Annotated in this window: 191 protein-coding genes, 1 tRNA gene and 2 riboswitches (1 of these 194 cut by a window edge); of the genes, 75 read left to right on the forward strand and 117 right to left on the reverse strand. The window is 69.9% G+C overall.

Going from position 1 to position 230,686, the window contains the following annotated elements; genetic code table 11:
* The coding region (locus tag ACFYP5_RS00005; RefSeq protein WP_389028414.1) for a helix-turn-helix domain-containing protein at window positions 1-356 on the reverse strand (356 nt) is incomplete at its 3' end.
* A gap of 61 nt (window positions 357-417) precedes the next feature.
* Here ACFYP5_RS00005 and tnpA point away from each other — a divergent pair.
* Complete coding sequence (tnpA, locus tag ACFYP5_RS00010; protein WP_389028416.1) at window positions 418-846, forward strand: IS200/IS605 family transposase; 429 nt, start codon at window positions 418-420, stop codon at window positions 844-846.
* Window positions 847-1,037: 191 nt separating this feature from the next.
* On the opposite strand, the gene pruA is transcribed toward tnpA, so the two are convergent.
* Together pruA and ACFYP5_RS00020 are read right to left on the reverse strand one after the other, a co-directional pair.
* Window positions 1,038-2,669 (reverse strand): L-glutamate gamma-semialdehyde dehydrogenase, encoded by a 1,632-nt coding sequence (pruA, locus tag ACFYP5_RS00015; protein ID WP_376252080.1) that lies wholly within the window; start codon window positions 2,667-2,669, stop codon window positions 1,038-1,040.
* A gap of 51 nt (window positions 2,670-2,720) precedes the next feature.
* Entirely contained in the window at window positions 2,721-3,647 is a 927-nt protein-coding gene (locus tag ACFYP5_RS00020) for a proline dehydrogenase family protein (RefSeq protein ID WP_389028418.1), read from the reverse strand.
* A 181-nt stretch (window positions 3,648-3,828) separates the two neighbouring features.
* Here ACFYP5_RS00020 and ACFYP5_RS00025 point away from each other — a divergent pair, with 181 nt between their 5' ends.
* Window positions 3,829-4,977: a PucR family transcriptional regulator gene (locus tag ACFYP5_RS00025; protein WP_389028421.1), complete on the forward strand. Its 1,149-nt coding sequence runs from the start codon at window positions 3,829-3,831 to the stop codon at window positions 4,975-4,977.
* A 55-nt stretch (window positions 4,978-5,032) separates the two neighbouring features.
* On the opposite strand, the gene ACFYP5_RS00030 is transcribed toward ACFYP5_RS00025, so the two are convergent.
* Window positions 5,033-5,515: a carboxymuconolactone decarboxylase family protein gene (locus ACFYP5_RS00030; RefSeq protein WP_389028424.1), complete on the reverse strand. Its 483-nt coding sequence runs from the start codon at window positions 5,513-5,515 to the stop codon at window positions 5,033-5,035.
* A gap of 47 nt (window positions 5,516-5,562) precedes the next feature.
* Between ACFYP5_RS00030 and ACFYP5_RS00035 the strand changes: the two genes are divergently transcribed.
* The gene (locus ACFYP5_RS00035) at window positions 5,563-6,987 is read left to right on the forward strand and encodes a PLP-dependent aminotransferase family protein (RefSeq protein ID WP_389028427.1); all 1,425 of its coding nucleotides are present in this window, start codon (window positions 5,563-5,565) and stop codon (window positions 6,985-6,987) included.
* 56 nt (window positions 6,988-7,043) lie between these two features.
* Here ACFYP5_RS00035 and ACFYP5_RS00040 read toward each other — a convergent pair whose 3' ends face one another.
* The 7 genes from ACFYP5_RS00040 to ACFYP5_RS00070 form a co-directional block, all read right to left on the reverse strand.
* Window positions 7,044-7,628: a TetR/AcrR family transcriptional regulator gene (locus ACFYP5_RS00040; RefSeq protein ID WP_389028430.1), complete on the reverse strand. Its 585-nt coding sequence runs from the start codon at window positions 7,626-7,628 to the stop codon at window positions 7,044-7,046.
* Window positions 7,629-7,712: 84 nt separating this feature from the next.
* Window positions 7,713-9,305 carry a phosphoglycerate dehydrogenase gene (gene serA / locus ACFYP5_RS00045; RefSeq protein WP_030971280.1) on the reverse strand — a complete coding sequence of 531 codons (1,593 nt, stop codon included), beginning with the start codon at window positions 9,303-9,305 and terminating at the stop codon, window positions 7,713-7,715.
* 273 nt (window positions 9,306-9,578) lie between these two features.
* Entirely contained in the window at window positions 9,579-10,580 is a 1,002-nt protein-coding gene (gene ilvC / locus ACFYP5_RS00050) for a ketol-acid reductoisomerase (RefSeq protein WP_093772369.1), read from the reverse strand.
* A gap of 102 nt (window positions 10,581-10,682) precedes the next feature.
* Window positions 10,683-11,210 (reverse strand): acetolactate synthase small subunit, encoded by a 528-nt coding sequence (gene ilvN, locus ACFYP5_RS00055; protein WP_389028434.1) that lies wholly within the window; start codon window positions 11,208-11,210, stop codon window positions 10,683-10,685.
* Between the two features lie 22 nt (window positions 11,211-11,232).
* Entirely contained in the window at window positions 11,233-13,089 is a 1,857-nt protein-coding gene (locus ACFYP5_RS00060; RefSeq protein WP_389028436.1) for an acetolactate synthase large subunit, read from the reverse strand.
* Between the two features lie 206 nt (window positions 13,090-13,295).
* A complete protein-coding gene (locus ACFYP5_RS00065; protein WP_389030638.1) occupies window positions 13,296-16,133 on the reverse strand; it encodes a putative bifunctional diguanylate cyclase/phosphodiesterase in 2,838 nt (945 codons plus the stop codon).
* 283 nt (window positions 16,134-16,416) lie between these two features.
* Window positions 16,417-17,367 (reverse strand): 2-hydroxyacid dehydrogenase, encoded by a 951-nt coding sequence (locus ACFYP5_RS00070; protein WP_389028439.1) that lies wholly within the window; start codon window positions 17,365-17,367, stop codon window positions 16,417-16,419.
* A 133-nt stretch (window positions 17,368-17,500) separates the two neighbouring features.
* Here ACFYP5_RS00070 and ACFYP5_RS00075 point away from each other — a divergent pair, with 133 nt between their 5' ends.
* The 3 genes from ACFYP5_RS00075 (at window position 17,501) to ACFYP5_RS00085 (ending at window position 20,075) form a co-directional block, all read left to right on the forward strand.
* Window positions 17,501-18,457 (forward strand): aldo/keto reductase, encoded by a 957-nt coding sequence (locus ACFYP5_RS00075; RefSeq protein ID WP_389030640.1) that lies wholly within the window; start codon window positions 17,501-17,503, stop codon window positions 18,455-18,457.
* A gap of 165 nt (window positions 18,458-18,622) precedes the next feature.
* Entirely contained in the window at window positions 18,623-19,795 is a 1,173-nt protein-coding gene (locus ACFYP5_RS00080; RefSeq protein WP_389030642.1) for a PQQ-dependent sugar dehydrogenase, read from the forward strand.
* A gap of 31 nt (window positions 19,796-19,826) precedes the next feature.
* Complete coding sequence (locus tag ACFYP5_RS00085) at window positions 19,827-20,075, forward strand: DUF6191 domain-containing protein (protein ID WP_389028442.1); 249 nt, start codon at window positions 19,827-19,829, stop codon at window positions 20,073-20,075.
* Between the two features lie 46 nt (window positions 20,076-20,121).
* On the opposite strand, the gene ACFYP5_RS00090 is transcribed toward ACFYP5_RS00085, so the two are convergent.
* From ACFYP5_RS00090 to ACFYP5_RS00165, 16 genes are all read right to left on the reverse strand, one after another.
* Window positions 20,122-23,256 carry an AAA family ATPase gene (locus tag ACFYP5_RS00090; RefSeq protein ID WP_389030643.1) on the reverse strand — a complete coding sequence of 1,045 codons (3,135 nt, stop codon included), beginning with the start codon at window positions 23,254-23,256 and terminating at the stop codon, window positions 20,122-20,124.
* 58 nt (window positions 23,257-23,314) lie between these two features.
* Window positions 23,315-23,488, reverse strand: coding sequence for a hypothetical protein (locus tag ACFYP5_RS00095; protein ID WP_389028444.1), 174 nt, complete (start codon window positions 23,486-23,488; stop codon window positions 23,315-23,317).
* Between the two features lie 256 nt (window positions 23,489-23,744).
* On the reverse strand, window positions 23,745-24,368 hold the full coding sequence (locus ACFYP5_RS00100; RefSeq protein WP_389028447.1) for a hypothetical protein: 624 nt from the start codon (window positions 24,366-24,368) through the stop codon (window positions 23,745-23,747).
* Window positions 24,369-24,440: 72 nt separating this feature from the next.
* Window positions 24,441-24,995 carry a GNAT family N-acetyltransferase gene (locus ACFYP5_RS00105; RefSeq protein WP_389030646.1) on the reverse strand — a complete coding sequence of 185 codons (555 nt, stop codon included), beginning with the start codon at window positions 24,993-24,995 and terminating at the stop codon, window positions 24,441-24,443.
* Window positions 24,996-25,074: 79 nt separating this feature from the next.
* Window positions 25,075-27,294 carry an MMPL family transporter gene (locus tag ACFYP5_RS00110; RefSeq protein ID WP_389028450.1) on the reverse strand — a complete coding sequence of 740 codons (2,220 nt, stop codon included), beginning with the start codon at window positions 27,292-27,294 and terminating at the stop codon, window positions 25,075-25,077.
* Window positions 27,295-27,525: 231 nt separating this feature from the next.
* Window positions 27,526-29,634 (reverse strand): phosphocholine-specific phospholipase C, encoded by a 2,109-nt coding sequence (locus ACFYP5_RS00115; protein ID WP_389028453.1) that lies wholly within the window; start codon window positions 29,632-29,634, stop codon window positions 27,526-27,528.
* 141 nt (window positions 29,635-29,775) lie between these two features.
* Entirely contained in the window at window positions 29,776-31,035 is a 1,260-nt protein-coding gene (locus ACFYP5_RS00120) for an SLC13 family permease (protein ID WP_389030649.1), read from the reverse strand.
* A gap of 97 nt (window positions 31,036-31,132) precedes the next feature.
* Complete coding sequence (gene gatB, locus ACFYP5_RS00125) at window positions 31,133-32,641, reverse strand: Asp-tRNA(Asn)/Glu-tRNA(Gln) amidotransferase subunit GatB (RefSeq protein ID WP_389028456.1); 1,509 nt, start codon at window positions 32,639-32,641, stop codon at window positions 31,133-31,135.
* 16 nt (window positions 32,642-32,657) lie between these two features.
* A complete protein-coding gene (locus ACFYP5_RS00130) occupies window positions 32,658-32,897 on the reverse strand; it encodes a hypothetical protein (protein ID WP_030930926.1) in 240 nt (79 codons plus the stop codon).
* Window positions 32,894-34,396, reverse strand: a complete 1,503-nt coding sequence (gene gatA / locus ACFYP5_RS00135) for an Asp-tRNA(Asn)/Glu-tRNA(Gln) amidotransferase subunit GatA (protein ID WP_389028459.1) — start codon at window positions 34,394-34,396, stop codon at window positions 32,894-32,896. Before gatA ends, ACFYP5_RS00130 begins: the two co-directional genes overlap by 4 nt.
* Before the next feature lie 5 nt (window positions 34,397-34,401).
* Window positions 34,402-34,698 (reverse strand): Asp-tRNA(Asn)/Glu-tRNA(Gln) amidotransferase subunit GatC, encoded by a 297-nt coding sequence (gene gatC / locus ACFYP5_RS00140; RefSeq protein ID WP_015036350.1) that lies wholly within the window; start codon window positions 34,696-34,698, stop codon window positions 34,402-34,404.
* Between the two features lie 169 nt (window positions 34,699-34,867).
* Window positions 34,868-37,048 carry a putative bifunctional diguanylate cyclase/phosphodiesterase gene (locus ACFYP5_RS00145; protein WP_389028462.1) on the reverse strand — a complete coding sequence of 727 codons (2,181 nt, stop codon included), beginning with the start codon at window positions 37,046-37,048 and terminating at the stop codon, window positions 34,868-34,870.
* Window positions 37,049-37,325: 277 nt separating this feature from the next.
* A complete protein-coding gene (ligA, locus tag ACFYP5_RS00150; protein WP_389028465.1) occupies window positions 37,326-39,521 on the reverse strand; it encodes an NAD-dependent DNA ligase LigA in 2,196 nt (731 codons plus the stop codon).
* Window positions 39,522-39,551: 30 nt separating this feature from the next.
* A complete protein-coding gene (locus ACFYP5_RS00155; RefSeq protein WP_389028468.1) occupies window positions 39,552-40,577 on the reverse strand; it encodes a methionine synthase in 1,026 nt (341 codons plus the stop codon).
* A 121-nt stretch (window positions 40,578-40,698) separates the two neighbouring features.
* Window positions 40,699-41,388 (reverse strand): SDR family oxidoreductase, encoded by a 690-nt coding sequence (locus ACFYP5_RS00160; protein ID WP_389028470.1) that lies wholly within the window; start codon window positions 41,386-41,388, stop codon window positions 40,699-40,701.
* Window positions 41,389-41,416: 28 nt separating this feature from the next.
* Entirely contained in the window at window positions 41,417-41,956 is a 540-nt protein-coding gene (locus ACFYP5_RS00165; RefSeq protein WP_356642115.1) for a TIGR00730 family Rossman fold protein, read from the reverse strand.
* Between the two features lie 89 nt (window positions 41,957-42,045).
* On the opposite strand from ACFYP5_RS00165, the gene ACFYP5_RS00170 reads away from it, so the two are divergent.
* Together ACFYP5_RS00170 and ACFYP5_RS00175 are read left to right on the forward strand one after the other, a co-directional pair.
* Window positions 42,046-42,381: a DUF427 domain-containing protein gene (locus ACFYP5_RS00170; protein WP_389028474.1), complete on the forward strand. Its 336-nt coding sequence runs from the start codon at window positions 42,046-42,048 to the stop codon at window positions 42,379-42,381.
* A 96-nt stretch (window positions 42,382-42,477) separates the two neighbouring features.
* A complete protein-coding gene (locus ACFYP5_RS00175) occupies window positions 42,478-43,278 on the forward strand; it encodes an alpha/beta fold hydrolase (protein WP_389028477.1) in 801 nt (266 codons plus the stop codon).
* 60 nt (window positions 43,279-43,338) lie between these two features.
* Here the strand turns inward: ACFYP5_RS00175 and mnmA are convergent, their stop codons facing one another.
* Window positions 43,339-44,475 carry a tRNA 2-thiouridine(34) synthase MnmA gene (mnmA, locus tag ACFYP5_RS00180; protein WP_389028480.1) on the reverse strand — a complete coding sequence of 379 codons (1,137 nt, stop codon included), beginning with the start codon at window positions 44,473-44,475 and terminating at the stop codon, window positions 43,339-43,341.
* 61 nt (window positions 44,476-44,536) lie between these two features.
* On the opposite strand from mnmA, the gene ACFYP5_RS00185 reads away from it, so the two are divergent.
* Window positions 44,537-45,217, forward strand: coding sequence for an N-acetylmuramoyl-L-alanine amidase (locus tag ACFYP5_RS00185; RefSeq protein ID WP_389028483.1), 681 nt, complete (start codon window positions 44,537-44,539; stop codon window positions 45,215-45,217).
* A gap of 21 nt (window positions 45,218-45,238) precedes the next feature.
* Here ACFYP5_RS00185 and ACFYP5_RS00190 read toward each other — a convergent pair whose 3' ends face one another.
* The 3 genes from ACFYP5_RS00190 to ACFYP5_RS00200 form a co-directional block, all read right to left on the reverse strand.
* Complete coding sequence (locus tag ACFYP5_RS00190) at window positions 45,239-46,408, reverse strand: cysteine desulfurase family protein (protein WP_389028486.1); 1,170 nt, start codon at window positions 46,406-46,408, stop codon at window positions 45,239-45,241.
* Window positions 46,409-46,550: 142 nt separating this feature from the next.
* Entirely contained in the window at window positions 46,551-46,883 is a 333-nt protein-coding gene (locus tag ACFYP5_RS00195; RefSeq protein ID WP_389028489.1) for a DUF4190 domain-containing protein, read from the reverse strand.
* A 56-nt stretch (window positions 46,884-46,939) separates the two neighbouring features.
* Window positions 46,940-47,101: a hypothetical protein gene (locus ACFYP5_RS00200; RefSeq protein WP_030971341.1), complete on the reverse strand. Its 162-nt coding sequence runs from the start codon at window positions 47,099-47,101 to the stop codon at window positions 46,940-46,942.
* A 142-nt stretch (window positions 47,102-47,243) separates the two neighbouring features.
* Here ACFYP5_RS00200 and ACFYP5_RS00205 point away from each other — a divergent pair, with 142 nt between their 5' ends.
* On the forward strand, window positions 47,244-47,873 hold the full coding sequence (locus ACFYP5_RS00205) for a TetR family transcriptional regulator (RefSeq protein WP_389028492.1): 630 nt from the start codon (window positions 47,244-47,246) through the stop codon (window positions 47,871-47,873).
* Window positions 47,874-48,143: 270 nt separating this feature from the next.
* Here the strand turns inward: ACFYP5_RS00205 and ACFYP5_RS00210 are convergent, their stop codons facing one another.
* The 10 genes from ACFYP5_RS00210 to ACFYP5_RS00255 all read right to left on the reverse strand — a co-directional run bounded on the left by ACFYP5_RS00210 (window position 48,144) and on the right by ACFYP5_RS00255 (window position 59,245).
* Complete coding sequence (locus ACFYP5_RS00210) at window positions 48,144-48,989, reverse strand: thioesterase family protein (protein ID WP_389028494.1); 846 nt, start codon at window positions 48,987-48,989, stop codon at window positions 48,144-48,146.
* 89 nt (window positions 48,990-49,078) lie between these two features.
* Window positions 49,079-49,750 (reverse strand): trimeric intracellular cation channel family protein, encoded by a 672-nt coding sequence (locus ACFYP5_RS00215; protein WP_389028497.1) that lies wholly within the window; start codon window positions 49,748-49,750, stop codon window positions 49,079-49,081.
* Window positions 49,751-49,768: 18 nt separating this feature from the next.
* Window positions 49,769-51,139 (reverse strand): ABC transporter ATP-binding protein, encoded by a 1,371-nt coding sequence (locus ACFYP5_RS00220; RefSeq protein WP_389030652.1) that lies wholly within the window; start codon window positions 51,137-51,139, stop codon window positions 49,769-49,771.
* Window positions 51,140-51,183: 44 nt separating this feature from the next.
* Entirely contained in the window at window positions 51,184-52,272 is a 1,089-nt protein-coding gene (locus ACFYP5_RS00225) for an ABC transporter ATP-binding protein (RefSeq protein WP_389028500.1), read from the reverse strand.
* On the reverse strand, window positions 52,269-53,279 hold the full coding sequence (locus tag ACFYP5_RS00230) for an ABC transporter permease (RefSeq protein ID WP_389028503.1): 1,011 nt from the start codon (window positions 53,277-53,279) through the stop codon (window positions 52,269-52,271). The genes ACFYP5_RS00225 and ACFYP5_RS00230 overlap by 4 nt, the downstream gene beginning before the upstream one ends.
* Window positions 53,280-53,424: 145 nt before the next feature.
* Complete coding sequence (locus ACFYP5_RS00235) at window positions 53,425-55,182, reverse strand: ABC transporter substrate-binding protein (protein ID WP_389028506.1); 1,758 nt, start codon at window positions 55,180-55,182, stop codon at window positions 53,425-53,427.
* Window positions 55,183-55,239: 57 nt separating this feature from the next.
* Window positions 55,240-56,238 carry an ABC transporter permease gene (locus tag ACFYP5_RS00240; RefSeq protein ID WP_030971359.1) on the reverse strand — a complete coding sequence of 333 codons (999 nt, stop codon included), beginning with the start codon at window positions 56,236-56,238 and terminating at the stop codon, window positions 55,240-55,242.
* Window positions 56,239-56,741: 503 nt separating this feature from the next.
* Window positions 56,742-57,524 (reverse strand): enhanced serine sensitivity protein SseB C-terminal domain-containing protein, encoded by a 783-nt coding sequence (locus ACFYP5_RS00245; RefSeq protein ID WP_389028508.1) that lies wholly within the window; start codon window positions 57,522-57,524, stop codon window positions 56,742-56,744.
* Between the two features lie 189 nt (window positions 57,525-57,713).
* Window positions 57,714-58,484, reverse strand: coding sequence for an enhanced serine sensitivity protein SseB (locus ACFYP5_RS00250; RefSeq protein WP_389028511.1), 771 nt, complete (start codon window positions 58,482-58,484; stop codon window positions 57,714-57,716).
* Window positions 58,485-58,564: 80 nt separating this feature from the next.
* Window positions 58,565-59,245 carry an AAA family ATPase gene (locus ACFYP5_RS00255; RefSeq protein ID WP_389028513.1) on the reverse strand — a complete coding sequence of 227 codons (681 nt, stop codon included), beginning with the start codon at window positions 59,243-59,245 and terminating at the stop codon, window positions 58,565-58,567.
* Window positions 59,246-59,403: 158 nt separating this feature from the next.
* Window positions 59,404-59,501, forward strand: a riboswitch (glycine riboswitch).
* Window positions 59,502-59,642: 141 nt separating this feature from the next.
* On the opposite strand from ACFYP5_RS00255, the gene gcvT reads away from it, so the two are divergent.
* The 7 genes from gcvT to ACFYP5_RS00290 all read left to right on the forward strand — a co-directional run bounded on the left by gcvT (window position 59,643) and on the right by ACFYP5_RS00290 (window position 69,399).
* Window positions 59,643-60,758, forward strand: a complete 1,116-nt coding sequence (gene gcvT, locus ACFYP5_RS00260) for a glycine cleavage system aminomethyltransferase GcvT (RefSeq protein ID WP_389028516.1) — start codon at window positions 59,643-59,645, stop codon at window positions 60,756-60,758.
* A 69-nt stretch (window positions 60,759-60,827) separates the two neighbouring features.
* Complete coding sequence (gcvH, locus tag ACFYP5_RS00265) at window positions 60,828-61,205, forward strand: glycine cleavage system protein GcvH (protein ID WP_030931004.1); 378 nt, start codon at window positions 60,828-60,830, stop codon at window positions 61,203-61,205.
* 20 nt (window positions 61,206-61,225) lie between these two features.
* Window positions 61,226-62,485 carry a serine hydroxymethyltransferase gene (gene glyA, locus ACFYP5_RS00270; protein ID WP_030931007.1) on the forward strand — a complete coding sequence of 420 codons (1,260 nt, stop codon included), beginning with the start codon at window positions 61,226-61,228 and terminating at the stop codon, window positions 62,483-62,485.
* 157 nt (window positions 62,486-62,642) lie between these two features.
* On the forward strand, window positions 62,643-64,025 hold the full coding sequence (locus ACFYP5_RS00275) for an L-serine ammonia-lyase (protein ID WP_389028519.1): 1,383 nt from the start codon (window positions 62,643-62,645) through the stop codon (window positions 64,023-64,025).
* Between the two features lie 303 nt (window positions 64,026-64,328).
* On the forward strand, window positions 64,329-66,728 hold the full coding sequence (locus ACFYP5_RS00280) for a SpoIIE family protein phosphatase (RefSeq protein WP_389028521.1): 2,400 nt from the start codon (window positions 64,329-64,331) through the stop codon (window positions 66,726-66,728).
* A gap of 354 nt (window positions 66,729-67,082) precedes the next feature.
* Complete coding sequence (locus ACFYP5_RS00285; RefSeq protein WP_389028524.1) at window positions 67,083-67,964, forward strand: peptidase S1; 882 nt, start codon at window positions 67,083-67,085, stop codon at window positions 67,962-67,964.
* A 424-nt stretch (window positions 67,965-68,388) separates the two neighbouring features.
* Window positions 68,389-69,399, forward strand: a complete 1,011-nt coding sequence (locus ACFYP5_RS00290; protein WP_389028527.1) for a terpene synthase family protein — start codon at window positions 68,389-68,391, stop codon at window positions 69,397-69,399.
* Window positions 69,400-69,719: 320 nt separating this feature from the next.
* Here the strand turns inward: ACFYP5_RS00290 and ACFYP5_RS00295 are convergent, their stop codons facing one another.
* The gene (locus ACFYP5_RS00295; RefSeq protein WP_018102550.1) at window positions 69,720-69,935 is read right to left on the reverse strand and encodes an EF-hand domain-containing protein; all 216 of its coding nucleotides are present in this window, start codon (window positions 69,933-69,935) and stop codon (window positions 69,720-69,722) included.
* A 140-nt stretch (window positions 69,936-70,075) separates the two neighbouring features.
* Between ACFYP5_RS00295 and ACFYP5_RS00300 the strand changes: the two genes are divergently transcribed.
* Window positions 70,076-70,717 carry a GNAT family N-acetyltransferase gene (locus tag ACFYP5_RS00300; protein WP_389028531.1) on the forward strand — a complete coding sequence of 214 codons (642 nt, stop codon included), beginning with the start codon at window positions 70,076-70,078 and terminating at the stop codon, window positions 70,715-70,717.
* A 50-nt stretch (window positions 70,718-70,767) separates the two neighbouring features.
* Here ACFYP5_RS00300 and ACFYP5_RS00305 read toward each other — a convergent pair whose 3' ends face one another.
* The 6 genes from ACFYP5_RS00305 to ACFYP5_RS00330 form a co-directional block, all read right to left on the reverse strand.
* Window positions 70,768-71,967 carry a beta-propeller fold lactonase family protein gene (locus ACFYP5_RS00305; protein WP_389028534.1) on the reverse strand — a complete coding sequence of 400 codons (1,200 nt, stop codon included), beginning with the start codon at window positions 71,965-71,967 and terminating at the stop codon, window positions 70,768-70,770.
* Window positions 71,967-72,803 (reverse strand): polysaccharide deacetylase family protein, encoded by an 837-nt coding sequence (locus ACFYP5_RS00310; protein WP_389028536.1) that lies wholly within the window; start codon window positions 72,801-72,803, stop codon window positions 71,967-71,969. Before ACFYP5_RS00310 ends, ACFYP5_RS00305 begins: the two co-directional genes overlap by 1 nt.
* A gap of 422 nt (window positions 72,804-73,225) precedes the next feature.
* The gene (locus ACFYP5_RS00315; RefSeq protein ID WP_389028539.1) at window positions 73,226-73,741 is read right to left on the reverse strand and encodes an ATP-binding protein; all 516 of its coding nucleotides are present in this window, start codon (window positions 73,739-73,741) and stop codon (window positions 73,226-73,228) included.
* A gap of 251 nt (window positions 73,742-73,992) precedes the next feature.
* Window positions 73,993-74,760 carry an enoyl-CoA hydratase/isomerase family protein gene (locus tag ACFYP5_RS00320; RefSeq protein WP_388734398.1) on the reverse strand — a complete coding sequence of 256 codons (768 nt, stop codon included), beginning with the start codon at window positions 74,758-74,760 and terminating at the stop codon, window positions 73,993-73,995.
* A gap of 87 nt (window positions 74,761-74,847) precedes the next feature.
* Window positions 74,848-76,101 carry an Ig-like domain-containing protein gene (locus tag ACFYP5_RS00325; protein WP_389028542.1) on the reverse strand — a complete coding sequence of 418 codons (1,254 nt, stop codon included), beginning with the start codon at window positions 76,099-76,101 and terminating at the stop codon, window positions 74,848-74,850.
* Between the two features lie 231 nt (window positions 76,102-76,332).
* Window positions 76,333-77,592 (reverse strand): Ig-like domain-containing protein, encoded by a 1,260-nt coding sequence (locus ACFYP5_RS00330; protein ID WP_389028545.1) that lies wholly within the window; start codon window positions 77,590-77,592, stop codon window positions 76,333-76,335.
* 152 nt (window positions 77,593-77,744) lie between these two features.
* Between ACFYP5_RS00330 and glgX the strand changes: the two genes are divergently transcribed.
* The gene (gene glgX, locus ACFYP5_RS00335) at window positions 77,745-80,009 is read left to right on the forward strand and encodes a glycogen debranching protein GlgX (protein WP_389028548.1); all 2,265 of its coding nucleotides are present in this window, start codon (window positions 77,745-77,747) and stop codon (window positions 80,007-80,009) included.
* 40 nt (window positions 80,010-80,049) lie between these two features.
* On the opposite strand, the gene ACFYP5_RS00340 is transcribed toward glgX, so the two are convergent.
* From ACFYP5_RS00340 to ACFYP5_RS00355, 4 genes are read right to left on the reverse strand one after another with little or no spacing between them, the layout of a single operon-like run.
* Window positions 80,050-80,700 (reverse strand): response regulator, encoded by a 651-nt coding sequence (locus tag ACFYP5_RS00340; RefSeq protein WP_389028551.1) that lies wholly within the window; start codon window positions 80,698-80,700, stop codon window positions 80,050-80,052.
* Between the two features lie 53 nt (window positions 80,701-80,753).
* On the reverse strand, window positions 80,754-82,037 hold the full coding sequence (locus ACFYP5_RS00345) for a sensor histidine kinase (protein ID WP_389028553.1): 1,284 nt from the start codon (window positions 82,035-82,037) through the stop codon (window positions 80,754-80,756).
* Between the two features lie 30 nt (window positions 82,038-82,067).
* Window positions 82,068-82,847, reverse strand: coding sequence for an ABC transporter permease (locus ACFYP5_RS00350; protein ID WP_389028556.1), 780 nt, complete (start codon window positions 82,845-82,847; stop codon window positions 82,068-82,070).
* Between the two features lies 1 nt (window position 82,848).
* Window positions 82,849-83,781 carry an ABC transporter ATP-binding protein gene (locus ACFYP5_RS00355; protein WP_389028559.1) on the reverse strand — a complete coding sequence of 311 codons (933 nt, stop codon included), beginning with the start codon at window positions 83,779-83,781 and terminating at the stop codon, window positions 82,849-82,851.
* Window positions 83,782-83,924: 143 nt separating this feature from the next.
* Here ACFYP5_RS00355 and ACFYP5_RS00360 point away from each other — a divergent pair, with 143 nt between their 5' ends.
* From ACFYP5_RS00360 to ACFYP5_RS00380, 5 genes are all read left to right on the forward strand, one after another.
* A complete protein-coding gene (locus ACFYP5_RS00360; protein ID WP_389028561.1) occupies window positions 83,925-85,841 on the forward strand; it encodes an ABC transporter ATP-binding protein in 1,917 nt (638 codons plus the stop codon).
* Entirely contained in the window at window positions 85,838-87,907 is a 2,070-nt protein-coding gene (locus ACFYP5_RS00365) for an ABC transporter ATP-binding protein (protein ID WP_389028564.1), read from the forward strand. The genes ACFYP5_RS00360 and ACFYP5_RS00365 overlap by 4 nt, the downstream gene beginning before the upstream one ends.
* 60 nt (window positions 87,908-87,967) lie before the next feature.
* Window positions 87,968-89,758, forward strand: coding sequence for an ABC transporter transmembrane domain-containing protein (locus ACFYP5_RS00370; RefSeq protein WP_389028567.1), 1,791 nt, complete (start codon window positions 87,968-87,970; stop codon window positions 89,756-89,758).
* Window positions 89,755-91,560, forward strand: coding sequence for an ABC transporter ATP-binding protein (locus tag ACFYP5_RS00375; protein ID WP_389028570.1), 1,806 nt, complete (start codon window positions 89,755-89,757; stop codon window positions 91,558-91,560). The genes ACFYP5_RS00370 and ACFYP5_RS00375 overlap by 4 nt, the downstream gene beginning before the upstream one ends.
* 503 nt (window positions 91,561-92,063) lie before the next feature.
* The gene (locus ACFYP5_RS00380; RefSeq protein ID WP_389028573.1) at window positions 92,064-94,088 is read left to right on the forward strand and encodes a M4 family metallopeptidase; all 2,025 of its coding nucleotides are present in this window, start codon (window positions 92,064-92,066) and stop codon (window positions 94,086-94,088) included.
* Window positions 94,089-94,197: 109 nt separating this feature from the next.
* Here the strand turns inward: ACFYP5_RS00380 and ACFYP5_RS00385 are convergent, their stop codons facing one another.
* Complete coding sequence (locus tag ACFYP5_RS00385) at window positions 94,198-95,430, reverse strand: alginate lyase family protein (RefSeq protein WP_389028576.1); 1,233 nt, start codon at window positions 95,428-95,430, stop codon at window positions 94,198-94,200.
* 201 nt (window positions 95,431-95,631) lie between these two features.
* The gene (gene glgP, locus ACFYP5_RS00390; RefSeq protein WP_389028579.1) at window positions 95,632-98,235 is read right to left on the reverse strand and encodes an alpha-glucan family phosphorylase; all 2,604 of its coding nucleotides are present in this window, start codon (window positions 98,233-98,235) and stop codon (window positions 95,632-95,634) included.
* Between the two features lie 865 nt (window positions 98,236-99,100).
* Between glgP and ACFYP5_RS00395 the strand changes: the two genes are divergently transcribed.
* The 4 genes from ACFYP5_RS00395 (at window position 99,101) to glgB (ending at window position 107,156) form a co-directional block, all read left to right on the forward strand.
* On the forward strand, window positions 99,101-101,167 hold the full coding sequence (locus ACFYP5_RS00395; RefSeq protein ID WP_389028582.1) for an alpha-1,4-glucan--maltose-1-phosphate maltosyltransferase: 2,067 nt from the start codon (window positions 99,101-99,103) through the stop codon (window positions 101,165-101,167).
* Window positions 101,164-102,870, forward strand: coding sequence for a maltose alpha-D-glucosyltransferase (gene treS, locus ACFYP5_RS00400; RefSeq protein ID WP_389028585.1), 1,707 nt, complete (start codon window positions 101,164-101,166; stop codon window positions 102,868-102,870). Before ACFYP5_RS00395 ends, treS begins: the two co-directional genes overlap by 4 nt.
* Before the next feature lie 321 nt (window positions 102,871-103,191).
* Window positions 103,192-104,610, forward strand: a complete 1,419-nt coding sequence (locus tag ACFYP5_RS00405) for a phosphotransferase (protein WP_389028588.1) — start codon at window positions 103,192-103,194, stop codon at window positions 104,608-104,610.
* A 98-nt stretch (window positions 104,611-104,708) separates the two neighbouring features.
* A complete protein-coding gene (glgB, locus tag ACFYP5_RS00410; RefSeq protein ID WP_389028591.1) occupies window positions 104,709-107,156 on the forward strand; it encodes a 1,4-alpha-glucan branching enzyme in 2,448 nt (815 codons plus the stop codon).
* On the opposite strand, the gene ACFYP5_RS00415 is transcribed toward glgB, so the two are convergent.
* A complete protein-coding gene (locus ACFYP5_RS00415) occupies window positions 107,113-109,323 on the reverse strand; it encodes a HelD family protein (protein ID WP_389030655.1) in 2,211 nt (736 codons plus the stop codon). The genes glgB and ACFYP5_RS00415 overlap by 44 nt on opposite strands.
* A 360-nt stretch (window positions 109,324-109,683) precedes the next feature.
* Here ACFYP5_RS00415 and ACFYP5_RS00420 point away from each other — a divergent pair, with 360 nt between their 5' ends.
* Complete coding sequence (locus tag ACFYP5_RS00420) at window positions 109,684-110,634, forward strand: TIGR04222 domain-containing membrane protein (RefSeq protein ID WP_389028593.1); 951 nt, start codon at window positions 109,684-109,686, stop codon at window positions 110,632-110,634.
* 10 nt (window positions 110,635-110,644) lie between these two features.
* Here ACFYP5_RS00420 and trxA read toward each other — a convergent pair whose 3' ends face one another.
* Both trxA and ACFYP5_RS00430 read right to left on the reverse strand, forming a co-directional pair.
* Window positions 110,645-110,986: a thioredoxin gene (gene trxA, locus ACFYP5_RS00425; protein WP_389028596.1), complete on the reverse strand. Its 342-nt coding sequence runs from the start codon at window positions 110,984-110,986 to the stop codon at window positions 110,645-110,647.
* A gap of 3 nt (window positions 110,987-110,989) precedes the next feature.
* Window positions 110,990-111,394 carry a MerR family transcriptional regulator gene (locus ACFYP5_RS00430; RefSeq protein ID WP_093772475.1) on the reverse strand — a complete coding sequence of 135 codons (405 nt, stop codon included), beginning with the start codon at window positions 111,392-111,394 and terminating at the stop codon, window positions 110,990-110,992.
* A 227-nt stretch (window positions 111,395-111,621) separates the two neighbouring features.
* On the opposite strand from ACFYP5_RS00430, the gene ACFYP5_RS00435 reads away from it, so the two are divergent.
* Complete coding sequence (locus ACFYP5_RS00435; RefSeq protein ID WP_389030657.1) at window positions 111,622-113,103, forward strand: family 16 glycosylhydrolase; 1,482 nt, start codon at window positions 111,622-111,624, stop codon at window positions 113,101-113,103.
* Window positions 113,104-113,167: 64 nt separating this feature from the next.
* On the opposite strand, the gene ACFYP5_RS00440 is transcribed toward ACFYP5_RS00435, so the two are convergent.
* Entirely contained in the window at window positions 113,168-114,532 is a 1,365-nt protein-coding gene (locus ACFYP5_RS00440; RefSeq protein ID WP_389028599.1) for a cation:dicarboxylate symporter family transporter, read from the reverse strand.
* A 131-nt stretch (window positions 114,533-114,663) separates the two neighbouring features.
* Here ACFYP5_RS00440 and ACFYP5_RS00445 point away from each other — a divergent pair, with 131 nt between their 5' ends.
* From ACFYP5_RS00445 to ACFYP5_RS00470, 6 genes are all read left to right on the forward strand, one after another.
* Complete coding sequence (locus ACFYP5_RS00445) at window positions 114,664-116,412, forward strand: ATP-binding protein (RefSeq protein WP_389028602.1); 1,749 nt, start codon at window positions 114,664-114,666, stop codon at window positions 116,410-116,412.
* Window positions 116,409-117,083: a response regulator gene (locus tag ACFYP5_RS00450; protein ID WP_030916115.1), complete on the forward strand. Its 675-nt coding sequence runs from the start codon at window positions 116,409-116,411 to the stop codon at window positions 117,081-117,083. The genes ACFYP5_RS00445 and ACFYP5_RS00450 overlap by 4 nt, the downstream gene beginning before the upstream one ends.
* Before the next feature lie 172 nt (window positions 117,084-117,255).
* A complete protein-coding gene (locus ACFYP5_RS00455) occupies window positions 117,256-118,617 on the forward strand; it encodes an ABC transporter substrate-binding protein (RefSeq protein ID WP_389028605.1) in 1,362 nt (453 codons plus the stop codon).
* A 107-nt stretch (window positions 118,618-118,724) separates the two neighbouring features.
* On the forward strand, window positions 118,725-119,558 hold the full coding sequence (locus tag ACFYP5_RS00460; protein ID WP_389030660.1) for a carbohydrate ABC transporter permease: 834 nt from the start codon (window positions 118,725-118,727) through the stop codon (window positions 119,556-119,558).
* Window positions 119,555-120,403 (forward strand): carbohydrate ABC transporter permease, encoded by an 849-nt coding sequence (locus ACFYP5_RS00465; protein ID WP_037821749.1) that lies wholly within the window; start codon window positions 119,555-119,557, stop codon window positions 120,401-120,403. Before ACFYP5_RS00460 ends, ACFYP5_RS00465 begins: the two co-directional genes overlap by 4 nt.
* A gap of 151 nt (window positions 120,404-120,554) precedes the next feature.
* The gene (locus ACFYP5_RS00470) at window positions 120,555-121,178 is read left to right on the forward strand and encodes a helix-turn-helix domain-containing protein (protein WP_389030663.1); all 624 of its coding nucleotides are present in this window, start codon (window positions 120,555-120,557) and stop codon (window positions 121,176-121,178) included.
* 78 nt (window positions 121,179-121,256) lie between these two features.
* On the opposite strand, the gene ACFYP5_RS00475 is transcribed toward ACFYP5_RS00470, so the two are convergent.
* Window positions 121,257-122,282: an ATP-dependent 6-phosphofructokinase gene (locus ACFYP5_RS00475; RefSeq protein ID WP_389028608.1), complete on the reverse strand. Its 1,026-nt coding sequence runs from the start codon at window positions 122,280-122,282 to the stop codon at window positions 121,257-121,259.
* Window positions 122,283-122,546: 264 nt separating this feature from the next.
* On the opposite strand from ACFYP5_RS00475, the gene pta reads away from it, so the two are divergent.
* From pta to pyk, 3 genes are all read left to right on the forward strand, one after another.
* Window positions 122,547-124,628 carry a phosphate acetyltransferase gene (gene pta, locus ACFYP5_RS00480; protein ID WP_389028611.1) on the forward strand — a complete coding sequence of 694 codons (2,082 nt, stop codon included), beginning with the start codon at window positions 122,547-122,549 and terminating at the stop codon, window positions 124,626-124,628.
* Window positions 124,625-125,914: an acetate kinase gene (locus tag ACFYP5_RS00485; protein ID WP_389028614.1), complete on the forward strand. Its 1,290-nt coding sequence runs from the start codon at window positions 124,625-124,627 to the stop codon at window positions 125,912-125,914. Before pta ends, ACFYP5_RS00485 begins: the two co-directional genes overlap by 4 nt.
* 74 nt (window positions 125,915-125,988) lie before the next feature.
* A complete protein-coding gene (gene pyk, locus ACFYP5_RS00490; RefSeq protein WP_389028617.1) occupies window positions 125,989-127,419 on the forward strand; it encodes a pyruvate kinase in 1,431 nt (476 codons plus the stop codon).
* A gap of 104 nt (window positions 127,420-127,523) precedes the next feature.
* Here the strand turns inward: pyk and ACFYP5_RS00495 are convergent, their stop codons facing one another.
* The 4 genes from ACFYP5_RS00495 to ACFYP5_RS00510 all read right to left on the reverse strand — a co-directional run bounded on the left by ACFYP5_RS00495 (window position 127,524) and on the right by ACFYP5_RS00510 (window position 131,652).
* Window positions 127,524-128,774 (reverse strand): hypothetical protein, encoded by a 1,251-nt coding sequence (locus ACFYP5_RS00495; RefSeq protein ID WP_389028620.1) that lies wholly within the window; start codon window positions 128,772-128,774, stop codon window positions 127,524-127,526.
* Complete coding sequence (locus ACFYP5_RS00500; protein ID WP_389028623.1) at window positions 128,764-129,351, reverse strand: DUF6114 domain-containing protein; 588 nt, start codon at window positions 129,349-129,351, stop codon at window positions 128,764-128,766. The genes ACFYP5_RS00495 and ACFYP5_RS00500 overlap by 11 nt, the downstream gene beginning before the upstream one ends.
* A gap of 98 nt (window positions 129,352-129,449) precedes the next feature.
* Window positions 129,450-130,088, reverse strand: coding sequence for a DUF6230 family protein (locus ACFYP5_RS00505; protein ID WP_030916080.1), 639 nt, complete (start codon window positions 130,086-130,088; stop codon window positions 129,450-129,452).
* Window positions 130,089-130,686: 598 nt separating this feature from the next.
* Window positions 130,687-131,652 carry a tetratricopeptide repeat protein gene (locus tag ACFYP5_RS00510; RefSeq protein WP_389030666.1) on the reverse strand — a complete coding sequence of 322 codons (966 nt, stop codon included), beginning with the start codon at window positions 131,650-131,652 and terminating at the stop codon, window positions 130,687-130,689.
* A gap of 330 nt (window positions 131,653-131,982) precedes the next feature.
* On the opposite strand from ACFYP5_RS00510, the gene ACFYP5_RS00515 reads away from it, so the two are divergent.
* Complete coding sequence (locus ACFYP5_RS00515) at window positions 131,983-132,612, forward strand: TetR/AcrR family transcriptional regulator (RefSeq protein WP_376252279.1); 630 nt, start codon at window positions 131,983-131,985, stop codon at window positions 132,610-132,612.
* Window positions 132,613-132,637: 25 nt separating this feature from the next.
* Here ACFYP5_RS00515 and ACFYP5_RS00520 read toward each other — a convergent pair whose 3' ends face one another.
* From ACFYP5_RS00520 to ACFYP5_RS00535, 4 genes are all read right to left on the reverse strand, one after another.
* Window positions 132,638-134,338: a methylmalonyl-CoA mutase gene (locus ACFYP5_RS00520; protein WP_389028626.1), complete on the reverse strand. Its 1,701-nt coding sequence runs from the start codon at window positions 134,336-134,338 to the stop codon at window positions 132,638-132,640.
* A gap of 85 nt (window positions 134,339-134,423) precedes the next feature.
* Complete coding sequence (locus tag ACFYP5_RS00525) at window positions 134,424-134,756, reverse strand: DUF3817 domain-containing protein (RefSeq protein WP_389028629.1); 333 nt, start codon at window positions 134,754-134,756, stop codon at window positions 134,424-134,426.
* A gap of 98 nt (window positions 134,757-134,854) precedes the next feature.
* On the reverse strand, window positions 134,855-135,364 hold the full coding sequence (locus tag ACFYP5_RS00530) for a MarR family winged helix-turn-helix transcriptional regulator (protein ID WP_389028632.1): 510 nt from the start codon (window positions 135,362-135,364) through the stop codon (window positions 134,855-134,857).
* A 10-nt stretch (window positions 135,365-135,374) separates the two neighbouring features.
* Window positions 135,375-136,865, reverse strand: coding sequence for an MFS transporter (locus ACFYP5_RS00535; RefSeq protein WP_389028634.1), 1,491 nt, complete (start codon window positions 136,863-136,865; stop codon window positions 135,375-135,377).
* 73 nt (window positions 136,866-136,938) lie between these two features.
* Here ACFYP5_RS00535 and ACFYP5_RS00540 point away from each other — a divergent pair, with 73 nt between their 5' ends.
* Entirely contained in the window at window positions 136,939-137,937 is a 999-nt protein-coding gene (locus ACFYP5_RS00540) for a DUF5937 family protein (protein WP_389028637.1), read from the forward strand.
* A gap of 58 nt (window positions 137,938-137,995) precedes the next feature.
* On the opposite strand, the gene ACFYP5_RS00545 is transcribed toward ACFYP5_RS00540, so the two are convergent.
* Both ACFYP5_RS00545 and ACFYP5_RS00550 read right to left on the reverse strand, forming a co-directional pair.
* Window positions 137,996-138,289 carry an MTH1187 family thiamine-binding protein gene (locus tag ACFYP5_RS00545; protein ID WP_389028640.1) on the reverse strand — a complete coding sequence of 98 codons (294 nt, stop codon included), beginning with the start codon at window positions 138,287-138,289 and terminating at the stop codon, window positions 137,996-137,998.
* The gene (locus ACFYP5_RS00550; protein WP_389028643.1) at window positions 138,286-138,636 is read right to left on the reverse strand and encodes a DUF3817 domain-containing protein; all 351 of its coding nucleotides are present in this window, start codon (window positions 138,634-138,636) and stop codon (window positions 138,286-138,288) included. The genes ACFYP5_RS00545 and ACFYP5_RS00550 overlap by 4 nt, the downstream gene beginning before the upstream one ends.
* Window positions 138,637-138,847: 211 nt before the next feature.
* On the opposite strand from ACFYP5_RS00550, the gene ACFYP5_RS00555 reads away from it, so the two are divergent.
* The 4 genes from ACFYP5_RS00555 (at window position 138,848) to ACFYP5_RS00570 (ending at window position 141,523) form a co-directional block, all read left to right on the forward strand.
* Window positions 138,848-139,480 (forward strand): AIM24 family protein, encoded by a 633-nt coding sequence (locus tag ACFYP5_RS00555; protein ID WP_037689357.1) that lies wholly within the window; start codon window positions 138,848-138,850, stop codon window positions 139,478-139,480.
* Window positions 139,480-140,130 (forward strand): AIM24 family protein, encoded by a 651-nt coding sequence (locus ACFYP5_RS00560; RefSeq protein WP_389028646.1) that lies wholly within the window; start codon window positions 139,480-139,482, stop codon window positions 140,128-140,130. The genes ACFYP5_RS00555 and ACFYP5_RS00560 overlap by 1 nt, the downstream gene beginning before the upstream one ends.
* Window positions 140,127-140,909: an AIM24 family protein gene (locus tag ACFYP5_RS00565; RefSeq protein ID WP_389028649.1), complete on the forward strand. Its 783-nt coding sequence runs from the start codon at window positions 140,127-140,129 to the stop codon at window positions 140,907-140,909. The genes ACFYP5_RS00560 and ACFYP5_RS00565 overlap by 4 nt, the downstream gene beginning before the upstream one ends.
* Window positions 140,910-141,046: 137 nt before the next feature.
* Entirely contained in the window at window positions 141,047-141,523 is a 477-nt protein-coding gene (locus tag ACFYP5_RS00570) for a MarR family winged helix-turn-helix transcriptional regulator (protein ID WP_389028652.1), read from the forward strand.
* A gap of 116 nt (window positions 141,524-141,639) precedes the next feature.
* Here the strand turns inward: ACFYP5_RS00570 and ACFYP5_RS00575 are convergent, their stop codons facing one another.
* Together ACFYP5_RS00575 and ACFYP5_RS00580 are read right to left on the reverse strand one after the other, a co-directional pair.
* Window positions 141,640-143,118, reverse strand: a complete 1,479-nt coding sequence (locus ACFYP5_RS00575) for an ATP-binding protein (protein ID WP_389028655.1) — start codon at window positions 143,116-143,118, stop codon at window positions 141,640-141,642.
* Complete coding sequence (locus ACFYP5_RS00580; RefSeq protein ID WP_389028658.1) at window positions 143,115-143,777, reverse strand: response regulator transcription factor; 663 nt, start codon at window positions 143,775-143,777, stop codon at window positions 143,115-143,117. The genes ACFYP5_RS00575 and ACFYP5_RS00580 overlap by 4 nt, the downstream gene beginning before the upstream one ends.
* A 120-nt stretch (window positions 143,778-143,897) precedes the next feature.
* Between ACFYP5_RS00580 and ACFYP5_RS00585 the strand changes: the two genes are divergently transcribed.
* Window positions 143,898-144,395 (forward strand): PepSY domain-containing protein, encoded by a 498-nt coding sequence (locus tag ACFYP5_RS00585; protein WP_389028661.1) that lies wholly within the window; start codon window positions 143,898-143,900, stop codon window positions 144,393-144,395.
* 249 nt (window positions 144,396-144,644) lie between these two features.
* Here ACFYP5_RS00585 and meaB read toward each other — a convergent pair whose 3' ends face one another.
* Both meaB and ACFYP5_RS00595 read right to left on the reverse strand, forming a co-directional pair.
* Entirely contained in the window at window positions 144,645-145,601 is a 957-nt protein-coding gene (meaB, locus tag ACFYP5_RS00590; RefSeq protein ID WP_356497952.1) for a methylmalonyl Co-A mutase-associated GTPase MeaB, read from the reverse strand.
* Window positions 145,602-145,645: 44 nt separating this feature from the next.
* A complete protein-coding gene (locus ACFYP5_RS00595) occupies window positions 145,646-146,848 on the reverse strand; it encodes an acetyl-CoA C-acetyltransferase (RefSeq protein ID WP_030971497.1) in 1,203 nt (400 codons plus the stop codon).
* Window positions 146,849-146,983: 135 nt separating this feature from the next.
* Here ACFYP5_RS00595 and mce point away from each other — a divergent pair, with 135 nt between their 5' ends.
* The 7 genes from mce (at window position 146,984) to ACFYP5_RS00630 (ending at window position 156,571) form a co-directional block, all read left to right on the forward strand.
* Entirely contained in the window at window positions 146,984-147,412 is a 429-nt protein-coding gene (gene mce / locus ACFYP5_RS00600) for a methylmalonyl-CoA epimerase (protein ID WP_389028665.1), read from the forward strand.
* Between the two features lie 167 nt (window positions 147,413-147,579).
* Complete coding sequence (gene scy / locus ACFYP5_RS00605; protein WP_389028668.1) at window positions 147,580-151,374, forward strand: polarized growth protein Scy; 3,795 nt, start codon at window positions 147,580-147,582, stop codon at window positions 151,372-151,374.
* Between the two features lie 185 nt (window positions 151,375-151,559).
* Window positions 151,560-152,498, forward strand: a complete 939-nt coding sequence (locus ACFYP5_RS00610) for a cellulose-binding protein (RefSeq protein WP_093772510.1) — start codon at window positions 151,560-151,562, stop codon at window positions 152,496-152,498.
* An 86-nt stretch (window positions 152,499-152,584) separates the two neighbouring features.
* The gene (locus tag ACFYP5_RS00615) at window positions 152,585-153,583 is read left to right on the forward strand and encodes an ABC transporter ATP-binding protein (protein ID WP_389028671.1); all 999 of its coding nucleotides are present in this window, start codon (window positions 152,585-152,587) and stop codon (window positions 153,581-153,583) included.
* 5 nt (window positions 153,584-153,588) lie between these two features.
* Entirely contained in the window at window positions 153,589-154,368 is a 780-nt protein-coding gene (locus tag ACFYP5_RS00620) for an ABC transporter permease subunit (protein ID WP_389028674.1), read from the forward strand.
* Window positions 154,369-154,559: 191 nt separating this feature from the next.
* Window positions 154,560-155,693 (forward strand): ABC transporter ATP-binding protein, encoded by a 1,134-nt coding sequence (locus ACFYP5_RS00625; protein WP_389028677.1) that lies wholly within the window; start codon window positions 154,560-154,562, stop codon window positions 155,691-155,693.
* A complete protein-coding gene (locus ACFYP5_RS00630; RefSeq protein ID WP_389028680.1) occupies window positions 155,690-156,571 on the forward strand; it encodes an ABC transporter permease subunit in 882 nt (293 codons plus the stop codon). Before ACFYP5_RS00625 ends, ACFYP5_RS00630 begins: the two co-directional genes overlap by 4 nt.
* A 21-nt stretch (window positions 156,572-156,592) precedes the next feature.
* On the opposite strand, the gene ACFYP5_RS00635 is transcribed toward ACFYP5_RS00630, so the two are convergent.
* A complete protein-coding gene (locus tag ACFYP5_RS00635) occupies window positions 156,593-156,922 on the reverse strand; it encodes an ATP/GTP-binding protein (RefSeq protein WP_267001756.1) in 330 nt (109 codons plus the stop codon).
* 210 nt (window positions 156,923-157,132) lie between these two features.
* Here ACFYP5_RS00635 and ACFYP5_RS00640 point away from each other — a divergent pair, with 210 nt between their 5' ends.
* Window positions 157,133-158,185, forward strand: a complete 1,053-nt coding sequence (locus ACFYP5_RS00640) for an LLM class flavin-dependent oxidoreductase (protein ID WP_389028683.1) — start codon at window positions 157,133-157,135, stop codon at window positions 158,183-158,185.
* A gap of 77 nt (window positions 158,186-158,262) precedes the next feature.
* Here the strand turns inward: ACFYP5_RS00640 and ACFYP5_RS00645 are convergent, their stop codons facing one another.
* Window positions 158,263-158,655: an SCO5389 family protein gene (locus tag ACFYP5_RS00645; protein ID WP_030916014.1), complete on the reverse strand. Its 393-nt coding sequence runs from the start codon at window positions 158,653-158,655 to the stop codon at window positions 158,263-158,265.
* Window positions 158,656-158,926: 271 nt separating this feature from the next.
* Here ACFYP5_RS00645 and nucS point away from each other — a divergent pair, with 271 nt between their 5' ends.
* The gene (gene nucS / locus ACFYP5_RS00650; RefSeq protein ID WP_389028685.1) at window positions 158,927-159,598 is read left to right on the forward strand and encodes an endonuclease NucS; all 672 of its coding nucleotides are present in this window, start codon (window positions 158,927-158,929) and stop codon (window positions 159,596-159,598) included.
* 89 nt (window positions 159,599-159,687) lie between these two features.
* Here nucS and ACFYP5_RS00655 read toward each other — a convergent pair whose 3' ends face one another.
* The 3 genes from ACFYP5_RS00655 to ACFYP5_RS00665 all read right to left on the reverse strand — a co-directional run bounded on the left by ACFYP5_RS00655 (window position 159,688) and on the right by ACFYP5_RS00665 (window position 163,799).
* Entirely contained in the window at window positions 159,688-162,168 is a 2,481-nt protein-coding gene (locus ACFYP5_RS00655; RefSeq protein WP_389028687.1) for an ATP-binding protein, read from the reverse strand.
* A 231-nt stretch (window positions 162,169-162,399) separates the two neighbouring features.
* Window positions 162,400-162,723, reverse strand: coding sequence for an STAS domain-containing protein (locus ACFYP5_RS00660; protein WP_030916001.1), 324 nt, complete (start codon window positions 162,721-162,723; stop codon window positions 162,400-162,402).
* Between the two features lie 227 nt (window positions 162,724-162,950).
* On the reverse strand, window positions 162,951-163,799 hold the full coding sequence (locus ACFYP5_RS00665) for a 3-hydroxyacyl-CoA dehydrogenase family protein (protein WP_389028690.1): 849 nt from the start codon (window positions 163,797-163,799) through the stop codon (window positions 162,951-162,953).
* A 302-nt stretch (window positions 163,800-164,101) separates the two neighbouring features.
* Between ACFYP5_RS00665 and ACFYP5_RS00670 the strand changes: the two genes are divergently transcribed.
* Together ACFYP5_RS00670 and ACFYP5_RS00675 are read left to right on the forward strand one after the other, a co-directional pair.
* Complete coding sequence (locus tag ACFYP5_RS00670; RefSeq protein ID WP_030971525.1) at window positions 164,102-164,674, forward strand: cob(I)yrinic acid a,c-diamide adenosyltransferase; 573 nt, start codon at window positions 164,102-164,104, stop codon at window positions 164,672-164,674.
* 322 nt (window positions 164,675-164,996) lie between these two features.
* Window positions 164,997-166,868, forward strand: coding sequence for a glycosyl hydrolase family 18 protein (locus ACFYP5_RS00675; RefSeq protein WP_389028693.1), 1,872 nt, complete (start codon window positions 164,997-164,999; stop codon window positions 166,866-166,868).
* A gap of 181 nt (window positions 166,869-167,049) precedes the next feature.
* Here ACFYP5_RS00675 and ACFYP5_RS00680 read toward each other — a convergent pair whose 3' ends face one another.
* The 25 genes from ACFYP5_RS00680 to ACFYP5_RS00800 all read right to left on the reverse strand — a co-directional run bounded on the left by ACFYP5_RS00680 (window position 167,050) and on the right by ACFYP5_RS00800 (window position 192,961).
* Complete coding sequence (locus tag ACFYP5_RS00680) at window positions 167,050-167,496, reverse strand: DUF2550 domain-containing protein (protein WP_389028696.1); 447 nt, start codon at window positions 167,494-167,496, stop codon at window positions 167,050-167,052.
* 137 nt (window positions 167,497-167,633) lie between these two features.
* Complete coding sequence (locus tag ACFYP5_RS00685) at window positions 167,634-168,008, reverse strand: F0F1 ATP synthase subunit epsilon (RefSeq protein ID WP_030915989.1); 375 nt, start codon at window positions 168,006-168,008, stop codon at window positions 167,634-167,636.
* 110 nt (window positions 168,009-168,118) lie between these two features.
* Entirely contained in the window at window positions 168,119-169,561 is a 1,443-nt protein-coding gene (gene atpD, locus ACFYP5_RS00690) for a F0F1 ATP synthase subunit beta (RefSeq protein ID WP_389028700.1), read from the reverse strand.
* Complete coding sequence (locus ACFYP5_RS00695) at window positions 169,561-170,475, reverse strand: F0F1 ATP synthase subunit gamma (protein WP_389028703.1); 915 nt, start codon at window positions 170,473-170,475, stop codon at window positions 169,561-169,563. The genes atpD and ACFYP5_RS00695 overlap by 1 nt, the downstream gene beginning before the upstream one ends.
* Before the next feature lie 3 nt (window positions 170,476-170,478).
* Window positions 170,479-172,050, reverse strand: a complete 1,572-nt coding sequence (atpA, locus tag ACFYP5_RS00700) for a F0F1 ATP synthase subunit alpha (protein ID WP_389028705.1) — start codon at window positions 172,048-172,050, stop codon at window positions 170,479-170,481.
* 133 nt (window positions 172,051-172,183) lie between these two features.
* Complete coding sequence (locus tag ACFYP5_RS00705) at window positions 172,184-172,999, reverse strand: F0F1 ATP synthase subunit delta (RefSeq protein WP_389028708.1); 816 nt, start codon at window positions 172,997-172,999, stop codon at window positions 172,184-172,186.
* Window positions 172,996-173,541 carry a F0F1 ATP synthase subunit B gene (locus ACFYP5_RS00710; protein ID WP_389028711.1) on the reverse strand — a complete coding sequence of 182 codons (546 nt, stop codon included), beginning with the start codon at window positions 173,539-173,541 and terminating at the stop codon, window positions 172,996-172,998. The genes ACFYP5_RS00705 and ACFYP5_RS00710 overlap by 4 nt, the downstream gene beginning before the upstream one ends.
* A gap of 43 nt (window positions 173,542-173,584) precedes the next feature.
* A complete protein-coding gene (locus ACFYP5_RS00715) occupies window positions 173,585-173,824 on the reverse strand; it encodes an ATP synthase subunit C (RefSeq protein WP_005311859.1) in 240 nt (79 codons plus the stop codon).
* Between the two features lie 74 nt (window positions 173,825-173,898).
* A complete protein-coding gene (gene atpB, locus ACFYP5_RS00720) occupies window positions 173,899-174,720 on the reverse strand; it encodes a F0F1 ATP synthase subunit A (protein WP_389028714.1) in 822 nt (273 codons plus the stop codon).
* 225 nt (window positions 174,721-174,945) lie between these two features.
* Window positions 174,946-175,383 (reverse strand): hypothetical protein, encoded by a 438-nt coding sequence (locus ACFYP5_RS00725; RefSeq protein WP_327422042.1) that lies wholly within the window; start codon window positions 175,381-175,383, stop codon window positions 174,946-174,948.
* Between the two features lie 262 nt (window positions 175,384-175,645).
* Entirely contained in the window at window positions 175,646-177,031 is a 1,386-nt protein-coding gene (locus ACFYP5_RS00730; RefSeq protein ID WP_389028717.1) for an MraY family glycosyltransferase, read from the reverse strand.
* A gap of 92 nt (window positions 177,032-177,123) precedes the next feature.
* Window positions 177,124-178,389, reverse strand: coding sequence for a serine hydroxymethyltransferase (gene glyA, locus ACFYP5_RS00735; protein ID WP_389028720.1), 1,266 nt, complete (start codon window positions 178,387-178,389; stop codon window positions 177,124-177,126).
* 97 nt (window positions 178,390-178,486) lie between these two features.
* Window positions 178,487-179,128 carry a low molecular weight phosphatase family protein gene (locus ACFYP5_RS00740; protein WP_030915954.1) on the reverse strand — a complete coding sequence of 214 codons (642 nt, stop codon included), beginning with the start codon at window positions 179,126-179,128 and terminating at the stop codon, window positions 178,487-178,489.
* On the reverse strand, window positions 179,125-179,772 hold the full coding sequence (locus ACFYP5_RS00745) for an L-threonylcarbamoyladenylate synthase (RefSeq protein WP_093772532.1): 648 nt from the start codon (window positions 179,770-179,772) through the stop codon (window positions 179,125-179,127). Before ACFYP5_RS00745 ends, ACFYP5_RS00740 begins: the two co-directional genes overlap by 4 nt.
* A gap of 67 nt (window positions 179,773-179,839) precedes the next feature.
* Window positions 179,840-180,685: a peptide chain release factor N(5)-glutamine methyltransferase gene (gene prmC / locus ACFYP5_RS00750; protein WP_030971548.1), complete on the reverse strand. Its 846-nt coding sequence runs from the start codon at window positions 180,683-180,685 to the stop codon at window positions 179,840-179,842.
* Window positions 180,686-180,727: 42 nt separating this feature from the next.
* Window positions 180,728-181,804 carry a peptide chain release factor 1 gene (gene prfA, locus ACFYP5_RS00755; protein WP_030915945.1) on the reverse strand — a complete coding sequence of 359 codons (1,077 nt, stop codon included), beginning with the start codon at window positions 181,802-181,804 and terminating at the stop codon, window positions 180,728-180,730.
* A gap of 188 nt (window positions 181,805-181,992) precedes the next feature.
* On the reverse strand, window positions 181,993-182,217 hold the full coding sequence (gene rpmE / locus ACFYP5_RS00760; RefSeq protein ID WP_030915942.1) for a 50S ribosomal protein L31: 225 nt from the start codon (window positions 182,215-182,217) through the stop codon (window positions 181,993-181,995).
* A gap of 179 nt (window positions 182,218-182,396) precedes the next feature.
* Window positions 182,397-183,500: an LCP family protein gene (locus ACFYP5_RS00765; protein WP_389028726.1), complete on the reverse strand. Its 1,104-nt coding sequence runs from the start codon at window positions 183,498-183,500 to the stop codon at window positions 182,397-182,399.
* 366 nt (window positions 183,501-183,866) lie between these two features.
* Window positions 183,867-185,906 (reverse strand): transcription termination factor Rho, encoded by a 2,040-nt coding sequence (gene rho / locus ACFYP5_RS00770; RefSeq protein WP_389028729.1) that lies wholly within the window; start codon window positions 185,904-185,906, stop codon window positions 183,867-183,869.
* A 384-nt stretch (window positions 185,907-186,290) separates the two neighbouring features.
* A complete protein-coding gene (thrB, locus tag ACFYP5_RS00775; protein ID WP_389028732.1) occupies window positions 186,291-187,208 on the reverse strand; it encodes a homoserine kinase in 918 nt (305 codons plus the stop codon).
* A gap of 254 nt (window positions 187,209-187,462) precedes the next feature.
* Window positions 187,463-188,536 (reverse strand): threonine synthase, encoded by a 1,074-nt coding sequence (gene thrC / locus ACFYP5_RS00780; RefSeq protein WP_327126806.1) that lies wholly within the window; start codon window positions 188,534-188,536, stop codon window positions 187,463-187,465.
* 6 nt (window positions 188,537-188,542) lie between these two features.
* Window positions 188,543-189,841 carry a homoserine dehydrogenase gene (locus ACFYP5_RS00785; protein WP_389030669.1) on the reverse strand — a complete coding sequence of 433 codons (1,299 nt, stop codon included), beginning with the start codon at window positions 189,839-189,841 and terminating at the stop codon, window positions 188,543-188,545.
* A 99-nt stretch (window positions 189,842-189,940) separates the two neighbouring features.
* Complete coding sequence (gene lysA / locus ACFYP5_RS00790) at window positions 189,941-191,332, reverse strand: diaminopimelate decarboxylase (RefSeq protein ID WP_389028735.1); 1,392 nt, start codon at window positions 191,330-191,332, stop codon at window positions 189,941-189,943.
* 26 nt (window positions 191,333-191,358) lie between these two features.
* Window positions 191,359-192,423: an ArgS-related anticodon-binding protein NrtL gene (gene nrtL, locus ACFYP5_RS00795; RefSeq protein WP_389028738.1), complete on the reverse strand. Its 1,065-nt coding sequence runs from the start codon at window positions 192,421-192,423 to the stop codon at window positions 191,359-191,361.
* Between the two features lie 55 nt (window positions 192,424-192,478).
* Window positions 192,479-192,961, reverse strand: coding sequence for a response regulator (locus ACFYP5_RS00800; RefSeq protein WP_389028740.1), 483 nt, complete (start codon window positions 192,959-192,961; stop codon window positions 192,479-192,481).
* 173 nt (window positions 192,962-193,134) lie between these two features.
* Between ACFYP5_RS00800 and ACFYP5_RS00805 the strand changes: the two genes are divergently transcribed.
* Window positions 193,135-193,206 (forward strand) — tRNA-Arg (locus ACFYP5_RS00805).
* Between the two features lie 149 nt (window positions 193,207-193,355).
* Here ACFYP5_RS00805 and ACFYP5_RS00810 read toward each other — a convergent pair.
* Both ACFYP5_RS00810 and ACFYP5_RS00815 read right to left on the reverse strand, forming a co-directional pair.
* Complete coding sequence (locus ACFYP5_RS00810; protein ID WP_389028743.1) at window positions 193,356-193,649, reverse strand: hypothetical protein; 294 nt, start codon at window positions 193,647-193,649, stop codon at window positions 193,356-193,358.
* A gap of 28 nt (window positions 193,650-193,677) precedes the next feature.
* Window positions 193,678-193,968 (reverse strand): hypothetical protein, encoded by a 291-nt coding sequence (locus tag ACFYP5_RS00815; RefSeq protein ID WP_389030799.1) that lies wholly within the window; start codon window positions 193,966-193,968, stop codon window positions 193,678-193,680.
* 319 nt (window positions 193,969-194,287) lie between these two features.
* Here ACFYP5_RS00815 and ACFYP5_RS00820 point away from each other — a divergent pair, with 319 nt between their 5' ends.
* Together ACFYP5_RS00820 and ACFYP5_RS00825 are read left to right on the forward strand one after the other, a co-directional pair.
* A complete protein-coding gene (locus ACFYP5_RS00820; protein WP_389028746.1) occupies window positions 194,288-194,686 on the forward strand; it encodes a hypothetical protein in 399 nt (132 codons plus the stop codon).
* A 695-nt stretch (window positions 194,687-195,381) separates the two neighbouring features.
* Window positions 195,382-197,535: a SpoIIE family protein phosphatase gene (locus ACFYP5_RS00825; RefSeq protein ID WP_389028749.1), complete on the forward strand. Its 2,154-nt coding sequence runs from the start codon at window positions 195,382-195,384 to the stop codon at window positions 197,533-197,535.
* Here ACFYP5_RS00825 and glyA (ACFYP5_RS00830) read toward each other — a convergent pair.
* A complete protein-coding gene (glyA, locus tag ACFYP5_RS00830; RefSeq protein WP_389028752.1) occupies window positions 197,505-198,803 on the reverse strand; it encodes a serine hydroxymethyltransferase in 1,299 nt (432 codons plus the stop codon). The two genes, ACFYP5_RS00825 and glyA (ACFYP5_RS00830), sit on opposite strands and share 31 nt — an antisense overlap.
* 14 nt (window positions 198,804-198,817) lie before the next feature.
* Window positions 198,818-198,943: riboswitch (ZMP/ZTP riboswitch) on the reverse strand.
* Window positions 198,944-199,407: 464 nt separating this feature from the next.
* Between glyA (ACFYP5_RS00830) and ACFYP5_RS00835 the strand changes: the two genes are divergently transcribed.
* On the forward strand, window positions 199,408-200,694 hold the full coding sequence (locus tag ACFYP5_RS00835; RefSeq protein WP_389028754.1) for a hypothetical protein: 1,287 nt from the start codon (window positions 199,408-199,410) through the stop codon (window positions 200,692-200,694).
* A 207-nt stretch (window positions 200,695-200,901) separates the two neighbouring features.
* Window positions 200,902-202,845 carry a protease pro-enzyme activation domain-containing protein gene (locus ACFYP5_RS00840; RefSeq protein WP_389028757.1) on the forward strand — a complete coding sequence of 648 codons (1,944 nt, stop codon included), beginning with the start codon at window positions 200,902-200,904 and terminating at the stop codon, window positions 202,843-202,845.
* Window positions 202,846-202,968: 123 nt separating this feature from the next.
* On the opposite strand, the gene ACFYP5_RS00845 is transcribed toward ACFYP5_RS00840, so the two are convergent.
* Both ACFYP5_RS00845 and ACFYP5_RS00850 read right to left on the reverse strand, forming a co-directional pair.
* Window positions 202,969-205,656 (reverse strand): SpoIIE family protein phosphatase, encoded by a 2,688-nt coding sequence (locus tag ACFYP5_RS00845; protein WP_389028760.1) that lies wholly within the window; start codon window positions 205,654-205,656, stop codon window positions 202,969-202,971.
* Between the two features lie 72 nt (window positions 205,657-205,728).
* Window positions 205,729-206,814, reverse strand: a complete 1,086-nt coding sequence (locus ACFYP5_RS00850) for a Ku protein (RefSeq protein ID WP_389028763.1) — start codon at window positions 206,812-206,814, stop codon at window positions 205,729-205,731.
* 91 nt (window positions 206,815-206,905) lie between these two features.
* Between ACFYP5_RS00850 and ligD the strand changes: the two genes are divergently transcribed.
* From ligD to ACFYP5_RS00890, 8 genes are all read left to right on the forward strand, one after another.
* Window positions 206,906-207,802, forward strand: coding sequence for a non-homologous end-joining DNA ligase (gene ligD / locus ACFYP5_RS00855; RefSeq protein ID WP_389028766.1), 897 nt, complete (start codon window positions 206,906-206,908; stop codon window positions 207,800-207,802).
* 150 nt (window positions 207,803-207,952) lie between these two features.
* Window positions 207,953-210,118: a HEAT repeat domain-containing protein gene (locus tag ACFYP5_RS00860; RefSeq protein WP_389028769.1), complete on the forward strand. Its 2,166-nt coding sequence runs from the start codon at window positions 207,953-207,955 to the stop codon at window positions 210,116-210,118.
* Window positions 210,115-210,435: a zinc-ribbon domain-containing protein gene (locus ACFYP5_RS00865; protein ID WP_389028771.1), complete on the forward strand. Its 321-nt coding sequence runs from the start codon at window positions 210,115-210,117 to the stop codon at window positions 210,433-210,435. The genes ACFYP5_RS00860 and ACFYP5_RS00865 overlap by 4 nt, the downstream gene beginning before the upstream one ends.
* Window positions 210,436-210,548: 113 nt before the next feature.
* Entirely contained in the window at window positions 210,549-211,313 is a 765-nt protein-coding gene (locus tag ACFYP5_RS00870; RefSeq protein ID WP_389028774.1) for a hypothetical protein, read from the forward strand.
* Entirely contained in the window at window positions 211,310-212,683 is a 1,374-nt protein-coding gene (locus ACFYP5_RS00875) for an ATP-binding protein (RefSeq protein ID WP_389028777.1), read from the forward strand. The genes ACFYP5_RS00870 and ACFYP5_RS00875 overlap by 4 nt, the downstream gene beginning before the upstream one ends.
* Before the next feature lie 36 nt (window positions 212,684-212,719).
* The gene (locus ACFYP5_RS00880; protein ID WP_329160833.1) at window positions 212,720-214,096 is read left to right on the forward strand and encodes an FtsW/RodA/SpoVE family cell cycle protein; all 1,377 of its coding nucleotides are present in this window, start codon (window positions 212,720-212,722) and stop codon (window positions 214,094-214,096) included.
* The gene (locus ACFYP5_RS00885; protein ID WP_389028780.1) at window positions 214,093-215,550 is read left to right on the forward strand and encodes a peptidoglycan D,D-transpeptidase FtsI family protein; all 1,458 of its coding nucleotides are present in this window, start codon (window positions 214,093-214,095) and stop codon (window positions 215,548-215,550) included. Before ACFYP5_RS00880 ends, ACFYP5_RS00885 begins: the two co-directional genes overlap by 4 nt.
* Window positions 215,551-215,642: 92 nt before the next feature.
* Window positions 215,643-216,119 (forward strand): DUF3291 domain-containing protein, encoded by a 477-nt coding sequence (locus tag ACFYP5_RS00890; protein ID WP_389028783.1) that lies wholly within the window; start codon window positions 215,643-215,645, stop codon window positions 216,117-216,119.
* Here ACFYP5_RS00890 and ACFYP5_RS00895 read toward each other — a convergent pair whose 3' ends face one another.
* From ACFYP5_RS00895 to ACFYP5_RS00905, 3 genes are all read right to left on the reverse strand, one after another.
* Window positions 216,120-216,431, reverse strand: a complete 312-nt coding sequence (locus ACFYP5_RS00895; RefSeq protein WP_389028785.1) for a hypothetical protein — start codon at window positions 216,429-216,431, stop codon at window positions 216,120-216,122. It lies immediately after the preceding gene.
* Between the two features lie 37 nt (window positions 216,432-216,468).
* A complete protein-coding gene (locus ACFYP5_RS00900; RefSeq protein WP_389028788.1) occupies window positions 216,469-217,353 on the reverse strand; it encodes an ADP-ribosylglycohydrolase family protein in 885 nt (294 codons plus the stop codon).
* A gap of 236 nt (window positions 217,354-217,589) precedes the next feature.
* Window positions 217,590-218,693, reverse strand: coding sequence for a ferritin-like domain-containing protein (locus ACFYP5_RS00905; RefSeq protein ID WP_389028791.1), 1,104 nt, complete (start codon window positions 218,691-218,693; stop codon window positions 217,590-217,592).
* A gap of 178 nt (window positions 218,694-218,871) precedes the next feature.
* Here ACFYP5_RS00905 and ACFYP5_RS00910 point away from each other — a divergent pair, with 178 nt between their 5' ends.
* The 5 genes from ACFYP5_RS00910 to ACFYP5_RS00930 all read left to right on the forward strand — a co-directional run bounded on the left by ACFYP5_RS00910 (window position 218,872) and on the right by ACFYP5_RS00930 (window position 224,995).
* A complete protein-coding gene (locus ACFYP5_RS00910; RefSeq protein WP_389028793.1) occupies window positions 218,872-219,807 on the forward strand; it encodes a diiron oxygenase in 936 nt (311 codons plus the stop codon).
* Window positions 219,808-219,848: 41 nt separating this feature from the next.
* A complete protein-coding gene (locus ACFYP5_RS00915; protein WP_389028796.1) occupies window positions 219,849-220,601 on the forward strand; it encodes a TetR/AcrR family transcriptional regulator in 753 nt (250 codons plus the stop codon).
* A gap of 34 nt (window positions 220,602-220,635) precedes the next feature.
* Window positions 220,636-220,902 carry a hypothetical protein gene (locus ACFYP5_RS00920; protein WP_389028798.1) on the forward strand — a complete coding sequence of 89 codons (267 nt, stop codon included), beginning with the start codon at window positions 220,636-220,638 and terminating at the stop codon, window positions 220,900-220,902.
* 84 nt (window positions 220,903-220,986) lie between these two features.
* Window positions 220,987-223,677 carry a PQQ-binding-like beta-propeller repeat protein gene (locus ACFYP5_RS00925; protein ID WP_389028801.1) on the forward strand — a complete coding sequence of 897 codons (2,691 nt, stop codon included), beginning with the start codon at window positions 220,987-220,989 and terminating at the stop codon, window positions 223,675-223,677.
* 145 nt (window positions 223,678-223,822) lie between these two features.
* Window positions 223,823-224,995, forward strand: a complete 1,173-nt coding sequence (locus ACFYP5_RS00930; protein ID WP_389028803.1) for an NlpC/P60 family protein — start codon at window positions 223,823-223,825, stop codon at window positions 224,993-224,995.
* A 366-nt stretch (window positions 224,996-225,361) separates the two neighbouring features.
* Here ACFYP5_RS00930 and ACFYP5_RS00935 read toward each other — a convergent pair whose 3' ends face one another.
* The 6 genes from ACFYP5_RS00935 to ACFYP5_RS00960 all read right to left on the reverse strand — a co-directional run.
* Complete coding sequence (locus ACFYP5_RS00935; RefSeq protein WP_389028806.1) at window positions 225,362-225,988, reverse strand: hypothetical protein; 627 nt, start codon at window positions 225,986-225,988, stop codon at window positions 225,362-225,364.
* Between the two features lie 384 nt (window positions 225,989-226,372).
* Window positions 226,373-227,620 carry a styrene monooxygenase/indole monooxygenase family protein gene (locus tag ACFYP5_RS00940; protein ID WP_030915821.1) on the reverse strand — a complete coding sequence of 416 codons (1,248 nt, stop codon included), beginning with the start codon at window positions 227,618-227,620 and terminating at the stop codon, window positions 226,373-226,375.
* 43 nt (window positions 227,621-227,663) lie between these two features.
* A complete protein-coding gene (locus tag ACFYP5_RS00945) occupies window positions 227,664-228,314 on the reverse strand; it encodes an ATP/GTP-binding protein (protein ID WP_389028809.1) in 651 nt (216 codons plus the stop codon).
* The gene (locus tag ACFYP5_RS00950) at window positions 228,295-228,705 is read right to left on the reverse strand and encodes a DUF742 domain-containing protein (protein WP_389028811.1); all 411 of its coding nucleotides are present in this window, start codon (window positions 228,703-228,705) and stop codon (window positions 228,295-228,297) included. The genes ACFYP5_RS00945 and ACFYP5_RS00950 overlap by 20 nt, the downstream gene beginning before the upstream one ends.
* Window positions 228,705-229,184 carry a roadblock/LC7 domain-containing protein gene (locus ACFYP5_RS00955; protein WP_389028814.1) on the reverse strand — a complete coding sequence of 160 codons (480 nt, stop codon included), beginning with the start codon at window positions 229,182-229,184 and terminating at the stop codon, window positions 228,705-228,707. Before ACFYP5_RS00955 ends, ACFYP5_RS00950 begins: the two co-directional genes overlap by 1 nt.
* Window positions 229,181-230,686 carry the 3' portion of a nitrate- and nitrite sensing domain-containing protein gene (locus ACFYP5_RS00960; protein WP_389030672.1) on the reverse strand. 1,431 nt of this gene lie beyond the right edge of the window, so 1,506 of the gene's 2,937 nt are visible here — the last part of the coding sequence; its start codon lies off the right edge, out of view; it ends in the stop codon at window positions 229,181-229,183. Before ACFYP5_RS00960 ends, ACFYP5_RS00955 begins: the two co-directional genes overlap by 4 nt.

Raw genomic sequence — 230,686 nt, forward strand, 5'->3', positions numbered from 1 at the left:
TTCGGAAACTCAACCGTGTCGAACCAGTTGACGCCCCGGAACCTCGGGTGGCCGGGGGCGTCACCGGACTTGATCCGCCGGAAGAACGCCTGGAAGGCCTTGTCGAGACGCCGCAGGGTGGCCTGCTGACTGGAGAACGACCAGCGGCCCTGACGATCCGGATCGAAGGCACGGATGTCCTTCAGCTGAGCGGACTGCATCCCGTACTTGACCGAGGTCTTCGAGAGGTGCCGGTAGGCGTCACGGCGCTCCTGCAAGGCTCCGTTGTAGAGCGAGCAGTGATCCCGCAACATCTCGGCGAGGTCTTGGGCCTGGCCCACGGTGGGCCTCATGAGGAACTTGTACGCGCGGATCATCAGCCCACCCCCCTTTTCGGCCGGGCTCGGAGATCAACTTACCATGTGTCAGATTTGGTGGATGTCACCGCGCTGGGAACCGGATCCCGATATCCTTCGAGGAAACCATGTCATCTACAACCTGCACGTCCACTTGGTGTTTGTCACCAAGTACCGCCGTGGCGTCTTCGATGACGAGATACTGACGCGCTGCGAAGCGATCATGCGGGACGTGTGCCGATCCTTCGAGGCCGAGCTTCGCGAGTTCAACGGGGAGGGCGACCACGTCCACCTGCTCGTGCACTACCCGCCGAAGGTTGCCCTTTCCAAGCTGGTGAACAGTCTCAAGGGCGTCAGCTCCCGGTATCTGCGGGCCGAGTACACCGGCCGGATCAACCGGATCGGCACGGGGTCCGTCCTCTGGTCGCCCTCGTACTTCGCGGGCTCCTGCGGGGGCGCACCGTCGAGCATCGTCAAGGAGTACATCGAGAACCAGAAACGCCCGGTCTAGCGCTTCGCGCCAGTCCTCGCAGGGAACTCCGCCGCTTCGCGGCTTCGGGCCCAAGATCGCATTCCCGCCCGGCCTGAAGGCCGGGATTCCCTGCGAAGATCAGGGGATGGAATCCGCCCCCGTCCGGCTGGGGGAGCCGGACGGGGGCGGGATCTGTGGCGGGGTGCGGGTGTGCCGCACCCCGGAGGGCGTCAGCCCTGATGGGGGTAGGTGTAGTCGGTCGGCGGGACCAGCGTCTCCTTGATGGCGCGGGTCAGCGTCCAGCGCTGCAGGTTCTGCGGGGCGCCCGCCTTGTCGTTCGTACCCGAGGCACGGCCGCCGCCGAAGGGCTGCTGGCCGACGACGGCACCGGTCGACTTGTCGTTGATGTAGAAGTTGCCCGCGGCGTAGCGGAGCTTCTCCATCGTGTACGCGGCCGCGGCACGGTCGCCCGAGATGACCGAGCCGGTCAGCGCGTAGTCGGAGACCGACTCCATCTGCTCCAGCATCTCGTCGTACTTGTCGTCCTCGTACACGTGGACCGCGAGGATCGGGCCGAAGTACTCGGTCGTGAAGACCTCGTTGGCCGGGTCGGCGCACTCGATGACCGTCGGACGGACGAAGTAGCCGACCGAGTCGTCGTACGTGCCACCCGCGACGACGGTGCAGGACGCGTCGGCCTCGGCCCGGTCGATCGCTGCCTTGTTCTTGGCGAACGCGCGCTCGTCGATGACGGCGCCGATGAAGTTCGACAGATCCGTGACGTCACCCATGGTGATGGAGTCGACCTCGGCCGCGAACTCCTCCTTGAAGCCGGAGTTCCAGATGGAGGCCGGGACGTACGCCCGGGAGGAGGCCGAGCACTTCTGGCCCTGGAACTCGAAGGAGCCACGGGTCAGCGCGGTCTTCAGGACGGCGCGGTCGGCGCTGGGGTGCGCGACGACGAAGTCCTTGCCGCCGGTCTCGCCGACCAGACGCGGGTACGTGCGGTAGTTGGCGATGTTGTTGCCGACCGTCTTCCACAGGTGCTGGAAGGTCGGGGTCGAGCCGGTGAAGTGGATACCGGCCAGGTCGCGGTGGTTCAGGGCGACCTCGGAGACGGCGATGCCGTCGCCGGTCACCAGGTTGATGACGCCCTTGGGCAGGCCGGCCTCCTCCAGGAGCTGCATCAGCAGCACGGCGGAGTGGGTCTGCGTCGGGGAGGGCTTCCACACCACGACGTTGCCCATGAGAGCGGGGGCGGTGGGCAGGTTGCCCGCGATGGCCGTGAAGTTGAACGGCGTGATCGCGTAGACGAAGCCCTCCAGCGGGCGGTGGTCCATGCGGTTCCACACACCCGGGGAGTTGGCCGGGGGCTGCTCGGCCAGGATCTGGCGCGCGTAGTGCACGTTGAAGCGCCAGAAGTCGACGAGCTCGCACGGGGTGTCGATCTCGGCCTGCTGGGCGGTCTTCGACTGGCCGAGCATGGTCGAGGCGGCCAGCGTCTCGCGCCAGGGGCCCGACAGCAGCTCGGCGGCGCGCAGGATGATCGCGGCGCGGTCGTCGAACGACATCGCACGCCACGCCGGGGCGGCGTCGAGGGCGGCGTCGATCGCGTCCCGGGCGTCCTGCTCGGTGGCGCCGGCGAACGTACCGATGACGGCCTTGTGGTTGTGCGGCTGTACGACGTCGAAACGCTCGCCGCCACCCATCCGCTTCTCGCCGCCGATGGTCATCGGCAGGTCGATCGGGTTCTCGGCGAGCTCCTTGAGCTTCGCCTCCAGACGGGCGCGCTCCGGGGAACCCGGGGCGTAGGAGTGGACCGGCTCGTTGACCGGCGCGGGGACCTGGGTCACAGCGTCCATGAGTGCCTTGTCTCCTTGCTTCAGCGGGGTGGGGGCAGCGGGGCGGGCGGGTCAGCCCTTGGTGAGGATGGAGCGGGCGAAGAACAGCAGGTTGGCCGGCTTCTCCGCGAGGCGGCGCATGAAGTAGCCGTACCAGTCGGTGCCGTACGCGGTGTAGACACGCATCCGGTGGCCCTCGGCCGCGAGCCGGATGTGCTCGTCGCTGCGGATCCCGTAGAGCATCTGGAACTCGTACTCGTCCAGTTTGCGCCCGGCCTTGCGGGCGAGCTCCTGCGCGATGGCGATGAGCCTCGGGTCGTGGGACCCGATCATCGGGTAGCCCTCGCCCTCCATGAGGGTCTTCAGGATGCGGACGTACGCCTTGTCGATCTCGGCCTTGTCCTGGTACGCCACGGAGGCGGGCTCCTTGTAGGCGCCCTTCACGATGCGGACGCGGCTGCCCGCGGCGGCGAGGCGGCGGGCGTCGTCCTCGGTGCGGAACAGGTAGGCCTGGATGACACAGCCGGTCTGCGGGAAGTCCTTCCGCAGCTCCTCGTGGATGGCGAACATCGAGTCGAGGGTGGTGTGGTCCTCGGCGTCCAGGGTGACCGTGGTGCCGATCACGGCGGCGGCCTCGACGACCGGGCGGACGTTGGCGAGCGCCATCTCGTGGCCGCCCTCCAGCGCCTGGCCGAACATCGAAAGCTTGATGGACATCTCGGCCCTGGTGCCCAGGCCGAGGTCCTTCAGGCGGTCCATCAGCTCCAGGTACGCGTCGCGCGCGGCGGTGGCCTGCTCGGGCGTCGTGATGTCCTCGCCGACGACGTCGAGGGTGACCTCGAGGCCCTTCCCGGTGGCGTCCTTGATGATCGGGACGACCTGCTCGACCGTCTCGCCGGCGATGAACCGGTCGACGACCTGCTTGGTCCCCGGAGCGGCCGAAATGAAACGGCGCATCTTGTCACTGCGCGACGCAGCGAGGATCACGGGAGCCAGCACGGGGCACCTCCAACGGAAAGTTATGAACGAGGCCGTACCGGCAGGAACTGAATCAGACCGGTACAGCACGGAGAACCACCGTGAAATCTAAGGATCCCTCCGATCCTGTGCCATCGACAGCTGTCACGCATCCATGTCCTGGATCTCAGACATATGTCTGAAGGGGTGGGAGAATGGTCGGGTGAAGGGCGATTACCAGGAGCTGGTCGACGAGATCTCCGCGCTGCTCGGCGCCCCCGCGACACTGGAGAACCGGGACTTCGGCCTGGTCGCCTTCGGGGCGCACGACAGCGACGACGACACGGCGATGGACCCGGTCCGCACCCGGTCGATCCTCACCCGTCGCTCCACGCCCGCGGTCCGCGCCTGGTTCGAGGGCTTCGGCATCGCCCGCGCAACCGGCCCGGTCCGTATCCCCGCCGCTCCGGAGGCCGGGGTGTTCCGCGGCCGGATCTGCCTGCCGGTACGCCATCGGGGCGTCGTGCTCGGCTACGTGTGGCTGCTCGACGCGGATCCCGGGCCGACCGACGGACAGCTGACCGCGGCGATGGAGGTGGCGGCCAGGATCGGGGCGCTGCTCTCCGACGAGGCGCGGGCCGGCGCGGATCTGTCCCGGGAGTTCGGAGCGGTGCTGACGGCCGGCCGGGGCTGGCAGCGCGACATGGCGGTCGCCGCGCTGCGGGAGGCGCTGGGCCCGGACGCGGACGGGCTGCACACGGTGGTCTGTGTGACCCCGTGGCCGGACGAGACCCCGTCGGCCCGTACGGTGCCGTCCGCGGCGGCGCTGTCCACGATCCCGTCGCCGGCGGGGGCGGGCACCCTGTCGCTGGCCGCGCTGATCCGGCTGCGCTCCCCCGACGTACTGGACCCGGCGACAGCGGCGGCGGACCGGCTGCGCACCACCGCGGGACGGACCGCCACGGCCGGGGTCGCGGTCCCGCGCCGGGGCCTGCCGGAGCTGGCCGCGGCGTGGCACGAGGCCTCGGCGGCGGCCCGCGCGGCGGCCGCGGAATCGCGCTTCGGCCCGGTCGCCGACTGGTCGGCCATCGGCCCCTACCGCCTGCTGACCGCACTCCCCCCGACGGCGGACACCACTCCGGACCCCGCGGTGCGCCCCCTGCTCACCCCACCGCACACGGACCTGGCCCGCACCGCCGAGGTGTTCCTCGACTGCGCGGGCCAGGCGAGCCGCACGGCGGCCCAACTCGGCATCCACCGCCAGACGCTGTACTACCGGCTGTCCCGGGTCGAGCAGCTCACCGGTCTGGATCTCAACGACGGCGAGGACCGGCTGCTGCTGCACCTGGCCCTGAAGAGGGCGCGGCTCTGAGGGCTGGACATCCTCGGCGGACACCCCCTGGGGCGAGACCGGAGAGCGCCGCCGTTCAGCGGGCCACCCGCTCGTCCGTGCCGGCCACCTTCGCGGTGCTCAGAGCGATGCGGTTCCAGGTGTTGATGGTGAAGATCAGGGCCAGCAGCCCGGCCAGCTCGGGCTCGTCGAAGTGGGCCGCCGCGCGGGCGTAGACGTCGTCCGGGACGCCGCCGCGGGAGACCAGGGTGACGGCCTCGGTGAGCGCGAGTGCCGCCCGTTCCTTCTCCGTGAAGAAGTGAGCGGCCTCCGGCCAGACGGCGACCATGTGCAGCCGCTCCTCGCTCTCACCCGCTTTGCGGGCGTCCTTGGTGTGCATGTGCAGGCAGTACGCGCACCCGTTGAGCTGGGAGGACCGGATCTGGACCAGTTCGACGAGCGAAGGGTCCAGGACCTGCCGCGCGGCGGCGTCGAAGCCGATGAGGGCCTTGAACGCCTTCGGGGCGGCCTTGGCGAAGTCGACTCGGGCGGTTCGGGTGACTGCTTCGGTGTTCGTCATGACCACTACGCTACGGAGCAGGGCGACCTCACGTAGGGTGCATTCCGATGTCGGAATCATGGGTCAATTCGGCGGAGCGGATCGGCAGTGACCTGCTGCTGGAGCTGGCGGGTCCGGGCAGTCGCCGGGCCGTTCTCATCCGCGCGCTGCGAGACGCGGTCCGGGCGGGACGACTGCCGCCCGGCACCCGGCTGCCGCCCTACCGTTCGCTCGCCGCCGACCTCGGCCTGGCCCGTAACACCGTCGCCGACGCCTACGCCGAACTGGTCGCCGAAGGCTGGCTGACCGCCCGTCAGGGGTCCGGCACCCAGGTCGCGCACCGCGCCGCTGCCGCCGCCCCCGCCCGGATCCCGAAGAAGGCGCCGTCCCGCCCGGCCCCGCCCGTGCACAACCTTCGTCAAGGGCAGCCGGACGCCGCGTCCTTCCCCCGTACCGCATGGCTCGCGGCCTCCCGCCGCGCAGTGAACGCCGCGCCGAACGACGCCTTCGGCCCCGGTGACCCACAGGGCCGCATCGAGCTGCGCCGCGCGTTGTCCGGCTATCTGGCACGCGTCCGCGGGGTGCACTGCTCCCCCGAACGGATCGTGATCTGCTCCGGCTTCGCGCACGCCCTCCGGCTGCTGTTCGGCGGCGGCGTGCTGCGCGGCCCGCTGGCGGTGGAGTCGTACGGGCTCGGTTTCCACCGTTCGCTGCTGGCCGCCGCCGGGGTCCGTACGGTCCCGCTGGCGCTCGACGAACACGGGGCCCGCATCGGCGAGTTGACCGGACTGCCGGGCGTACGGAGTGTGCTGCTCACCCCGGCCCACCAGTTCCCGACGGGCGGTCCGCTGCACCCGGAGCGGCGTGCGGCCGTGGTCGACTGGGCCCGTACCCGTGGCGGTCTGGTCCTGGAGGACGACTACGACGGGGAGTTCCGTTACGACCGCGAACCGGTGGGTGCCGTCCAGGGCCTCGGACCCGACCGGGTCGTCCACCTCGGCTCGGTCAGCAAGAGCCTGTCCCCCGCCATTCGCCTGGGCTGGATGGTGCTGCCCGAGCACCTCGTCGGTGCCGTGCTGGCAGCCAAGGGGGAACGCGAGGGCTGGGCGAGCGTCCTGGACCAGCTCGCGCTCGCCGACTTCGTCGAATCCGGCCATTACGACCGGCACATCCGCCGGATGCGGCAGCGCTACCGGCACCGCCGTGACCAGCTGGTCGCCGCCCTGGCCGCGCACGCCCCGCACATCACGCCCACCGGCATCGCCGCCGGACTGCACGCCGTACTGCGGCTGCCGCCCGGCACCGAACGCTCCACCGTCAAGGCCGCCGCCTGGCAGGGCCTCGGCCTGGACCCGCTCGCCGACTTCCGTCATCCGGCCGCCACCATGCCCGCCGAGGACGGCCTGGTCGTGGGCTATGCGACGCCACCGGACCATGCCTACGGCGCGGCCCTGGAGGCGTTGTGCCGGGCCCTGCCACCGCCCGGCGACTGACCGGAGCACCTCTCAGCCCGTCCGGCGATGGAGGACTCCCGCGGCCCCGTGATTGCCTACGACACCCGTCCCTCGAGCACCGCCTTCAGCCCATCCGTCAGGTCCTGCGCCGACGGCGCCGAGTCGCGGTCGATCATCCACTGCACCATCACGCCTGCCAGCAGCGCCTGGCAGAACAGCCCGGCGACCCGCGCCCGTTCAGGGTCGCTCTCCGGGTCGATGCCCAGCATGTTCTCGGCGAGTCCGTTCCGGCCTTCGCGCTGCGGGCCCGCCAGGGCCTTCTGCAGCTCGGGGTCGGAGTCGACCCGGGACACGACCTCCATCTGGAGCTGCCAGACGGCACGTGTCCGTTCGTAGCTGCCGATCACCCGTTCCCAGACGTCGCGGAACTGGTCGAGAGGCGCCTCGGGGGGACCGTCGCCGCGCCCGGCCTCCGGCTGCTTGGTGAGCAGCTCACCCCACTCCTCCGTCACCTTGAGGAAGGCGAGATTGAGCAGGGCCTCCTTCGAGCCGTAGTGGTAACCGATGGAGGCGAGGTTGGTACCGGAGGCCGCGACGATGTCGCGAGCCGTCGTCCGGGCGTACCCCTTCTCCAGCAGGCAGCGCTTGGCGCCTTCGAGCAGATCCTCACGGTGTCCCATGAAAAGCAGCGTACCCGGCATGCAGACGTTTGTGTAAGACGCACGTCTACATGCCGGGTACGCCGGCCTGCACGGAATCCGCGATCAGTCGGTGAGGTTCACCGAGCGGGCCGAGGCAGCGCCGATCTCCTCGGCGATCTCGCTCAGGACCGCTGCCGGGACGTCGTCGTCGACGGTGAGGACGACCAGCGCCTCGCCGCCCGCGGCCGCCCGCGAGACCTGCATGCCGGCGATGTTGAGACCGGCCTCGCCGAGAATCTTGCCGACCGCGCCGACGACACCGGGACGGTCCTCGTACCGCAGGACGACCATGTGGTCGGCGAGCGCCAGGTCCACATCGTGCTCACCGATCGCGACGATCTTCTGAAGGTGCTTGGGCCCGGCCAGCGTGCCGGAGACCGCGACCTCCTCGCCGCTCGCCAGCGTGCCGCGGACCGTCACCACGTTGCGGTGGTCCGGCGACTCGGAGCTCGTGGTGAGGCGAACCTCGACACCGCGCTCCTGCGCGAAGAGCGGGGCGTTGACGTAGGACACCGTCTCGTCGACGACGTCCTCGAAGACGCCCTTCAGCGCGGAGAGTTCGAGCACCTTGACGTCGTGCTGGGTGATCTCGCCGTACACCTCGACGTCGAGGCGGGCCGCGACCTCGCCCGCGAGTGCGGTGAAGATCCGGCCGAGCTTCTCGGCGAGCGGCAGGCCGGGACGTACGTCCTCGGCGATGACGCCGCCTTGTACGTTGACCGCATCCGGCACGAGTTCACCGGCGAGCGCGAGGCGGACGGACTTGGCGACCGCGATGCCCGCCTTCTCCTGCGCCTCGTCGGTGGAGGCGCCGAGGTGCGGGGTGCAGACGACCTGGTCGAACTGGAACAGCGGGGAGTCCGTGCAGGGCTCCTTCGCGTACACGTCGAGACCGGCGCCGGCGACACGGCCCTCCTTGAGGGCGGAGGCGAGCGCCTCCTCGTCGACGATGCCACCGCGCGCGGCATTGACGATCCGCACCGAGGGCTTCACCTTGTGCAGCGCCTCGTCGCCGATCAGGCCGAGCGTCTCGGGGGTCTTCGGCAGGTGCACGGTGATGAAGTCGGAGACTTCCAGGAGCTCGTCCAGCGTGAGGAGCTTGACGCCCATCTGCGCGGCGCGGGCCGGCTGCACATAGGGGTCGTACGCGACGATCTTCATGCCGAAAGCCGACATGCGCTGCGCGACCAGCACGCCGATACGGCCGAGGCCGACGACACCGAGCGTCTTCTCGCTCAGCTCGACGCCGGTGTACTTGGACCGCTTCCACTCGCCGTTCTTGAGGGCGGTGTTGGCCTGCGGGATGTTGCGTGCGGTGGCGACGAGCAGACCGCAGGCCAGCTCGGCGGCGGTGACGATGTTGGACGTCGGGGCGTTGACGACCATCACGCCGGCCTTGGTGGCCGCGGACACGTCGACGTTGTCCAGACCGACGCCCGCGCGGGCGACGACCTTCAGCTTCTTCGCGGCGGCGACGGCCTCGGCATCGACCTTGGTGGCGGAGCGCACCAGGATGGCGTCGACATCGGCGATCGCGGGGAGGAGTTCGGCGCGGTCCGCGCCGTTGCAGTGCCGGATGTCGAAATCCGGTCCCAGGGCGTCAACCGTGGCAGGCGACAGCTCTTCAGCGATGAGTACGACAGGTTTCGAGCTCACGTGAGTCCTCACAAGTCCAGTGCGGACGGCCGTCCCGACGGCCGCAGGCGGTGGAGGGGCTTGCCGCGTGGAAGACGCACGACACTGTGGGCCTGACGCGTGTATGTGTGGAGAAGTGTAGTCATGCGCGAGGGCGCATTCTGCGCCCCGATGGAAGGATCACCCACATGGGGCTGGACGACTTGTACACACGTACGGCGCCGCCTTCTTCCAGCGGTGATGCGGGGGATGCGCCGCGGGGCGGGTCCGAAGACCCGCCCCGCGGCTGAGAACTTACGCGTCCTCGTCGTTCACCCAGCTCATGAGCTTGCGCAGCTCACGGCCGGTGGTCTCCAGCAGGTGGTCGCTGTCGGCCTTCTTGTACTCGTTGTACTTGGGCAGACCGTTGTGGTACTCAGCCATCCAGTTCTTGGCGAAGGTGCCGTCCTGGATCTCGGCGAGGACCTTCTTCATCTCGGCCTTGGTGGCGTCCGTGATGATCCGCGGGCCGGTCACGTAGTCGCCCCACTCGGCGGTCTCCGAGATCGACCAGCGCATCTTCTCCAGGCCGCCCTCGTACATCAGGTCGACGATGAGCTTCAGCTCGTGGAGGCACTCGAAGTAGGCGATCTCCGGCTGGTAACCGGCCTCGGTCAGGGTCTCGAAACCGGCCTTGACCAGAGCGGCGGTGCCACCGCAGAGGACGGCCTGCTCACCGAACAGGTCGGTCTCGGTCTCCTCGGTGAAGGTCGTCTTGATGACGCCGGCGCGGGTGCCACCGATGCCCTTCGCGTACGACAGGGCGAGCGCCAGGCCGTTGCCCGAGGCGTCCTGCTCGACGGCCACGATGCACGGAACGCCGCGACCCTCCTCGTACTGACGGCGGACCAGGTGACCCGGGCCCTTCGGGGCGACCATGCAGACGTCGACGTTGGCCGGCGGCTTGATGAAGTCGAACCGGATGTTCAGGCCGTGACCGAAGAACAGCGCGTCGCCGTCCTTGAGGTTGTCCTTGATGGACTCCTCGTAGACCTGGGCCTGGATCGGGTCCGGGACGAGGATCATGATGACGTCGGCCTCGGCGGCGGCCTCCGCCGGGGTCACCACGCGCAGGCCCTGCTCCTCGGCCTTGGCCTTGGACTTGGAGCCCTCGTGCAGACCGACACGGACGTCGACACCCGAGTCACGCAGCGACAGCGCGTGGGCGTGGCCCTGGCTGCCGTAGCCGATGACCGCGACCTTGCGGCCCTGGATGATGGACAGGTCGGCATCGTCGTCGTAGAACAGCTCGGCCACTGGGTCTTCTCCTTGGTGTGCAGGTGTTGCGTCCCACCGTACGGCGGGGTGCGTCAATTACGTTTTCGGGTCTCGCCATACGAGCGGCGAGAGGGGTGGCGACTAGGCCGTACGGTCGAGGGCGCGCAGCGAACGGTCGGTGATCGAGCGCGCGCCGCGCCCTATGGCGATGGTGCCGGACTGGACGAGCTCCTTGATGCCGTACTGCTCCAGCATCTTGAGCATGGCTTCCAGCTTGTCGGCGCCGCCGGTCGCCTCGATCGTGACGGCGTCCGGGGAGACGTCCACGGTCTTGGCACGGAACAGCTTGACGATCTCGACGATCTGGGAGCGGGTCTCGTTGTCTGCGCGGACCTTCACCAGGACGAGCTCACGCTGGATCGCAGCGGACGGCTCGAGTTCGACGATCTTCAGTACGTTGACCAGCTTGTTGAGCTGCTTGGTCACCTGCTCGAGGGGCAGTTCCTCGACACCCACGACGATGGTGATGCGCGAGATGTCGGGGTGCTCGGTGGTACCGACCGCGAGCGAGTCGATGTTGAAGCCGCGTCGGGAGAACAGGGCCGTGATCCGGGCGAGGACACCGGGCTTGTTCTCGACCAGGACGGAGAGCGTGTGCTTGGTGGACATGGAGTCGGTCTCTCTCTGTCTCTCAGTCGTCTTCGTTGTCGCCGAAGTCGGGGCGGACGCCACGGGCGGCCATGACCTCGTCGTTGGAGGTACCGGCGGCGACCATCGGCCACACCATGGCGTCCTCGTGGACGATGAAGTCGATCACGACCGGGCGGTCGTTGATCGCGTTGGCCTCCGCGATGACCTTGTCCAGATCGGCCGGGTCCTCACAGCGGATCGCGTAGCAGCCCATCGCCTCGGACAGCTTGACGAAGTCCGGGACGCGGGTGCCCTTCGCCGGGGCGCCCTCGGTGTCGGCGCCGGAGTGCAGCACCGTGTGGGAGTAGCGCTGGTTGTAGAACAGCGTCTGCCACTGACGGACCATCCCGAGCGCGCCGTTGTTGATGATCGCGACCTTGATCGGGATGTTGTTGAGCGCGCAGGTGGTGAGTTCCTGATTGGTCATCTGGAAGCAGCCGTCGCCGTCGATCGCCCAGACCGTACGGTCCGGCATGCCGGCCTTGGCGCCCATGGCGGCCGGGACCGCGTAACCCATCGTTCCGGCGCCGCCGGAGTTCAGCCAGGTGGCGGGCTGCTCGTACTGGATGAAGTGCGAGGCCCACATCTGGTGCTGGCCGACGCCCGCCGCGAAGATCGTGTTCTCGGGGGCGAGCTCGCCGATGCGCTGGATGACCTGCTGCGGGGAGAGGCTGCCGTCCTCGGGGAGGTCGTAGCCGACCGGGTAGGTGTCTCGCCAGCGGTTGAGGTCCTTCCACCAGGCGGAGTAGTCGCCGGTGTGTCCCTCGGTGTGCTCGGCCTGGACGGCCTGGACGAGGTCGGCGATGACCTCGCGGGCGTCACCGACGATCGGCACGTCGGCAGTGCGGTTCTTGCCGATCTCCGCCGGGTCGATGTCGGCGTGGACGATCTTGGCGTACGGGGCGAAGCTGTCCAGCTTGCCGGTGACGCGGTCGTCGAAGCGGGCTCCGAGGGCGACGATCAGGTCGGCCTTCTGCAGCGCGGTGACGGCGGTGACCGAACCGTGCATGCCCGGCATTCCCACGTGCAGCGGGTGGCTGTCGGGGAACGAACCGAGCGCCATCAGGGTGGTGGTGACGGGCGCTCCGGTGAGCTCGGCGAGGACCTTCAGCTCGGCGGTCGCCCCGGCCTTCATGACGCCGCCGCCGACGTACAGCACCGGCCGCTTGGCCTGGGTGATGAGCTTGGCGGCCTCACGGATCTGCCTGGCGTGCGGCTTGGTGACCGGACGGTAGCCGGGCAGGTCCTGGGTCGGCGGCCAGCTGAACGTGGTCTGCGCCTGCAGGGCGTCCTTGGCGATGTCGACGAGGACGGGGCCCGGACGGCCGGTGGAGGCGATGTGGAAGGCCTCGGCGATCGTGTGCGGGATGTCCTCGGCCCGGGTGACCAGGAAGTTGTGCTTGGTGACCGGCATCGTGATGCCGCAGATGTCGGCTTCCTGGAACGCGTCCGTGCCGATCGCCTTGGAGGCGACCTGGCCGGTGATCGCGACCAGCGGGACGGAGTCCATGTGCGCGTCGGCGATCGGCGTGACCAGGTTGGTGGCGCCCGGACCGGAGGTGGCCATGCAGACACCGACCTTGCCGGTGGCCTGCGCGTAGCCGGTGGCGGCGTGTCCGGCACCCTGCTCGTGACGGACCAGCACATGACGGACCCGGGTGGAGTCCATCATCGGGTCGTACGCCGGAAGGATGGCGCCGCCGGGAATGCCGAATACCGTGTCGGCCCCCACCTCCTCAAGAGACCGGATGAGGGACTGCGCACCCGTGACGTGCTCAACGGTGGCGGAGGACGATCCGCCGTTACGGGCCCGCGGCTGGGGATGATGGGCCCCGGTGGCCTGCTCGGTCATCGGCATTCTCTTCTCGAAGCTGAGGGTTTTTGCGGGGTTTTGAGGTGTGCCAGTGCAACAAAAAACCCCTCGTGCCGTGAGGCAAGCGAGGGGAGCGCGCCGGTGCGGTCTGCGGAGTGCCAACAAGGGACTCTGCTTCAGCCGACGCGCTTTCCAAGTACGAGAATTCGGGTGCGCATGGCATTGACCCTCTCTCCGACGCGCACAGCGTGTCAAGTAGGTGGGATAGGCATCTCAGAATGTGGTCCGCTGAGCAGCGGAATCGAGCCGCCTGTCAGGACGGGCTGAGCGGTGGGGCCGCCGGGCACCGGGAACTCGCCGCGCACCAGCGTGCGGCGCAGACGGTACTCGTCCAGCGGCCCGGAGAAGGCCATCCCCTGGCCGTGCGTACAGCCCATGGCGCGCAGCGCGAGGACCTGTTCCGGCACGTCGACCCCGTCGGCCACCGACTGCAGGCCGAGGTCGCAGGCGATCCTCAGCAGCCCACTGGTGATCTTGTGCAGACGGGCCGACTCCACGACTCCCTCGACGAGACCACGGTCCAGTTTCAGTACGTCGATGGGGAGTCGGCGCAGCGCGTTGATCGCGGCGTAGCCGCTGCCGAAGCCGTCGAGCGCGATCCGCACGCCGAGCCGGCGCAGCCCGACGAGACGCTGTTCGAGCTCGTCGACGGAGACCCGGGGGTCGTTGTCGGAAACCTCGATCATCAGCGCCCCCGAGGGCAGGCCGTGCCGGGTGAGAAGCGCCTCCACGGAGCCGAACGGCATCGCCCCGTCCAGCAGCCTGCGGGCGGACAGCCGGACGGCCACGGCGACCTGGTGTCCGGCCCTGGCCCGGTCGGCGGCCTGCTCGACGGCCTCTTCGAGGAGCCAGCGGCCGAGCTCCGCGGTGCGGTCGCCGTCCTCGGCGACGCGGAGGAACTCGGCGGGGGTGAACAGGATTCCCTGCGCGGAGCGCCAGCGGGCCTGGGCCGCGACAGCGGCGACGGTGCCGGTGGCTAGATGGACCACGGGCTGGTGGAGCAGGGCGAACTCGCCGTCCCGCAGGGCGGTGCGCAGCCGGGCCGCCAGCTCGGACCGGCGTACCACTTCGGCCTGCATCTGCGGAGCGTACAGCTCGACGCGGTCCTTGCCTGCCGCCTTGGCGCGGTACATGGCGAGGTCGGCGTTGCGCATGAGGTCGGTGGGGGTGATGGCGGGCTCGGCGAAGGCGACCCCGATGGAGGCGGCGACGCGGACCTCGCCGCCGCCGATCCGGTACGGCTGGGAGAGCGCGAGGCGCAGCCGGTCGGCGATCTCGTGGATCTGGTACTCCCGGGCGCTCTGGTCGTGCGTCCCGTCTCCGAGGATGAGCGCCGCGAACTCGTCGCCGCCGAGGCGGGCCGCCGTGTCCCCGGCCCGCACGGACTCCTGGAGGCGGCGGGCGGCCTGGACGAGCAGCTCGTCGCCCGCCTGGTGGCCGAGACGGTCGTTGACCGCCTTGAAGCCGTCGAGGTCGATGAAGAGCACCGCGGTACCGGGGTCACCGGAGCGGCGGCCGCCGAGAGCCTGACGGACCCGGTCGGTGAACAGGGAGCGGTTGGGCAGGTCGGTGAGCGGGTCGTGCTCCGCGTTGTGCTGCAACTGGGCCTGCAGCCTGACCCGTTCGGTCACGTCCCGGCTGTTGAGGATCAGCCCGCCCTGGTGGCGGTTGACGGTGGACTCGACGTTCAGCCAGTCACCGGTGCCGGATCTGAACCGGCACTCGATCCGGGTGGTGGGTTCCTCGCTGGGCGGCGCGGCCAGAAACCGCCGCACTTCGTGGACCACGCGCCCCAGATCCTCGGGATGGATGATCGAGGCGAGCTCGGCACCGATGAGATCGTCGGCCTCCCGCCCGTAGACACCGGCGGCGGCGGGGCTGACGTACCGGAGTATGCCGGTGGGGGCGGCGATCATGATGACGTCGCTGGACCCCTGGACCAGGGAGCGGAAGTGGTTCTCCTTCTGCGCCAGCTCCTGGGTGAGCGCGATGTTGTCGACGAGCATGATGCCCTGCCGTACGACCAGGGCGAGCACCACCATGCAGCCGGTGAAGACCACGACGCGGTCCAGCCGGCGGCCCTCGATGACGTTGTAGAGAATGCCGAGGGTGCAGACGGCCGCGGCGAGATACGGCGTGAGCGCGGCCAGTGAACCGGCGATCGGACGGCTGGTGGTGCGCGGGGCCGGGCGCTGCTCGACAGCGTTGTCGCCTGGCCGGTTCGCGCCCCAGGGGGCGTAGGCGAGGAGCAGCGAACCGGCGAACCAGCCGGCGTCCAGCAACTGGCCGGAGTGGTAGGTCTGGCGGAGCAGCGGCGAGGTGAACAGCGCGTCGCAGAGGACCGTCAGAGCGAGGGCGGCGATGGCCGTGTTCACCGCGGCGCGATTCACGTTGGCCCGCCGGAAGTGCAGGGCTAGCACCATGGAGACCAGCACGATGTCGAGCAGCGGATAGGCCAGCGAGAGCGCCGCGCGGGCCACGCTCGCCCCCTCGGTGTCGGCGAGATGCGCCGTGTGGGCGAGCGCCAGGCTCCAGGAGAGCGTGAGGAGCGATCCGCCGATCAGCCAGGAGTCCAGCACCAGACAGAACCAACCGGCCCTGGTGACAGGCCGCTTGGCGAGAACGAGCAGCCCGACGATGGCGGGGGGCGCGAAGCAGAGGAAGAAGACGTCGGCCGACGACGGGCTGGGCACGTCGACACCGAGCACGACCTCGTACCAGCCCCAGACGGCGTTCCCTCCGGCGGCCATCAGCGAGGAGAGCGAGAACAGCAGCCAGGCGGGCCGGAACCGGTCGCACGCGAAGCGCGCGTAGAGGAAGCAGGAGACGGCCGCGATCAGGGCAGCGACACTGAGGCCGAAGTCGCCCATGACGAGGGCCAGCTCGGACGAACCCCAGCCGAAGGCCGCCCCCACGGCGTAGCCGCCGCAGACCAGGCCGAGAAGGATCTGCGAGACCACCCCGGACGCCTGTCCGGCGGTCGACCGCCGGGAGAAGAACGCCCCGAGAGCGCTCGCCGGGGCGCTCACCGAGGTGTCCCCGATGCTGTCGGGCTGGTGAGGGCGCGGCGCGATGGGCGCCCAGGTGGTCTCCGTCGACCGCCCTGCCGCGTCGGATCGTTCGCCCATCGGCCCTGCATCGCCCGTCGCCCCCCTCGCATTCCGCTGCCACCCCGCGCCGTCCCTTCCACGGCGCAGCCCCCATTCGGGACGATACACCAGACTCGTCACACAGGGACATAGCTCTTCTACTCTCCGTGACGACTTGGGCAGTTGTCGACACTCTGCGCAGTAGAACGGATTCGCAGCGTGGTCAGCCGGTGGTGAGTACGACGTTCTGCACCGGCTCCCCCGCGGCGAACCGGGTGAGCTGTCCGGCCAGCAGCCGCTTGGCGCGCGGCAGGAACGCCGAGGTGCTGCCGCCCACATGCGGTGTGATCAGGACGTTCGGAGCATGCCAGAGGGGGTGGCCGGCGGGCAGCGGTTCCGGGTCGGTGACATCGAGTGCCGCGCGCAGCCGCCCGGACTCGAGTTCGGACAGCAGGGCCTTGGTGTCCACGACGCCGCCGCGGGCGACGTTCACGAGCAGCGCGCCGTCCGGCATCGCGGCGAGGAAGTCGGCGCTCACCAGCCCTTGCGTGGAAGGGTTCAGCGGGGTGGACAGAATGACGATGTCGGCTTCGCGCAGCAGTGCGGGCAGGTCGTCGAGTGTGTGTACGGGACCGCGTGCTGTTGTCCGCGCGGAGCGCGCGACGCGCGCCACCCGCGCACACTCGAAGGGCGCGAGCCGGTCATCGATGGCGGCGCCGATCGATCCGTACCCCACGATCAGGACGGATTTGTCGGCGAGCGCCGGGTAGAAGCCGGCCCGCCACTCCTCCTTGTCCTGACCGTGGACGAACCCGGGGAAGCCGCGCAGCGAGGCGAGGATCAGAGCGAGGGCGAGCTCCGCCGTCGAGGCCTCGTGAACCCCCTTGGCGTTGCACAGCCGCACCCCGGCGGACAACCGCCCGAGCCCCGGCTGGACATGGTCGATGCCCGCAGAGAGCGTCTGGACGACCTGGACCGCCCCCATCCCGGCGAGCGGGCGGACCGCGATCTCCGGCCCCTTCATGTAGGGGACGACATAGAAGGCGCAGTCCGCGGGGTCGGCGGGGAAGTCCTGCTCGCCGTCCCAGAAGCGGTAGTTGAGACCCTCGGGGAGCCCGTCGATCTCCTCGGCCGGAATCGGCAGCCATACATCGGAAGTCGTCGTAGAAGTCATGGTCAGGAGGCTATGCGAAGTTCCCGAGACGGCAGAGGTTACTTTTGGGTGCGGTGCGGGGTCCCGTGACGGCGGGGCCGAGGGAGGGTTCGGGGAGTTGGAGCGCAGGAGTCTCGGTGCGGCGGCGCTCGCCGTGGGTGCGGTCGGGCTCGGCTGCATGCCGATGAGCTGGGCGTACAGCGCGTCCCAGCAGCACGGTGACCGTGCGTTGCGCACGGTGCACGCCGCGCTCGACGCGGGCGTCCAGCTGCTCGACACGGCGGACATGTACGGCCCCTTCACCAACGAGCTGCTGATCGGACGGGCCCTCAAGGGGCGCCGCGCCGATGCCTTCGTCTCCACCAAGTGCGGGCTGCTGGTGGGCGATCAGCACATCGTGGCCAACGGCCGTCCCGGCTACGTGCGCCGGGCCTGTGACGCGTCGCTGCGGCGGCTGCAGACCGATGTGATCGATCTGTACCAGCTGCACCGGGCCGATCCCGAGGTGCCGGTGGAGGAGACCTGGGGCACGATGGCGGAGCTGGTCACCGCCGGGAAGGTGCGTGCGCTGGGGCTGAGCGCGGTCGGGGCGCGGGCTTCGCGCCGGCCGGGAGCGCGGATACATGACGGAACGATTCGCCAGCTGGAGCGGGTGCAGCAGGTCTTTCCGGTGAGCGCGGTCCAGACGGAGCTTTCGGTGTGGTCGCCGGAGGCCCTCGACACGCTGCTGCCGTGGTGCGCGGCGCGGGGTGTGGGGCTGCTGGCGGCGATGCCACTGGGAAACGGCTATCTGACGGGCACGCTGACGCCGGGCCAGGGCTTCGAGCCGGACGACCTGCGGGCCAGGCATCCGCGGTTCACGGCCGAGATGATGGCGGCGAACCAGCCCGTAGTTGTGGGGCTGCGGCGGATCGCCGAACGGCACGGGGCGACTCCGGCACAGGTGGCGCTGGCGTGGGTGCTGCGCCAGGGCCCGCATGTGGTACCGGTGCCGGGCACGAAGCGGGAGCGGTGGGCGGTGGAGAACGCGGGGGCGGCCGGGCTGGAGCTGACGGCGCAGGACCTGGCGGAGATCGCGCGGCTGCCGCGGGCGCTGGGGTCGTGGGACTGAGCGAAGAAACTCGGCGGTCATGCGGAACCCGGGGCCGGGCTGCGGTGTAAGAACAGTAGTCAGGCAGCCGTCGAAGGGATCGGTGTTGTGCGCGCTTCTGTATTCGGATCCGTGAGAGCCCAGGGGGAACGCCCGCGAGGGTTTCCCGTTGCGCGCCGCGCGATGGTGACCGCGGTCGCGGTGGGCTCGCTGATGGTGTCGGCGGGATGCTCGTCGAGCGACGGTTCGGGGAGCACGGGAGGCGACGCGGCGAGCACCGCACACCCACCGCCGTCCTCCTCCGCTGCGTCCTCGTCGTCCTCCGCCCTGCCGCCGCCGTCCTCGTTGCCGCCCGCGAAGGGCTCGGTGAAGGTGGTGTCGACACTGACCGAGGGTCTCGCCTCACCCTGGGGTCTGGCGGAGCTGCCCGGCGGCGATCTTCTGGTGTCCTCGCGCGACGAGAGAACGATCACGCGGGTCGACGGGAGAACGGGGAGCAAGACGCTGCTGGGCACGGTGCCCGGAGTGTCGCCCGCCGGGGAGGGCGGGCTGCTGGGCATCGCGATCCCGCCGACGTACGCCTCGGACCATCTGGTGTACGCGTACTTCACGACCGGGTCCGACAACCGCATCGCCCGCATGCGGTACGACGAGCACGGTGACGCCGGCCGGCAGCTGGGCGCGCCGCACACGATCCTGCGGGGCATCCCGAAGGGCAACATCCACAACGGCGGCCGGATCGCCTTCGGCCCGGACCACATGCTGTATGCGGGGACGGGTGAGACGGGGAACACCGGCCTGGCGCAGGACAAGGCGTCCCTGGCGGGCAAGATCCTGCGGATGACACCGGACGGCAGGCCGGCGCCGGGCAACCCCGAACCCGGCTTGTTGATGTATTCGTACGGGCACCGCAATGTGCAGGGGCTGGCCTGGGACAGCCGGAAACAGCTGTGGGCGTCCGAATTCGGGCAGGACACGTGGGACGAGCTGAATCAGATCGTGCCCGGTGGGAACTATGGCTGGCCGAAGTACGAGGGGAAGGCCGGAAAGAAGGGTTTCGTCGACCCCGTGGCACAGTGGAAGACGTCCGAGGCGTCCCCGAGCGGGATCGCCTTCGCCCAGGGCTCGATCTGGATGGCGGGCCTGCGCGGTGAGCGACTCTGGAGGATCCCGCTGTCCGAGAGCCCGGACAAGGAACCTCTGGCGGCCCCGCAATCGTTCCTGAAGGGTCAGTACGGCCGGCTGCGCACCGTGCTCGCGGCGGGCGGCAACAGACTCTGGCTGGTCACGAGCAACACGGACACCCGCGGCACACCGGAACCGGGAGACGACAGAGCCCTGGTGCTGGAGGTGCGGTAGCGGCTGCAGCAGGTGAAAGGGGCGCGAGCCGGTGTTCAACTTCTTCGAGGAACTCTTCGCCCCGGGCCGCAAGCACGCCGCGGAGGAGCAGAAACGCCTGGAGCTGTCTCGGGTGGACCTGGGCGTGGGCGATCCCGGCCGCGGCCCGATAGACCTCGCGTCGGGAAAGGTGACGGTCCGCCTTCCGGAACCGGAGGACGGGGGCGAGGACGAGAACGGGGACGAGAACGGGGACGGGACCGGGGACGAGGAGACCGCATCGCCCCCGTCCGACGATTGACGACAGCCGGGCGGGCGGCCGGGACCTCCACCGCACCCGCACCCTGCTAGGACACCTCGTGGGCGCGGTACAGACGGAGGCGGTGGGCGAGCGCCGCGGCCTCGCCGCGACTGGAGACGCCGAGCTTGGCGAGAATGTTGGAGACGTGCACGCTCGCGGTTTTGGGTGAGATGTAGAGCTCCTCGGCGATCTTCCGGTTCGTGTGCCCGGCGGCGACGAGCCGGTGCACGTCCTGCTCGCGCCGCGTCAGTCCGAATGACTCCACCGCCGCTGCCGCCGCGGCCTGGCGCTGCTCCTCGGCGTGCTCGCGCTCCGCTGCCCTGTCCACAGTGGCGTCGTCGGCCGGGACGATGACGGCGGTCGGGATCTCGTCGCCGGGAGTGGCGAGCGTGATGCGGGCGCGGCCGGCCAGCAGCTCGATGGTCTCGGTCAGCGGACGCGCGCCGAGCCGTTCGGCGGTGCTGTGCGCGTCGCGCAGGAGACTGGTGGCCCTGGGCCGGTCGCCGGAGGCGATGAGGAGGGCTTCGGCCCAGCGGTGGTGGACCTGCGCCAGTTCGTAGGGGCGGTGCAGGGGGGCGAAGGCGGCGGCCGCACGGGACCAGTGGTCGGGGGTGTCGGTGCCCTCGGCGCGGGCCAGCTCGGCATTGATCAGCAGACCGTAGGCGGCCCAGACCGGGACGAGCATCGGCAACTGCTTCAGGTGCTTACGGATCAGGGCGAGGATCGCGGGACGCCCCGGCTCCGTGGCGGGCAGGCCACGGGCGTCCGCCTCGGCCGTGGCGGCGATCTGGAGCAGGGGCAGCGCGTACCGCTGGGTACCGGTCGGGAATCCCAGTTCCGCCTGGGCCTCGAATGCGGCCCGCGCCTCGGGAAGGCGGCCCTGCTGCGCGGCAAGGGTCACGGCGTGACGGACCGGGGCGATGAGGTGCTGGGGCTGCGGGTCACGGGAGCCGAAGTAGCGTTGGCTCAGCGCCAGTTGCACCTCGGCCTCGGCCAGGTCACCGCGAGCGAGGGCCAGCTCGGTGCGGCGCGAGGCGACGAGGCCGTGCGCCTTGCGGGACTGGGCGGCCCGGGCGGCCACATCGGCGGTGGCCTGGCTCTCCTCCCAGCGGCCGAGGGAGAAGTACGACATCGCCTGGTTGGAGCGGACCCAGGCCTCCGTGTCGGGGATGCCGTGGCGGTGGCAGACCTCGATCCCGTGGTCCGCGGCGGCCACGGCCTCCACGGAGCGGCCCATCGATTCGAGTGTGGAGGGGAGGTTGATGCTGGCGCGGCCCATGATGCCGACGAGGTGGAGTTCATCGGCACGGTCGCGGACGGCGTACATCTCGGCGATGCCCTCGTCGACGGCGCCGGCGTCGGCGGTGAGCCAGCCTCGGGTGAGCCGGGCGTGCAGTTCGATGTACTCGTCGCCGACGAGTTGGGCGTACTCCACGGCCCGGTCGGCGGCGGCGAGTGTCTCGGCGCCGGGGCGGTGCAGGGCGCCCCAGCCGGCCACGCTCATGAGGACGTCGGCGTGCACGGCGGACGGCGGCAGACCGCGGACCAGGTCCTGGGCGGTGGCGAGTTCCTGCCAGCCGTCACCGCGGGTGAGTGCCTGCACCAAATGGGAGCGCTGGACCCAGAACCAGGCCGCGCGCAGCGGGTCCGCCTCACCGTCCAGGACTCGCATGGCCTTCTTGGAGATGGCGAGGGCTCGTTCGCGGTCGCCGCCGAAGCGGGCGGCAACGGTGGCTTCGGCCATCAGGTCGAGGTAGCGCAGCGGGGTGGTGTCCCGTTCGCCGCCGCACGCCGGGTAGACCTCGGCGTAGTCGATGGGGCGCAAGGTGCGGCGTACCTCGTCGGGGACGTCGTCCCACAGCTCCATGGCCCTTTCCAGCAGCCGCAGTTGCTCGGCGAAGGCGTAGCGGCGGCGGGCCTCGACGGAGGCCTTCAGCACGGCGGGGAGGGCCTTGGCCGGATCGTGTGCGCCGTACCAGTAGCTGGCGAGGCGGGTGGCGCGCTCACCCGCGCGGACGAGGGTGGGGTCGGCTTCCAGCGCCTCGGCGTAGCGGCGGTTGAGCCGGGAGCGTTCGCCGGGCAGCAGATCGTCGCTGACGGCCTCACGGACCAGCGAGTGCCGGAAGCGGTAGCCGTTGCCCTCCGGTGTGGTGAGCAGGAGGTTGGCGCCGACGGCTCCCCGCAGCGCCTCGATGAGATCGTCCTCGGCAAGGCCGGAGACCGCGGCCAGCAGTCCGTACTCGACGGTGGAACCGCCTTCGGCGATGATCCGGGCGATCCTCTGGGCGTCTTCGGAGAGCGCTTCGACGCGGACGAGGAGGAGGTCGCGCAGCGAGTCGGAGAGTCCGGCGCTGTCGCCGCACTCCAGGCTGCAGGCGAGCTCTTCGACGAAGAAGGCGTTGCCGTCGGACCGTTCGAATATCTCGTCGGCGAGGGAGGGTTCGGGGGTGGCCGCGAGGATGCCGGTGAGCTGGCGACCGACCTCGGCGCGGTTGAAGCGGGCGAGTTCGATCCGGCGGACGGTGCGGAGCCGGTCCAGTTCGGCGAGGAGGGGGCGCAGGGGGTGGCGACGGTGGATGTCGTCGGCCCGGTAGGTGCCGACCACGACGAGGCGGCCGCTGCGCAGCGTGCGGAAGAGATAGGCGAGGAGGTGCCGGGTGGAGGCGTCGGCCCAGTGCAGGTCCTCCAGGACGAGGACGACGGGCCGGTCGGCGGAGATGCGTTCCAGCAGCCGCGCGGTGAGCTCGAAGAGGCGTGCGGTTCCGTGCTCGTCGGTGGTGTCCCGGTCGGCTTCGCCGAGTTCGGGGAGGAGCCTGGCCAGTTCGCCCTCCTGCCCGGCGCAGGCTGCGGCCATTTCGTCGGGCAGGGTGCGGCGCAGGGCGCGCAGCGCCGTCGAGAACGGGGCGTACGGCAGCCCGTCGGCGCCGATCTCGACGCAGCCGCCGACGGCGACGACGGCCTCGCGTCGGCCCGCCGCCGTCAGGAATTCCTCGACCAGCCGTGTCTTGCCGACACCCGCCTCGCCACCGATGAGCAGCGCCTGCGGTTCTCCGCCCGGGGCTCCCGGACGGCCGGGGGACCCGGCGGTGGCGCGGGCGAGCGCATCGGTGAGCGAGGTGAGTTCGCCTGCGCGGCCGACGAACACGGGACTGACGGACCTGGTCTCCACGCCGCCGAGCATCGCACATGGGTCCGACACGGTGGCGGTGGGAAGGGAATCGGCACTCATCGCACGCTCGTCACGCGGCGCGGACGAACCGATTCCGGAACGTACTCACCACCCCTTCGTCCTCCTGGCGTCCGGACCGACGCTCGGCGCGGCGGGCCCGGCGGGCCTGCCGGACGACGCGCTCCAGCTCGGCCCTGCGGAGGAGTTCAGCTTCGTTGATCTTGTGGAGCTCGAACGCGTACATGTGCTTCTCCCGGATGACGACGGCCTGTTGGGGCCTGGTGCAGGGGCAGTCGGTGTGCCGGCCCGGATCTGCCGTGCCGGCTTCTGCCGTGCCTCTACTGTCGTCTCCCAGGGGGTGCCGCCACATCGGGCGAGTTCCGCATCTCCACGCGGCGGGGGCCTTAGGCGCACGCGACGGTTGTCGCATGCGGACCTAGGCCCCCCGAGTGGATGCCTTAGGGCACCGCTGGTTGTCGCCTACTGCGCGGTCGTGGCTCTCAGCCGGCGGCTGCGCTCGCAGCCGGCAGGGCGACGATGAGGTCGAAGTACATGCCGACGGAGATCAGTACGCCGAGGACGCCGAGCGTGATGCCGGCGGTCGCGACGGCGCGGACCCAGCCGGGTTGCGGGTCGGCGGCGGGTGCGCCGAAGGCCGGGCGGACCAGGGCGAAGACACCGACGAGCAGGGCCAGCAGGGCGAAGAGGCCGTTGACGAGGGCGGTGGAGTGCCAGGCGTCACCGTAGATCTCGGAGATCTGCCGGGCCACGGAGCCGCCGGAGGCGGTCTTCATCTGTCCCAGCAGGGTCTCGCGCTCGGCGACGACCCGGCCGGTCCAGGCCCCGGTGAGACCGACGACGCCGAGTCCGGCGGCGACGACGGCCGCGGCGGCCGCGGCGAGCCCGGACGGTCCCCGGTCGGAGTCGTCTTCCTCGAGGTCGTCCTCGAGGTCGTGGTCCAGATCGGAGTCCTTGTCCGCCTCGGCGTCGAGGCCGCTGCCGTCGCTCACCGCGTGCTCGCCCTCGGCTTCGACCGCCCCTTCGTGGAGGCGGTCCGCCGCCTTCTCCTCGTGGTCGCCTTCGGCGGTGGGAGCCATGGGGGTCTTGGAAGTCGTGGGGTTCATGGTCCGCACGCTAGGCGGCCCGGATGAGAACGCCCTTAACGGCCACGGCCCGCCCGGCTCCCCGGCCCCGCCTCAGCCCCGCTGAGCGCGCCACTCGGGCGCCAGGACGGACCATATCTCCGAGTCGTGCCTCACTCCGCGGTACGGATAGTTCTGGCGCAGCACCCCGTCGCGTGTCATCCCGAGCCGCTTCGCGACCGCGACACTGCGGGTGTTGGCGGAGGACGCCACCCACTCCACACGGTGCATGCCACGCTCCTCGACCGCCCAGTCGATCAGCTTCCGCACCGCCCGGGTCACCAGGCCGCGCCCCTCCCCCGCCGACTCCAGCCAGCAGCCGACCTCGCAGTTCCCGGACTCGGTGTCGAAGATCCGGAAGAGGACGCCGCCGACGAGGGTGCCGTCCAGCCAGATGCCGTACAGCCGGCCCGTGTCGGCCGCCTGCTTGTCGGCGTACCGCTGCAGCAGGCCGCGCGCCGATTCGAGGTCGGTGGCGAAGGTGGCGAAGGGGATCCACGGGTCGACGAGTTCGCGTGCCCGGTCGATGTGGGCGAGGAACTCCTCCGCCTGCCAGATCTCCAGCGGGCGCAGTTCCGCACCGTCGTCACCCAGGGATACCGCGAACATCATGCTCCTTCGAAGTCGGTCGATGCCGGTCGCAAGAGGTCCGTCCCAGGAGGTCCGTCCCAAGGGACCGCGTGCGATCTCAGTGGACGCGCTGTGCGACCGATTCGTCGTCCTCGCTGCTGCGCGCCCCGGAAATCCTCGCATGCGTGTCCCGGCATTCGGGCGGCTCGATGCTGATGTGCGGCAGCCGCCGTTCCAGCCAGCGCGGCAGCCACCAGTTCGCACCACCCATCATGTGCATCAGCGCGGGCACCAGCAGCGTCCGCAGGACAAAGGCGTCGAGCGCCACCGCCGCAGCGAGCGCGATGCCGAACATCGCGATGACCCGGTCCCCGCTGAGCACGAAGGCCAGGAAGACCGAGATCATGATCACCGCGGCGGAGTTGATCACCCGGCTGGTCTCGGCGAGGCCGACCCGGACCGCCCGCCGGTTGTCACCGGTCTCCAGCCACTCCTCGTACATCCGGCCGACCAGGAACACCTGATAGTCCATGGAGAGCCCGAAGAGCACGGACACCATGATCACCGGCAGGAAGGGTTCGATGGGGCCGGCGCTGCCCAGCCCGAGCAGTTCGCTCCCCCAACCCCACTGGAAGATCGCGACGACGACCCCGAACGAGGAGGCGACGGCGGCCACGTTCATCACGGCCGCCTTCAGCGGAATGCCGATCGACCGGAAGGCCAGCAGGAGAAGCAGACAGCCGAGCCCTATGACGACTCCGACGAAGAGCGGAAGCTTGCCGATGATGACCTGCGCGAAGTCGTCGTAGCCGGCTGTCACCCCGCCGACATGGGCCCGGAGCGAGGTGTTCTCCTCGGCGTGCGGCAGGACGTCCGTGCGCAGCCGGTCGACGAGGGCGCTCGTCTGCTGGGACTGCGGCGACGACCTCGGGACGACGGTGACGAACGCCGCGTCGCCGCTGCTGTTGTACGTGACGGGGCTGACCGATGCCACCCCGTCGGTGGCCCTCAGCGTGGCGGGCAGTGCGTCCATCGCGAGTCGGTCGTCGGCGCCGTCGAGCTGCGCGGCGATCGTCAGCGGACCGTTGACGCCGGGCCCGAAGCCTTCGGCCAGCAGGTCGTACGCCTGCCGGGTGGTCGACGACGAGGCGTCGTTGCCCTGGTCGGAGGTGCCCAGATGCAGTGAGAACGTCGGCAGTGCGAGGACCAGCATCACCGCGGCGGCGGCCACGCCGAGCAGCTTGGGGTGCCGTTCGACGAACGCGGACCAGCGCGCAGCGAAGCCGGTGGGCAGTTCGGGCTGCGGTCCCTGCTCGGCGAGTTGTCTGCGTTCGCGCCGGCTCAGTGCCCGCATCCCGGCGAACGACAGCAGTGCGGGCAGCAGCGTCACCGAGGCGGCGACGGTCAGCACCACGGTGAGCGACGCGGCGATGGCCACGCCGTTGAGGAACCCGAGCTGCAGGATCAGCATGCCGAGCAGTGCGATACAGACGGTGGCCCCGGCGAAGACGACGGCACGCCCCGTCGTCGTGACGGCGTTCTGCGCCGCCTCGGCGACCGGCAGGCCGCGCCGTAGCCCTCTGCGGTGCCGGGTGACGATGAACAGGGCGTAGTCGATGCCGACGCCGAGCCCGATCAGCATGCCCAGCATGGGGGCGAAGTCGGCGACGGTCATCAGGTGCCCGAGCAGCACGATGCCCGCGTATGCCGTCCCGACCGAGACCAGGGCAGTGGCGACGGGCAGCAGGCTGGCGGCGAGCGAACCGAAGGCGAGGAAGAGGACCACCGCGGCGACGACCACCCCGATGGCCTCGCTGAGGTGGGCGGACGACGCTTCGGTGAGGGCGGCCACGGAGCCACCCACCTCCACCTGGAGCCCGTCACCGGCGGCTGCCTTCGCGGTGTCGACGACGGTCCGCGCCTGCTGCACCGGGATGTCGTCGGTCTGCTGGTCGAAGGTGATCGTGGCGTAGGCGGTGTGTCCGTCCGCGCTGATCTGCCCGACGCCGGAGGCCCCGTAGGGCCCGGTGACGTCTCCGACACCCGGCAGCTCCTCGAGCGCGTGCAGGGTCCGCGTCATCGTCTGCACGACGTCGGCGGCCCGCACGGTGGACCCGGTGGTGCGCCAGACGACGGTGTCGGTGTCGCCGCCGAGGTCCGTGAAGCCGTCCTGGAGCAGCTGGGTCGCCCTGCCCGACTCCGTGCCGGGCACCTCGTAGTCGTTGGAGTACGCGGAACCGGCCATGCTCGCCGCGGTGGCAGCGCCGCCGAGCGTGAGCAGCCAGATGAGGACGGCGAGGAGACGGTGCGTGATGCACCAGCGGGCGATGGCAGCCAACGGACGTGCTCCCTGGTGGTTCGTGGATCTTTTTCGGGAGATCTGATGAACAGCCCGCAAAGAACACATGACCTGAGAACCGTCACTCTGGCAGCCACTGTTGATCATTTGCCCGTTTCGTGGCGATGCTCACAGTGTCTGATTATTCCCTTACATGCCCGGCGTCCCGGCCACCTCCCACCCTCCCGCGCGTCCCCGTCCGGGTGGGCACACCCGAACGGTCTGTTCCGGTCAGCCGGAGACGCTCGCCCGGCCGTTCTCGATGTGTCCCATCAGCCGACGGCGGAAGACATCGTCCCCGTCGATCGTGACGGCCAGGTCGTACCAGCCGTGCGCGTCGGCCGCCGAGTGGACGACCGTACGGCTCCGCCCCGGCTTGACCTTGATCGTCCTCGTCCAGTCCCGCAGGTCCGCCTCGTCGACGTAGCCCAGCGGTCGGACGGTGTAGATGAGTGTGCGCCGCCCCGTGTTGCGCAGGGTGAGGTGCAGATCGCGCTCGTGGGCGTCGACCCAGGTGGCGACCTCGGGTCCTCCTTCGGCGGATCCGGCGAACTCGCGGCGGAAGCCGTTCGGCCCGGTCACCGTGAACCGGTACGCCTCACCGGTAACGGGCACCGTCCAGATCGCAGTGCCCCTCACGTCCTGGTGCTGCGGGACGGGGAATTCGCCCGCGTAGGGGTAGAGCGCGAAGTGCGCCGACGAACGGCCCGTGTTGCTGAGGGCGACCCGCACCGCCCCGTCCACGATCTTCGCCTGCGCGTCCGGCTGGTATGGCAGCGGACGGGCGGGCCGGACCCCGGGCTCCTGTACGGGCATCTGCTGGACGGCGGGCGGCTTCGGTGCCCAGCGTCCGCTGAACGGCGGGATGACACCCGGCTGCTCCACCTCGGGCCGGCGCCGTCCGCGCGTGAAGTCGAAGGCCGACGTCAGATCACCGGTGACGGTGCGCCGCCAGTCGCTGATGTTCGGTTCCTGCACGCCCGTCCACCGCTCCAGGAAGCGGATCACGGAGGTGTGGTCGAAGACCTCGGAGCAGACGAAGCCGCCCACGGTCCACGGCGACACGACGAGCAACGGCACGCGCACACCGAGGCCGGTGGGCTTGAACTCCCACCGCTCATCGGTCACCTCGGGCGGCGCGACCGGCGGCGGGACATGGTCGAAGAAGCCGTCGTTCTCGTCGTAGTTGATGATGACGGCGGTGTGCCGCCACACATCGGGGTGCCTGCCGAGCGCGTCCAGAACCTTGTAGACGATCGTCGCGCTGTGGATCGGGGAGGAGACGCTCGGGTGCTCGGAGTCGACCGCCGACGGCACCAGATAGGAGACCGCGGGTAGTGTGCCCGCCGCGACGTCCGCGGCGAACGCGTCGGCCAGCGTGCCGGTCTCGACCCGGCGCAGCGCTCGCTCGAAGAGGCTGCGTTCGGCCTCGGTGAGCGTGGCGACCCCGTCCTCCAGCAGTCCGAGCAGCCGCTCTCGCTCCGACGCGTCGTCCGTGTCACGGACTGCCGCGTAGAAGGACTCCATGTAGGTGTGGCCGCCGGTCTTCGCCAGCGCCTTGCGGGCGATCGCCTTGAACGTGGCGAAGAACTCGATCTGGTTGTCGGTGAAGTTCTCCCACTCGGTGTACGTCTTCCAGCTGTGCCCGGCCTTCTCCAGCCGTTCCGCGTACGTGCTCCAGCCGTATCCCGGGTGGGTGCCCTCGCTGTACGCGTCGTTGCCGACCGCCCGCTTGCCGTTCGCCTCGAAGCCCGTCTTCCCGCTCCACAGGTGGTTCCGGTTGGGGCTGGTGGAGGTGTGGATGGACGAGTGGTAGGCGTCGCAGACCGTGAAGGTGTCGGCCAGTTCGTAGTGCAGCGGGATGTCGCGGCGGTCGTAGTACGCCATGGTGGCGGCCGTCTTCGCGGTCACCCAGCCGTTCATCCAGCCGCCGGCCCACGCCTTGCCGCCGCCGCTCCAGGAGTGGTCCAGGGCGCCGATGTACTGGAGGTCCTTCTTCTGCATCGCGGCGGCGTCCCGGACCGGGAACGGCAGCACGGAGGTGCCCGATGCTCCCGGCTGTTCGAAGACGGGCTTGCCGGAGGGCAGCTCGATCGCGTTGCGGTCACCGAAGCCGCGTACGCCGCGCAGAGTCCCGAAGTAGTGATCGAAGGAACGGTTCTCCTGCATGAGGATCACCACGTGCCTGATGTCCCCGAGCCCGCCGGACCCCGCCGGGCGCGCCGGCTGCGCGGCGAGCGCGGCCTGCAGCGACGGCGGCAGCAGCGACCCGGCCGCCGCGGCACCGAGGGCGCCGCCGCCGAGCGCGATGAGTCGTCGCCGTGAGATGTCCGTGGTCAATTTGAGCCTCCCTGGTCCGGTCCTACAGCCGGGAAGCTAATCAAGGCAGGTGGCGGCAGAAAGACCACCGCGCGGCCCGGCGGTGAACGTCCAGCAGGCCGCCTCGGAGGGTCCGGACCGCCTGTCCCGCCGCGGTACCGGTCAAACCCCGATCGTGTGCAGCGCTCCCCACAGCGCGAGCGTGGACGCGATCAGCGTCGCGGGCACGGCGATCAGCCCGAGCCGGGTGAAGTGGCCCAGGTCGGGAGCGGCGTCGTGGGCGTGCAGGATGCGGCGCCAGAGCAGCGTGGCGAGGGAGCCGACATAGGTGAGGTTGGGCCCGAGGTTCACCCCGATCAGCGCGGCGAGCAACGGTCCCGGGCCGGCCGCCGCGACGACCGGGAGCAGGGCGAGGATCGCGGGCAGGTTGTTGATCAGGTTGGCCAGCAGCGCCGCGACCGCGGCCACCGCCAGCAGCGCGGGCAGTGACGAATCGTCTGGCAGGAGTGCGCCGATCCCGGCGCCGAGGCCGTGCTCGACGACGGCCGCGACGACGACGCCGAGGGCCAGCACGAAGAGGCAGAACATCGGGTTGGCCGCGTGCACCAGCCCCTTGACCGTGGTTCGCCGCTGTCCCAGTGCCCGGATCCCGAGGACGGTCGCCCCGGCCAGCGCGGCCCACAGCGGTTCCGCGCCCGCGAACGACGTGACGACGAAGCCCGCCAGTGTCAGGGCGAGGACGACGAGCGTGAAGACGGGGACGCCGGTCGGTTCCTCGTCCGGATCCGGCGGGTGCGCGCCCGCTGCCAGGTCGTCGGCGAAGACACGGCGGAAGATGACGTACTCGACGCCGATGGCAGCCAGCCACGGCAGGGTCATCAGCGCGGCGAAGCGGGTGAAGGAGAGGCCGCTCGCCGTGAACGCCAGCAGGTTGGTGAGGTTGGAGACGGGAAGCAGCAGGGACGCCGAGTTGGCGAGATGCGCGCAGGCGTAGACGTACGGGCGGGGACGGGCGCCGACGCGGGCGGCGGTGGCGATGACGACGGGCGTCAGCAGGACCACGGTCGCGTCCAGGCTGAGGACGGCTGTGATCAGCGCCGCCACGACGAAGACCCCGCCGAGCAGCGGTCCGGTTCGCCCCCGGCAGAGGCGGGCGACCATATGGCCGGCGGCCGTGAACAGTCCCTCGTCGGCGCAGAGCTGCGCGAGTACGAGGATGGCGGCGAGGAAGCCGACGACCGGCAGCAGGCTGCCGATCTGCTCGCGGGCGTCCGCGAACGGCACGGCGCCCGTCACGACCACCAGTACGGCCGCGGGTACGGCGACGGTCGCCTCCGGCAGTCCCCGGGGACGTACGACGGCGAACGCCAGCACCGCGAGGAGCAGTACGACGGAGACGATTTCGGCGGTGACGGTGTTCAGCGGACTCTCTCTCCGGGCGCGCGAAGAACCATGAGGGGGCGGCGCACCCGGTCAACGGGTGCACCGCCCCCTCACTGCGTACAGCTGCGCGAACGACTCAGCCTTCGACGCCGAGCTTCTCCAGGATCAGCTCGCGCACCCGGGCCGCGTCCGCCTGGCCGCGGGTGGCCTTCATGACCGCGCCGACGAGCGCACCCGCCGCCGCGACCTTGCCACCGCGGATCTTGTCCGCGACGTCCGCGTTGGCGGCGATGGCCTCATCCACGGCCGCGCCCAGCGCGCCCTCGTCCGAGACGACCTTCAGGCCGCGCTTCTCGACCACCACGTCCGGGTCGCCCTCGCCCGCGAGGACACCCTCGATGACCTGGCGCGCCAGCTTGTCGTTGAGGTCGCCGGAAGCGACGAGCTCGGTCACCCGGGCGACCTGCGCCGGGGTGATCGCCAGCTCGTCCAGGGCGACACCGGTCTCGTTGGAGTGCCGGGCCAGCTCGCCCATCCACCACTTGCGGGCCTGGTCGGACAGGGCACCCGCCTCGGTCGTGGCGACGATCAGGTCGACCGCGCCCGCGTTGAGGATCGACTGCATGTCGAACTCCGAGACACCCCACTCCTCGCGCAGCCGGTTGCGGCGTACCAGCGGCAGCTCGGGAAGCCCCTTGCGCAGCTCCTCGACCCAGTCACGGGCCGGGGCGACGGGAACCAGGTCCGGCTCCGGGAAGTAGCGGTAGTCCTCGGCGTTGTCCTTGATGCGGCCGGCCGTGGTGGAGCCGTCCTCCTCGTGGAAGTGCCGGGTCTCCTGCACGACCTTGGCGCCGGAGTTCAGCACCGCGGCGTGGCGCTGGATCTCGTAACGGGCGGCGCGCTCGACGGAACGCAGCGAGTTCACGTTCTTCGTCTCGGAGCGGGTACCGAACGTCTCGGTGCCGTTGGGGCGCAGCGACAGGTTCACGTCGCAGCGCATCTGGCCCTGCTCCATGCGGGCCTCGGAGACGCCCAGGGCCTTGATGAGCTCGCGCAGCTCGGCGACGTACGCCTTCGCGACCTCGGGGGCGCGCGCTCCCGCTCCCTCGATCGGCTTGGTGACGATCTCGATGAGCGGGATGCCCGCACGGTTGTAGTCCAGCAGGGAGTGGGACGCGCCGTGGATACGGCCGGTGGCGCCGCCGACGTGCAGCGACTTACCGGTGTCCTCCTCCATGTGGGCGCGCTCGATCTGCACCCGGAAGGTCTCCCCGTCCTCCAGCTGGACGTCCAGATAGCCGTCGAAGGCGATCGGCTCGTCGTACTGCGAGGTCTGGAAGTTCTTCGGCATGTCCGGATAGAAGTAGTTCTTCCGGGCGAAGCGGCACCACTCGGCGATCTCGCAGTTCAGCGCGAGACCGATCTTGATGGCGGACTCGACGCCGATGGCGTTGACGACCGGCAGCGAGCCGGGCATGCCGAGGCAGGTCGGGCACGTCTGCGAGTTCGGCTCCGCGCCCAGTTCGGTGGAGCAGCCGCAGAACATCTTGGTCTTGGTGCCGAGCTCGACATGGACCTCCAGGCCCATGACGGGGTCGTACGTCGCGAGGGCGTCCTCGTACGGCACCAGGTCAGTGACAGTCACGGTGAAACTTTCCCTCTCAGCCCAGCAGTACGTCGTCGTCGCCCAGGCGCTTCAGCTCTCGGTAGAGCAGAGCGATGCCGGTGGCGATGGCGGCAGCGGAGACGACGGCGTCGACCAGCCGGAGCGTGTCGTGCTCGGAGCGTGCCTTCTTGGCCTGCTTGAGCACGCTGACCGCACCGAACGCGGTGGTGCCGATGGACAGGTACGTACCGGTCTTGGACTTCTTGAAGCCCTTGGCCTTGGTCAGTGCGCTCACAGTGACGGAGCCTCCTCCAGCAGCGGGTGCCCCCACTTTTCCACGAAGGCGGCCTCGACGGCTGCCCCGACCTTGTACAGCCGGTCGTCCTTCATGGCGGGGGCGATGATCTGCAGACCGACCGGCAGACCGTCCTCCGGTGCGAGACCGCAGGGCAGCGACATCGCGGAGTTGCCGGCCAGGTTGGTCGGAATGGTGCACAGGTCGGCCAGGTACATCGCCATCGGGTCGTCGGCGCGCTCGCCGATCGGGAAGGCGGTGGTCGGCGTCGTCGGGGAGACGATCACGTCGACCTGCTCGAAGGCCTTCTCGAAGTCCCGGGTGATGAGCGTGCGGACCTTTTGCGCCGAGCCGTAGTACGCGTCGTAGTAGCCGGAGCTGAGTGCGTACGTACCGAGGATGACGCGGCGCTTGACCTCGTCGCCGAAACCGGCCTCGCGGGTGAGCGCGGTGACCTCCTCGGCGGACTTCGTGCCGTCGTCGCCGACCCGGAGGCCGTAGCGCATGGCGTCGAAGCGGGCCAGGTTCGAGGAGCACTCGGACGGCGCGATCAGGTAGTACGCCGACAGACCCAGGTCGAAGGACGGGCAGTCCAGCTCGACGACGGTGGCACCGAGCGACTTCAGAAGCTCGACCGACTCGTTGAAACGCTGCACGACACCGGCCTGGTAGCCCTCGCCGGAGAACTGCTTGACGACGCCGATGCGCATGCCGTCGACGCTGCCGTTGCGGGCGGCCTCGACGACCGGCGGGACCGGGGCGTCGATGGACGTCGAGTCCAGCGGGTCGTGTCCGGCGATCGCCTCGTGGAGCAGCGCCGCGTCCAGGACCGTGCGGGCGCAGGGGCCACCCTGGTCGAGGGAGGACGAGAAGGCGACCATGCCGTAGCGGGAGACCGCACCGTAGGTGGGCTTGACGCCGACGGTGCCGGTGACGGCGGCGGGCTGGCGGATGGAACCGCCGGTGTCCGTGCCGATGGCGAGCGGGGCCTCGAACGACGCGAGGGCGGCCGAGGAGCCACCTCCGGAGCCACCCGGGATCCGGGTGAGGTCCCACGGGTTACCGGTCGGGCCGTAGGCGCTGTTCTCGGTGGAGGACCCCATGGCGAACTCGTCCATGTTGGTCTTGCCGAGGATGACGACGTCGGCGGCCTTCAGCCTCTTGGTCAGGGTCGCGTCGTACGGCGGGACCCAGCCCTCGAGGATCTTCGAGCCGACGGTGGTCGGCATGGTCTTCGTGGTGAAGATGTCCTTCAGCGCGAGCGGGACACCGGCCAGCGGGCCGAGCTTCTCGCCCGCGGCCTTCTTCGCGTCGACGGCACGGGCCTGCTCGAGCGCGCCCTCACGGTCGACGTGCAGGAAGGCGTGGACCTTCTCGTCGACCGCGTCGATCCGGGCCAGGTGCGCCTCGGTGACCTCGACGGCCGTGAGCTCGCCGGAAGCGATCTTCGCGGCGATCTCGGCGGCGGTGAGCTTGATGATGGAGCTGTTGTCCGTCATGACTTCTAGTCCTCCCCCAGGATCTGCGGCACCTTGAAACGCTGCTGCTCCTGGGCCGGGGCGCCGGAGAGCGCCTGCTCGGGGGTGAGCGACGGACGGACCTCGTCCGCGCGCATGACGTTGGTCAGCGGCAGCGGGTGGGAGGTCGGCGGTACGTCTTGGTCGGCGACCTCGGAGACGCGGGCGACCGCGCCGATGATGTCGTCGAGCTGACCGGCGAAGTGATCGAGCTCTTCGCCCTTCAGCTCCAGACGCGCCAGCCGGGCGAGGTGGGCGACCTCCTCGCGCGTGATGCCAGGCATGCAGCGATCCTCAGGGGTGAGTGTTGTGGTTTTGGCCCCAATCCTATGGGGTCCGGCGCTGACGGGGCCGCCACCCACGGAACACTCGCCTCCGGTCAGCCCCCGGCCGTGCCCGTTTCGGGGGCGAACGGCTCGATTCCGCCGCCGGGATCCGGGCCGCCGGGCCCGCTCATGTCGTCGCCGGACGCGACTGCGTGGACCGCCCCGGCTGCCGCTGTTCCAACTCGGCCACCGCTGCCGTCACGCCCGTCACCCCCGATGCGGCGGCAGCGGCCGCGGCAGCCGCGGCGGCCAGCTCCGCCGGACGCCGCCAGCCGTGCTCGCCACGCGCCCGCAGCCACGCCGTCGTCTCCTGCGGCGGCATCGCGGCCGCGACCAGCCACCCCTGCACCGCATCGCAGCGCAGGTCGCGCAGCCGCTCCCAGGTCTCGTCGTCCTCGACGCCCTCGGCGACGACCAGCAGGCCGAGCGAGTGGGCCAGGTCGATGGTGCAGCGGACGATCTCCGCGTCCTCGTTGTCGACGGCCAGCCGGGCGACGAAGGACCGGTCGATCTTCAGCTCGCTGACCGGCAGCCGGCGCAGGTGCACCAGCGAGGAGTACCCCGTACCGAAGTCGTCGAGGGACATCTTCACGCCGTGCCCGGTCAGGCCGGCCAGCGTGTCGGCGGCGCGCTGCGGGTCCTCCAGCAGTACGTGTTCCGTTATCTCCAGCTGCAGGGAGCCGGGCGGGACGCCGTGCCGGGCGAGCCGGGCCGCGACGCCGCCCGCGAAGCCCGGGGTGTGGACGTCGCGCGGGGAGACGTTGACCGCGACCGGGACGAACAGCCCCTGCGCCCGCCACCGGGCGACCTGGGCCAGCGCCGTCTCCAGCACGTACTCGGTGAGGTGCGGCATCAGACCCGAGGACTCGGCGATGGCGATGAACTCGTCCGGAGGGACCCGGCCGCGCTCCGGGTGCACCCAGCGCACCAGCGCCTCGAGCCCGGCCACCTGGCCGTCGAACCGGACCTTCGGCTGGTAGTGGAGCTCCACCTCGCCGGCGTCCAGAGCGCGCCGCAGATCCCCGAGGAGTCCGAGCCGGTCCGGGGTGTTGCTGTCCCGCTTCGACTCGTACACCTCGACACCCGTACGGTCCCGCTTGGCCTGGTACATCGCCACGTCCGCCCGTCTGAGCAGCCCTTCGGCGTCCAAGGCGTGGTCGGGGTAGACGGCGACCCCGGCGCTGGCCTCCAGCACCAGGGTGAGGCCGTCGAGGTCCAGCGGCGAGGAGAGCTCGGCGACCAGATGGCGGGCGACGCGCTGGGCACTGGTGGTGGAGTCCGCGGTCGGCAGCAGCACGGCGAACTCGTCGCCGCCGAGCCGCGCGGCCTCCGCTCCGCGCGGCAGGGCCAGCCGGAGCCGCTCCGCGATCTGCAGCAGCAGCCGGTCACCCGCGAGATGACCGAGGGTGTCGTTGACCGCACGGAACCGGTCGAGGTCGATCAGGACGAGCGCGGATCTGGCGCCGACGTTCTCGGCGTCCTCCAGCGCTGTCCAGGTGCGCTCCAACAGCCACTGCCGGTTGGGCAGTCCGGTCAGCGGGTCCCGCAGCTGCTCCTCGGCCCGGGCACGGGCGATCCAGAGCGTGGAGTCCAGGGCGATCAGCGGAACCGCGAACAGCGGCAGCAGTACGGGTGTGGCGATCGCGACGACGCAGATCAGCGGGGCGAGCCCGAGGAGCGCGACCGCGACCAGCCCCTGGCGCAGCAGGGCGGTGCGGGCGATGGTCGGCAGCCCGCCGCCCTGTGGTGCCCGTGCGTACCAGAGGAGGACCCTGGTGACGACGAGATATGTGGAGGCGGCCAGTATGACTTCCGGGACGGCGTCTATGCCCCAGTCGAGTGGCTTCCAGGGCGACTCGACGCTCTGCACGTCACCGAACGCGGCGAGGACCAGAGCCGCCGCACCTATCCCCAGGATGTCCACCGCCCCATGCAGCAGCCCCTGCCACCAGCGGTGTCTGCGGGCCACCCCGACGAGCACGACGACGACCAGACTGACCAGGCCGGCGGGCACCCAGCCGTAGAGCAGCAGCACGGCGAGGGTGAGGGCGGCTCCCGATCCGGTGCCACCCCACCAGCGGTCGCGCCCGAGCGCGACGAGATGGCCGACGATGATCCCGGTGAGGACGGCGAGCGACCAGCCGGCCGCGCCGTCCGGGAAGAGTGCGTGCCCGGCGCTCACGGTCCGGTAGAAGCCGGTCGCCAGCTGGACAGTGGCGATCAGCACAACGGCGGCACCCACTTTGGGCATGAGGCCGAGGAAACCTTGCAGCCGCGACACCGGTGCGGCGCTCTCGGTCGGTTTCATTGCGTCCCTCTCACAGCCGGCAGTGCCGATGTCACCTGCTCGTCCTGCTCCCATGCCACCACGAACCCATGACCGTCACGCAGCCGGAATCACCGTCACGTACCCGGCACGGCAGGCGCACATCTCAACAGTAGGCCGCGGAGCGCCCGTACGGGCAGCGCTCTACAGCTCTTGCCCGAATGCGAACTGACCATCCTTCAGGATCTGGTATGCGCCGAACGGGTGAACCTGGCTTCCCGGTCACGCCGTTCGCCCGTCCGGGCCCGTCGCGGCTCGGCTATTCCTCGACCGGTCCGGCGACCGGTACAGCCGCCTCGCGTGCCGCGTCAGGCCCCTGTTCGAGCAGTACGGCGAAGCCCGCCCCGTCCAGAACCGGAACCTTCAGTTGCATCGCCTTGTCGTACTTCGAGCCCGGATTGTCGCCGACCACCACGAAGGAGGTCTTCTTCGAGACGGACCCGGTCACCTTTGCCCCACGGCTCTGCAGGGCCTCTTTCGCGCCATCCCTGGTGTGATCGGCCAGCGTGCCCGTGACGACGACGACGAGCCCTTCGAGCGGACGCGGTGCCTCGTCCTCACCCGCGCTCTCGTCGGCCATCCGGACCCCGGCCTCCCGCCACTTGCGCAGGATCTCCCGGTGCCAGTCCTCCGCGAACCACTGGGTGACCGAGGCGGCGATGATGGGTCCGACGCCGTCCGCTGCGGCCAGCTCCTCCTCGGTCGCCGCCTCGATGCGGTCCATCGAACGGAACTGACGGGCCAGCTCCTCGGCCGCGACCGGGCCGACATGACGGATCGAGAGCCCGGTGAGGATCCGGGCCAGCGGCGCCTGTTTGGCGGCGGTGATCGATTCCAGCATCGCCACCGCGTTCTTCTTCGGCTCGCCGTGCTGGTTGGCGAAGACCAGGGCGGTCTTCTCCTCACCGGTCTTCGGGTCGTGCTTGGGCAGTCCGCTGTCCATGTCCAGGACGTAGGCCCGGATCGGCAGCAACTGCTCGATCGTCAGCCCGAAGAGGTCGCTCTCGTCGCGCAGGGGCGGCTCGGTGGGCTCCAGCGGCTTGGTCAGGGCGGCCGCCGCGACATAACCGAAGTGGTCGATGTCCAGGCACTTGCGGCCCGCGAGATAGGCGATGCGCTCGCGCAACTGCGCTGGGCAGAAGCGCGCGTTGGGACAGCGGACGTCGATGTCGGCCTCCTTCATGGGCCGCAGCTCCGTCCCGCACTCGGGGCAGTGGGTCGGCATCACGAACGCCCGCTCGGTTCCGTCCCGCAGATCGACGACCGGGCCGAGGATCTCCGGGATCACGTCGCCCGCCTTGCGGATCACCACCGTGTCCCCGATGAGGACGCCCTTCTCCTTCACCACGTTCTGGTTGTGCAGGGTGGCGAACTCGACCTCGGAGCCCGCCACCTCGACGGGTTCGACCTGTGCGTACGGAGTGACCCGGCCGGTGCGTCCGACACCGACCCGGATGTTCACCAGCTTGGTGTTCACCTCCTCCGGCGGGTACTTCCAGGCGATCGCCCAGCGCGGCGCGCGCGAAGTGGAGCCCAGCCGGCCCTGGAGCGCGATCTCGTCGAGCTTGACGACGACGCCGTCGATCTCGTGCTCCACGGAGTGCCGGTTCTCGCCGAAGTACGCGATGAACTCCCTTACCTCGTCGAGGGAGTCGACGACCTTGTTGTACTTCGCGGTGGGCAGTCCCCATTCGTGCAGCAGCTCGTAGGCATGCGAGAGCCGGTCGATCTCGAGGCCCTCACGGGCGCCGATGCCGTGCACCACCATGTGCAGCGGGCGCCCGGCGGTGACCTTCGGGTCCTTCTGGCGCAGTGAGCCCGCCGCCGCGTTGCGCGGGTTGGCGAACGGCTTGTCGTCGGCCGCCACCAGCCGGGCGTTGAGCTCCTCGAACGCCTCCATCGGGAAGAAGACCTCGCCACGGATCTCGACCAGCGCCGGGATCCGGTCGCCCTTCAGCCGGTGCGGGATCTCGGCGATCGTGCGGACATTGGGGGTGATGTCCTCGCCGGTGCGGCCGTCGCCGCGGGTCGCGGCGCGGGTCAGCAGCCCCTGCTCGTACGTGAGGTTGACCGCGAGACCGTCCACCTTGAGCTCGCACAGGAAGTGGTAGGCGCCGGCGCCGACGTCCTTCGCGACGCGCTCGGCCCAGACCGCCAGCCCCTCGTCGTCGAAGGCGTTGTCCAGGGAGAGCATCCGCTCACGGTGCTCGATCGAGGTGAACTCCGTCCGGTACGGCCCCGCGACCTTCTGGGTCGGCGACTCGGGCGTACGCAGCTGCGGGTACTCGTCCTCCAGGTCCTGCAGCGAGCGCATCAGCCGGTCGAACTCGGCGTCGCTGACGACCGGCTGGTCGTTCACGTAGTACCGGAAGCGGTGCTCCTCGATCTGTTCCGCAAGGAGCGCATGCCGCTGCTGCGCCTCCGTGGGCACTTCCGATGTCTGTCCGCCGGTCATCGTCTCGTCCTCCCGTTACCCGATACCCGCTTACTCAGGGTTGTCTGCGAGCGATCTCGCGGCCCGGGCGCAGTGGGCGAGCACGGCGCGCGCGTACGCGGGCGACGCACCCGCGAGCCCGCACGACGGGGTGATCACCAGCGACTCGGCGAGAGTCCCCGGATTCAGCCCCAGCCTGCGCCACAGCGTCCTGACACCCATGACGCTACCGCCCGGGTCCGACAATGCGCCCGAAGCCGGGTCGGTGCCGGGCACCACCCCGAGGAAGAGCTGCGTACCGCCTTCGACCGCTTCCCCGATCGCTTCCTCCTCACGCTCGGTGAGCAGTGAGAAGTCGAACGAGATGCCGTCGGCACCGGCCCGGCGCAGCAGCGCGAACGGCACATCGGGCGCGCAGGTGTGCACGAGCGTCGCCTCTTCCCCGTTCGCCGCCAGGACGTCGCGGAGCGTGCCCTCCACCACCTGCCGGTCCACGGCCCGGTATGTGCGGTAGCCGCTCGCCGTCCTGATGTGCCCGCGCAGTACGCCGGTCAGGGACGGTTCGTCGAGCTGGAGGATCACCCGGGCGCCGGGCATCCTGCGCCGTACCTCGGCGAGATGGCCCAGCAGCCCCTCGGCCAGCGAGGCCGCCAGGTCGCGGCAGGCACCCGGGTCGCCGAGCACGGCCTCGCCGCCCCGCAGTTCCAGTGCGGCGGCGAGCGTCCAGGGGCCGACAGCCTGGACCTTGAGCGGCCCCTCGTACCCCTGGGTGAACTCCTCCAGGGCGTCGAGGTCCTCGCCCAGCCAGGACCGGGCCCGCCGGGTGTCGCGGCCCGGCCGGTCACTGATGCGCCAGCCGCTGGGCTCGACATGGCCGTACATGTCGACGAGCAGTCCGATGGTCCGCCCGATCATGTCGGCGCCGGGCCCGCGTGCGGGCAGTTCCGGCAGATACGGCAGGCCCTCACCGTCCGCGAAGGACCCGGTGACGGTCTTCGCCGCCTCCCGCGCGTCTCCCCCGGGCATGGATCCGATCCCGGTCGCACGGCACCCGCTGAACTTGTTTTTCTCGGTCACGCAGGAAGCCTACGGTCCGGCCCGCCGGGCCCGGTGCGGGCCCGGCGGCCGACGCTCGCGGACCGGGCCGGGTCCACTCGGCGTCGGGGACCCGGCCTCCGCGGACCGGGTGGCCGGGGTTTCAGTGCCCGGGGCGGACCGTCAGGTCGTTGACCTCGGCGTCGCGCGGCAGGTCGATCGCCATCACGATCATGGTCGCCACGGACTCCGGGTCGATGAACCGGGAGGCGTCGTACTCCTTGCCCTCCTGCTGGTGCACCTTGGCCTGCATGGGGCTGGCAGTACGTCCGGGGTAGACGGAGCTCACCCGGACACCGTTTCCGTGCTCCTCCTCGCGCAGCGAGTCGGCGAGCGCCTTCAGGCCGTGCTTGCTCGCTGCGTACGCGCTCCACTCGGCGTGCGCGCTGAGTCCGGCGCCCGAATTCACGAAGACGACGTGGCCCTGGGCCACGCGCAGTTGCGGCAGGAAGAGCCGGGTCAGCTCGGCAGGGGCGACCAGGTTGGCGTTGAGCTGGAAGTGCCATGCCTTGGGCGTGAGCTCCCCGACCTGGCCCAGCTCCACGACGCCCGCGATGTGCAGCAGCGAGTCGATCCGCTCCGGGAGCGACTGCTGCGCGAGCGCCCAGGACAGCCGGTCCGGGTTGCCGAGGTCGCCGACGAGCGTGCGGGCTCCGGGGTGGAGCGCGGCCAGCTCCTTGGCGCGGCCCGCGTCACGGGCCAGCAGCACGAGTTCGTCACCGCGCTCCAGGAGACGGCGGGCGACAGCTGCGCCGATGCCGGAGCCGGCGCCGGTGATGAGGTGAGTGGACATGCGCCCATGATCGCATCCGGCCGCGTGGCTACTGGATGCCGGACCACTCCTCCAGGTAGGCGAGCGCGCCGACCCCGTCCTTCGCGAAGAACACCAGGTCCGTGAGGGGAAGGGGCAGGAAGCCCTCGTCCTCCATGCGCTGGAACTGCAGGCGCAGCCCGTCGTAGAAACCCGCCGTGTTCAGCAGGACGACCGGCTTGTCGTGCTTGCCGTGCTTCTTGAGCTCCAGGATCTCGGTGGCTTCGTCGAGCGTCCCCATACCGCCCACCATGATCACGACGGCGTCGGCCTTCTCCAGGAGCAGCGCCTTGCGCTCGGCGAGATCGCGTGCGATCACCATCTCGTCGGCGTCGGTCCGGGCCTGGGCGGCCATGAAGTCCACCGAGACCCCGACGAGCCGCCCGCCCGACTCCTGCACCCCGTCGGCGACGACCTTCATCAGCCCGCTCTCCGACCCGCCCCAGACCAGTGTGTGTCCGCCGCGGCCCATCAGCTCGGCGAACTCGCGGGCGGGCCGGGTGTAGCGGTCGTCGAGGTCGGCGGCGGAGAGAAAGACGCAGATGTTCATGCATCAACCGTAAGTGCCCCCACGGACACGCCACGGGACGGGGGGTTGTTCCGGGGAAGAATCCGGTGCACGGCAGGGCTGAACAAGACATGACTTCCACCACAGGACATGTGATCACCGTCGAGCCCGGCACCGAGCATGTGCGCGTGGTGCGTGACGGTCAGCTGCTCGCCGAGAGCCGCCGTCCGCTCGTACTGCGCGAGACGGGCTGTCCGGTCCGTTACTACCTGCCGCCCGAGGACGTCCGCACTGAGCTCCTCACGGCGTCGGACAACCGCACCCACTGCCCGTTCAAGGGGGATGCCTCCTACTGGTCGCTGCCGGACGCGGCCGATCTCGTCTGGGCCTATCCGGACCCCAAGCCCGAAGTCGCGGCGATCAAGGACCACTTCTGCTTCTACGACACCGAGACGGTCTCCGACTGATCGCCGGACACCTTGCTGAACTGCGGAGTTGAAGAATCTCGAAAAACTTCCTCGCCGCAGCGATGAGTTCTGCCGTGCGCCACAGTCCCTCTGCACATGGACAGGACTCCTTCCCGTGACGGCACTTTGATCGCCCATCGGCGCAGAGGTGACGGGCCGCCCGTGATTCTGGTGGGCGGAGCGCTGAGCACTGCGGCGACCGAGGCACCGCTGGCGGAACTTCTGGCGTCGCGGTTCGGCGTCGTGACCTATGACCGGCGCGGCCGCGGCTCCAGCGGCGACGGCGCGCCGTACGCGGTCGAACGCGAGGTCGAGGATCTGGCGGCGATGATCGATCGGGTCGGTGGCCGGGCCTCGGTGTTCGGGATGTCGTCCGGCGGCGCCCTGGCGCTGGAGGCGCAGGCTGCGGGGCTGCCCGTCGACCTGCTCGCGGTGTACGAACCGCCGTTCGCCCCGGACGCACCGGGCCGCCGGGCCAAGGCGCGCTACGCGACCCGGCTGCACCGCCTGCTGTCGGCCGGGGACCGGGCGGGGGCTCTCGAGCTGTTCCTGTCGCTCGCGGGAATCCCGGCCGACATGATCACCCGGATGCGGCACGCCCCTCTGTGGCGCGGCCTCGAATCACTGGCGCACACCCTGGCGTACGACGACGCGATCCTCGGCAACGGCACGGTCCCCACCGAGCGCCTCGGGTCCGTCACCGCGCGCACCATGGTGATCACGGGCGGATTCAGTCCCACCCCGATGCGCACCCTGACCCGCATCCTCGCGGACGCGATCCCGCGCGCCCGGCACCGCACGCTGACGGGTCAGACGCATGACCTGGCGCCACAGGTGGTCGCGCCGGTGCTGGCGGAGTTCTTCTCGAAGGACGTGCACGTCAGCCGGGCGTCGTAGGTCCCACGGCCCACGACGCCCCGTCGCGGCCCGGGCCCGGCCCGCTTCGGAGGAACTGCTTCAGCTCCGGCCGACCGCGGCTTCGGTGCGCCGCACCGTCGTCGCGATCGTCGCCGAGCCGACCACTCGCGTCCCGTCGTACAGCACGACCGCCTGGCCGGGGGCCACACCCCGTACCGGCTCGGTGAAGGCGACGTTCAGCGTGCCGTCCACCAGCTCGGCGGTCACCTCGGTCTCGCCGCCGTGGGCGCGGAGCTGAGCGGTGTACGTGCCGGGGCCGGCCGGAGCCGTGCCGCACCAGCGGGGCTTGATCGCCGTCAGCGCCGTGACGTCGAGGGCCTCGACCGGGCCGACCGTCACCGTGTTGTTCACCGGCGAGATGTCGAGGACGTAGCGCGGCTTGCCGTCGGCGGCGGGGTGGCCGATGCGCAGGCCCTTGCGCTGGCCGATGGTGAAACCGAAGGCGCCGTCGTGGGTGCCGAGCCTGTTGCCGGACTCGTCGAGGATGTCACCCTCGGCCTTGCCGCCGAGGCGGTCGGCCAGGAAGCCCTGGGTGTCGCCGTCGGCGATGAAGCAGATGTCGTGGCTGTCGGGCTTCTTCGCCACGGCCAGGCCACGGGTCTCCGCCTCGGCGCGGATCTCGTCCTTGGTGGTGAGGGTGTCGCCGAGCGGGAACATCGCGTGGGCGAGCTGCCTCTCGTCCAGGACACCGAGGACGTACGACTGGTCCTTGGCCATGTCCGAGGCGCGGTGCAGCTCGCGGCTGCCGTCCTCGTTCAGCACGACGGTGGCGTAGTGGCCGGTGCAGACGGCGTCGAAGCCGAGCGCGAGCGCCTTGTCGAGCAGCGCCGCGAACTTGATCTTCTCGTTGCAGCGCAGACACGGGTTGGGCGTGCGGCCCGCCTCGTACTCGGCGACGAAGTCCTCCACGACGTCCTCGCGGAAGCGTTCCGCCAGGTCCCAGACGTAGAACGGGATGCCGATGACGTCCGCGGCGCGGCGGGCGTCGCGGGAGTCCTCGATGGTGCAACAGCCCCGCGCCCCGGTACGGAACGACTGCGGGTTCGCGGAGAGGGCGAGGTGCACACCGGTCACGTCGTGGCCCGCCTCGGCGGCTCGGGCCGCGGCGACGGCGGAGTCGACACCGCCCGACATGGCGGCGAGCACACGGAGGGGGCGCTGGGAAGTCTGAGTCATAGCTCCACCAGGGTACGGGTCGCCGGGAACCGAAAGCTCTCGGATATGCGTTGTCGATCTCATGGGGACCAAGGAGACGGCAGGCGCCAGGCGGTCGGCGGGGGCCGAGGCGGAGCACGGCATCAGCCGGCGCGGGTTGCTGATCGGCGCTGCTGTCACGGCGGTGGGCACGGCGGCGCTGGCCCGGGAGAAACTGGAGCACGCCTGGTGGCGGCTGCCCGGGGTGGAGAAGCCCCGCAAGCCCGGCGAGCTGGATTACGCACGGGCGCAGTGGACGGCGGCGTCCCCGGCGAACTGGCGACGGGCGGACCGCCCCGCCGACTACGCCATAGACCGGGTCGTCATCCATGTGACCCAGGGCAGCTTCCGCGGCGCGGTCCGGGTCTTCCAGGACCCCGGCCACGGCGCGGCGGCGCACTACGTGGTGCGCAAGGACGGTCATGTGACGCAGATGATCCGTGAGCTGGACGTGGCGTTCCACGCAGGGAACAAGTCGTACAACGAGCGCAGCGTCGGCATCGAGCACGAGGGGTTCGTGGACCGGCCGCAGGACTTCACGGCCGCGATGTACGCGTCGTCGGCACGACTGTCGGCCGCGATATGCGGGCGGTACCGGATACCGGTGGACCGGACGCACATCATCGGGCATGTCGAGGTGCCCGGCACCGACCACACCGATCCGGGGCCGCACTGGGACTGGGACCGGTACATCGGACTGGTGAGGGCAGCGGGCGCCCGGTGACAGCGGCGCCCGTCGCCCGGTTCAGCTGAGCCCCGCCGTCCGCGCGCGCTCGACCGCAGGCCCGATCGCCCGGGCGACGTCCTCCACGTCCTGCTTGGTCGATGTGTGTCCGAGCGAGAACCGCAGCGTGCCGCGGGCCAGGTCCGGGTCGGTGCCGGTGGCCAGCAGTACGTGGCTGGGCTGGGCGATTCCCGCCGTGCAGGCGGAGCCGGTGGAGCATTCGATCCCCTGGGCGTCCAGCAGCAGGAGCAGGGAGTCTCCCTCGCAGCCGGGGAACGTGAAGTGGGCGTTGGCCGGGAGCCGGCCGCCGGGGGCCGGATCGCCGCCGAGGATGGCGTCGGGAACGGCCGCGAGCACGGCCGCGACCAGCTGGTCGCGGAGTCCGCCGATCTCCCGGGAGAACTCCTCGCGGTTGCCGGCGGCGAGCCGGCCGGCCACCGCGAAGGCGGCGATGGCGGGCACGTCGAGGGTCCCGGAGCGCACATGCCGCTCCTGGCCTCCGCCGTGCAGCACGGGTACGGGGGTGTGGGCGCGGCCGAGCAGCAGCGCGCCGATGCCGAACGGGCCGCCGATCTTGTGTGCGCTGACGGTCATGGCGGCCAGTCCCGACGCGGCGAAGTCGACCTCCACCTGACCGAAGGCCTGCACCGCGTCCGAGTGCATCGGCACGTCGAACTCGCCGGCGACGGCGGCCAGTTCACGTACCGGCATGATGGTGCCGATCTCGTTGTTGGCCCACATCACGGTGACCATCGCGACATCGTCGGGGTTGCGCTCGATCGCCTCGCGCAGCGTGTCCGGGTGGACGCGGCCGTAGGCGTCGACGGGGAGGTATTCGACGGTCGCCCCCTCATGCTCGGCGAGCCAGTCGACGGCGTCCAGCACGGCATGGTGCTCGACGGGACCGGCGAGCACACGGGTGCGCCGGGGGTCGGCGTCGCGGCGGGCCCAGTAGAGGCCCTTCACGGCGAGGTTGTCGGCCTCGGTACCGCCGGAGGTGAAGACCACCTCGCTGGGGCGTGCGCCGAGGGCGTCGGCGAGGGTCTCTCTCGACTCCTCGACGGTACGGCGGGCCCGGCGCCCGGCGGCGTGCAGTGAGGACGCGTTACCGGTGACGGCGAGCTGGGCGGTCATCGCCGCGATCGCCTCCGGAAGCATCGGCGTGGTCGCGGCGTGGTCGAGGTAAGCCATGGTGGGCTCGATTCTACGAGCCCGGGGTGGGGCGTATGCCGGGCGCATCGCGGTCCGTACCCGCGCACGGCGGTCAGATGCTGTGTCACCTGCCCGAACCGGAGCCCGATCCGGCCGGGGCGGCGCCGCAGGACGCCGTCGGTCAGCTGCCGAAGCTCCAGGAGACGGTGCCGTTTCCGGTGACCAGGAAGGCCAGGACGACGAGGTCCGCGATGCCGAGGGCGAGTCCGAGGAGGGCGCGGCCGCGGCGGGCGGTGGAGCGGGCAAGGGCGATGACCGCCATCACGATGGCGATCGGGCCGAGCACGATGTTCATCACAAGGAGGCCGATCAGCCCGAGCACGAAGGAGGCGACGGCCAGGCCGTCTGCGTCCCGGGTGCTCCTCCCGCGGCCGACGGCCCGCGGGGCGTCTCCCCCGGCGGTGGTGGCTTCCGTGCCGGTGCCGGCTCGGCGGGCGAATGCGGTGAGTGTCATGGTGCAGGCTCCTTCGTCTCTTTCATTGGCTCGAACGTCGGATCGGACAGGCCGGATCAGTGGGACCGGCGGTGCGCGCTCAGCCGCTCGCGGACCGCGAAGATCAGCAGCCAGCAGCCGATCGCGGCGGCGAGGGCGAGGGTCAGCGGGAGCGGAATCTGGACCACCGCCCCGAGGACGACCCCCAGCAGGAGCAGGGCGGCGACGAGGATGACCATGTTCGGCCTTTCTGCGAGTTCTCGGGGCACTCGGACCCTCTGCGCCCTGTGCGCCATTTGAGAGTACGAGTGTTCACTGACTTGTCAGTCTAGACCCGTTCATCCCTTCCATGGTCCAGAGAACAGTTGTTTACTGAATGGCATGAGTCACACCGTCGGCATCCGCCAGACCCAGAAGCTGAAAACCCGCCAGGCACTGCTGGACGCCGCGCTCCAGCTGTTGGAGCACCAGAGCCTGAGCAGCCTGGGACTGCGCGAGGTGACGCGGGCGGTGGGTGTCACGCCGACCGCCTTCTACCGGCACTTCGACGACATCGCCGCGCTCGGTGTGGCACTTGTCGAGGAAGCACTGGGCAGCCTGCACGGGGTGATCGGCGCGATCCTCGCCGAGACGGGCGACAGCGAGGCCCGGCTGGACCGCAGCGTCCAGCTGATCACCCGTCATGTACGTGAGCAGCCTGCCCACTTCCGCTTCATCGCCCGTGAGCAGCACGGTGGCGTCAGCCAGGTCCGCGAGGCCATAGCGGCCCAACTGCGGCGGTTCGCCGAGGAGGTGGCCGAAGCACTCGGCGCGGAGCCGGAGTCGCGGGGCTGGAGCGACGAGGACCTGCTGATGCTCGGCGGTCTCTACGTCGACCACATGGTGATCACGGCCTCCGCGATGCTGGACGCCGACCCGGCCGGCGAGGCCCAGGTGGCCGAGGTCACCCGCCGGCGGCTGCGCCTCGTCACCCTCGGCAGGCGCCACTGGCTGGACGGCACCGGCGCCTGAGGCATGGGGGATGCCGGGCATCTCGCACCCCGGCCGGGCCGATCTCCAGGCCCACCCGCCGTCCACAGGCGGAACGGACGGGTGCGCGCACGGCCGGGCGCCGGGACCGGGTGCGGAGGCTCCGAAACGCTCGGCACGCCCGATGGGGGGCCGGCCCGTGGGTCCGGAGCAGCGGGATCGAGAACAGCCGGTCCGATTTCACGCCGTCCCGACTCCCGGACGCCTGGCTCCCCCTCACGTCAGGCGTTCCGGGAGCCCGGGCGGCATGGTTCAGCCGCGCGGGGCGCGGGCCAACTGGCGGGACTGGGCGACCAGCCGGTCGGCGCTGTCCCAGACGTCCGCGTCCTCCTCCAGGAAGCCGCCTGCGAGGTTGCGGGTGGTGATGGAGACACGCAGCGGGCCGGGGGCCGGACGGCAACGGATGTGGGTGGTGAGCTCGATGGTCGGCGTCCAGCCCTTGAGCCCCAGCTCGAACGAGGTCGGCGGCAGCGCGTCGACGGTGAGCAGCAGGGAGTACGGGTCGGCGTCGCGCCCGTCCGCCAGGCCGAACCAGCCGCGCATCTCGCCCTTGCCGGACGGGGCGCCGATGGCCCAGCCGACGGTCGACGGGTCGAGCTTGATGTTGAGCCGCTCGGTGATCGCGGAGCTTCCGGGGATGGGCGCCGGGCCGTCGCCCGGACCGAAGCACTGCTCGATCGGCGCCATGGCCGGCGGCTTCGCCGACGTGCGGATGTCGTCGGAGAGGGAGTCCAGGTCGCCGTACGTGCCGAGGATCCGGATGCGCTCGGCCTCGGTGCCGTCCTCCGCGTACTGGAAGAGCGACGCCTGACCGGTGGAGAGGGTACGGCCGGTGCGGACGACCTGCGTCCGGATCACCGCGGGGCCGGGGACCGACGCGGTGAGGTAGTGCGCGGAGACCGAGAAGGGGTCGGGGTGCGGCAGGGCCTCGCCGAGCGCGCGGCCGAGCATGGCCAGTAGATACCCGCCGTTGACGGCGTGGATGATCGTCCAGCCCGCGGAGAGTTCGGCGTCGTAGACGCCTTCTTCGCGAAGGGTGACGGCGGTGTCCCTGTCGAACTCGCTGTCGCCGATGAGTGCCTGAGCTGCCTGTGCCATGAAATGCACCGTACACCGATTGTATTACTGAGCGGTAGCTTTTTTGAGTCGGCGATGTGTCGGCGTACCGTGGCGCGAGCCGAGGCCTGTCAGGTGGCGGCGGAGCCCTCCTCGGCCGCGGCCGAGGATCGCTTGTACGCACGGGGCGCCCGCCAGTGGAACCGCATCGCCAGCAGCCGCAGGACAAAGGCGGTGATCACGGCGGTGCCGCTGGTGAAGGCATTGATCGTGCCGAAGCGGATGCACAGCACGATCATGATTGCGCCGACCATCGCGGGCACCGCGTACAGATCGCGGTCCCAGCGCAGCAGCGACGGCGTCTCATTGGCGAGTACGTCACGCAGCACACCACCGCCGACCGCGGTGGCCAGGCCCAGGGCCGCCGAAGCGGTGAGGCCCAGACCGTAGTCGTACGCCTTGACGGTGCCGGTGACGCAGAACAGCCCCAGGCCCGCCGCGTCGAAGACGTTGACCGCCACCTGGATCCGCTCGACGTGCGGATGCAGGAAGAAGACCAGGCCGGCGGCGAGCAGCGGGGTGAGGAAGTAACCGAGATCGGTGAAGGCGGCGGGCGGCACCGCCCCGATGATCAGATCACGGAACAGCCCCCCGCCCAGCGCTGTCACCTCGGCGAGTACCGCGATGCCGAAGACATCGAAGTTCTTGCGTACGGCGAGCAGTGCGCCGGAGATCGCGAAGACAAAAATTCCGACGATGTCGAGCGCATGCTGGACGGAGGGCGTGAACAGTTCGTTGAGCACCGGGCAATTGTGCCGGTACTACTGCCTGGGGCTGTCCTCCGAGGTCCCGGACGGGGTCGCGACGTCGTCCGAGGACGGCGCGGCGGTGTCGTCGCCATCGGTCGTGTCGTCGGCCGCCGAGGCCTCAGCAGCCTCCGAGACCTCAGCCGACTCGGCAGCCTCGGTGGCCTCCGAGACCTCGGCCGGCTCAGCCGCCTCGCCGGCCTCCGAGGACTCGGTGACCTGAGCAGGCTCCGCAACCTCGGTCGGCGCAGTGCCCTCCGAGGACTCCGCGTCCTCGGCCGCCACCGCCTTCGTCACCGAAACCACCTCGACCGCCTCCCGCGCCGCGGCCAGCACCTTCTCGCCCGGCACCTGGTCCGGCGCGTTCTCCGGGTGGTGACAGGCCACCTGGTGACCGGTCTTCAGCGCGATCAGCGGGGGTTCCTGCGTCTTGCAGATCTGCGTCGCCTTCCAGCACCTCGTGTGGAAGCGGCAGCCGCTCGGCGGCGAGATCGGCGACGGCACATCACCCTTGAGCAGGATCCGCTCGCTCTTCACGCCGCGCCGCCGCGGGTCCGGCACCGGCACCGCGGACATCAGGGCCTTGGTGTACGGGTGCATGGGCGCCTCGTACAGCGACTTGCGGTCCGCGAGCTCGACGATCTTGCCGAGGTACATCACGGCGATGCGGTCCGAGACGTGGCGGATGACCGAGAGGTCGTGCGCGATGATCACGTAGGTGAGCCCGAGCTCGTCCTGGAGGTCGTCGAGCAGGTTCACCACCTGAGCCTGGATCGACACGTCCAGCGCCGAGACCGGCTCGTCGGCGACGACCAGCTTCGGCCGCAGGGCGAGCGCGCGGGCGATGCCGATGCGCTGGCGCTGGCCGCCGGAGAACTCGTGCGGGTAGCGGTTGTAGTGCTCGGGGCTGAGCCCGACCAGCTTCAGCAGCTCCTGGACGTGGTTCTTCAGACCACCCTCGGGCTCGACGCCCTGGAGCCTGAACGGCGCGCTGACGATCGTGCCGATCGTGTGGCGCGGGTTCAGCGAGGAGTACGGGTCCTGGAAGATCATCTGGACGTCGCGGCGCATCGGCCTCATCTGCCCCATGGACAGATGGGTGATGTCCCGGCCCTCGAACTCGACCTTGCCGCCGGTCGGTTCCAGCAGCCGGGTGATCAGCCGGCCCATGGTCGACTTGCCGCAGCCGGATTCACCGACGACGCCCAGGGTCTCCCCCGGGTACACCTCGAAGTCGATGCCGTCGACGGCCTTGACCGCGCCGCTCTGCCGGCCGAACAGACCCTTGCGGATCGGGAAGTGCTTGACCAGGCCCTCGACCTTGAGCAGCGGCTCGCGCGGGGCGGTGGCCTGCTCCGGGATCGTCACGTCCTTGTCGAGCACGATGGGATCCTTCTTCTGGCTCACGTCGCTCACCTCATTCGCCTCGCTCACAGCTTCGGCGCAATCTCTTCGGTCCAGATCCGGGTGCGCTCCTCGGGTGCCATGTGGCAGGCCGAGTAGTGCCCGTCGCCGACCAGCTTCAGCTCGGGACGTGTGGTGCGGGTGATGTCGCCCTTGGGGACGTCCGCGTACGGGCAGCGCGGGTTGAAGGCGCAGCCGGTCGGGATGTTGATCAGCGACGGCGGCTGGCCCTTGACCGGGACCAGCCGTTCGGTCTGCTCGCGGTCGATGCGCGGCATCGAGGTGAGCAGACCCCAGGTGTACGGGTGCTGGGCCTGGTAGAAGACCTGCTCCGCGGGACCGCGCTCGATGCACCGGCCGCCGTACATCACCAGCAGCTCGTCGGCCATCTCGGCGACGACACCCAGGTCGTGGGTGATCATGATGACGGCGGAGCCGAACTCCTTCTGCAGGTCCCGGATCAGGTCCAGGATCTGCGCCTGGACGGTGACGTCCAGGGCGGTGGTCGGCTCGTCGGCGATCAGCAGCTCGGGGTTGTTGACCAGTGCCATCGCGATCATGGCGCGCTGGCGCATACCGCCGGAGAACTCGTGCGGGTAGGCGTCGACCCGCTTGTGCGGTTCGGGGATGCCGACCCGGTCGAGCATCTCGATCGCACGCGTACGGGCGATCTTCTTGCTGACCTTGTGGTGAACCCGGTATGCCTCCACGATCTGCGCGCCGACCGTGTAGTACGGGTGCATCGCGGAGAGCGGGTCCTGGAAGATCATCGCCATCTTGCGGCCGCGCAGTTCGCGCACCCGGTCGGCGGTGGCCCCGATCAGTTCCTCGCCGTCCAGCCAGACCTCGCCGGAGATCCGGGCGTTGGGGGCCGTGCGGTGCAGGCCCATCACGCCGAGCGAGGTGACGGACTTGCCGGAGCCGGACTCGCCGACGATGCCGAGGGTCTGCCCCGGCTTCACATCGAAGCTGACGCCGTCGACCGACTTGACCAGGCCGTCGTCCGTCTGGAAGTGGATGCGGAGATCCCGTACGGAGAGGAAGGCCTCGTCGTCGCCGGAACGCTGGCCGGCCACCGGCTCGCCCGGCGCCTCGGTCTTGGAAACCTCACTCACGAGAGCCTCACCCTGGGGTCGATGGCGGCGTACACCAGATCCACCAGCAGATTGCAGATGACGATGAAGAAAGCGGCGACCAGCGTCACGCCCATGACGATCGGAAGGTCGTTGTCCTGCACGCTCTTGACGGCGTACTGGCCGAGTCCGGGGAAGGAGAACACGGTCTCGGTGATCACGGCGCCGCCGAGCAGCAGACCGAAGTCCATGCCGAAGATGGTGACGATGGGGGTCAGCGCGGCCCGCAGCCCGTGCTTGCCGATGACCCGGCTCTCCTTGAGGCCCTTGGCGCGGGCCGTACGGATGTAGTCCTCGCCCATGGTCTCCAGCATTCCGGCCCGGGTGAGCCGGGCGTAGAGCGCGGAGTAGAGGAAGGCGAGCGAACACCACGGGATCAGCAGATTCCACGCCCAGTCGGCGGGATTGTCCGTGAACGCCACGTAGTTGACGCCTTCCCAGATCGGCCACTGCACGGTGAGGACGCCGAGCGCCAGCATGCCGGTGAAGAAGATCGGGAGGGAGACGCCGGCCAGGGCGACGCCCATGAAGAAACGGTCCAGCAGCGACCCCCGCTTGAGGGCGGAGACGACACCGATGGCGATGCCGCTGATCAGCCAGATCACGGCGGCACCGATGGCCAGCGAGAGCGTCACCGGGATGCGCTGGGTGAGCTGCGGCCAGACCTCGACGTGACGCTTGAAGGAGTAGCCGAAGCACGGGGCGTGGCACTGCGAGGCGTCGGGTCCGAAGTTGTAGGTGGCACCGACGAAGATCTGCTTGATGAAGTGCCAGTACTGCGTGTACAGCGGCTGGTCGAGACCCAGGTTGTGCTTGACCGCGGCAATGGACTGAGGATTGGCATCCTTGCCCACATACTGCGCGGCAAGCTGGTCCATCGTCTGCCCGGCCAGCCGGGGGACGAGGAAGAAAATCGCGAAGGTGACTGCGCTGACGATCAGCAGCAACAGCACCGCGCCGAAGACGCGTCGAATGATGTACGCAGCCACAGCTGTCCGGCGGCGGTGTCCGCCGGCCGGGCGCTCCGAGGAGCACCCGGTCCGGCGGACACCGAAACCTTCACCTGCCTTTCGAACTTTCGGGGGTACGGGGGTCGCCCCCCGAATGAATCAGCCCGGCGGACAGGCCCGGCAGTTACTTGGAGGAGCCCATCAGCAGGTAGTCGTACATGCCGAGGTATGCCTGCGTGACCGTGACGTTGGTCGCGGAGACCGGACGCAGCAGCAGGTTCTTGCGGTAGACGAGCGGCACGGCGGACGCGTTCTCGGCGACCAGCTTGTCGATGTCGCCCCAGGCCTTGGCGCGGGCGGTGTCATCGGTGTTGGCGATGGCCGAGTTGAGCGCCTTGTTGATCGCCGGGTCGTCGAGTTCCTGGACGTTGTTGCCACCGGTCGGCTTGATGGCCGAGCCGTTGATGATCTGGTCCAGGAAGCCGAAGCCGGTCGGCCAGTCGGCGCCCCACGCGGTCATGATCATGCCGAGCTTGTGCTCGTGGACGTAGCTCGGGTTACCGGCGAAGTTCTGGAAGTACTTGCCGCCCGGGAACGTCTTGATGTTGGCGGTGACGCCGATCTTCTTCAGGGACGCCTGGACCGCGGTGACCATCGACATCTCGGCCGGACGGTCGGAGCGGGCGGAGATGTTGGTCTCGAAGCCGTTGGGCTGACCGCACTCCTTCAGCTCGGCCTTGGCCTTCTCGATGTCGCCCTTGTGACCCTCGGTCTCGTACAGGTCGAACTTGCTGTACCCGCTGACGGTCGGCGGCAGCAGCGTCGTCGCGACGTCACCCTTCGGGTCGCCACCCTGGGCGGCCTGGACCGACGCCTTGTCGATACCCCACTGCACGGCCTTGCGGCAGTGGATGTTGTCGAACGGCTTCACGTGCACGTTCAGACCGATGTACGAGGTGGCGCCCGCGTACGCGTTGTCCGTCTGCTTCTTGAGCTTCTGGTCGGTCAGGACCTTGGGCTGCGTGGCGGGGGCCACACCGGTGCCGGCCGCGTCCACCGTGAGGTTGTCCGCGAGAAGGTCGTTGTCGACCGTCTCCTGCTTGACCTTGAAGCGGATGTTGATCTTGTCCGGCAGGGCCGGGCGGATCGGGTCCGTCTTCGGGTCCCAGTTCTCGTTACGGACGAGGCTGGCGCTCTTGCCCTCCTCGTACGAAGCGAACTTGTACGGACCCGAGGACACGATGTGCTGGACGTACTCGGCGCCCTTGTCCTTCGCGGCCGGCACGGGGGCCGTCTGCGAGAAGGTCGCGAGGTAGTCGAAGTCCGCGAAGGCGTCCTTCAGCTTGAAGACGATGGTGCTGTCGTCCGGGGTCTCGATGGACGCGATGCCGTCCGGGTTCTTGTCCTTGTACGGACCCTTGTACTTGTCGCCGCCGATGAGGTGCGCCTTGAAGTACGTCGGGCCGTTGGACAGCGCCTCGGGCGAGAAGTTGCTTCGCTCGATGGCGTACTTGATGTCCTTCGAGGTGATCGGCGAACCGTCCTCGTACTTCAGGCCCTTCTTCAGGGTGTACGTCCACGTCTTCGCGTCGGCGCTGGGCTTGCCCAGCGACTCCGCGAGGTCCGGGACGACCTCCAGACCGGCGCCACCGGCGGCCGGCTTGAAGCTGGTCAGCGTACGGCCGTAGAGGCGCGCGAAGTTCTGCACCCAGCCGTAGTACGTGTTGCCGGGGTCGAGGGAGTCCGGCTCGTCCGACAGTGCGAGGGCGAGCGTGCCACCCTTCTTGTCCGACTTGTTGACTACGGAGGTCAGCGCGGCGTCGGTGGCGCCACTGCTACCACCCTTGCTCTTGCTGTCGCTGTCCGAACCGCCACAGGCGGTTGCCCCCAGCGCGATTGCCACAGCTGTGGCGATCGCAGCTGTCGCTCTTTTGGTCTTCACCTGAGGAATGCCCCCTCGATCGATGGTTGCGGCAGAAGTGTTGGCAGGTGCCGCGGATTACTTGCTGCGCGGGTCGAGGGCATCACGGAGCCCGTCACCCAGCAGATTGAACGCCAGAACGGTGATGAAGATCGCCAGACCCGGCACGATCATGTACTGCGGATCGGCCTGGTAGATCTCGGCGGCCGTGGAGAGCATGCCTCCCCAGGAGGCCTGCGGCGGAGCGATTCCGACACCCAGGTAGCTGAGCCCCGCCTCGAAGAGGATGTTCGTCGGGATCAGCAGCGTGGAGTAGACCAGGATCGGCGCGACCAGGTTGGGCAGCAGCTCCCGCATCAGGATGAACGGGCCGCGGGCGCCCAGGCTTCGGGCCGCCTCCACGAACTCCCGCTCGCGCAGGCTGAGCGTCTGGGCGCGGACGATCCGGCCCATGTACGGCCAGCTGAAGAAGCCGATGACGAAGATCAGCACCGCGATCCTGAGCGGCAGCCCCGACAGTCCGAACGCTCCGTCCTGGAGCGAGGCCGAGATGGAGATCGCGAAGAGGAGCAGCGGGAAGGCGAGGAAGACGTCCATCGTGCGGCTGATGAGGCTGTCGGCCCAGCCTCCGTAGAAGCCTGCGGTGACGCCCATGATCACACCGATGATCACGGAGACCAGAGTCGCGCCGCCCGCGACGAGGAGGGACACCCAGGAACCCTCGATGATCCGGGACAGGATGTCGCGTCCGTACTGCGGATCGACACCGAGGGGATGATCCCAGCTCATGCCGCCCCAGGCGCCCTTGGGCGACAGCAGCGCCGGGTCGATCAGGTCCTGGTGGAACTCGTTGGGGTCGAGACCGAACATCGCCTGGATCGGCTTGGAGAGCACGGCCAGCAGCACCAGCAGGATGACAACGATGCCGCCGGCGACTGCCACCTTGTCGCGTTTGAAGCGGTTCCAGGCGATCCGTCCTAGCGAACGACCCTCGATCTGTGAGGCCTTGACGCCCTTCAGCACAGACTCGGGCTGAGAACCGGCCTGCGATTCAGTGGTCTCTATGGGTGCGGTCATCGTCCCTCGTGCTTGCCCGTGCCGACGGTTGCCGACGATGCTTGGCGGCCGCCCGGGTCGACGGTGCGGTCCGTTGCTGCCGTGTTGCCGGGTGGTTCAGGTGGTGCCGAGGAACGGCGTCCCGTTCCGGAGCGCTCTGCACCGGAACCGACATCCCTCTGTCCGGGGAGTCTTCAACGCGCCTGCGATCACCCGCCAGACCTGACGGGGAATGTTTGCTCAAACGTGATGAGGTCAGAAGGATTCCGTAATCCGGACAGCGTTGCCCGGGGAGCGGATTCAGGCTTTCGAACCACCGCTGTTTTCCGGCCAGTTGCTCCAGGATCCATGGGAAGCGCCGGATGCTCCGGTAGGCAGGAATTGTCCGGACTTGGGCTTCCGTGACGTCATTTGCCGGTAGCTCAAGCGATTTCGGCAGGATCGGCGCACAGCCCGGGTCAACTCACCGGGCGCGCCTGCCCGTCGGGGGCGCGGCGGGACAATCCCGGACGCCTCCGGCTCATCTACCCGAAGGGGTACCCGTAGGCGGAACCGGCGGCGGGCGGCGGACCGGCCTGGGCGTGTGCCTCGCGGTCGTAGAACGGGCGGGCGTTGGCACGCAGCCACATCGCGACCGGGTCGTACTCGTCGGACATGGCGACGGTCGAGACGGGGAGCCCGTCCGGGACCGCGCCGATCGACTGCTGCATCATCGCGCGCACCGTGTCGACGGAGGACTGACTCGTGTCGTAGAGATCGAGACCGATGGCGAGATAGGGGACACCCAGTGCGGGCTGCACCCAGGCGCGGCGCAGCGAGCGGATCGCAGGGGTGCGATGGGCGTTCTGCGACAGCAGTGCGTAGAACTGCGGGATCTCGATGGCCGGCTCGGTGAGCCGGAGGGGGCCCGCGGGCATCCGGTCGAGTCCGGTGGCGATCCGTCTCAGATCCAGCCAGGGAATGCCGACGCCGCCACCGGGGGCGTGCGGGTTGAGCCAGATGCCCCAGCGGTCGGGAAAGAGGGCGCGGGCGATGTCGACGCCCGTGACCACCTCATGGGCCCGGTTCCATCCGCTGGCCGCGAGTTCCTGGGCCGAGGTCACGCAGGGGGCGTAGCCGAGCCCGTCGATCTCCATGTTCCCGTACTGGGCGTCCGGCGATCCGGCCTGGCCGTGCCAGAGCAGCATCCAGATCCGGTCCTGGGCGAGGGCCCGCAGCAACGCCTCGTACGCGTCGTAGCGCCCGGGCGTCACCTGACGCAGCATGTGCTCGACCTGCCCGGCCGCCGCGGTGCCTGACGCACTCACCCTGGGTCCCGCCCCTCTTCGATCCACTGTGTCGGCCTGCCGCTCCCGGGGCACACGGGTGCGGCACGGTGGCCGAGGCACTAGCCATCATCAAACCAGCTTAAGCGGCGTCCCTGACACCGACTTGACGTCACAGGCCGACGGGTCGCGCACCGGCCGCCGGGCTCCGGCAAGGGGGCGGCAGGCCGCTCAGTGGCCCTCGCGCTGGTAGAACGGCCGGATCCTGGCCCGCATCCAGTCGGCTACCGGGTCCTGCGCCACGTCCAGCAGGACCAGGTTGACCGGCCAGGGCACCTCGACCCGGCCGAGCGCGCGGCCCAGGGCATCCATCGGGGCATTGCGTCCGGCACCGTCCCACGTCGAGAACTCGACGCCTATGAAGAGGACGGGGTCGCCGCCCTCGATGCTGGCCAGCGTGCGACGGGCGGTGCGCACGACACCGCTCTCCTCGAATTCGCCGGCCGCGGCGGCGAGGAAGTCGACGGGCTCCTCCTGCCAGTCCGGCTCGTACAGGCGGACACGGCCGCCGCTGGCCGGCCCGTCCAGAGAGGTGCGTCCGGCGCGGCAGAGCTCGGCGACGGCGGGCGGCGGCAGCGGCATGCCGACGGCGCCACCCGGATTCACCGCGATGCCGAGCTGCGGGGGCAGTCCGCGGGCGAATTCGCGGGCAGGCGCCACGGTGAAGGACATATGGGTGCCGACGCAGCTCAGGAACTGCTGTTCGGAGCTGAAGACGGGAACGTACGCCGCACCCTCGATCTCCACCGTGGGCAGATCGAGCGACGGGGCGTCGGGACCGCCGCCGTTGGGAAGGGGCACCCAGAGATGACTGCGGCCGAGCACTTCGACGAGCCGGCCGCCCGCTTCCGGGCTGCCGAGCGAGGCCCCGAGCACCTCTTCGAGCTCATTGGCCGGCCATCCGCCCTGCAAATGGGTCTGGACCGGTGCCGGAATGTCCACTGCTTCCCCTTCTCGCCCCACGGCTTGCCGCAGAACAGTAACTCTGGCGCGCCCTTCCGCGCTGACGGGCGGCAGTGGTGCTACAGGCTGTGGTCGGTGAATGTGATCCGGGCGAGCATCCCGGCCGCCTCCCGGTCCAGCAGCACCGCCGAGCAGCAGCCGGGCGGCAGGATGCCGGCCTCGGTGTCCCGCAGCAGCCTGCCGACGGCCCTGCGGTGCCGGGCGAAGGCGTAACCCGAGACTCCGCGCCCTCGCTCGCGCTGGCCCTCCCTCGCCACCTGAGGGGTGACGTCCAGCAGGACGAGGTGAAGGACACGGCCGCGGCGTCGCGCGTCCCGGGCCAGCCAGCCCCGCACCCACGCCTGGGTACCGCAGTCGTGGACCACGACCGGGTCACCGGAGCGCAGCGCCCGCCAGAGCCCCCAGTAGTGGGCGACACGGACCAGCGGGCGGTAGAGGGCGTACGGGAGTAAGCGGGGCACTCGCCGCGCCCAGCGGTCCCGGGTGTCCTGGGAGTCGATGGCCCGTACGGCCACCGCTCGCCGGATGAGCGTCGATTTGCCGCTGCCCGGCAGCCCGGAGACCACCACCACATCGCCCGCGGCGAAGTGCAGGCCGCGCGGGCTGCGCCCGGCGCGCTCGCGCAGATCGCGCACGACGGGTGCGTGCGTGCCGAGCCTTTCCCGGACAGGTGTGCCCGGCTGCGCGGTCATCGCGCCGTGCGCGACCCCCGCGGTCGTCGCGTACCGCTGCAACGTCATTGCCCTCCCCCTGTCGGTCACCCACGCCTGCCCTCGAAGTGTAAAGAAAAGGCAATGCGAGACAACCGTCCCACCGTTCGTTTCCCTCACGCGGTACCGACGCCCCACTCTTCCGCAATGCGTGCGATGATGACCCGGCCAACTGCATAAAGGCCGCTTGAATCCACGCGGGAGAGTTCCGGCCGTTGACCGTGCCGGGCGCCGAAGGAGCAAGATCCTCCCTTGAATCTCTCAGGCCCCGTACCGCGTGGATGAGGCAGATCTGAAAAGCGAGCCGCCGCGGCGGCTCCACCCAAGGTGCAAGCCGAACCCGTCAGGGTCTCTCGGCGAACCTCTCAGGTTCCGATGACAGATGGGGAGGGATCGTCCTCGTCGTCATGCCCTGGGAGCCAGACCTATGAGCAACGCCCCCCGTCTCACCGCCCTCGACGCCCTGCACCGCTCGCTGGGCGCGACCATGACCGACTTCGCGGGCTGGGACATGCCGCTGCGGTACGCGAGTGAGCGCGACGAGCACAACGCGGTGCGTACGAAGGCCGGCCTCTTCGACCTGTCGCACATGGGCGAGATCACCGTCACCGGCCCGCAGGCAGCGGCGTTCCTGAACTTCGCGCTGGTCGGCAACATCGGCACCGTCGCCGTCGGCCGCGCCCGCTACACGATGATCTGCGCCGAGGACGGCGGGATCCTGGACGACCTGATCGTCTACCGCCTCGGCGAGACCGAGTACATGGTCGTCGCCAACGCCGGGAACGCCCAGATCGTGCTGGACGCCCTGACCGCCCGCGCCGACGGGTTCGACGCTGTGGTGCGCGACGACCGCGACGCGTACGCGCTGATCGCCGTCCAGGGCCCCGAGTCCCCCGCCATCCTGGCCTCGGTCACCGACGCCGACCTGGACGGTCTGAAGTACTACGCGGGCCTGCCCGGCACCGTCGCCGGCGTGCCCGCGCTGATCGCCCGCACCGGCTACACCGGCGAGGACGGCTTCGAGCTGTTCGTGGCCCCCGAGCACGCCGAGCAGCTCTGGCAGGCCCTCACCGCGGCGGGCGCCCCGCACGGCCTCATCCCGTGCGGCCTGTCCTGCCGTGACACGCTGCGCCTGGAGGCGGGCATGCCGCTGTACGGGCACGAGCTGACCACCGAGCTGACGCCGTTCGATGCCGGTCTGGGCCGGGTCGTGAAGTTCGAGAAGGAGGGCGACTTCGTCGGCCGCAAGGCACTGGAGGCCGCCGCCGAGCGTGCCGAGAGCGCCCCGCCGCGCAAGCTGGTCGGCCTGATCGCCGAGGGCCGCCGGGTGCCGCGCGCCGGTTTCCCCGTCGTCGCCGAGGGGCAGATCATCGGCCAGGTCACCTCCGGTGCCCCGTCCCCGACCCTCGGCAAGCCGATCGCCATCGCGTACCTGGACGCCGCGCACGCCGCGCCCGGGACCGCGGGCGTCGGAGTGGACATCCGCGGCAGCCACGAGCCGTACGAGGTCGTGACCCTGCCGTTCTACAAGCGGCAGAAGTGACGCAGTCGCGTCTCAGCCCGTAAGACCACCGTTCATCAGCACTCCCCCGCGTACAGGAGAATTCAGGTCATGAGCAACCCCCAGCAGCTGCGTTACAGCAAGGAGCACGAGTGGCTGTCGGCCGTCGAGGACGGTGTGGCCACGATCGGTATCACCGAGTTCGCGGCCAACGCGCTCGGCGACGTCGTCTACGCCCAGCTCCCCGAGGTCGGTGACACGGTGACCGAGGGCGAGACCTGCGGTGAGCTGGAGTCGACCAAGTCCGTCAGCGACCTGTACTCGCCGGTGACCGGTGAGGTCACCGCCGCGAACCAGGACGTCGTGGACGACCCGGCGCTGGTGAACTCCGCTCCCTTCGAGGGCGGCTGGCTGTTCAAGGTACGCATCACGGAAGAGCCGAAGGACCTGCTCTCCGCAGACGAGTACTCCGAGTTCTCCGGCAACTAAAGACCCCAAGGGACCACCTGATGTCGCTTCTCAACTCCTCCCTCCACGAGCTGGACCCGGACGTCGCCGCCGCCGTCGACGCCGAGCTCCACCGTCAGCAGTCCACTCTCGAAATGATCGCCTCGGAGAACTTCGCTCCGGTCGCGGTCATGGAGGCCCAGGGCTCCGTCCTCACCAACAAGTACGCCGAGGGCTACCCGGGCCGCCGCTACTACGGCGGCTGCGAGCACGTCGACGTGGTCGAGCAGATCGCCATCGACCGGATCAAGGCGCTGTTCGGCGCCGAGGCCGCGAACGTCCAGCCGCACTCGGGTGCGCAGGCCAACGCCGCCGCGATGTTCGCGCTGCTGAAGCCGGGCGACACGATCATGGGTCTGAACCTGGCCCACGGCGGTCACCTGACCCACGGCATGAAGATCAACTTCTCCGGCAAGCTCTACAACGTGGTCCCGTACCACGTGGACGACACCGGTGTCGTGGACATGGCCGAGGTCGAGCGTCTGGCCAAGGAGTCCAAGCCGAAGCTGATCGTCGCCGGCTGGTCCGCGTACCCCCGCCAGCTGGACTTCGCCGCCTTCCGCCGCATCGCGGACGAGGTCGGCGCGTACCTGATGGTCGATATGGCGCACTTCGCGGGCCTGGTGGCCGCGGGCCTGCACCCCAACCCGGTGCCGCACGCCCATGTCGTCACGACCACCACGCACAAGACCCTCGGCGGTCCGCGCGGTGGCGTCATCCTGTCGACGCAGGAGCTCGCCAAGAAGATCAACTCTGCCGTCTTCCCCGGTCAGCAGGGTGGTCCGCTGGAGCACGTGATCGCGGCCAAGGCGGTCTCGTTCAAGGTCGCGGCGACCGAGGAGTTCAAGGAGCGCCAGCAGCGCACCCTGGACGGCGCCCGCATCCTCGCCGACCGTCTGGTGCAGCCGGACGTCACCGAGGTGGGCGTCTCCGTCCTCTCCGGCGGTACCGACGTCCACCTGGTCCTCGTGGACCTGCGCAACTCCGAACTGGACGGCCAGCAGGCCGAGGACCGGCTCCACGAGCTCGGCATCACGGTCAACCGCAACGCCATCCCGAACGACCCGCGGCCGCCGATGGTCACCTCCGGTCTGCGGATCGGTACGCCGGCTCTGGCCACCCGCGGCTTCCGGACCGAGGACTTCACCGAGGTCGCCGAGATCATCGCGTCGGCCCTGAAGCCCTCGTACGACGCGGACGACCTCAAGGCCCGCGTCACCGCGCTGGCCGAGAAGTTCCCGCTGTACCCCGGCCTGAAGTAGTCCGGGAAAGCGGTTCTGTACGTTTGAGGCGGGGCACCGCGCACACTGGACAGTGAGCGCGGTGCCCCATCCCTTGTCCCGCTGCTCTTCGGACCGACCGGTCCGTACCGCACCACCCGGCAGACAACGACGTCTACCAACCCCTTAGGAGTCACTCGTGGCCATCTCGGTCTTCGACCTGTTCTCGATCGGCATCGGCCCGTCCAGCTCCCATACGGTCGGCCCGATGCGCGCGGCCCGTATGTTCGCGCGCCGGCTGAAGAACGAGGGCCTGCTCGCCCACACCGCCTCGATACGCGCCGAGCTGTTCGGCTCGCTCGGCGCCACCGGACACGGCCACGGCACGCCCAAGGCCGTCCTGCTCGGCCTGGAGGGCGGCTCCCCCCGTACCGTCGACGTCGAGTCCGCCGACGACCGGGTGGCCGAGATCCGTGCCTCCGGGCGGCTCAACCTCCTCGGCATGCACGAGATCGACTTCGACGCCGACGAGCAGCTGGTCCTGCACCGCCGCAAGGCACTGCCGTACCACGCCAACGGCATGACGATCTTCGCGTACGACCACGAGGGCGCCCCGCTGCTCGAGAAGACGTACTACTCCGTCGGCGGCGGCTTCGTCGTGGACGAGGACGCGGTGGGCGAGGACCGGATCGTTCTCGACGACACCGTCCTCAAGCACCCCTTCCGCACCGGCGACGAACTGCTGCGGCTCGCGAGGGACACCGGGCTGTCGATCTCCTCGCTGATGCTGGAGAACGAGCGCGCCTGGCGCACCGAGGACGAGATCCGCTCCGGTCTGCTCGACATCTGGCGCGTCATGCAGGCGTGCGTGTCGCGCGGCATGTCCCGCGAGGGGATCCTGCCCGGCGGCCTCAAGGTCCGCCGCCGCGCCGCGAACACCGCGCGCCAGCTGCGCGCCGAGGGCGACCCGCAGGCCCACGCGATGGAGTGGATCACCCTCTACGCGATGGCGGTCAACGAGGAGAACGCCGCGGGCGGCCGCGTCGTCACGGCCCCGACCAACGGCGCAGCGGGCATCATCCCGGCCGTGCTGCACTACTACATGAACTTCGCGGCAGGCGGCGCCACCCAGGCCGAGAAGGAGGACAGCGTCGTCCGCTTCCTCCTCGCGGCGGGCGCCATCGGCATGCTGTTCAAGGAGAACGCCTCGATCTCCGGCGCCGAGGTCGGCTGCCAGGGCGAGGTCGGCTCCGCCTGCTCGATGGCCGCGGGCGCCCTCGCCGAGGTCCTCGGCGGCTCAGCCGAGCAGGTCGAGAACGCCGCCGAGATCGGCATGGAACACAACCTCGGCCTGACCTGCGACCCGGTCGGCGGCCTCGTCCAGATCCCGTGCATCGAGCGCAACGGCATGGCGGCGGTCAAGGCCGTCACCGCGGCAAAGATGGCGCTGCGCGGCGACGGCACCCACAAGGTCTCGCTCGACAAGGTCATCAAGACCATGAAGGAGACCGGTGCGGACATGAGCGTGAAGTACAAGGAGACCGCGCGCGGTGGGCTCGCAGTGAACATCATCGAGTGCTGAGAAAGGGCCTCTGATCAGGGGCTTCTCATCCACCAGCATGTCACGGGCTGCCCCGCCCGCACGGCGGATCACCCTGGGGAGCCCTCCGGACAGAGCTTTGGTGACCCCTGAAGGGTCCCCGGGCCGCCGCCGGGGGCCGCTTGCGCTGCGCCGTGCCGAGCGCCACGGCATATTGGGTAGGTGGCCCCAGGAACCCCACGTCGCTGCGGTGGCGGATGACACCGGTGGGGTGCGATGGGCACGGTGGACCCGGCGTGGCCGGGGGTGCGCCGAGGTGTTGTCCGTAAGGAGGCACTGGCACGGATGAGCACACGTCATGACTCCGCCGGTTGCCAGGACGGGTCCTTTGCCGCTCAGGGCGCGGGGCTGGTGGTGGACGACCACGGGATCGTGGTCGAGTGGAGTTCGCAGGCACAGGCACTGCTCGGCTATGCGGCCGAGGAAGTGCTGGGGCGCCGGGTGCCGATCCTGCTGACCGCGCCCGGCGAGCACAGGGAGCCGGGGGCCTCCGAGGCGAGGAGGTGCGCCGGTGAGCCAGCCGTCCGCCATCGGTCCGGGCAGGGACTCTCGGTCGGCATCCAGGTGTGGCCCGTGGTGGGTGAGGGCGGTGCCGTGTGGTGGTCCGTGCTTCTGACCCCGGCCGGGAGTTCCGTCCGGCCGGGTATCGACAGCGCGATATTGCGCGCGGTGCTGACCCAGTCCCCGCTCGGCCTGCAGGTCCTTGATCCCGAACTGCGGCTCATGCGGTTCAACTCAGCCGCGCCGGGTGTGCGCGGTCTGCTGGGCGACGAGGTCATCGGCCGGCCGATTCGCGAGGTGGCACCGGGTCTGGTCGACGATGCGCTGGAGCGGATGCTGCGGGACGTCCTGGACACGGGTCGACCCGTGATCGACGTCGAGCACGTCGGGCGGCCACCCACCGACCCCGATCACGAGCACATCTACTCCGTCTCGCTCTACCGCCTCCAGGACCGCGCCGGGGACGTCCTCGGCCTGCTGGCGGCATCGACCGACATCTCCGAGCGGCATCGGGCTCGCGCGGGCCTGGACCTGCTGCTCGACGCGAGCACACGCATCGGTACCACCTTGGACGTGGGGACGACGTGCGAGGAGCTGGTCGAGGTCGCGGTGCCGAGCCTGGCCGACATCGCCGCCGTGGACATCGTCGACGAAGTACTGCAGGGGAAGGCCCCACGACCCGGTCCGGTGAGCTCCCACGCCATGCTGCGACGGGCGGCATTCAAGTCGACCGAAGGGGAACAGGCATCGGTCGCCTACCGTGTCGGAGAGGTGAACCATTCGTATCCCCGGTCCTTCCGGGACTGCCTGACCGATCTGCGACCCCGCCTCGTTCAGCACCTGAAGATCGACAGCGAGTGGGCCATGCACGACACCGTGCGCGCCGAGCTGATCCACCGGACCGGGGCCCATTCGCTCATGGTCGTACCGCTCACCGCCCGCGGGGTCGTCCTCGGTCTGGCCAGCTTCTACCGGACCGCGACACCGGACCCGTTCGAGGAGGACATCCTCGCCCTCACGGCGGATCTCGGCGCCAGGGCCGCCCTGTGCATCGACAACGCGCGCCGGTACACCCGTGAACGCACCTCCGCCCTCATCCTGCGCTCCAGCCTGCTGCCGGAGGCCCTCCCTGCCCAGAACGCCGTCGAAGTCGCCCTGCACCACGTGTCCGCCGCCGCAGGAGACTGGTACGACGTGATCCCACTCTCCGGGGCTCGCGTGGCACTCGTCGTCGGACACGTGCCAGGACACGGCATGCATGCCGCCGCCGCCATGGGCCAACTGCGCACCGCCATCAACACCCTGGCCGCCCAGGACCTGGCCCCCGACGAACTGCTCGCGGACCTCGACGACCTGGTGACGGGCACTGCCGGCCGCGGCGCACCCTCGACCCGCACGCACCCGACGCGCGAACAGGCGATCGGCGCCACCTGTGTGTACGCGGTCTACGACCCGATCTCCCGGCGCTGCACGCTGGCACGCGCCGGCCACCCCGCCCCCGTCATCGCTTCGCCCCACGGCTTGGTGGGCATACCTGACATTCCCGCCGGACCGGCACTGGGAAGCGGCCGCCCGCCCTTCCAGACGAGCGAGCTGGAAATCGCCGAGGGCAGCACCCTCGCCCTGTTCACCAACAGCCTCATCACAACCCACGACAGCGATCCGGAACAGGGCCTGACCCGACTGCGCCGCGTCCTGGGCAACCCGCTCCCCGCACTCCAGGAAACCTGCGACGCCATCATCCGTGCCCAGCGCCCCACCACGCACGACAACGACGTCGTCCTGCTCCTGGCCCGTACCCGCGCCCTCGCCGCCGACCAGGTCGCGTCCTGGACGCTCCCCAACGACCCGTCCGTCGTCACCAACGCCCGCAGCCTCACCAGCCGGCGGTTGGCGACCTGGGGACTGCACGAACTCGACTTCACCACCCAGCTGTTGGTGAGCGAGCTGGTCACCAACGCCATCCGCTACGCCACCGGCCCCGTCCGGCAACGCCTGATACGGGACCGGACCCTCATCTGCGAAGTCACCGACGACAGCAGCACAGCCCCCCACCTGCGCCAGGCGGATCTCGCCGACGAAGGTGGCCGCGGCCTCTACCTCGTCGCGCAACTGGCCGGCCGCTGGGGTACCCGCTTCACCGCCCGAGGAAAAACCATCTGGGCGGAACAGGCCTTGCCCTGAACCGTCGGCCCCGACGCCGGCAGGGCACCGGCACGACCAGTACACCGTGGCTCCCGACCGGGTGGGCCAGGTGCGCACCGGGCGGCGACGTTCCCGCGCTTCGGTGCGGAGACTCGTTCTGCCCGGTCGGCGTCTCGGTCAGCATCCGCCGCCCCGCCCGCATCCGCCGGATGCCCGGCATACGGATGAACGCGGCACTGCGGATCCCGCTGCCCGTGGCATGTGCGCCCGGCGCACGCCCTCTGACCGGGTGACGGTGCACATCATCTTTCCGCGCCGGTCGTTGATCTTGCGAGGAATTCCACTTCGGGGACCGTCCCGTGGTTCCCCGGCCGACTCGATGGAGAACCATCAATGAAATCCAGAATGCTCACCGTCGCCGCTGCGCTCACCGTCGCCGGTCTCATCGGGGCCGGATCCGCCGCAGCGGCGCCCGGAACGGTCTCGGGCAACGGCGGCAACCGCATCGGAACGGTGCAGTCCGACGGCGACGCGCACGTCAAGGAGGGCGGCCTCAGTGCCATCTGGACCCTGGAGAGCGCCAGCATCAAGCAGATCGCGCTCTCCGGCGACCGCATCGGTGTCCTCAAGGGCAACGGCGACGCGTACGTGAAGGACGGCGGCCTCAACGCCGGCTGGGTCAAGGAAGCCTCGAACGTCAAGCAGATCGCGCTCTCCGGCAACCGCATCGGCGTCCTGAAGGACAACGGCGACGCCTACGTGAAGGACGGCAGTCTGACCGCCGCCTGGGTCCACGAAGCCGCCAAGGTGAAGGAGCTGGAGCTGTCCGGCGACCGCATCGGCATCGTCCAGGGCAACGGCGACGCGTTCGTGAAGGACGGCGGCCTCCACGCCGCCTGGGCCTACGAGGGCGGCGACATCGTCGACATCGACCTGGCGGGCGACCGGATCGGGGTGTTCACGGGCGACGGCAGGGCGTATGTGAAGGCCGGCAGCCTCAAGGCCACGTATGCGAGGGAGGGCAGCGACGTCATCCAGCTCGAGCTCTCCGGCGACCGCATCGGCATCCTCAAGGACAACGGCAAGGCGTACGTGAAGGACGGCCGTCTCAGCGCCGCCTGGGCCCACGAGGCGGACAACGTCATTCAGATCGCGCTCTCCGGGAACCGCATCGGCGTCCTCAAGGGCAACGGCAGGGCATACGTGAAGGACGGCAGCCTGACCGCCGCCTGGGTCCACGAGGATGACAACGTCACCGAGCTCGCCCTGTCCTGATCCCTGGCCCTCGTCCGGGCTCGGGGTTGTCCGGACGAGGGCACTCCACCTGCCTGTCGTGGCGGGGACGGCTCCCGGGCGATCCGGCCGGAGCCGACACCTTGGCCGGTGAGTCGCTCGACTCACCAGTTCACCAACTGCTCATAAGTGAGCAGGCGTTCGTGGCGATCAAGCAGTTTCGGTCACAAAATGCTTCCATCCACCGCTCTCCCAGGGTTCACTGGATGTGACGAGTGGTGACGCGATCGCTGTCCGTATGCGGTCCGCCGCCGTGGCCAACCGGCCCGGCTCCGAAGCCCCGGCCCCGGCGGAGGAAAGAGGACAGCGATGAGCTCTCCCGGAATCGATCGCCCGCGCGCCTGCACTGATTCGTGAAAGCGACTCATTCCCATTCCCTGTTCGCAACGTTCAGACGAGGGGCACCATGAGCAAAATCACGCTTCCAGAATTCCACATGCCGTTCGAGAGCACGGGCTGCAATCCAGGTATTCAGGCAACCAAACAAGCCACCTGGGAGTGGGCGGCCGAAAACGATCTCGTCCTGTCTCCGGTGGCTCAGAAGAAGATGATCCGGACACGCCCGGAGCTCTGGATATCCCTGATATTCCCGGCCGCCTCGCAGGAGCACCTCGACCTCTTCTGCCAGTGGCTCTTCTGGGCCTTCCTGGTGGACGACGAGTTCGACGACGGCCCGGCCGGCCGCGACCCGCACCTGTGCGAGGAGGCCATCGCCCGACTGGTGGACGTACTGGACGGAACCAGTGCGCCGAACGGCCCCATGGAGCACGCTCTCGACGGTCTGATGATGCGGACCTGCGAGGGGAGGTCGCCGCGCTGGGTCCGGCAGTTCCGCCGGGACACCGTCGGATGGCTGTGGACGTACTACGCGGAGGCCGTCGACCGGGCCGCGGGCCATGTGCCGAGCACCGCCGACTTCGTGAAGCACCGCCGTGACTCGGTGGCCATGCAGCCGTTCCTCGACCTGCACGAAATCACTGCCGGAATAGATCTCCCGGAATCCGCCCGATCCCTTCCCGCGTACATCGCACTGCGCAATGCGGTGGCCGATCACTCGGGCCTCTGCAACGACATCTGTTCATTTGAGAAAGAGGCCGTGCTCGGTTACGAGCACAATACCGTCCGGCTCATTCAGCGGGATCGCAGCGGCACGCTGCAGGAGGCCGTCGACGAGGCCGGGACATGGCTGGCGAGGATCGCCGACCGGGTGCAGCGAGCGGAAAAGGAAATCGTCGAGGAGATAGAGGCCGCACGCATCGACGGCCCGGCACGCGCCGCCCTCGAGCGCTGCGTCCAGGACTACCGGGGGCTCGTCCGCGGGGACTTCGACTACCACGCACGGGCGGAGCGGTACACCCGCCCCGACCTGATGGAGGTCGACGAACAGCACTCCCTGTCCCGGAACTTCGCCGCCTGACCCGCCGGGAACGGGGCACCGGGCCAGGCCGGATCCGGACCGGTCCGATCCGGCCTCATCCGAAGGAAGGCCCTCGCCCAGGCGGTCGTCCAGGGGCGCCGGTTCCGTCACCGGCGCCCTCCGGCGGCAGCGCACGCGGGACAGGCGCCGGCCGATCCGGCCGCCCGAGGTAGGTGCGGCCGCCGCGGACGGACAGGTCCCTGAGCCGTCCCGCAGGTGGGCCACCTGGCGGACGTGTTCGGTCCGGCGAGCTGAGCGGTGCTGAGGAGCTACGCGTCCGGCGGCCCCCGGCCGACCACGGCCGGGGGTCCTCCCGGCGATCAGCCCTTGTTCTGGGCAGCCCAGAACTCGTCGAAGGTGAGCAGACCGTCACCGTTCGCGTCGTGGGAGTTGATGACGGCCTGGGCCACCGGCTCGGTGACGTACGGGTCACCCAGCTGAGCCATCACGCTCTTGTACTCGGCGGCCGATATCAGCCCGTCGCCGTTCAGGTCGTACCGCTCGAAAGCCTTGCGTGCCGACTCGATGTCCGCCACTGTTCCGCCCCTTCATCATGCCTAACTGACGGGGGCCAGATTAACGGGCGCGACCGGCGCCGATCGCGGCGGCCGGTCGTCCATCATGGGTGGGGTGTCCGCGGACGGCGGGCGAGGTCCGGGACCGGGGAGTGGGACGCTTGACGAAGGACGCACTGGCTCAGACCCTGACAGCTGCCGCCGACGGACGGTTCCCCCCACCGGACGGGGGCACGACGGTGGTGGCGCAGCCGAACGCACGGGACGCCGGGGTGCTGGCCTTCACCGCGCACTCGGTGGTGTTCACCGACGAGGATCCGGCATGGGTGCGGGCCACGCTGGCCGCCACCCCCGGTGATCCGCTCGCCGCGACGATGAACCCGTACTTCCTGGGCGCACTGCTCGCCCGTACCGGACGGCACATGAACACCATCGATCTGCTGACGGTCGCGGGCGCGCTGCCGGGGGCCCCGGACATCGGGCTCCGCGAGATCGAGGACCCGGAACATCCGCGGGTTGCACGGGCCATGAAGTACCGCGACGAGGTGCGGGTCTGGGCCGCCGACGGCGGTGTGCTGATTCTGGGCCGTGGGGTCGCCGGACGCTGGGAGACGGCGATCGAGGTGGCCGAGGAGGCGCGCGGCCGACGGCTCGGGGAGCGACTGGCGCGAGCGGCCCGGCAGTTGGTGCCGGACACGGTGGTGTGGGCGCAGCAGTCGCCGGGAAACGCCCGCAGTGTGCGGACGTTCCAGGCGGCGGGCTATCGGCCGGTGGGCTCGGAGGCCCTGCTGATCGCGGGCTGACCCGCGGGCCCTCGGCGGATGGCCGGAGGACGCCGGGGTGGCCGGGGCGATCAGCGGAAGACTCCGGTGTGGCCCAGCGAGTAGCGGCCCGGCTGCGGATAGACGGCGAGTCCGTGAGGTCCGCTGCCCACCGGAATACGGGCGAGCTGCTTGCCGGTGGCCGTGTCGATCGCGTACACCTCTGCGTTGTAACGCCCGGAAAGCCAGAGGACCTTGCCGTCCGCCGAGACGCCGCCCATGTCGGGGCTGCCGCCGTTCGGCAGGTGCCACTTCTTCGTCAGTTTCCTCTTCGCGAAGTCGAAGACGGAGATGGAGCCTTCACCCCGGTTGGTGACGTACATCTCCTTGGAGTCGCGACCGACGTACAGACCATGGGCGCCCTTGCCGGTGCGCAGCAGCTTCGGTCCGGTGAACTTCTTCCCGTCCAGCACCCAGATGCCGTTCGCGATCATGTCCGCGATGTAGAACGTCCCGCCGTCCGGCGACAGCTTCACGTCCTGCGGCATCGCGCCCTTGAGCGGCAGCTTCTGCCGGCCGACGACCTTCATCCTCGCCGTGTCGACCTTGAGGAGTTCGCCGGAGAATTCGCAGGAGACGATGAAGTACCGGCCGTCCGTGGAGAAGTCGGCGTGATTGACGCCCGCGCAGTCGACCGGGACCGTCCTGGCCTTCTTCATGGTGTGCGCGTCGCGGAAGACCAGCTGCCGGTCCATCGAGGCCATCACGACGGCGTACTTGCCGTTCGGCGTGAAGTACAGGTTGTACGGGTCGGAGACCGCGACCGTCCGGCCGGCCTTCCCGGTGGCCGGGTCGATGGCCGTGAGGCTGTCGCCGAGGTCGTTGTTGACCCAGAGCGTCTTCAGGTCCCAGGACGGGACCACGTGCTGCGGCTGGTGGCCGACCCGGATGGTCTCGATGACCTTGTACGTCTTCGGGTCGATGACCGACACGGTGTCGGACTTGGTGTTGGGTACGTACACGCGCGCCGGGAAGGTCTTGACGACCGGTGACAGCATTCCGGCCCGGTCGGCCGCGTACACGTCCTTGGGATCGAGCACCGGCGGCATCCCCGCGAGCCCGGCCGGGGTGACGCGCTCCGGGGTGGCGTTGTTCGGGACTACGGGCCGGGCGGCGGCCTCGGTGTCGTCGGCCTGTGGCTTCCCCTTCTCGGCGGGGATGCCACAGGCCGCGAGGAGGACGATGAGGACGCCCCCGAGCAGGGCGCCCGTGCGCTTGGTGGAGGGAATCATCAGGTCAGCAGCTCCGTAGTCGTCACCGCACGCAGTTGACGGCGGTCGATCTCGGCGAGGAGGACAGGCAGCGCGGAAACCGTGTCCGCGTAGCCGAAGTGCAGGCTCACCACCGATCCGTTGCGGATCTCCCCGGCGACCTTGCGGGTGACGGCCGCGGCGCCTGGAGAGGTGAAGTCGAGGGAGTCCACGTCGTACGAGAGGACGTGCGGGTAGCCCGCCCTGCGCGCGAGTCGCTGGACCAGCGGGGTGGCGTACCGGCTGCGCGAGGGGCGGAACCAGGTTCCGATGGAGCCGGTGAGCCGGCGCAGCCGCTGGGCGCAGCCGGTGATCTCCGCGTACGCCGCCGCCTCACCCATCGCCGAGATGTCGACATGGCTCTGGGTGTGGTTGCCGAGGTCATGCCCTCCGTCGAGGATCCGGCGGGCCATGTCGGGGTGCTCGTCGAGCCAGCTGCCGACGGCGAGGACGGTGATCCGGGCGTGAGCACGTTCCGCCTCTGCGAGCACGGCCCGGGCGACAGCCGGGTCGCCCTGGCCGTGGAAGGTCAGTGCGACCCGGGCGCGGTTGCGGGGGCCGTGGTCGATCTGGACCGGTTGTCCGGGGAAGCGGTGCGGGGCCGGCGCGGGTCGCGGGGCCGGGGGCCGCGCACCCGCGTCGCTCTTGCCGGTGGCCTGTGCGGGGGCGTCCGCGGGTGTCTCGGCAGAGGCCTTCGTGGAAGTGGCGGCGGGGTCGTGTCCCTCCGTACATCCGGCCGCGAGGGCGCCGGCCAGGGCCGCCCCTGCGCCCGCACGCAGAGCGCCGCGGCGGTGCACCGATGTCTCGGAGGCGTTCATGGGCAGAACAGTAGGGGCGCAATGCCAGGAAGATAGAAATTGACCCCATTCATAACGATTCAGAGGAGCTCGGAGCATGCCACAAGGCACCCGGCTCCTCGATGAATCACCCGCGGAACCACATAGTCATTCATGCATTGCCAGGCCAGTGACTCATCACACCTACGATTCACCGTTAAAATGTCCCGGTTTAGTCGATTCCGGCGGATTAGCGCTTTTGGCTCCGTGGTCGCCCATCTGCCATAGTCGGTTCCACGACCCCCATTGACCCGGGCCAGGTCGTCTTACGCGGCCGTGAACACACCCCCCATTTCACGGTCCCCACACAGAAGCCCCCGAGGCGCCGCACCACGGCAGACCGGGGGCTTCTGTGCGTGGTCCGGGCGGTCGGGCGGAAGGCGGGGGCCCGGCAGGCCTGCCCCTCAGCGGTCGGAGATCCGCATCTCGAACCAGGTGGTCTTGCCGCGCGGCAGCAGATCCACGCCCCACCGGTCGGAGAGCTTGTCGACGAGGAAGAGGCCGCGGCCGCTGATGTCCATCTCCTGGACCGGCATGAGACACGGCAGTCCGCGCGAGGGGTCGCGCACCTCGATCCTGATCCAGCCGCGGCGGCGCAGCATCCGGAGCCCGAAGATACGGGCACCGGTGTGGCGCACCGCGTTGCCGACGAGTTCCGAAACGAGCAGAACGGCATGCTCGGCAGTCAGCGGGGAAAGCGCCCACTGCCGAAGCACCACGCACGAGGTGAGCCGGCGAGCGGTCGCCGCGGACTCCGGACGGGACGGCAGCCGGACCTCACCCTCCGTCGGATTTCCGAACAACTCCAGCGCCTTGAACGCCTGTTCGTCCTCGACCGCCGACATCCAGCGTGCCGCAGTCGCACCGCCGCGCTGTCGCGGCTGTTCCACACCCTCCAGGCCCGCCATGCACACCATCATGGCCGCACGGCGGGCACTCCGGGGCCGTTCCCCGGGAATCCCACCCCCGGAATAAGGCATTCCGTGCAGGTCGGTAGGCATATGCCAGCGGCAGAATGCACCTCTCGACACCCTTTCCGACCTGCACGTATGTGCCGCCCGAGCGGGATTGCCACGATCACCGGAGTGCTGAGCCTTAAGGTTGCCTTAAGGCTCAGCTAATCCGCCCGCACGGATGAACCCACGGCCGTCTGTGCCCAACTGACCTTCGGTCAGAGGAACTTGGCCTTGCCCGGACCCTCTTCGACAAAGCTGCGCATACCGCGCTCACGGTCCTCCGTGGCGAACAGACCGGCGAACCAGTTCCGCTCGATCGTGAGCCCGGTGTCGATGTCGGTCTCCAGCCCCGCGTCGATGGACTCCTTCGCGGCGCGCAGCGCCAGGGCGGGCCCCTTGGCCAGCCGCGCGGCCCAGGCGTGCGCCTGCTCGTACACCTCGGCCGCCGGCACCACCCGGTCCACCAGACCGATCGTCAGGGCCTCCTCGGCCTTCACGTGGCGGCCGGTGAAGATCAGGTCCTTGGCCTTGGACGGGCCGACCAGCCGGGCCAGTCGCTGGGTGCCACCCGCGCCGGGGATCAGACCGAGCAGGATCTCGGGCTGGCCCAGCTTGGCGTTGTCGGCGGCGATCCGGAAGTCGGCGCAGAGCGCCAGTTCGCAGCCACCACCGAGCGCATAGCCGGTGACCGCGGCGACGACCGGCTTGGGGATCCGGGCCACCGCGGTGAAGGAGTCCTGCAGCGCCTTGGACCGTACGACCATCGCCGTGTGGTCCATCGCCTGCATCTCCTTGATGTCCGCGCCCGCCGCGAACACCTTCTCGCCGCCGTAGAGGACGACGGCGCGCACATCGTCGCGCCGGGTCGCCTCCTCGGCGAGTTCACGCAGCCGGTCCTGGGTGGCGACGTCCAGGGCGTTCATGGGCGGGCGGTCCAGCCGGATCGTGCCGACGCCGTCGCTTGCTTCGAGGGTTACGGTCATGGGAGGCAGGTTAACCGGCGCTAACGACGGCGGGCCCGGTGCCGTTGGTCACAGCACCGGGCCCGCCGTCGTGTCGTACGCCAGGAACTACTTGGTCCACTCGGCCCAGCTCATGTTCCAGCCGTTGAGACCGTTGTCCGGCTGGATCGTCTTGTCCTGGGACTTCTTCACGACCACGACGTCGCCGATGATCGAGTGGTTGAAGAACCAGGCCGCCGGGGTCGTCTTGCTCCAGCCACCGCGTACGTCCTGCAGACCGACGCAGCCGTGGCTGGTGTTGGTCGAGCCGAACACGCCGGGCCCGCCCCAGTAGTTGCCGTGGATGAACGTGCCCGACGTGGACAGCCGCATCGCGTTCGGCACGTCCTTGATGTCGTACTCGCCGCCGAAGCCGACGGTGTCACCGTTCATCCGGGTCACCTTGAGCTTCTCGCTGATGACCATCTGTCCGTTGTACGTGGTGGTCGCCGGGGCGCCCGCGGAGATCGGGATGTTCCTGATCTCCTTGCCGTCGCGGACGACCTTCATCCGGTGCGTGCTCGCGTCGACCGTGCTGACCTGCCGGCGGCCGATGGTGAACGAGATCGACTTGGCCTGCTTGCCGTAGACCCCCGGGCGTCCCTCGACCCCGTCGAGGTTGAGCTTCACCGTCACCTTGGTGCCCGCCGCCCAGTAGTTCTCGGGGCGGAAGTCGAGACGGTCGTTACCGAACCAGTGACCCTCGACGGGGACGGACGGCTCCGCCGTCACCTCGATGGCCTTCTCGACGGCGTCCGGGTCGGTGATGCCGCGAGTGAAGTGGATCGAGACCGGCATGCCGACGCCCACCGTCGAGCCGTCCTCCGGCGTGTACTGCCCGATGAAGGTGTTCTTCGGGACCAGGGTGGTGAAAGTGGTGTCCTTCGCCGACTGACGGCCCTTGGAGTCCTTGGCGACCGCGTGGACGCTGTACTTCGTCGCCGCGGCCAGGTGCTGCTCGGGCTCCCAGCTCGTACCGTCCGCCGCGATCTTGCCCTCGACCTCGGTGCCCTTGGGGTCGGCCACCTTGACCGTGGTCAGCTTGCCCTGATCGGCGGAGATCTTCAGCGCCCCGCTGGTGGCGACGGAGTCGGCGCCGTCCTTCGGCGCGACGGTCACGACCGCCTGCGAGGCGGTCGTGTCCTCGCTCCTGCCCCCGCCGGTGTTCTTGCCCTTGCTCCCGGCGTCGGTGTCTCCCCCGCCGCATGCCGTCACCAGCAGCAGCAACGCTCCCAGCACCAGAGCCAGCAGTCCGGTGGCCCCCCGACCACGCCGCCCGCCGTTCGTCCCGACCGATGTCCCCGATATCGGCTGCCCGTTCAATGTGGTCGTCTCCCCTCACACGGCCCGGCCCCGCCAAGGCCCAGGGAGCCCGCAGGCTCCCACCCCCGCGCGCTACTCATGCGCGCTCAGCGAAAGATAACCACACCGACCATGGCGAGATCCCCTCTCGGATGTCACCGTTCAGTCCCAAGTTGAGGTGGAACTTTCCCAGGTGACACATGGTTCGAAGCGCTGCGCGGGGGTGTCCGGTGCGAGTCCTGCCGATCCGGGTCAGTGGAGCGCGGAGCCCGCCTTCCACTGGATCCAGTTCAGATTCCAGCCGCCCAGACCGTTGTCCGGCGCGACCTCCTCGTCCTCGGAGTGGACGACTTCGACCACGTCCCCGACGATCGTCCGGTCGAAGAACCAGCCGGCCGGGGTGTCCCCGCCGCCGCCCTTCACATCCCGCAGCCCGACACAGCCGTGGCTGACGTTCGCCGAGCCGAAGACGCCGCCGCCCGCCCAGTAGTTGCCGTGCACGAAGGTGCCGGAGTCGGTGATCCGCACGGCGTGCGGAACGTCCTTGATGTCGTACTCACCGCCGAAGCCGACGGTCCGGCCGTCCATCCGGGTCACCTCCTGCATCTCCGTGACCACCATCTTCCCGTTGTAGGTGCTCGTGGCCGGGGCGCCCGCCGTGATCGGGACCTTGGACAGCAGCCGGCCGTCGCGGCGTACCTCCATGGTGTGGTCGGCCACGTCCACCCTGGACACCTGCGAGCGGCCCACCGTGAAGGTGACCGTCCTCCGCTGGGTGCCGAACACACCTGGCGCTTCCTCCACATCGTGCAGCGCCACCGCGACAGTGACCTCGGTGCCCGGCTTCCAGTAGGCAGCCGGGCGGAAGTCCAGCCGGTTGCCGCCGAACCAGTGCCCCACCACCTCGACCGCAGGCTCGGCGGTGATCCGGATGGCCCGTTGCACCGCCGCACGGTTCTTGATGACGCGGTCGAAGCGGAAGGAAACGATCATGCCGGTGCCGACCGTCGCCGGCTCGTCCGGCTCGAAGCTACTGGTGAAGCGATGCTGCGGGACCACGGTGGTGAAGGTGGAGTGGCGGGCCGAGCGGCGTCCCGCCCCGTCCAGGGCCACCACGTCGACGCTGTACCTGGCGGCCAGGCTGAGCCGGCCCGAGGCGCCGCGCGGGGTCCAGGAGAGGCCGTCCTGCGAGATCAGGCCCCGCATCTCGCGCTGCCCCGCGTCCTTGCTCCGATCTGCGTTCGCGGGCTGCTCCGCGACCTCGATCTGCGTCACCTTGACGTGCTCCAGCCGCCCGTCGGGAACCTTCACCTCGACCCGGGCGTCGGGCCTGATGTCCCGGGCCCCGTCCTGCGGGGTGATCCTGATCGCGTACGGCGACGACCCCGGCTTCCCGTTGATGAATGGTTCCGAGTCGGTGCAGCCTGTCAGTACGGCCAGTACGGCGAGCAGTCCTGCCCATGTCAGCACGGTGGCCGGGCTGGCTCCCGCCTTCTTCGCGTTGTGGTTCACGCTCCCCCAACGACCGGAGCCGCCGAGGGGAAACGTGAGTGCGGGCCCTGCCCTGGGCAGAACAGAGGGAGGACCACACTCGAGGAGCCACGGCCGGGACGCCGTGCGCTCCTCTTCGGTGCCGGGTCCGGACGAGCCGCGGGAGGCTGAGAGTGTCGAGCGCAGCCGAGCAGGAGACAGTGCCAGGGCCGGTCGGGGAGGCGGTGGAGCGGACGGCGGAAGAGGCGGGGACCGGCCCGGCGAGCGGGCTGCTCCCCTCCGGTGGGCAGCAGCAGGCCGTGTGGCCCGGTGCTCCGATGCCGCTCGGGGCCCGCTTCCGGGTGGGCCCCGACGGGGTGGCGGGCACCAACTTCGCACTCTGGGCGCGCGGCGCCGAGGCCGTCGAGCTCTGCCTCTTCGACGAGGAAGGGAACGAGACGCGCCTTCCGCTGACCGAGCTGACCCATGAGGTGTGGCACGGCTTCGTGCCGGGCGTGCGGCCGGGTCAGCGGTACGGCTACCGGGTGCAAGGCCGCTGGGACCCATGGACGGGTGCCCGGTGGAATGCGGCGAAGCTGCTCCTCGATCCGTACGCACGGGCCGTGGACGGCTCGTTCACCCTGCCGGCCGAGGTGTACGGCCATGTGAGGGACTGGCCGCAGCAGCACGTCGCCGACACTGTGCGCGATGAACGGGACTCCGCTCCGTTCGTGCCCAAGGGTGTCGTCGTCCACGACGACGACGACTGGGCGGAGGACCGGCGGCCCAAGACCCCGTGGGCGGACTCCGTCATCTACGAGCTGCATGTGCGCGGCTTCACCAAACTGCACCCGGGGATCCCCGAGGAGCTGCGCGGCACGTACGCCGGTCTCGCTCATCCGGCGGCCATCGGCCATCTGCAGCGGCTCGGGGTGACGGCGGTGGAACTGCTGCCGGTCCATCAGTTCGCCCATGAGGACCATCTGCTCCGGCGCGGGCTGCACAACTACTGGGGCTACAACTCGATCGGCTACTTCGCCCCGCACGCGGACTACTCGGCCAGCGGTACGGGAGGCCAGCAGGTCGGCGAGTTCAAACGGATGGTGCGGGCGCTGCACGACGCCGGGATCGAGGTGATCCTCGACGTGGTCTACAACCACACGGCGGAGGCGAGCGAGCTGGGGCCGATGCTGTCACTGCGCGGCATCGACAACCGCGGCTACTACCGGCTCCAGTCCGACGCCCGTAGATACGCCGACTACACCGGGTGCGGCAACACCCTGCACGTGGTGCAGCCGCACGTGCTGCGGCTGATCACGGACTCGCTGCGGTACTGGGTCACGGAGATGGGCGTCGACGGCTTCCGGTTCGATCTGGCGGCGGCGCTGGCCCGCTCGATGCACGACGTCGACATGCTGTCCCCGTTCCTCGCGGTGATCGCCCAGGACCCGGTGCTGCGCCGGGTGAAACTGATCGCCGAGCCGTGGGACGTCGGCAACGGCGGCTACCAGGTGGGCGCGTTCCCGCCGCTGTGGACCGAGTGGAACGACCGCTACCGGGACGCCGTGCGGGACTTCTGGCGCGGCGCCCTGCCCGATGTGCGGGATCTGGGCTACCGGCTGACCGGATCCAGCGATCTCTACGCATGGGGCGGCCGCCGGCCGTACGCCTCGGTCAACTTCATCACCGCGCACGACGGCTTCACCCTGCGCGACCTGGTCAGCTACGAGCAGAAGCACAACGAGGCCAACGGAGAGGGCAACCGGGACGGCACGTCGGACAACCGGGCCTGGAACTGCGGCGCCGAGGGCGGGACCGACGACCCCGGCGTCAACGCACTGCGCCGCCGCCAGCTGCGCAATCTGCTCACCACACTGCTGCTGTCGACCGGGGTGCCGATGCTGGTCGCGGGCGACGAGATGGGCCGGACGCAGGGCGGCAACAACAACGCGTACTGCCAGGACAACGAGGTGAGCTGGCTGGACTGGTCCCTGCTCGACCAGCCCCAGTGGCGGGAGCTGACCGAGCTGACGGCCCGGCTGCTCACGCTGCGCCACACCCATCCGGTGCTGCGCCGCCGGGCGTTCTTCTCCGGCCGGGCGCAGGCCGCGGACGGGCTGCGGGATCTGGCGTGGTTCACCCGGCAGGGCAAGGAGATGACGGAGACGGACTGGTACGCACCGGCCGCGACGGTCGGTCTCTATCTCTCCGGGCGTGACATCCCGGGCCGGGACGCGCGCGGCGAGCAGGTCACCGACGACAGCTTCCTGGCGATCCTGCACGCGGCCGACCGCCCGATCGGCTTCCGGCTGCCGGGGCCGCCGTGGGCGCAGGCGTACGAACTGGTGCTGGACACCTCTCAGGAGGACCAGTCGGCCGCACCGGCGACGGTGCACCGGGGCAACGAGGTGCTGACGGTACCGGCGAGGGCGGTGCTGCTGCTGCGCGTCAGGGAGTGAAGGAGGGCGAAGAGGCGAAGGTACGGATGGCGGGGGCAGCTCAGCCGAGGATGCCGCGGTCGTACGCGACCGCGACGGCCGCGGCGCGGTCCTTGACGCCCAGCTTGCCGAAGATGTGCGTGAGATGCGTCTTCACCGTTGCCTCGCTGATGAACAGTTCGGCGGCGATTCCCCGGTTGGAGGTGCCCTTGGCGACGAGTTCGAGCACTTGGCGCTCGCGTGCGGACAGCGACTGGTCGACGGCGCCGACGGGCATGCGCACCCGGCTGATCAGCCGGGAGGCGACCGCGGGAGACAGCACGGTGCGGCCGTCGGCGGCGGCGCGGACGGCGGTGAACAGCTCCTCGCGGGGTGCGTCCTTGAGCAGGTAGCCGGTGGCTCCCGCCTCGATCGCCGGGAGGGTGTCGGAGTCGGTGTCGTACGTGGTGAGGACGAGCACCTTGGAGCGGGCACCGCGCCGGGTGAGTTCGGCGATTGCCGCGACTCCCCCGCCGCCCGGCATCCGCAGGTCCATCAGGACGACGTCGGGATCCAGGCGGGCGGCGAGATCGACTCCCGCGACGCCGTCGGCCGCCTCGCCGAGGACCTCGAAGCCGGGGGCCGACTCGAACATGCCACGCAGACCGTCCCGTACGACGGGGTGGTCGTCGACGACGATGAGGGTGATGGTGCGTGCGGTTCCGTCAGCCATGGCGGTTCCACCGTACGCGCTGCTCCGGTACGCGGTGCCCGCATACGCGGTGTTCATCGCTGAGGAACCAGCGGGACGCGGGCGCAGACTGCCGCTCCGTCGCCCGGTTCCGACTCCACCACGACGGTTCCCGCCATGCGTTCGGCGCGCGCACGCATACCGCCGAGGCCGAAGCCGTCCGAGCCCCGGTACGGCGGCAGGGCGACCGGGTCGAAGCCGCAACCGTCGTCCCTTACGTCCAGGGTGACTTCGTCGCCCATGAAGGAGAGCGTGACGCCGACCCGGGTGGCCCCGGAGTGACGGCCGACGTTGGCGAGGGCTTCCTCCGCGATCCGGAGCAGGGTGGCGCCGACCTCGTCGTGCAGCGGCTCGGCGGTGCCGGTGACCGTGCACTCGGCTCGTACACCCGTACGTTCCGCCCAGCTCGCGACGGTCTTCCCGAGCGCCTCGGGGAGGTCGTCGTGGGCCAGTGCGGCGGGAACCAGATTGCTCACGGACCGGCGTGCCTCGCCGAGGCTGTGGCGGGCGAGCGCGGCGGCGCGGTCGAGGTGCACACGGGCCAGCGCAGGATCGGACCCGGCGGTGGAGGTGACCACCTGGAGCTGGGCGATGATGCCGGTCAGCCCCTGGGCGATCGTGTCGTGAATCTCCGCGGCGAGCCGGCTCCGCTCGTCGGCGACCCCTGCCTCGCGGGCCTGGACGAGGAGTTGGGCATGCAGGCCGGCGTTCTCCGCCAGAGCCTGTTCGAGACGGGCGTTGGCGGTCTCCAGTTCGTCGATGGTGTCGAGCTGGGTACGGGCCTGCTCGGCCTGCCGGGTGTCGAGCTGCGCGAAGACGAGGACGAGGGTGCTGTGCAGGGCGAGCAGGATGCCGAAGGCCGTCCAGTTCGTCAGTGTGTCCGGCGGGAAACCGCTGCCGCACTGGGAACCCGCCATGGTGACGGCGGTGGCCAGCATCCCGACGCGAGCGGCCCGCTTGGAGAGGAGGCGCGCCGCGTCGAAGTAGCCGAGGAGCGCGAACATGGAGAAGAACGGGTTGCTCCAGGTCAGAACGAAGGCGAGGACGGTGCGTACCACGAAGTAGACCGACCGGGCCCACGAGCGCCCGGCAGGCCGGCGCCGGATCCGGCTCCACCAGAGCTGGAGCATCAGCGCCACCGGGACCAGCACCCCGGCCACGTACATCCCGGTACGGCTCATGATGAGGTCGGCGGACATCGCCGAGACGACGGTGGCCAGCCCGAGCAGACCGTACGGCCCGTACCGGAAGAACTGTTCCCACCCCTGCTCGGCCGTCGTGACCGCTGCGGCACTCCGGCCGGTGCGCCCCGTTCCCATGAGATCAGTCTGCCCCGGCCCCCGGCCGTGTCACTCCCACCGGAACCAACGGGTCGCCGCTGCAGCCAGCAGGGCGGTCCACAGGGCCATCACCCCCAGATGCGCCCAGCTCGGCCAGCCCCCGGAAGCCGCCCTGTCCAGTGCTTGGGAGGCCGCGCCGAACGGGGTGCACTGGACGATCCGGCGGAGGGTGCCCGGCATCGCCTGGACCGGTACCCAGACGCCGGCCGTGAACATCATCGCGAGGTAGACGACCGAGCCGACCGCGGCGGAGACCTTGGTGGTGGCGGAGAGCGCACTGACCATCGCCCCGAGGGCGAGAACGCTCGCGGTCGCCAGGAGCAGGGCCAGCAGATAGCCGGCGGGCTGACCGGGCAGCCGCACGTCGAAGGCGATGCGGCCGACGGCCATGACCAGCACGGCCGAGCCCAGGGCCGCAGCGCCGTGGAGCGCGATCTGCGCGGTGAGCAGGGCGGACGGCCGCACCGGGGTGGTCGACATGCGGCGCAGGATGCCGCGTTCGCGATAGCCCGTGAGGACGGGCGGCATGGCCTGCAGCCCGGCCATGATCATGGCGAGGAGTACGGCCACCGGCACGTACAGGTCGATGACGCGGCGGCCGCCGAGGGCGTCGTCGGGATGCCGGAAGGACGGGACCAGCCCGAGGATCGTCATCAGGACGGTGGGAAACACGAGGATCCAGAAGAGACTGCCGGGCTCGCGGAGGAAGAGCCGCGTCTCGCACCTGAGGACGGCGAGTGAGGGGCTGCCAGGGGCCGGAGAGGTTGATGCGAGGGAGGTGGTGGGCATCTCAGGCCGCCGTTTCCTTGTCTGCTTCGGGTTCTGGCTCTGTCTCGGTGAGGTCGAGGAACGCATCGTCCAAGGTCGCTTCGCTGACGCGTAGTTGGTGTGCGGTGATGCGGTGCCGGGCGAGCAGCGAGATCACCGCGTTGACCGTCTCGTCGGTGCCGTTGATGACGATCCGGCCCCCCTTCTGCTCGGCCGACGCCGCTCCGGGGAGCTCCGCCAGATCGGCGGTGGCGAGGGGTTGCGAGGGGGTGAAGGAGATGGCGGTGGTGCTGCCGGCTCTGCTGATCAGGCCGGACGGGGTGTCGAGGGCGACGACCTTCCCCTTGTCGATCACGGCGATCCGGTCGCAGAGCCGCTGTGCCTCCTCCATGAAGTGGGTCACGAGAAGGACGGTCACGCCACTGTCCCGTACCTCTTCGATCAGTCGCCAGGTGTCACGGCGGGCCCGGGGGTCAAGTCCGGTGGTCAGCTCGTCGAGCACCACGACCCGCGGGTTGCCGACCAGGGCGAGGGCGATGGACAGTCGCTGCTTCTGACCGCCCGACAGCTTGGCGAACCGGGTGGTGAGCTCGGTGTGCAGACCGAGCCGTTCGGCCAGGGCCCGCCAGTCGGCAGGGTGCGGATGGAAGGCGCTGTGCAGCTCCAGCGCCTCGCGCACCGTGAGCTTGGCCTGCAGCTCGCTCTCCTGGAGCTGGGCTCCCAGCAGTTGCGTCACCGGCCCGTGGTCGGCGACAGGGTCGAGTCCGGCGACCCGCACTGTGCCGGCGTCGGGGACGCGTAGTCCCTCCACGCATTCGACGGTCGTGGTCTTGCCCGCGCCGTTGGGGCCGAGGATCCCGAAGATCTCCCCCTCGTCGACGGCGAAGGTCACTCCGTCCACCGCGGGGCGCCCGGCGTAGGCCTTGCGCACCCCGTTCACTTCGATGATGGCCATGGGTACGAGGGTCCCTGCCGGGCGGGCCCGCGCGGCATCGTCCATCGCGCTGGAAACGGCATCAGCCGATCGGTTGACGGCGGGTACGACGGCGAGGAAAACCAGATGAGGGATGTCAGTGGTGAACCGTAGGCTCGCCCCTGATGCCCGAAAACCATGTAGAGCCCAAGCACCGGTCCGCCGCGCACTCCCTGCTGCGGCTGTGGCCTTACGTGAAGCCTGTACGGATCCGCCTGTTCGGCGCGGCTGCCGTGGCGGTCGTCGCCTCCTGCCTCGGCCTGGTGATACCCCTCGTACTGAAGTGGATCGTGGACGGCCCGGTCGCGCACCACGATCCGGGCGGAGTCTGGCTCGGCGCGCTCTACCTGCTGTTGCTGGGCATCGCCGAGGCGCTGCTCTTCGGGCTGCGGCGATGGCTGGTGGCGCGGCCGCTGGCGGGCGTCGAGGCGTCGATGCGGGCCGACCTGTACCGGCATCTGCAGCGGCTGCCGGTGGCCTTCCACGACCGGTGGCCGTCGGGGCAGCTGCTGTCGCGCGGCACCACGGATCTAATGCTGCTGCGTATGTTCCTCGCCTTTCCGCTGACGTTCCTGCTGGTCAACGCCACCACGATCCTGGCCGGATTCATCATTCTGCTGGTGCAGCAGTGGACGCTGGGATTGGTGCTGCTGGCACCGGTGGTGCCGCTGGTGATCCTCTGCTCGGTCTTCGAGACGAAGTACGCGGTGGTGGCGCGCAAGGCCCAGGACCAGGTCGGCGATCTGACGACGGTGGTCGAGGAGAGCGTGCTCGGCATCCGCATCATCAAGGGTTTCGGCCGGCATCGCAGCCAGGCCCTGGCCTTCCGTGGTCTCTCGCAGCGGCTGCGCGGTACGGAACTCGACAAGGCACGGCTGCTGGCCGGCATCTGGGCGTTCATCACCAGCATCCCCGAGCTGGCGATCGGGGCAGCGCTGGTGCTCGGCACGATCCAGGTCGCGGACGGCGGGCTGTCGGCGGGCACGCTCGTCGCTTTCCTGTCGACGGCGCTGGCGCTGCGGTGGCCGGTCGAGTCGATCGGCTTCCTGCTGGCGATGAGCCAGGAGTCCGCCACGGCCACCGAGCGCTTCTTCGAGGTGATGGACGTGGCGGAGGAGCGCGAGACGGCCGGGGAGTCGAACGAGGAGCCGTCCGCGGTGACGTCCACGAAGTCGTTCCCGGAGTCTTCCGCGGACGGCGGGATGGTCTTCGAAGGCGTCGAATTCCGCTACCCGGACGCGGAGGCCGGGTCCGTACCCGTGCTGACCCGGATCGATCTACGGATCCGCCCCGGCGAGACGATGGCCCTGGTCGGGGCCACCGGATCCGGGAAGACGACGCTCACCGCGCTCGTACCGCGACTTCACGACGTCACCGCCGGGCGGATCACGCTGGACGGTGCCGACATCACCACCCTGCCGCGCGAACGGCTGCGTGAGCTGGTGTCCGTGGCGTTCGAGGAGCCGACACTCTTTTCGGCGAGCGTCGGGGACAACGTTCTCATGGGCGCCGAGGGGGCCGGCGAGGACGAGCTGCGGCGGGCACTGTCGATCGCGCAGGCCGACTTCGTGTACGACCTGCCGCACGGTGTCGACACCCAGGTCGGCGAGCAGGGGCTCAGCCTCTCCGGCGGTCAGCGGCAGCGCCTCGCGCTGGCCCGGGCCGTCGTCGGAAAGCCGCGCTTCCTGGTGCTCGACGACCCGCTCTCGGCTCTGGATGTGCATACGGAGACGCTGGTGGAGGCCGCCCTGCGGCGCGTACTGGAATCGACCACGGCCGTGGTGGTCGCCCACCGGCCGTCCACGGTGATGCTCGCCGACCGGGTGGCGCTGCTCTCGGAGGGCCGGATCAGCGCGGTCGGCACCCATCAGGAACTGCTGCGCAGCAACGCCGAGTACGCCTGGCTGATGTCCGGCGCCGGAAGCTCGGAATCCGCTGAACTCACCGACGACATGACCACCGGGGAAGCGAGTGCCCCATACATGTCCGATGCCGGCGTGCATGCCGTGGACGTCCCTGCCGAGGAGGGCAGTACCCGATGACCGATGCGACGACAGGGTGTCCCACAGGGACGGACGGCGACGACGACAACCGCTCCGGACCCGGCCCGGAGCCGACGGCCGCCACCACGACGGGCGCAGTGACACACCCGGTCAGGAGCTCCGGCCCGGGCACGAGCACGGTTGCGGCCACGGAGATCAAGGTCCGTGACGTGAAGGGCAGGGGTGCGGGGACAGGTACCGCACAGGGCGGCGGCCCGCGGACCAAGGTCCAGGCCACCGGCCCGGAAGCGGGCTCCGCCGTCGACGCCGGGGCCGGGGACCCCTTCGACCGGGACGACCTGCCCACGCCCCGCGGCGCCACCCGCACCCTGCTGGTCTCCCTGCTCGGCCCGCTCAGGGGCCGGGTGGTGGTGGCCGCGCTGTTCCTGCTGGTCCAGCAGGTAGCCGTCCAGGCCGGCCCACTGCTCGTCGCGTACGCGATCGACAGCGGCGTTCCGGCGTTCCGGGACAAGGACTACGGGCCGCTGATCGCCGTGGCCGTCGGATACGCACTGTGTTCGACGGCCGCGGGAAGCATGCAGTACGCGTTCATCCAGGCCTCCGCCCGGATCAACCAGGACGTGCTGCTCGATCTCCGCGGGCGGATCTTCCGCCATGCGCAGGCGCTCAGTGTGGACTTCCATGAGCGCTACACCTCGGGCCGGCTGATCTCCCGCTCCACCACGGATGTGGAGTCGCTGCGGGAGCTGCTGAGCGAGGGACTGCAGGAACTCATCGGCGTGGTGCTCTCCTTCGTATCCATCTCACTGATGCTCCTGTGGCTGGACTTCGATCTCGGTGCGGTCGCCGTCCTCTCCTTCGTACCGCTGTACGCGCTGGTGCGGCTCTACCAGCGGCGGGCCGGTGTGATCTTCGCTGCGCGGTCCACGGCGATCGCGGCGGTCATCGTGAAGTTCGCGGAGACGATGAACGGAATCCGTCCCGTCCAGGCCTTCCGCCGCGAGCGCACCAACGACGCCGAGTTCGAGGGGCTCAACCAGCGGCACTGCCGGACCAACGGCAACGCGCTGCTGGAGATGGCGCGCTACGTCGTCGGGTCCCGGCTGGTCGCCAACGCGGCGGTTGCCGGGATCGTGCTGTGGGGGGCGTACCGAGTCGCCTCCGGCGCTCTCGCACTCGGCGTACTTGCGGCGGCCGTGCTCTATCTGCGGCGGCTGTACGACCCCATCGACCGGCTCGGCATGTTCCTCAACTCCTATCAGTCTGCCGCGGCTTCGCTGCAGAAGATCGCAGGCCTGCTGGCCCAGAGCCCCACCGTGCCGGAGACCGCGAACCCGCGGGAGCTGCCCGCCCGCACGGGTGAGCAGCCGGGCCGGGACGTCGTCTTCGACTCGGTGAACTTCGCCTACCGAACGGGCGGCGAGGTACTGCCCCGCTTCGACCTGACGATTCCGGCAGGGCAGACCGTGGCCGTGGTCGGCTCGACGGGCGCAGGGAAGTCGACGCTCGCGAAACTGCTGGCCCGGTTCTACGACCCGACCGACGGCCGGGTGCTGCTGGACGGCACCGACCTCCGGGACCTCGCGACGCCCGAACTGCGGCGCGGTGTGGTGATGGTGACCCAGGAAGCGTTCCTGTTCTCCGGGACGGTCGCCGAGAACATCGCCGTCGGCCGCCCGGACGCCACCCCCGAGGAGATCGAACAGGCCGCGAAGGCGATCGGGGCGCACGACTTCATCAGCAGTCTGCCCGACGGATACGACACGGACGTACGGAAGAGAGGCGGGCGGATCTCGGCCGGCCAGCGCCAGTTGGTCGCCTTCGCCCGCGCCCTGCTCGCCGACCCGGCGGTGCTGATTCTCGACGAGGCGACGAGCTCCCTCGACATCCCCGGCGAACGGGCGGTGCAGCGCGCCATGGACACGGTGCTGCACGGCCGCACCGCGGTGGTGATCGCCCACCGGCTGTCGACCGTGGAGATCGCGGACCGGGTGCTGGTGATGGAGCACGGCCGAATCGTGGAGGACGGCTTCCCGTCCGAACTCATCGGCGGGACCGGACGGTTCGCGGGACTCCACCGCGCCTGGCGGGAGAGCCTGGTCTGAGACCGACCGCGGTGACGGTCTCCCCGTCGGCCTCTCGCGGCGGCGGTCTAGGGTTCGTACATGACTGAGCCCGTGGATCGTCCGGTCGGCCCGTATGCGGACCAGGGGACCCCGGACCTCCGCGGCCCCGGGCGGTATCTGTGGTGGCTGGTCACCCGCCAACGGCGCCGGGTCGCCGCCGGGGCGCTGCTCGGCAGTTCCTGGATGATCTGCCTGACCCTGCCGCCGTACCTGCTGTCGCGCGCCATCGACGACGGGCTGCGGACCGGCGGCCGCTCCGCGCTGGCCGGCTGGGTCGCGGCACTGGTGGGTGTCGGGGTGCTCAACGCCTGGCTGGCCATCATGCGGCACCGCACGATGACCAGGGTGCGGCTCGACGGCGCCTTCCGTACGGTGCGGGTGGTGGTCGCCCAGGCGACCAGGCTTGGTGCGGCGCTGCCGCGCCGGGCCACGGCCGGGGAGATCGTCACCATCGGGTTCGGCGACGTCGCGATGATCGCCAATACGCTGACCGTCACCGGGCCCGGCGTAGGCGCCGTCCTCGCCTATGTCGTCGTGGCCGCACTGCTGTTGACCGTCTCGCCACTGCTCGCCGTGGTCGTGCTGCTGGGCGTGCCGCTGCTCGCGGTGCTGATCGGCCCGCTGCTGGGGCGGCTCCAGGGAGCCGAGTCGGCGTACCGCGACCGGCGGAGCAGCCTCGCCGCCCGTTTCGCCGACATCGCCGGCGGTCTGCGTGTCCTCAACGGCATCGGCGGCAAGGACGTCTACGCCGAACGCTACCGGCGCGGTTCGCAGGAACTGCAGGCGGAGGGGTACCGGGTCGGGGCGGTGACCAGCTGGATCCAGGCACTCGGCGTCGGCCTGCCCACCCTGTTCCTGGGAGCCGTGACCTGGCTGGCGGCCCGGATGGCCGCGCAGGGCGAGATCACCGTCGGCGAACTGGTCGCGGTGTACGGCTATACGGCGGTTCTCGCCGTGCCCGTCTCCTTCTTCATCGAGGGCGGCTACGACGTCAGCCGCGGTCTGGTCGCCGCGCGCAGAGTCATCCACTTCCTGTCCCTGGAGCCCGACTCGACGGGCCGGGAGGCATCTTCGCCACTTCTGGGCGGGCCCGAGTCGCCCTCCGTCCTCCACGATCCCGAGTCCGGGGTCGAGGTGGTCCCCGGAACGCTGACCGCTCTGGTCTGCGCCCGGCCGTCGGACTCCGCGACGGTGATCGACCGTCTCGGCGGCTTTGCCGCGTCGGCAGCGACCTGGGGCACCGTACGCCTCGACGAGATCGAGCCGGCCCAGGTCCGCACGCGGATTCTCGTCGCGGACAACGAGGCAGACCTGTTCGCCGGCACGCTCCGCGATGTCGTCTCCGGCGGCCGGGGCCCGGACGACGAGGCGCTCCGCCGTGCCGTGCGGGCCGCCTCGGCCCAGGACATCGTCCGCGGCCTGCCTGACGGCCTCGGCTCCGTCGTCGAAGCCCAGGGCCGCAATCTCTCCGGTGGTCAGCGGCAGCGTGTCCGCCTCGCCCGGGCCCTGCTGGCCGATCCCGAGATTCTCCTGGCGGTCGAGCCGACCTCGGCCGTCGACGCGCACACCGAGGCAGCCATGACGTCCCGGCTGCGCACGGAACGGTCCGGTCGCACCACGGTCGTCACCAGCACCTCCCCTCTCGTGCTGGACCGGGCCGACACCGTCTACTACCTGGTCGACGGCTGCGTCGCGGCCGTCGGCTCCCATCGCGATCTGCTGGACGGACAACCCGGTTACCGCCTGCTGGTGTCCCGTGGTTCGGACGATGACGCCCCCGTCCCCGCCGGTGACGGGGGCGGCCCCGCGCCCCAGGAGGCCACCTCATGACTGCCTCTTCGTCCGCTGCCCCGGCAGAGCCCCGGCCGCCGTCCGGGGCTCTGCCGGTCGCCGAACCGTTCCGGATCCGTCGCGCGGCCGTCCGGCTCGTCCGGCAGGACGGCCGCGCCTTCGCCGCGCTGCTCGCCCTCAACGCGCTGGCCGCCGGCGCCGGACTCGTCGCCCCGTGGCTGCTCGGCCGTGTCGTCGACGAGGTCAGGGCAGGCGGCGGAGTCGGCACCGTGGACCGGCTGGCTCTCACCATTCTGGTTTTCGCCCTGGCACAGCTCCTGCTGGCCCGCTACGCCAGTCTGGTCGCACACCGTTTCGGCGAACGGACCCTGGCGCGCGTCCGCGAGCAGTTCGCCGATCGCGCACTGACGCTGCCCGCCTCGGTGGTCGAGCGAGCCGGCACGGGCGACCTGACGACCCGCGGCACCACGGATGTCGCGGCGGTCGGCACCACCCTCCGTGACGTCGGCCCCGATGTGCTGATCGCCGCGGTCCAGGCGCTGTTCATCCTCGGTGCGGTCTTCGTGCTCAACCCCTTGCTCGGTGCCTGCGGCGTGCTCGGGCTGCTGGGCATCTGGTTCGCCGTCCGCTGGTATCTGCGCCGGGCGCTCACCGCCTACCTCGCCGAGGGTGCGGCCAATTCGGCGTTGGCGGAGCAGTTGGCGGCCACCGCCGCAGGCGCCCGCACCGTCGAGGCGCTCGGGCTGCAGCAGAGCCGTATCGACGCGTGTCACCGGGCCATCGAGGAGTGCCGGCGCACCCGGACGCGCACGCTGTTCCTGCGCAGCGTGCTCTTCCCCGCCGTGGACATCTCGTACGTCGTTCCCGTGGCCGGTGTCCTGCTGATCGGTGGTGTGCTGCACGGCCACGGCGCCATGAGCCTGGGTGCGGTGGTCGCCTCGGCCCTGTATCTGCGGCAGCTCTCCCAACCGCTGGACACCATCCTGCAGCGGGTCGAACAACTGCAGAGCAGCAGCGCGTCCTTTGCCAGGGTCGAGGGGATCGGGGTGGTGGCGCACGTGCCCCCGGCCCGCTCCCGTACACCGGCGGACGACCGGATCGCGGTGACCGGTGTGCACTACGCCTACGGCGGCGGGGCCGGCGACGACGTCCTGCAGGGAGTCGATCTGACGGTCCGGCCCGGCGAGCATCTGGCGATCGTCGGCCCGTCCGGCGCCGGCAAGACCACGCTGGGCAGGCTGCTGGCCGGCGTGGACGTGCCGCGCTCCGGCTCGGTGACGGTGGGTGGGGTGCCCGTGGCCGACCTGACGCCCGACCGGTTGCGCCGCCAGGTCGTCCTCGTCACCCAGGAGCACCACGTGTTCCTCGGCACGGTCCGGGACAACCTGCGGATAGCGGCGCCGTCGGCCACCGACGCCGAACTGCGTGCGGCGCTCGCCACTGTCGGCGCCGAGTGGGCCGGCGAGCTCCCGGACGGCCTGGACACCGATCTGGGCCATGCGGGACACCGCCCGGACGGCGCACAGTCCCAGCAACTCGCCCTGGCACGCGTCGTACTGGCCGACCCCCACACGCTGATACTCGACGAGGCCACAGCGCTCCTCGACCCGCGGACCGCACGGCACACCGAGCGAGCGCTGGCCGCCGTCCTCGAAGGCAGGACCGTCATCGCCATCGCGCACCGCCTGCAGGCGGCCCATGACGCGGACCGGGTCGCCGTCATGGAGGACGGCCGTATCACCGAACTCGGCGCCCATGACGATCTGGTGGCCGCCGACGGCGCCTACGCCGCGCTCTGGCGTTCCTGGCATGCCGACCGGCCGCATTCGCCGTCGCCCTGAACATGCCGTGGAGCCGGTTCTCCGCGACGGGACTGCGGGGGGAGCAGCGGCGGCCGCCGCCATGACCGCGCCGCCGGGCGTCCCGCGCTCGGCGGCGGGTGCGGCGGGTGCGGCGGGTGCGGCGGGTGCGGCGGGCAGCAGCGTTCCGGCGGACGTCCCGGTCGCGGACGGTGCGGAACGAACCACAGTTCAAGGCCATTTCGGCTGACGGGCGCCGCCCCGTACCCAGCTCGCTGTTCGAACACGGTGCACGCGTGCTCGACTTCCCTCGCTCTTCGAATTCGGCCCTGCACCGGACCCTGGATGGCGTCGCGGTGATGATCGGTGAAACGTCCGCTTAACGAACATGACGTTTCTGGCAACGGACGAATTCCGGCCAACTTGTTGACGCGGTCCTGACAGAGACGTCCATCTGCTGACACTCTTCCCCCGTTCTGCGCACTGCTTGCTCTGCCCGGACGGCTCACCCAGCCGCCGGTACCCCCCTCGCAGAAGGAGTCCGCGTGAGATCCACGCCCAGCCGTCGTGCCACCGCGACCGGCGCTCTGATAGCCGCAGCAGCCCTCCTCGCCGCAGGAATCCAGACGGGCACGGCAGCCGCCGCGCCCGACAGTGCCGCTGCCGCCCCGGCCGCCACCCGTGTCAATCACGGGGCACTGGCCAAGCAGCTCTCCCCGTCCCAGCGCGCCGAGCTGATCCGCGAGGCCAACGCGAGCAAGGCGTCCACGGCCAAGGAGCTCGGTCTCGGCTCTCAGGAGAAGCTCGTCGTCCGCGATGTCGTCCAGGACAACGACGGCACCACGCACACGCGTTACGAGCGCACCTTCGGCGGACTTCCGGTCCTCGGTGGGGACCTGGTCGTCCAGGAGTCCAAGGCCGGTGAGACCGAAAGCGTCACCAAGGCGTCCAAGGCCACCTCTGCCCAGCTGAAGGCCGTCGACACCGCCGCCGATGTCGCCCCGGCCAAGGCCGAGTCGCAGGCTCTCGGTGCGGCCAAGGCAGCCGGCTCCAAGAAGACCGTCGCCGACCGGTCACCGCGCAAGGTGGTCTGGATGGCCCAGGGCAAGCCGCAGCTCGCCTACGAGACCGTCGTCGGCGGGCTCCAGGACGACGGCACCCCCAACGAGCTGCACGTCATCACCGACGCGTCCACCGGTGCGAAGCTCTACGAGTGGCAGGCCATCGAGACCGGCACCGGCAACACCCAGTACAGCGGCCAGGTCACGCTCGGCACCGCCCCGTCGTACACGCTGACCGACACGACACGCGGCAACCACAAGACGTACAACCTGAACCACGGCACGTCCGGCACCGGGACGCTGTTCTCCGGCTCCGACGACGTCTGGGGCAACGGAAATCCGACGAACGTCGAGACGGCCGCGGCGGACGCGCACTACGGCGCGGCCGAGACCTGGGACTACTACAAGAACGTGCAGGGCCGCACCGGTATCCGTGGCGACGGCGTCGGCGCGTACTCCCGCGTCCACTACGGCAACAACTACGTCAACGCCTTCTGGGACGACAGCTGCTTCTGCATGACCTACGGGGACGGCAGCGGCAACGCCGCACCGCTGACCTCCCTGGACGTGGCCGCGCACGAGATGACGCACGGTGTCACCTCCGCCACCGCCGGCCTGGTCTACAGCGGCGAGTCCGGTGGTCTCAACGAGGCGACCAGCGACATCATGGCCGCCGCGGTCGAGTTCTACTCCAACAACGCCACCGACCAGGGCGACTACCTGGTGGGCGAGAAGATCGACATCAACGGCGACGGCACCCCGCTGCGCTACATGGACAAGCCGAGCAAGGACGGCGCGTCCAAGGACGCCTGGTACTCCGGCATCGGCGGAGTGGACGTCCACTACTCCTCAGGTCCCGCGAACCACTTCTTCTACCTCCTCTCCGAGGGCAGCGGCGCCAAGACCATCAACGGCGTCTCGTACAACTCCCCGACTTCCGACGGCCTGCCGGTGACCGGCATCGGCCGCGACAAGGCCGCGCTGATCTGGTTCAAGGCGCTCACCACCAAGTTCAGCTCCACGACGAACTATGCGGCGGCCCGCACCGGCACCCTCGCTGCGGCCGGTGAGCTGTACGGCACGACCAGCGCCGAGTACAAGGCGGTGGCCGACGCCTGGGCCGGTGTCAACGTCGGCTCGCGCTCCGGTGGCGGAGGCGGCGGCACCGTCTTCCAGAACACCACCCACGTCGCCATCCCGGACAACGGCGCGGCCGTCACCAGCTCGGTCAACGTCACCGGCGTCACGGGCAACGCACCCAGCAACCTCCAGGTCGGGGTGGACATCACCCACACCTGGCGCGGTGACCTCGTCATCGACCTCGTGGCCCCGGACGGCACGGCCTACCGGCTGAAGAACTCCTCGGGCAGCGACTCGGCGGACAACGTCCAGACGACCTACACAGTCAACGCGTCGTCCGAGGTCGCCAACGGCACCTGGAAGCTGAAGGTCCAGGACGTCGCCTCGCAGGACACGGGCACCATCAACAGCTTCAAGCTGACCTTCTGAACCCAGCAGCACGTTCAGGGCAGTCCATGAGCGGAACCGCCCGGGAGGGACTCTCCTTCCTCCCGGGCGGTTTCGCCGTTCCGCGAAGCGGCTTGCCTCCGGATGCGGGTCAGTTGGGGTTGTTCGCGTGCGTCAGGGTCTCCCAGGCGACGAACAGGTTGTTGGACCCGGCCGGCCTCTGCTGCTCGGTGAGGGTCTGGGTGTTGGTCATGGCGATACCCATCCGGTTGTGCAGGGCGTTGAATCCCACTTCGGTGATCGGGCCGAGGTTGTCCTTGAGCGTGCCGCCGCACAGCGTCGACGGGACTGCCGCGCCCAGCTGGTACTTGGCGTGCAGGCCGAGTGCGTGACGCAGGCGCTCGGCGATCTCGGGGTAGAGGTCCTGGCCCTGGATACGGCTCGTCTCGGCGATGTGGGAGATGGCGGAGATGCCGTAGCCGGTGTGGGTGAGATCGCGGCAGGTCTCCTGGGAGAGACCGTCCATGAAGGTGGACTGCCCCTGCCAGTAGCCGATGATCTCGTCACGCGTGTCGAGTCCGCTGCCCGGTGCGGTCTTCGGCAGGGCACCGTCGGCGGCGATGTAGATGTAGGCGGGGACACGTCCGCGGAACTTCGTGACGGCCTTGTCGTAGGCGGTGCGGTCCTCGAGGAAGACCGCGATGCCGATCGCGGCCTCGGTCATGCTCAGTTCCCAGTTCCCGTTGCTGTTCGAACCGTTGATGACCTCGGGGAGGTAGACGTTGCGCAGCATGGTGCCGAAACGGCCGGAGTTCGGCCAGCTGCTGTACGTGTACTTGATGATCTCGGCGGCCCGGGGCCAGGAGGAGCCGGCCCAGCCGGTCTGAAGCGGGGCGTTGCTGTTGGTGTGGTCCTGGATCACGGCCGACCAGGCGTCCATGATCTCGATCGACTTCTGGGCGTAGCGGCTGTCCTGAGTGATGTACCAGGCCAGCGCGAGGGTGTAGGCGGCTATCGCGTCCTCGCGCTCGTCGGTGCAGCCGTAGTTGGGGTTGGAGTACGAGCCGCACTCCACGACGGCGCGTGGCTTTGCGGTGCGGGTGAGCGAGGCGTACTTGCTGGCCAGCATCTGGTCGTACGCGCTCTTCCAGGGCTGGGCTCCGGCCTGCACCTTGGCGCGGACGAAGTCGAGCTGGGGGCGGCTGACGAGGACGCCGGGGTGGGTGAAGGTGGCCGGGGCCGCGGCCGTGGCGGCCTTCACCGCTTGCGGGCCGTCGGCGGGTACGGCTCTGTCCGCCGAGGCCGGGGCCATGAAGACCGTGGTGAGCAGGGCGGCCAGTGCTGTGGCGAGGCCGAGGCCGCGCCCGATGGATCCGGTACGCATGTGGGGTGCCTTCCGGTGCGGAGGAGGTTCAGCAACTCTTCTCAGAGCCAGTTCGGTTCACGGACATGAACATCGAGTCGAGTTGTGAACTCTGCAATGAGTGAGGAACTTAAATGCATCGCATGGACACGTCAAGGCATTGCGTTCAGAGAACGAAGGAGCCCGGCACCTCGCAGGTGCCGGGCCCCAGGGCTCGGGTCATCAGCGCATCAGCACGCCCGCGCCGTCCCCCGTCGCTTCCGTCGGCAGGGCGACCAGGCCCAGCTCCGCGCTGGTCGCGAGCAGCGGGTGGGCGGGGAGTACCCGCACGGTGTAGCCGTAGGGCCCCGTGCGGTCGAGGGCGAGCGGCCCCTCGTACAACCAGCGGCCCTCCAGGTCCTGACCGCCGGTCGGCTTCAGCGGGAAGACCTGGGAGTCCGAGATGGCGTCGGCGGAGTCGACCCGTCCGGCCACCGCCTGCACCTCCACATCGTCCGGCTCCAGTGCTCCGAGGGCGATCCGGACCCGCAGCGCCAGCGTCGACCCCAGCTCGGCCGAACTGCCCGTGGTACTCGCCGCCAGGGCCTCCACGTGGTCGACGGCGACCCGCGGCCAGGCCGCACGGACCCGGGCCTTCCAGTCCGCGAGTTCCCGCGCCGTGGCGGCGTCGAGGGAGCGGTGGGCCAGTGCGGCCGGTGCGTACAACCGCTCCACGTACTCACGCACCATGCGTCCCGCCAGAACCTTGGGCCCGAGCGAGCCCACCGTGCGGCGGACCATCTCGACCCAGCGCTCGGGCAGCCCTTCGGCGCCCCGGTCGTAGAAGCGTGGTGCGACCCGCTCCTCGATCAGTTCGTAGAGGGCGTTCGCCTCCAGCTCGTCGCGCCGGTCCTCGTCCATGGCGGACCCGTCCGCGGTCGGGATCGCCCAGCCGAAGTCCGGTTCGAACCACTCGTCCCACCAGCCGTCGAGCACCGACAGATTGAGACAGCCGTTGAGAGCCGCCTTCATCCCGCTCGTGCCGCACGCCTCCAGCGGGCGCAGCGGGTTGTTGAGCCAGACGTCGCAGCCCGGGTAGAGCTTCTGCGCCATCGCCATCCCGTAGTCGGGCAGGAAGACGATGCGATGGCGGACCCTGGGGTCGTCGGAGAACCGCACCAGCTCCTGAACCAGCCGCTTTCCGCTGTCGTCGGCGGGGTGCGCCTTGCCTGCGACAACGATCTGGATCGGCCGGGTCGGGTGGAGCAGCAGTTCCACGAGCCGGTGACGGTCGCGCAGCATCAGGGTCAGCCGCTTGTAAGAGGGCACGCGGCGGGCGAAGCCGATGGTCAGTACGTCCGGGTCCAGCACACCGTCGATCCAGCCGAGTTCGGCCGGTTCGGCGCCGCGTGTGCGCCACGAGGCGGAGAGCCGCTTGCGCACCTCGGTCACCAGCTGTTCGCGCAGGTTCCGCCGCAGGTCCCAGATCTCCTGGTCCGGGATCCCGGCCGCCGCATCCCAGCGTCCCGGCGTTCCCGCGTACCGTTCCCGGAGTTCGAAGATCTCGGGCGCGACCCACGTGGGGGCGTGCACGCCGTTGGTCACCGAGGTGATCGGCACCTCCGCAGGGTCGAATCCCGGCCACAGTCCCGCGAACATCTTCCGGCTGACCGCGCCGTGCAGGGTGGAGACGCCGTTGGCGCGCTGGGCCAGCCGCAGGCCCATGACCGCCATGTTGAAAAGGCCGGGCTCACCGCCGGGATAGGTCTCCATGCCCAGCTGCAGGATGCGCTCGACGCCCACGCCCGCCAGTTCACCGTCGTCGCCGAAGTGGCGGGCGACGAGCTCCCGGTCGAAGCGGTCGATTCCGGCCGGCACCGGGGTGTGGGTGGTGAAGACCGTGCCGGCCCGTACCGCCTCGACCGAGGAGTCGAAATCCAGCCCGGTGCCGGAGAGTTCGCGAATGCGTTCCAGCCCCAGGAAGCCGGCGTGTCCCTCGTTGGTGTGGAACACCTCCGGCTCGGCGTGCCCCGTGAGCCGGCAGTAGGTACGTACGGCCCGTACCCCACCGATGCCGAGCAGCATCTCCTGCAGCAGCCGGTGCTCACTGCCGCCGCCGTACAGCCGGTCGGTGACATCGCGCTCGCCTGGCGCGTTCTCCTCGACGTCGGAGTCGAGCAGGAGCAGCGGGATGCGGCCGACCTGGGCCTGCCAGATGCGGGCGTGGAGCGAGCGGCCGCCGGGGAGGGCCAGCACCACTTGGCTCGGTGTTCCGTCCCCCTCGCGCAACAGGGAGAGCGGCAGTTCGTTCGGGTCGAGCACGGGATAGTGCTCCTGCTGCCAGCCTTCACGCGACAGTGTCTGGCGGAAGTAGCCGTGCCGGTAGAGCAGCCCCACCCCGACCAGGGGTACGCCCAGGTCGCTGGCGGCCTTCAGATGGTCCCCGGCCAGGATGCCGAGTCCGCCGGAGTACTGGGGGAGGGCTGCGGCCACGCCGAACTCGGGCGAGAAGTACGCCACGGCGGCCGGCAGTTCCGTGCCCTGCGCCTGCTGCTCCTGGTACCACCTCGGACCGTCCAGATACTCCTGGAGGGCGCCGGACACCTCGTTGAGCCGGTGCAGGAACTGCTCGTCCCGGGCCAGCTCGGCGAGCCGCCCGGCGGAGACGGTGCCGAGCAGACCCACAGGGTCGGAGTCGGCCTCCCGGCTGCCCTCCGGGGCGACGGCCTGGAAGAGCTCACGTGTCTCGGTGTGCCAGGACCAGCGCAGGTTGCGGGCGAGGTCGCTGAGCGGTTGAAGGGGATCGGGGAGGACAGGACGGACGGTGAATCGACGAATGGCCTTCACGTATTCCACCTTTACAGGGGACGTACGAATCCGAGGGGACGCACCACGGTGTGCGCCCTCTCCGTCACCCTCGACGGTAGCGGTGCGCCGTACCGCGGAACCACGGCGCGCGACCGGCTCACGCGGGCGACGCCCGGTGAGCCGCCCGCCCCGGCCACGCCCCCGGCCGAAGCCCCGCAGGCATGGGTCCCCTCCGTATCACTGCCCACTCCGAGCAAATCACTGCACATCCGCCACGGGGGTTATGGCCGATTCCACCCCCTCGGGTGGCCTTGTGGCACCTCATCCCACAAGGAAGGCTGCCGTGTGGCACGTACGGGGTCGGAGGCGAACCGGCCGACCACGGGCGCGACTCCGTGCGGCGAGTTCCACGTCGAGGAGGAGGTTTCGGCTCATGGGACGGGCACGACCGCGCCCGATGCCCGGCACGGCCCGGCCGACCACCGGCGAGACCGACCACGCCGGCCCGTCACCAGGGGCGGAGCCCGGCGCATTCAGACCTTCACAGCTACGCCCGAGTAGTTAACAAACCACCGGATTGGCCCCCCGAGAACGGTGGGAAGGCTTCTGCGGTACACAGCCCGAATACCGCCCGAATGCGGATCATCTGCGATCCAGCAGCGGCTCGTACGCAGCGCGTACGGGTCCGGTGTGCATCCGGTCCCCACCCGCACACCACACCCGTGCCCCAGCCATTCGAGTGCCATTCGAGTGAACGCGGACAGGAGCGGCCATGCTCACACCCCATCAGCCGACAACGGAGCAGCTAGAAAGGACGAACCCCCACAGTCGCGGCGTACTCGCTCAGCCCTCCCCGGCCTCGCCGCGCCCCGTGCAGCCCGAGCTCCAGTCCCCAGGTGATTCCATGATCGGTCGTATTCCCGTCCTCGACGTCCGCCCGCTCGTCGACTGCGGCAGAAGGCCCGCGAAGGCCGTTGCCGGTGAGACCTTCCAGGTCACGGCCACCGTGTTCCGTGAAGGCCATGACGCGGTCGCCGCCAACGCGGTTCTGCGGGATCCGAGCGGACGAACCGGCCCGTGGACACCGATGCGCGAGCTCGCCCCCGGCTCCGACCGCTGGGGCGCCGATGTGACCCCCGATTCCGAAGGGCGCTGGACGTACACGGTCGAGGCCTGGAGCGATCCGGTGACCACCTGGCGCCAGCATGCCCAGATCAAGATCCCGGCCGGCATCGACTCCGCGCTAGTCCTGGCCGAGGGCGCCGCTCTGTACGAACGAGCCGCCGAGGGCGTACCGAAACGCGACGGGCGCGAGGCGGTGCTGGCCGCGGCCGACGCGCTTCGTGACGAGTCCCGTCCGGCCGCCGCCCGGCTCGCCGCCGCGCTCGCTCCCGAGGCCACCGCCGCACTCGCACGCCACCCGCTGCGCGAGCTGGTCACCGCGGCCCGGCCGCTCCCCCTCGTCGTCGAGCGCAGACGAGCCCTGTTCGGTTCCTGGTACGAGCTGTTCCCCCGGTCCGAGGGGGCCAGGATCGAACCGGCCGAACCGGTGAAGGCGACCAAGGCCGCCAAGAAGGGCAGGGCGGGGAAGGCTTCGGCCAGGACGGAGGAGCCACCGCAGGGAAGGATCATCAGCGGCACGTTCCGTACCGCTGCCGAGCGGCTTCCCGCTGTCGCCGCCATGGGGTTCGACGTCGTCTATCTCCCGCCCATCCACCCCATCGGCACCACCCACCGCAAGGGCCCCAACAATTCGCTGTCCCCCGGCGCCCACGATGTCGGGGTGCCGTGGGCGATCGGTTCGGCCGAAGGCGGTCACGACGCGGTGCACCCCGATCTCGGCACGCTCGACGACTTCGACCACTTCGTCGAGACCGCCCGCACCCTGCGCATGGAGATCGCGCTGGACTTCGCGCTCCAGTGCTCCCCTGACCACCCATGGGTGGAGACGCACCCCGAGTGGTTCCATCACCGGCCGGACGGCACCATCGCCTACGCCGAGAACCCGCCCAAGAAGTATCAGGACATCTATCCGATCGCCTTCGACAAGGATCTGCGCGGCCTGGTCGCGGAGACCCTCCGCATCCTCCGGTTCTGGATGGACCACGGCGTGCGGATCTTCCGCGTCGACAATCCGCACACCAAGCCGGTGGTCTTCTGGGAGAAGGTGATCGCCGACATCAATCGCACCGACCCCGATGTGATCTTCCTGGCCGAGGCGTTCACCCGCCCCGCGATGATGCACACGCTCGCGACGGTCGGTTTCCAGCAGTCGTACACGTACTTCACCTGGCGCAACACCAAGCAGGAACTCACGGAGTACGTCACCGAGCTGTCCGGCGACGCGGCCTCCTACATGCGGCCCAACTTCTTCGTGAACACTCCGGACATCCTGCCGGGCTATCTCCAGGACGGCGGACGTCCGGCCTTCGAGGCCCGGGCCGTGCTCGCCGCGACGCTCTCGCCGGCCTGGGGCGTGTACGCGGGGTACGAGCTGTGCGAGAACTCCCCGGTACGAGCCGGCAGTGAGGAGTACCTGAACTCGGAGAAGTACGAAATCCGGCCCAGGGACTGGGAGTCGGCGGAGCGCGAGGGCCGTTCCCTGGCTCCGCTCATCACCTCGCTCAACCGGATCAGGCGCCGCCACCCCGCCCTGCAGCAGCTGCGCGACGTGCACTTCCACGCCGCCGACAACGACGCGCTGATCGTGTACAGCAAGCGCTCGGGTTCGAACATCGTTCTGGTGGTCGTCAACCTCGACCCTCACCACACCCAGGAGGCCACGGTCTCGTTGGACATGCCGCAACTCGGCCTCGACTGGCACGAGACCGTGCCGGTGCGCGACGAGCTCACCGGCCACACCTATCACTGGGGCAGGAACTTCTATGTGCGCCTAGAGCCGGGCGTCGCGCCCGCGCACGTCGTCGTCCTGCGACCGTCCCCGCCGACCGGAGGGTCACCCACACCATGATCGTCAATGAGCCTGTCCACGACAAATTCGAGGACACCCCCGCCAAGGACCGCGATCCCGACTGGTTCAAGCGCGCAGTCTTCTACGAAGTCCTCGTCCGGTCCTTCCAGGACTCCAACGGGGACGGCATCGGCGACCTCAAGGGTCTCACCGCCAAGTTGGACTACTTGCAGTGGCTCGGCGTCGACTGCCTCTGGCTGCCGCCGTTCTTCAAGTCGCCGCTGCGCGACGGCGGCTACGACGTCTCCGACTACACCGCGGTACTGCCGGAGTTCGGCGATCTCGCCGACTTCGTGGAGTTCGTCGATGCCGCACACCAGCGCGGCATGCGCGTGATCATCGACTTCGTCATGAACCACACGAGCGATCAGCACGACTGGTTCCAGCAGTCCCGCAGCGACCCCGACGGCCCGTACGGCGACTACTACGTCTGGGCCGACGACGACAAGCAGTTCCAGGACGCCCGGATCATCTTCGTCGACACCGAGACGTCCAACTGGACCTTCGACCCGGTGCGCAAGCAGTACTACTGGCACCGGTTCTTCTCCCACCAGCCCGATCTCAACTACGAGAACCCGGCGGTGCAGGAGGAGATCATCTCCGCACTCCGCTTCTGGCTGGACCTCGGCATCGACGGCTTCCGCGTCGACGCCGTGCCGTACCTCTACCAGCGGGAGGGCACCAACTGCGAGAACCTCCCGGAGACCCACGAGTTCCTCAAGCGGCTCCGCAAGGAGATCGACGCGCACTACCCGGACACCGTGCTGCTCGCCGAGGCCAATCAGTGGCCGGAAGACGTCGTCGACTACTTCGGCGACTTCCCGGCCGGCGGCGACGAGTGCCACATGGCGTTCCACTTCCCGGTGATGCCGCGGATCTTCATGGCCGTACGGCGCGAGAGCCGCTACCCGGTCTCCGAAATCCTGGCGAAGACCCCGGAGATCCCGTCCGGATGTCAGTGGGGCATCTTCCTGCGCAATCACGACGAGCTCACGCTCGAGATGGTCACGGACGAAGAGCGCGACTACATGTACGCGGAGTACGCCAAGGATCCCCGGATGCGGGCCAACATCGGCATCCGGCGGCGGCTCGCGCCTCTGCTGGACAACGACCGCAACCAGATCGAGCTGTTCACGGCGCTGCTCCTGTCCCTGCCCGGCTCCCCGATTCTGTACTACGGGGACGAGATCGGGATGGGCGACAACATCTGGCTGGGCGACCGGGATGCCGTACGGACCCCGATGCAGTGGACGCCGGACCGCAACGCGGGATTCTCCTCCAGCGATCCGGGGCGCCTCTATCTCCCCACGATCATGGACCCGGTCTACGGCTACCAAGTGACCAATGTCGAGGCGTCGATGGCCTCTCCGTCCTCGCTGCTGCACTGGACACGGCGGATGATCGAGATCCGTAAGCAGAATCGGGCGTTCGGCCTCGGCTCGTACAGCGAACTGCCGTCGTCGAACCCCGCCGTGCTCGCCTTCACCCGTGAGTACAAGGACGATCTCGTCCTGTGCGTGCACAACTTCTCGCGGTTCGCGCAGCCGACGGAGCTCGATCTGCGGTTGTTCAACGGGCGTCATCCGGTGGAGCTGATCGGTGGGGTGCGCTTCCCCGCGATCGGTCAGTGGCCCTACCTGCTGACTCTCGCCGGGCACGGGTTCTACTGGTTCAGGTTGCGGAAGGAAGTGCCGCCGAGCTGACAAGGCGTCAATTTCCGTCGCTGAAAGCGGGGCGGTTTCCGCCGCCCCGCACGGGGCACTCTCCCCCACATCGAGCTCTTCAGGGCTCTTCGGGGTTCTTCAGGGCTCTTAAGACAGTTACGGAGCTTCGGGGCCCTTCGGGGCGGCTCCCCCGGAGTCGTTCGGGAGTCCTTCCGGGGGTCTCATGCCTTTTCGAGGCCCTCATGTCGAGTCCGTACGGACCATCCTGACCCGACACGTCCCGCACAGCCGGACAGCTATTGCCGCAATCCGGGACACTCTTCGCATCCTGTGGTGTGCCCGGGGAAAGGACGCGATGCCATGTCGGAGGCTGCATCCACTCGGGTCGCCCTCGCGAACAGCACAGCCCTGCTCCCGTCACTCGCCCCGCTGCTGCATGAATGGCTCCCCCGGCAGCGGTGGTTCGCGGGCAAGGGGCGGCCGGTCACGGCCTTCTCCCTTGTCTCGGCGACCGAAATACTGCCGGTGGACGCCGATTCCACCGGCATCAACCAGGGGACCGGCCCGGGGACGGGGCCGGGGCTGCTCCATCTGCTGATCCGGGTCCACCAGCCGTCCCTGCCCGCCCAGTCGCCCGACGACTGCTACCAGATGCTGCTCGGGGTACGGTCCACGCTGCCGCCACGGCTCGCCCCGGCCCTCATCGGCCATGTGGCGGGCGGTCCGCTGGCCGGCCGGACGGTCTACGAGGGGCTGCACGATCCGCGCCTCGCCGAACTCCTGCTGGAACGGCTCCGTACCCCCGGCACCCTCGGCACCCTCCGCTTCGACCGGGGCGCCGCCCCCATCCCGGCCGGGCTCACCCCCCGCGTGCTCGACACCGAACAGTCCAACTCCTCCCTCGTCTTCGGCAACGCCTACATCTTCAAGATCTTCCGCCGGGTCTTCCCCGGCACCAACCCGGATCTGGAACTGCCGCTCGCTCTCTCCCGGGAGGGCTGCGGGCGGGTGCCGGAACCCGTCGCCTGGTTCGAGGCGACGGCCCCGGAACCGCTCACCCTCGGCGTTCTCCAGCCGTTCCTGCGCGGCGCGGAGGACGGCTGGCAGTTGGCACTGCGCGCGCTGGGCTCGGGCCATGACTTCACCCGCGAGGCCCGCGCCCTCGGACGGGCCACGGCCGAGGTGCACACGGCGCTCGCCACCGCCCTGCCGACGCCCGTGCTGGGCAGCGCCCAGACCGAGCATCTCGCCGCCGGAATGCTGCAGCGGCTGGAGGCGGCCGCCCAGGCCGTTCCCGCTCTCGTGCCCTACGTCCCCGGGCTGCGCACCGCGTTCGACGCCGTTGCCACGCTGGGTCACAAGGGCCGCAGCTGGGCCGCCCAGCGCGTCCACGGCGACCTCCATCTCGGCCAGACGCTGCGCGCGGCCGACGGCTTCTGGTCACTGATCGACTTCGAGGGCGAACCGGCGCGCCCACTCCTGGAACGCCGCCGTCCGCAGCCGCCGGTGCGTGACATCGCGGGCATGCTCCGCTCCTTCGACTACGCGGCCCGCTCGCAGCGGCCCTGGAACGCCGAGTGGGCGGCCCGCTGCCGAGCGGCGTACTGCGACGGGTACGCGGAGGCCGCGGGCCTCGACCCGCGCAGCGAACCGGAGTTGTTGCGGGCGCACGAGACCGACAAGGCGGTGTACGAAGTGCTGTACGAGGCCCGGCACCGGCCCGACTGGCTGCCGGTCCCGATGGCCGCGATCCACCGCCTGGCCGCCGCCGTCGACTGATGCCCCGCGCAGTGCGCACCTTCTTCGGCCGGGCGGCTTCTCCCCTGCCCGGCCACCTGATCCCTGCCTCACCAACACCCCTCGAGGAGGCTGTCCCTGTGACCGCCCGCAAGCCGCCCCGCAAAGCGCCCGATCCCACCGCGACCCCGTCAGCACCCGCTGCCGGGCCGACCCCGGCGGCCCAGCCGGCCCCCGCAGCCCCAGCGCCCCAGCCGGCACTCTCCGCCTCCACGGACACGGCAGCGCCCTCGGCGCCCGCGAGCTCGGCGACCTCCCCGGCCAAGCGGAAGAAGACGGCGCAGAAGCGGACCGACACCTCTCCCCCGCGGCCCCGGCGTGCCACCGGCCGCGGCGTCCGGCCGGTGCGGGCCCTCGACGACGCCGACCGGGGACGGCTGCTCGCCGGTGAGCACCACGCCCCGCACGATCTGCTCGGCGCGCACATGGTCCGCGGCGGTGTGGCTATCCGGGTGCTCCGTCCGTACGCGCGATCGGTGACCGTGCTCGCCAAGGGGCTGCGGACCGAGTTGCACGACGACGGCGACGGTCTCTTCTCCGGTCTGCTGCCGATGCCGTCCGTCCCCGAGTACCAACTCCTGGTCGGCTACGCGGACAACGAGATCGAGGTCCATGATCCGTACCGCTTCCTGCCCGCGCTCGGCGATCTCGATCTGCATCTGATCGGCGAGGGGCGGCACGAGGAGCTGTGGACCGCGCTCGGCGCACAGCCCATGGAGCACCAAGGGGTCGCCGGTACGCGGTTCACCGTCTGGGCGCCCAATGCCCGCGGGGTGCGGGTCATCGGGGACTTCAACTACTGGGACGGCACCGGCTTCCCGATGCGTTCGCTCGGTTCCAGCGGGGTCTGGGAGCTGTTCCTCCCCGCGATCGGCGAGGGTGCGCTCTACAAGTTCGACATCTGCCGCCCGGACGGTACGCACACGGTGCGCGCCGACCCGATGGCCCGCCGCACCGAGGTCCCGCCCGCCAATGCCTCGGTCGTGACGGCCTCGCACCATGAGTGGCAGGACCAGGCGTGGATGGCTCGGCGCGGGGACGTACCCGTGCACGAAGCGCCGTTCTCCGTGTACGAGGTGCATCTGGCGTCCTGGCGGCCGGGGCTCACGTACCGCCGGCTCGCCGAGCAACTTCCCTCCTACGTAAGGGACCTTGGGTTCACGCATGTGGAGCTGATGCCGGTATCCGAGCATCCCTTCGGCGGCTCCTGGGGCTACCAGGTCACCGGCTTCTTCGCCCCGACCTCGCGTATGGGCACCCCTGACGACTTCCGGTATCTGATCGACGCGCTGCACCGGTCCGGCATCGGCGTCATCGTCGACTGGGTGCCCGCGCACTTCCCGCGCGACGACTGGGCGCTCGCCGAATTCGACGGCCGCCCGCTGTACGAGCACTCGGACCCGGCACGCGCCGCGCATCCCGACTGGGGCACGCTCGAGTTCGACTTCGGCCGCACGGAGGTGCGCAACTTCCTGGTCGCCAACGCCACGTACTGGTGCGAGGAGTTCCACATCGACGGGCTGCGGGTCGACGCCGTCGCCTCGATGCTCTACCTCGACTACTCGCGCGAGGACGGGGGATGGTCTCCGAACGAGCACGGCGGCCGGGAGAACCTGGATGCTGTCGCCTTCCTCCAGGAGATGAACGCCACCGTGTACCGGCGTAATCCCGGCGTCGTCACCATCGCCGAGGAGTCCACCGCCTGGGACGGCGTCACACGCGCCACCCACCATGTCGGCCCCGGCGGCTTCGGCGGGCTCGGCTTCGGGCTGAAGTGGAACATGGGCTGGATGCACGACTCCTTGGAGTACGTCTCGAAGGAGCCGGTGCACCGCAAGTACCACCACAACGAGATGACCTTCTCGATGGTGTACGCGTACAGCGAGAACTACGTGCTGCCGATCTCCCACGACGAGGTGGTGCACGGCAAGCGGGCACTGGTGTCGAAGATGCCCGGCGACTGGTGGCAGCAGCGCGCCAACCACCGGGCGTATCTCGGCTTCATGTGGGCGCACCCGGGCAAGCAACTGCTGTTCATGGGACAGGAGTTCGCCCAGGGCGCCGAGTGGTCGGAGGGCCACGGCCCGGACTGGTGGCTGCTCGACCCCTCGTACGCGGCGGAGGCGGACCACCGGGGCGTCCGGGACCTGGTACGTGAGCTGAACGCGGTGTACACGGCGACACCGGCGTTGTGGCAACGGGACACCGTCCCCGAGGGCTTCGCCTGGGTCGACGGCGGAGCCGCCGAGGACAATGTCTTCGCCTTCCTGCGCTTCGACGCGGACGGTGCGCCGCTGCTCGCGGTGTCGAACTTCTCGCCGGTGGTCCGTCACGAGTACCGGCTGGGCGTGCCGTCGTCCGTGTCCGCCTGGGCGGAGGTGCTCAACACGGACGCGGCACGGTTCGGCGGCGGGGACGTGCTCAACCCGGATCCGCTGAAGCCGGAGTCCGTCGCCGCCCACGGTCACCGCACGAGCGTCCAGTTCACCCTGCCGCCGCTGGCGACGGTGTGGTTGAAGCCGGTGTGATGACCCCGAGCCGCTGGGTGGCCCGGGTCAGCGCCACATAGAGATCGTTGGGCGTCATCAGCTCGGGTGCGACGACGAGAACCGTGTCGAACTCCAGGCCCTTGGCCTGGCGCGGGTCGAGCAGGACGACGGGGCGGTGCAGATCCAGCGGCCCGTCGTCGAGTCCGGTGAGTTGCGCGTGGAGCTCGCGCGGGGCGATGACGGCGAGCCTGCCCTCCGCCGGGGCCTCGGCCTCGGCGAGCCCGGCCACGCCGGCGAGCGGCAGAGTGCGCTCCCAGGGCCGTGCGCCGGTGGAGCGGATGGAGCGCGGGGGTTCGAAGGCGGGGTCGGTGGCCCGGCGCCGCTCGGCCGCGTACTCCATGATCTCGGCGGGCGTACGGTAGTTGACCCCGAGCCGGGCCAGCTGCCAGCGGTCCTGGACGTACGGCGCGAGGATCTCCTGCCAGGAGTCGCAGCCTGCCAGGTCACCGGTCTGGGCCGGGTCGCCGACCAGGGTCATGGAGCGGGTCGGGCAGCGTCGCATCAGCAGCCGCCAGGCCATGGCCGAGAGCTCCTGCGCCTCGTCGACGATGATGTGCCCGAACGCCCAGGTCCGGTCGGCGGCGGCGCGCTCGGCGGCGCTGCGGTGGTCGGCCTCCTCCTGGCGCTCGGCGAACCGTTCGGCGTCGATGATGTCGTGCGCCGCGAGGACCTCGGAGGCGTCCTCGTCGATGTCCTCCTTGTCCTCGAATTCGTAGGTACGGGAGGCGTACGAGACGTCGAGGACGCCCTGCGCGTAGGCGATCTGGCGGGCCCGCTCGGCCTCGGCGGCGGCCCGGGCGGCGGAGTCGTCCGCACCGAGGAGCTCGGCGGCCTCGTCGAGGAGGGGCACGTCGGCAGATGTCCAGGCGGCCTTCCTAGCGCGCCGGAGCAGTTCGGCGTCGTCCTCGGCGAGATGCGTGGGCTCCTCCAGATAACCGGCGAGGAACTCCTGCGGAGTGAGCGGGGGCCACAGGGAGGTGATGGCGGCGTGCACCTCCGCGCTGGCGGCGATGCCCTTGCCGAGCTGGGCGATGTCGTCGGGGCCGAGGAAGTTCGGACCGCCGTAGGGGTCGGCTCCGATGCGGTCGGCGAGCTGCATGGTGAGATCGTCGATGATCCGGAAGGCGAAGGTGGGCAGGGCGAGATTGTGCGGCAGGCCGGTCTCGCGGGCCTTGTGCCGCGCTTCGACCGCCATGTCCCAGTCGAGGATCAGCTCCCCGTCGTCGTGCGCGATGACGATCGGCTCGCCCTTCTCGGGCACCTGCTGCCGGTCCTGTACGGCCTCGGCCAGTACGCCGGCCATGTCCGCCCGGCCCTTGACGGCGGCGGCCGCCGGGCTGTCGGTGCCGGTGGCGTGGACGCCGGGGAACAGTTCGCCGACCGTCGACAGAAGTACGCCGGTCTCACCGAGCGAGGGCAGTACGTCGCCGATGTAACCGAGGAAGGCCGGGTTGGGCCCGACGATCAGCACGGCCCGCTTGGCGAGCTGCTCACGGTGCGCGTACAGCAGATACGCGGCCCGGTGCAGCGCGACCGCGGTCTTCCCGGTGCCCGGCCCTCCCTCGACGACCAGCACCCCGCTCTGCGGGGCGCGGATGATGTGGTCCTGTTCGGCCTGGATGGTCGAGACGATGTCGCCCATCCGGCCCGTGCGGGCGCTGTTCAACGCGGCGAGCAGCACCTCGTCGGCGTCGTGCGATTCGTATCCGGTGCGGGTGTTGTCGGCGAGATCCATGATCTCGTCGTGCAGCCCCGTGACCGTGTGCCCCTGCGTAGTGATGTGCCTCCTGCGGCGCAGCCCCATCGGTTCGTACCCGGTCGCGAGATAGAACGGCCGGGCGACGGGAGCCCGCCAGTCGATCAGCAACGGGGTCCGCTCGGCGTCGTCCCGCCGGATTCCGATGCGCCCGATGTGGTGCGTGACTCCGTCGCGCCTGTCGATCCGTCCGAAACAGAGTCCCGTGACGGCGGCATTCAGCGAGGCGAGTGAGGCGGAGTGCTCGGCGACGCCGATATCGCGCTCCACCCGCGCCTGTCGACCGGTGCTGAGCTGCGCGATCGTGGCGCGCATGGCGGCTTCGGCCGCCGCCCGGAGCTGGTCGAGCCGCTCGTGGGCAAGGGAGACGAATTGCTGTTCCTGCCGCATTTCCTCAGTTGACAATTCAGCTCCTGGCGCGATAGAGTATGCTTATTGAAGTTCTCCGTATATTGCGTCGCAGGCACATACGGAACTATTCAATATAGGCGAAGAAGTACCCCGGCCGTCAATTCGGACCGGGGTTTTTTGTTTTCGTCCAGGAGACGCCTCGCAGGGGGCCGGCGCGCCCGGAGTCGGGCGCGCGGCTGCGACCGTTGGCCCGGACCGCGAGCACGGGGGAAGCGAGCGGCTCGGAACAAGCTCAGAAAAAGCTCTGAAATCAGGCTTGTTCGGATTGGCCGTGCTTCACACGGAGATACCCCTCGCATACGCACGTTCATCCGGAGCACGTCCGGATCGGGGGCTGCCATGTGGACCGCACTCACGCTCATCGACGCCGCGACCGCACTGGTCGCCGCCACCGCCTGCCTGGCCCTCTCCGGTCGGCGACTGCTGCCGTGGCGGCGCCGGGAGCGTGCGCCCGAACTGGGTCCGTACGATGCGGCGTTTCTGGCCGGCGGACCGGAGAGAGTGGTCGAGGCGGCGCTCCACACCCTGTGGGGCAGTGACAACAACGTCGTGATCGGGTCGGGTGGGCGGCTGCGGTTGCCCGAGCCGTGGACGGAACCCGAGCGTCCGGTGGAGCGTGCGGTGGTCGAGAAGTGGCGGACCTCCGGCTCCACCACCCCGACGCTGCTGCGGGTACGGGCAGTGCGGGCCGCTGCCGTACGCGAGATCGGCGACCGGCTCGTCTCGTCCGGTCTGCTGATGGCCCCGCCACGCGCCCTGGCCCGTCTGTACGCCGCGCGTGGCCTGACCGTCGTGGTGTGCGGCTCGGCGGTCCTGGCCGCCCTGGCCGCCCCGCAGGGGCTGCGGCAGGCGGCACCGTTCGTCGTGGTGGGAGCCTGCTGTCTGGCCGTGCGGGTGCTGTGCCCGGCGCGGGGTCGGCTGACCCCGGCGGGCCGTCGCCGCCTGGCGGCGATACGCACCGGCGAGCTGTGGGCATCGGCCGCGCTCGGGGACGTGGTGTTCGACGGGCGCAGCGCGCTGCCGGGTGAGCGCCGGCGCTCCCGGCGGTGGGACGGGGGCGGGGGCCGCCTGCCGTCGGTGGGCCGGATGCTGATCAAGTACGGCAAGGCACTGGATCCGGACGACGACCGGAGCCCGGACAGCGGCGGCACCGGCAGCGACCACGGCTCCTACGGATCCGGCAGCTCCCACGACTCGTACGGCTCGCACGGCTCGCACGGCTCCTCGTACGACGGAGGAGGTCACCACAGCTGCGGCGGTGGCAGCAGCTGTGGTGGCGGAAACTACTGAGCGTCGTGGCTCACACCTTCTCGAGCACGTCCTCCAGCTCCTGCAGGAGCCTGCGCTTGGGCCGGGCGCCCACCATCGACTTCACCGGTTCGCCGGACCGGAACACCATCAGGGTCGGCATCGACAGCACCGCGTAGCGGCTCGTGATGCCCGGGTTGGCGTCCACGTCGAGCTGGACGATCTTGATGCGCCCGGCCTCCTCGGCGGCGATCGCGCTGAGCACGGGGGCGAGCTGACGGCACGGTCCGCACCAGTCGGCGGTGAACTCGACCAGCACGGGCAGCTCGGCCGCCAGCACCTCCCCGTCGAAGGTGGCATCGGTGACCTCGGCCACGCCTTCTGCATGAATCATCTGTCATCCTCCCAGTTCACAACGTGGTTCCGGGCCGCCAGGAAGCTCGGCCGCGGCCTCCAGCTCGGCCCTTGCGAGCTCTGCGCCCACCTGGGCGCGGACCGACCGGAGCTGCTCGATGAGCGAGTCGAGCTCGCCGAGCTTGCGCCGGTAGACGGCGAGCGAGGCGGGGCAGGCGTCACCGGCCGGGTGGCCGGCGCGCAGGCACTCGACGAACGGCCGGGTCTCCTCCAGGTCGAACCCGAAGTCCTGCAGGGTCCGGATCTGCTGCAGCAGACGCAGATCGTCCTCGTCGTACGTGCGGTACCCGTTCACGGCCCGCCGCGCAGGCAGCAGTCCGCGTGACTCGTAGTAGCGCAGAGTCCGCGTCGTCGTCCCGGCCCGCTCGGCCAGCTCCCCGATTCGCATGCTTCGACCGTAAAGGTTGACGCGGGCGTCAAGGCAAGTGCGGGGCTCCCCTCCCCCACTCCCTCCTTCAACTGCCTTTTACATTCAAGAAGTTAAGAGTGCATCGCCATTGACGGCCCCTTGGCGTGCACCTACAAAAGGCGTGAGAGCGCTCTCAAGACCGGTACCTCGTTCCCGTTCCCCCGCCCCCACCGGAGAGGTGTTCCTTGAACGCGAGCCGCATCCACCTGCCCGCTCATTCCCCCACCTCCACCCCCCGCAGGCGCACCACCGCACTCGTCGCACTGACCGTGACGGCCCTGGTCCTGGCCGGGCTGGCCACTGTCCTCGGCTCCGGGTCCGCACGCGGCGCCGTCCCTCCGGCGCCTGGCTGGGACCTGAAGTGGAGCGACGACTTCAACGGCGCCGACCGCTCCCTCCCCTCGGCCGCGAACTGGCAGATCGACACCGGCCACGCCTACCCCGGCGGCCCCGCGAACTGGGGCACGGGTGAGATCCAGAACTACACCGCCAGCCCCGACAACCTCAGCCTCGACGGCAACGGCAACCTCCGGATCACCCCGCTCCGGGACGGTGCGGGCAACTGGACCTCCGGCCGGGTCGAGACCACACGCTCCGACTTCAAGGCCCCGGCGGGCGGCACCTTGCGCATCGAGAGCCGGATACAGATGCCGAACGTCACCGGGAACGCGGCGCTCGGGTACTGGCCCGCGTTCTGGGCGCTCGGCTCCCCGTACCGTGGCAACTACTGGAACTGGCCGGGCATAGGCGAGTTCGACATCATGGAGAACGTCAACGGGATCAACTCCGTGTGGGGCGTACTGCACTGCGGCGTCAACCCCGGCGGCCCGTGCAACGAGACCAGTGGCATCGCGAGCAACCGCGCCTGCCCCGGTTCCAGTTGTCAGTCCGCGTTCCACACGTACACCTTCGAATGGGACCGCTCCGTCACCCCCAACGCACTGCGCTGGTACGTGGACGGCCAGCAGTTCCACTCCGTCACCCAGAGTCAGCTGGACGCCGGCACCTGGGCCAACATGACTGAGCACGCGGGGTACTTCATCCTGCTCAACCTCGCGATCGGCGGCGCGTTCCCCAATGCGCTGAGCGGCAGCACCCCCACCGCGCAGACCGTCCCGGGCCGTCCCATGCTCGTCGACTACGTCGGTGTCTGGACCAAGGGCGGCGGGGGCGGCACCGACCCGACCGACCCCCCGGACCCGACCGACCCGCCGTCCGGCTCCTCCAACCTCACGCTCCGCTCCGGCGGCGCTCTCGGTGCGGCGGAGGCGTCCGGCTCGACCGTGACACTCACCTCGGCGGGCGGCGCCAACTACGACGGGGCCCCACACAGCCCGCAGACCTTCACCGCCTCGGGCATCACCCGGACGTACAACGGCGGGTCCACCCAGTTCGACCTGTTCGTCGACGCCGGCACGACCGTCGCCAACGGGCAGCAGGTGAGGGTGAGTTACGACCGGACGGGCGACGGGACCTGGGACCGGACGGAGACGTACAACTACTTCCCCACCGACCCCGTCCCCGGCTACGAGCACTACACGCAGGGCAAGGGACTCATGGCCTCGACCGGGAGCCAGGGCAATCTGGTGAACGGCAAGGTCAAGGTGGAGATCTGGAACGCCATCGGCAACGGCTCCAGCACGGTCGGGATCGGCAACCAGTCCGTCGTGCACATCCCCTTCGGCTGAACCGCAGGCCGACATGCGTGTGCGGCCGGTACGGGAGTCCCGTACCGGCCGCACACCCGCCTCGTTACGCCTTCGCCAGCGAGGGCTTGTCGTCGTCGCCGCCCCGGGACTCCGGGACGTACGGCTCGGAGGGGCCTTCGTCCGTGATCATCCGCTCGTCGAACGGAATGGAGCCGGACAGCACCTGGTCCACCCGCTCCCTGTCGATCTCCTTGGTCCACGTGCCCACCAGCACCGTGGCGACCGCGTTGCCCGCAAAGTTCGTCAGGGCGCGGGCCTCGCTCATGAAGCGGTCGATGCCGACGATCAGACCGACGCCGTCGACCAGTCCGGGGCGGTGGGACTGCAGGCCGCCCGCCAGGGTGGCGAGGCCCGCGCCGGTGACGCCCGCCGCACCCTTCGAGGCGACGATCATGAAGAGCAGCAGGGAGACCTGCTCCCCCGCGCTCAGCGGGTCACCCATCGCGTTGGCGATGAAGAGCGAGGACATCGTCAGATAGATGGCGGTGCCGTCGAGGTTGAACGAGTAGCCGGTGGGCACCGTGATGCCCGCGACGGACTTGCTGACGCCCAGGTGCTCCATCTTCGCGATGAGCCGCGGCAGCGCGGACTCCGACGACGAGGTGGAGAGGATCAGCAGGAACTCGCGGCCCAGGTACTTCAGCAGGAGCAGCAGATTCACCCCGGCGACCACCCGCAGGATCGTGCCGAGCACCACGAAGACGAAGATCGCGCAGGTGATGTAGAAGCCGACCATGATGATCGCGAGGGACTTCAGCGCGTCGACGCCGGTCTCGCCGACCACGGCCGCCATCGCGCCGAACGCGCCGACCGGGGCCGCCCACATGATCATGGCGAGGACGCGGAAGACGAGTCGCTGGATGTGGCCGATGCCGCGCAGGACCGGTTCACCGGCGGAGCCCATGGCCTGGAGCGCGAAGCCCGCCAGCAGGGCGACGAGCAGGGTCTGGAGCACTTCGCCCTCGGTGAAGGCGGAGACCATCGTCGTCGGGATGATGCCCAGCAGGAAGTCCACGGTGGACTCGCTCGCACCGGCCGCCTGCTTCTCACCGGCGGCGCGCACCGCTTCGGTGAGGTGGAGGCCCTGGCCGGGCTCCAGGATGTTGCCGACGAGCAGACCGATGGCGAGGGCCACCGTCGACATCACCAGGAAGTAGCCGAGGGCGAGCCCGCCCACCGCGCCGACCTTGGTGGCCTTGCGGACCGAGCCGACGCCCAGCACGATCGTGCAGAAGATGATCGGCGAGATCATCATCTTGATGAGGTTCACGAAGCCGGTACCGATCGGCTTCAGCTCGACGGCGAATCCGGGGGCCACGAAGCCCACCAGGATGCCGAGCGCCACAGCGCCGATCACGGCGAGATACAGATAATGCGTACGGTCCCGCCTGGCGGCTGGCACTCCCACGGGGTTCTCCTCGGCTCGTCCCTGTCCGTCCCCCCGTCCCTGGGGGTCCCGGCGAATATCCCGCCCCGTGTGACGGCCGTCACCGTTACGTGCATTTAGTTCATATGTTTTCGGCCAGGCAGACTGTGAGCATGCGTCTCCCACGCCCCCGTACCCGTCCCCGCAGCCTGGCCGGTCAGCTCTTCGCGATGCAGGTGGTGCTGGTTGCGGCCGTGGTGGCGGGGTGCGCGTTCTTCGCGTACGTATCCGGGAGCGCGCAGGCGGAGGAGACCGCGACCCGGCAGGTCAGGGCGGCGGCGCTGGCGGTGGCCGATTCGCCGTCCGTACGGGAGGCTATCCGCACCCCGGACCCGAGCGCCGTGCTGCAGCCGTACGCGGAGCAGGTCCGCAGGGACACCGGGATCGCCTTCGTCACGATCATGAGCCCGGACCGGATCCGCTGGACGCACCCCGACGTGGACCGGATCGGGGAGACGTTCCTCGGCCACACCGCGAGGGCGCTGCGCGGCGAGACGTTCTCGGAGACGTACACCGGCACACTCGGCCCCTCGATCCGGGTCGTCACCCCGATCCGGGACGGCGGCAGGATCACCGGCCTGGTCAGCGCGGGCATCACGGTCGAGCGGGTCTCCTCGCAGGTGCGGGCGCAGCTCGGCGCGCTGGGGCTCGCGGCGGGCGGGGCACTCACCCTCGGCGGCATCGGCACGTATGTGATCAACGCCCGGCTGCGGCGCCACACGCACGGCATGAACGCCGCCGAGCTGAGCCGGATGCACGACTACCACCAGGCCACGCTGCACGCGGTGCGCGAAGGGCTGCTGATGCTCGACGGACAGCGCAGGATCGCGCTGGTCAACGACGCGGGCCGGGAGCTGCTCGGTCTGCCGCCTGGTGCGGTCGGGCGCCGGGTGACCGAACTGGAACTGCCGGCGCCGCTGACCGGGGCGCTGCTGGCCTCCGAGGAGCGGGTCGACGAGCTGCATCTGACGGCGGACCGAGTGATCGTGGTCAACACCCGTCCGGTGGTGGGCGGCGAACAGCGCGGAACGGTCGTGACCCTTCGCGACCACACGGAACTCCAGGCGTTGTCCGGCGAGTTGGACTCGGAGCGGGGGTTCACCCAGGCGCTGCGTTCACAGGCGCACGAGGCGGCGAACCGGCTGCACACGGTCGTCTCGCTCATCGAACTCGGCCGGGTGGACGAGGCGGTCGGCTTCGCGACGGCGGAGCTGGAGCTGGCACAGGTCCTCACCGACCGCGTCGTCGGGGCCGTCGCCGAACCGGTGCTGGCGGCGCTGCTTCTGGGCAAGGCCGCGCAGGCGAACGAGCGGGGGGTGGAACTGGTGCTCGCGGAGGACAGCGTGATCGACGACGGCGCGTTGCCCGCGACGCTGCCGCAGCGCGATCTGGTGACGGTCCTCGGCAATCTGATCGACAACGCGGTGGATGCCGCGTCGGACGCTGCGACGGCCCCGCCGCCCGACGCGGGTGTCCCCTCCGGTGCGGGGACCGCGCCCGGGGCGGGAGTGGCGGCGGACTCCGCGGCCGTGCCCGCCCAGCGCGGTGCGGCACCGCGCCGCCCCGGCCGCGCGCGGGTCACCGTCACCGCGCTCGCCGACGACCGTGAGCTGCTGCTGCGGGTCGCGGACACCGGGGCCGGAGTCGATCCGGACGTCGCCGCCGAGGTGTTCCACCGCGGCTGGTCGACGCACGGCGCCGGTCGCGGGCTCGGGCTGGCGCTCGTGCAGCAGGCCGTGCACCGGGCCGGCGGGACGGTCGCGCTGAGCGGAGGGCCGGACGGCGGCGCGGAGTTCACCGTGCGGCTCCCGTTGTCGCCCTCGCCCACGCAGCGGCACACGCCGAAGGAGCCCACTCCGTGATCCAGGTGCTGGTCGTCGAGGACGATCCCGTGGCCGCCGACGCCCACAGGCTGTACGTCGGCCGGGTCCCCGGCTTCACCGTGGCCGCGGTCGCGCATTCGCGTGCGGAGGCGGTACGGGCGCTGGACCGTACCCAGGTCGATCTGCTGCTCCTGGACCTGTATCTGCCCGATGGACACGGTCTGCAGCTGCTGCGGTCGCTGCGCGCCGCCGGGCACACGGCGGATGTCATCGCCGTGACGTCGGCGCGGGATCTGGCCGTGGTCCGGGAAGGGGTGTCGCTCGGTGTCGTCCAGTACGTGCTGAAGCCGTTCACCTTCGCCACCCTGCGCGACCGCCTCATGCGCTACGCCGAGTTCCGTGCGGCGGCCGGTGAGGCGAGCGGCCAGGACGAGGTGGACCGGGCGCTCGGCGCGCTGCGGGCTCCGCAGCCGTCCCGGCTGCCCAAGGGGCTGAGCGGCCCGACACTGGAGGCGGTGACCCGTGCGCTGCGGGCCTCCCCGGACGGGGTGACCGCGGCCGCGACGGGCGTGGAACTGGGCATCTCGAGGATCACCGCACGCCGCTATCTGGAGCACCTGGTGACGGTGGGCCGTGCCGTCCGCAGTCCGCAGTACGGGCAGATCGGGCGGCCGGAGCTGCACTACCGGTGGGTGGCCGAAACGCGCTGACCGTGCGCCCGTCCGTACGTCCGGCCGTGGCGACGCCATCCGCACATCCAGCTGCATTTCCACCCGTACGCCGCACCGACAACAAGCGCTTCCCGCACGGGGATTGACCTTGTCGACGGGCCGGTCCTACGGTCACGGTCTCAGCCCCCGTGGCTATGAGGAGGTCGTGCCCGTGCGCCCCACCGCCCCACTGATCCTCGCCGCCGCAGTCACCGTTCTGGCTGCCGGCTCGCTGACCGCCTGCTCCTCCGGTTCCGGCAGTGACCCGGACACCGTGAAGGTCGCGTACAACCGTTCCACGGACAACAAGATCCGGTTCAAGGACGCCTATATCGAGTCGGTGAAGAAGCAGTTCGAGAAGGAACACCCCGGCAAGAAGATCAAGCTGATACCGATTCAGGCGGCGGACAACGACTACGCCACCAAGGTGCAGCAGATGATGCGCTCGCCGAAGACGGCACCGGATCTGGTCTACGAGGACACCTTCCGGATCAACTCCGACATCAAGGCCGGCTATCTGCGGCCGCTGGACGCATATCTCGCCAAGTGGGACACCTGGAGCCAGTTCGTGGACACGGCGAAGGCCGCCGCGAAGGCCGAGGACGGCAAGACGTACGGCGTCCCGGACGGCACCGACACCCGCGGGCTCTGGTACAACAAGAAGATCTTCGCCAAGGCGGGGCTACCGGCCGACTGGCAGCCGAAGAACTGGGACGAGGTCCTGGACGCGGCCCGCGCGATCAAGAAGAAGGTCCCCGGCGTCATCCCGCTGAATGTGTACACGGGCAAGGCCCCGGGCGAGGCCGCGGTGATGCAGGGCTTCGAGATGCTGCTGTACGGGACCGGCGACGACCCGCTCTACGACCCCGGCGCCAAGAAGTGGGTGGCCGGCGGGCAGGGCTTCCGCGACGCGCTCGGCTTCGTGGGGACGGTGTACGGGGAGAAGCTCGGCCCTGATCCGTCCGACGCGCTCGACCCCAACGTCGGTACGCACGTGGCCACCGAGTGGTTCCCCGAGGGCGAACTGGCCATCTCGCTGGACGGCTCCTGGATGGGCCAGAACTGGATCAACGAGGGACCCAAGGCGTGGCCCGAGTGGAAGACGGAGCTCGCCCAGACCCCGATGCCCACCCAGAACGGCCAGGCGCCCGGGAAGGTCTCCATGTCGGGCGGCTGGACCTGGGCGATCCCGCAGAAGGCCAAGAACCCGGATCTGGCCTGGGAGTTCGTCAAGACGATGCAGACCCCGCAGAACGCGTCGAAGTGGGATGTGGTGGGTGCGCAGATCGCGGTGCGCGAGGACGTGGCGAAGGATCCGGCGTATCTGAATTCGATGCCCGGCATCGAATTCTTCACCGGCCTCGTCCAGTACACCCACTACCGTCCCGCTCTGCCCGTCTACCCGCAGGTGTCGACGGCCATCGGTGAGGCGATGGAGAAGGTGACGACGGGCGACGGATCACCGGAGTCGGCGGCGAAGGAGTACGACGAGCAGCTGAAGACCCTCGTCGACGGCGCGGTCGTCACGAAGTGAGCGGCGCCGCGTCGAAAGCCGGACCTCTGCGATCGCGGCGAGCGGGGTCATGGCAGCAGGCAGGGTCGCGGCGGCCGGCGGGGACGTGGCGGCGGGCAGGGCGGTGGCTGCCGATCGCCCCCGCGACCGCGCTGCTGCTGCTCTTCCTCGCCGGCCCCATCGGCTACTGCGTGTGGATCGCCTTCACCAACACCCAGCTGACCGGATCGTCGAGCTCCGACTTCGTCGGCTTCGCCAACTTCCGGCGGGCGTTCGCCGACGACAACTTCCGTAACGCCGTCCAGCTGACGCTCGCCTTCACCTTCCTGTCGTCGATCGTCGGACAGAACACCCTGGGACTGGCGCTCGCGGGCCTGATGCGGGCCGCGTCCCGCCCGGTGCGTACGGTCACCGGGGCGCTGGTCGTCACCGCCTGGGTGCTGCCGGAGATCGTCGCGGCCTTCCTGCTGTACGCGTTCTTCCGCCGCGAGGGCACTTTGAACGCGATCCTGGACCAGCTCCATCTTCCGGCCCAGAACTGGCTGTTCACGCTGCCGATCCTGGCAGTTTCGTTCGCCAACGTGTGGCGTGGGACGGCGTTCTCGATGCTGATCTACTCGGCGGCTCTGGCCGAGATCCCGCAGGACATCACGGAGGCCGCCGAGGTCGACGGGGCGAGCGGGCCGCGCCGGCTGTGGCACATCACGCTGCCGATGATCCGCCGTTCCATCGGCACCAATCTGATGCTCAACACCTTGTCCACGCTCTCCGTGTTCGGACTGATCTGGGCGATGACCCGCGGCGGACCGGGCAACCGCAGCCAGACGCTCCCGGTGTTCATGTACGACCAGGCGTTCGTGAACAGTCTGATCGGCTACGGAACGGCGGTGGCGCTGCTGCTGCTTCTGGTGGGATCCCTGTTCTCGATCGTCTATCTGCGGCTGATGAAGGTGGAGGTGTGACGGGCGTGAAAGGCGTGACGACGTCCCGGCGCACCCGGGCGCGGCTGGCGTCCGACGGGGCGCTGCTCCTGGTCGCGGTGGCGTTCGCGCTGCCGCTGGTGTGGCTGCTGTTCGCCTCGCTGGACGGCAGCGCCGACCTTCGGGTGCGACCGCCCACGTCACCGACTCTGGAGAACTTCGACGCGGTCCTCACCGACGAGATCACCTTCACGCCGATGCTCAACAGTCTGCTGCTGTGCGGCAGTGCGACGCTCCTGACCGTGGTGTGCGCGGCGCTGGCCGCGTATCCGCTCTCCCGCCACCGCTCGCGCCTGACCCGCCCGTATCTGCTGACGATCCTGTTCACCACCTGCCTGCCGATCACCGCGATCATGGTGCCGGTGTACGGGCTCTTCGTACAGGTCGATCTGATCGACACGATGTACGGGACGGCGCTCTTCCTCGCCACCGCCCAGCTGCCCTTCGCCATCTGGCTGATGAAGAACTTCATGGACGGCGTGCCGAAGGTGCTGGAGGAGGCGGCCTGGACGGACGGGGCGTCGACGACTCAGACGCTGGTCCGGGTGGTCCTGCCGCTGATGGGGCCGGGGGTGGGTGTGGTGACGATCTACACCTTCATCATGCTGTGGGGGAACTTCTTCGTCCCCTTCATGCTGCTGCTCTCCCCCGAGCAACTCCCGGCCTCCGTCTCGATCTTCACCTTTTTCGGCAACTACGGATCGGTGGTCTACGGGCAGCTGGCCGCGTTCTCGATCCTGTACTCGACGCCGGTGCTGCTGCTGTACATCCTGATCTCGCGCCGCCTGGGCGGTGGGTTCGCCCTGGGCGGCGCGGTCAAGGGATGAGCGGGCGGGGCAGGCCAGTACGTTCCTACGAGCCGTGATCTCGGTCGAACACACCGTAGTCAGGCCGGGTCCCGGCTCCTACGGTGGGGCCGTGCACCCCACCCCGCCCTTCAACGCCCCCGCCGCGCGCCGACTGCGCGAGGCCCTGGGGATGGCGCCCGGTCATGTCGCGTACAGCCTCGGCGCCCAGTACGGACTCCGGATCGGCGCGGACACCGTCACCGCCTGGGAGCGTGGTCTCGCGCTGCCCGGCGAGAAGGAACTCACGGCGCTGGCCGGAGTGCTGTGGTGCGCGCCGGGCGATCTGCTGACCGCCGCCCGCACCCTGCGCGAACACCGGGTGGCCCGTGGCCTGGCCGTGGACGAGCTGGCGCGGCTGCTGGGGCTGGCGGTCCCCGCGTACCAGCGGATGGAGGATTCGGGGCGCTGGCGCGGCAACGAACGCCAGTCCGCGGCGCTCAGCGAGGCGTTGGAGCTGACGGAGGCCGACTTCGTGACGGCGACCGGGCGGCACGACGAGCTCGGGGAGCTGCTGCGCAGCGCGGTGACGACGCGCTGGCAGGCGTACGCCCGGCCGGTGGCGAAGCTGGTGCCGCTGGAGCGGCGGCTCCTGCAGGACGTGCTGGAACAGCTGCACTCCGACTACCAGGCACTGATGGTGTCCACGCTGAGCTGGAGCACGGGGGGTCCGGAGCGGGCGGGCGCGGACGGGGAGGCTGGGCGGGCGTTTCTGGACGGGATCGTGGAGCGGTTCTGGCAGGCGGCGGGGGCCTAGCGCGGCCGGCGGGCCGCCCGGCCCGGGCTTCGGTGGCCGGCTCCGGAGCCGGCCACCGAGGAGAGTCGGACCCGCCGGTCAGAACACCGACTCCGCCTCGTACATCCGGTCCATCGGCACCGTCTTCAGCTGTGCGATCGCGTCCGCCAGCGGCACCATCGTGATGTCGTTGCCGCGCAGCGCCGTCATCCTTCCGAAGTCGCCGCGGTGCGCCGCCTCGACCGCGTGCCAGCCGAAGCGGGTCGCGAGCACCCGGTCGTACGCGGTCGGCGTGCCGCCGCGCTGGACATGGCCGAGAATGACCGGCCGGGCCTCCTTGCCGAGGCGGGTCTCCAGCTCGACCGCGAGCCGGTTGCCGATGCCCTGGAAGCGCTCGTGGCCGAACTGGTCGATCTCGCCCTTGGCGTACGGCATCGAGCCCTCGACCGGGTGCGCGCCCTCGGCGACGCAGATGACCGCGAACTTCTTGCCGCGTGCGAAGCGCTCCTCGACCATCTTGACCAGGTCCGCGACCTCGAACGGCCGCTCGGGCAGACAGATGCCGTGCGCGCCGCCCGCCATGCCGGACTCCAGGGCGATCCAGCCCGCGTGCCGGCCCATCACCTCGACGACCATCACCCGCTGGTGCGATTCGGCCGTGGTCTTGAGACGGTCTATGGCTTCGGTGGCGACGCCCACCGCCGTGTCGAAGCCGAAGGTGCGGTCGGTGGACGAGATGTCGTTGTCGATGGTCTTCGGAACGCCGACGACGGGCATCCCGGCGTCCGACAGCATCCGGGCCGCGGTGAGGGTGCCCTCCCCGCCGATCGGGATCAGCACGTCGATGCCGTAACGGCGGCTCAGCTCGTCACAGTTCTCGGCGGCTTCGCGGAGCCGGTCGCGCTCCAGCCGGGCCGAGCCGAGGATGGTGCCGCCGTGCGCGAGGATGCCGCTGACCGCGTTGAGATCGAGGGGGCGGTAGTGACCGTCGAGGAGTCCCTTGAAGCCGTCCTCGAACCCGATGACCTCATCGCCGTGACCCACCACGGCGCGGTGCACGACCGACCGGATCACTGCGTTCAGACCTGGGCAATCGCCGCCTGCGGTGAGAACTCCGATGCGCATCGTGCCGTATCTCCTGCTCGTTAGTGCCGTGCATGTCGGGGGCGACTGCGGAAACCCCCGTACCGTGAGCCACAACGATTGTCCCACGTCAGGTCCGGACCTCGCGCTCTCGGCCTGTCGGGGGCGCGGCACCCGACCGCTGCGGGGCGTGTGCAGCACCCCGGAACAGGGGCTTCGCCCGGGGGGGGCGGCTGGTCCGCACCCGCAGGTATCGTCAAAAAGTGCAATACCACATCAACCGGCCAGAACGACGGGAGAGCGTGCGTGACGCGCAGTGTGTACGTGACGGGGATCGACCGGGGAGACGGCCGCCAGGTCGTCGATCTGGGAGTCATGGAGCTCCTGACGCGTCAGGTGGACCGGGTCGGGGTGTTCCGGCCGCTGGTCCACGACAGCCCCGACCGGCTGTTCGAGTTGCTGCGGGCCCGCTACCGGCTCAGCCAGGACCCGTCGTCGGTCTACGGCCTGGACTATGCCGAGGCGTCCGCGCTGCAGGCGGAGAAGGGTACCGACGAACTGGTCTCGCGGCTCGTCGACCGCTTCCATCGAGTGGCCCGGATGTACGAGGTGGTGCTGGTCCTCGGCACCGACTTCGCGGCCACGCAGCTCCCCGACGAGCTGGCGCTCAACGCCCGGCTGGCCAATGAGTTCGGCGCCTCGGTGATCGTGGTGGTCGGCGGGAAGGGGCAGGACGCGGAGTCCGTGCGGGCCGAGACGCGCAATGCCTACCGGGCGTACGCCGGTCTGGGCTGCGACGTCCTCGAGATGGTGGTGAACCGGGTGGCGGCCGAGGACCGCGAGGTCATCGCCGAGCGGCTGACGGCGCGGCTGCCCGTGCCGTGTTCGGTCCTGCCGGACGACGCCGCGCTCTCCGCGCCGACCGTCGCCCAGATCACCGCGGCGCTCGGCGGAACCGTACTGCTGGGCGACGACGCGGGGCTGGCCCGGGACGCGCTGGACTTCGTCTTCGGCGGCGCGATGCTGCCGAATCTGCTGAACGCGCTGACGCCCGGCTGTCTGGTGGTCACGCCCGGGGACCGGGCGGATTTGGTGGTCGGCGCGCTGGCCGCGCACAGCGCCGGCACCCCGCCCATCGCGGGTCTGCTGCTGACGCTGGACGAGCGCCCCGGCAAGGAGATACTCAAGCTGGCCGCACGGCTCGCACCGGGCACCCCGGTCGTGTCGGTGGCCGGCGGCTCCTTCCCCACGGCGGGCGAACTCTTCACGCTGGAGGGGAAGTTGAACGCGGCGACGCCTCGCAAGGCGGAGACCGCACTCGGCCTCTTCGAGCGCCATGTGGACACCCCCGCCCTGCTGGACCGGATCTCGGTGGCCCGCAGCAGCCGCGTCACCCCGATGATGTTCGAGCATGAGCTGCTGGAGCAGGCCCGCGCGGACCGGCGCCGGGTGGTACTGCCGGAGGGCGCCGAGGAGCGGGTGCTGCGCGCCGCCGATGTGCTGCTGCGCCGCGACGTCTGCGATCTCACCCTCCTCGGCGACCTGGACGTCATCCGGAAGAAGGCGGCCGACCTCGGCATCGATCTTGCCGATACCCAGCTGATCGACCCGCAGACCTCCGAGCTGCGCCAGGCGTTCGCGGAGCGGTACGCACAGCTGCGCGCGCACCGCGGGGTCACGGTGGAGCTGGCCTACGACGTCGTCTCGGACGTGAACTACTTCGGCACCCTGATGGTCCAGGAGGGCCTGGCCGACGGGATGGTCTCCGGGGCCGTGCACTCCACCGCGGCGACGATCCGCCCCGCCTTCGAGATCATCAAGACCCGGGCGGACGCGTCGATCGTGTCGTCCGTCTTCTTCATGTGCCTCGCCGACAAGGTCCTGGTGTACGGCGACTGCGCGGTCAACCCGGACCCGGACGCGGAGCAGCTCGCGGACATCGCCGTCCAGTCCGCCGCCACGGCCGCCCGCTTCGGTGTGGAGCCGCGGATCGCGATGCTCTCCTACTCGACGGGCACCTCGGGCACGGGAGCCGACGTCGACAAGGTGCGCCGGGCGACGGACCGGGTGCGTGAGAGCCGGCCGGATCTCAGGATCGAGGGCCCGATCCAGTACGACGCGGCGGTCGAGCCGAGCGTGGCCGCGACCAAGCTGCCCGGTTCGACGGTGGCGGGGCAGGCGACCGTGCTGATCTTCCCGGACCTGAACACCGGCAACAACACGTACAAGGCCGTGCAGCGCTCGGCGGGCGCCGTGGCTGTGGGGCCGGTGCTCCAGGGGCTGCGCAAGCCCGTCAACGACCTGTCGCGCGGTGCGCTGATCCAGGACATCGTGAACACCGTGGCCATCACGGCGATCCAGGCGCAGGCCCAGGAGCGAACCGCATGACCACCACCCCTACGAAGGAAGGTTCCGCCGGCGTGCAGGCCCGTCGCGTACTCGTCCTCAACTCCGGCTCCTCGTCGGTGAAGTACCAGCTCCTCGACATGAACGACCGCTCCCGGCTCGCGATCGGCCTGGTCGAGCGGATCGGCGAGGAGAGCTCCCGTCTGCTGCACACCCCGCTGACCGGGGGCGACACCGAGACACGCGAGCGCACCGGCAGGATCGCCGACCACGCGGCGGCGCTGAAGGCGGCCGCCGAGGAGCTGGCCGCCGACGGACTGGGCCTCGACTCCCCCGAGCTGGCGGCGATCGGCCACCGGGTGGTGCACGGCGGACTGCGGTTCACCGAACCCACTGTCGTCACCGACGAGGTGCTGACGGAGATCGAGCGGCTCGTCCCGGTGGCACCGCTGCACAACCCGGCGAACATCACCGGCATCCGTACCGCCCAGGCGCTGCGCCCCGATCTGCCGCAGGTCGCCGTCTTCGACACCGCGTTCCACACGACGATGCCGGAGCACGTGGCGCGGTACGCGATCGACGTGGAGACCGCCGACGCGCACCGGATCCGCCGCTACGGCTTCCACGGCACTTCGCACGCGTACGTCTCCCGCAAGGCCGCCGAACTGCTGGGACGTTCCCCCGAGGAGGTCAATGTCATCGTGCTGCACCTGGGCAACGGCGCCTCGGCCTCGGCGGTGGCGGCCGGCCGGTGCGTGGAGACGTCGATGGGGCTGACCCCGCTGGAGGGGCTGGTGATGGGGACACGGTCCGGGGACATCGACCCGGCGGTCACCTTCCATCTGAAGCGGGTGGCAGGGATGTCCACCGACGAGATCGACGTCCTGCTGAACAAGAAGAGCGGTCTGGTCGGGCTCTGCGGGGACAACGACATGCGGGAGATCCGGCGCCGCATCGACGATGGCGACGAGCGGGCGGCCCTGGCGTTCGACATATACGTGCACCGGCTGAAGAAGTACATCGGCGCCTATTCGGCGGTCCTCGGGCGGGTGGATGCCGTGGTGTTCACGGCGGGGGTCGGGGAGAACTCGGCGCCTGTACGGGAGGCTGCCATCGCCGGTCTGGAGGAACTCGGCCTGGTGCTGGACGCCGGTCTCAACGCCGTTCGGTCCGGCGAACCGAGGCTGATCTCGCCCAACTACGCGCGGGTCGCGGTCGCCGTGGTGCCGACGGACGAGGAGCTGGAGATCGCCGACCAGACCTTCGCACTGGTCGGACAGGCCGAATCGACCGGACAGCCGGTGCCGGTCGGACAGGTCGACAACTGAGCACCCCCGCGCCCCTTTGTATCTTCCACCAGACGGAATATTCCGCAGCGAAACAAACCGATAGGATCCGCCTCATGCGCCGTTCCAAAATCGTCTGCACCCTCGGTCCCGCCGTCGACTCCCATGAGCAGCTCGTCGCTCTGATCGAGGCCGGCATGAGCGTGGCCCGTTTCAACTTCAGCCACGGCTCCCACGAGGAACACCAGGGCCGTTACGACCGCGTCCGCATGGCGGCCGCCGAGACGGGCCGGGCGGTGGGCGTGCTCGCCGACCTCCAGGGTCCGAAGATCCGCCTGGCGAAGTTCGCCGAGGGCCCCGTCGAACTGGTCCGTGGGGACGAGTTCACCATCACCACCGAGAACGTCCCCGGTGACAAGTCGATCTGCGGTACGACCTACAAGGGTCTGCCGACCGATGTCGCCAAGGGCGACCCGATCCTGATCAACGACGGCAACGTCGAGCTGAAGGTCATCGCGGTCGACGGCCCCCGGGTCAGGAGCATCGTCATCGAGGGCGGGGTCATCTCCGACCACAAGGGCATCAACCTGCCCGGTGCCGCGGTGAACGTCCCGGCCCTGTCCGAGAAGGACGTGGAGGACCTCCGGTTCGCCCTGCGGATGGGCTGCGACCTCGTCGCACTCTCCTTCGTGCGGGACGCCAGCGACGTCAAGGACGTCCACAAGGTGATGGACGAGGAGGGCCGCCGGGTCCCCGTCATCGCCAAGGTGGAGAAGCCGCAGGCCGTCGAGCACATGGAGGGCGTCGTCATGGCGTTCGACGGTGTCATGGTCGCCCGTGGCGACCTGGCCGTCGAATACCCCCTGGAGAAGGTCCCGATGGTGCAGAAGCGCCTGGTGGAGCTCTGCCGGCGGAACGCCAAGCCGGTGATCGTGGCGACCCAGATGATGGAGTCGATGATCACCAACTCGCGGCCGACCCGCGCCGAGGCGTCCGACGTCGCGAACGCGATCCTGGACGGCGCGGACGCGGTCATGCTGTCCGCCGAGTCCAGCGTCGGCGCGTACCCGATCGAGACGGTCAAGACGATGTCGAAGATCGTCGTCGCAGCCGAGGAGGAACTGCTCTCCAAGGGTCTGCAGCCGCTGGTGCCGGGCAAGAAGCCCCGTACCCAGGGTGGTTCGGTGGCCCGCGCGGCCTGCGAGATCGCGGACTTCCTGAACGGCAAGGCGCTGGTCGCCTTCACCAAGTCCGGTGACACGGCCCGCCGGCTCTCACGCTATCGCGCCGCACAGCCGATCCTGGCCTTCACCACCGACGAGTCCACCCGTAACCAGCTCGCGCTGAGCTGGGGCGTCGAGGCCCACGTCGTGCCGCACGTGGACAACACCGACGCCATGGTGGACCTGGTCGACGCGGAGCTGCTGAAGCTGAGCCGCTACAACGCCGGCGACACGATGGTCATCACGGCCGGTTCGCCCCCCGGCGTCCCCGGCACCACCAACATGGTCCGGGTGCATCACGTGGGCGGCGGCGCCCGCGACTGACGCGCCCTCCCGCACCGGCACAGGACTGTGGCCCGCACCCCCCTCGAAGGGGGTGCGGGCCACAGTCCTGTGCGGCTCCCGAACGGGTCCTGGATCCATGGGCGCTAGCTGTTGCCGCCGGTGAAGTAGTTGTGCAGCCCGGGCACCGTGAGCGTGCCGCCGAACTGGCCGGCCTGAGTGACCTTCACATTGGTGAAGAACGCGAACGGTACGTTCACCGGCGGCGGGGTCTGGGGGCTGAACGTGATCGGGATGAGGCCGAAGAGGTTGCCCTTCAGCTCCTCCGTGTACATCGTCACCGTGCCGTTGCGGATGGTGGACGTGGAGCCCTGCCGCGCCTGGACGTGGCCGGTTGTGCCGTTCGGCCCCTCCGTCAGCTGGTGCAGGTCCTTGATGTCGACGGACGAGGCGGTGAACTTGAGCACCTTCTTGGTGGTGCCGTCGCCCTTCTCCACCTCGACGATGCCCTTGTAGTCGAGCCCGCTCAGGGTGAGCAGCGAACTCTCCAGGATCCACGGCTGGTTCGGCAGCCGGGGGATGCCCTGCTCCAGGTCGGCCGCGGCCAGCGCCTTGGGGTCGGCGGTGGGGCACGGGAAGCGCTCCTTGGCGCCGTCCGGGATGTCCAGGTCCTTCACGGGGTCGAGGCCCTTGACCCCCTCGTCGAGCTCCTCGACGGACTTGCCCGCCTTGCCCGCCGCGTCACGGATGGCGTCGGCGGTCTTGCCGACGGTGTCCGTGACCTTGCCGACGGGGTTGTCGGTCGACTTGGTCGCGGTATCGGACGGCTTCGGGGACGCGGTGGTGGCGCTCGGGGACGGACTCGCCGTCTCCTGGTCCGATCCCCCGAGGAGGCCCTTGAGCGCGTCGCCGACGCCCAGCGGGTCCAGCGCGTTCTTTGTCGCCGTGGGCGACGGGGAGGCGCTCGGCGTCGCGGCGGACGCGTCGCTCGACGAATTCGACGTGTCGCTCGACGAGGTCGCCGAAGGCTTCTGGGTCGCCCCGTCACCCTGGTCCGAACCGCTGCCGCTGTCGCCGGTGGTCTCACTGGCGGACGGCGACGGGGACTTCGTCTCCGAGGCCGACGGCTCCGGAGATTCGCTCGGCTCGTCGGAACGAGTCACGCAGGGGCCCGGCGCGAACGGGATGTCCGTCGCGTCGTCGGCCAGCGCAAGCTTGGGGGTGAGCCCCATCCCGACAAAGACCGCCGTCGGCATCGCGGCGAGAGCGAAGGCCTTGCCCGCGGGTATGTGCAGCTTCGTCAGCAGTGACTTCCTGGGGGCCGCGTGACGCGGCCCGCTTCTGCCCCGGAAAACCTCGCCTCCGGTCGAGTTCAGCTGCGTCTCGTCACCCCGCACTGTTCCTCCCGCCGTTGGCTTCAACTTTGCCGTTCGTGCTGTCGTCGCTCCACGGAGCGGGACCCGGGCTGTACGTAGGTCCGGCGCCGAGCTGAGGTTCCGTACCGTACGGCTCCGAACCCTCGGGAGTCTCCGGGCCCTTCGGGGAACGTCCGGCCGCGTGCTTGGCCGGCTGCTCGCCTGTGGGTGTGCCCGGGGCCCAGGACAGGGCGAGGCAGCCGCCGATCAGGGCGAGCAGGAACCCGACCACGAAACCGCCGAGGTTGGACACCGGAATGGAGACCAGCGCCAACAGGATCGAGGCGACACCGGCGAACACCCGGACAATTTGGTGGTACCACATGGTCAGGCCGAGCGTGACCAGCAGTACACCGATGATCAGTGAGCCCGCACCCGCCGTGGTCGCCATGGCCAGCGTGAGGTGGCCGAGCTTGAGATTGGCGTACGGGAAGTACGCGATCGGCGCCCCACCGAGTGCGGTGAGCAGGCCGGCCCAGAACGGCCGGGTGTGCCGCCAGGCACGGAACCGCAGCCGCCAGTAGGCGAAGTCGCGGGAACCTGTGGTCTCGGCGCTCATGGAAAACAGCTCCCTGGAACCGGTATTGCTGTGAAAAGAGAGTGGGAGACGGGCAGGCGGGGCAGCTTCACGCTTCCCCGCCCACCCGGGCGGAGTGCTTAGTAGCACTCCTTGACGCCGTTGTAGAGGCGCATGCTCAGGCCGCTGAGCTTGAAGGTGCCGGCGGTGGTCGCCCACGCCTTCTGCTTCACGTTGTCGAGAACCGCACGGTCCGCCTGCTGGGCGAAACCGTTCTCGTTGACGTTCTCGCCTTCCTTGATCTTCGGACCCTTGTTGGCGTCCTTCGCCGCAACACCGATGTCGATGTTGGTGAACGTGGCGTCGGCGTCCAGATCCGCAACGTCGAGGTACAGGTTCTCGGCGTGCACCGGGGTACCGCCGCCGCCGGCCTTCAGCTGGAGGCTGACGGACCCGAGGAGCGGGATGTCCGGCGTGACCACGGACTGGCACATGCCCGTGATGTCGGCCGACTTGAACGACGAGATCGCGACCGGGTGCAGGGTCTTCTTGTCACCCTTGAGCTCCGCGTAGCCGGCGTCTATGCCGCCGTACTGCGAGAAGCCCTTGCCGTCCAGGTGCTCAGCCGTCACCTTGAACGACTGGCCGGAGACGCTGAACGAAGCGGCCAGCGCACCCTGTGCAAGGGATACACCTACCGCTGCCGTCAGGGCGACGCTCGGCACCATGACGAGAGCGAACCGCTTCCATCTGGTCCCGCCACGAACTTGGGACTCCATGACTTTCCTCCTTCTCGGACGTACATCTCCGGTCCGGGCCTGGCCCGTCCTGGGATGGGAGAAGTGCTACGTCCTCGGGAAGGAGAGCGCCGGAACCGGAGGCGTGAACCGCGTCCGAATCACTGGCGATCACCCCCGAGCGACAACCACTGGCCACGCGTTCGCGCAACCTGTTCGGACAGGCCCTGCCGGTCAGCAGGAACCCCCCTGTCCGCAGTCGGCGCCACTGCCGCCGACCGACTCGGTGGGGACCCAATTCGGCCGCCGCGCCGACTGGCGGTCGGGCTGGCGTCATTGGACCGAGCGTGGCCGATCGTGGTCCATTCGCGCCCGCGACACAAGGGGGATCGTTACTGGCTAGTAACGGCCCGATAACCGATGCACAACCGGGTGACATCGACCGGCCACACAGGGTGGTGCAGGCCGCATGGAGAAAAGGGGAGATGGAGGTTCGTAAGCGGACAGATCCCAGCGCACGCTTTACTGCGAGTAACAGCCCGAGCTTTTATCAAGATTTGGTAAAGCAGGGGCAGGTCGTGTCGCTGGACCGCAGAAAACGGCCGTGGCGCCGGCGAGGCGCCACGGCCGCGTTGTCACATCAGAACAGGACCCGGGCCAGCGCCGTGCGTGCGGCGATGACGCGCGGGTCCTCCGGGCCGATCACCTCGAACAGCTCGAGGAGGCGCAGCCGCGCCGCATCCCGCTCGTCACCGAAATTGCGGCGCACGGTCTCGACGAGCCGCCCGAAGGCGTCCTCGACATGACCGCCGACCAGGTCCAGATCGGCGGCGGCGATCTGCGCCGTCACATCGCCCGGCTTCTCGGCGGCGTCGTTGCGGACCTGCTGCGGGTCCATGTCCCGCACCCGGGAGAGCAGTTCGGCCTGAGCGAGACCCAGCTTGGCCTCGGTGTTGGCCGGGTCGTCGGAGAGTACGTTCTTGTACGCCTGGACGGCGCCGGCGAAGTCGCTTGCGTCCAGCGCCCGGACCGCCGCTTCGAGCAGCGCGTCGTACGGACCGGCCGGCACCTCGGCCGGGCCCTGCTCCGCTCCCTCCGGACCGGCCGCGGCCGCGTCGACCGCGATCCCGGTGAGACCGAACCGTTCCTCGCCGACCTGGATCAGCTGGTCCAGGGTCTGCCGGATCTGGGCCTCCGGCGCCGTGCCCTGGAAGAGCGGGAGGGCCTGCCCGGCGACGACGGCGAAGACCGCCGGGATGCCCTGGATACCGAACTGCTGCATCAGCATCTGGTTGGCGTCGACATCGACCTTGGCCAGCAGGAAGCGGCCGTTGTACTCCTGGGCCAGACGCTCCAGAAGCGGCCCCAACTGTTTGCACGGCTCGCACCACTCGGCCCAGAAGTCGATGACGACGGGGACCTCGGCGGAACGCTGGAGAACGTCGCGCTCGAAGCCCGCCTCATCGACATCGATCACCAGGGCGGACGGGGGCACGGCGCCGCCGCCACCCTGCCGGGCGGCCTCGGCACGGGCCTGCTCCGCCTTCACCTTGGCCTCGCCGGCCGCCTTCACCGCGGCGAGGTCGACGACGCCGCTCATGGACATGTTCCTAGGCTGCATACGTACATCCTCCCCCCTTGGCACACCGTTCCGGAAAGCGATCCGGGAACCGCATCCGTCCGTGGCTCCCGCCGGTGTGCGGGGCGCACGGACATCCACGGCCCGAGGGCCCTCCAGGGCCCTTTTTCCGCCGGGTCCCCACCCGGCGCATGTGGCTGTCGTTCGCTCGTGGCGCAGCAACGGCACGGCCGTCGTCCTTACGCTACGACCCGTAGCGTAACTGGCTCGCACCCCTGGTGCACAAGAGTGTTCGGTGATCTGTCTCACGACGAACGGGAACGGCTTGTTCTCGCTACTGGCGGGTATGGTCACGGGATGCTGAGCGACGGCCACCCCAAACCCGCACGAACGGGACGACCACGCAGCGCCGCGGCCGATGAAGCGATCCTGGAAGCCTGCCGGGCCTCGCTGGTCGACCTCGGCTGGTCGAAGCTGACGATGGGTGATGTGGCCACACGGGCCGGGGTCGCCAAGACGACCCTCTACCGCCGCTGGGCCGGAAAGAACGAACTGGTCGTCGACGCCGTCGCGGTCCTCTTCGACGAGCTGGAACTGCCCGATCTGGGCAGCCTGTCGGCCGATGTGCAGGGCGTGGTGCTGCAGTTCGCCGGGCTGCTGGAGCGGCCGGAGACCAGGACCGCGCTGATGGCCGTCGTCGCCGAGTCGACCCGCGACGAGGCGCTGCGGGCCCGGATCCGCGACTCGATCGTGGACCGGCAGAAGCGGCTGGTGCTGCTGGGGCGGCAACGGGCGCAGCAGCGTGGCGAGTTGCCCGTCGAAGCGGACGAGGCGACGGCGGCCATGACGGCCGACCTGATCTTCGATGTGATCGCCGGCGCGGTCGTGCACCGGGCACTGGTGAGCGCCGAGCCCGTCGACGAGGACTGGGCCCGGCGCTTCACGGTTCTGCTGCTCGCGGGGCTGGGCGCGGCGGCCGCCACGTAACGCGGGGCCCCTGGCCGCGCCCCCGTCAGAAGCCGGGCGGCTCGGTGTACGTGCCCCACTCGTCCCGCAGGACCCCGCAGATCTCACCGAGCGTCGCCTCGGCCCGTACCGCGTCGAGCATCGGTCCGATCATGTTCGAGCCGTCGCGGGCGGCGGCGAGCATCGCGTCCAGTGAGGCGCGGACCCGGGCGTCGTCACGGGCGGCCTTGCGGCCGGCGAGCTCGCGGACCTGCTCGCGCTCGACCTCGTGGCTGACCCGCAGGATCTCCAGGTCGCCGGTGACCGAGCCGTGGTGGACATTGACGCCCACGACCCGCTTGTCGCCCTTCTCCAGCGACTGCTGGTACCGGAAGGCGGACTCGGCGATCTCGCCGGTGAACCAGCCGTCCTCGATCCCGCGCAGGATGCCGGAGGTCATCGGCCCGATGGGGTGCTGCCCGTCCGGGTGCGCCCTGGTGCCACGCTCCTTGATCTGGTCGAAGATCTTCTCGGCGTCGGCCTCGATCCGGTCGGTGAGCTGCTCGACGTACCAGGAGCCGCCCAGCGGGTCCGCCACGTTGGCGACACCGGTCTCCTCCATGAGCACCTGCTGGGTGCGCAGCGCGATCTCGGCGGCCTGCTCGGAGGGGAGCGCGAGGGTCTCGTCGAGGGCGTTGGTGTGCAGCGAGTTGGTGCCGCCCAGGACGGCGGACAGGGCTTCGACCGCGGTCCGTACGACGTTGTTGTACGGCTGCTGGGCGGTGAGGGAGACCCCGGCGGTCTGGGTGTGGAAACGGAGCCACTGCGCCTTGTCGGTCTTCGCCCCGTACACCTCCTTCATCCAGCGGGCCCAGATCCGGCGGGCCGCGCGGAACTTGGCGATCTCCTCGAAGAAGTCGAGGTGCGCGTCGAAGAAGAAGGAGAGCCCGGGGGCGAAGGTGTCGACGTCGAGCCCGCGGGAGAGGCCGAGCTCCACGTAGCCGAAGCCGTCGGCGAGGGTGTACGCGAGCTCCTGCGCGGCCGTCGCCCCGGCCTCGCGGATGTGATAGCCGGAGACCGAGAGCGGCTTGTACGCGGGGATGGCGGCGGCGCAGTGCTCCATCAGGTCGCCGATCAGACGCAGATGGGGCTCGGGCTGGAAGAGCCACTCCTTCTGCGCGATGTACTCCTTGAAGATGTCGGTCTGGAGCGTGCCGTTGAGTACCCCCGGGTCGACGCCCTGGCGCTCGGCGGCGACCAGGTACATGCAGAAGACGGGGACGGCGGGGCCGCTGATCGTCATGGACGTCGTGACGTCGCCGAGCGGAATGTCCTTGAACAGGACCTCCATGTCGGCGGCGGAGTCGATGGCGACACCGCAGTGCCCGACCTCGCCGAGCGAGCGCGGCTCGTCGGAGTCGCGGCCCATCAGCGTCGGCATGTCGAAGGCGACGCTCAGCCCGCCGCCGCCCGCGGCGAGGATCATCTTGTACCGCTCGTTGGTCTGCTCGGCGTTGCCGAAGCCGGCGAACTGGCGGATGGTCCAGGTGCGGCCGCGGTAGCCGGTCGGATAGAGACCCCGGGTGAACGGGTACTCGCCCGGCCAGCCGATCCGCTCGAAGCCCTCGTAGGTGTCCCCGGGGCGGGGCCCGTACGCGGGCTCGACCGGGTCCCCGGAGAGCGTGGTGAAGTCCGCGTCACGCTTGCGGGCCTTGTCGTAACGGGCCTGCCAGCGTCGGCGGCCTTCCTCGATCGCGTCAGCATCCATGGAACCCAATTTACTAGGACGTCCTAGTAAATGTCGATGACAAACCGCCCGGCGCTTTGCGCGGGGCGGTTCGGGTGGGGCCGGGTCAGACCTTGGCGGTCACCGGGGAGCCGTCCGCGATCAGCGGCTCGACCTCCTGCACGACCTTGCGCTCCACGAAGAACGCGGCGGTCGGGATCGTGCCGGAGATCAGCACCCAGAGGAGCTTGCCGATCGGCCACTTCGCCTTGGAGCCCAGGTCGAAGGCGAAGATCAGGTAGATGATGTACAGCACACCGTGGATCTGGGAGACGACGAGCGTCAGGCCCTCACCGGTGTCGAAGCCGTACTTGAAGACCATGCAGGTGCAGAGCACCAGCAACATGACGGCGGTGACGTAGGCCATCACCCGGTACCGGGTCAGCACACTGCGTTTCATGGCAACGAGCGTAACCGGGCAGCTGGGGGGATCTTGAAGCGGGCCGGGGGCCGCGCGCGCCGGACCCCGGGAGCCCGGCACGACTCGAACGAAGGACCCTATTTCTCTTCGAAGTCGTGGGCCGCGACCCGCAGCGGACGCAGCATGGCGAAGATCTCCCCGCACTCCTCGGCGTCGTACACCCCGAGTCCGAACTCCATGTCCACCAGGTCCCGGGTGGCCACCTCGACCACCTCGCGGCCCTTCCCGGTGATGGAGGCGAGCGTGCCGCGACCGTCGTTCGGGTTGGGCCGCTTGGCGACCAGACCGGACCTGACGAGCCGGTCCACCGTGTTCGTGACGGAGGTGGGGTGGACCATCAGCCGCTCGCCGATCTTGGACATCGGCAGCTCGCCCGCCTTGGAGAAGGTGAGCAGCACGAGCGCCTCGTACCGCGCGAAGGTCAGTCCGTACGGTTTGACGACCGCGTCGACCTCGGCGAGCAGGATCTGCTGCGCACGCATGATCGAGGTGATCGCCCCCATCGCGGGGACCGGACCCCAGCGCTGCTGCCAGAGTTCGTCGGCACGGGCGATGGGGTCGAACGGGAGACTGAGCGGCTTCGGCACGGCACCGACCTTACCCACTGGTCATATGCTGGTCAGCCCCGTCTCGTACTTCGGTCCGGCTACCGTCCACAGGTGCGGTCACGCGTGCGGTCCTGCTGACCTCGCGGACCAGCAGAAGGGTGCAGACGACGCCGATCGCCCCGGAGCCGGCGACCACCCGGTGCACGGGGAGGAACTCGGCGGCGAGGCCGGCGAGGGCCATGCCGATGCCCTGGACCGTCATCAGTCCTGCGGTCAGCAGGGTCATGGCCCGGCCCCGCAGCTCCTCGGGGACGGCGTCGACGAACCACTGGTCGAGGCCGATGATGTACGCCGCCCCCACCCCGGCGAGCGCGAGCGCCACCAGGGTCAGCGGCAGACCGGGGCGGAGCCCGTACAGCAGGAGCGGCAGCAGCCCGGCGGCGGCGACCGGCAGCACGATCCGGGAGCGGATGCGCGGGGCCAGCACGGCGCCCGCGTACAGCTCGGCGGCGATGTGTCCGACCGGCATCGCGCACATCAGCAGCCCCAGGGCAGCCGGGCCGAGGCCGATCTCGTCCGCGTACGGGGCGGCGAGAGCCTCCGGTGCGACGACGAACAGCGCGGGTACCCAGAAGAGCAGCATCAGCGCGCGGATTCTGCGGTCGGCGAGGACGGTGCGGGACCCGGCCAGTGATGCCTTGAGCAGCGCGCCGCCGCGGTCACCGCCGGTCCTGGCCGGCCGGTTGCGGGTGCCGAAGCGGAGCAGGGCCGCCGAGCAGAGGAACGTCCCGACGGTGATCGTGATCGCCCCACGCGCGGACAGTGCCGCAAGCAGCACACCGCCCACGCCGAAGCCGATCAGCAACGCGCTCTGCGAGACGAGCCGCAGCAGCGAGCGGCCCAGTACGTAGAGGTCGCCCTCGCCGAGGATGTCGGTGAGCGCGGCCATCCGCGTCCCGGTGAAGACGGGCGACACGGAGGCGACGAGACAGCGCAGCGCGAGGAGCCCGCCGACCGGGGTGCCCGGCAGCACCATGACGGCGACGCAGCCCGCGCAGATCAGATCGCAGGTGACGAGAACCCGGCGGGCCGGGTAGCGGTCGGCGACCCCGGCGAAGAGCGTGCCGCCGACGAGGTACGGCAGGAAACCCAGCGCGAACGTGAGGGCGCTGAGCAGGGGCGAGCCGGTGAGGTCGTAGACGAGGACGGTGAGCGCGAGTTCGCTCACCACGACGCCGAGGAGGGAGAGCAGATGGGCCGCGAAGACGGCACGGAACTCCCGCACGGCGAAGACCGCACGGTAACCGCGAGGGGTGGGTTCCGGGGACGCGACGGGGGCCCGGTCCCGGAGCGCGGGCGACGGCTTCGGGTCAACGGGGTCGGCGCGCTCCGGGGAAGGGGCCGAGACCGGAACCGGTCCGGCGGGACGGGCTGTCGCGGCGCGGGGCGCGGCTGACGGGTCGCGTGGGCCCGCCGGACCGTGCGGGGTGTCCGCCGCGTCGCGGGCGCCGCCCGCCGGAGTGGGGCTGTTGCTCGGCATGGCCGCAGCTTGGAGGACCGGGCGCCCCGCTCCGTAGACTTTCGGCTGATGCCGAATCTTCGCGAGGCCGCCCATGCCGTTCCATCTGCATTTCGACGAGAGCGATCTGCTTCGCTGCCGGTTCGCGCTCTCCCCGCTCTGGGAGACCCAGGCCGCGGTGCGCACGCTTCTGCACCCGGGGCGGCACGGGTACCACCAGCCGTGGCTGCGGCGCATCCAGGACGCCGCCGCGGGGCTCGACCTCGGGCCGCTCTGGTCGTTGATGCCGGACGGCGGACACAACCCGGACTTCCTCTGCCCACCGCCGCTGGGGCCCTACGCCTCGTTCGAGGAGGAGATCGCCGGTGTACGCGCCATCGACCCCCGGCTCATCCGCGAGGACCTGGCCCTGACGCTCGCCGACCAGCCGGGTGCACTGCACTCCCCTGCCGGGCAGGCACTGCTCGCCGACCCCGCGCGGGCACTGCACGAGCTGGCCGCACTCCTGGAACAGGCCTGGCGGACCCTGGTCGAGCCGGACTGGCCGCGGCTGCGCGCGTTGCTGGAGGCGGACATCGCGTACCACTCGCGCCGGCTGGCCGAGGTCGGCTTCGCGCGGCTGCTCGGTGAGCTGAGTCCCCAGCTCAGGTGGACGGACTCGACCCTCACGCTGGTCGGGATGAAGGGCCGGCACTCCCGGGTGCTCGGCGGGCAGGGCCTCGTCCTGATGCCGAGCGTGTTCGCCTGGCCGGATGTGGTCAGCGGATACGAACCGCCCTGGCTGCCCGCGGTGATCTATCCCGCGCGTGGGATCGGCGGGCTGTGGTCGGAGCCCGCCGACCGTACGCCGCAGACGCTCGCCCGGCTGCTCGGCCGGGCGCGGGCCGACGTACTGTGCGCGCTCGACGAACCGGCCGGGACGAGCGCCCTCGCCCACCGGCTGGGCCTCGCACCGTCCTCCGTGTCGGCCCACCTGTCGGTGCTGCGGGCGGCGGGGCTGCTGACGTCGCGGCGGTACGGACATCAGGTGCTGTACGAGCGCACACCCCTCGGGATCGCACTCGCGGTGACGTCCGGCACGGACACCGGGTGACGGCGAGCCCCCGCGCCGTGCGGCGCGGGGGCTCGTCAGGTGGTGCGACGGGCCGGTGTCAGCCCGCGAGGTACCGCTCGACCGTCTCGACCTTGGAGGTCAGGCCGTCGGTGACGCCGGGACGGATATCGGCCTTCAGTACGAGGGAGACACGTCCCGCACGGGCTTCGACGGCCGCGACGGCCCGCTTGACGACGTCCATGACCTCGTCCCACTCACCCTCGATGGAGGTGAACATGGCGTCCGTACGGTTGGGCAGTCCGGACTCGCGGACGACCCGGACGGCGTCGGCGACGTACTCGCCCAGGTCCTCGCCGACCCCCAGCGGACTGACGGAGAAGGCGACGATCATGCCTCGACCACGCCTTCCCGGCGGGCGCGGGCGGCGATGACGCCGTCGGTCTCGTAGCGCTTCAGCACCTTGTCGCCGTAGAGCCCGCCGAACGGGAGCAGCGCCAGCAGGAAGAAGAGGGCGACGCGCTTGAACGGCCACTTGGTCTTGGACCAGACGTCCAGCAGCAGGACCATGTAGATCACGAAGAGGACGCCGTGCAGCGTTCCGAGCGGCATCATCAGGAAGTCGATGTCCGAGACACGGCTGAGGATCGAGCCAAAGATGATCAGCGCCGGGAAGGAGAGCGCCTCGGGAATCGAGATGAGGCGCAGCCGGTGCAGGGCGGTGGCGGTCTTGATGTCCACGAGGGCACCTTCGGTGGGAGGATCGTGACGGCTTGTGAATACAAGCACAAGCGTCCCCCATTGTGACATCGCGCCCCACATGCCCCGGGGGCGGGGGGCCGCACCCGCCGCTGGGCACTTATCGGCGCATATCAGGGTCGATTCAGGGGCCGGATAGGTCCATGGACCCTGTCCGGGCCCTGGTCCGGGCCGCTAACGTCTCCCCGTGGCAATGTTCCGACTCCAAGGCAGCAAGACGCTCGCCGTCGATCTCACCGGCGACGCCGTCAAGGCGAAGAACGGCTCGATGGTCGCGTACGACGGCCGGATGGCGTTCAAGAAGATGTCCGGCGGCGGTGAGGGGATCCGCGGCATGGTGACCCGCCGGCTGACCGGCGAGCAGATGACCGTGATGGAAGTGACAGGACAGGGCACCTGTTACTTCGCCGACCGCGCGAGCGAGATCAATCTCGTGTCGCTGCGCGGCGAGAAGCTCTACGTGGAGGCGAGCAATCTGCTCTGCACCGACGCCGGGCTGCGCACCGGCACCACCTTCACCGGGCTGCGTGGCGGGGCGACCGGCAACGGCCTGTTCACCACCACCGTCGAGGGCACCGGCCAGGCGGCGATCATGTCGGACGGCTCGGCCGTGGTGCTGCGGGTGACGGCCCAGTACCCGCTGTTCGTCGACCCCGGCGCGTACATCGCCCACCAGGGCAATCTCCAGCAGCACTTCCAGTCCGGGGTGAACTTCCGGACACTGATGGGCGAGGGTTCGGGCGAGTCGTTCCAGATCCGGTTCGAGGGCGAGGGCCTCGTCTACGTGCAGCCGAGCGAGCGGAACACCATCGGGGGCGATGTCTGATGCCGTTCCGTGAGATCAACTCGAAGATGGTCGAGGCGACGGTGGTCCCCGGCCAGAAGATGTTCAGCCAGCGCGGCGCGATGCTCGCGTACCGCGGCGAGGTGTCGTTCACCCCTAACATCCAGGGCGGCCAGGGTGGCCTGATGTCGATGATCGGCCGAAGGGTGGCGAACGAGGCGACCCCGCTGATGACGGTCGAGGGCAGCGGCACGGTGATGTTCGGCCACGGCGGCCACCACATCCAGGTGATCAACCTGGCCGGCGACACCCTCTACGTGGAGGCCGACCGGCTGCTCGCCTTCGACGGGACGTTGCAGCAGGGCACGATGTTCATGGGTTCGCAGGGCGGGGTCATGGGCATGGTGCGCGGTCAGGTGACCGGGCAGGGCCTGTTCACCACCACACTGAAGGGTCATGGCGCGGTCGCGGTGATGGCGCACGGCGGGGTGATCGAGCTGCCGATCACCCCGGGCCGTGAGGTCCATGTGGACCCACAGGCGTATGTCGCGCACCACGGCGACGTACGCAACAAGCTCTCCACCGCGCTCGGCTGGCGCGACATGGTGGGGCGCGGCTCCGGCGAGGCGTTCCAGCTGGAGCTCAGCGGCAGTGGCGCGGTGTACGTCCAGGCGTCGGAGGAGAAGCTGTGAGCACGCCCGTGATCTTCGATCCGATGACGCTGCCGTCGGACGACAACGTCAACGCGTACACCTTCTGCGTGGAGCTCAAGGGGAGCCAGTGGTTCCTGCAGAAGGGCAAGATGATCGCCTACTACGGGCGGATCGAGTTCAACGGCATCGGCCACGGCCGCTTCGAGCGGCTGATCCGTACGAGCTTCCACTCGCCGCTGCACGCGAGCGACTGGGTGGTGGCCGAGGGCAGCGGCAAGATGCTGCTCGCCGACCGGGCGTTCGACGTGAACTCGTACGACCTGGACGACGGGAACCTGACGATCCGCTCCGGCAACCTCCTCGCGTACCAGCCGACGCTGGCACTGAAGCAGTCGATCGTGCCGGGCTTTCTCACGCTGATCGGTACCGGGAAGTTCGTGGCCGCGTCCAACGGTCCGGTGGTCTTCATGGAGCCGCCGCTGCGGGTCGATCCGCAGGCGCTGGTGGGCTGGGCGGACTGCCCCTCGCCGTGCCACCACTACGACCACGGCTACATGACGGGCGTGATGGGCGGGCTCAGATCGCTGACCGGGATCGGCGGGACGTCGGGCGAGGAGCACCAGTTCGAGTTCGTCGGCGCCGGTACGGTGCTGCTCCAGTCGACGGAGGTCCTGATGGCCGAACAGGCGACGGGGCTGACTCCGCAGCAGGCCGGGGTGCCGGGCGGTGGGCAGCACTCACCCGGCGCAGGTCAACCCGGCTCCGCCCCCCGTCTGCCCGGGCAGCTGGGGGACCTCCAGCGCCGCTTCGGTTTGTGAACGGTAGTCTGCAGAGTGTGACGTCGAACGTCTGCGCCCAGCCCGGACCGCGCTCCTGAGCCGGCCTCCGGGCGAGTGCCGGACGTCACACCCAGCCTACTTCGTCCAGAATTCAACTTCTTAGGTAGAATCCATACATGGAGACCGAGACGGCCACCCCCTGGCTGAGCGACGCGGAGCAGTGCGCCTGGCGCACCCACCTGGACGTCAGCAGACTGCTGATGCATCAGCTGGAGAAGGATCTCCAGCCGTTCGACCTGACCATGAACGACTACGAGATCCTGGTCAACCTCTCGGAGTCGGACGACCAGCGCATGCGGATGAGCGACCTCGCCGCCGCCACCCTGCAGTCCAAGAGCCGGCTCTCGCACCAGATCACGCGGATGGAGTCGGCCGGGCTGGTCCGCCGGGAGAACTGCGAGTCCGACCGGCGCGGGCTGTTCGCGGTACTCACGGAGACGGGCGCGGAGACGATGCACAAGGTTGCGCCGCACCATGTCGCTTCGGTGCGCAAACACTTCATGGACCTGCTGACGCCCGAAGCGCTGGCGGACCTGCATGCGGCGCTGACGCCGGTTGCGGATCATCTGCGGGGGCGGCGGGGCAAGCCGTAGCGCGGCGGGGCGCGCGGGTGGGGTGCGCCGCCGCACGGGCGTGGCCGCTTCGTCCTCGATCGCCGGACGGTCTCGGCCCGCCCGGGGACGCTCTCGACCCGGGCCCGGTGTCGACCTCATCGGCCTGGATCCGGCCTTGCCGGCAGGCGTAGTTCGAAGCGGGCACCGCCTTCCGGAGATCGGGTGACCGTCAGGGTGCCCTGATGCCGGCGGGCCACGTCTCTCGCTATGGCGAGCCCCAGGCCCGCGCCGCCCTCGTCGCGGCTGCGGGCGTCGTCCAGGCGCACGAAGCGTTCGAAGATCCGTTCACGCTCGGGCTCCGGAACGCCCGGCCCGTCGTCACCGACCGCGACCGCCACGCTGCCGCGTTCCGTGCGCACCGAGACCGCGACCGAACTCTCCGCGTGACGCTCGGCGTTGTCCAGCAGATTGCCGATGATCCGCGCCAACTGACTGCGTGAGCCGGTGACTTCGAGAGGCCCCGAAGGCGGTACGGACACCGTCACCGGGATCCGGTCACCGGTGCGCTGCGAGACCTCCTCATGGACGAGCGCGCCCATGTCCAGCCGGGTGCTCCCCGGCCGCTCCCCCGCATCCAGCCGGGCCAGCAGCAACAGATCCGCGGCCAGCGCCTGGAGCCGCACGGTGTCCGTGACCGCGCCGGGCACATCCAGCAGTTCCGGATGGGCCGCGCCCACCTCCAACTGTGTTCGCAAGGACGCGATCGGGCTGCGCAGCTCGTGCGAGGCGTCCGCGACGAAGCGCCGCTGACGGTCGACCGAGGCCTCCAGCGCGGTCAGGGTCTCGTTGGTGGTACGGGCCAGCCGGGCGATCTCGTCGCGGGAACCGGGCTCAGGCACCCGCCGGGACAGATCCTCGGACGCCGTGATCGCGGACATCTCCGCCCTGATGCCCTCGACGGGCCGCAGCGCGCGCCTCGTCATCAGCCAGGTCACCGCGGCGACGATCAGCAGCATCGCGGGCAGCCCGATCAGCATCGCGCTGCGCACACTGCCCACCGCCTTCTGCTCGGTGGCGAGCGGGGCGCCCGCGTGGACGGTCAGGGTCACACCGGCGCCGGTGGTCGCGGAGACCGAGGCGAAGCGGTAGTCGGCCGTGCCGCCGTCGACGGTGGCGGTGCCGTTGGTGAAGTCCGGGTCGTCGGAGGAGACTTCGCCACGGGCGGGAATGCTGACGTTCGCATCGTCGTCGCCCCGGTCCTCGCCTCCGTGGCGGTCGCCGCCGCCGTCGTCGTCGGTGCCGGTGCTCGTCGGCAGGGCGGACACCTGGGGCTCGACCCGGTCCGTGCCCGTCCCGGTGATCGCCGCCAGGTCCTTGGACACGGCCACCAGCCGCCCGTCCTCGTCGGTCACCTGGACCGGGTGCTCCTCCGCGTCGGGCAGGCCCAGCCGGCTGACCGGCACGTCGAGGGCCAGCTGTCCGGCGACCTCACGGGCCGCCACCTCCGCCTGGAGGCCCGCCTGGTCGGTGAGGTTGGCGCGCAGGACGAGGAGTACGGCGAGCCCGGCGCCGATCAGGGCGACCGCGACGACCACCGTGGCGCCGAGCGCGGCCCTGGCCCGCACCGATCTCACAGCGCCTCCAGCCGGTAGCCGGCGCCGCGCACCGTACGGATGGCCGCGGCGGAGAGCTTGCGCCGCAGCGCGCTCACGTACACCTCGACGATGTTCGGGTCCCCGTCGTACGCGAAGTCCCAGACGTGTTCCAGGATGTCCGCCTTGCTGACCACCTGTCCCGCCCGCAGGGCGAGCTGCTCCAGCACGGCGAACTCCTTGGCGGTGAGGGGGACTTCGTCCTCGCCGAGATGGACGCGGCGGGCCGCGGTGTCCATCCGCAGTACGCCGACGGTGAGCACGGGCGAGGCGGAACCGCCTCCCCGGCGCCGCAACAGTGCCCGGATCCGGGCGACCAGCACCACGTACGAGAACGGCTTGGTCAGATAGTCGTCGGCGCCGGTGTCCAGCCCCTCCGCCTCGTCGTACTCCCCGTCCTTCGCCGTCAGCATCAGGATCGGCACCTCGTGGCCGGCGGCGCGCAGGGCGGCGCAGACCCGGTAGCCGTTCATCCCCGGCAGCATGATGTCGAGAACGACGAGGTCGTACGCCCCTCCGCCCGCCCGGTGCAGCCCTTCGAGGCCGTCGTGCACGACGTCCACGGCGAAGCCCTCGGCGGTGAGTCCCCCGGCCAGGGACGTCGCCAGCCGCTTCTCGTCCTCCACTATCAACAGACGCATACGCACAGAGTGGCAAACGGAACCTGAAGACGGCTTCAGGTGGCTTCAGGCTGCGTTCAGCATCGGTGCGTCACGGTGGTTCACGTTGCACACGGGCAACCCGTATCGGGAGGAACCCTCATGAAGCACAGGATCGCAATCGCCGCCGTCACCGCGGCCGTTCTCATCGGCGGCGGGACCGCCACGGCCGCCGCCCTCGCCGACGACAGCGGCCGGGACAGCCATGACAGCGCGAAGGTGCTCGGCAGGCACACCACCGACGACGACAACAAGGTGCTCGGCAAGCCCACTTCCGGCGACGGCACCAACGACGACCGCGGCCTGCACACGCCGCGGCCTGCCTCCGTCACGCGCTCCGCTGCCATCGACGCCGCTCTCCGCTCGGCGCCGGGCACGGTGACCTCGATCGAACTCGACGACGCCGACCGGAGCGGAGGCGCGCCGTACTGGGAGGTCGAGATCAACGGCAAGGACGGCAGGCACTACGAGCTGGACGTGGACGCCAGGACCGCCGCGGTCTCCCCCCACCACTCGGACGAAGGCCACCATTCGGACGACGACCACCACGGGGGCGACCGGCGCGGGCACGACCGGCACGACGACCGCGACGACGACTGACCAGGGCGCGTGGCCCGAGCGTGCCGTCGCCTCGACGAAGGCACGTCGCCCTGCGCGATCAGCTCCGGCTCGGCCCTCCCGGCGGGCCGGCCGGAGCAGGGCTTCACGCTTCTGTCGCCGGCGATTCCCCCGGCGTGCAGGTCCTACGACTCCGGTGAGCTGCCTGAGGACGCCGCCCTCGTCGACGCAGCCTCGGCACACACCGCCCCGGGCGGAAGGCGGCCCGCACGCCGCCCGCCGACCCGGGTGTCAGGCCCCGGTGATTCCCGCCACCAGTTCGTCCGCCGCGGCGTACGGGTCCAGGCGGCCCGCCACGATGCGTTCGGCCAGGGAGTCCAGGCGGCGGTCGCCGTGGAGGTCGTCGATGCGTTCGCGGAGTCTGGTGACCGCGATCGTCTCGACCTCGCGGGCCGCGCGCGCCGCCCGCCGCTCGGCGAGGACGCCGTGCTCCTCCATCCACGCCCGGTGCTTCTCCAACGCCTCGACGACCTCGTCGATGCCCTCGCCCCGGGCGGCGACCGTCTTCACGATCGGCGGCCGCCAGTCACCGGGCCCCCGGGACTCCCCGAGGCCCAGCATGTGGTTGAGCTCCCGCGCGGTGGCGTCCGCACCGTCCCGGTCGGCCTTGTTGACGACGTACACATCCCCGATCTCGAGGATTCCGGCCTTCGCCGCCTGGATGCCGTCGCCCATGCCCGGGGCGAGCAGGACCACGGAGGTGTCGGCCTGGGAGGCGATCTCCACCTCCGACTGGCCGACGCCGACCGTCTCCACCAGGATCACGTCGCAGCCCGCCGCGTCCAGCACCCGGATCGCCTGCGGCGCCGACCAGGCGAGGCCGCCGAGATGCCCGCGGGTGGCCATGGAACGGATGTAGACGCCGGGGTCGGAGGCGTGCTCCGACATCCGGACCCGGTCGCCGAGGAGCGCGCCCCCGGAGAACGGCGACGACGGGTCGACAGCCAGCACGCCGACGCGCTTGCCGGCACGCCGGTACGCCGAGACGAGCGCCGACGTGGAGGTCGACTTGCCGACACCGGGCGAACCGGTGAGGCCGACGACGTACGCGTTCCCGGCCAGCGGCGCGAGGGCCGCCATCACCTCGCGCAGCTGCGGCGACGCCCCCTCCACCAGCGAGATGAGCCGGGCCACGGCCCGCGGCCGGCCCTCACGGGCCTGCTCCACCAGGGTGGGGACGTCCACCATTACCGCTCCGTTCGGTTCGCTCTGCAGCTGCGTACGTACGACTACTACTTGCCCGGAACGCGAATGATCAGCGCATCGCCCTGGCCGCCGCCGCCGCACAGTGCCGCCGCACCCGTGCCGCCGCCACGCCGCTTCAACTCCAGCGCCAGGTGCAGCACCACGCGGGCGCCGGACATCCCGATCGGGTGACCCAGCGCGATCGCTCCGCCGTTGACGTTCACCTTTTCCGGGGAGACGCCGAGGTCCTTCATCGACTGGACGGCGACGGCCGCGAACGCCTCGTTGATCTCGATGAGGTCGAGGTCCTCGACGGACAGGCCGTCCTTCTTCAGCGCGTGCTTGATCGCGTTGGACGGCTGCGACTGCAGCGAGTTGTCCGGGCCCGCCACGTTGCCGTGCGCACCGATCTCGGCGATCCAGTCCAGGCCCAGCTCCTCGGCCTTGGTCCTGCTCATCACGACGACCGCCGCGGCGCCGTCGGAGATCTGCGAGGAGGTGCCGGCGGTGATCGTGCCGTCCTTGGTGAAGGCCGGGCGCAGCTTGCCGAGGGACTCGACGGTCGTCTCGGCGCGGATGCCCTCGTCCTTGGAGAAGAGGACCGGGTCGCCCTTGCGCTGCGGGATCTCGACCGGGGTGATCTCGGCCTCGAAGAGACCGTTCTTCTGGGCGGCGGCGGCGCGCTGGTGGGACAGGGCGCCGATCTCGTCCTGGTCCAGGCGCTTCAGACCGAGGCGGGTGTTGTGCTTCTCGGTGGATTCACCCATCGGGATGTTCTCGTACGCGTCGGTCAGACCGTCGTACGCCATCGAGTCGAGCATCTCGATCGCGCCGTACTTGTAGCCCTCGCGGGACTTCGGGAGCAGGTGCGGGGCGTTGGTCATGGACTCCTGGCCACCGGCGACCACGACGTCGAACTCGCCGGCGCGGATCAGCTGGTCGGCCAGCGCGATGGCGTCGAGCCCGGACAGACACACCTTGTTGACGGTGAGTGCCGGAACGTTCATCGGGATGCCGGCCTTGACCGCGGCCTGGCGTGCCGGGATCTGCCCCGCCCCGGCCTGGAGCACCTGGCCCATGATCACGTACTCGACCTGGTCGCCGCCGATGCCGGCCCGGTCCAGCGCGGCCTTGATGGCGAAGCCGCCGAGGTCGGCTGCGGAGAAGCTCTTCAGGGAGCCGAGAAGACGCCCCATGGGCGTACGGGCGCCCGCGACGATCACTGAGGTGGTACCGGTCGTTCCAGACATGAGGCACGGCCCCTTGGATTAGATGTGAACGAGGGTTTACTCGAATGTACTGAGCGGTACTCCGCCCGTCATCCGGCAGCGGGTGTGATCGCGCGCACGTTGCGTAACCATCCGTTGAGCGCTCCACTGTTGTCCATGCTGACGCGAATCGACCACATCGGGATCGCCTGTTTCGACCTCGACAGGACTGTCGAGTTCTACCGCTCGACCTATGGCTTCGAAATGTTCCACTCCGAGGTCAACGAGGAGCAGGGCGTGCGGGAGGCCATGCTCAAGATCAATGAGACCTCGGACGGCGGTGCCTCGTACCTCCAGTTGCTCGAACCCACTCGCGAGGACTCGGCCGTCGGTAAATGGCTGGCCAAGAACGGCGAGGGGGTCCACCACATCGCCTTCGGCACCGCGGACGTCGACACGGACGCCGCGGACATCCGTTCCAAGGGCGTCCGGGTGCTGTACGACGAGCCCAGGACCGGTTCGATGGGGTCCCGGATCACCTTCCTGCACCCCAAGGACTGCCACGGCGTGCTCACCGAACTGGTCACGTCCGCAGCGGAGCACTGACCTCCGGATACCTGGCCCGGTAGAGTGGGCGATTCCGGGCCGGGGCCGGGTCGGGGCCGCGCCGCGCGTCCCCAGCCGTTGATCTGTCACCATTCCCCGGGGGACCGTTCGCCGGCGAACGGTACTCGTTTGGAGAGTTGCGACCAGGGGACGGATGGGACCGCGCAGTGCGGGGCTACGAACGCCAGGAGAGCCACCGAGCTGACGACGACCACCTCTCGCGGTTCGAAGCCGAGATGGATCGGCTGAAGACCGACCGGGAGAAGGCCGTCCAGCACGCCGAGGACCTCGGTTACCAGGTCGAGGTCTTGCGCGCCAAGCTGCATGAGGCTCGGCGCAATCTCGCGACCCGTCCCGCGTACGACAGCGCGGACATCGGCTACCAGGCCGAACAGATGCTCCGTAATGCCCAGATCCAGGCTGATCAGCTGCGCACCGACGCCGAGCGCGAGCTCCGTGACGCCCGGGCGCAGACACAGCGGATCCTGCAGGAGCACGCCGAACACCAGGCGCGGCTGCAGGCCGAGCTGCACAACGAGGCCGTGCAGCGGCGGCAGCAGCTCGACCAGGAGCTCGCGGAGCGCCGCCAGACCGTCGAGTCGCACGTCAACGAGAACGTCGCCTGGGCCGAGCAGCTGCGGGCCCGGACCGAGTCCCAGGCCCGCCGGCTCCTCGACGAGTCGCGGGCCGAGGCCGAGCAGTCCCTGGCCGCCGCCCGCGCCGAGGCCGTCCGGCTCGCGGACGAGACCCGGCAGCGGCTCGGCTCCGAGGCGGAGTCCGCCCGCGCCGAGGCCGAGACGATCCTGCTGCGTGCCCGCAAGGACGCCGAGCGGCTGCTCAACGCCGCGTCCAGCCAGGCGCAGGAGGCCACCAGCCACGCCGAGCAGCTGCGTACGTCGACGAACGCGGAGACCGAGCAGACCCGCCACCAGACCGCCGAGCTGAACCGGGCCGCCGAGCAGCGCGTGCAGGAGGCCGAGACGCAGCTGCGCGAGGCCCGCCTGGAGGCCGAGAAGGTCCTCACGGAGGCGAAGGAGGCCGCGGTCAAGCGGCTGGCCGGCGCCGAGTCGCAGAACGAGCAGCGCACCCGTACGGCCAAGTCGGAGATCGCCCGGCTGGTCGGCGAGGCCACGAAGGACGCCGAGGCACTGAAGGCGGAGGCCGAGCAGGCGCTCGCCGACGCCCGCGCCGAGGCGGACCGGCTCACGTCCGAGGCTACGGAGAAGGCCCGCACAGCGGCCGCCGAGGACACCGCGGCCCAGCTCGCCAAGGCGGCCAGGTCCGCCGAGGAGGTGCTGACCAAGGCGTCCGAGGACGCCAGGTCCACCACCCGCGCGGCGAGCGAGGAGGCCGACCGGATCCGCCGCGAGGCGGAGGCCGAGGCGGACCGGCTGCGCGGCGAGGCGGCGGAGCAGGCCGACCAGCTCAAGGGCGCGGCCAAGGACGACACCAAGGAGTACCGGGCCAAGACGGTCGAGCTGCAGGAGGAGGCGCGCAGGCTGCGCGGCGAGGCCGAGCAGCTGCGCTCCGAGGCGGTCGCCGAGGGCGAGCGGATCCGCGGCGAGGCCCGGCGCGAGGCCGTCCAGCAGATCGAGGAGGGCGCGAAGACCGCTGAGGAACTGCTGTCCAAGGCGAAGGCGGACGCGGAGGAGCTGCGGACCGCCGCGGGCACCGAGGGCGAACGGGTCCGGGCCGAGGCCATCGAACGCGCCACGGTGCTGCGCAAGCAGGCCGAGGAAGCCCTGGAGCGGGCCCGCGCAGAGGCCGAGCGGCTGCGTACCGAGTCCGAGGAGCAGGCGGAGTCCACCACGACCGCGGCCGAGCAGGCGGCGGCGGAGCTCCGTGAGGAGACCGAGCGCGCGGTCGCGGCCCGGCACGCCGAGGCGGCGGACGAGCTGATCCGGCTGCACACCGAGGCCGAGACCCGGGTCACCACCGCCGAACAGGCGCTCACGGACGCGCGCGCCGAGGCGGAGCGGATCCGGCGCGAGACGAACGAGGAGTCCGAGCGGCTGCGCGCCGAGGCCGCCGAGCGGCTGCGCGCCCTGCGGGAGCAGTCCGAGACCGAGGCCGAGCGACTGCGCGACGAGGCGGCGGCGGATGCGTCGCGGTCCCGCGCGGAGGGCGAGGCCGTCGCCGTGCGGCTGCGCAGCGAGGCGGCCACCGAGGCGGAGCGGCTCAGGACCGAGGCGCAGGAGAGCGCCGACCGGGTGCGGTCCGAGGCCACGGCCGCTGCCGAGCGGGTCGGCACCGAGGCCGCCGAGGCGCTGGCCGCCGCCCAGGAGGAGGCGAACAGGCGTCGCCGCGAGGCCGAGGAGACCCTCGACGCCGCGCGCACGGAGGCCACCCAGGAGCGCGAGCGGGCCCGCGAGCAGAGCGAGGAACTCCTCGCCTCCGCCCGCAAGCGGGTCGACGAGGCGCAGACCGAGGCCCAGCGGCTGGTCGGCGAGGCTGACGCCCGGGCGACCGAGATGGTCTCCGCCGCCGAGCAGACCGCCCAGCAGGTACGGGATTCGGTCTCCGGGCTCCAGGAGCAGGCCGAGGCGGAGATCGCCGGGCTGCGTTCCACCGCCGAGCATGTGGCGGAACGGACGAAGTCCGAGGCGCAGGAGGAGGCGGACCGGGTCCGCGCCGACGCGTACGCGGAGCGGGAACGGGCCGGCGAGGACTCGGCGCGCATCCGCCGGGAGGCCCAGGAGGAGTCCGAGGCCGCGAAGGCGATGGCCGAGCGGACCCTCAGCGAGGCGATCACCGAGTCGGAGCGGCTGCGCACGGACACCGCGGAGTACAGCCAGCGGATGCGTACCGAGGCGTCGGACGCGCTGGCCTCGGCCGAGCAGGACGCCGCGCGCAGCCGCGCGGAGGCCCGCGAGGACGCCAACCGGATGCGTTCGGACGCTGCGGCCCAGGCCGACCGGCTGGTGGGCGAGGCGACGGGCGAGGCCGAGCGGATCCTCACCGAGGCGACGCAGCGGGCGACCGAGCTCGTCGGCGACGCCACCAACGAGGCGGAGCGGCTGCGTGCGGAGGCGGCAGCCACCGTCGGCTCGGCGCAGGAGCACGCAGCCCGTACCCGCGAGGAGTCGGAGCGGGTGCGCGCCGACGCGGAGGCGGCGGCCGAGCAGATGCGCGGGGAGGCACGCGAGGAGGCGGACCGGCTCCTCGACGAGGCGCGCGAGGCGGCGGCGAAGCGCCGTGCCGACGCCGCCGAGCAGGCCGACCAGCTCGTCAACAAGGCGCAGGAGGAGGCGCTGCGCGCCGCCACCGAGGCCGAGAAGCAGGCCGACACGATGGTCGGCGCGGCCCGCAAGGAAGCCATGCGGATCAACGCGGAGGCGACCGTCGAGGGCAACTCCCTGGTGGAGCGGGCCCGTACGGACGCGGACGAGCTGCTGGTCGGCGCCCGCCGGGACGCCACGGCCATACGGGAGCGGGCCGAGGAGCTCCGGGCCCGTCTGGAGAGCGAGATCGAGGAGCTCCACGACCGGGCGCGGCGCGAGACCTCCGAGCAGATGAAGACGGCGGGCGAGCGCGTCGACAAGCTGATGAAGGCGGCGACGGAGCAGCGCGAAGAGGCTGCGGCGAAGGCCAAGGAGTTGCTGGCGGACGCGAATTCGGAGGCGAGCAAGGTCCGGATCGCCGCGGTGAAGCGGGCCGAGTCACTGCTGAAGGAGGCCGAGCAGAAGAAGGCCAGCATGGTCCGCGAGGCCGAGAAGCTGCGCGCCGACGCCGAGCAGGAGGCGAAGAAGACGGTGGACGAGGGCCGTCGCGAGCTCGATGTCCTGGTGCGCCGGCGCGAGGACATCAATACGGAGATCTCCCGTGTCCAGGACGTCCTGGAGGCGTTGGAGTCCTTCGAGGCACCGGGCGGCGGCAAGGGTGCGGGCGGCGGTTCCACGGGTGGCGTCAAAGCCGGAGCCTCAGCCGGCACTCGATCGAGTGGCAAGTCGTCCGAGGGGTAGTCACCCGACCGAGTCGCGTGCTTCGACAAGGAGGTTCGCCCCTCCGAGTGGCAAGGGTTACGGGGGTTAGCCACTCAAAAGGGGTGTCATTCTCCAGATCAAACGGGCATCCACTCGATGACACGCCGCTCGGGCCCCTAGGATTCCCCCTATCACCTCACCGGTCTTACTTCGACAGGAACCCCATGAGTGACCCTTCCTCCCCCTTCGGCTTCGAGCTCGTGCGGCGTGGTTACGACCGCGGTCAGGTGGATGACCGCATTACCAAGCTCGTCGCCGACCGTGATAGTGCTCTCACCCGCATCACGTCTCTGGAAAAGCGCATCGAGGAGCTGCACCTCGAAACGCAGAACGCCCAGGCCCAGGTGAACGACGCGGAGCCGTCGTACGCCGGTCTCGGTGCGCGCGTGGAGAAGATCCTCCGTCTCGCCGAGGAGGAGGCGAAGGACCTGCGCGAGGAGGCCCGTCGCGCCGCCGAGCAGCACCGCGAGCTCGCCGAGTCGGCCGCCCAGCAGGTGCGCAACGACGCCGAGTCGTTCGCCGCCGAGCGCAAGGCGAAGGCCGAGGACGAGGGCGTACGCATCGTCGAGAAGGCCAAGGGTGAGGCCGGCTCGCTGCGCACCGAGGCCCAGAAGGACGCGGCGCAGAAGCGCGAGGAGGCGGACGCCCTCTTCGAGGAGACCCGCGCCAAGGCCGCCCAGGCCGCCGCGGACTTCGAGACCAACCTGGCCAAGCGCCGCGACCAGTCGGAGCGCGACCTCGCGTCCCGTCAGGCCAAGGCCGAGAAGCGCCTCGCCGAGATCGAGCACCGTGCCGAGCAGCTCCGCCTGGAGGCCGAGAAGCTCCGTACGGACGCCGAGCGCCGGGCCCGCCAGACGGTGGAGACCGCGCAGCGCCAGGCCGAGGACATCGTGGCCGACGCGAACGCGAAGGCCGACCGGATCCGCAGCGAATCGGAGCGCGAGCTGGCGGCCCTCACCAACCGCCGCGACTCGATCAACGCGCAGCTGACCAACGTCCGCGAGATGCTGGCGACGCTGACCGGTGCCGCAGTGGCCGCTGCCGGTTCGCCGGTGGACGACGAGCCCGTCACCCGTGGGGTCCCGGCTCAGCAGACCCGCTGACGCCGCAGTACCTCAGCTGTACCCCTTGCGCGCCCGGTTCCGCCCTTGTGGTGGCGCCGGGCGCGCGCCCGTTCTAGCGTGTGCGCATGATCGAGCTTGATGGCCTCACCAAGCGCTTCGGCAACAAGGTTGCCGTCGACCACCTCTCGTGCCAGGTCAGGCCTGGGATGGTGACGGGTTTTCTGGGCCCGAACGGGGCGGGCAAGTCCACCACGATGCGGATGATGCTCGATCTCGACAACCCGACGAGCGGATCGGTGCGGATCGACGGCAAGCACTACCGCGAGCTGTCGGAACCCCTGAAGCACATCGGCGCGCTGCTCGACGCCAAGTCGATGCACGGCGGCCGCAGCGCGTACAACAATCTGCTCTGTCTCGCGCAGAGCAATCGCATCCCGGAGAGCCGCGTCCCGGAAGTTCTGGACACGGTCGGCCTGAGCGCGGTGGCGAAGAAGAAGTCCAAGTCGTTCTCTCTCGGTATGGGTCAGCGGCTCGGAATCGCGGCCGCGCTGCTCGGTGATCCCGAGATCCTGATGTTCGACGAACCCGTCAATGGTCTGGACCCCGAGGGAATTCACTGGATTCGCAATCTGATGAAGACGCTCGCGGCGGAAGGCCGGACGATCTTCGTTTCCTCGCATCTGATGAGCGAAATGGCCCTCACCGCAGAACACTTGATCGTTATCGGCCAGGGCCGCCTGCTCGCCGACACCTCGATGGCCGACTTCATCCACCAGAACTCTCGCAGTTACGTACGGATGCGCTCCCCGCAGCAGGAACGGCTGCGCGACGTGCTGCACGAGGCGGGCATCATCGCGGTCGAATCGGGGAGCGGCGTGCTGGAGATCGACGGCGCCACCAGCGAACAGCTCGGCGAGCTGGCCGCGCAGCACCACATCGTGCTGCATGAGCTGAGCTCCCAGCGGGCCTCGCTGGAAGAAGCGTTCATGCAGATGACGGCGGACTCCGTGGAGTACCACGCCCACGCGGACCACGCCACCCCGCCACCGGCGCTCGCGGGCCCGCAGTGGGGCGAGCAGTGGAACCTTCAGTCCGGCACCCCCGGCCCCGGAAAGGGGGCGTGACGACGATGGCATCGGTACCCGCGGTCCTGAACTCCGAGTGGACCAAGATCCGCACCGTCTCCTCGACCACCTGGACCCTGATCTCCGCGTTCGTCGTCACCGTGGCGATGAGCGCGGCACTCTGCGCACTGATGAACGCCCAGTTCGACGATCTCCCCGCACCGGAGAGGGCCACCTTCGACCCGACCTTCCTCAGCTTCTCCGGCATGATCCTCGGTCAGCTGGCGATGGTCGTCTTCGGTGTCCTGGTGGTCGGTACGGAGTACAGCTCCGGCATGATCCGCACCTCGCTGGCCGCCGTACCGCAGCGCGGCTCGTTCCTCTTCAGCAAGATCGCGGTCGCCGGGGTCCTCGCCCTGGTGGTCGGCCTCGCCACCAGTTTCGTCACCTTCTTCCTCGGCCAGGCCCTGCTCGGCGACCACCGCACGGACATCGGTGCGGACAACGTCCTGCGCGCGGTCTTCGGCGGCGGCCTCTACATGGGCCTGATCGCGATCTTCTCGATGGGCGTGGCCACGATGCTGCGCAGCTCGATGCTGTCGCTCGGCATCCTGATGCCGTTCTTCTTCCTGGTCTCCCAGATCCTGTCGGCGGTCCCGGGCGCCAAGAACGTGGCCCGCTACTTCCCCGACCGGGCCGGATCCAAGATCATGCAGGTGGTTCCGGACGCGATGCGCAGCGACCCGGCCCCGTACGGACCGTGGGGCGGGCTCGGCATTCTGGTGGCATGGGTGGTGGCCGCACTGATCGGCGGCTATCTCGTACTGAAGAAGCGGGACGCGTGATCCAGGAGGAATCGGGAGGAACGGTTAGGAAGCCGGAGAAAGAGATCCGGTTCGGTCCGATACGTGGGTGACGCACCCCCGCAACGGCTTGGCCGGAACCGTCAAGGCCTGGATATCCTCCTAACTCTTACGGGGGGCGTGCGGCCGGTCGGCCTGGGCCCCGACGACAGATAAGTCGATGGGGCTGGAGCATGATCGAGGCAGTCGGCCTGACCAAGCGCTACGGCGCGAAGACGGCCGTGTACAACCTTTCCTTCCAGGTGCGGCCGGGCGCCGTCACCGGATTCCTCGGTCCCAACGGGTCGGGCAAGTCCACCACCATGCGCATGATGCTCGGCCTGGACCGTCCGACGGCGGGCCATGTGACGATCGGCGGGCACGCCTTCCGCAGCCTGCCGAACGCCCCGCGCCAGGTGGGTGCCCTGCTGGACGCCAAGGCGGTGCACGGTGGCCGCAGCGCCCGCAATCACCTCCTCTCGCTCGCCCAGCTCGCCGGCATTCCGGCTGCCCGGGTCGACGAGGTGCTCGGCGTCGTCGGCCTGCAGGAGGTCGCGAAGAAGCGGTCCAAGGGGTTCTCGCTCGGTATGGGGCAGCGGCTCGGGATCGCGGCGGCACTGCTCGGCGACCCGCAGGTGCTCCTCTTCGACGAGCCGGTCAACGGTCTCGACCCCGAGGGCATCCTCTGGGTCCGCAACCTGATGAAGATGCTCGCCTCCGAGGGGCGCACGGTCTTCGTCTCCAGCCACCTGATGAGCGAGATGGCGCTCACCGCCGACCACCTGATCGTGATCGGCCGCGGGCAGCTGCTCGCCGATATGAGCGTCAAGGACTTCATCTCCGCCAACTCGGCCGATTTCGCCCGGGTGCGGGTGCCGGACGCGCAGCCGGAGCTGCGGGAGAAGCTGACCGCGTCGCTCACCGAATCGGGTGGCCGGGTCATGTCGGAGCCGGACGGGGCGCTGCGCGTCACCGGGCTGCAGCTGTCGCGGATCAGTGATCTCGCGCACGAGTCGGACGTCCGGCTCTGGGAGCTCTCACCGCACCAGGCCTCGCTGGAGGAGGCCTACATGCGGATGACGCAGGGCGCCGTGGACTACCGCTCGACGGTGGACCAGCGGGCCGGGCTGCAGCAGCCCGTGATGGGCGACGGATACGTGCAGCCGCCCGTCCAGGAGGTGCCGCAGCAGGGCTGGTACGCCCCGCCGCCGCCCGGACAGAACCCGTACACGGCGCCCCCCGTGGCCGCCCCGGCCGCAGCCGCCCCCGCCGTGCCCGCCGGCTCCGCAGACCTGACCCAGCGCGACACCAGCGAGGACGCCCGATGACAACGCCGCCGACCCCGCAGGCGCCGTACCAGCAGCAGGCGCAGCAGCCCCCGGCCCCGCAGCAGAGCTGGCAAGGGGCACCCGCCGGCCTCTACGCCTCGCCGATCCCGCAGCGGCGCGCCACCCTCGGTGACGCGCTCGCCTCCGAGTGGACCAAGATCCGTTCCGTGCGCTCCACGATGTGGACGCTCGGCATCATGATCGTGCTGCTGCTGGGCATCGGACTGCTGTCGGCGGTCGCCGTCGAAGCGTCCGACGCCGAGCTCGGCAACACCCCCGTGCTCAGCCTCGGCTTCTTCGGGGTGCTCCTCGGTTCGATCTGCGTGATCACGCTCGGCGTGATGACCATCGCCTCCGAGTACGGCACGGGCATGATCCGTACGACGCTGACGGCCTGCCCCACCCGCGGCCGGGTGCTGACCGCGAAGGCGATCGTCTTCTTCCTGCTCACCTTCGTCATCACCACCGTGACGACCGCGCTCGTCGCGCTGCTGCAGACGGCCATGCTGGGCGGCGCGGAGCCGACCGGCGGCGACTGGCTGCGCGCGACGGTCGGTGTCGGCCTCTACATCGCGACGCTGGGGCTGCTGTCGCTCGCGATGGGCGCCCTCATCCGGCACTCCGCCGGCGCGATCACGATCATGATCGCCGTGGTCCTGCTGCCGCTCGTGCTGGCCATGTTCATGTTCTCGCAGTCGCTCGCCGACGTGCAGCAGGCGCTCTTCGAGTACTCGATCCCCAGCCAGCTCGGCGCGTTCTACGACGCGTCCGTCGCCTCGTCGGGGCCGTCCGGCTGGGAGCCGCTCTGGATCATGCTCGGTGTCGCGGCCGTGGCCATGACCGGCGCCTATGTGTCGCTGGACCGGCGCGACGTCTGACCGGCCACCGGTCGGCGCAGCTCAGTAGCGCGGCGCGTTCCTGGACCGCTGCACCCTTGTGGTGCGGCGGTCCTTCGCATTCCAGCAGGCCTTGTGCCAGTGCCTGCGGTCGTCGATACCGCCGTACTCGGACCAGGCCACGAGATGCGGAACGCCGGACGGGATCTCCTGGTCGCAGCCGGGGCAGCGGTACCGCTTGCCCGCCGCGCTCGCTCCGCTCACCGGGCGGACCGACCACTGCTCGCCCTGCCACTCCTCCGCGCGCCCACCCCCGCCGTACCGCTCGCCCGCCTCGCTTGCGCTGCCGGTGGGACTCTCTCCGCCTCGGGGGCGGTTGCGGCGCGGGGACACGTGACACCTCACTGGGCAGGCCGGGCAGTTCCCGTCCAGCGTAGGGCCATTCGGGCGGGGCAGGCGTCCAGGAGGCCCGGAACGGGACCGGGGGACGGACCGGGTTACCGGAAAATCGCAACAACTTCGGCCTGGACCGTGCCTTTGGCACGTGTCAGACGTTGTTGCCTATAGGGGAGAGCCGCGTCGGCCGCAAGGAGGCAATTGGCGATGCGCGTGGGAACGTTTGTACTGGCAGCCCAGTTTCCGGGCCAGGGACCGGGTGAAGCACTGCATCGCGCGATCCGGTCCACCGAGGTCGCGGAGGAATCCGGACTCGATTCGGTCTGGCTGGCCGAGCATCATTTCGTGCCGTACGGGGTCTGCCCGTCCGCCGTCACCCTGGCCGCGCTGCTGCTCGGCCGCACCCGCAGGATCCGGGTCGGTACGGCGGTCAGCGTGCTGCCGTCCCAGCATCCGGTGGCGCTGGGAGAACAGGCCGCGCTGCTCCATCTCACCAGCGGGGGCAGGTTCTCCCTCGGCGTGGGACGGGGCGGCCCCTGGGTGGATCTGGAGGTGTTCGGAGGGGGCCTGAAGGCGTACGAGAACGGTTTCCCCGAGTCGCTGGAACTGCTCCTCGACTGGCTGAGCAAACCGCGCGTGGCAGGCCGTGGGGAGCGATTCGGCTTCCGTGAGGTCGCGGTGGTCCCCCGCGCCGACGAACTGCTCGACGAGCACCGCGAGGACACCGCACACGCGCCGGGCGGTCCCGAGGTGATCGTCGCGTGCACCTCGCCGAAGACCGTGAAACTCGCCGCGGAGAACGGCCTGCCGATGCTCCTCGGCATGCACTGCGGGGACGAGGAGAAGGCCGAGATGGTCCGCCTGTGGCGCTCCACCGCCCTCGCCGCGGGCCGTTCCCCGGAGAGCGTCCGGGAGGCGGGCCATGTCTCCGCGGGCGTCGCCCAGATCGCGGACCGGCGCGAGGAGGCCGTGGAGACGCTCGTGAAGGCGATGCCGGGCTGGCTGCGGCAGGGGCTCGACGCCCATGTGACGGTCGACGGCAGGCACCGGGTGATGCGGGATCCGGTCGCGTACACGGAGTTGCTGTGCGGTCTTCATCCGGTGGGCCCGCCCCGGCTCGCGGCCGACCGGCTCGCCGCCACCGCCGAGCGGACGGGCATCACCAGGTTCGCGCTCCTGGCGGAGGGTTCAGGAGATCTCGCAGCCACGGAGGAGAACGTAGCGCGGCTGGGCACCGAAGTACTGCCACTCCTGACATGAACACCCGTATGAGTACGGGGAGCTGCCGCCCCGGAGCCAGTTGCACCTCCCGCGGCCCGGAGCGGCAGCAGAAGCGTTCAGCAGTCCCGTAGTTCGGGCGACTGGTTGAGCAACTGACCTCTCACCGAGGTGAATCGGGCCAACCGCTCGTCGACCGAGGCGTCCAGCGGGAACACCGCGACGCGGTGGCAGTTCTGGAATGCCAGGCGCACCCCGAAGTGCCGCTGCAGCGCACCGCGTATCGCATCACTCGCGAGCGCGCGCAACAGCTGACCACGTGCCTGCTCGTCCGGCGGCGGCGTCTGGTTGTCGGCGAACTCTCCGCCGTCGACCTTCAGCTGGGCCACCAGAGAGCTGATCATCTCCCATGCGAAGGGCAGGGAGGTCCGGACGCAGTCGACGAAGTCGGCTTCGTCGACCTCGCCTCGCTCGGCCTGTTCCAACAGCGCCGGTGAGACGTCGAGCGACATGGGTTCTCCTCTCGCGACCCCGGCGGACGGCCGGGGCCTTACGGGCAGGGAAGGAGGACGGCGACGCAGCGTACACACACGGCGACCTCCTGCTTCCACGGTAAGGGCGCAGTCCGGGCCGCACCAGGAGATTGGGAACACAACCGGCCAATAACGAAGGTGCGCAAAGAGGGGCAAGCCCGCGGGCGGGAAGGGCTGTGACAGGCGGTGGTGATGGGTTGCCGGAGGGAGAATCGCGTGGAGCACCCGTCGTCGAGTAGCGTTGCCGACCATGCGTCTCGTCATCGCCCGCTGCTCCGTGGACTACGCGGGCCGGCTCACGGCCCACCTGCCCTCCGCTCCCCGTCTCATCCTGGTCAAGGCGGACGGGAGCGTCTCGATCCACGCCGACGACAGGGCGTACAAACCCCTCAACTGGATGTCACCGCCCTGCACACTGAAGGAGGGCGCCGACGACACCGAAGGCGTCTGGACCGTGGTGAACAAAGCGGGCGAGAAATTGATCATCACGATGGAGGAGATCCTCCACGACTCGTCGCACGAGCTGGGCGTCGATCCCGGCCTCATCAAGGACGGCGTGGAAGCGCACCTGCAGGAGTTGCTCGCCGACCGGATCGAAATCCTCGGCGAGGGCTACACCCTGATCCGCCGCGAGTACCCCACCGCCATCGGCCCGGTCGACATCCTGTGCCGGGACGCCGACGGGCGGACCGTCGCCGTCGAGCTCAAGCGCCGTGGTGACATCGACGGTGTGGAGCAGCTGACCCGCTACCTGGAACTGCTCAACCGCGATCCCCATCTCGCCCCGGTCAAGGGCATCTTCGCGGCGCAGGAGATCAAGCCGCAGGCCCGGGTGCTGGCGACGGACCGTGGAATCGGCTGTGTGGTCCTCGACTACGACGCCATGCGCGGCATCGAGGACGACAAGCTGCGGCTGTTCTGACGCCGTCCCCCGCATACGCGAGGCCCCGGACCGCACATCGGCGGTCCGGGGCCTCGCGCGTACGGGTGCCTGTCCGTACGGGTCCCGTCTCAGGCCACCGTCGGCTCCACCGTGGTGCCGGACTCGCTCGCCGTCGTCGACGGGCCGCTCGCCGAGACGGACGTGTCCGGCGTGGTCGGTCCCGGGTTCGTCTCGGTCGGACTGGGGGTGTCCGTCGGCTCCGTCGTGGTCTGGGTCGGCGCGGGCGTGGTCGGGGTCTTGGTAGGGGTCTTGGTCGGCGACTTGGTGGGCGTCCCCGGTGTGCTGGGCCTCCCGGTCGGCGGCCTGCCCGACGACGACGGGCTGTCGCTCGGCCCGGTCGATCCCGTGGACGGCGCTCCGTTGCCGCTCGGGGTGATCCGACTGCCGGAGGGGCCGGGCGACGAGGGACTCCCGCTCGACGAGCCCTTGCCCGGTGTCGGGGTGTCCGTCGGCTCGTCGGCCGGGAGCCCGCCGTCGATGTCGCCCTCGTCGGCCGGCTGCTCGGTCGTGACGCCGCCGCCGTCCTGGGCGTCGCTGCTGGACGTCATGCCGAGCGTCACCACCGTGCCGAGCACGGCGGCCAGCACGACGCCCGCGCCCGCCGCGACGAGATTGCGCCGGGCGCCGACCAGCACCGCTGCCTTGCGGCCGCCGGACACACCGGTACCTGCCGCCGGGGTGATCCGGGATATCAGCGCGGTTTCGTCCTCGGACCTACGCGGTGCGGCCTTCGGCCCGCTCACGGGCAGGGCCACGGGCGGGCGCGCCGACTCCTCGTACCGCGCGGCCGGCACCCCCTCACCCGACGGGCGGCTGCCGGTCACCTGTCCGCCGGAGCGGTCGGAGACCAGGGCGAGCGCGCGACGTCCGGCCACGGCCCCGGACTTGTCGGCAAGCGCGCCGCGCATACCGATCGACGCCTCCAGCTCCGCCCTGGCCCGGTCGAGATTGCCGGTGCAGAGCGCGAGGACACCCAACTCATGGTGGAAGTAGGCCTCTTCGGCGACCTCTCCGGCGATCCTGGCAGCCTCCTGACCGAGCCGCAGGGCCTTCTCCCAGCCGCCCCAGTGCAGCCCGGCGGCGAAGGCGGGGGCGGCGCTGCGGGCCAGCAGCACGGCTGCGCTGGCCTGTCCGGCCCCGTCGCCGGGGACCAGCTGGTTCATGGCCGCGATGATCGCGTCGGCCTCGGCCACCGCGCGGGCAGGGGTGACCGAGGGGTGCCCGGACCACCAGGCGTAGTGCTGGGCCGCCGTACGGGCCCGGGCGGCGGCGTCCTCGCCGTATCCGGCGGCCTCCAGCTGGGCGAGGACACCGGCGGCCAGCCGGTATCGGGAGCCGGCCGGGGAGAGCAGTCCGCAGCCGGCCAGCTCACCGAGCGCGGCATCGGCGTGGGTGTCCCCCACGAGCGCCGGCAGATGCGCCTGGTGCGGCACCTCGCCGCCGAGTGCGACCGCGAAGTGCAGGGTGTCGCGCGCGGCCCCGCTGAGCCGGGAGGCGAGCAGCGCGGCGGGCGCGGCCCCCTCGCCCAGGCTGGGCAGCGGTACGTCGTGGCCGTCGGCGTCCTGGCCGAAGGCGTCGAAGGAATCGTCGACGGGCCGGCCGTCGAAGTAGCCGTGCTCGTCGTACGCGGTGGGGTCGGTGCGCAGCATGTCGCGCTGGCGCAGCAGGGCGCCCGCCTGGACGAAGCGCAGCGGCAGCCCTTCGGACTCGAACCAGAGGTCGCCCGCCCAGTTCGCCTCGTCCTCGGTGAGCGACCGCTCGACGACCTGTTCCAGCAGGTCGACCGAGGCACTGCGGCCCAGCCCGGCGAGGAAGACCTCTTCGAGCTGCGAGTCGGCGGTAGGTGCGGCGATGTCGGGTGTCGCGGCGAGCAGGAACGCGCACTCCGGCGTCGCGTCGAGCAGCTCCTCCAGCGCGGTCCCGCCGAACTCCAGGTCGTCGAGGACGACGACGGCACCGATGCCCCGGACCTGTTCGAGGAGGGCGGCGCGGTCGGGGCGCAGCAGCGGTGCGTCGAGGACCGCCTCGTAGAGCCCGTACAGCAAGTCGGTGGCGGTGCGCTTGTGGCCGGAGAGCCGCACGACGCCGTCCGGAGCGAGGTCCGCGCAGTCGGCGGCGACGGCGCTCAGCAGCGCGGTGCGTCCGGACCCGGCCGGTCCGGTGAGCCGCACCGAGCGTCCGCGCGCCAGCAGGCGCACCAGCCGCTCACGCTCCTCCGAGCGCTCCAGGAGCGGCAGTTGAGGGGCGGGGGGTCCCGGCGGCACGGGCGGTGCGGCCGCGCGCTCGCGGTCGGTTCGCTCGACGGGGGTGCGGCGGACCGGAGCGGCGGGCTGCTCCCCCGGGGGGCACAGCTCGACCTCGCTGCCGTCGACCGGGTTGACGGTGAGCAGGAAGTCGCCGGGAAAGAGCTGCACGACGCGAGCCTGCTGCGGCGGCTGCTGGCCGAATTCGGCGCTCAGCGGGTCCCGGGACCGCCGTCGGCCGGTGTCCTCGCCGTAGCCGTCATTGTCATGGCCGAAAAATTCCGGCCCCCGATGTGTCGGGTCCATCGCCAAACCCCCCAGACGCGTCGCGCACGGTTGCCCCTCCCGGCCTCGCACGCCCTGCTGTCGCTTCTGGTCCGGTGTCCGCCGCATGGGTTCCGTCAATCGGTGGACGGCCGAACCCTAAACCTTCGCACAGTATCTACGAACCATCGGGGTGCCGCGCCGTCCCGGACATCACGGTCTCGTGAGGATTGTGTGGGTTCGGGCGGGTGGACGAACGCCCCGACGCCCGTACTAAACCCGCGGCAGGGAATCCGCGGCGATACCGCCTTCGATCGCCAGAATGCGGTGCAGTCTCGTCGCCACCAGCAGGCGCTGCATCTGCGGCGGCACACCCCGGAGCACCAGCCGCCGTCCGGCCCGCCCGGCCCGGCGGTGCGCACCCATGATGACACCGAGACCGGTGGCATCCCAGGAATCCAGCTCGGTCAGGTCGAGAATCAGGTCGCCGACCCCGTCGTCGAGGGCCGAATGCAGGACCGTACGGGCGTCCGCCGCGCTTCGGACGTCGAGGCGGCCCCCGACGACCAGCTCGGCGTGGTCGCCCCTGATGTGCATATGCGCTCCCCGGAAATGCTCCATGGCACGGTCGTCTGTCTGTTTTCTGTCTCTGTCACAACTGACTGCGGCAACGACAGGGAAGTTTCCGTCTGTAAGCGAACCGATACCGAATTCACTCCGTGGAGTGACAACGGCCCGATCGAGGACCACCGCAGCCGGGGACTTATCCCCGTCTCCCCCGGGCGTGATCGACGGCAGATCAGGCGCCCGGGGGCCGAGAACAATCAGTAGGTGTAGAAGCCCTGCCCGCTCTTGCGGCCGATGTCACCTGCATCGACCATCCGGCGCATCAGCTCGGGTGCGGCAAACTTCTCGTCCTGCGACTCGGTGTAGATGTTGGACGTGGCGTGCAGCAGGATGTCGACGCCGGTGAGGTCCGCCGTCGCGAGCGGCCCCATGGCGTGACCGAAGCCCAGCTTGCAGGCGATGTCGATGTCCTCGGCCGTGGCGACGCCCGACTCGTACAGCTTGGCGGCCTCGACGACCAGCGCCGAGATCAGCCGGGTGGTGACGAACCCGGCGACGTCACGATTGACGACGATGCAGGTCTTGCCGACGGACTCGGCGAACTCCCGTGCGGTGGCGAGCGTTTCGTCGCTCGTCTTGTAGCCGCGCACGAGCTCGCAGAGCTGCATCATCGGGACCGGCGAGAAGAAGTGCACACCGACGACGCGCTCCGGGCGCTCCGTGACAGCCGCGATCTTGGTGATCGGGATGGCGGAGGTGTTCGAAGCGAGCACGGCGTCGTCCCGCACGATCTTGTCGAGGGCCCGGAAGATCTCGTGCTTGACCTCGAGCTTCTCGAAGACGGCCTCGACGACGACATCCGCGTCGGCGACCGCGTCGAGGTCGGTGGTCGTGGTGATGCGGGCCAGCGCGGCATCGGCGTCGGCCGCCTCCAGCTTGCCCTTGGAGACGAACTTGTCGTACGAGGCCTTGATGCCGTCGCGCCCGCGGACCAGGGCCTCGTCGGTGACATCACGCAGCACGACGTCCCAGCCCGCCTGGGCGGAGACCTGCGCGATACCGGACCCCATGAGTCCGGCCCCGATGACGGCGAGCTTCCTGGCCACGTTCGCACCCCTTTGTGTTCAGTCCTCGACGCCGGCGTCCACGACGGCTCCCAAGACATATTCGTCACGCTTGTTCACATGCTCTCCGGCGGAGGTTAGTACCCGTGAGGCGCGCTGGGGCGGTGAAGAGATACGCGTCACGTCTCACATGACGGACATCACATCGATACGCGTCATTCGGTGGCGCGCCGCGCGCAGTTGAGCACCGCGCCGCCGAGGAAGGCGTGACGTCCTCACGGCATGCGCGTCCGTCCGCGTTCCGGACCGCAGCCGCGGGAACGGGCCCGGATAGGCTCGGCCGCATGGTCAATCTGACGCGCATCTACACCCGTACCGGCGACCAGGGCACCACCGCCCTCGGCGACATGAGCCGCACCGCCAAGACCGATCTGCGGATCTCGGCGTACGCGGACACCAATGAGGCCAACGCCGTCATCGGTACGGCGATCGCGCTCGGTCAATTGCCGGAGGAGGTCGTGAAGGTACTCGTCCGCGTGCAGAACGACCTGTTCGACGTGGGCGCGGATCTGTCGACGCCGGTCGCCGAGAAGCCGAAGTATCCGCCGCTGCGCGTCGAGCAGAACTACGTCGACAGGCTCGAGGCGGACTGCGACCACTTCCTGGAGCACCTGGAGAAGCTGCGGAGCTTCATCCTGCCGGGCGGTACCCCGGGGGCGGCACTGCTCCACCAGGCATGCACGGTGGTCCGGCGTGCCGAGCGGTCCACCTGGGCGGCACTCGAAGTGCACGGCGACGTGATGAACGCGCTGACGGCGACCTACCTCAACCGCCTCTCCGACCTCCTGTTCATCCTGGCGAGGACGGCGAACAAGGAACTCGGCGACGTGCTGTGGGTGCCGGGCGGCGAGCGCTAGGAAGACGGGGTCCGCCCGGCTCGGCACGTGTCCTCCGCCGAGCCGGGCGGACCCGTTCCACTCGCCCGAAGGGCACGTCAGCCGGTTGCAGGGGCCGCTCAGGCCGCACGACCGACCCCAAGCGACGGTTCCGGTACAGGAGTTGGGCATCCGAGGTTTACTTCCGATCTTTGGTCCAGACCTCTTGACGATTGGTCCAGACCTTCCTAACCTCACCGAACACACTGCGGTGAGCGCGCCATGACAAAGCGGGCTCAGGGCGGCGCAGGGTTGCAGTCCACGGACCACCCCCGTTTGTCCGGACCTCACCCGAGGAGCACCGTTGAGCACCGAGACCCCCCTACGCCGAACCAGATTCAGATTCGGCCTGGCCACCACGACCCGTACGAAGGCGATGGCAGGCCTCACCGCACTACTGCTCCCCCTCGCCGCGATGGTCGGACTGGCAGCCCCTGCCCAGGCCGCCACCTCGGCGACCGCCACATACGTCAAGAAGTCCGACTGGGGCACCGGCTTCGAGGGCCAGTGGACGGTGAAGAACACCGGTACCACCGCCCTCAGTTCCTGGACCATCGAGTGGGACTTCCCCTCCGGCACGTCGGTCACGTCCGCCTGGGACGCCACTGTCACCAGCTCCGGAACCCACTGGACCGCCAAGAACGTCGGCTGGAACGGTGCGGTCGCCCCCGGCGCCAGCGTCAGCTTCGGCTTCAACGGCGCCGGCCCCGGTGCCCCCACCGGCTGCAAGGTGAACGGAGCCTCCTGTGACGGCGGCAGCGTTCCCGGCGACAACGCCCCCTCCGCACCCGGCACTCCGACCGCGAGCAACATCACCGACACCGGTGTGAAGCTCACCTGGACTGCCGCGACCGACGACAACGGCATCAAGAACTACGACGTGCTGCGCAACGGCAACAAGGTCACCACGGTCACCGGCCTGACCTACACCGACAGCGGGCTGACCGCCGGCAGCGATTACTCGTACACGATCCAGGCACGTGACACCGCCGACCAGACGGGCCCGGCCAGCGGCTCGGTGGCCGTACACACCACGGGCGGCGGAGGAAACCCCGATCCCGGCAGCAAGGTCAAGCTCGGTTACTTCACCGAGTGGGGCGTCTACGACCGCAATTACCACGTCAAGAACCTGGAGACCAGCGGCAGCGCCGCCAAGATCACGCACATCAACTACTCCTTCGGCAACGTCGCCGGCGGCCAGTGCGCGATCGGCGACGCCTACGCCGCCTACCAGAAGACGTATGACGCGGCCTCCAGTGTCGACGGCACCGCCGACACCTGGGACCAGCCGGTGGCCGGCAACATCAACCAGCTGCGCGAGCTGAAGAAGAAGCACCCGGGCCTCAAGGTCATCTGGTCCTTCGGCGGCTGGACCTGGTCCGGCGGCTTCACCCAGGCCGCGCAGAACCCCACCGCCTTCGCCAACTCCTGCTACAACCTGGTCGAGGACCCGCGCTGGGCCGATGTCTTCGATGGTATCGACATCGACTGGGAGTACCCCAACGCCTGCGGTCTGTCCTGTGACAGCAGCGGCGCCTCGGCCTTCAAGACCGTGGTCTCCGCGCTGCGGACGAAGTTCGGCAGCTCCAACCTGGTCACCGCGGCCATCACCGCCGACGCCTCGTCGGGCGGCAAGATCGACGCGGCCGACTACGCGGGCGCTGCGCAGTACGTCGACTGGTACAATGTGATGACGTACGACTTCTTCGGGGCCTTCGACGCGGACGGCCCGACCGCCCCGCACTCCCCGCTCACCTCGTACAGCGGCATCCCGCAGGAAGGCTTCAACAGCGACGCCGCGATCACCAAACTCAAGAGCAAGGGCATCGCGGGCAGCAAGCTGAACCTGGGCATCGGCTTCTACGGGCGCGGCTGGACCGGCGTCACCCAGGCCACCCCGGGCGGCACGGCGACCGGTCCCGCACCCGGCAAGTACGAGCAGGGCATCGAGGACTACAAGGTGCTCAAGACCAGCTGCCCGTCCACCGGCACCATCGCCGGCACCGCCTACGCCAAGTGCGGCAGCAACTGGTGGAGCTACGACACCCCGGCCACCATCGCCGGGAAGATGACCTACGTGAAGAACCAGGGTCTCAAGGGCGCGTTCTTCTGGGAGTTCAGCGGGGACACCAGCAACGGTGAACTCGTCAGCGCGATCGACAGCGGCCTGAGGTAGTCACCGCGGTACTCGTGCGGAACAGCGCATGACCCCGAAAAGCAGCCGGGGAGACAGGTCCGCCCCCTGTCTCCCCGGTTCCTCTTTGTCCGTGGTCGTGCCCGTGCACCAGGGCCGTCGGGTCACGTCCGCCCTCCCCGGACTCCGTCCGGGGGGATTCCCCTGTCGGCGAGGGTTGTTCTCAAGCAACATTGACCCGCTGGCCGGGCGGAGCCGCTTCCAGCCAGGCGAGAAATCCGGTGAGGGCGTCCTCGCTCATCGCCAGCTCCAGGCGGGTCTCGCGGTGGAGACAGCCGAGCACGACGGCGTCCGAGAGCAGTGCCAGCTCCTCCTCGCCCTCGGGCAGCCGCCGGGCGACCACCTCGATCGCGGAACGCTCGAGAATCCGGCGGGGCCGGGGAGCGTACGAGAAGACCCGGAACCAGTCGATGCGGTCGCCGCTGTACCGGGCGACGCCGTACACCCAGCCCTTGCCCGAGAGATCCGGCTCGGCCGGCACATCCCACCGCACACTGCAGTCGAACGTCCCGCCGGAGCGCTGAATCAGCCGTCGGCGCAGGCCGAAGACGAAGAGACCCACCGCGACCAGTACGACGACCAGGCCGCATACCCACAAAGCGAGGACCATCTCCACCGACCTCCTCGCATCGTCGAGTAACGGATACCGCCCGAACTGCAACTGCACCTGCATCGCCTCAGCCGCGGCACGGTCTGGAGAGTTCCAGCTCGGGCCGCGGCTGAGGGTAAAAACATTCGGCGGGGTGCTTAACGCACCGCCACCGCACGGAGTCGGACATCGGCACGACGCTCGGCAGCACCGTCCGTCTCCGACTTCGCACGCTCCAGCGCACGCTCGGCGCGCTGGACATCGATCTCGTCCGCCAGCTCGGCGATCTCCGCCAGCAGCGACAGCTTGTCGTCCGCGAACGAGATGAAACCGCCGTGCACAGCCGCGACTACGGTTGGGCCCTCGCTCGTACGGATCGTCACCGGGCCCGACTCCAGCACACCGAGAAGCGGCTGGTGACCGGGCATGACGCCGATGTCGCCGGACGTGGTACGCGCGACGACCAGGGTGGCCTCGCCGGACCAGACACTGCGGTCCGCGGCGACCAGCTCGACGTGCAGCTCAGCAGCCAAGAGTGGCTCCTCGGGTCACCACCCGGCCGTTGGAGCCGGGTGTTGGGTCAATTCTACGGGGCGTGGTGAGGGGGACGGGACGCACCCGCCCCCCTCGGTGAGCCATGGGCTCAGGAGACGCCGAGCTCCTTGGCGTTGGCCTTGAGGTCCTCAATGCCACCGCACATGAAGAACGCCTGCTCCGGGAAGTGGTCGTACTCACCGTCGGCGATCGCGTTGAACGCGGCGATCGACTCGTCGAGCGGAACGTCCGAACCGTCCACGCCGGTGAACTGCTTGGCGACGTGGGTGTTCTGGGACAGGAAGCGCTCGATGCGACGGGCGCGGAAGACGGTGAGCTTGTCCTCCTCGCCGAGCTCGTCCATACCGAGAATGGCGATGATGTCCTGGAGGTCCTTGTACTTCTGCAGGATTCCCTTGACCCGCATGGCGGTGTCGTAGTGGTCCTGCGCGATGTAACGCGGGTCCAGGATCCGGGACGTGGAGTCCAGCGGGTCCACGGCCGGGTAGATGCCCTTCTCGGAGATCGGACGGGAGAGAACCGTCGTCGCGTCGAGGTGGGCGAAGGTGGTCGCCGGCGCCGGGTCGGTCAGGTCGTCCGCGGGGACGTAGATCGCCTGCATCGAGGTGATCGAGTGACCGCGGGTCGACGTGATGCGCTCCTGCAGCAGACCCATCTCGTCGGCCAGGTTCGGCTGGTAACCCACCGCGGACGGCATACGGCCGAGCAGCGTGGAGACCTCGGAACCGGCCTGGGTGTAACGGAAGATGTTGTCGATGAAGAAGAGCACGTCCTGCTTCTGCACATCGCGGAAGTACTCCGCCATGGTCAGACCGGCAAGCGCGACACGCAGACGGGTGCCCGGGGGCTCGTCCATCTGACCGAAGACAAGGGCGGTCTTGTCGATGACGCCCGACTCGGCCATTTCCTCGATGAGGTCGTTGCCCTCACGGGTACGCTCACCGACGCCCGCGAACACCGACACACCGTCGTGGTTGTTGGCGACGCGGTAGATCATTTCCTGGATCAGAACGGTCTTGCCGACACCGGCACCACCGAACAGACCGATCTTTCCACCCTTGACGTACGGGGTGAGAAGGTCGATGACCTTGACGCCGGTCTCGAACATCTCGGTCTTGGACTCGAGCTGGTCGAAGCTGGGCGCCTTGCGGTGGATCGGCCAGCGCTCGGTGACCTCGGACTCGGCCTCGGGCTTGTTCAGGATCTCACCGAGGGTGTTGAACACCTTGCCCTTGGTGACCTCGCCGACCGGCACGGTGATGCCCGCGCCCGTGTCGGTCACCGGGGCCTGGCGGACCAGACCGTCGGTGGGCTGCATCGAGATCGCGCGGATCACGCCGTCGCCGAGGTGCTGGGCGACCTCGAGCGTCAGCTTCTTGAGCTTGCCGTCCTCGGCCGGGTCGGCCACCTGGACAGTCAGCGCGTTGTAGATCTCCGGCATTGCGTCGACGGGGAACTCCACGTCGACGACCGGGCCGATGACCCGGGCGACGCGGCCCGTGGCAACGGCCGTCTCAACTGTGGTCGTCATTACTTGTCACTCCCCGCGGTCGCGTCGGCCAGCGCACTGGCACCACCGACGATCTCGCTGATTTCCTGGGTGATTTCGGCCTGGCGGGCCGCGTTGGCAAGCCGGGAGAGGCTCTTGATGAGCTCTCCGGCGTTGTCGGTGGCCGACTTCATCGCACGACGGCGGGCAGCGTGCTCGGAAGCAGCGGCCTGCAGCAGTGCGTTGTAGATCCGGCTCTCGACGTACCGCGGAAGCAGGGCGTCGAGGACGTCCTCCGCCGACGGCTCGAAGTCGAAGAGCGGCAGGATCTCGCCCTTGCCCTCCTCGTCCTTCGTCGTGTCGAGGCTGAGCGGCAGCATCCGGTTGTCCACCGGGTTCTGCGTCATCATCGACACGAACTCCGTGAAGACGATGTGCAGCTCGTCCACGCCGCCCTCGGCGGTCTCCTGGGTGACCGCTTCGATCAGCGGGGCCGCAGCCCGCTTCGCATCCGCGTACGTCGGGCTGTCGGTGAAGCCGGTCCAGGAGTCCGCGATCTTGCGCTCACGGAAGCCGTAGTAGGCGACACCCTTGCGGCCGATCACATACGTGACGACCTCCTTGCCCTCACCGCGCAGACGCTCGGTCAGTCGCTCCGCCGCCTTGATGGCGTTGGCGGAGTAACCGCCGGCCAGGCCGCGATCGCTCGTGATGAGCAGGATCGCGGCCCGCGCCGGAGCGTCGGCCTCGGTGGTCAGCGGGTGCTTGGTGGTGGAGCCGGTCGCCACCGCGGTCACCGCACGGGTGAGCTCGGTCGCGTACGGCGTCGACGCCGCCACCTGGCGCTGCGCCTTGACGATGCGCGAAGCGGCGATCATCTCCATCGCCTTGGTGATCTTCTTCGTGGCGGTGACGGAGCGAATGCGGCGCTTGTAAACGCGAAGCTGAGCGCCCATCGATCAGCCCTCGCCCAGGAGCTTGCCGTCCGAGGTCTCGAACTGCTGCTTGAAGGTGGCGATCGCGTCGGCGATCGACTGCAGCGTGTCGTCGGACATCTTGCCGCCCTCGGCGATGCTGGTCAGAAGGTCCTTGCGCTCGCGGCGCAGGTACTCCAGCAGCTCGTTCTCGAAGCGACGGATGTCCTCGACCGGGACGTCGTCCATCTTGCCGGTGGTGCCGGCCCAGACGGAGACGACCTGCTCCTCGACCGGCATCGGCTGGTACTGGGCCTGCTTCAGCAGCTCGACCATGCGCTTACCGCGCTCCAGCGACGCCTTCGAGGCCGCGTCCAGGTCGGAACCGAAGGCGGCGAACGCCTCCAGCTCACGGAACTGGGCGAGGTCGACACGAAGACGGCCGGAGACCTGCTTCATGGCCTTGTGCTGGGCGGAGCCACCGACGCGGGAGACCGAGATACCGACGTTCAGGGCCGGACGCTGGCCGGCGTTGAACAGGTCGGACTCCAGGAAGCACTGACCGTCGGTGATGGAGATGACGTTGGTCGGGATGAACGCCGACACGTCGTTCGCCTTGGTCTCGACGATCGGGAGGCCCGTCATCGAACCGGCACCCATCTCGTCGGAGAGCTTCGCGCAGCGCTCCAGCAGACGCGAGTGGAGGTAGAAGACGTCGCCCGGGTAGGCCTCACGGCCCGGCGGACGGCGCAGCAGCAGGGACACGGCGCGGTAGGCGTCGGCCTGCTTCGAAAGGTCGTCGAAGATGATCAGGACGTGCTTGCCCTGGTACATCCAGTGCTGACCGATGGCCGAACCGGTGTACGGCGCAAGGTACTTGAAGCCGGCCGGGTCGGACGCCGGGGCGGCGACGATGGTCGTGTACTCGAGCGCGCCGGCCTCTTCGAGGGCACCGCGCACGGAGGCGATGGTGGAGCCCTTCTGACCGATGGCGACATAGATGCAGCGCACCTGCTTGTTCACGTCGCCCGAGCGCCAGTTGTCGCGCTGGTTGATGATCGTGTCGACGGCCAGAGCGGTCTTACCCGTCTGACGGTCACCAATGATCAGCTGACGCTGGCCGCGGCCGATCGGCACCATGGCGTCGACGGCCTTGTAGCCGGTCTGCATCGGCTCGTGCACCGACTTACGGACCATGACGCCAGGGGCCTGCAGCTCGAGGGCGCGGCGGCTGTCGGTCGCGATCTCGCCGAGACCGTCGATCGGGTTGCCGAGCGGGTCGACGACGCGGCCGAGGTAACCCTCGCCGACGCCGACGGAGAGCACCTCACCGGTGCGCTGCACCGGCTGGCCCTCCTCGATTCCGCTGAACTCGCCGAGGACGATCGCACCGATCTCGCGCTCCTCGAGGTTGAGGGCGAGACCGAGGGTTCCGTCCTCGAACTTCAGCAGCTCGTTCGCCATGGCCGAGGGAAGGCCCTCGACCTTCGCGATGCCGTCGCCGGCAACGCTGACCGTACCGACCTCCTCGCGCGAGGCCGCGTCCGGCTTGTACGACTGGACAAAGTTCTCCAGCGCGTCCCGGATCTCCTCCGGCCGGATCGTGAGCTCCGCCATCTGGGTTCCCTGCTCTCCTTGTTGGGCCCGAAGTTTCTTAAGGGGGTCTGGGGGCCGACCCCCAGGAATCTTCTGCAATTTCTGCACGGCCCAACCGGGCCGCTGGTCTTGCTTGTTCTGTTGCTGCGTTGCGTCAGCCGGCCATGCGACGGGCCGCCTCGTCGAGGCGCTCCGCGATGGTGCCGTTGATCAACTCGTCACCGACCCGCACCGCGACCCCGCCGAGGACCGTCGGGTCCACATCGAGGTTCAGGTGCATCGGCCGACCGTAGATCTTCGCCAGTGCGGCGCCGAGGCGCTGCTTCTGCCGATCGTTCAGCGGCACTGCCGACGTGACCACGGCGACCATGCGGTCCCGGCGCTCCGCGGCAAGCTTGGAGAGGGACTCGAGTCCCGCTTCCAGGCTACGTCCCCGGGGCTGGGTCACAAGCCGCACGACGAGGCGCTCGGTGACGGGCCGCGCCTTGCCGCCGAGCAGGCTGTGCAGCAGCTCACTCTTGGCGGCGGTGGACGCGGACCGGCTGGTGAGCGCGGCGCGCAGCTCCTTGTCGGAGGCCACGATCCGGCCGAACCGGAACAGCTCGTCCTCGACGTCGTCGAGGTCTCCGCTGCGCTGGGCGGCGGTGAGGTCTGCGGTGTTCGCCAGCTCCTCGACCGCGTCGACCAGGTCACGCGACTGCGACCAGCGAGAGCGGACCATGCCGGAGATCAGGTCGACGGTCTCGCCGCTCACCTGACCGCGCAGCAGTCGTCCGGCCAGCTCCGCCTTGGCCTCACCGGCCTGCGACGGGTCGGTCAGGACCCGCCGCAGTGAGACCTCGCGCTGGAGCAGCGCCGTGACGGCGGCCAGCTCCTCGGCGAGCTTCGCCACGTCGACCGACGTGCTGTCGGTCAGCGCGTCGAGACGCTCACGTGCGGCAGCCAGTGCCTCGCGGCTCGCGCCGTTCATCGGACAGCCTCGGCCTTCGCCTCGAGCTCGTCGAGGAAACGGTCGACGGTGCCGCTCTGCCGGGCGTGGTCCTCGAGGGACTCGCCGACGAGCTTGCCGGCCAGGTCGATGGCGAGCTTGCCCACGTCCTGACGCAGCGCAGCGGCCGCAGCCTTGCGGTCGGCCTCGATCTGGGCGTGGCCGGCAGCGATGATCTCCTCGCGCTGCCGCTGGCCCTCTGCCCGCATCTCCTGCAGGATCACGACGCCCTGCTCCTGTGCCTCCTGGCGCAGTCGAGCGGCCTCGTGGCGGGCCTCGGCGAGCTGAGCCTTGTACTGCTCAAGAACGCTCTGGGCCTCGGTCTGGGCCGCATCGGCCTTCTCGATACCGCCTTCGATGGCCTCGCGACGCTCGTCCAGAACCTTGTTGATGTTCGGGAGGAGCTTCTTGGCGAGGAAGCCGAAGACGATGAGGAAGGCGATGAGGCCGATGACGAGCTCGGGAATCGGCGGGATGAGGGGATTTTCCATCTCCTCAGCCGCGACCGTAAGCAACTGGCTCACATCAGTGCCTTTCGTCTCGGTTTACTGTCCGCAGGCCTGAAGATCAGGAACCGTAGACGAACGGCATGACCAGACCGATCAGGGCGAGCGCCTCACAGAAGGCGAAGCCGAGGATCTGGTTGGCGCGGATCAGGCCGGCGGCCTCGGGCTGGCGGGCGAGAGCCTGGGTGCCGTTACCGAAGATGATGCCGACGCCGACGCCGGGGCCGATGGCCGCGAGGCCGTAACCGATGGAGCCGAGAGCCTTCAGGTCGCCGGTGACAGCGGCAAGGGTCTGGGACATGCCAGTTCTTCCTTCTCTTTCAAGGACCGGTGGGGGTTGGCCACCGGACGAATAAGGGTCGGAGCGCGAGGTGCTCAGTGGTGCTTGGCGAGCGCGCCCTGGATGAAGGTGCAGGTCAGGAGTACGAAGACGTACGCCTGAAGCGCCTGGATGAAGAGCTCGAACGCGGTCATCACGATGACCATCACGAACGAGACGCCTGCGTAGGCGATACCGATGCCGTTGAGCAGGTACCAGCTGGCGAGCGTGAACAGCAGCAGCAGCGTGTGACCGGCGAACATGTTCGCGAACAGTCGGACCGCGTGCGTGAACGGCCGGACCAGCAGGTTCGAGAAGAACTCGATGAGCATGGCCAGCGGAAGCACCGGGCCGAGCGTCTTGTCGTAGCCGGTGATGTTCTTGAAGGCGCCGACGAATCCGTGCCGCTTGAAGGTCAGGCTGACCCAGAGCACGTAGACGATCAGGGCCAGCACGATCGGGTACGCGATGATCGACGTCACCGGGAACTGGGCGATCGGGATGATCGACCAGAGGTTCATCATCCAGACGAAGAAGAACAGCGAGACCACGAGCGGGACGTACTTCTCGCCCTCGCGCTTGCCGATCGTCTCGTAGACGATGCCGCGACGGATGAAGTCGTAGCCGGTCTCGGCCACCATCTGAAGCTTGCCCGGGACAACCTTCGGCTTGCGGAAGGCCGCCCAGAAGAAACCGACGACGATGATCGAACCGAGCAGGGCCAGCAGCATCGGCTTGTTGAAGTACAAGTTGCTGTCAGGGTCACCCCACAGGGGCTCGAACAGGAACGAGTGCAAGCCGGGTGCCGGGAAACCACAACCGTCGAAGATGTGGCAATCGGTCTCGAAGGCGAGCACCTGTGTCGGGTCAGCACTCACCGCGGGCTCCTTCAGCGTGGCGCATAGGTACGGCAACCTCGTTGTGTCGGCGCGGCGCGCGGCCGCGGTTCGGCACTGGACTGGTGTTACGGATGTGTGAGCGGCAGTCAGGCATTGAGCCTCGCGATCGAGCAGGCGTCAGCTCACATGCCCGCGCCCGCAGTGCCGCAGTTGGAACCGGACGATAGCAGGGTCCGGAACGTGCACTTATTCCGCCCCTACCTTTCACGTCTGCGAGCCCGTGTTTTTGGGCTTGTCGCCCTGGTGGGACTCGGGCTCGACGTAAAGGATCTTGGCCTTCATGTGCGCACGCGCCTGTGCGCCGATCCACACGAGAGTCGTCGCAACCAGCGTGATCGCGAAGGCCTTCGGGTTGAACAGCGTCGTGTTCTTGAATGCGGCAACAAAGATGAACAGCAGCAGGAGCTGGGCTGTGTACAGCATCAGCCCCATCGCCTGGAACAAGTGAGGCAGAGACCTCGCGGTCCGTTGCAGGACCATGAGGCCGATCCCCATGAAGAGGATCACCACGATCGTCGCAACGACCGCGCCCAGGGCTCCCTTGCCGCCGGCGACGCCACCGCTGACGGCGGCGGCAACAGCGCCGGCGACAGCGGTGGGTACGGCGGCTTGAAGGAGAGTCCGGACGTCGTTGGACGGCATGGCGGCAGCTCCGCTTGCAGGGGGTGGGCAGTGTGTCGTCATGGACGAGCGTAGGCCCGGTTCGAGTCGATGCCTCGGGCCGATGGAGCGTCTCACCAGGCTCCTTCGGCTCTGTCACCGGGCTTAGTGAACGGTATCACAAACTATTTGATGAGGTCTTTACCAAGAAAGTGTGGTCGCTGTCACACATGAGAGTTAACCCGCGCGTGTGAGCAAGACAACTCAATGCTTTGTCTGGTAATGCCCTTCGGTGCCCGAATCGTTAGCGGGCCGTATCGGCTTTGTGCCTCTCCGGGAGGCGCGATCGGGGGCCGATCGCGGTCGCTCCGTTGACGCCGGAGACTCCCGCGACGACCGGGCGCCGCCCCTCGGGCTCGTCCGCGTCCGGCCTCATCTGCGTTTCCCTGGACTCCTGTTGGGTCCCGTACGCAGACGAGGGCCCCGCCCCCCGCTCCGTGCCGTGGTGGCTCCGGCGGCGGTAACGAGGCGGCACGAAGCGCTCCGCCCAGCGCGGTGCGCGCGGGGTGAAGCGAGGCATCAGCAGCAGGACCAGACCCACCGCGCTCAGCCCCACGATGACCAGCACGATCCACAGCGACGCCGAGTGCACGGAGTATCCGACCGTCCCGAAGGCGATCAGAGCGGACCAGAAGTACATGATCAGCACGGCCCTGCTGTGCGAATGCCCGATCTCCAGCAACCGGTGGTGCAGATGGCCGCGGTCCGCCGCGAACGGCGACTGACCGTTCCAGGTACGTCGCACGATCGCCAGCACCAGGTCGGCGGCCGGGATCGCGATGATGGTCAGCGGTAGCAGCAGCGGGATGAAGACCGGCAGCATCGCGTGGGTGGCCTCGCGCTCACTGCCCGCGAAGAGCTTCATCGCGTCCGGGTCGACCTGACCCGTGACGGAGATCGCGCCGGCCGCCAGCACGAGGCCGATCAGCATCGATCCGGAGTCGCCCATGAAGATCCTGGCGGGATGCATGTTGTGCGGCAGGAAGCCGAGGCACATGCCCATCAGGATCGCGGTGAACAGCGTCGCGGGAGCGGCCGCCTCGATCATGTGCCCGTACCAGAGCCGGTACGTGTAGAGGAAGGACGCGGCGGAGGCGATGCACACCATGCCGGCTGCCAGGCCGTCCAGGCCGTCGACGAAGTTGACCGCGTTGATCGTGATGACGACCAGTGCGACGGTGAGCAGCGTGCCCTGCCACTGGGTGAGGGCGACCGTGCCGATGCCGGGGATCGGCAGCCAGAGGATCGTCAGACCCTGGATGACCATGACCGCGGCGGCGATCATCTGCCCGCCGAGCTTGATCAGCGCATCGATCTCGAACTTGTCGTCGAGGACACCGATCAGCCAGATCAGGGCGGCGCCGGAGAGCAGCGCCCGCGGCTCGTTGGAGAGCTGGAAGACGCCGTCGAGGTTGTACAGATGGTCCGCGACGATCAGTCCGGCGCACAGCCCGCCGAACATGGCGATGCCGCCGAGCCGCGGTGTCGGTTCTCGGTGGACGTCACGGGCACGGATCGCGGGCATCGCCCCGACCGTGATCGCGAACTTCCGCACCGGACCGGTCAGCAGATAGGTCACCGCGGCCGTGACACACAGTGTCAGCAAGTAATCACGCACGGGCTGCCCCACAGATATCGCCGGCCATCTCAGCCCACACCTTAACTACGTCGGCCTCATGGTTGAGGACACGGAGGTACGGGTGATGGTTGCATGAACCACGTCTACCCCGGATAGGGGGGATATTTCCCTGCCAGTTCCTTTACCTCTGCGCGGATGTCGCCTTCCTCACGTACGGCCGCCCCGAAGAGCACCGCGATCCGCGCCATGTCGGCGTCGCCCATGCCCTGGGTGGTGACCGCGGCGGTGCCGAGCCTGATGCCCCGGGCGTCCCCGTACGGCAGCGCGCAGGTGTCCAGCACCATGCCCGCGGCCGCGAGCCGCTCGCGGGCGGTGCGGCCGTCGACACCGAGCGGCGCCGGGTCCGCGACGATCAGATGGGTGTCCGTGCCCCCGGTGGTCACCTCGAAGCCTTCGGCCTCCAGACCGGCCGCCAGTACCCGCGCATGGGCCACCACCTGGTGGGCGTACCCCGTGAACGCCGGTGTCGCCGCCTCCCCGAACGCCACCGCCTTGGCCGCGACCGTGTGCATCTGCGCCCCGCCCTGGGTGAAGGGGAAGACCGCCCGGTCGATCCGCTCGGCAAGTTCCGCGCCGCACAGGATCATGCCGCCACGCGGCCCGCGCAGCACCTTGTGCGTGGTCGCGCACACCACATCGGCGTACGGGACGGGACTGGGCGCGGCTCCCCCTGCGATCAGCCCCATCGGATGCGCGGCATCGGCGATCAGATATGCGTCGACCTCGTCGGCGATCTCACGGAACACCTCGTAGTCGGGGTGACGGGGGTACGAGATCGAGCCGCTGACGATCGCCTTGGGCCGGTGTGTGCGGGCCAGGGCGCGCACCTGCTCGTAGTCGATCAGACCGCTGTCGGAGTCGACCCCGTAGCCGATGAACTCGAACCAGCGGCCGGAGAAGTTGGCCGGCGAACCGTGAGTGAGGTGTCCGCCGTACGGGAGTCCCATCGCGAGGACCGTGTCGCCGGGGCGCAGCAGTGCCGCGTACGCCGCGAGGACGGCCGAGGAGCCGGAGTGGGACTGGACGTTGGCGTGCTCGGCGCCGAAGAGCGTGGTGGCCCGCTGGACGGCGATGAATTCGGCGGCGTCGGCCATCTCGCAGCCGCCGTGGTGGCGGGCGCCGGGGTATCCCTCGGCGTACTTGTTCGCGAGCGGCGAGCCGAGGGCGGCAAGGACCGCGGGCGAGGTGAAGTTCTCGGCGGCGATCAGCTGCAGGGTGCTCGACTGCCGGTTCAGCTCCCCCAGCAGCACATCGGCGATCTCCGGGTCCTCCCGGATCAGGGCTGCGAAGTCCTGCGGCAGGGCGGTGACGTGGGCGGAGGAGGGTGCGGCTGGGGTGGTGACCGACATCTGACGGCTCCGGGCCTGGGGTGGGGGTGCGCTGGCGTCAGATCCAAGGTAGGCCAGTACCCGGCTCACTGCCTGCTGCGCGCTGCCCCCGGACGCGTCAGTGCGGGGCCGGTACGCCCGTCAGTGCGGTGACCACCGGCTCGAGGGCCTGGTTGATCTCGTCGCCGACGGAGCGGAAGAACGTGATCGGGGCGCCGTACGGGTCGTACACCTCGTCGGCCTCGGCGGTGGGGGCCAGCAGCCAGCCCCGCAGCGCGGCTGCCGCACGGACCAGCGCGCGGGCGCGTTCGACGACACCCTCGTCGCGCGGGTCGGGCAGCGTCGCGGGGTCTATGGCCCGGACCAGCCGGGTGAATTCCTTGAGCGTGAACGTCCTCAGACCGGCCGAGTGACCCATCGAGATCACCTGGGCTCGGTGGTCGCGGGTGGCGGTGAGGACGAGGTCGGCGCGGATCACGTGCTCGTCGAGCAGTTCGCGGCCGACGAAGCCGGTGGCGTCGGCGCCGAAGTCGGCCAGGACGATCTCGGCGTTGGCCTCCATGGGGGCGCCTTCGTGCCCCCAGGTGCCGGCGCTCTCCACGATCAGGCCGCCGCTGAGCGGATCACCGAGGCGGTCCACCAGGGCATGGCGGGTCAGCCGCTCGGTGATCGGCGAGCGGCAGACGTTGCCGGTGCTGACGTGGAGGATGCGGAAAGTGTCGGTCCGCCCCGCTATGCCACGCCCCTCAGGGGCGGTCAATTGGCCACCTCGAGGTCTGGTACCACCTTGCGGAGTTCCTCGACGGAGAGCGCACCGGCGCGCAGCAGCACCGGCACCTTGCCGGTGACGTCGACGATGGAGGACGGCACGATGCCGGGGGTCGGGCCGCCGTCGAGGTAGACGGAGACGGAGTCGCCGAGCATCTCCTGGGCGGCGTCGCAGTCCTCGGGAGCCGGGTGTCCGGTGAGGTTGGCGCTGGAGACGGCCATCGGACCGACCTCGGTGAGCAACTCGATGGCGACCGGGTGCAGCGGCATCCGGACGGCGACGGTGCCACGGGTGTCGCCGAGGTCCCACTGGAGCGACGGCTGGTGCTTCGCGACGAGCGTGAGGGCGCCCGGCCAGAAGGCGTCGACGAGCTCCCAGGCCTGCTCGGAGAAGTCTGTGACCAGGCCGTGCAGGGTGTTCGGGGAGCCGATCAGGACGGGGGTGGGCATGTTGCGGCCGCGGCCCTTGGCGTCGAGCAGGTCGGCGACGCCCTCGGAGCTGAAGGCGTCCGCACCGATCCCGTACACGGTGTCGGTGGGCAGCACGACCAGTTCGCCGCGGCGCACGGCGGACGCGGCTTCGCGCAGACCCGTCGTACGGTCGGTCGCGTCGTTGCAGTCGTATCGCCGTGCCATCAGCCGGCCTCCTCAAGCGTGTACGGGTACGGGTCGTGCGGGTGTGCGTGCGGGTGCGGGGCGCCGGTCACGGCATGGCCTTGCGGGCCGTGGCGAACCGGGGGCGCCCGTTCAGGTCGGGGTGGTCGGCCGCGTCGGCCCAGCCCCGCTCCTCGGTGAAGATCCACGGCACCTGACCGCCCTGGGTGTCGGCGTGCTCGATGACGACGAGACCGCCGGGACGCAGCAGACGGTGTGCGGTGCGTTCGATGCCGCGGATGGTGTCGAGGCCGTCCTCGCCGGAGAAGAGCGCCATCTCCGGATCGTGGTCACGGGCCTCGGGTGCCACGTATTCCCACTCGGTGAGCGGGATGTACGGCGGGTTGGAGATGACCAGGTCGACCTGGCCGTCGAGCTCGGGAAGGGCCGTCAGGGCGTCTCCGCGGTGCACGGTGACCCTTGACCCCTCGGCGTTCTTCCGCGTCCAGGTGAGGGCCTCCTCGGACAGCTCCACGGCGTGCACGCGCGAGCGCGGCACCTCCTGGGCCATGGCGAGGGCGATGGCGCCCGATCCCGTGCAGAGGTCGACGATCATCGGCTCGACGACGTCCATCGCGCGGACGGCGTCTATCGCCCAGCCGACGACCGATTCGGTCTCCGGGCGGGGGACGAAGACGCCGGGGCCCACCTGGAGCTCCAGGTAGCGGAAGAAGGCGCGACCGGTGATGTGCTGGAGCGGCTCGCGGGCCTCGCGGCGGGCGATGGCCTCCCAGTAGCGGGCGTCGAAGTCCGCGTCCGGCACGTTGTGCAGCTCGCCCCGCTTGACGCCGTGCACGAACGCGGCGAGTTCCTCCGCGTCGAATCGCGGTGAGGGTACACCGGCGTCGGCCAGCCGCTGGGTGGCCTGGGCCACCTCGGCGAGCAGCAGGTTCATCGCGGTTCTCCGTACGGTTTCACGGGCGGGGCGAGGCGTTGCTTATGCGGCGGCGAGCTTGGCGGCGGAGTCGGCGTCGACGCAGGCCTGGATGACTGCGTCCAGTTCACCGTCGAGCACCTGGTCCAAGTTGTACGCCTTGAATCCGACGCGGTGGTCCGAGATCCGGTTTTCCGGGAAGTTGTAGGTACGGATCTTCTCGGAACGGTCGACGGTACGCACCTGGCTGCGCCGGACGTCCGAGGCTTCCTGTTCGGCCGCCTCCTGAGCCGCGGCAAGCAGTCGCGACCGCAGGATACGCATCGCCTGCTCCTTGTTCTGGAGCTGGCTCTTCTCGTTCTGGCAGGAGGCGACGACACCGGTCGGCAGGTGCGTGATACGGACGGCGGAGTCCGTCGTGTTGACGGACTGGCCGCCGGGGCCCGAGGAGCGGTAGACATCGATACGGAGATCGTTGGCGTGGATCTCGACGTCGACCTCCTCCGCCTCGGGCGTGACGAGCACACCGGCTGCCGATGTGTGGATACGGCCCTGGGACTCGGTGGACGGCACCCGCTGCACGCGGTGCACGCCGCCCTCGTACTTCATCCGGGCCCACACACCCTGGCCGGGCTCGGTGGCGCCGTTGCCGCCCTTGGTCTTCACGGCGACCTGGACGTCCTTGTACCCGCCGAGCTCGGACTCGGTGGAGTCGATGATCTCCGTCTTCCAGCCGACGCGCTCGGCGTACCGCAGATACATGCGCAGCAGATCGCCGGCGAACAGGGCGGACTCGTCGCCGCCCGCGCCCGCCTTGATCTCCAGGAGCACGTCCTTGTCGTCACTGGGGTCGCGCGGGACCAGGAGGAGGCGGAGCTTCTCGGTGAGCTCCTCGCGCTGCTTCTCCAGGTCCTTCACCTCGGCGGCGAAGTCGGGGTCTTCCGCCGCGAGCTCGCGGGCGGTCTCGATGTCGTCCCCGGCCTGCTTCCAGGAGAGGTACGTACCGACGATCGGGGTCAGCTCGGCGTAGCGCTTGTTGAGCTTGCGCGCGTTGGCCTGGTCGGCGTGGACCGCGGGATCCGCGAGCTTCTTCTCGAGATCGGCCTGTTCGCCGATCAGTTCCTCGACCGCCTCGAACATCGGGGGCTCCTGGGTGTGGGGTATCCCCTGCTCATCGAGAGCTCGGGGAAGTGACTTCGACGTGCCTGCTGGACGGTGGGCTGCTGTCCGGACGGGGGACGGGTACGGGCCCGTACCCCCCGGCCGGAAAAAAACGCCGGTCTCGGCGCCCCCGGGAAGAGGGCGTCGAGAACCGGCGCAAGGGCTCGCTACTTGCTGGCGGAGCCTGCAGCCTTGCCGAAGCGGGCCTCGAAGCGGGCCACACGGCCACCGGTGTCGAGGATCTTCTGCTTGCCCGTGTAGAACGGGTGGCACTCGGAGCAGACGTCGGCACGGATGGCGCCGCCGTCGATGGTGGACCGGGTGGTGAACGACGCGCCACAGGTGCAGCTGACCTGCGTCTCGACGTACTCGGGGTGGATGTCGCGCTTCAAGGGTGTCTCCTAGGTTCGGGAGGGCTCCGGGTCGTACGCGCGGATTTGCGCATCCGTGAACCGGGGCCGACGTACCAGTCTGCCAGGACCGGCCGCATCTCCCAAAACCGGGGGCGGGCCGCAACTATTCCCGAGCGCTCCGGAACGTTTTGCGCATGCCGGGTCGACGGACTGTGGTCCTACCTGACGACCTGTCCCGCACCGCCCTTGTCGCCGGCCGACTTCGCGATGGCGGAGGCGGGGATCGGCTTGTCCTGCTTGAGGGCGGCCCACACCTGCTGTGCGGACTTCTCCAGCGGTACGACGCGGTTCGGGTCGGCCGGGTCGTACTGCACGGGCAGCGTGACCATGTGGACGTTCTTCGAGCCGAGCCCCTTGAGGCCGTTGGCGAAGCCTGTGAGCTTCTTGACCGAACCCAGGTCGGAGTCGGTGGTGATGGCCTTGGTCGCCGTGTCCGCGAGGCCGAACAGCGTCTTCGGGTCGGAGAACACCCCCACGGTCCTCGCCTGTTCCATCAGCGCCTTGATGAAGGCCTGCTGGAGCTGGATGCGGCCGAGGTCGCTGCCGTCGCCGACGCTCTTGCGGGTACGGACCAGGCCGAGCGACTGCTCTCCGTCGAGGGTGTGGGTGCCGGGTGTCAGATTCAGATGGCTCTTGGAGTCGTCGATCGCCTGCGTGGTGGTGATCTTTACGCCGCCCAGCTGGTCGATGAGCTTCTTGAAGCCGGTGAAGTCGACTTCGAGGTAGTGGTCCATGCGGATGCCGGACATCGACTCGACGGTCTTGACCGCGCAGGCCGGTCCGCCGACCTCGTACGCCGTGTTGAACATCGCGCGCTGCTGGCCGGGTACGGTCTCGCCGCTGGTGTCACTCGTGCAGTCGGGGCGGGTGACGAGGGTGTCGCGCGGAATGGAGACGACGCTCGCGGTCCGGTGGCCCTGATTGAGGTGCACGACCATCGCGGTGTCCGAGCGGGCGGTGCCTTCGTCCCTGCCGTACTCGGAGTTCGCGCCGGAGCGGGAGTCGGAGCCGAGGACGAGGATGTCCTGCGAGCCGTTGTCGACGTCGGCCGGGCGGTTCTTGCCAAGTGCGGCGTTGATGTCGACGGCCTTGAGGTTTCCGTTGAGCTTGAAGTACGCGTATCCCAGACCCGTACCGCCCACCACGACCACACCGGCCACGGTCCAGGCCGCTATGGCCGTCGCCCTGCGGCGGCGGGACGGCTGCTTCCGGCGCTTGCCGGTGCCGCGTATTCGGCCGTCGCTCCCGCTCTGCCCGGTCATCCGTCTCCTCGATCCTCGCCTGCCCCCGGCTACCCCCTGCAGGTGTTCGGGCACTGGTTCTGTCGCTTTGTCGCTATGAGTACGACGTGGTGGCTCGAAAAAGGGTTGCACAGCGCCCTGTCGTGACCGGGTGAGGACGGACGCCGCGCAGGACGCCGGGGAACGGCTGGTGATCCCGCGCTCACCTGCGGTTTCTTGCCCGTTACAGGCATCGCCGGGGCAGCCGGCGGAACGGTCGCCGTGTGGCGAAGGTCTCGGATCGGGCGGATCTGCCGAAAGGCCGGAAATCGATGCACCGGAACAGGGCCGCCCCCGTCACCGAAGTGACGGGGGCGGCCCTGTGACGACTGCCTGAGCGGTACGACGTCAGTCGTTGCCGTTGCCCGGAGCGGGCGTCGTCTTCTGGATCTGGAGCAGGAACTCCGCGTTGGACTGGGTCTTCTTCATCCGGTCCAGGAGCAGCTCGATCGCCTGCTGCTGGTCGAGTGCGTGGAGCACCCGGCGCAGCTTCCAGACAATCGCCAACTCGTCGCTGCCGAGCAGGATTTCTTCCTTACGGGTGCTGGACGCGTCGACGTCCACCGCCGGGAAGATGCGCTTGTCCGAGAGCTTCCGGTCGAGCTTGAGCTCCATGTTGCCGGTGCCCTTGAACTCCTCGAAGATCACCTCGTCCATGCGCGAGCCGGTCTCGACGAGCGCGGTGGCCAGGATGGTCAGCGAGCCGCCGTCCTCGATGTTGCGCGCGGCGCCGAAGAACCGCTTCGGCGGGTACAGCGCGGTCGAGTCGACACCACCGGACAGGATGCGACCGGATGCCGGGGCCGCGAGGTTGTACGCGCGGCCGAGGCGGGTGATCGAGTCCAGCAGGACGACCACGTCGTGACCCAGCTCGACGAGACGCTTGGCGCGCTCGATGGCCAGCTCGGCGACGGTGGTGTGGTCCTCGGCGGGACGGTCGAAGGTCGAGGAGATGACCTCGCCCTTCACCGACCGCTGCATGTCGGTGACCTCTTCCGGACGCTCGTCGACCAGGACGACCATCAGGTGGCACTCGGGGCTGTTGACGGTGATCGCGTTGGCGATCGCCTGCAGGATCATGGTCTTGCCGGTCTTCGGCGGGGCCACGATCAGACCACGCTGGCCCTTGCCGATCGGTGCGACCAGGTCGATGATCCGCGTCGTCAGGACGTTGGAGTCGGTCTCCAGACGGAGCCGGTCCTGCGGATACAGCGGGGTCAGCTTCTGGAACTCCGGGCGGCCGCGGCCGCTCTCCGGGGCCATGCCGTTGACCGAGTCGAGGCGGACCAGCGCGTTGAACTTCTCGCGGCGCTCGCCGTCCTTCGGCTGGCGCACCGCACCGGTGACGTGGTCACCCTTGCGCAGGCCGTTCTTGCGGACCTGGGCGAGCGAGACGTACACGTCGTTCGGGCCCGGCAGGTAGCCGGAGGTCCGGATGAACGCGTAGTTGTCGAGGATGTCCAGGATGCCCGCGACGGGGATCAGGACGTCGTCGTCGGAGACCGGCGGCGCGTCGCTCGCGAAGTCGTCGCGGCCACGACGGCCACGGCGGTCGCGGTAGCGGCCACGGCGACCGCGACGGCCGCCTGCCTCGTCGTCGTAACCGTCGTCCTGCGGTCCGCCGCCACCCTGCTGGCCCTGACCCTGGCTCTGACCCTGGCCCTGGCGCTGCTGGCGCTGGCCGCCCTGCTGGCCCTGGCCACCGCCCTGCTCGTCGCCCTTGCCACGGCGGTCGCGCTGACGGTCACGGCGGTCGCCACGCTCACCGCGGTCGCCACGCTCACCGCGGTCGCCACGCTGACCGCGGTCGCCACGGCGGCCTTCGGCGGTGTCCACGGCGGCTTCGGCCTTCGCCTCGGCGCGGTCGTCGCCCTTCGGCTCGGCCTGCGTCTCCACCTTGGCCTCGGCCTTGGGCTCCGCCTTGACGTCCGGGCTGCCCGCCTGCGCGGTCGCACGGCGCCGACGGCGCTCACCCGTGGGCTGGTCGTCGCTGGCCGGCTGACCGGGGATGTCGATCTGCTGCTGGGCCGTGGCCTTCTCGGCGGGCGCGGCGGCGGACTCGTCCCCCGTGCGCGCCTTGGAGGTGGCGCGGCGCTTCGGCTTGGTCTCGGTGTCCGCGGCGGCGGGCGCTGCGGCAGCCTTGGGCGCAGCGCTGCCGCCCTGCGCCTCCTTGATGACCTCGATCAGCTGGCTCTTGCGCATCCGCGCAGTGCCCTTGATGCCGAGGCCGGACGCGACCTGCTGCAGCTCGGCCAGGACCATGCCATCGAGGCCGGTGCCGGAGCGGCGGCGCCGTGCGGTGGTGCCAGTGGCAGCACCTTCGGCGGGCGCGGAGCTGTCGACGGTCTTGTCGGCAGTCACGCCCATCAGATCGGTGGTGTCGCTCACGAAGGGTCCTTCCCTGGAGCGGACGTCGGCCTTCTGGCTCGGCGACCGGTTGTGCTGTCCGACTGCGGTCTTTGGATCTTGCGGACCGTGCCGGGGCGGTGGTCCGCCGGGTACGGCGGAGAGATGAATGTGCAAGGGTCCGACGCGAGCATCCCCCTGCTCGGCCCACTCCTGGACAAGCGAGGGGTGTCGTGCCGGTTCCGGAGCGTGCTCGAAACTGCTCAGGCAGGCTGCTCAGGCAGTTGGGGAGGCTCTCGGAAGAAATGGTGGCCCCGGAAAGGGACACGAAGCAACGCGCCACATAGACGTCGATTGCAGACTTGAGGTTAACACTACCGGCTCCAACAAACATTCCCCCTCTCACTCACCGGCAATCACTTCTCGCTACGGGGCGAGCGGCAGCACACTCGCGCCCGAGGCGTCGAGAGTGAGCCGGTTGGCCGCCCATCCCTCGCCCGCCAGCCGTGCGACCTTGTCGGCCGCACCGTCCTCGGCCAGTGCGAGCACGGTCGGCCCGGCACCGGAGATGACTGCAGGGACGCCGTCGGCGCGCAGTCGGTTCACAAGTTCCACGCTCTCGGCCATTGCGGGGGCGCGGTATTCCTGGTGCAGCCGGTCCTCGGTCGCGGCGAGCAGCAGCTCGGGGCGCCGGGTCAAGGCCTCGACGAGGAGGGCGGCGCGGCCGGCGTTGAACGCGGCGTCGACGTGCGGGACCGTGCGCGGCAGCAGTCCGCGGGCGGTCTCGGTAAGGACCGGCTTGCCGGGGACGAAAACCACCGGAACGATGGAATTCGAGGGATCCATCCTGATCGCGCGGGCGGACCCGCCTTCCATCCAGGCCAGCGTGAAGCCGCCGAGCAGGCACGCCGCGACATTGTCGGGGTGGCCCTCGATCTCGGTGGCGAGCTCCAGCAGCGCCGCGTCGTCGAGCCGGGCGTCGCCACCGGTCGTCACAGCGCGGGCCGCGACGATACCGGCGCAGATGGCCGCGGAGGAGGAGCCGAGGCCCCGCCCGTGCGGGATGCGGTTGGCGCAGACGATCTCCAGGCCGCGGGGCTGTCCGCCGAGCAGGTCGAAGGCCGTACGCAGGGAGCGCACGAGGAGGTGGCTCTCGTCGCGGGGCAGGGTGTCGGCACCCTCACCTGCGATGTCGATGTGCAGACCGGAGTCGGCGACGCGGACGACGACGTCGTCGTACAGCCCCAGCGACAGGCCGAGGGCGTCAAAACCCGGGCCCAGGTTGGCGCTGGTGGCGGGGACGCGCACCCGGACGGCGGCGGCTCGGAAGGCGGGACCGGCCATCGCTTCGACGACTCTCCTTGTGAGGCAGTGGGGATTGTTGCGGCGGGGATTGTGGCGGTGGATATTTCGTAAGCCTGTGGAGAACCCGACGGCCACGAAGGCGACACCGCGGCAATTGCGGCGGGGCGGGTTGACTACAGCTTATCGAAGGAAGGTTCTGTCGCGACATAGGGCGCACAGGAGGCGCACGATGCGTGTCGCACGCCTCCTATGCGCTCTCCGCCCCGAAAGGGGCGGTTGAGCTGCTGATGTCTTTACTGCGCGAGGCCCAGCTTCTCCGCGGCGGTGGCCGCGTCGACCGGTACGGTGACGGGCTGCGGGGCGCCCGCGACAGCCCAGTCGGGATCCTTCAGACCGTTGCCGGTGACCGTGCAGACGATCTTCTGGCCGGGGTCGACCTTGCCCTCTTCGGCGGCCTTGAGCAGTCCGGCGACCGATGCGGCCGATGCGGGCTCGACGAAGACGCCCTCCTGAGAGGCCAACAGGCGGTAGGCCGACAGGATTTGACGGTCCGTCACCTCATCGATGAAGCCGCCGGACGCGTCGCGCGCGTCCAGCGCGTACTGCCAGGAGGCCGGGTTGCCGATCCGGATCGCAGTGGCGATGGTCGACGGGTCCTTGACGATCTCTCCGCGCACGATGGGCGCGGAGCCCGAGGCCTGGAACCCCCACATACGGGGCTTGTGCGTCGACATGGCATCCGCGGCGTACTCCGTGTAGCCCTTCCAGTACGCGGTGATGTTGCCCGCGTTGCCGACCGGGAGGACATGGATGTCGGGGGCGTCGCCGAGCGCGTCGACGATCTCGAACGCCGCGGTCTTCTGACCCTCGATACGGACCGGATTGACCGAATTGACCAGCGCCACCGGGTAGTTGTCCGAGAGCGAGCGGGCCAGCGTCAGGCAGTCGTCGAAGTTGCCGTCGACCTGGAGGATCTTGGCGCCGTGGACGAGCGCCTGGCCCATCTTGCCGAGCGCGATCTTCCCCTGCGGCACGAGGACGGCGCAGACCATGCCCGCCCGCACCGCGTACGCGGCGGCGGAGGCGGAGGTGTTGCCGGTGGAGGCGCAGATGACGGCCTTGGCGCCCTCCTCCTTGGCCCGGGTGATCGCCATCGTCATACCGCGGTCCTTGAAGGACCCGGTGGGGTTGGCGCCCTCCACCTTGAGGTGCACCTCGCAGCCCGTGCGCTCGGAGAGGACCTGAGCGGGAACGAGCGGCGTGCCACCCTCACGAAGCGTGACGACCGGCGTCGTGCTCGTGACCGGAAGACGATCCCGGTACTCCTCGATGATGCCGCGCCACTGGTGGGTGCCCTTGCTGGTCATGGGTCCTTACTCCCCTTCAACACGCATGATGCTGGCGACACCGCGCACGGTGTCGAGCTTGCGCAGTGCCTCGACGGTCGCCGAGAGGGCGGCGTCGGGCGCGCGGTGGGTGACGACGACGAGAGATGCCTCGCCGCCTCCGTCCTGGCGGCCTTGCTGGCGGACCGTATCGATGGATACGCCCTGTTCGGCGAAGACCGTCGCGACCTGGGCGAGTACGCCAGGCTTGTCGGCCACGTCGAGACTGATGTGGTACCGCGTGACGACCTCACCCATGGGGCTGACCGGCAGACGCGTGTACGCGGACTCACCGGGACCGGTGGCCTCGTTGAGCTTGTTCCGGCAGACCGCGACCAGGTCGCCGAGGACCGCGGAGGCGGTCGGGGAACCGCCCGCGCCGGGGCCGTAGAACATCAGCTGCCCGGCGGCCTCCGCCTCGACGAAGACCGCGTTGTACGCCTCACGGACGGAGGCCAGCGGGTGGCTGAGCGGGATCATCGCCGGGTGCACGCGTGCGGTGACGGACCGGCCGTCGGCGGCGCGCTCGCAGATGGCGAGGAGTTTGACGGTGCAGCCCATGCGGCGGGCCGACGCGATGTCGGCGGCCGTGACCTCGGTGATGCCCTCGCGGTGCACCTCGCCGATCCTCACCCGGGTGTGGAAGGCGATTCCGGCGAGGATCGCGGCCTTGGCGGCGGCGTCGAAGCCCTCGACGTCGGCGGTCGGGTCGGCCTCCGCGTACCCGAGGGCGGTGGCCTCGTCGAGCGCCTCGGAGTAGCCCGCGCCGCTGGTGTCCATCTTGTCGAGGATGAAGTTGGTCGTGCCGTTGACGATGCCGAGCACCCGGTTGACCTTGTCACCGACGAGGGACTCGCGCAGCGGCCGCACGAGCGGAATGGCACCGGCCACGGCCGCCTCGTAATAGAGGTCCCGGCCGTACTGCTCGGCAGCCGCGTGCAGAGCGGCGCCGTCCTCGGCGAGCAGCGCCTTGTTGGCGGAGACGACACTCGCGCCGTACTCGAAGGCGGTGGTGATGAGCGCGCGGGCCGGCTCGATGCCGCCGATGACCTCGATGACGACGTCGATGTCGCCACGCTTGACCAGCGCGGTCGCATCGGTGGTGATCAGCGCGGGGTCGATCCCCTCCCGCGCCTTCGAGGGACGGCGGACGGCGACACCGGCGAGCTCGATGGGCGCGCCGATGCGCGCGGCGAGGTCGTCGGCGTGCGTCGTCATGATGCGAGCCACCTCTGAGCCGACCACTCCACAGCCCAGCAGCGCCACCTTCAGCGGACGCGTACGCATCATCCGACCTCGTTTCTCATACATGCTCATGTGTGGACCAGTCTCACTCACCGGACGGGAGTTCCTGTCACCCGTCCGGATCCTGAGACATCTATTTCATCAGCCGACATCAAGACGCAGGAGATCTTCCTCCGTCTCGCGCCGGACGATCACCCGCGCCTCTCCGTCGCGCACGGCGACGACGGGCGGGCGCAGCGCGTGGTTGTAATTGCTCGCCATCGAGCGGCAGTAGGCGCCCGTGGCGGGCACGGCGATCAGATCCCCGGGCGCGAGGTCGGACGGCAGGAACGCGTCCTTGACCACGATGTCACCGCTCTCGCAGTGCTTGCCGACGACACGTACGAGCATCGGATCGGCGTCGGAGCGGCGCGAGACGAGCGCGACGCTGTACTCGGCGTCGTACAGCGCGGTCCGGATGTTGTCCGACATGCCGCCGTCGACACTGACGTACGTGCGCAGTCCTTCGAGGTGCTTGATGGTGCCGACCTCGTACAGCGTGAACGCGGTCGGACCGACGATCGCGCGCCCGGGTTCGACCGAGATCCGCGGGGTGGCGAGGCCGGCCGCCTCGCACTCGCGGGTCACGATGTCGCCGAGCGCCTTGGCGATCTCGTGCGGCTCGCGCGGGTCGTCGTCGGAGGTGTAGGCGATGCCCAGACCACCGCCGAGGTCGATCTCCGGCAGCTCGACACCGTGCTCGTCGCGCACCTCGGCGAGGAGCTGGACCACCCGGCGGGCGGAGACCTCGAAGCCGGCCATGTCGAAGATCTGCGAGCCGATGTGCGAGTGGATGCCGATGAGCTCGAGCCCGTCGAGCGTGAGCGCCCGGCGCACTGCCTCGGCGGCCTGTCCCCCGGCCAGCGCGATGCCGAACTTCTGGTCCTCGTGGGCGGTGGCGATGAATTCGTGGGTGTGCGCCTCGACGCCGACCGTCACCCGGATCTGGACACGCTGCCGCTTGCCGAGCCGCTGCGCGATGTGCGACACGCGGACGATCTCCTGGAACGAGTCGAGGACGATCCGCCCGACACCGGCCTGGACGGCCCGCTCGATCTCGGCGACGGTCTTGTTGTTGCCGTGGAAGGCGATGCGCTCGGCGGGCATACCGGCGTCGAGCGCGGTGGTCAGCTCGCCGCCGGAGCAGACGTCGAGGTTGAGCCCCTCCTCCTTGAGCCACCGCACGACCGCGCGCGACAAGAACGCCTTGCCGGCGTAGAAGACATCCGCGCCCGGTCCGAACGCGTCGGCCCAGGCACGGCAGCGGGCACGGAAGTCGCTCTCGTCGAGAAAGTAGGCGGGCGTGCCGAATTCCTCGGCCAGCCGGGCCACTTCGATCCCGCCGACGGTCACGGCACCGTCGGCGTCACGGGAGACGGTGCGGGCCCAGACCTTCTCGTCGAGGACGTTCAGGTCGGCGGGCGGGGCTGTGTAGTGCCCCTCGGTCAGGACGTCGGCGTGACGGGGACCGGCGGGGTGTGCGGATCGGCTCATGGTGTTGCTCTGCTCTCTCGGATCTTTCAGAGGTGTTCGGTTGCGCTGATACCGAGCAGGGACAGGCCGCCTGCGAGCACCGTCCCGGCGGCTTCGGCGACGGCCAGCCGGGAGCGGTGGGCGGCCGAGGGTTTCTCGTCGCCGACGGGCAACGGGGACGCGGAGTCCTGGAAGTCGAAGAAGGCGTGCGCGACGTCTTCGAGATGCCGGGCGAGCCGGTCCGGCGCGCGGTGGCGGGCGGCGGCGGCGAGGGCCTCGGGGTAGTCGGCCAGCGCATGCAGCAGTGCGGGTGCGTCGACATCTTCGTCGTACGAGCTGTCGAATCCGAGGAGCGCGGCGCCGCGGGTGAGCGCGCCGGCCCGGGACTGGGCGTAACGGACGAGGAACAGCGGATTGCCGGCGCTCTGTACGAGCAGCTCGTCGCCGAGCGGGGCCCGGTCGTGTCCGGCCGGCCGCAGCAGCCCCCACCGGACCGCATCGGGTCCGAGCCGCTCCAGCAGCTCGCTCGCGGCGGCGCCGGCGGGAAGAGGCCGGACGACGGTGGGCGACACAGCCGGCTCCCCCGGGGCGTCGATGTCGACCCCCAGCCGTGCCCACTCGGGGTCGGGCGACCCGTCGCAGCCGGTGCGTACCAGCGCGCCCTGGGTACGCGCGATGGTGCGCAGCGCGTGGGCGGTGACCGCGGCCCGGACCTCGCGGGCATGGTTCAACTGCAGTATGTCCCCGGCGAGCGCGTCCCCGTGCCCGTACCGGACCCCTCGCGCCAGCACATCGTGCACGAGTGCGTCGCGCACCCGGGCATCCGCCGACGCGTCGAGCGTGAAGTTCAGGAATCCGGGCCCGGTGACCTCGACGCGCCCGATCCCGGGTGCTCCGTCGACCCGGTCCCGCAGGATCTCGGCGACCTCCCGGGCCGGCCGCGCGGCGGCACCGGCCAGCTGGAGTGCGACGGCACAGGCGTAGTCCCCGCTACCGCCGGGCCGTGTCCGCTCCACCCGCACGCGCGCGGGCACGGGCGCGCGCAAGGCTTCCTCGTCGACCGCGCGACGCACGGCGCGCAGCACGGTCCTGGAGAGCTCGGCGGGGGTCACGGGACAAGCGTATGGGAGGGAGGGGGGCGCTCCGCGACCCGGTTTCGCCATGCGGTCAGCCCGCGGCGCTCTCGGCCTTCCCGGCGCTTTGTCTGCCGTCGAGCGACGGCGGGGCCTCCCTGTTCGCCAACTGCCGTACGAGCCGTACCAGCTCGCTCGGCTCGAAAGGCTTCGCCAGGAACGCGTCGACGCCCGCGGCGACACCGTTGTCAACCTCGTACTGCGTACAGGCGCTGACGATGGCGACGGGCAGATGTCTGGTCCGCGGATCGGAGCGCAGGCGGGTGGCGGTCTGCAGGCCGTCGAGGCGGGGCATGACGACATCGAGGGTGATCACATCGGGGCGGACCCGGTGCACCAGGTCCAGGCACTCGACACCATCGGCCGCGGTCACGACCTCGAAGCCCTCCAGCTCGAGATTGACCCTGATCAACTGCCGGATGACCTTGTTGTCGTCGACAACAAGCACGCGGCCACACGCCCCTGACACACTCCGAGAGTAGGTGGGAGGTAGGGGCTGCGTCCGGGTTTTGCCCATTTCCAGCCCCGGACGGGTGGCGGCCGAGTGGCGCACAGACGACCCGGCGGACGATACGGCGGAGGGCATGGCGGCCGACGCGGCTCGGACGGTGACCGCGTGGAAATACCTGTTCACGGACACCCCGCGGAAGCTGGTAGTGTTTCACCCGTCGCAGAGCAAGACAGTGACACGCCCCCGTAGCTCAGGGGATAGAGCATCGGCCTCCGGAGCCGGGTGCGCAGGTTCGAATCCTGCCGGGGGCACCGCAGTCCGGACAGCGTGATCAACCCGCTGACCAGGCAAAGTGCCAAGTACGAAGGGTCGGACCCAGTCTCACTGGGTCCGACCCTTCGTCGTTGTGTGCCACTGATCGCGAGTGAGTGGCGAGTGGGTTTTCAGGGCTGATCGCAGCTCACTCGCTGATCTCCTCAACCCATCCCATGGACATCTCGATCTTCCGGTTGTTCAGCTCCTCGTGTCCGTCGATGCAGCCCGCGTACCGGCGGTGCACCACCTCCGGCGAGTTCCCGGCGCGGCGGGACACCTCCGCCACAGGGACGCCGGCGTTCAGCCAGTTGGTGATGCACGTGTGCCGCAAGTCGTACGGCCGGTGGGCCAGCGGCGAATCGGTCTTGTCCGGCGGCAGCGTAGGGAAGGGCTTCCCGTTGCCTGAAGGTTGTCCCGCTATGCTGGCGGGACTGAGCACACAGCTGCCTGATCGGCTGGCGTTGGGCTCAGCCGGTGGCCCGTGAAGTGTCCAGGGGCCGGGCGAAGTCGGTGAGCTCGCGGAAGTCGTCCTCGCGCAGACCGATCCGCGGGTTGACGTGGTGCAGAAGCCCACGCCCACGGTGGTGGGCGGTCACGTACGCCTGAAGCGCGGCAACGTAGGCCGCGCTGCGCTCAGTCGGAGGATGGTCCACCTTCGAGTCGAGGTAGCGGTCGTAGAGGTCGGTGAAGACTCGGCCTGCGGTCCTGTCGTCCGCCGCCGGCCGCTCGCCTTCACAAACAGCCAAGTCATAGCTCACGCCCGGAGGCTCGCACACCGCCCCGACAGCTCGACGCCGCACCCGGCGGCCACCGCGATGGGAGCGCCGCAAGGGGGCGTGTATGTCGCCTATGCATGAAACGTAGGGCCTGTACACATAAGATCAAGGTGGTTTATAGTCCGGCTTACTCTGCCGCAGGTTCTGCCGCCGCGAAGGGGCGCCCTTGCCTTTCGAGCGCTCCCAGGTGGCGCTCCGGCATCGAGATCCACTCCCTGCTGGCAGGCACTCTTTGTCGCACTCCAGTGTGACTATGGCTAAAAATTGTCATGTCCTGAACGTATGGAACGTGGGGGAACGAATGAGTCTGCGTAGCTTCGTCACCAAGTCAACGGTTGCGGTAGCCGTGGGGGGCACTTTCTTGCTCTCTGCCACGCCTGCCCAGGCAAGCTCAGGCTGGGACTACGTGGGCACCACGGCTTTCCCCGCCGACGGTCAGGACTACTCCCGCTCGGGCCAGGCACTGTCGACTGGTGGCGACCTCCAGTTCTGCATCTCCACCGGCAGCAGTAAGTTTTACGACTACGACCTTTGGGAGTACGACCCCTCGAACGACGATGATTTCGTGACATCGGTCTCCGGGGCCGGATGTTGGATCGTCAGAGGAATCGGCGGCTACGTCGATGGCGACAACAATCGCGCAGAGTTCTACATCGGCACCTACGACTCGAGCGCAGTCGCAGTCAAGTGGTACGACTGATCCGTTAGCAACTGCCTGACACAGCCAGCAACGGCGGGCACCCGTGCGCCATTGCAGCGGCTTAGCGGCGCGCAAGCCCAGGGGCGGCGCGCACCGAAGGTGCACTGGATCGCTGACCAGCAACAACGACCCGGGCGGTCCAAACGGTAACTGTCCGGGCCGTCCGGTCACAGACAGCTGCCCCCATCGGCCTCCGGAGTCGGGTGCGCAGGTTCGAATCCTGCCGGGGGCACCGCAGTCCGGACAGCGTGATCAACCCGCTGACCAGGCAAAGTGCCAAGCACGAAGGGTCGGACCCAGTCTCACTGGGTCCGACCCTTCGTCGTTGTGTGCCACTGCTCGCGAGTGAGCCCACGCCGAGCGTCGGTGACCGACGACTACGCGGCGGATGTGCGGCCGGGCGCCGCGAGCCCGGCGCGATCCGGACAAGCGGCCCTGAGGGCCGTCTGATCAGGCATGACGCCGGATCGGAGAGCCTTCTGTCGGATACGGGCCGGGCACTGGCTCCCTCGGGTGGTCCGGAGTGTCGACGACGGCCTTCCGCTTCGTCGCACCCACGACCGCACATCGGCGGTGGAGTGCTGGGTATCCGGTTCGAAGAGACAATGGAGGGGCCGCAGCGAGGCGAAGGGAGCAGTACGGGCTCGGCCGGACGGAACTGCCGCCGTGGAGGCGAGCGGAAGGGGTGCCCGGGGATGAGTACGACCGATGCGTTCCTGGCAGGGCTGGGCCTGCCAGGAACGGCATCAGCGCCGAGCGGGCTGCTGGATCTGCTGAGCCTGGCTGCGGTGGTACTCGATGACAGCGGGCGGATCGTCTTCTGGAGCCCGCAGGCCGAGGAGCTGTTCGGCTACTCCGCCGAGGAGGCGCTGGGGACGTTCGCGGGCCGGCTGCTGGTCGATGAACAGCACCTGGAGACGGTGATCGAGCTGTTCGCCCGGGTGATGGAGAGCGGACAGCGCTGGTCGGGGAGTTTCCCGGTCCTGCACCGGGACGGCAGCACGCGCCTGGTGGAATTTCGCAACATGCGGCTGCAGGACGACCACGGCGGCTACTACGCGCTGGGCATTGCCACCGACCAGGCGACGCTGCAGCGCGTGGAGCGGGATCTGGCACTGTCCATACGGCTCGTCTCACAGTCCCCGATCGGCCTGGGGGTCATGGACACCGAACTGCGGTACGTGCTGGTCAACCCGGTACTGGCACGCGTCGACGGTCTGCCCGCCGACGAGCAGGTCGGGCGCGCCGTCAGCGAGGCGCTGCCCTTCGCCAACGAGGATTCCATCGAGTCGGACATGCGCCGGGTCCTGGCCACCGGCACACCTCTGCTGGACCGGTTCGTCGTCGGCCGCACCCCTGACGACGACGACCAGGACCATGCCTGGTCGGTGTCCTTCTACCGGCTGGAGGACCCTGGCGGGCAGGTGCTCGGACTCGCGACCTCCGTGGTGGACGTCACCGAGCAGCACCGAGCGGCCACCGACGCCGCCCGGGCGCGGCACCGGCTGGCTCTGGTCGCCGACGCGTCGGTGCGGGTCGGCACCACCCTCGACCTGCAACAGACCGCCCGGGAGCTGGCCGAGGTCTGTGTGCCACAGGTGGCCGACCTGGCCACGGTGGACGTGCTGGACAGCATCCTGCACGGCCACCGCAACAGCGGAGATGCCGTCGGCGCGGCACGGTTCAGGGCGCTGGCGGTGGTGTCGGCCCACCCCACCGTGGCCACTCGCGCCGTCGATCCCACCGGTGACTACGCCCAGTACGACTCCAACCGTCTGATCACCCAGTGCGTCAACACCCGCCGGCCCGTCCTCAAGACCGATGTGACCCGCCAGGATCTGCGCCGCGTCGCCCGGGACGACGAATGCGCCGAGATGCTGGCCACAGCCGGAGTGCACTGCTACCTCGCGGTGCCGCTGATCGCCCGTGGCGAGGTGATCGGCGCCGTGGGCCTCATGCGTGCCGACAACCCGAGGCCCTTCGACGAGGACGATGTCGTCCTGGCCGGGGAGCTGGCTGCCCGCGCGGCGGTATGCATCGACAACGCGCGCCTGTTCCAGAGCCAGCGGCACGCCGCCCTGACCCTTCAGCGCAGCCTGCTGCCCGAACGGCCGGCCGACCGGCTGGGTCTGAAGATCACCACCCGCTACCAGCCCGCCGGCGCCACCAGTGAGATCGGCGGCGACTGGTTCGACGTCATCCCGCTGGCCGACGACAAGACCGCCCTGGTCATCGGCGATGTCATGGGCAGCGGCATCGACGCCGCCGCCACCATGGGCCAGCTGCGCACCGCCACCCGCACGCTCACACAGCTCGACCTCGATCCCGCCCATGTCCTGCACTATCTCGACCGGGCCACCGCCGGCATCGAACACACCATCGCCACCTGCGTCTACGCCGTGTTCAACCCCCACGAGGGCACGTGCGACATATCGCTGGCCGGGCACCTGCCGCCGGTCCTCATGCGACCGGGCCGCACCCCCGAACTGCTCGACCTGCCCACCGGCGCTCCGCTCGGCGTGGGCGGGGTCCCCTTCAGTACCACCCGCCTCGGCCTCACACCCGGTGACCAGCTGGTCCTCTACACGGATGGCCTGGTCGAAACCCGCGACCAGGCCATCGACGATCGGCTGGATCTCCTGCTGTCCCTGCTCGCGGGTCCGCACCGCGATCTTGAGGAGACCTGCGACCTGCTCCTGCGGGCGCTGCGCCGGCCCGGCGACCACGACGACGTGGCCCTGCTCATCGCCCGGCTGCCCGCCGCGGCTTCCGGAGACCCTCGGCCCACCGGCAGCCCCGCCGCGCAGCCCGAGGCCCCTCAGCCCACCGGCAGCCCGGGCGCCGGGTAGGCGTCCATCAGGTTCCTCACGTCGGCGCGCACCTTGGCGACCGTCGCCTCGTCGTCCGTACGTGCCGCCTCCACCACCCGGGCGATCCACTCCGCGACCGTGCCCATCTCGGATGCGGGGATGCCGCGTGAGGTCAGGGCCGGGGTGCCGATGCGGATGCCGGACGGGTCGAAGGGCTTGCGGGGGTCGTACGGGACCGTGTTGTAGTTGACGACGATCCCCGCCCGGTCCAGGGCCTTCGCCGCGATCTTGCCGGGCACGTCCTTGCCGGTGAGGTCGATCAGCAGAAGGTGGTTGTCCGTGCCGCCGGAGACCAGGTCGAAGCCCCGCGACGCCAGCTCCTCGCCGAGGGCGCGGGCGTTGGCGACCACCTGGTGGGCGTAGGCGCTGAAGTCGGCGGTTGCGGCTTCCTTGAGTGCTACAGCGATCGCCGCCGTCGTCTGGTTGTGCGGGCCGCCCTGGAGGCCGGGGAAGACGGCGCGGTCGATGGCACGGGCGTGCTCCGCCCGGCTCAGCAGCATCGCGCCGCGCGGGCCTCGCAGGGTCTTGTGGGTGGTGGTGGAGACCACGTCGGCGTGCGGGGCGGGTGAGGGGTGGGCGCCGCCCGCGATCAGGCCTGCGATGTGGGCGATGTCGGCGACCAGGACGGCGCCGACCTCGTGGGCGATCTCGGCGAAGCCGGCGAAGTCGATCGTCCGGGGCACCGCGGTGCCACCGCAGAAGATCACCTTGGGTCGCTCGGCGCGGGCCAGGTCGCGGACCTCGTCCAGGTCGATCCGGCCGGTGTCGCGCCGGACGCCGTACTGCACCCCGCGGAACCATGTCCCGGTCGCCGAGACGCCCCAGCCGTGCGTGAGGTGACCACCCATCGGCAGCGACATGCCGAGGACGGTGTCGCCGGGCTCGAGGAACGCCAGGTACACGGCGAGGTTGGCGGGCGAGCCGGAGTACGGCTGCACATTGGCGTGGTCCATGCGGAAGAGGGACGTGGCCCGTTCGACGGCCACCGTCTCCACCTGGTCGATGATCTGCTGGCCCTCGTAGTACCGCTTGCCGGGGTAGCCCTCGGAGTACTTGTTCTGGAGGACCGTGCCGGAGGCCTCCAGAACCGCTGCGGAGACGTAGTTCTCACTGGGGATCAGGCGCAGGGTGTCGGCCTGCAGCTGCTCCTCCGCACCGACGAGGGCGGCGAGCTCCGGATCGGTGGCGGTAAGGGCGGGGCGGCGATTCTCGGGTGTCGTCACAGGGTCCTCCCGGGTCTGGCGCATTGCTGCGGCGTGGACCCGGATGCCCAGGCGGACGGCTCTCCGGCGGTAACGCCTCCGGGCAGGCCCGGAGTGTGCCGCTTCCTCGTGGTCGATTCCACGGAGCACCCCTGCCGGAGTGCGCGCCAGTCGCGGCACCTCGGAGTCTACCGACGGACGAAGGATCCGGGGCGGATGCCGGGCGGATCCGGGGCGAATACGCCCGATTGACACGGTTCGTGGCGGCGAGGATGGTGGTGAAGCCGGGTGCGGTCAGGGGTGCCGTGCCCAACGGTTGGGGGGCCGGGATGAGTTGGGACGATCAGGCTTTCCGACCGGGCTCGGTTCCTCCCGTACCGCCACCGCCTTCCCGTCCGCCCACCGTGGGGCCGCCGCCACCGGGCGCCGCGCTGCGTGCCGTGGCCGCCGGGTTGCTCAATCTCACCGGTCTCGGGCTCGGCTATGCCCTGACGGGGCGGTGGTTCAGAGCCGTCCTGTGCTGGGTGGCGACGGGTGTGCTGCTGCTCGTGGCGCTGCCCGCCGACCCCGACGGCGTGGCCACGGGTCCGGTCGTCGGGTATGTGCTCGTGCTGGTCGTACCGCTGTCGGCGGGTCGTGGCGGCCGGTGGTGGCGGCCGGGGCCGGGCTGGTGCTGCTGGCGGCGCCGGCGGGCGGCGTGGTGTTCTACGGCTCCTCACAGGACGAGGCCGTCGAGCAGAGGCTGCTCGACCGGCTGGACGAGAGCGACCGGACCGTGCGGGCCGCCTCGGGACGGACCTTCGATGCCGCCCGGGCCGACTACCGTTCCGCCCTTGCCGTCTATCGCGATCTCGGTGAGGAACACGCGGGGTCGAGGGCGGGGAGGCTCGTACCGGAGCGGCTGAAGGCGTACTACGCGGCGGTCGCCGCTCCGTACCGGCAGGGCAGGCACTGCGAGGCCGTCGCGCCGCTGACCTATCTGCGGACCGTGCCCGAGTCGATCGACCCGAAGCTGCTGGGCGACCTCGCCGGCTGGCCCGACGGCCCGCTGGCCACCTCGCTGTACGCGTGCGGGGTGTCGAGGCTGGGTGACCCGGTGGTGGGGTCGCCGGGTGGCGAGCTGGCCGAGCTGCTGCGTACGTTCCCCGGTTCGGTGCAGGCCGGGAAGGTGGGGCCGGCCGTCTCCAGGAAGATCTCGGAGCAGGCCCGGGCGGTGAGCGGGAGCAGTCCCTGCTCGGCCACCGAGACGCTGCGCGGGATCCGGGCGAGCGTGGCGTCGATGCCGGAGAAGTCGGTCTCCGTCCGGGCCGGTGAGGCCGACCGGGGGATCGAGAACGGCGCGTACGCCTGCGGGGTGGACCAGTTCAGGAAGAAGCAGTTCACCGAGGCGCGGAAGACCCTGACGGAGTTCGCCACCACTTACCGGAAGGACGGGCGCAGGGCTCGGGCCCGGGACATCGCCATCGCCGCGGAGATCGCCGACGACCGGCCGGCGGCGGGCAGGCGGCTGCCGCCGACCGGGCGTCCGGGCGGCTCCCGGATGGAACTCGTCATCAGCAACGACGCCCCGAGCGGTGTCGAGATCCTCTACACCGGCCCGGTCACCGGCCGCGTCACGCTCAAGGCGTGCGGCAGTTGCAAGCGGTACGGGACGGAGGTGTCCGGGTCGATGTTCGCCTGCAAGGCCGGCGGCAGCAAGGCCGGCGGCAGGAACTATCCGAAGGCGCGGTTGCAGCTTCCGGCGGGCGAGTACCACTTCCTCTACAAGCACGGCACGGGCGCGAGCGTGGACGTGGACAGCTACTCGTCGGGGTCGCGCATCAGGCCCGGCTACACGTACTCGAGTTGTACGTACGTCGTCGAGAGTCCGTACGGGCTCGGCCTGCCCTCACCGTCCGATCCGATCAGCTTCTCCCCCGCGTCCTCTTCCCGGTGAAGCGGACGCCGATACCGGGCAGTCGGATCCGGACAGGTGCATTCCTTCTCTTATCGACCTGAACTGCCCTTAACTCAGCGCCTCTTGACAGTTTCTTGGTGAATGCATGCCCCTTACGTAAACGGTTCCTCGCCAGAGTGACGGATTACATGTGCACATCATCCGGCACATGCTCCACACGCGAAGAACCACATCGCAGGGGGTTACATGAGAATCAGCCGCGCCAGAAGTCGCGCCGGGCTGAGCATGGCAGCGACACTGCCGCTGCTCGCCGGTGCACTCGCCCTCGGCATACCGTCCGCCAGTGCGGACTCCGCGCCCGGCGGGCGCGACGCACTGCAGGGCACCAAGCCGGCCTGGGCGACCGCCCAGGCCGACCAGGGTGCCACGGCCGACAGCGGCAAGGTGAGTGTCCGGGTCCATCTCGCCGGGCGGGACGCGAAGGGGCTGGCCGCCTACGCCGCCGCCGTGTCCGACCCGCACTCCTCCTCGTACGGCAAGTATCTGAGCGCCGAGGAGGCGCAGGCCAGGTTCGGGGCGACCCAGCAGCAGATCGACCAGGTCAGCCAGTGGCTGAAGTCGAACGGTCTGACCGTCACCGGTGCCAACCAGCACTACGTCTCCGCCACCGGCGATGTCGCCGCGGCCGAGAAGGCGTTCAGCACCCAGCTGCGCAACTACCGCAAGGGCAGCCGGACCTATCGCGCCCCGTCCTCGACGGCCTCCGTGCCGGCCGGGCTGAGCGACTCGGTCCTGGCGGTCTCCGGTCTGGACAACGCGCCGCACAAGTCGAGCCACGACGAGACACTGCCGCCGCCGGACGCGGTCTTCCGCAACGCGGGCCCCTTCTCCTCGTACTACGGCTCGAATACCGCGGGGTCGCTGCCGAGCGCGTACGGGACCAAGGTGCCGTACGCGGTCAAGGGCTACACGGGCAAGCAGCTGCGTGCCGCGTACGGTGCGGGCAGCTGGACCGGCAAGGGCGTCACCGTCGCGATCACCGACGCGTACGCCTCGCCGACCATCGCGAAGGACGCCGCCGAGTACGCCAAGCGCAACGGCGACGCCCCGTACGGTCGCGGACAGCTCCGCCAGGTGCTGCCCGACGACTACACGAAGACCGAGGAGTGCGGGGCGTCCGGCTGGTACGGCGAGGAGACCCTCGACGTCGAGGCCGTGCACGCGGTCGCGCCCGCCGCGGACATCGTGTACGTGGGCGGCGCGTCCTGCTACGACGCCGATCTGCTGGACTCGCTCAACAAGATCGTCGACCACCGGCTGGCCGACATCGTCTCCAACTCCTGGGGCGACGTCGAGGCCAACGAGACCCCGGACGTCGCGGCCGCGTACGACCAGGTGTTCAAGATGGGCGCGGCCGAGGGCATCGGCTTCTACTTCTCCTCCGGTGACGCGGGCGACAACGTCGCGTCCACCGGCACGAAGCAGATCGACGTCCCGTCCAACTCCGCCTGGGTGACGTCGGTCGGCGGCACCTCGCTGGCCGTCGGCAAGCACGACGCCTACCAGTGGGAGACCGGCTGGGGCACGCTGAAGGCGTCCCTCGCGGACGACGGCAAGAGCTGGACCGGCTTCCCCGGCGCCTACACCTCGGGCGCGGGCGGTGGTACCAGCTCGACCGTGAAGCAGCCGTCCTACCAGCGTGGAATCGTCCCGGACGCGCTCGCGCAGGCGAACGGCAAGCGCCGGATGCGTACCGCCCCGGACATCGCGGCGGTCGCCGACCCGAACACCGGCTTCCTGGTCGGTCAGACCCAGACGCTGCCCGACGGCTCGCTCGGCTACGACGAGTACCGCATCGGCGGTACGTCGCTGGCGGCCCCGGTCATCGCGGGCGTCCAGGCCCTCGCGCAGCAGGCCCAGCACGGCCGGCCGCTCGGCTTCGCCAACCCGGCGATCTATGCCCGGTACGGCTCGACGAAGTACCACGACGTCACCGACCACCCGCTGGGCGCAGGCCGTGACCTCGCGGTGGCCCGGGTCGACTTCGCCAACGGCTTCGACGCCGCGGACGGTCTGCTGACGTCGGTGCGGAGCCTCGGCAAGGACGCCTCGCTCAAGGCGGTCAAGGGGTACGACGATGTGACGGGTGTCGGGACTCCGGCGGCCGGCTACATCAACTCGTACCGCTGACACCGACGCACAGGATCGACGCGTAGGACTGCCCCGGGGCTTCGGCCCCGGGGCAGCAGTGTGTGCGGCCGGCCTCGGCAGATGCGCCCCGGCCCGGAGGACGTGATCACGCCGTTGGGCCCCTCAGAGGCTGTCCGTGGCCCCGGGAAGAGGCTGCTGCGCCCAGATGACCTTGCCTTCAGGTGTGTACCGCGTGCCCCAGTGCTCGGCGATCTGCGAGACGAGGAACAGCCCGCGGCCCCCCTCGTCCATCGCCGCCGCGTACCTCAGATGGGGTGAGGTGCTGCTGCCGTCGGACACCTCGCAGATCAGGCTGCGGTCACGCAGGAGCCGCACCCGGATCGGCTCGGAGGCGTGACGGATGGCGTTCGTGATCAGCTCGCTGAGTATCAGCTCCGTGGCGAACGCCAGCTCCGAAAGATCCCACTCGTCGAGCTTCTCGGCGACGGCGGCGCGTATCCCGGCCACCGCGGCGGGGTCGAGCGGAACATCCCATTCGGCGATCTGGTCGGCGGAGAGCGCGCAGGTGCGGGCGATGAGCAGTGCCACGTCGTCCTGGGCCTGGGTGGGAAGGAGTGCGTCGAGCACCGCCCGGCAGTGTTCTTCCGGCGACCGGCCGGCATGGGCCAGAGCCTGGCGGAGCAGCTCCATCCCCACATCGATGTCCCGGGTGCGGTCCTCGATCAGCCCGTCGGTGTAGAGGACCAGCTGAGCACCTACGGCAAGATCCAGTTCGGCCGTCTTGAACGGCATGCCGCCAAGCCCCAGCGGCGGCCCGGCAGGGAGGTCGGGGAAGTCCACTCGGCCGTCGGGGTGGACCAGCGCGGGGAGGTGATGCCCGGCGCGGGCCATGGTGCAGTGCCGGGAGACCGGATCGTAGATTGCATACAGGCAGGTCGCTCCCACGACCCCGACACCGACGTCCGTGCTCCCCTCTTCCCTGTCGATGCGGTCGACGAGGTCGTCGAGGTGGCCTAGGAGCTCATCGGGCGGCAGATCGAGCGTGGAGAAGTTGTGCACCGCGGTGCGGAGCCGCCCCATGGTTGCGGCGGCATGCAGTCCATGGCCGACGACATCACCGACCACCAGAGCGACACGGTTGCCCGACAGCGGGATCACATCGAACCAGTCACCGCTGACTCCCGACTGTGCGGGCAGATAGCGGTGGGCGACGTCCAGGGCGTTCTGCTCGGGCAGGGCGCGCGGCAGCAGGCTGCGCTGCAACATGACCGCCAGGGCGTGTTCGCGGGCGTACCGGCGGGCGTTGTCGATGCTGACCGCCGCGCGGGCGACCAGCTCCTCGGCGAGTGACCGGTCCTCCTCGTCGAACTTTCCGGCTTCCCGCGAGCGCCAGAAGTTGGCCATGCCGAGAACCACGCCCCGTGCCTGAAGTGGCGTCGTGAGGAGTGAGTGGATTCCGTACGCGATGACGTCGTCCGTGCGTTCCGGGTCCTGAGCACGCCAGCCGGGTGCGGAGGCCAGGTCGGGCACCACCACCGACCGGCCGGCGGCGAATCCACGAGCCTGGGGCGTGGAGGGAAGGAAGGTGATGAGCTCGCCGCGCGGGTAGAGCGGGTGGTCGTCACGGATACCGCTGACGGCCACGCGGCACATGTCGGCGGCCGTGCCGGTCGGCTCCTCCCCGAGCAGGACGGCATTGGCGAGGTCGACGGTGACGAAGTCCGCGAAGCGGGGGACGGACATCTCGGCCAGTTCCTCGGCCGTGCGCGCCACGTCCAGGGTGGTGCCGATGCCCAGCCCCGCGTCGTACAGCAGCCTGAGGCGTTCGTTCGCCGCATCCACCTTGCCCGACAGCGCCAGGAGCTGGGTGGAGTCGCGCAGGGTCGCCACCGTTCCCAGGGAGCCTCCGTTGTGGTCCGTGCGCCGCTGGTTCACCACCAGCATCCGGTCCCCGGCCAGGTACACCTCGTCCGTGGCCACGCGGCCGGAGACGAGCAGTTCCACCGTGGCCGGGTCGAGGCTCTCCAGGTCCTGGACCGGGCGTCCCTGGGCGTCCGGCGGCAGATCGAGCAGCCGTTCGGCCTCGTCGTTCGCCAGCAGCAGCCGACCGTCGCGTCCGACGATGAGCACTCCTTCGCGGACGGAGTGCAGCACCGCGTCATGATGCTCGTACATGCGTGTCATCTGGGCGGGATCGAGCCCATGGGTCTGCCTGCGCAGCCGTTTGGCCACCAGCGCAGCCCCGCCCGTGGCCAGGGCGAGCGCGGCGGCACCGCTGGCAAAGATGACCACCAGCTGCCTGCTGACGGTGTTGGCGACGTTCTTGACCCTGAGACCTGCGGACACCAGGCCCACGACCGAGTGATCGGGAGCGTTGACGGGGACGATCGCCTGGACCTCGTGGCCGAGGGGTCCTTGGACGTCCTCCACGTGGACCTCACCCTCCAGCGAGGGCTTGATGTTGCCGACGAATTTCTTCCCGATGAGCTCCGGGCGGGGGTGCGTGTAGCGGATCCCGTTGGTGTCCGTCACCACGATGAAGTCGACCCCGGCCAGTTTCCGCGCCTTCTCGGTGAGCGGCTGCAGCACCTTCGAGGGATCGGGAGATTTCAGCACGTCCACGATCCCCGGAGAGTGTGCGAACGACTCCGCCGCCGCCACCGAACGGCGCTCCGCCTCGATCTCGGCGTCGTGAATCGACTGGAGGACCAGCGCAACGACCGCACCCGCCACGAGCAGGACAATGACCACCGCCTGCAGGACGAACACCTGCCGGGCTACGCTTCGCGGACGCCTGCCGCTCAGTGACCGAGCCGATCTGCTCCGGGATCGGTCGGAATGGTCGACCATGGCGCCATTTCTAACACTTTCCAGCAACCCGTGCCCATTGGCTCACTTCGTCCGATTTTCATCGACCAACCGTCAGGCCGAGGCGCGCTTCTTGGGGGATGCCTTCCTGGCCGCCGGCTTCGTGCCGGCCGCCGACTTCGCTGTCTTTGCCGCCGTGTTCGCCGTCGTCTTCTTCGTGGCCGACTTCGTCGCCGACCGTGCGGTGGTCTTCTTGGCGGGGGATCTGCCCGGTGTCGTCTTCTTCGCGGCAGCCTTCCGGCCGGTGCTCTTCGTCGTGGAGGCAGCTTTCTTCTTTGCCCCGGTTCCACCGCTCTTCTTGCGTCCGGCGAGTGAGGTGACCTTGGCCACCGGGGCACCCTCCGCCTCTTCCGGCTCCTCGCCGCGGGCTTCCTTCGCCGCCCGGACGCTGTTCTCCAGGGCCGCGATCAGGTCGATCACCTTGCCGCCGCCGGGCTCGGCGGAAGCGGCGGGCTGCAACGCCTCACCGGAGGCCTTCGAGGCGATGAGGGTCTCCACCGCCTCGCGGTAGTCGTCATGGAGCGTGTCCATGTCGACCTCGCCGAGGGTGGCCATCAGGGCGTCGGCCAGGTCCAGTTCGGCGTCACGGACCGTGACGTCCGACTCCGGGGCCACGCCGTCGGTGGCACGGATCTCGTCGGGCCAGAGCAGGCCGTGCATGGCGATCACGTCGTCGACCACGCGCAGCATGCCGAGACGTTCACGGCCGCGCAGTGCGTACTTGGCGACGGCGACCTTCCGGCTCCGCTTCAGTGCCTCGCGCAGCAGGGTGTACGGCTTGGCCGCCGGGACTCCGTTGGCGGAGAGGTAGTACGCCGCGTCCATCTGGAGCGGGTCGATCTCGGTGGCCGGGACGAATGCGACGATCTCGATCGTCTTGGCGGTGGGAAGCGGGAGCGAGGCCAGGTCCTCATCGGTGATCGGGATCATCGTGCCGTCGGCATCCTCGTACGCCTTGCCGATCTCGGCGGCCGTCACCTCCTGCTCATCGAGTTCGCAGACCTTCCGGTAGCGGATCCGGCCGCCGTCGGCGAGGTGGATCTGACGGAAGGAGATCGAGTGGCTCTCCGTCGCGTTGACCAGCTTGATCGGGATGCTGACCAGCCCGAAGGAGATCGCGCCGTTCCAAATGGACCTCACCGTTCACCCCTGTTGTCCCTGGAGATTTCGACAGGTATCGATAGATGGCGATTGATTCCACAAGATCCTGGAATCATGTGATTCTTATCGTATGACGCCGATCACGGAGGTGGAGGGGCGGCGCCTGGCGCTCAGCAACCTCGACAAGGTGCTGTATCCGGCCACCGGGACCACCAAGGGCGAGGTGCTCCACTACTACGCGGTCACGGCGGCCGACGCCCTGCTGGCGCATCTGCGCAACCGGCCGGTGTCCTTCCTGCGCTATCCGGACGGGCCGGACGGGCAGCGGTTCTTCACCAAGAACCCGCCGCCCGGTACGCCGTCCTGGGTACGGATCGCCGAGGTGCCGCGGTATGCGGCACAGCAGAGCCGGCAGGTGGTCGTGCAGGACCTGCCGTCGCTGATGTGGGCCGCGAACCTGGTGGTGGAGTTCCATACGCCGCAGTGGCAGGCCGATGATCCGGGGATCGCCGACCGGATGGTGCTCGACCTCGATCCCGGAGCTCCGGCAACCGTCGTGGAGTGCTGTCGGGTTGCACTGTGGCTACGCGAGCGGCTGGCGGCGGACGGGTTGACCGCGTACGGGAAGACCTCGGGGTCGAAGGGGCTGCATCTCCTCGTACCGGTGGAGCCGGCACCCGCCGATCGGGTGTCGGCGTACGCGAAACGGCTCGCCGTGGAGGCGGAGCAGGATCTTCCGGACCTGGTGGTGCACCGGATGACGCGGGCGCTGCGGCCGGGAAAGGTGTTCGTCGACTTCAGCCAGAACGCGGCGGCGAAGACCACCGCCACTCCGTACACCTTGCGGGCCGGGGCCGAACCGACTGCCTCCGCGCCCGTCACCTGGACGGAGATCGAGGGCTGCCGGACACCAGCCGAACTGGTCTTTCTGGCCGCCGACATGGCCGGGCGGCTGGAGCGGTACGGGGATCTGCTCGGCCCGCTGACCGATCCGGACCGGGCCCGGCCGCTGCCTGCCGTCCCCTGAGCGGAGTCCGTCGGACCTGTTCAGGGGCCACGGTGCCCGCCGCCGGCGTCCGTGCGGGCAAAAGGCTGCATGTGGCGGGTGGATTGTCCGGGCCGTGGTGCACACTCTGCGCAGACACTGCTTCGTGAGGTCACGTGGGGAGGCGATGGCGTGTTCGCAGGGATCGACGAGGTCGAATGGGCCTCGATGGAGCACGCGTACGGGCCTGCCGACGATGTGCCCGGGCTGCTGCGGGGGCTGGCGTCCGCCGATCCGGCGGAGCGCGAGGGGGCGCTGGACGGCATGTACGGGGCCGTGCACCACCAGGGCGATGTGTACGCCTGCACGCTTGCCTGCATTCCGTTTCTCTTCGAGCTGGTCGCGGATCCGGGGATCCAGGACCGGGGCAGCATCGTAGAGCTGCTCACCAGCATCGGTGGCATCGATCTGGACGAGGACGACGAGGAAGAACTCGACGAGGAGGAGATCGAGGGCGCGGCCAACTACGCGATGGCGGCCGCCGCCGTCACCGCGGGCGCCGGGGTGTTCTTCGAGCTGATCGCCGACGAGGACCCGGGAGTGCGGCTCGCCGCGCCGCTGGCGCTCGCCACCCTGCACGGCCACCCCGTGCGGGTCCTCGCCCTGCTGCGGGAGCGGCTGCCGGTGGAGCCGGACGAGGAGGTGCGGCTCGCGCTCGTGGAGGCCGCCGGGCGCGTCGCGCTGCGGCACCGCCCGCTGGCCGGGCAGGTGGCCGACTGGCTGAGCCGGCTCGCCGCGGAGTCGTACCCGCCGGGACTGCGGCTGGCCGCCCTCGCCCAGCTGGCCCGGTGCGCGCCGGAAGCACTGCCCGGTGATGTCGTACGGGAGGTGGCGGAACTGCTGCGACGGCTGCGCGCGACACCGGCCGACGCAGCCGACGCAGCCGACGGGGCCGGCGAGGCGGATCCGGTGCTCACCGCCGGGCCCGGCGACGATCCAGGTCCGGCCGCCGACGCCGCCGAGGAGCGAGGCGCGCCGGTGACCCTGGTGGGTCAGTTGCGGGCGCTGTCCGCCGCCGAGTCCGCGGGACGTACCGCCCCCTGGACGGCGGATCTGCTGCGGACACTGCACGTCGGGCTCGACGACCGGGTCGCCGACCGGACTGCGCTGCTGACCGATCAGCTGCGCAGCCCCGACCTGCGGCAGCGGATCGACGCCGTGCGGATGAGCGCCGGGCTGATTCGGGCCTGGCGGGGTTCGTACGAGGAGCTGGTCCGGCTCGTGGGCGAACAGCTCGATTCCCCGGAGCCGAAACTGGCCGAGGCCGCCTCGCATGTGCTTGAGGAGCTCTTCGGGCTCGCCGCACCGGCCGCGGACGCCCTGGCGACGCGGGTGGCGGCGGACCCCGGTGACTGGGTGAAGGAGTGGGCGAGCGGACCGCCGGGACTCGGCAGCGCGGTGAAGGCGCTGGCCCGGCTGGGTGACGCCCGGGCCCTGCCCGCGCTGGCCGCCGCCCTGGAGCGTCCCGAGGTGCCGCACGACGTGGGGTTCGCCATCGGATATCTGGGGGCGGCAGCGTCGCCGCTGGCCGGGGTGCTGCGCCGCAGGCTCGGCGAGATCGCTCTCGACGAGGGGGCGTACGACCGGGCGAATCCGCTGCTCTGCGGGCTGACCGCGCTGCGGGCGGGCGATGCTGCGCCGGAGGTGCTGCGGGTGCTGCGCGGTGCGCCGGAGTATCGCGGGGAGTGGTTGCGGACATCGGCGCTGCGGGCTCTGTGCTCGTTCGGCTCCGCCGCGCACTGCGCCGTACCTGAGCTGCGGGCGCTGATCCGCCGCCCCGGGACCGCGGCGGCGACGGAGGCGGCGCAGGCGCTGTGGGCGGTCGACGGGGATGCGGAGGCCGTGCTGCCGGTGCTGCTCGAGGGGCTCCGGGCCGAGCATGCGCACGAGCGGCGGTCGGCGGTGACCGCGCTGGGCGGGCTGGGGGCCCGGGCGGAAGCGGCAGCGCCACGGCTGCGGGCTCTGCTCTCGCACGACGAGCTGTGGCTGCGGGTGGATGCGGCGATCGCACTGTGGGAGGTGTCCGGCCGGGCCGAGGAGTCCGTGCCGGTCATGCTGGCCGCCTGGGAGAAGAATCGTGCTGTCAGGGTCCGGGTGGCCGAATGCCTGGCGCGGATGGGTGCTGCTGGTGCAGGGTCGGATGCGGCACACGTGCTGCGTGCCGAACTCGCCTCCGCACGCCGTCACAACGCGATGGACGGCGGGTACGGCAGCCACGACACATACGAGGACGAAAAGCTGCTGGCACTCTGCCGGCAAGCGCTTCAGGGAACCACGGGGAAAGGGCCCACAACGTGATCATCTTTGGTACGCGAGGCTATCTCTATCAACTGGCCGTTCTGACGCTTGTCTGCGGCTGGTGCGGTAACCCGGCCGCGCACACGCTGCGCAAGCGGGTCACGAAGTTCACGCTGTTCTTCGTGCCGCTGTTCCCGTTCTCGACGAAGTACGCGACGCAGTGCACGTTCTGCGGCGGGGAGCAGAAGATCCCGAAGGAGCAGGCCGACCAGTTGCTGGCGCAGCACGTGGCGGCGCAGGACGGCAACCCGTTCGGGCAGACGCAGCAGCAGCAGCCGGGGTACGCGCAGGACGGTCAGAACCCCTACCAGCACTGAACAACCGCCTCTTCACCGGCAGCAAGAAGACATAAAGGACTTCCTTCCGAATAAGGTCGATGGATCACGGGTCTGCGGACTCATGGACCGGACGACCGGGAAGGGAGCGAGCGATGCGCCCGCAGCGTCGGGTGACGCGCCGCGCGACGGCGGCCCTCGTGACCGCCGTCGGCGCCGCGCTGCTTGCCGGCTGCGGCACCGACGGCGGCCGGCTGCAGAGCGCCGGACCGGCCCCGACCGCCGTCGGGCCCGCCCGGCTCTGGCCCCAGCTGCCGCCCGCCTCCGCCGCTCCGTACGACTACGGCGAGGGTGCGACGGCGCGCATCCCCGGAATCACGGTCCCGCACGGCGATGTGCGCGCGCTGGACCCGGTCGCCGTGGTGCAGGCCGACCTGATGGCCACCACCAGCCGGTCCAGCGGTTCGGACGAACTTCCCGCCGACACGGTCCGGAGGATCACCGCGTGCCGCACCGAGCCCGCCGCCTGCCCGGTCCTGCAGCCGTACTACCGCGATCTGACGGGCACGGGCAAGGACGACATGGTGCTCGGCGTACGGCGGAGCGACGGGCGGCTCTCCGTCCGGGTCTACATGGCGCACGCGGGTGCGCTCACCCGGATCATGGCCGTCTCGGACGCCGTGATCAGCGTGGAGCTGGCCGGCCGGGATGTGATCATGCGGGTGCCGTCGGCGATCACCGGGTACGAGTACCGGACGGTCTGGTCCTGGGACGACCGGCAGCACGCGATGCTGCCGACGCAGGACGAGATCCTGCGGAAGACCCCGGAGCCGGAACCCAGCGCCCGGCCGAGCGCGCAGCTCAGCTCTGAGCCGACCGCGACGTCGCCGTCGCCCGCCGTCTCCGAGGGGCGGCGATGAGGCGGCGGGGAGTGCGTGCGCCCGCCTGGACCGCGACGCTCACCTGGAAGGCCGCGGTGTTCATCACCGTGATGTGCTGCGCCCTCGCCGCGCTGCTCGGTGTACTGGTGCATACCGCGGTGACCCGGCAGACCGTCAGCGAGGCCCGCGACAAGGCGCTCACCCGGCTGGCGGACGCGACCAGGGCGTACGAGGCGGGCGAGGTGCTCCCGCCGGATTCCGGTATCGACCCGGCCGGCCTGCCCGCCTCCCTGCGCGACCTGGCCGTGAGCGGGCGCCGGGGCACCGTCGTCGCCGACGCCCACGGCCGGGCGGCCATGTGGGCCGCGGGCCCGGCCGACGGCCGTGCGCTCGCCACCGAGATCGACTACAGCATGAGCGCCCACACCATCGACGGCCTCGACCGGGCGATCGTCGGCTCCTCGCTGCTGGCGATCGCCGTGACGCTGCTGATCGGCGCGTTCGCCGTCACCCGGGTCACCCGGCGGCTGCACCAGACCGCCCGGGTGGCCCGCCGGATCAGCGCGGGCGATCTCGACGCCCGCGTCGACGACCCCTGCAGGGCGGACCCTTCGCGCCCGCAGGACGAGGTGGCGATCGTCGCCGGTGCGCTGGACACGATGGCGTCCACGCTCCAGCGCAAACTGCTGGCCGAGCAGCGCTTCACCGCCGATGTGGCGCACGAGCTGCGCACCCCGCTGACCGGCCTCTCGGCCGCCGCCGAGCTGCTGCCGCCCGGCCGGCCGGCCGAGCTGGTCCGGGACCGGGTCCGCACCATGCGGGCGCTGACGGAGGATCTGCTGGAGATCTCCCGCCTCGACGCCCGTACCGAGGAGGTCGATCTCGCTGTGCACGAACTGGCGCCGCTCGCCGAGCGGGTGGTGCGCGCGTCGGGGACGGAGACCGAGATCCGCGTCGTGGGAGCGGAAGCCGGCAGCGTTGTGAGGAAGGTGCAGGTCGAGACGGACAGGCGGCGGCTGGAACGGGTCCTCGGCAATCTGATCGCCAACGCACACAAGCACGGCCGCCCGCCGGTGGTCCTGACGGTCGACGGGCCGGTGGTGACCGTACGCGATCACGGTCCGGGCTTCCCGGACTATCTGCTGACCGGCGGTCCGCAGCGGTTCCGTACCGAGGGCGGCGGCAAGGGCCACGGGCTCGGACTGACCATCGTCGTCGGACAGTCGGCCGTCATCGGCGCCGAACTCGTCCTCGTCAATGCGGAGGACGGCGGGGCGGAGGCTCGGCTGACGCTCCCGGAGTACGTGCGGTTCGACGAGGACGAACCGGCCGGCCGGAACGGCGACGGCAACGGCGGCCGGGCCGACCGCGACGGGCCGACCAGCGACGGCCAGGCCGAAGCGACATAAGGGAAATAAGGTCCACCTCTTGCTACGTTGCGGGGCATGACCGCAACGCCGGACGCACCCCCGCCCGAGCTACGCCTGCCCAAGCGGCGCGGGGTCGAGCTCTCGCTCCTCATCGGGGCAGTCCTCATCTCCGTGTACGGCTATGCCGCCGTCGGTCTCGCGCGCAACGACGCGGTCCCTCCCGACGTCGCCGGATACGGCGCCGGACTGGGACTGCTCGCCCTACTCGCCCACCTCGCCGTCCGCTTCCGCGCCCCGTTCGCCGATCCGCTGCTGCTCCCCATCGCCGTCCTGCTCAACGGTCTCGGCCTGGTACTGATCTACCGGCTCGATCTGGAGACGCCCAAGGACCAGGCCGCACCCACCCAGCTGATCTGGTCGACGCTCGGTGTCGCCTTCTTCACCGTGGTCGTCGTCTTCCTCCGCGACCACCGGGTGCTCCAGCGGTACGCGTACCTCTCCGTCGCCGCCGCCCTCGTCCTGATGATCGTGCCGATCTTCTTCCCCGCCGTGAACGGCGCCAAGATCTGGATCCGAGTCGGCGGATTCTCCTTCCAGCCCGGGGAGTTCGCCAAGATTCTGCTCGCCGTCTTCTTCGCGGCCTATCTCGCCGCGAACCGCAATGCGCTCGCCTACACCGGCCGCAAGTTCTGGCGGCTCCAGCTCCCCACCGGCCGTGTGCTCGGCCCGATCGTGGCGATCTGGCTGCTCAGCGTCTGCGTGCTGGTCCTCGAACGCGATCTGGGTACCTCGCTCCTCTTCTTCGGCCTCTTCGTGATCATGCTGTACGTGGCGACCGGGCGGACCGGCTGGATCGCGGTGGGGCTGCTGCTCGCCGCCGTCGGCGCCTTCGTCGTCGGTTCCTTCGAACCGCATGTGCACAGCCGGGTGCAGGACTGGCTCGACCCGTTCGCCACCATCGCCGCGGGCCGCGGGCCCAGCCAGCTCGCCCAGTCGCTGTTCGCGTTCGCCGCGGGCGGGATGCTCGGTGCCGGGCTCGGTCTCGGCCACTCCATCCTCATCGGCTTCGCCGCCAAGTCCGACTTCATCCTGGCCACGGCGGGCGAGGAGCTCGGGCTGTCCGGGCTGACCGCGGTCTTCCTGCTGTACGCGCTGCTGGTCGCCCGCGGCTACCGGGCCGGCCTCGCCCTGCGCGACCCCTTCGGGCGGCTGCTGTCGATCGGGCTCGCCTCGATCCTGGCCCTCCAGGTGTTCGTGATCGCGGGGGGCGTGATGGGGCTGATCCCGCTGACCGGCATGGCGATGCCGTTCCTCGCCCAGGGCGGTTCGTCCGTCGTCACCAACTGGATCATCGTGGCGCTACTCATCCGTGTCAGCGACGTCGCCCGCAGACCCCACCCCGACCAGGTGGAGACCGGGGTCGTCGCACCGATCGCGGAGGAGCAGTCGTGATCCGCTACATCCGGCGGGCCGCCGCGTTCTGTCTGCTGCTGCTCATGGCGCTCCTGCTGAACGCCGCCCGCATCCAGGTCTTCCAGGCCGACGAACTCAACGACAACCCCGCCAACCGCCGCCGGACGATCGTCCGTTACGACCAGCCCCGCGGCGACATCATGGTCGGCAAGAAGTCCGTCACCGGTTCCCGGAACACCGGCGAGCAGCTCAGCTACGAGCGCACGTACACCAACGGCCCGTTGTACGCACCGGTGACCGGCTACGCCTCGCAGACGTACGGCACGACGCTGATCGAGAACGCCGAGGACGGCATCCTCTCCGGCACCGACCCGATGCTCGCCCCGGTCCCCCTGTGGAACGAGATCACTCGCAGCCAGCAGCCCGCCGGCAACGTCATGACCACCATCAAGGACGCGATGCAGCGCGCCGCGTACGACGGGCTGGGCGGCCGGCGGGGCGCGGTCGCCGCCCTCGAGCCGTCGACCGGCAAGATCCTGGCCCTGGTCTCGACCCCCTCGTACGATCCGGGGCGGCTCTCCGGCACCGGTTCGTCGGTCACCGACGCCTGGCGGCAGCTCAACGCGGCGGAGAGCCAGCCGATGCTGAACCGAGCGATCCGCCAGACGTATCCGCCGGGTTCCACCTTCAAGATCGTGACCGCTGCGGCCGCACTCGACACGGATGTGGTCACCGACCCCGACGCCTCGACCGACACCCCGTCCCCCTATGTGCTGCCCGGGACCAGCACCACGCTCCCCAACGAGGCGCGCGGCTGTGAGGAGGCGTCGCTCGCCGAGGCGATCCGGGTGTCGTGCAACACCGTGATGGCCCATCTCGGGGTGCGGGTAGGGCTGGACGGGATGGTGGAGGCGGTGCGGAAGTTCGGCTTCAACGACACCGGGCTGAAGATCCCGTCCGGGGTGGCCAAGAGCAACTTCGACACCGATATGAGCGACGACCAGCTGGCCCTGTCGTCGATCGGCCAGTACGACACGACGGCGACGCCCCTGCAGATGGCGATGGTGGCGTCGGCCGTGGCGAACGGCGGCGAGCTCAAGTACCCGTATCTGGTCGACCGTACGACCACCAAGGGCGGCACCACCGTCCATCAGAACAACTCGCGGTCCTACCACCAGGCGATGAATCCGCGTACTGCGACGCAGCTGCAGAGGATGATGGTCGACGTCGTGGAGCGGGGCACCGGGTCCAACGGCTCGATCTACGGGGTGACGGTGGGCGGCAAGACCGGCACCGCGCAGCACGGCATCGACAACACCGGTATGCCGTACGCCTGGTTCATCTCCTGGGCCGAGTCCCCGGACTCGGGGCAGCCGGTGGTCGCGGTCGCGGTCGTCGTCGAGGACGCCGCAGCGAAGCGGGCGGACATCAGCGGGGGCGGCAGCGCGGCTCCGATCGCCAGGTCCGTCATGGAGGCGGCGCTGCGGGGCTGAAGACACGGTCTGCACGGTTGCGGACCGGTCCGGATCGTCTCGCGGCGCGGAACGGTCCGTGCGGCGCGGAGCGCGCTGATTACTGTGCGGCCATGACATCTCTCGCGCCGCAGCCCGGCCACGAACTCGCGCAGGTGAACATCGCCCGGCTCAGATTCCAGCTGGACTCACCCGAGTTGAAGGACTTCGTCGATGCTCTCGATCCGGTCAACGCGGTCGCCGACCGAGCCGCCGGCTTCATCTGGCGGCTCCGGAGCGAGACCGGCAACGCCACCGACATACCGGTCTTCGGCGACTCCTGGCTGATCGTGAACATGTCGGTGTGGCAGGACATGGAGGCGCTTGCGGCCTTCATGTACCAAGGGCGGCACCGCGAGCTCCTCGCCCGGCGCCGAGAGTGGTTCGAGCGGGTGACGGAGGCGATGACCGCCCTGTGGTGGGTGCCGGCGGGTGAGCGCCCGACGGTGCAGCATGCCGAGGAGCGTCTGCGGCATCTGCGTGAACACGGTCCGACTGAGCGGGCGTTCACCCTGCGGACCGGTTTTCCGGCCCCGGCCGCCGCGGGCTGATCAGCCGATCGGCCTGCGCGACTCGGCCCTGACCTCGGCCGTGTCCGTCGCCGCCTGCTCCAGGTCGATGCTCTTCGGGTCCTGGACCGCGGTCTTGGGGGTTACCAGGGCGACGAAGGCCGCCGTGTTGTCGTCGCCCCAGGCGCACATGGGGATGGTGCTGGTCACTCCGGCGTCCTTCGAGGTCACGACCTGACAGGCCACCGTGATGTCGTATCCGTCGGGCGTGATCTCCCTGGCGGGTACGACCACGGTCATGCTCTTCTCCCCCGCGGCCCCTTCCAGGATCTTGTCCCGGGTGAACTCGGGCATCCTGATCCGGCCCCACATACCGGAGATGGTGGCCGGCTCAGCTCAACGGCTCACGACTGCGCAGCCACTGGGCCGGCACGCCGTCGACCCCGGTGGCCGCGGCGACGACCCCTCCGGTGATGGCGCAGGTCGTGTCGACGTCGCCGAAGCCCTCGGCGGTGGCCCAGAGAGCCGCTTCCAGATCGCCCGGATGCCGGGCCGCGGTCCACAGGGCGAACGGGACGGTGTCGTCGGCCCGGATGCGCTGCCCGTTGCCGAGCAGATCGGCCGCCTTCCACGCCTCGGTGGTGAACGGTACGGCTGCGGCGCGCCGGATTCCGTCCCGTACCGGCCCTTCGGGCGTACGGTCCGCGACCGCCGTCAACGTGAACCCGCCCCGCACCTGCAGTGCGGCGGCTACGGCCACGGCCACCGCGCCCGCGACGCCCTGCGGGTGGGCGTGGGTGACCTCGGCCGACAACTGCGCCTGCCGGGCGGCATGGTCGAGGTCCGCGTGGAACCGGGCGCCGAGCGGTGCGACCCGCATGGCGGCGCCGTTGCCGAGGCTGCCGCCCTCGAAGAGACCGGGCGCGAGGGTGCGCCAGTCGGCCGGTGCGGTGAGCAGCTCGGGCAGCAGGATGTGCATGCCATGGCCGTAGCCGCGGGCCGGGTCGATGTCGTACGTCAGGGCGAAGCAGGTCGCGAGCCGGTCCTGGTCGACCTCGCCGTAGTCGTCGAGGACGCGCTGCAGGGCGCGGGCCATGGCCGTGTCGTCGGTCCAGTGCCAGACAGGTTCGGCGGGAGTACGGCGGGCGCGGATCTCGTTGCGGGCCTGCTGGGGCGGGCGGAAGAGCGGGAACCATCGCTCCCCGAACGCATCACCGAGTGAGAGTCCTTCAAGGCTTCGGCGGGCGGCCGCCAGGTCTGCGCGCGGGGGCGTCATGAGGGCAATCCTGGCGCCCGGGGCGGCGGGTGTACATCCCTTTTGGGTGCGTGCGGGCAGCGTCCGGCCCGAGTTGTCGCGGAACTGTGCCACGACGTCCGTGTGTCACCGCCGAGGGCGTCGCGGCAACGCCCGCCGCACTGCCGCAGGAGCCGGTACGGGCGGCGGCGCTTCGGTGGGCGCTCTCGCGGCCGGCCTCCGGCTGCCGGCCGCTGAAGGATCCGGTCGCGGGCCGCCTACGCCGCGCCGTCCGCTATCGCGTCCTCGACCTCCGCCACCCGGGCCTGTTCCTCCGCCGCGAACCGGTCGCGGTCCAGCTGTTCGGCGATCTCCTCGTCCTGGGCCATCAGCAGGTCCAGGTTGGAGTCGCCCAGCTCGAAGACGCCCATGTCCACGTAGGCCTTCTGGAGCCGTTCGCCCCACAGTCCTATGTCCTTGACGCACGGCACTATCCGGCTGAACAGCAGCTTCCGGAAGAGCTGCAGATACTCCGAGTGCTCGGAGAGCTCCTTGGCCTCCTGTTTGCCTATGCCGAAGTTCTGCAGCACCTCGACGCCGCTGAGCCGGTCCCGCATCAGGTAGCAGCCCTCGATGACGAACTCCTCGCGTTCGCGGAGTTCGGCGTCGCTCAACTGCTTGTAGTAGTCACGCAGCGCCATGCGCCCGAAGGCGACGTGCCGGGCCTCGTCCTGCATGACGTACGCGAGGATCTGCTTGGGCAAGGGCTTGGTCGTGGTGTCGCGGATCATGCCGAAGGCGGCAAGGGCGAGCCCCTCGATGAGCACCTGCATGCCGAGGTACGGCATGTCCCAGCGGGAGTCACGAAGGGTGTCGCCCAGCAGACCCTGCAGGTTGTCGTTGACCGGGTAGAGCATCCCGACCTTCTCGTGCAGGAACCGGCCGTATATCTCCGCGTGCCGGGCCTCGTCCATGGTCTGGGTCGCGGAGTAGAACTTCGCGTCCAGATCCGGGACCGACTCCACGATCCTGGCCGCGCAGACCATGGCGCCCTGCTCGCCGTGGAGGAACTGGCTGAACTGCCAGGAGGTGTAGTGCTTGCGCAGCTCGCCCCGGTCCTTCTCGGTCATCTTCGCCCAGTGCGGCGTGCCGTACAGCGTGAGTGCCTCGTCCGGGGTGCCGAGCGGGTCGGCGGGGTCGACCTCCAGGCTCCAGTCGATGCGCTTGTTGCCGTCCCACTGCTTGTCCTTGCCCTTCTGGTAGAGGGCGAGGAGGCGCTCGCGGCCGTCGTCGTACTCCCAGCTGAAGCGGGCGGCGCCGGAGGCGGGCACCTGCCACAGCGGTTCCTCGGGGGCGGTGGTGTAGAGGTCGTGTGTCGACACGGACGGCTCCTTCGCCTCGCGTGGTTCGATAAATTCCGTGGCGGTTAAGTCAGTTGGCAGGTTCACACGTTGGTAGACGCCGGGTCAACAAGTCGTGCGCAAGGGATTGACGGTCTTGCTGACAGGCAGTCTCATAAGAGGTGACCGCTGGTAACCCACGTGTGAGGTGCCCTCAGCCATGACGACAGTGACCGAACGCGACGTGCAGGTGCTTCGCGACGCACTCGGCCCGCTCCGGGACCGCGAGCAGATCGCCGAACGCCTCCTGGAGTCGTCGGCCAAGCACTCCTTCGACCCGGACACCGAGCTCGACTGGGATTCGGCCGTCGAGGACGGCAAGTGGTTCTGGCCCCCCGAGCTCGTCTCGCTCTACGACACCCCGCTGTGGCGGAAGATGTCCGAGGAGCAGCGGATGGACCTGGCCCGGCACGAGGCGGCGTCGCTGGCCTCGCTCGGCATCTGGTTCGAGATCATCCTGATGCAGCTCCTGGTCCGGCACATCTATGACAAGCCCGTGACCAGCAACCATGTCCGCTACGCACTCACCGAGATAGCCGACGAGTGCCGGCACTCGATGATGTTCGGCCGCATGATCCAGTGGGGCCAGGCGCCCAACTACCCCGTACCGCGCGTCTATCACAACCTCGCGCGGGTGCTGAAGACCGTGTCCACCACGCCCGGATCGTTCGCCGCGACCCTGCTCGGCGAGGAGATCCTGGACTGGATGCAGCGGCTGACGTTCCCGGACGAGCGCGTCCAGACGCTGGTGCGCGGCGTGACCCGGATCCATGTGGTCGAGGAGGCGCGGCATGTCCGCTACGCCCGCGAGGAGCTGCGCCGGCAGATGGTCACCGCACCTCGCTGGGAGCGCGAGTTCACCCGGCTGAGCTGCGGGGAGGCGGCGCGCGTCTTCTCCGTCTGCTTCGTCAACCCGCAGGTGTACGAGAACGTCGGCCTGGACCGCCGCGAGGCCGTCGCCCAGGTGAAGGCGAGCGGCCACCGGACGGAGGTCATGCAGACCGGCGCGAAGCGGCTGACGGACTTCCTCGACGACATCGGTGTGCTGAACGGGGTCGGACGCAGGCTGTGGAAGAGCTCGGGCCTGCTGGCCTGACCCGGCTCCCCACGCCGAGGGGACGGCTTACGCTTCGAGGTATGACCTCTGCTGCCGCAGCCCCGACGAACCGCGCGTACCAAAGGCTCAGCGTCGAGGAGCGCCGCACGCAACTCCTCGGTGCGGCCCTCGCCCTCTTCGCGCACCGGGCCCCCGACGAGGTCTCGCTCGACGAGGTCGCGGCGGCCGCCGGAGTCTCCCGCCCTCTCGTCTACCGCTACTTCCCCGGTGGGCGGCAGCAGTTGTACGAGGCTGCGCTCCGGTCCGCCGCCGACGAACTGGAGCTGTGCTTCACCGAGCCGCCCGTGGGACCGCCCACCGAACGGGTGGCGCGGGTGCTCGGCCGCTATCTCGCGTTCGTCGACGAGCACGACACCGGGTTCAGTGCGCTGCTGCGCGGCGGCAGCGTCGCGGAGACGTCCCGGACGACGGCCATCGTCGACGAGGTGCGGCGGGCCGCGGCCGAACAGATCCTGCTCCACCTCGGCCGCGGAGACACCCAGGCACCGGGCCCCCGGCTGCGGATGATGGTGCGGACCTGGATCGCGGCCGTCGAGGCGGCCTCCCTGATCTGGCTGGACGAGGAGAAGCAGCCCCCGGCGGACGATCTGCGCGCCTGGCTGGTCGACCAGCTGATCACCCTGCTCGCGGCCACCGCGGCGACGGACCGGGAGACGGCGTCCGTGGTGGCGGAGCTGCTGTCGCTGGAGACGGCCGACGGCCCGGCCGGGCGGCTGGCCGCCCGGCTCGTCCCGGTGGTCGCCGAAGCGGCGCACCTGCTGCCCCCGGACTGAGTGCCGGAACACGCCCCTGGGTCAGACTGGGGGCGTGAGAAGCGAGAACACCACCTTCAGGGGCGGCCCGCTGGACAGGCGGGTCCTGCCTGTCCTCGTCGGCGCGACCGGCCATCCGCCCAAGTGGTACGAGGTCCCGGTGCCGGATGCCGGCGGCGGACCGGCCACCGTGTACACATACCGGCGGGTCCCGGCCGGATACTCCAAGCGGCTGGGTGTGCAGCGTGGCTGGGTGTACGAGTACGCCCCGGAGGGCCGCGAGCGCCACACTCCCAAGTGGCCCTGGTCGAAACCGAACTGACCCGCGCGCATCCCGGCTGCGCGCACCGGACCCTCTAAGATCGACGGATCCATGGTCACGAGAACGGTCACAAGGGGGTGCGCCATGGAGGCGCTGCGTCAGGACGATCCACGCCGCTTCGGTCCGTACACCGTGGTGGCGCGGTTCCGCGAGACCGCAAGCGCCGTGCGGTACCTCGCGTACGACGCGGCCCTCGACGACACCGTCGTGATCACCGCGGCCCGCCCCGAACTCGCCGCACTCCCTGCCTTCCGCCGCCGCTTCGAGGCGGAGACACGCACGGCGGACCGGCTGGCCGGTGGCTGGGTCCAGCCACAGATCATCACCCGTACGGCAGAACACACGGACGAGGACGAGAACGGACCCGCGGACGGGCAGCTGTGGACGGCCGTGACGTACGTACCGGCGGTGACGCTCGCCGAGGCGATCGACTTCGCGGGTCCGCTCCCCGAGCGTGCGGTGCGGATACTGGGCGCGGGCATCGCCGAAACCCTCTCCCGGGTGCACGCCACCGGGGCCGTACTGGAAGGGCTCGCCCCCAGGACGGTGCTGCTGGCCGAGGACGGGCCCCGGCTCACCGCCTTCGGCCCCCTGGGCGCGGCGGCCGACGCGGAGGCCCGGCCGGGCGGGCAGCTGTCCGTACGGCTCGGCTATCTCACCCCGGAACAGGTCGAGGGCAAGGAGGCCGGACCGGCCTCCGACCTCTTCGTGCTGGGACTGCTGCTGGCGTACGCGGCGACCGGGACGACCCCGCTCGCCGACGGACCGGCGGCGGAGGCCGCCGAACGGATCGCCCGTACCGAACCGGAACTGGACGCGGTCCCGGAAGAACTGCGCGGCCTGATCGCGCGCTGCCTGGCCAAGGACCCGGCCGACCGGCCGACTGCGGGCACGGTGGCGGCAGAACTGGCACTGGAGGGTGCGGCGGGCCTGGCCAAGGGCGGCTGGCTGCCGGAGCCGCTGCTCCGCGTGATCATGGAACAGGCCGGAAACGTACGGAAGTTGACGGCGGATCCGGATGACGGTCCGGCCGACGCAGCCCCCGGCACCCCCGTCGACTCGCCGACCCACAGTCTGCTCGGCCCCCTCGGCCACGACTCTGCCGACGCGGCCCCCGACGGACCCGCCGACTCCCGGCCCGACACTCCCGCCACCAGGGACGACGATGTCCGGACCACTCGCATCGGCAGCGTCGGCAGCCCCCGTGCGCCGGAGCCCGACCGGCCCACCACCCAACTGTCCATCCCGCGGGAGCGCAGCGGGCCTCCGGCCGAACTGCCCACCGGCCTGCCGCCCGTCGCGCCACTCGTGCCACGGCCTCTTCCCGCTCCCACGACACCGGCCGCGCCGGCACCCGCCGTCCCCGCATCGGCCACCCCGGCGACAACCCCCACCGCTCCCCCTCCCTCCCTTCCCCCTGCCGGTCCGGCCGACGATGCCGCTCCCGCAGCCTCCTCCCTCGACCGCCGTACCCTGCTCGTCGGTGGCGTCGCCGGTGCTGCCGGGCTCGTCGTCGGGGGCGGGGCCGTGCTCGCCTTCAAGTCCGGCGGGTCCGAGGAGCAGGACGACGCCAAACCCGCGCCGGCGCCCACGCGCCCCACCGTGGCCGGGCTGCCGCCGCAGCCGCGTTGGGTGTACACGCATCCCGAGGCCGAGCCCGCGCCGCTCACCGCCGCCCTCTGGCTCGACCGGCTGCTCGTCCTGACCGGCGACACGCAGGCCGTCGGGATCGATCTGCGCTCCGGCCGCCGCGTCTGGGAGTGTGCGGACGGAGCCAAGGGGCAGGCGGCCCTGTCCGCCGGCGAGGATCTGTGCTTCGTCGCCGGGCCGTCCGAGTTCCTCTGGCTGTCAGCCACGAACGGGCAGGTCACGCACCGGGTGGCCTACGAGGACGGGTTCGAGGACACGCCATATCTGACGGTGTCGGACATCATCGGCCAGTCCGGGCCGGTCATCTGGTTCACCGGCTCCCACAAGGTCACCGTGAAGGCCAAGAAGCCGAAGAAAGGCAAGAAGCCCGGCAAGGACACCCAGGCCGTCGTGTCGTTCCTGTTCGCGTACGACGTCGTGCAGCGCAAGGAGGTGTGGCGGACCTCCGTACCCACCGGACGGGAATCGGCCGCCCCCGCCTACCGGTTGATCGCCGTCCGGCCGGACGACATCGTCGTACGTCAGAAGAGTGCGACGCTCACTCCGGGAGACGTCAAGGCCGCAAAGGGCAAGGCGGTCTTCCGCTGCTTCGACCGCGAGAGCGGAAAGCTGCTGTGGACCAAGTCGTTCGGCAAGGTCGGGCCGGACGGTGCGGCCGTCGGCGACGACCGGGGTCTGCTCTACGCGGCGGTGGGTGACGACCTCCAGTCGTTCGAGATGCCCGGCGGCAAGCCGGAGTGGACCCTGAACGGCACCGCCGGCTCCGCGTTCGGGACCCCGGTGCCGGCCGGAACACTCCTGCACACCACCGACCGCAACCAGGAAGTCGGCACGGTCGACCGGGTCACCGGAAAGCTGCGCTGGCGGCGGTCCACGGAGGCGGCGCCCGGCGGCGCCGCGCCGGCCGTCACCGTCAGCCTCTCCGGCAAGACCCTGCTGGCCGCCGGAGGCGCGCAGGTCACCGCGTTCGCGGCGGCCGACGGCCGGCGGCTGTGGAAGTTCCAGGACATCGGCGTGCAGGATCCGAAGGGGCGCACGGTCACCGCTCCGTACCGGGTGCTGGCGTTCGGGAAGACCGCCGTGGTCCAGCGCGAACGGATCTTCTACGCCTTCCCGGTGGCGTGAGCCTGCGGACACCTGCCTTCCGGGGGAACCCCGCGGCCGCCACGCCGCGGGGTTCTTGCATCACCCGGCACCCGGTGACCGTATGGGGGTGTCGCGCTCATTCATGGGGTAGTCCCGCGATCGCCCCGTCACCGGAGGTGATCCCGTGTCAGGCACGGTCCTGCGCACCGTCTGCTCCGCGGCGCTCGCCGCCCTCGTCATGGCCTCCCCCTCCGTTGCCGCCCCCGTGGCACCGGACCCCGGTCCCTCGAACGTGGCCACCGGCAAGGGCCCTGACTCGGCCAAGAGCATCGCCGAGTTGCTGACCGAGCTGCGCACGCTGTACCGGCAGGCGGAGGAGGCCACCGAGAAGTACAACGGGACCGTGGCCGAGCTGAAGAAGCGGACCGCCGAGGCGAAACGGCTCGGTTCGGCCCTCGCCGCGGCCAGGCTCGAACTGTCCCGCAGCCACGACGAAGCGGGGCGGCTGGCCCGTGAGCAGTACCAGGGGCGGTCCGACTTCTCCTCGTACGCACAGCTGCTGTTGGCCCGCGATCCCGAACACGCCTTGGACCAGGGGCATGTGATCCAACGGGTGGCCGCCGGCCGGGCCGCGACCGTGGAACGGCTCACCGACGCCGCGAAGCGCGCCGACGGCCTCGCCACCGCTTCCCGCAAGGTGCGCGACAGACAGCGGGTGCTGGCGACGCGGCAGAAGAAGCAGCGCGACAAGGTGCGGGCGCGGCTGGGCAACGTAGAGAAGCTGCTGGCCACCCTCTCCGCCGAAAAGATCGCCCAGATGTCCCGGCTGGAGCAGCAGGCCACGGAGAAGTCCCAGCGCGCGCTGATCGCCTCGGGCGCCCTGTCCTCGTCCCGGCAGCCGTCCGAGGAGGGCGGCGAGGCGGTGAATTACGCGATCGGGCAGGTCGGCAAGCCGTACGTGTGGGGTGCGGAAGGGCCGGGGTCGTTCGACTGCTCCGGTCTCACCTCACAGGCCTGGGCGACCGCGGGCCGGCCCATTCCGCGGACCTCGCAGGAACAGTGGAAGCGGCTGCGGAAGGTGCCGCTGAACGCGCTGCGCCCGGGTGACCTGGTGATCTACTTCCCCAAGGCCACGCACGTCGCGATGTACATCGGCAACGGCCTGGTGGTGCAGGCGCCACGGCCGGGGAGCTGGGTGAAGGTCTCACCGGTGGCGTCGAACCCGCTGCTCGGCGCCGTGCGGCCGGATCCGGAGAACGCTTCGCTGCGCACGTACGAGCGGCCGGAGCTGCCCCGGGATGCGTCGGACGGCTCGGACACGGGATACAGCGCGTCGTCCGCCCCCACCGGCGCGTAGGGCAGGCTCCAGGTTCGGGACGTGAGCGCCGACAGGATTCGGCCCTCCCGACGCGAGCGCGGCCGCCCGGGCGGCCGCGCTGACTTGTCAGCGGTGGCAAGGTGCCTGCCCACTGGCTGGTGGCGCACCGTCGTCGCGACCTACATCCGCATCAAGGCGTCGATCCCCTGGGCCGAGGCCACTTCGCACTGCCTCGCATCCACTGCCTACCGGCTACGGATTAGTGGCTACTGACTACGGGCAATCCAGGAGGCGGTTCGCCCCCGCCAGGAGGGAAGCCGTCTCGGAACGTCTCCCGGTCGGGGCGCCCCATACCCGAAGGAGCGGCCCCCTCACCGCCCGAGGGTACGTGGACCAGCGCCCCGACTACGTGGGAGAGGCGAAAGGGTTCCCGCCGGGACCCGGTGGGCCGCTCAACTGCGCCCCCGGAAGAAGAACGGGCGACCAATCCGGGCCGCGGTGGTCTCGCCACCACCTGTCGATGGTGTGGCACTTCTCCTCGAACTCCCGATCCCAGCAGAGGAACCCGGTGATCGGTGCCCGCAGGCGAGTACGACGGCCACCCGCTTCGTAGATCGCAACGATTTGGGCCCCCTGGAAGCGTTCGACGCGGATGGCCTGGACGTTCGACCACTGGATGGTCCGGCGGCGGAGGCTGTGCACGACGGCCGTCGACTCCTTGAGAGTGACGCCGAAGTACTGCCCGGTGATCAGCAGCAGGAGCAGCGCGGGGACCCACATACCAAACGACTCGGCCATCTCGGCCCCGGTCGCCTTCCACGTCATCCAATCCCAGGCCTTCGTGCCCCAGACGACGACAAGGATGGGCAGAACAGGCAGTACGTGCTGGAGACGCGTATACCGGTAACGGATGCGCTCCGGCGGCACAGTCTCCGACTGCGATTGCTTCACAATCCCCACCCCCACACAGTGCAGCCACCACTGGCGCATGATGGCCAAGGCAGCATCGCGGATCGAGGTTGCGCTGTCCATCGCCTACGGCTGCGAGCGGGAGCCGGCCGGCAGGGTCACTCGCTGCCGTTGGCGGCTGCTCAAACCTCCTGCGGGCGGCTGACGGGCCCGCCCACGGATGACCGTGAAAAGGACGAACAGGACCGTGCAGAGTTGCGGTGACGGGGGGGTGACGCTCGGTACGACGGGGCCGTGACAGCAGCGGATGTACACGCCATGGCCCCCCGCACGGGAACTCAGATCGCCGAGCAGGTACTTCAGCCGCTCTGGCTACCAGCCTGGTCAAACGTCGTTCCGGTCGCTATCAGGGTTGCTATCGATAGCAACGTGCCAGGCCGTCTGTGGGCCGTCCGAGGACGGCCCACAGCGACCAACACTGACCAACGCTATCTACTGCTTCGCAGGTCAGGCAGCAGATGCAGCCCCGGAGACCTGGGCCAGGTACGCGTTCGTCTTCTCCGGGTCGAAGAAGAAGTTGTCGAAGTCCGCGGGGTTGTCGAACCCGTTGGCGAAGCGGTCGGCGACCGGCTGGAGCTGGCCGGCGGCGCCGATCAGGTTCAGCACGTGCTCCGGCGGTACGCCGAGCATGGCGTTCGTCCACTTCACGACGTGCTGCGCGGTGTCCCAGTAGCGGTCGAAGGTGGACTGCATCCAGTCCGCGTCGAACGGACGGTCGCCGTGCTCGATGATCGACCGGAGGTACGCGTCGGCGCACTTGGAGGCCGAGTTGGAGCCCTGGCCGGTGATCGGGTCGTTGGCGACGACCACGTCCGCCACGCCCAGCACCAGACCGCCGCCGGGGAGGCGGCCGATCGGCTTGCGGACGGTCGGGGCGTAACGGCCCGCCAGGGTGCCGTTGGCGTCCGTCAGTTCGACCTTGGTGGCACGGGCGTACTCCCACGGCGTGAACTGCTCCATGAGCTCCAGCGTCTTCGCGAGGTGCTCGGAGGGGTCCTTTATGCCCTGGAAGACGTCCAGCGGGCCGCCCGGGACGCCCTCCCAGAACAGGATGTCGGCCCGGCCGGACGTGGTCAGGGTCGGCATCACGAAGAGCTCGCCGACGCCCGGGACCAGGTTGCAGCGGACCGCGTCGAACTCGGGGTGCTCCGGGCGCGGGCCCATGCCGTGGACGTACGCGACGGCCAGTGCGCGCTGCGGGGCGTCGAACGGCGAACGGGACGCGTCCCGGCCGAACATGGAGACCAGCTCGCCCTTGCCCGCGGAGACCATCACCAGGTCGTAGGTGCGGGAGAAGTAGTCGAGGTCGGAGACGGCCGCACCGTGGATGACGAGCTGTCCGCCACGCTGGGCGAACGTCTCCATCCAGCCGGCCATCTTCACACGCTGGTCGACGGACTGGGCGAAGCCGTCCAGCTTGCCGACCCAGTCGATGGCGCGCGAGGAGTCGGGAGCGGCGACCGAGACGCCGAGGCCCTCGATGCGTGGGGCCTGGGATTCCCAGAAGTTGAGCTGGAGGTCGCGCTCGTGCTGCAACGCGGTGTCGAACATGCACTGCGTCGACATGACCCGGCCGGACCGGATCTCGTCGGCCGTGCGGTTGGACATCAGGGTGACTTCGTATCCACTGGACTGCAGTCCGAGGGCGAGCTGGAGACCGGACTGCCCGGCTCCGACTATGAGTATCTTCCGCATCGCGGTTCTCCGTTACGTGTACGTGTACGTGCGCGTGTTGTTTCTATTCGGGTGTGGCGTCAAGAGCGTGGCCCACAAGTGCCAGCAGCGACTCGACGACCGTGATCCTGTTACGCGCGTCCATGATCACAACGGGTATGTGCAGGGGTATGGTCAGGGCCTCCCTGACGTCCTCCGGCTCGAATCCGGGTGTTCCCTCGAAGTGGTTGACGGCCACGATGTACGGCAGTCCGCAGCTCTCGAAGTAGTCGAGCGCGGGAAAGCAGTCGGAGAGCCGCCGGGTGTCGGCGAGCACGACCGCTCCGATCGCGCCACGCACCAGGTCGTCCCACATGAACCAGAAGCGCTGCTGTCCGGGTGTGCCGAACACGTACAGCACGAGGTCGTCGTCGAGGGTGAGACGGCCGAAGTCCATCGCGACGGTCGTGGTGACCTTGTCGGGCGTCGCGGTGAGGTCGTCGGTCTCCTCGCTGGCCTGGGTCATCAGCGCTTCGGTCTGCAGGGGGGTGATCTCGGAGACGGATCCCACGAAGGTCGTCTTGCCGACGCCGAACCCGCCCGCGACCACTATCTTCGTGGCTATGGGGGCCCTGGTGTGGTCCAGCTGCCATGCCTGCAGTGACTCTTCGGTCTGGCTCTCCGGTCCCGGCTGACGCGGGGCGGACAGCAGCGAGTCAGAGACGGCGGAGTCCATTCAGCACCCTTTCGAGCAGTGCGCGGTCGGGCTGGCCGGTGCCGTGACCGGTCCCGTACACACGGATCTTTCCCTGGTCGGCCAAGTCGCTGAGCAGCACTCGGACCACGCCGAGCGGCATCTTCAACAGGGCCGAGATCTCCGCGACCGTACGCATGCGGCGGCAGATTTCGACGATGGCCTGGAGCTCCGGCATCACGCGCGCGGTGAGGTTGCCGTTGGTGAGCTCGCGGCGCTCCTCCGGCGCTTCGAGCGCGGCCACGAACGTCTCGACGAGGAGGACGTGGCCGAAGCGGGTGCGGCCGCCGGTGAGCGAGTACGGGCGGACCCGGGCCGGCCGTCGGTCGGAACCGCGGACGGGGAGCCTGCGGGCGGGTTCAGCAGCGGGCATCACTGGGTGCTCTCCATCGATTTGCGCAGTTCACTGCGGAGTTCGGGGGTGAGTACGTGTCCGGCACGGCCGACGAAGAGCGCCATGTGGTAGGCGATGACGCTCATGTCGCAGTCGGGGGTGGCGTGCACGCCGAGCAGGGAGCCGTCACTGATCGACATGACGAAGACGCTGCCCTCGTCCATGGCGACCATGGTCTGCTTGACGCCACCGCTGTCCATCAGCTTCGCGGCGCCGATGGTGAGCGAGCCGATGCCGGAGACGATGGTCGCGAGGTCGGCGCTGGAGCCCCTCGGGCCGTCCTGCCGGCCCGTCGCTCTGGCTGCGTGGTGGCCCGGGTCGGAGGAGAGCAGCATCAGTCCGTCGGACGAGACGACGGTGACCGAGTGGACCCCTGGCACCTCCTCGACGAGGTTGCTCAGCAACCAATGAAGGTTCCGGGCCTCGGTGCTCAGCCCGAATGTGCTGGGCGCAGTCAACTGCGTGCCTCCTCGACTGTGTCCCCCGTGTCATCGATTCGACCGCCGGAACGGTCTGCCAGCTCGGTGTGGTCGGTCTGTGCGGTGCGTTCGCTCCGGTCGGCGCCGAGGGCGGGGCCGGTGCCGGCAGCGCTGCCGACGCCATCGGCGATCTCCGCCTCGACATCGCGGCGGCCGTCCTTCGCGCCCTGATGGAAGCCGCCGAGGCGACGGCGCAGCGCTTCCTTGTCCAGGCTGCCCTTGCGCTCGGTGGCAGGGGCGGCGGCGGGCTTCACGACCTTGGGGGTTCGCTTGGGCAGCCCCTTGTCGGTGACGCGTTCGCCCTGTGGCTGCTGCGGTTCCGACTGCCGGGGGCCGGGAAAGGCCTCCGCGATGGTGGTGACGACCGGGGCGGCAGGGGTGAAGGGCTCCTGGCTCTCGTCCGCGGTGCGCTCGTGGCGGTCGGGTCCGATGGTGTACGGGTCCGACGCCACCGGGGCCGTGGGGGCCGGCGGGTCCTCCCGGAACTCCGGGACCTCGGGGAGCCGGACCTGCATCGTGGTCTCGGACTCGGTCTCGGCGGCGAGCGGCTCAGGTGCGGGCGGCTCGGTCGCGACGGGCTCGGTTGCGGCCGGACCCGGTGCGGGCGCGGGCACCGGCTCGGCGCCGGGCTCCGCTCCCGCGTCGCGGATCGACTGCTCGGCCGCGGCGATCAGCGGGTCACCGGGCAGCGCGAGCGTCCGACCCGGCAGGGAGTTGGAGTTGGCCTCGGCCACCGATCCCGGCAGGTTCAGCGCGGGCGCATCCCCCGGTACCCGTACCGGCGGCGGGGTGGCGGTCGGCGGCGCCTTCGGGAGCAGCGCCTGCGGCAGCACGACGACCGCCGTCACGCCGCTGCCCTTCTGCTCACGCAGTTGGACCCGCACCCCGTGGCGCGCCGCCAGCAGCGACGTCACCTGGAGTCCGAGGCCGGCTCCGTCCGAGCTCTGCCGGCCCGCCTCGAACGAGGACGGGTCGGCCAGCCGGGCGTTGAGCTCGCCCATCCGTACGGACGACATCCCGATGCCCTCGTCCTGCACGGAGAGCATCACCTCGCCGGATTCCAGCAGCCAGCCGGAGAGCTGGACATGGGAGTCGGGCGGCGAGAAGGAGGTCGCGTTCTCCAGGAGCTCGGCGACCAGGTGGCTGAGGTCGTCGGCGGCGAAGCCGGCGATCTGGGCGTGCGGCGGGAGAGACTGGATGGTGACCCGCTCGTACCGCTCGATCTCACTGACGGCCGCCCGCAGGACGTCGACCAGCGGGATCGGCCCGGAGTGCCCGTGGCCGTGCTCGGCGCCCGCGAGGACCAGCATGTTCTCGCTGTGGCGGCGCATGACCGTGGCCATGTGGTCGAGCTTGAAGAGGGTGGCGAGCCGCTCCGGGTCCTGCTCACGCTCCTCCAGGCTCTCGATGACGCCGAGCTGGCGTTCGACGAGGCCGAGGGTGCGCAGCGAGAGGTTGACGAAGGTGTGGTGGACGGTGTT

It is taken from the genome of Streptomyces sp. NPDC005262 (assembly GCF_042872425.1).
In the GTDB taxonomy this organism is placed as follows: domain Bacteria; phylum Actinomycetota; class Actinomycetes; order Streptomycetales; family Streptomycetaceae; genus Streptomyces.

Coding starts and splice junctions, on each gene's coding strand:
- ACFYP5_RS00655 (WP_389028687.1), bottom strand. CDS start 162,168: ATGGACCCGACACATCGGGGGCCGGAATTTTTCGGCCATGACAATGAC.
- ACFYP5_RS00660 (WP_030916001.1), bottom strand. CDS start 162,723: ATGCACATCAGGGGCGACCACGCCGAGCTGGTCGTCGGGGGCCGCCTC.
- ACFYP5_RS00355 (WP_389028559.1), bottom strand. CDS start 83,781: ATGGCCATCATCGAAGTGAACGGGGTGCGCAAGGCCTACGCCGGGCGC.
- ACFYP5_RS00645 (WP_030916014.1), bottom strand. CDS start 158,655: ATGTCGCTCGACGTCTCACCGGCGCTGTTGGAACAGGCCGAGCGAGGC.
- pruA (WP_376252080.1), bottom strand. CDS start 2,669: ATGGACGCTGTGACCCAGGTCCCCGCGCCGGTCAACGAGCCGGTCCAC.
- ACFYP5_RS00610 (WP_093772510.1), top strand. CDS start 151,560: ATGAGTGACCCTTCCTCCCCCTTCGGCTTCGAGCTCGTGCGGCGTGGT.
- ACFYP5_RS00510 (WP_389030666.1), bottom strand. CDS start 131,652: ATGTCCATGAGCGGCGTCGTCGACCTCGCCGCGGTGAAGGCGGCCGGC.
- ACFYP5_RS00785 (WP_389030669.1), bottom strand. CDS start 189,841: ATGCGTACGCGTCCGCTGAAGGTGGCGCTGCTGGGCTGTGGAGTGGTC.
- ACFYP5_RS00095 (WP_389028444.1), bottom strand. CDS start 23,488: ATGTACGCGTTCGAGCTCCACAAGATCAACGAAGCTGAACTCCTCCGC.
- ACFYP5_RS00895 (WP_389028785.1), bottom strand. CDS start 216,431: ATGCCCGAGTTCACCCGGGACAAGATCCTGGAAGGGGCCGCGGGGGAG.
- prfA (WP_030915945.1), bottom strand. CDS start 181,804: ATGTTCGAGGCGGTCGAGGAACTGATCGGCGAACAGGCCGATCTCGAG.
- atpA (WP_389028705.1), bottom strand. CDS start 172,050: ATGGCGGAGCTCACGATCCGGCCGGAGGAGATCCGGGACGCGCTGGAG.
- gcvH (WP_030931004.1), top strand. CDS start 60,828: ATGAGCAACCCCCAGCAGCTGCGTTACAGCAAGGAGCACGAGTGGCTG.
- ACFYP5_RS00420 (WP_389028593.1), top strand. CDS start 109,684: ATGTGGACCGCACTCACGCTCATCGACGCCGCGACCGCACTGGTCGCC.
- ACFYP5_RS00525 (WP_389028629.1), bottom strand. CDS start 134,756: ATGAAACGCAGTGTGCTGACCCGGTACCGGGTGATGGCCTACGTCACC.
- glyA (WP_389028720.1), bottom strand. CDS start 178,389: ATGTCGGTCACCACCCCAGCCGCACCCTCCTCCGCCCACGTCACCGCC.
- ACFYP5_RS00535 (WP_389028634.1), bottom strand. CDS start 136,865: ATGCCGAGCAACAGCCCCACTCCGGCGGGCGGCGCCCGCGACGCGGCG.
- ACFYP5_RS00360 (WP_389028561.1), top strand. CDS start 83,925: ATGCCCGAAAACCATGTAGAGCCCAAGCACCGGTCCGCCGCGCACTCC.
- ACFYP5_RS00910 (WP_389028793.1), top strand. CDS start 218,872: ATGACGACAGTGACCGAACGCGACGTGCAGGTGCTTCGCGACGCACTC.
- treS (WP_389028585.1), top strand. CDS start 101,164: ATGATCGTCAATGAGCCTGTCCACGACAAATTCGAGGACACCCCCGCC.
- ilvN (WP_389028434.1), bottom strand. CDS start 11,210: ATGTCCACCAAGCACACGCTCTCCGTCCTGGTCGAGAACAAGCCCGGT.
- ACFYP5_RS00745 (WP_093772532.1), bottom strand. CDS start 179,772: ATGGCACGGCGATACGACTGCAACGACGCGACCGACCGTACGACGGGT.
- ACFYP5_RS00405 (WP_389028588.1), top strand. CDS start 103,192: ATGTCGGAGGCTGCATCCACTCGGGTCGCCCTCGCGAACAGCACAGCC.
- lysA (WP_389028735.1), bottom strand. CDS start 191,332: ATGAGCCGATCCGCACACCCCGCCGGTCCCCGTCACGCCGACGTCCTG.
- ACFYP5_RS00620 (WP_389028674.1), top strand. CDS start 153,589: ATGGCATCGGTACCCGCGGTCCTGAACTCCGAGTGGACCAAGATCCGC.
- ACFYP5_RS00470 (WP_389030663.1), top strand. CDS start 120,555: ATGGCGCCCGGTCATGTCGCGTACAGCCTCGGCGCCCAGTACGGACTC.
- mce (WP_389028665.1), top strand. CDS start 146,984: ATGCTGACGCGAATCGACCACATCGGGATCGCCTGTTTCGACCTCGAC.
- ACFYP5_RS00305 (WP_389028534.1), bottom strand. CDS start 71,967: ATGATTCCCTCCACCAAGCGCACGGGCGCCCTGCTCGGGGGCGTCCTC.
- ACFYP5_RS00485 (WP_389028614.1), top strand. CDS start 124,625: ATGACCACCACCCCTACGAAGGAAGGTTCCGCCGGCGTGCAGGCCCGT.
- ACFYP5_RS00395 (WP_389028582.1), top strand. CDS start 99,101: ATGATCGGTCGTATTCCCGTCCTCGACGTCCGCCCGCTCGTCGACTGC.
- meaB (WP_356497952.1), bottom strand. CDS start 145,601: ATGGTGGACGTCCCCACCCTGGTGGAGCAGGCCCGTGAGGGCCGGCCG.
- ACFYP5_RS00670 (WP_030971525.1), top strand. CDS start 164,102: ATGGTCAATCTGACGCGCATCTACACCCGTACCGGCGACCAGGGCACC.
- ACFYP5_RS00925 (WP_389028801.1), top strand. CDS start 220,987: ATGGAGGCGCTGCGTCAGGACGATCCACGCCGCTTCGGTCCGTACACC.
- ACFYP5_RS00900 (WP_389028788.1), bottom strand. CDS start 217,353: ATGACGCCCCCGCGCGCAGACCTGGCGGCCGCCCGCCGAAGCCTTGAA.
- ACFYP5_RS00915 (WP_389028796.1), top strand. CDS start 219,849: ATGACCTCTGCTGCCGCAGCCCCGACGAACCGCGCGTACCAAAGGCTC.
- ACFYP5_RS00570 (WP_389028652.1), top strand. CDS start 141,047: ATGGAGACCGAGACGGCCACCCCCTGGCTGAGCGACGCGGAGCAGTGC.
- ACFYP5_RS00280 (WP_389028521.1), top strand. CDS start 64,329: ATGAGCACACGTCATGACTCCGCCGGTTGCCAGGACGGGTCCTTTGCC.
- ACFYP5_RS00200 (WP_030971341.1), bottom strand. CDS start 47,101: ATGGTCATCCTCGTCGCCGCCCTGCTCCTGCTGGGGGTCGTCCTCGGG.
- ACFYP5_RS00430 (WP_093772475.1), bottom strand. CDS start 111,394: ATGCGAATCGGGGAGCTGGCCGAGCGGGCCGGGACGACGACGCGGACT.
- ACFYP5_RS00880 (WP_329160833.1), top strand. CDS start 212,720: ATGACCGCAACGCCGGACGCACCCCCGCCCGAGCTACGCCTGCCCAAG.
- ACFYP5_RS00475 (WP_389028608.1), bottom strand. CDS start 122,282: ATGCGCATCGGAGTTCTCACCGCAGGCGGCGATTGCCCAGGTCTGAAC.
- ACFYP5_RS00170 (WP_389028474.1), top strand. CDS start 42,046: ATGACTTCCACCACAGGACATGTGATCACCGTCGAGCCCGGCACCGAG.
- ACFYP5_RS00935 (WP_389028806.1), bottom strand. CDS start 225,988: ATGGACAGCGCAACCTCGATCCGCGATGCTGCCTTGGCCATCATGCGC.
- ACFYP5_RS00875 (WP_389028777.1), top strand. CDS start 211,310: ATGAGGCGGCGGGGAGTGCGTGCGCCCGCCTGGACCGCGACGCTCACC.
- thrC (WP_327126806.1), bottom strand. CDS start 188,536: ATGACCAGCAAGGGCACCCACCAGTGGCGCGGCATCATCGAGGAGTAC.
- ACFYP5_RS00840 (WP_389028757.1), top strand. CDS start 200,902: ATGAGAATCAGCCGCGCCAGAAGTCGCGCCGGGCTGAGCATGGCAGCG.
- ACFYP5_RS00070 (WP_389028439.1), bottom strand. CDS start 17,367: ATGACTTCTACGACGACTTCCGATGTATGGCTGCCGATTCCGGCCGAG.
- ACFYP5_RS00190 (WP_389028486.1), bottom strand. CDS start 46,408: ATGGCTTACCTCGACCACGCCGCGACCACGCCGATGCTTCCGGAGGCG.
- ACFYP5_RS00345 (WP_389028553.1), bottom strand. CDS start 82,037: ATGGGAACGGGGCGCACCGGCCGGAGTGCCGCAGCGGTCACGACGGCC.
- ACFYP5_RS00320 (WP_388734398.1), bottom strand. CDS start 74,760: ATGACCGTAACCCTCGAAGCAAGCGACGGCGTCGGCACGATCCGGCTG.
- ACFYP5_RS00310 (WP_389028536.1), bottom strand. CDS start 72,803: ATGAACGCCTCCGAGACATCGGTGCACCGCCGCGGCGCTCTGCGTGCG.
- ACFYP5_RS00385 (WP_389028576.1), bottom strand. CDS start 95,430: ATGCGTACCGGATCCATCGGGCGCGGCCTCGGCCTCGCCACAGCACTG.
- ACFYP5_RS00340 (WP_389028551.1), bottom strand. CDS start 80,700: ATGGCTGACGGAACCGCACGCACCATCACCCTCATCGTCGTCGACGAC.
- ACFYP5_RS00580 (WP_389028658.1), bottom strand. CDS start 143,777: ATGCGTCTGTTGATAGTGGAGGACGAGAAGCGGCTGGCGACGTCCCTG.
- ACFYP5_RS00695 (WP_389028703.1), bottom strand. CDS start 170,475: ATGGGCGCTCAGCTTCGCGTTTACAAGCGCCGCATTCGCTCCGTCACC.
- gcvT (WP_389028516.1), top strand. CDS start 59,643: ATGAGCAACGCCCCCCGTCTCACCGCCCTCGACGCCCTGCACCGCTCG.
- ACFYP5_RS00800 (WP_389028740.1), bottom strand. CDS start 192,961: ATGGGCAAAACCCGGACGCAGCCCCTACCTCCCACCTACTCTCGGAGT.
- ACFYP5_RS00145 (WP_389028462.1), bottom strand. CDS start 37,048: ATGAAACCGACCGAGAGCGCCGCACCGGTGTCGCGGCTGCAAGGTTTC.
- gatA (WP_389028459.1), bottom strand. CDS start 34,396: ATGACGGACAACAGCTCCATCATCAAGCTCACCGCCGCCGAGATCGCC.
- ACFYP5_RS00195 (WP_389028489.1), bottom strand. CDS start 46,883: ATGACACTCACCGCATTCGCCCGCCGAGCCGGCACCGGCACGGAAGCC.
- glyA (WP_030931007.1), top strand. CDS start 61,226: ATGTCGCTTCTCAACTCCTCCCTCCACGAGCTGGACCCGGACGTCGCC.
- ACFYP5_RS00705 (WP_389028708.1), bottom strand. CDS start 172,999: ATGAACGGCGCGAGCCGCGAGGCACTGGCTGCCGCACGTGAGCGTCTC.
- ACFYP5_RS00585 (WP_389028661.1), top strand. CDS start 143,898: ATGAAGCACAGGATCGCAATCGCCGCCGTCACCGCGGCCGTTCTCATC.
- gatC (WP_015036350.1), bottom strand. CDS start 34,698: ATGCCTGGCATCACGCGCGAGGAGGTCGCCCACCTCGCCCGGCTGGCG.
- ACFYP5_RS00165 (WP_356642115.1), bottom strand. CDS start 41,956: ATGAACATCTGCGTCTTTCTCTCCGCCGCCGACCTCGACGACCGCTAC.
- ACFYP5_RS00870 (WP_389028774.1), top strand. CDS start 210,549: ATGCGCCCGCAGCGTCGGGTGACGCGCCGCGCGACGGCGGCCCTCGTG.
- ACFYP5_RS00445 (WP_389028602.1), top strand. CDS start 114,664: ATGCGTCTCCCACGCCCCCGTACCCGTCCCCGCAGCCTGGCCGGTCAG.
- ACFYP5_RS00555 (WP_037689357.1), top strand. CDS start 138,848: ATGTTCCGACTCCAAGGCAGCAAGACGCTCGCCGTCGATCTCACCGGC.
- ACFYP5_RS00240 (WP_030971359.1), bottom strand. CDS start 56,238: ATGACCGCACCCATAGAGACCACTGAATCGCAGGCCGGTTCTCAGCCC.
- ACFYP5_RS00680 (WP_389028696.1), bottom strand. CDS start 167,496: ATGGTCCTCGCTTTGTGGGTATGCGGCCTGGTCGTCGTACTGGTCGCG.
- ligD (WP_389028766.1), top strand. CDS start 206,906: ATGACGCCGATCACGGAGGTGGAGGGGCGGCGCCTGGCGCTCAGCAAC.
- ACFYP5_RS00365 (WP_389028564.1), top strand. CDS start 85,838: ATGACCGATGCGACGACAGGGTGTCCCACAGGGACGGACGGCGACGAC.
- ACFYP5_RS00375 (WP_389028570.1), top strand. CDS start 89,755: ATGACTGCCTCTTCGTCCGCTGCCCCGGCAGAGCCCCGGCCGCCGTCC.
- ACFYP5_RS00545 (WP_389028640.1), bottom strand. CDS start 138,289: ATGATCGTCGCCTTCTCCGTCAGTCCGCTGGGGGTCGGCGAGGACCTG.
- atpD (WP_389028700.1), bottom strand. CDS start 169,561: ATGACGACCACAGTTGAGACGGCCGTTGCCACGGGCCGCGTCGCCCGG.
- ligA (WP_389028465.1), bottom strand. CDS start 39,521: ATGACCGGCGGACAGACATCGGAAGTGCCCACGGAGGCGCAGCAGCGG.
- ACFYP5_RS00090 (WP_389030643.1), bottom strand. CDS start 23,256: ATGCTCGGCGGCGTGGAGACCAGGTCCGTCAGTCCCGTGTTCGTCGGC.
- ACFYP5_RS00160 (WP_389028470.1), bottom strand. CDS start 41,388: ATGTCCACTCACCTCATCACCGGCGCCGGCTCCGGCATCGGCGCAGCT.
- ACFYP5_RS00520 (WP_389028626.1), bottom strand. CDS start 134,338: ATGGATGCTGACGCGATCGAGGAAGGCCGCCGACGCTGGCAGGCCCGT.
- ACFYP5_RS00725 (WP_327422042.1), bottom strand. CDS start 175,383: ATGCCGTCCAACGACGTCCGGACTCTCCTTCAAGCCGCCGTACCCACC.
- ACFYP5_RS00030 (WP_389028424.1), bottom strand. CDS start 5,515: ATGACGAACACCGAAGCAGTCACCCGAACCGCCCGAGTCGACTTCGCC.
- ACFYP5_RS00940 (WP_030915821.1), bottom strand. CDS start 227,620: ATGCGGAAGATACTCATAGTCGGAGCCGGGCAGTCCGGTCTCCAGCTC.
- ACFYP5_RS00500 (WP_389028623.1), bottom strand. CDS start 129,351: ATGAGCGCCGAGACCACAGGTTCCCGCGACTTCGCCTACTGGCGGCTG.
- ACFYP5_RS00540 (WP_389028637.1), top strand. CDS start 136,939: ATGCCGTTCCATCTGCATTTCGACGAGAGCGATCTGCTTCGCTGCCGG.
- trxA (WP_389028596.1), bottom strand. CDS start 110,986: ATGATTCATGCAGAAGGCGTGGCCGAGGTCACCGATGCCACCTTCGAC.
- ACFYP5_RS00715 (WP_005311859.1), bottom strand. CDS start 173,824: ATGTCCCAGACCCTTGCCGCTGTCACCGGCGACCTGAAGGCTCTCGGC.
- ACFYP5_RS00315 (WP_389028539.1), bottom strand. CDS start 73,741: ATGATGGTGTGCATGGCGGGCCTGGAGGGTGTGGAACAGCCGCGACAG.
- ACFYP5_RS00515 (WP_376252279.1), top strand. CDS start 131,983: ATGCTGAGCGACGGCCACCCCAAACCCGCACGAACGGGACGACCACGC.
- ACFYP5_RS00290 (WP_389028527.1), top strand. CDS start 68,389: ATGAGCAAAATCACGCTTCCAGAATTCCACATGCCGTTCGAGAGCACG.
- ACFYP5_RS00560 (WP_389028646.1), top strand. CDS start 139,480: ATGCCGTTCCGTGAGATCAACTCGAAGATGGTCGAGGCGACGGTGGTC.
- thrB (WP_389028732.1), bottom strand. CDS start 187,208: ATGGCCGGTCCCGCCTTCCGAGCCGCCGCCGTCCGGGTGCGCGTCCCC.
- pyk (WP_389028617.1), top strand. CDS start 125,989: ATGCGCCGTTCCAAAATCGTCTGCACCCTCGGTCCCGCCGTCGACTCC.
- ACFYP5_RS00185 (WP_389028483.1), top strand. CDS start 44,537: ATGGGGACCAAGGAGACGGCAGGCGCCAGGCGGTCGGCGGGGGCCGAG.
- prmC (WP_030971548.1), bottom strand. CDS start 180,685: ATGAACCTGCTGCTCGCCGAGGTGGCCCAGGCCACCCAGCGGCTGGCC.
- ACFYP5_RS00820 (WP_389028746.1), top strand. CDS start 194,288: ATGAGTCTGCGTAGCTTCGTCACCAAGTCAACGGTTGCGGTAGCCGTG.
- ACFYP5_RS00105 (WP_389030646.1), bottom strand. CDS start 24,995: ATGTTCGCGGTATCCCTGGGTGACGACGGTGCGGAACTGCGCCCGCTG.
- ACFYP5_RS00370 (WP_389028567.1), top strand. CDS start 87,968: ATGACTGAGCCCGTGGATCGTCCGGTCGGCCCGTATGCGGACCAGGGG.
- ACFYP5_RS00765 (WP_389028726.1), bottom strand. CDS start 183,500: ATGACCGGGCAGAGCGGGAGCGACGGCCGAATACGCGGCACCGGCAAG.
- ACFYP5_RS00100 (WP_389028447.1), bottom strand. CDS start 24,368: ATGAACCCCACGACTTCCAAGACCCCCATGGCTCCCACCGCCGAAGGC.
- ACFYP5_RS00175 (WP_389028477.1), top strand. CDS start 42,478: ATGGACAGGACTCCTTCCCGTGACGGCACTTTGATCGCCCATCGGCGC.
- ACFYP5_RS00210 (WP_389028494.1), bottom strand. CDS start 48,989: ATGGCACAGGCAGCTCAGGCACTCATCGGCGACAGCGAGTTCGACAGG.
- ACFYP5_RS00505 (WP_030916080.1), bottom strand. CDS start 130,088: ATGGAGTCCCAAGTTCGTGGCGGGACCAGATGGAAGCGGTTCGCTCTC.
- ACFYP5_RS00615 (WP_389028671.1), top strand. CDS start 152,585: ATGATCGAGCTTGATGGCCTCACCAAGCGCTTCGGCAACAAGGTTGCC.
- ACFYP5_RS00350 (WP_389028556.1), bottom strand. CDS start 82,847: ATGCCCACCACCTCCCTCGCATCAACCTCTCCGGCCCCTGGCAGCCCC.
- ACFYP5_RS00415 (WP_389030655.1), bottom strand. CDS start 109,323: ATGCGGCAGGAACAGCAATTCGTCTCCCTTGCCCACGAGCGGCTCGAC.
- ACFYP5_RS00890 (WP_389028783.1), top strand. CDS start 215,643: ATGACATCTCTCGCGCCGCAGCCCGGCCACGAACTCGCGCAGGTGAAC.
- nucS (WP_389028685.1), top strand. CDS start 158,927: ATGCGTCTCGTCATCGCCCGCTGCTCCGTGGACTACGCGGGCCGGCTC.
- ACFYP5_RS00595 (WP_030971497.1), bottom strand. CDS start 146,848: ATGTCTGGAACGACCGGTACCACCTCAGTGATCGTCGCGGGCGCCCGT.
- ACFYP5_RS00950 (WP_389028811.1), bottom strand. CDS start 228,705: ATGCCCGCTGCTGAACCCGCCCGCAGGCTCCCCGTCCGCGGTTCCGAC.
- ACFYP5_RS00040 (WP_389028430.1), bottom strand. CDS start 7,628: ATGGGACACCGTGAGGATCTGCTCGAAGGCGCCAAGCGCTGCCTGCTG.
- ACFYP5_RS00825 (WP_389028749.1), top strand. CDS start 195,382: ATGAGTACGACCGATGCGTTCCTGGCAGGGCTGGGCCTGCCAGGAACG.
- ACFYP5_RS00035 (WP_389028427.1), top strand. CDS start 5,563: ATGTCGGAATCATGGGTCAATTCGGCGGAGCGGATCGGCAGTGACCTG.
- ACFYP5_RS00255 (WP_389028513.1), bottom strand. CDS start 59,245: ATGACGTTGCAGCGGTACGCGACGACCGCGGGGGTCGCGCACGGCGCG.
- tnpA (WP_389028416.1), top strand. CDS start 418: ATGTCACCGCGCTGGGAACCGGATCCCGATATCCTTCGAGGAAACCAT.
- ACFYP5_RS00630 (WP_389028680.1), top strand. CDS start 155,690: ATGACAACGCCGCCGACCCCGCAGGCGCCGTACCAGCAGCAGGCGCAG.
- ACFYP5_RS00945 (WP_389028809.1), bottom strand. CDS start 228,314: ATGGACTCCGCCGTCTCTGACTCGCTGCTGTCCGCCCCGCGTCAGCCG.
- glyA (WP_389028752.1), bottom strand. CDS start 198,803: ATGCGCCAGACCCGGGAGGACCCTGTGACGACACCCGAGAATCGCCGC.
- mnmA (WP_389028480.1), bottom strand. CDS start 44,475: ATGACTCAGACTTCCCAGCGCCCCCTCCGTGTGCTCGCCGCCATGTCG.
- ACFYP5_RS00285 (WP_389028524.1), top strand. CDS start 67,083: ATGAAATCCAGAATGCTCACCGTCGCCGCTGCGCTCACCGTCGCCGGT.
- ACFYP5_RS00845 (WP_389028760.1), bottom strand. CDS start 205,656: ATGGTCGACCATTCCGACCGATCCCGGAGCAGATCGGCTCGGTCACTG.
- ACFYP5_RS00060 (WP_389028436.1), bottom strand. CDS start 13,089: ATGCCGATGACCGAGCAGGCCACCGGGGCCCATCATCCCCAGCCGCGG.
- ACFYP5_RS00640 (WP_389028683.1), top strand. CDS start 157,133: ATGCGCGTGGGAACGTTTGTACTGGCAGCCCAGTTTCCGGGCCAGGGA.
- ACFYP5_RS00205 (WP_389028492.1), top strand. CDS start 47,244: ATGAGTCACACCGTCGGCATCCGCCAGACCCAGAAGCTGAAAACCCGC.
- ACFYP5_RS00625 (WP_389028677.1), top strand. CDS start 154,560: ATGATCGAGGCAGTCGGCCTGACCAAGCGCTACGGCGCGAAGACGGCC.